This is a genomic window from Paucibacter sp. B2R-40, from assembly GCF_025717555.1.
Taxonomy (GTDB): Bacteria; Pseudomonadota; Gammaproteobacteria; order Burkholderiales; family Burkholderiaceae_C; genus Paucibacter_A.
On the sequence record NZ_JAJIRP010000004.1, the window covers coordinates 57,048 to 287,733 of the forward strand.

Sequence of the window (230,686 nt, forward strand, 5' to 3'; positions counted from 1 at the left end):
TCGCGGCGGCCCATTGCCCACCGATTTGCAAATAGAGGAGGCGCTACGCGAGCCGCTGCTGGCCGGCGACTGGCAGGCCTGGAGCCAGGCCTGGGTCGAGCTTGACAGCGGCCCAGTGGCAGCGCTGCTGGCGCAGGCGAGGCGCGGCGATGCAGGGCCGCGCTTGACCCTTTGCGGTGAACGGCATGCGCGTACCTGGACCTTGCAGCCGCGCCCTCGCCTGCAGCGGTTTTGGCAGTCAATGTCGACGCCACGCGCCGACACGGCCAAAACACTGGGGGCCTTATGAGCGCTGGCCCAAAGTTGATCCAGCGCGACGCTGCGCCGCGTGCCGCCTGGGCACTTGAGCAAGCCGGGCTGTCGCCGCTGTTGGCGCAGTTGTTTGCGGCCCGTGGTGTCAAACATGCCGACGAGCTGGATGACGGCTTGGCGCGTTTGTTGCCGCCCTCGGGCTTGAAAGGCATCAGCGAGGCGGCTCAGTTGCTGGCCGACTGCATCGAGGCCGAACAACGCATCTGCATTGTTGCCGACTATGACTGCGACGGCGCCACTGCCTGCACTGTCGCATTGCGGGGTTTGGCCTTGCTCGGCGCACAAGCGGCCCGGCTCGGCTATGTGGTGCCGGATCGCGCCATTCATGGTTACGGGCTGACACCAGCCATCGTTGACTTGGCCCTGGCTCAAGGGCCACGGCCGGCTTTGTTGATGACGGTCGACAACGGCATCGCCAGCATCGCCGGCATTGCGCACGCCAAGAAGCTGGGCCTCAAGGTGCTGGTGACCGACCATCACCTGCCGGCAGTATTTGACGGCGTCACCGAACTGCCGGACGCTGCGGCAATCGTCAACCCCAGCCAGCCAGGCTGCTTGTTCGAAAGCAAGAACCTGGCCGGCGTCGGCGTCGCTTTTTACGTGATGCTGGCCTTGCGCAGCGAGCTGCGCGCGCGTGGCCGCTTTGATGCGCAAAGTCAGCCCAAGCTCGACGGCTTGCTTGATCTGGTCGCACTTGGCACCGTCGCCGATGTGGTCAAACTCGACGCCAACAACCGCCGCTTGGTCGCGCAGGGTTTGAAGCGCATGCGTGCAGGTCGTGCGCACCCCGGTGTGGCCGCCTTATTCAACGCCGCCGGCCGTGACAGCCGCCGCGCTAACGCCTTCGACTTGGGTTTTGCCTTGGGGCCGCGCATCAATGCGGCCGGCCGCCTGTCCGACATGACCTTGGGCATCGAATGCCTGCTGACCGACGACACGAGCCGCGCACTGGAACTGGCCAAGCAGCTTGACGCCATCAACCGCGAACGGCGCGTGATCGAGGCCGATATGCGTGAGCAGGCCGAATTCAAGCTCGATACGCTGCTGCAAGACCCGCGGTTGAACGGCGAGCCGCCGCCGGCGCTGGCGATCTTCGAGGCCGAATTCCACGAAGGTGTGGTCGGCATCATCGCCTCACGCCTGAAGGACCGCGTGCACCGACCCACCTTTGTGTTCGCGCGCGGCGCTGATGGGCAACTCAAGGGCTCAGGCCGCTCGATTGCGGGCTTTCATCTGCGCGACGCGCTGGACCTGATCAGCAAGCGCCATCCCGAGTTGCTGAAGAAGTTCGGCGGCCACTCGATGGCGGCCGGCTGCACCTTGGCGGACGGCGGTTTTGAGTCGTTTGAAGCGGCGCTGCGCCAGGTCGCCGGCGAATGGCTGGACGCCAGCGCCCTGACCCGCACGTTGCGCACCGACGGCCCTTTGGCGGCCGAGCATTTCAATCCGGCCAGCGTGCAAGCACTGGAGGCGCAGGTCTGGGGCCAGGCGTTTGAAGCACCACTGTTTTGCGACCCGGTCGAAATCATCTCGCAGCGCATCGTCGGCGAGAAACATATGAAGCTGCGGCTGCGCCTTGGCCAAGGCGGTGGCGTTGTACGTGATGCCATCTGGTTCGGCCATATCGAGCCGCTGCCCGCCCAAGGGCAGATGGCTTACCGGCTCAGCGTAGACGAATACCAAGGGCAACAACGGGTGCAAATGATTGTTGAAGCGATGGCCTAAGCCTCAGCTTCTAGAATGGCTGTGTGAACACGACCTCGCTCAACCTCCTCAGCAATGCCGACCTGCATTGCCACTCCAAGGTGTCTGATGGCACGCTGGAGCCCGAAGCGCTGGCCGCTCGCGCCAAGGCCAACGGGGTGGAACTTTGGGCCTTGACCGACCACGACGAGGTCGGGGGTCAGCAACGCGCGATGGACGCCGCGCTGGCTTTGGGCCTGCCCTATCTAACCGGCGTCGAGGTGTCGGTCAGTTTCGCCGGCCAAGTCGTGCACATCGTCGGCCTCGGCTTTGATCATCGCAACGAGGCTCTGGTCGCGGGTCTGCGCGACACCCGTGGCGGGCGCGAGCAGCGCGCTCGTGAGATGTCCGCCGGTTTGGCGCAAGTCGGTATCCGGGACGCTTACGAGGGCGCATTGAAATACGTTGGCAACCCGGAGTTGATCTCGCGCACCCACTTCGCGCGCTTTTTGGTCGAGGCCGGCCATTGCGGCGATATCTCCGAGGTGTTTCGCCGTTACCTGACCGAGGGCAAACCCGGTTATGTCGAACACCGCTGGGCCCGCCTGAGCGACGCGATGCGCTGGATCTTGGAAGCCGGCGGCCAGGCGGTGATCGCCCACCCGGCCCGCTACAGCTTCACGCCGACCGAGGAGTACGCCTTGATCACCGAGTTCATCAATCATGGCGGGCGCGGCATCGAAGTTGTCACCGGCAGTCACAGCGACGCCGACGCGGCCAAGTACACCGAAACCGCCTTGGAGTTCGGCCTGCTCGCCTCGCGCGGCTCGGACTTTCACTCGCCCGAAGAAAGCCGCACCGACCTGGGCCAGTTGAAGGATTTGTCGGGCCGCCTGAGTCCGATCTGGCAACTGTTGGATACACGCATCCATAGGCCTGCGGCCAGCACGCAATAGCCGACATTTGGTTCAGAGGCAGTACACAATTGCCCCATGGCCCAATACTTCGAAGTCCACCCTGACAACCCGCAGCAACGCTTCCTGAAGCAGGCCGCGCAGATCATCAATGCGGGTGGCATTGGCGCGATTCCGACCGACTCCAGCTACGCGCTGGTCTGCCGGCTGGATGACAAGACGGCGGCAGAAACCTTGCGGCGCATTCGCGGCATCGACGACAAGCATCATCTGACCCTGTTGTGCCGCGACCTGAGCGAATTGGCCAGCTACGCCCGCGTCGACAACAGTCAGTACCGGCTGCTCAAGCTGGCAACACCTGGCCCTTTCACTTTCATTTTGGAGGCGACCAAGGAAGTCCCGCGCCGGCTCTCGCACCCCTCACGCCGCACCATAGGCTTGCGCGTGCCCGCTCACCGAGTTACCCAGGAGCTGTTGGCCCTGCTCGGCCAACCGCTGCTGGCCACCACGCTGATCGCCCCGGGAGAGACCGAGCCGATGAACGATGCGCGCGAAATCTCTGATCGCTTTGACCGGCTGCTGCAAGTCATCGTCGACGCCGGCGCCTGCCCGCTCGAGCCCACCACCGTGATCGATTTGACCGGCGAAACGGCGCAAATCATTCGATTGGGGCGCGGCGATCCAGTTACGCTTGGCCTCGCCACAGATTAAACGGAGAAAAGCGCTCAAGAAGTTTTGGGCGCAGTCGATGTAGCTTTGGTCGACCGTAATCCACATGGGGTGGAACGGTGAAGCCGCTGGCCGCGGCATGGAAGAAAGCGCTCTCATGAACTTCCTTAGCAAGCTGCGTATCAGTCAGCGCCTGGCATTGAGCTATGGTTTGCTGATTATTTTGCTCACCATCATCGGGGGCTATGGCGCGTACAGCGCCAATCGTCTGGCCAAGGACTTGGACCAAACAGCCAAGCAAAGCCTGGTCAAAATCGCCGCAGCCAATGGGCTTGAAGGCCAGGTCAGCATTGTCGCCCGCGCATCGCGCGACCTGCTGCTCTTGGATTCGGCGGGCGCCATCAAGAAACAAAAAACCCTCATTGACGGCGCGCTGCAAGAAAGCGAAAAGCAACTCGCTGCGCTGTTGAGCAACCCCGAAAAGGGCCGCGAGACCGAACTGCTGGGTCAAATCAAAGATGCGCAGGCCAAATTCTTTGCCTCGATCGCCAAGTTCCGCAAGGTGCAAATTGACGGCAGCCCCGACGAAGCGCGCGAAAGCCTGATCACCGATGTGCGTCCGGCACAGCAAAGCTATCAAGACGGGCTCAAGGGCCTGGTCGATTTGCAGTTCGAGAACGCCAACGAATTGGCTGTCTCGGGCGGCGAGTTGGCGCGCAACTCGGTCCTGGTGACGGTGGTGCTGGTGATCGTCGCCGCACTCATCGGCAGTTTTGGTGGCCTGGCGATTGTTCGCTCCATCACGGTCCCGATCAAACAAGCGCAATCCGCCGCCGAGGCCATTCGCAATGGCGATCTGACACATCAATTTGAGGCCGCTGGTTCGGACGAATTGGGTCAAATGCTGGACTCGATGCAAGCGATGCAGCAAGCCTTGGCCGGCGTGGTCGGCAGCGTTGGCGCTGCAGCCAATGATGTGGCCGAGAGCACAGGGCAAATCGTCAACGGCAATGTTGATCTGTCGGATCGCACTGCACGCTCAGCCTCCAGCCTACAGACCACCGCCGCCTCAGTCGAGGAAATTGCGGCCAATCTAAGCGGTGCCAGCGAGCTGACCCGCAAGGCCGCCGGCATCGCCACCAAGGCTCGCAACTCGGCCTCCGCCGGCGGCAAAGTGGTGTCGCAAGTGGTGGCGACGATGCAGGAAATCAGCGCCAGCTCGCACAAGATCGGCGACATCATCGGCGTGATTGACGGCATTGCATTTCAGACCAATATCTTGGCGCTGAACGCGGCGGTCGAAGCGGCCCGGGCCGGTGAGCATGGCCGCGGCTTCGCGGTGGTGGCCTCCGAGGTGCGGGCCCTGGCCTCACGCGCTGCCGGTGCCGCCAAGGAGATCAAGGTCTTGATTCAGGAGTCGACCGTCAAGGTTGAAACCGGTACCGCCCTGGTCAACAATGCCGGCGTCACCATCAGCAGCGTCGTCAATGAAGTCAATGACATGGGCAAGCTGATCGAAGAGATTTCGCACTCGGCGCAAGAGCAGGCCACCGGCGTCGGCGTGGTCAATCACTCGATGAACGAGTTGGACCGCAGCACCCAGCAAAACGCTTCGCTGGTCAGCGCACTGAGTAAATCCACCGAGGCCTTGACCAGTTCATCCTCACGTTTATTGGAAGCGGTGGGATTTTTCCGCGTCCACTGAGGCGATCAGCAGCCATAATCGATTAGCACCACGCAAGGATAGCAATGAGACTACTGACTTCATTCCTGCCCAAGTTCTCGCGTATCGGCTTTGGCCTGCTGAGCGCCTTGTTGATCGCGGCCAGCGCGATCGCCGCGCCTGCGCCCAAGGTGTTGAAGAAGGTGCCGCCAGAATTCCCCTCGGCGGCCGCCAAGAAAGGCATCACATCCGGCACCGTCAAGGCGCAACTAACAATTGCCGCCGACGGCAAGGTCACCGACGTTGCCATTCTGGAAGCGTCGCCTCCCAAGATTTTTGACCGCGCAGTGATTGACGCGTTGATGGAATGGCGCTTCGAAGGTAGCGGTGAAAAGAGGACGCACGAGATGACGCTCGTCTTCAATGAATGAATAGCTGTTGGAAGAATTGATTGATAGCAGATTAGGCCAAGCCAAGGAACGCAATGAGAAAAAACAAATCCCCCCTGACTCAATGGACTCGCGCGGGCCTGGGCCTGCTCAGCGCATTGCTGATTGCCACCAGCGCTATTGCTGCACCCAAGGTGCTGAAGAAGGTTCCACCTGAATTCCCGTCTGCTGCCACCAAGAAGGGTGTCACTTCGGGCTCGGTGAAAGCTCAGATCCAGATCGGCCCTGACGGCAAAGTCACTGACGTCGTTATTTTGGAAGCGGCACCGCCCAAATTGTTCGACAAAGCCGTGATTGAAGCGCTGATGGAATGGCGCTTTGAAGGCAGCGGCGAAAAGCAGACCCACGAACTCAAACTCGTCTTCAATAGCGAAGACTGAGCTCGCACTGGCGAAGCCGGGAGGCTTAGCCAGGCTAGCGAAGGACTGGTCGCGCGACCAGCGACCAGGCTGAGGCTGCACAGACAAACCCGGAAGGGTTTGGCAGGCAGCCGAAGGCTTGGGCGCGATACAAGCGCACAAGCTGAGCTCGCACTGGCGAAGCCGGGAGGCTTAGCCAGGCTAGCGAAGGACTGGTCGCGCGACCAGCGACCAGGCTGAGGCTGCGCAGACAAACCCGGAAGAGTTTGGCAGGCTGCCGAAGGCTTGGGCGCGATACAAGCGGCTGAGCTGAGGCTGCGCTGGCTAANGCAGACAAACCCGGAAGAGTTTGGCAGGCTGCCGAAGGCTTGGGCGCGATACAAGCGGCTGAGCTGAGGCTGCGCTGGCTAAGCCTTCTTGCCGGCCGCCAGCAGTTCCACCATGCGCTGCTTGTCGAAGCCGACCATTCGCTGACCCCTGACCAAAAAGGTCGGTGTACCCGGAGCCATCTGCGCGCGGTATAGCTCCGCGCATGCCGCGTTGGTTTCGATGAAACACTCGCTGTAGCTGATTTTCTCGGCATCCAGCCAGCTACGCGCTCGGCGGCAAAAGACGCAATCGGTACTGGACAGCATGACGATATCGCCGGGCCGTGCCAGCGTCCGCATCGAGTCGCCCTGGCTGCGGGCCTGCCAATGCTGGGCTAACTGCGAGGCTCCCATCACCAACAACACAATCAGCAGCAAGGGCGCGAATTCGCGCAAGCGCCGCAGGTTTCGGCCTTTGCGAGTCAGCGCAGGCGCTGCATTGGTGTCAGATGTAGGCATTGCGGGTCATCGGCGAGCGGCTGGGCCGGCAAACTGGGCCTGGGTTCAGACCGCCGCCGTCACAACAATCTCAAGCTTCCACTCGGGGCGAGCCAGCTTGGCCTCGACCGTGGCCCGCGGCGGCGTGTGGCCGGCCACCACCCAAGCATCCCAGGCGGCATTCATGCCGGGAAAGTCGGCCAGGTCGGCGATGAAAATCTGCGCACGCAAGATCTTGGTTTTGTCGCTGCCGGCGCGCGCCAACAAGGCGTCAATCGCGGCCAAGACTTGCGCCGTCTGGCCGGTGATGTCCTGGCTGGCGTCTTCCGGCACCTGACCGGCCAGATAAACCACTCCATTGCAAACCGCCATTTCGGACATACGGGCGCCGACGTCAAATCTCTCGATACTCATTTCAATTGCCTTTCTTCTTTGGATGTTTATGGGAATGGCCATGCGCATGCGGGCCGACACCGTGCGGATGTTTCTTGCTGCTATCGGCCGCAGGCACCGCGCCGACTGCCTTCTGGCCCAAACGGCTCTCCGTGCCCTTGAGCAACTTCTTGATGTTTTCGGCATGCCGCCACACCAGGAGCAAGCCAATCACGATCAAGACGCCGACGATAGGGCCGCTGCCCCAGATCATCATCTGGTAGATAGGCGCGAAGGCCGCCGACACCAAGGCCGCCAGCGAGGAATAGCGCGAGAAGTAGGCAATGATGGCCCAGGTCGCCAGCGTGGCGAGGCCCAAAAGCGGGTTCAACGCCATGATCACACCGGCCGCCGTCGCCACGCCCTTGCCGCCTTTAAAACGGAAGAAGACTGGCCACAAATGACCGAGGAAAGCCGTCAAGCCCACCAAGGCCGCCGTTCCTTCACCCAAACCGAAGCGGGCGCCGAAAATCATCACCAACAAAACCGCGACATACCCTTTCAAGGCGTCGAACAACAGCGTCAGCACGGCGGCGACCTTGTTGCCCGAGCGCAGCACATTGGTGGCCCCTGGATTGCCCGAGCCATAGCTGCGCGGATCGGACAAACCCATCAGGCGACTGATGATGACGGCAAAGGACAGTGAGCCGATGAGGTAGCCGATGATGCCGGCCAGAAGAGGGAAAAGTAGATCTTGCATGGGGCGCTATTGTGGCTGCTTTGAGTTCAAAATTTTCTCGACCCGTCCGGCACTGCGGCCGAGCGCGCGATACGCCTAGTCTGCACCGGCGCAGCTGACTGCCTTTGCGGCCAGCAATTCGGGCAGGATTCTGGGGTCTATGCCGACCAAAAAGCCGCGCCGCCCGCCATTGATGCAAATGCTGGGCAACGCCAAAATAGTCGCTTCGACAAACACCGGCATCGCCTTGCGCAGGCCGAAAGGCGAGGTCCCGCCGACCATATAGCCGCTATGCCGCTGTGCCACCTCGGGCTTACAGGGCTCAATCTTTTTGCAAGGAATCTGGCGCGCCAAAGCCTTCAGGCTGACTTGCGCATCACCGTGCATCAGCACGATCAAAGGCTGCGCCCTTTCATCCTGCATCACCAAGGTCTTGACGATGCTGTGCTCGGGCAGACCGAGTTGACGCGCCGATTCGGCGGTACCGCCGCGCTCCACATAATCGTAAACATGCTCGGTGAATGCTACTTTGTGCAGACGCAAAAATTGAGTCGCGGGCGTCTCACTGACATGGGAGGGTTTCTTGGCCATGGTCTGATTTTCACCGATCCACCGGAAGGCTTGCGCGCTGCAGGCAGAATCCAGCCACCCAAGCCCGACACCCCAGCCCCCATGATCAACCCCAAGCCCGAACTCACTCGCACAATGCTGGCCATCCTGAGCATCGCCCTGCTGATGTTCACTTCGCTGTGGATACTGTCACCCTTCATCGGGGCTTTGATCTGGAGCACGATGATCGTCGTGGCCACTTGGCCGATGATGCTGGCCCTGCAGCGACGCTTGTGGGGGCGGCGCAGTTTGGCGGCCTTGGTGATGGTGAGCTTGCTCTTGCTGGTCTTGTTTGTACCGTTGACGATCGCGCTGAGTACTGTCGTGTCTCATGCCGACGAGGTGGTGGCGATGGCAGGGTCATTGAGTGTGTCCGATCTGCCGCAGCCGCCCGCTTGGTTGGCTTCGGTTCCGCTGGTGGGAGAGAACCTGGCCGTCGCCTGGCACCGCATCACGGTCGACGGCATCGCGCCATTGGTAGCCCTGGCCAAGCCCTACCTGGGCGTGGCGTTCAGGTGGACGGCGGCACAGGCCGGCAGCCTAGGCCTTGTTGGCCTGCAGTTTCTGTTAACCGTGGTCTTGGCCGGTATTTTGTACAGCAACGGTGAAGTCGCGGCCCGCACCGTACGAGGCTTTGGTCGCCGACTCGCGGGCGAGCAGGGTGAGGCGGTGATCACCTTGGCCGGCCAAGCGATTCGCGGCGTGGCGCTGGGCATCGTCGTGACGGCCTTGGTGCAATCAGTGTTGGGCGGCCTGGGACTGTGGGTCGCCGGTGTGCCTGTTGCCAGTTTGTTGACCGCCGTGATGCTGATGCTGTGCCTTGCGCAGATTGGCGTCATACCGGTGCTGCTGCCAGCCGTTGGCTGGCTTTACTGGGGCGGTGACAACCTCTGGGGAACCCTGCTGTTGCTGTGGACCATGGTCGTGGGCACCATGGACAACTTCTTGCGCCCCTGGTTGATCAAAAAAGGCGCCGACCTGCCGCTGCTGCTTATTTTTGCGGGCGTCATCGGCGGCTTGTTCGCCTTCGGCTTGGTCGGTCTCTTCATCGGGCCGGTGGTATTGGCCGTGACCTACACCTTGCTGAATGCATGGATCGGGGATGACTTGCCGGCATCCGAAGTCACGGCCGACAGCAAGGACCTGCCTATTTGAGCACGGCGCCGCGCACCTCAAAGCGCAGTTGCTGCAAGACCCGCCCCCGCTCGTCCAGCAAGCGCAGCCCGTGCTGGCCAGGCCTTGGAGCCCAAGACATTGGGCTGCCGCGCCCCAGTAGCTTGCCGTCCAATTCCCACTGACCGGCTTGCCCCTCGAAGCGGATCTTCTGCGCCTGAGGCGGTATGTCAGGGTCGAGCGCGTAAATGCTGCCGTTCAGCGGGTTGCTGATGCCCATGGCCATGTTCGAGCGCAACTGCGCTGTGGCCAGCATGCGACTCTGTTCAGTCCCCCGGATGAACCATTCCGGCCGAGCCGGCTCACGCTCACCTTCAAAATTGGCGTCAAAGTCGACGCGCTGCTGCACCAGGCCGGCCGGCGGCTGCGGCGGCTTGGAGGGCTGACCTCGGTGCAAATAGCTGGCCAGCTTGGCCCAGACGGGTGCTGCGCCACTGACCCCGCTGACCCCATGCATCGCCTCGCCGCTGGCATTGCCAACCCAAACGCCAATCGTGTAGCGCTGCGTGAAGCCCAGGCACCAGTTGTCACGCATGTCTTTGCTGGTGCCGGTCTTGACCGCCGCAAAGCCGGCCGTGGCCAGCACGCTGTCGAAGCCGAAGGTGCGGGCACGCGCGGTGTTATCGGCCAGCATATCGGCAGCGATGAAGCTGGCCGCAGCCGTGCTGACGCGGCGCGGTGGCGGTACGAGGTCGCTCGAGCGCAAGCGCGCCGGGCTGTACTGCCCCCCATTCGCCAGCGCGCGATAGGCATTGCTCAGCGCCAGCAGGCTGACGTCCGAGCTGCCCAGCGCCAGTGACAGGCCGTAGAAGCCGCTGGTCTCGGGCAAGGCCAGGCCCAGCGCATTGAAGCGCTCGAAAACTTGTTCGGCGCCTAACATTGCCGTCAAGCGCACCGCCGGCACGTTCAGGCTGTTGCCAAGTGCGCTACGGGCCGACACATAACCCTTGAATTCGTGGTCGTAGTTTTGCGGCAAATACAGGCCCGCCGGCGTGCTGATCTGCGCCGGCGAATCATCCAGCAAGCTGGCCGGCGTGATCAGGCGCTTTTCCAGCGCCAGCTGGTAAATGAAGGGCTTCAAAGTCGAACCCGGTTGGCGCCTTGCCAGCACCCCGTCAACCTGGGCCGCACTGGACAGCTCGCCGCTGGAGCCGACCCAGGCGAGCACCGCGCCGCTGGCGTTGTCCAGCACCAGCACCGCGCCGTCCTCGACATTGCGGCCCGACAACTCGGCCAGCTGCTGCTTCAGCAGCATCAAGGCATAACGTTGCAGGCCCGCATCCAGGCTGCTACGTTGCTGGGCGGGGCCGTCGGCGCGCAAGATCTGCCGGGCGAAATGCGGCGCCAATTGCTCGCCCATCGGCTTGGCCGGGCGGCGCGCCAGCAAGGCCTCGGTGTCGCCCTTGAGTGCGGCACAACCCTGCGCTTGTGCGCGCCCCATCAGTTGCAGCAAGCCGCAGGCGCGCTGCGCCAAGAGCACGGCCGAAGCATTCGGCGCCCGCAGCATTGCGGCGGCCAGCGCGGCTTCCTCGGGGCTGAGCCCGCTGGGATGCTTGGCGAACAGGGTCTGCGCCAAGGCATTGATACCGACCACTTCACCACGAAAAGGCACGCTGTTCAGGTAGGCCTCCAGAATCTGCGCCTTGCTCCATTGGCGCTCCAGGCGACCGGCCAACCAGACCTGGCCGAGCTTTTGAGGCAGGCTGCGCCCGCTTGCCGGCCGCGCCAGACCGGCATCGATCAGGCCGGCCAATTGCATCGTCAGCGTCGAGGCGCCCTGAGTGCCTGCGTTCTTGCGGGTGTTCACCAGATTGCCCCAGGCACTGCGCGCCACCGCGCTCCAATCGACACCGCTGTGCTCGTAAAAGCGCTTGTCCTCGCCCAGCAACAAGGCCTGCAGCAAGGCCGGCGAGACCTGTTCCAGCGCCACCCAATCGAGCGCGCGGCGTTGGTGATCCAGACGCAGCGTCTGCAGCGCTTCGCCGTTAGCGGCCAGCAGCGTGAAGTCCGAAACTCGGTGAGCCGCACGCACTTGCTCAAAGCTCGGCTGAGCCCAGGCAGGCAATGCCAGACCAAGCCCAAAAGCCAGCAGGCCAAGCCAGCGGCCGATCAAGGTGCGACCTCCAGCACCCCCTGCGGCAATTCGCCGAACTGCTCCGGCGCATAAAGCGCCTCGGCGCGCGTGCCAGGCAGCAAGAAGCGCCCGGCATTGTTCAAGCGCACGGTGTATTCAAACTCATGCTTGCCGCGTGGCAAGAAGTCGAAGTAGCCGCGCCAGGCCTCAAAGCTGCGCTCCTCATAGCTAGGCCGGCGTCCAATCAGCGCCGGGGCACTGGCAGACGACTGCAAGGCCAGGCTCGAATCGCCGCCCAGCCCCGAACCCATGATCGCAGCACCGGCCGGCAGCGGGTCGGACAAGACCACCCAAGTCATATCGGCCTGCGCGTCCAGCTGCAGGCGCACCCGCACCAAGTCGCCGCGTGACCAGCGCCCGGCCACTTTTTGCTCGACCGGCAGCAGCTCGCGCGTGATCCGGTAGCCAGCGCTCAAGGGTTCCTTCAAAGGCACGGCGGCCAGCGACTGAATCGTCACCCAGGGTTTGCCGCTACCTTGGCTCTGCAGCTTCAATTGCCCCTCGCTCCAGGGCAGCAAGAGCGCGCCTCCATCGGGCTTGCGGCTCCAGTCCTGCGTCAGGCTTTTGCCCCCGAGCGAGGCCAGCGTCTGCCCGCTCGGCTTGACCGATTCAAACTTGGCCGAAAACTTATCCAGCGCCAGCACGCCCCAGAGATTGGCCGTTGTCGTCACCCATGCACCCCTGACCTGGCGACCCAGCAGACCCTGCAGCAAACGCGGCAGCTCGTCCTTCCAGCTCGGATCATCCATGGCGGCCAGCAGCAGTCGCGCCGCATTGCCGTCGCCGCTGTCCATCAGCCACCACCAGGCATCCGAATCCTCGTTGCTGAAGCTCAGCCGGGTGCCGGCATAGTTGAGCCGGCTGCGCAGCAGCGCTTGCGCCTCAGTGATGCGCTGCTCACGCTGCGGGGCCTTCAGGTTGCGCCGGTTCAGGCTCAGCCAATCGATCACCGCTGCGGTCGGCCAGGTCGACAAGTTGCGGCCATCGACCGTGCCCATGCCGGCCACACTAACCCGCCCATAGCGCGACAAGGCCTCCAGCGCGGCCAAACGCCGCACCTCGGCGTCCAGCTGAGCGCTGCGAGGTGACCAGCTCTTGCGCAAGACGCGGCCCTCGACGAAGGCACTCAGACCATCCAGCATGCGCTCTCTTGGCGCGGCCGGCAGCTCGCGCCCTGCCTCATGTGCGGCCGCCAACAAATAAGCCGTCAACCTGTCACTGCCGCCGGCACGCTCACCCTCGCGCGGCGGGAAGAAGTTGGCCAGCCCGTCAGCGTCCAAATAGCCGGGCAGGCGGTTCATCAGTGCCTGCCAACGCGCGGAATCATGCAGGCCAATCGCAACCGAGGTCTGCTGCTCCAGGCAGCTATAGGGATAAGTCTCGAAGAAGCGCTTGGGGCCCGGCAAATCGCCGCCCAAGCGGGCCTGCAGCAGCACATTGACGCCACCGCGTTTGACACCGTTCTCTGGCAAGGCATCCTTGGGCGGCGCCACGGCCAGGCTCATCGCGCCATCCAGCTGGCTCAGGCTGGCTTGCAAGACCTGCACAGGCACAGCGGGCAATACGCGCTGTTTGATCTTCAACTGATCCCGCGCCGCGCCGCCTATTTCCTGCGCCTGCGCCTGCCAGGTCAGCTCGCCCTCGCCCTCGCCCTTGCCTTCGCCTTCAGGCACTAGAACCTGCCACAGCAACTCGCGGGCCGCACCGGCCGCCAGGGTCAGATCTTGCGCGGGCGGGCTTTTGGTCAGGTCCGAGGCCTGCAAAGTCACCCGCAGCTTCATCTCGCGCGTCGTGCTGTTGCGCAGCGTCATTGCAGCCTGGAATTGGTCGCCTTCGCGCACCAAGGGCGGCAGGCCGGACAGCAATTGCAAGTCCTGCGTGACCCGCACCGAGGCCTGGCCCGTACCGAATTTCTGCGCACCCGCGTCGGCAATCGCCACCAGCCTGAAGCTGGTCAGCGAATCGTTCAAAGGCACGTCGATGACCGCCTCGCCATTGGCGTCAAGCTTTACTTGCGGCCGCCACAAGAGCAAGGTATCGAACAACTCGCGCGTCGGTGCGCGCCCGCCGCCGCCGCCTGCCGGCACGGCCTTGCGACCGTAGTGGCGCCGGCCGATGATTTCACTCTGCGCGGTGGCCGTCTCCACCCCCCAGCCGCGCCGCTGAATCAAGGCCTGCAACAAGTCCCAGGACGCATTACCGCGCAGCGCCAGCAGGCCCTCATCGACCGCCGCAAACGCCACTTCGGCGTCGGCCAGCGGCCGGCCGTTCTGGCTCACCTTGACGCGCGTCTGCACGCTCTGGCGCACGTTGTACTGCGGCTTGTCGGTCGTCACCGTCACTTGCAGCTGATGCTCGGCCAGGCCGACTTGCAGCTCGGCCACGCCGAGCTTGAAGGACGGCTTGGCCAGGTCCACCATCGCCGTCGGTGCGGGCATCGCGCGGCCCTCCCTGAACGCGCGCCACCAATCCACCGGCGCGCGCCAGCCCCAGCGGAAGAAGGAATACCAGGGCACTTCAAACACCCGCCCGCGCAGCGCCAACACGCTGACATAGACGTTAGGCGCCCAGGCCTTGTCAATTTTGAGCTCCATGGTGGGATCGCTGCCGCGCAGCGTCACGACCTTGGTTTCAATCACGCCCTCACGCTCCACCGCCACCAGCGCGGTCGCCTCCCGGAACGGCATGCGCACCTGCAGCCGCGCCGTTTCACCCGGCTCATAGCGTTTCTTCTCGGCCAGCACATCGATGCGGTCGTCATTGTCTTGCTCGAACCAAAGCTCACCCTGACGGGTTACCCAAACATTGCTGGCCGCCTGCACCGCACGGCCATCACCGTCCACGGCCTTCGCCACCAACTCCACCTCGCCGGCCACGTCAAGCTTGGCCTCGCAGGCCAGCAAGCCTTTATCGTCACTCTTGCCGCTGCACACCACGCCGAGCTCCTTGACCTCGTTGCGGTTGTCGTAGGCGTAGAAGCCGCCAACCATGCGCTTGCGCGAGCTGATCATTTGATTCAAACGCGCCTTCACCTCGATCGCCTGGCCGGCCAGCGGTTTGCCCGCCGTATCCAGCGCCAGCGCGCTGAAACTCAGCTTGCCGTCAGCGTTGCTGATCCAGCCCTTGCTGCGCAAACCCAGCACCACTTGGGACGGCCACAGCGGCAGCAGTTGCGCCACCGTCTTGGTCTCGCCGTTCGGATCTTGATAGCTCAACTCGGCGAGCAACTCGCTGGCACGCGCTATCTTGGGCAGCGGTTTTAGCAAGAATTCGGCCGCGCCGTTGCGATCGGTCGAGCCAGCCAGCTTGTCGACGACCAATTTGCCGTCGCGCTGGACCGGGCGGCTCTCGCTCTCGCCGTCCACTTGCTCTTGAGAGGATTGATAGGCTTGATAGGCGGACTCATTCGCACCTCGCTCGCGCGGCGGCTCAAACACAAACTCTTCAAAGCCCGCAAAGCTCAAGGCTCTGGGTCGCAACATGGCGCTGAGTTTGAGCGGCGCCTGTGCCAGCCCGCCGCCGGCCGTATAGTTCAGCTGCGCCGACATGCGCAGCTCGCTGGGGTTCACCGGCAATGCCTTGGGGCCACTCAGGCGCGCGGCTATCAAGGGCACGCGAAATTCCTCGACCCTGAAATCGCCGCTGGGCCAGCTGCGACCGCGCTGCGAGTCGACCTTGCCGCGCTCCAAGCTGATCCGATACGTACCGAGCTTGGCATTGGCCGGAATCAGCCACTGCGAGTTGCTGCTGCGCGTTGTCGGCCAAGTCAGCGGCAGCTCGATCTGCTGGCCGCTGCCCTCATGAATCAGCTTGACCCGGTCGGGCAAGAGCTCCGGTCTGGCCAAGCTGAGGCCTTGCGCGGTCTCGAGCCGGAAGAAATGTTTCATCGACACGGTCTCCCCGGCACGCAGCAGGCTGCGGTCCAGCACCGTGTGGGCGCGCGCATCGGGCTCAGGGCCATTCGAAGTGGGCAGGCCGAAGCGCCAGTTCTCGATGCCGCGGTTCCAGTTGCTGAACACAAAGGCCATGTCGGCTGGCTTCTTGATATCCAAATCGGCCTTGCGCGCGGTGATAAAAAACCCCCGCTCGGCCACACAACGCCGATCATTCCAGTCCGGGGCCACCAGTGCCAGCGGGACCTTGGCCAAACCTTGGCTGTCGGTGCGCCCGTTCCACAGCGGCTTGCCGGTGCAGTCATTGACGACCACATCCGCCTGCGACACCGGCCGGCCACGGTCCAGCGTCGTCACCCAGACCAGGCTGTTCTCGCGTCCCCATTTGAAATGCACGCCCAGATTGGTCACCAGCACGCCGGTGCGCACATACATCGGCGCATCCTTGTCCAATAAGGAACGCCCGAGCTTGGCCGAACTCAGCTCGACCACGTGATAGCCGGGCTCGGCCAGCGGCAGGCCGATCACCTCGAAGGGTCGCGCCTGCGCGTCCGCAGCCAAGGGCGTCGGCGGCAGCGCCAAGACCTGCGTGCCGGGTTCACGCGACAACAACTCGACCTCGCGCGTGTGAACGTAGCGCGTCGTCGTTTGACTATGTGTTTTGCCAGCTTCGTCCACCGACTTAAGCGTTTCCTCCCATAGCGAAGGCGGCAGGCCCAGCTCGCGCGCTGTCATCGTGGCCTCGTGGTAACGCTTGAGTTTGGCGTACCAGGCCAGCACCTCGGCGTCGCTCTGCAGGCGTTTGACGCGGATTTCACCCGGCGATTTGCCGGCATTTTTGCCCCCCGCCCAATCGGCCTGTACGTGGCGCATCGTGATCGGCAGCAAGGCCGGACCGTCCGCGTCGCGCTCGATCACGCCAAACGGCGCAGCGGCAAACTTGGCCAAAGGCGGCGCGGCGCCGGTGCTGAGCTTCAAAGGGAAGCTCGCTGCATTGCTCAGCACACGGCCACTGACGTCTTTCAGGCCGGCCGGTAACTCGAGCATGAACTGCGCGTTCTCGGCCAAGGGCGCTGGAAATTGCAACTCGCTCAGCTCGGGCGCCTTGTCCTGCGCCGCCGGCTTGGGCGCCAGCGCAGCGCCGCTCGAGGGCTTGAGCCGCACCTTGAGCGCCAGCTCGCGCGGCACCGGTTCGCTGAACAGCAAGCGCAGCGGGCGCACCGGTATGCAAGGCGCGTTGGCACGCTCGCGCTCGCAAGAAAAATCCGCCGTGAAGGGGCGGCGCACCTGGTACTCAAAGCGCTGTGTCGCGCCCACCTTGCCGTGGCTCCAGACCAAATTCAGCTTGGCCCCGGCCGGCAATGGGCGCTGGCAGTGCAGCAGCCAGTGTCGATCGGCGTTCTTGGTAATCTGCTGTGACTTAAGAATTGTCGTGCGCGCTGCTTCATCCGCCACCAAGGCCGGAACTCGTTCACCCAAACCCTCGACCTCGCACCAAGCACGCTTGGCGACTTCCGCCGCCGTCAAGGCGCCGTTGAGCTTCAACAAGAAATGCTGATCCTCTTCGATCTGGCTGCCCGACCAGGGCCAGGTCTGAACAACAAACGCTGCGCCGGTGCTAAAGCCGAATTCACGCGGGCCAGTCAAGGCGCTGCCGATGGGTTTGAAGTCGTCTTTCAGCAAGACTTGGCACTTCAAGCCGGCCGCCAAGGGTTCGTTCAAATCGAACAACCATTCTCGGGCGCTGGCCCAGCGAGGGCTGCCGCTGATGCGCTGGCTACCGGCTGCGCCGTCGCAATGCAGGGCGGCCGGCGCCGGCAAGCGCGGGTCGCCGGCGGCCACCACCGCCTCCGAGAAACCCAGCCTGATTTGCCTGACCTCAGCGACTTCACCGCTGGGGCTGATCGTGATGGAAGTGGCGTGAGCGCTGGTCAGCGCCAGCAAAGCCAACCCGCCCAGCAAACCCGCATGTTTTGATATTTGACCCATCCAGCGTTTCATCTGCCCTCCCAGGCTTGCTCACAGCAGCGGCAAGTCTAGTGCCAACTGCTGCACAGCGGGCTCGCCCAAGCACTCGCTTCAGCATTTGATGCGCAGGACCGGGCCAAGCAGCCAGGGTTCAAGCAGCGCCCAAAAAAAACCCGGCCGGAGCCGGGTTTCAACTGAGGGGACGATCCGAACTCAGGGCTTGTTGCCGGTAGGGAAAGGCCAAGCGGCTTGTGGGCTCAGCGCAGTCTTGGCGGCTGGGGCGGCGGCAGCTGGCTTGGCAGCGGCCTTCTTGGCTGCTGGCTTGGCGGCTGGCTTCGCTGCAGCTTTGGCAGCAGGCTTTGCCGCTGGTTTAGCCGCTGGTTTGGCTGCTGGCTTGGCTGGCGCCTTGGCAGGAGCTTTAGCAGGAGCCTTCTTCACGGGAGGCGTGTCCTTCTTGGCTGGCGTGGCTGGCTTCTTTGCAGGAGCGGCAGCCTTCTTCGCAGGAGCAGCAGCCTTCTTGGCTGGAGCTGCAGCCTTCTTCGCTGGAGCGGCAGCCTTCTTCGCAGGTGCAGCGGCCTTCTTAGCAGGAGCAGCAGCCTTCTTGGCAGGTGCAGCGGCCTTCTTCGCAGGTGCAGCGGCCTTTGGAGCAGCAGCCTTTTTCGCAGGTGCAGCGGCCTTGGTTGCAGCAGCCTTCTTCGCGGGAGCAGCAGCCTTCTTCGCAGGTGCAGCGGCCTTTGGAGCAGCAGCCTTTTTCGCAGGTGCAGCGGCCTTGGTTGCAGCAGCCTTCTTCGCGGGAGCAGCAGCCTTCTTCGCAGGTGCAGCGGCCTTTGGAGCAGCAGCCTTCACGGGAGCAGCGACCTTCTTGGCCGGAGCGGCCGCCTTAGGTGCTGGTGCGGCCTTTTTGGCCGGAGCCTTCTTTGCAGTTGCCATTTTTCAGTTCTCCTTGATCAAGTGGAAAGAGCACTGCCTGCAAGGCCTAAGCCGCTGCAGCGCAGTTATTCACCACCCAGGTGTCGCTTAAGGTTGGCGCCCCGGTGCGGTGAATTGGGTTGTTAGCTGATCAAACTTCAGCCAACGAATCTTCTTGAGTCAACAATAAACTGGAACAAGGCGGACAAAGGCTCCAAGCCAATACCTACTCAGTCCCAGGACAATGCGCCACCGGATTGGTACTCGATGACGCGGGTTTCGAAGAAGTTGCGCTCCTTCTTCAGATCAATCATTTCGCTCATCCATGGGAAGGGGTTCTCCTCACCAGGGAAGAGCTCTTCCAAGCCAATTTGTGTCGCACGCCGGTTAGCGATGTAACGCAGATAGCCCTTGAACATCGATGCATTCATGCCCAACACGCCACGAGGCATGGTGTCTTCGGCATAGGCATATTCCAGATCAACCGCCTTCAGGAACAGCGCCTTGATTTCGGCCTTGAACTCGGGCGTCCACAGATGCGGGTTTTCAAGCTTAAGTTGGTTGATCAGGTCGATGCCGAAATTACAGTGCATGGACTCATCACGCAAGATGTACTGGTACTGCTCGGCTGCACCGGTCATCTTGTTTTGGCGGCCCATCGCCAGGATCTGCGTGAAGCCGACGTAGAAGAACAAACCCTCCATCAGACAGGCGAAAACGATCAGACTCTTAAGCAGCGTTTGATCATTCTCGGGCGTGCCGGTATTGAAGTGCGGATCCATGATCGCGCCGATAAACGGGATCAGGAACTCATCCTTGTCACGGATCGACTTGACCTCGTTATAGGCGTTGAAGATCTCCGACTCGTCCAAGCCCAAGGACTCAACGATGTATTGATAGGCGTGGGTGTGGATCGCCTCTTCAAAGGCCTGGCGCAACAGGAACTGGCGGCATTCGGGCGCGGTGATGTGGCGATAGGTGCCCAGCACGATGTTGTTGGCGGCGAGCGAATCGGCGGTCACGAAAAAGCCAAGATTGCGCTTGATGATGCGGCGCTCGTCTTCGGTCAGCCCGTTCGGGTCTTTCCACAAGGCGATGTCACGCGACATATTCACTTCTTGCGGCATCCAATGGTTGGCGCAAGTGGCGAGGTATTTTTCCCAGGCCCATTTGTATTTGAAGGGCACCAACTGGTTGACGTCGGTCTGGCCGTTGATGATGCGCTTGTCGGCCGCGTTGACGCGGCGGGCGGGAGCTGCAAGCGCTTGTGCAGGGGCGCTCGGCGTTATGGCCGCGGCCGCTGTGGAGGCAGTTGTGAAAGCCGTTGCGGCAGATACGGAGGCAGCCGAGCCGGCGTTCACAGCGGGGCTGGGCGCAGTAGTCGCGAAATTCGCGGGTGCTTTTTCAGCGGGCTTCAGGTCTTCTTCCCAAACCAACATAGTCTGTTTTCCTATCGAGTCGAATTATCAGAGTGTTGTGTTCAAACACCAAGGACTTCTTGACATCAACACGTCTTGCGCGTTGCGAAGTCGCAAATCACATAACTCTGAATTGGTGCATACAAAAAACAGCAGATGCCGATGAACAGTGGCATCGCAGGCGACGAGAAAAAAGGCCACCTCAAATCGAGCGGCCTTTTTTCTTTTCAACGATTTACTGACAAGCCTCGCAATCCGGGTTGTCAATCGAGCAGAACTTCATGTCTGTCGCTGGCAACTCGGGCTCGACTGCGGCGACCGGCGCAGCGGAATTTGCGGCCGAGGCCATCCCCGCAGACGCGCCCGACGAGACCGCATTGAGCTGCCCCGAAGACTTGACGGTGCTCTTCTCGGCGTGCGTAGCACCCATGGTGCGCAAATAGTAGGTCGTCTTCAAACCGCGCAACCACGCGAGCTTGTAGGTCTCATCGAGCTTCTTGCCCGAAGCGCCGGCCATATAGATGTTCAGCGACTGAGCCTGGTCGATCCACTTCTGACGGCGCGCGGCGGCTTCAACCAACCACTGCGTCTCGACCTCGAAGGCGGTCGCGTACAGCGCCTTCAACTCTTCCGGCACGCGGTCGATGCGGCGCAGTGAGCCATCGAAATGCTTCAGGTCCATCACCATCACGTCGTCCCACAGACCCAGGCGCTTGAGGTCACGCACCAAGGCGTCGTTGATGACGGTGAACTCGCCGGACAGGTTCGACTTGACCGACAGATTGCCGAAGCAAGGCTCGATCGAAGCATCCACGCCGATGATGTTGGAGATGGTCGCCGTCGGCGCGATCGCCACGCAATTGCTATTGCGCATGCCGTGCGCTTGAATGCGAGCACGCAGCGCGTCCCAGTCCATCGTGGTCGAGCGGTCAACTTCCACATATCCACCGCGCTCCTTGGCCAGCAGGTCGAGCGAGTCGATCGGCAAGATGCCGCGGTCCCACAGCGAGCCGCGATACGAGGAGTAGCGGCCGCGCTCTTGCGCCAACTCGGTCGAAGCCTGGTAGGCGTAATAGCAGATCGCCTCCATCGACCGATCGGCGAACTCGACCGCCTCATTCGATGCATAGGGCAGACGCAGCGCATACAGCGCGTCCTGGAAGCCCATCAGCCCCAAGCCGACCGGACGGTGACGCAGGTTCGAGTCACGTGCCTTCTTGACCGCGTAGTAGTTGATGTCGATGACGTTGTCGAGCATGCGCATCGCGGTCGAAATCGTCTTTTGCAGCTTGGCGTGGTCAACACCCTTGTTGCCGTCTTCGCCCAGCACCAGATGCTGCAAGAGATTGACCGAACCCAGATTACAAACCGCGATCTCGCTGTCATTGGTGTTCAGCGTGATCTCGGTGCAAAGGTTGCTCGAGTGCACGACGCCGACATGCTGCTGCGGCGAGCGCACATTGCAGGCGTCCTTGAAGGTGATCCAAGGGTGGCCGGTTTCGAACAGCATCGACAGCATGCGGCGCCACAGGTCCTTGGCCTCGATGCGCTTGAACAGCTTGATCTCGCCGCGGTCAGCCTTTTCTTCGTAGGCGACATAGGCCTTCTCGAAGGCGATGCCGAACAGGTCATGCAGATCGGGCGTGTTCGAAGGGCTGAACAGCGTCCACTGGCCGCCGTCCATCACGCGGCGCATGAACAGATCGGGGATCCAGTTGGCGGTGTTCATGTCATGGGTGCGGCGGCGGTCATCACCGGTGTTCTTGCGCAGCTCCAGGAACTCCTCGATGTCGAGGTGCCAGCTTTCCAGATAGGCGCAGACCGCGCCCTTGCGCTTGCCGCCCTGATTGACCGCGACCGCCGTGTCGTTGACCACCTTCAGGAAAGGCACCACGCCCTGGCTCTTGCCATTGGTGCCCTTGATGTGCGAGCCCAAGGCGCGCACCGGTGTCCAGTCATTGCCCAGACCACCGGCAAACTTGGACAGCAGAGCGTTCTCTTTCAAGGCCTCGTAGATACCGTCCAGATCATCGGCCACGGTCGTCAAGTAGCAGCTCGACAACTGCGAGCGGCGCGTGCCGGAGTTGAACAGCGTCGGGGTCGAGCTCATGAAGTCAAAGCTGGACAGCACTTCATAGAACTCGATCGCACGCGCTTCGCGGTCGATCTCGTTCAGCGCCAGGCCCATCGCCACGCGCATGAAGAAGGCCTGCGGCATTTCGATGCGTTGGTCGTCGATGTGCTGGAAGTAGCGGTCATACAACGTCTGCAGGCCGAGGTAGTCGAACTGCAAATCGCGCTCGGCTTTCAGCGCCGCGCCCAAACGGGCCAGGTCGTACTGACCCAGACGCTCGTCCAGCAACTCGGCCTTGACGCCCTTCTTGATGTAGCCGGGGAAATACTCGGCATAGCGCGCATGCATCTGCTCTTGCGTGATCTCGCCGCCGACCACTTCGCGGCGGATCGTGTGCAGCAGCAGGCGCGCCGTCGCCTGGCTGTAGCCGGGGTCGCGCTCGATCAAGGTGCGGGCGGCCAGGATCGCGGCCTTGTAGACCTCGTCGATCGGCACGCCGTCGTACAAATTGCGCTTGGTCTCGGCCAAGACCGGGTCCGGCTTGACGTCCTCGCCCAAGCCAGCGCAGGCCGACACGATCAGGCTTTGCAGATGAGCAAAGTCCAGCGGCACGCGTTGGCCGCCGTCGATCACGGTCAGCTGCACCTCGGCGACCGGCTTATCGATCTTGCCCTGGGCCAGGCGCTCTTGCAGGCGACGCTCGCGGTAAAGCACATAGGCACGCGCGACTTCGTGATGACCGCCGCGCATCAGGCCCAGCTCGACCTGGTCCTGCACATCTTCAATATGGAAGGTACCGCCGCTCGGGCGCGAGCGCATCAGCGCACGCACCACCGCTTCGGTCAGGCCGTCGACCGTCTCGCGCACGCTGGCCGAGGCCGCGCCGCTGGTGCCATGCACGGCCAAAAAGGCCTTCATCAAGGCAACGGCAATCTTGCTCGGCTCAAACGACACCACGGCGCCATTGCGGCGCAGGATTTGATAGGCCTGAAATGCCGATTGCAAAAGCTGGCCTTCGGGGCTAACCGAATGCGGGCTGGCTCCCAGAGTGGCGGCGTGGGCGAGTTGAGTCTGCATGAATCGTCCTTTGATGTCTCGTTGAAATCTTGAAAAACAAAGCGTGGCGCGCGTCAAACGCGCCTGAGCTTCAATTTAAATTGGGGTGTATTCGGCACATCGGCGTGGGCTTCAGCACGCCCAAGCCCAGGCTTGACCTTGCACGGCCCGTAGGCACCGGCATTGCACCTACAACAGCCAGCTCCGCCCCTGCAATATGCCCAAAGGTGGCATGCAAACCAGTGTTGAATACAGGGCCGAAGGATAGCATGAAGCACACTATATCTGGGGTCACCGTGCCACTCAAGCACTACAGCTAGCGTATCTATCCCATTGACGGCGGCGGAAATTAAGGTTAGCCGAGGCAATGAATCAAAGCCGGGAAAGGGCCGACAAGGCGACTTTGCTTGATGCCTTCTGTGCCCGAGCGCGCCGAGCCGCATTCCTGCTGGCTTGGCGACCAAAAATGCCCGCTAAACCGCGCCAAACCTTGCGCCAAAAACTTCGTACCAGAACGCTCACCTGACCAACCATGGGGCGGCGCGGCCGAACTGACGACTTGTGTTGGCGCCTGGCTAGTCTTCGCCTTGATCCGCCTCGTCCGCCGTCACTCCCAGGCGCGCCATGCGGTAGCGAATTTGGCGCAGCGACAGCCCCAAGCTGGCGCCAGCGGCGGTGCGGTTAAAACGGTGCTGCGTCAGGGCACGCAGCAAGATGTCGCGCTCAACATCATCCAAATAGCTCGCCAGATCGCTTGGCAAATCGGCCGGGGCGGTGTGAAGACCGAAGCCTTTGGCTGCGGACCCGGCAGGCGCCAAGTCAAACTCATCGGCCGCATCCAGGCCCGCCAGCTGAGATTCATCCAACAGCGACTCGGGCAAACCGAGATCGCCCGCATCGATCCACTCGCCGCCGGACAATGCCAGCGCGCGGTGGAGCAGATTCTCAAGCTCCCGCACATTGCCGGGGAAGGCATAGCGCGTCAATTGCGCCAACGCGGCCGGCGTCAGCTTCGGCACCGGCGAGACACCGGCGTCGGCAGCGATGCGCTCCAGCACGCGCTCGCCAATCATCGGCACATCCTCGATGCGCTCACGCAAGGGCGGCACGCGCAGCTGAATCACATTCAAGCGGTAAAACAAATCTTGCCGGAAGCGCCCTGCCGCCACCTCCGCACCCAGATCTTTGTGGGTGGCGCTGAGGATTCGCACATTGACCGATGCTTCCGCCACCGCTCCGACCGGCCGCACCGAACGCTCCTGAATCGAACGCAAGAGTTTGCTCTGCATGGCCAGTGGCAAGTCGCCTATTTCATCCAGGAACAAGGTGCCGCCGTCGGCAGCCTGGAAGAAACCCTCGCGGTCTTCATTGGCGCCGGTGAAAGCGCCCTTGCGGTAGCCAAAAAATTCGGCCTCCAACAACTGTTCCGGGATGGCGCCGCAATTGACCGCCACAAAGCGTTGGCGCGCCCGCACACCGCTGTCGTGAATGGCGCGAGCCACCAATTCCTTGCCGGTGCCCGATTCACCCTGCAAGAGCACCGGCGCCATGCTGCGCGAAACTTTTTCGATCAAGGAGCGCAACTCCTGAATCGCTGCCGACTTGCCGGCCAGGCGGGACAGCGCCGTCAACAAATGGGCCGCGGCAGCGGGCACAGGCTTGGCCAACACTGGCCGCTCTTTGACGGTCTCCTTCGCGATCACCTGAGGGGGCTGACTTGGCGACTTCGCCGGCAGTAGGCTCGGCACCACCGCCGGCACCGTCTGCGGCTGGCGCCCCAAGGCGGAGGCCACCACCTGCCTGAACTGGCGCAGATCAACCGGCTTGGTCAGGTAGTCATAGGCCCCTGCCTTGAGCGCCTCGACGGCGTTCTCGGCCGAGCCGTAGGCAGTGATCACCAGCGTCTTCTCATCCCTGCTCTGCTGCTCCAGCCAATGCAAAATGTCCAGGCCACTGCCATCGGGCAAACGCATATCGGTGATGACGGCGCTGTAGTGGCGACGCTGCAGATGCGTCAAGGCCTCGGCCACCGACCCTGCCGTTTCCAAGTGGTAGCCCTCGCGCATCAAGGTCAGCTCATACAAGGTCCGCAAGTCAGGCTCGTCATCCACCACCAGCAAACTGAAGGCCAAACCGTCGGAAGTCGCGCTGCTCATAAATGCCTTCAAAAAAGAGTTGGGCTGCGCAATGAAGGCGCAGCGGACTCGATCAAGCGCAGCCGGATGCTGAACTCGTTGCCGGGCAAGTTTGCGTCTTGGCGGCGGCGATAGTCGATTTGGGCGCCGTAGCGCTCACACAATTCGCGGCAGATGTACAAGCCCAATCCCGAGCCGCGGCTGCGGGTGGAAAAGAAGGGCTCGAACAAATGACGCTCCACCTCGGGCGGGATCGCCGGCCCGGCATTGAAAACAGTCAAGCTTGCCATCGGCTGGGAATTGGCCGCCAGCTCGAGCGCCAAGCTGACTTGCACGCAGGCCGGCCCAGGCTCGGCATGGCGCAAGGCGTTGTCGAGCAAATTGACCAAGACCCGGCGCAGATGTTCGGGATCAAAGCTGACCACCAAGGCCTGCAGCGGCACGGCGCAAGTCAAGGGGTCATTGGGTCCGGGCGCCAACTGATTGGTGCGCGCCCATTCGAGACAGGTCTCGCTGACCAACAAGCTCGCATCCAGTGGCACCGGCGCCGGCACTGCGCCGGGCGCCACTTCCAAAACATCGTCAATGATGCGCTTGAGCCGTGCCACATTGGAGGCCACCATGCGCGTCAACTGCTGCGAGCGGGGCTCGGCCAGATCCTCGGACAGCAAGGCGTTGGCTTGATCGATAGCGGCCAGCGGATTGCGGATTTCATGCGCGATGCCGGCCGACACACGGCCCATCGCGGCCAGTTTTTCTTGCTGGCTGCGTGCCAAGACCTTGCGGTTGTCCTCGATAAAGAGCACACACAAATCTTCACTCGCCTCCGACTCCCTGCGCCTTGTGAAGCGCATGCGCAGGCGCAGGCTGCGCTCTGCGCCGCTCTCGAAGGCCAGGCCTACATCGCGCCCGGCCTCGGGCCAAGTGGCCGAGGCAAAGGCCTGCTCAACCGCCCGCACCAGCGGTTGCCAAGCCGGCACACCGCGCAGCTGAAATGGAGCCGTGCGCACCGCCGACTGGCCGTCGGCCAACAAGTCGCGGGCGGCCGGATTGGCGGCACGCACATGGCCGCGCCGGTCCACCACCAACACACCTTCTTGCATCTCGTCGATCACCAGCCGATTCAGCTGCGCTTGCTGGCGCGCGAACTCCATGCTGCCACGTGCGGCGCGCTCCTCGCGGGCCAAGCGGCTGGCCATCTCACTCGCCAACAAGCTGATGACAAAAAAGCCGCTGCCCACCAGACCTGCTTGCGTCAAGCGCAGCGCCACATCGGCGCCGTCAAGCACCGCCCAGCCGGCCACGCCCAACATCACCAAGGCCGCGATGGCCGCCGTGGCCAGGCCAAGCAAGCGCGGGGTCAGCACGCCGGCCATCAAGACCGGCATCACGAACAGCGCGCCGTAATTGACCCCGCCGCTGCGGTCCGATGCATGCAACAAACCGAACAAGGCCAAATCCAAGCCAATGCTGGCCCACCATTGAGGGCTGCTAACACGTGCCAAGGTCTTCGCAGAAGCGCCGCGTTGCAAGCGCGGCAGCAGCCACAAGGTGAGCGCCTGCGTGGCGTAGAGCACGCACAAGATATTCGTCCACAGCGGCACCGCCGAGCCGAGCAAACCGGCGATCAGCTGCGTCGCCACCAGCGCCAGCCCCAAGGCCGCGCGGGCGGCCAAAAAAGCCCGGTACAAACGTGTGAACGCGTTGCCACCAGCGCTCACCAAACGCCGCGCTGGCTGAAAGAAGAATTGCGAATTTGCAGCCGCCGTGTCAGCTCGCTCCTGCCCAGACTCGGCCAAATCCAGCTCTTCGGCCAAGCCCTCGGCGGGGTCTAGCGTGTCCGGCGTGTCAGCGGGAATGCCAGGGCCAAACCAAGACTGCGGCGCCACAGTCATGAGCGAGTGCCATGCGCCAACTCGAAGGCCGCCCGATGTGCCCCACTGCAAAACACACCGCCCTGGCCAGGCAATGCTTCGTCAAGCGGCAAATGCAGCCCGCATTGTGCGCAAGTCGCCATGCTCAGGGCTTGAGCCTTGGGCTGAGCGGGCGAATCGGGCTTTACGGCGGGTGGGCGGGCGCGCTTGCGTGCCAGCATCGAGAACACCAACGCCACAACAACGATAAGCAAAAGGTATTTCATGAAGCTTCAAGTTCTTCCAGCGTGAATACGCGATAGACGCTCAGACCGAGCGCTGCAACACCACTTCCAACACAAAGCGTGAGCCGGCATAGGACAGCAAGAGCAGCAAGGCGCCGAAGTAAAGCCAGCGGGTTGCGCGGCGACCGCGCCAACCGAAGACCCGCCTGCCAGCCAACAGGCCACTCAGCACCACCCAGCCCAGCACCGCAAACAAATTCTTGTGGTCCCAGCGCCAATGCGGGGTGAACCACCAACCCAGCACCACCGCCAAAGACAGGACAGCCACGCCGGCACCGACGAATTGAAAGGTGAGCCGCTCGAGTCGCAGCAAGGGCATCAAGGGTTCGGGTCGTGGCTCCTGCGGCTTGCCATGGCCAGGTTTCATCTGCCGCATCTGTCGCTCGGCCCGACTCAACAAGGCCGCATGCAAGACCGCCACCCCGAACAAGCCGTAAGAAGCCAGTCCCAGCACCCAGTGGATGGGGGCCCAAGGCGAGGCCGCCTGCGGCCTGCTCTCGCCGGGAAACAGCAGCGCCAATACCACCACCAGCGCCGCCAGCAGGGCCAGAACACGCCGCACGCCGGCCAAGGGCAGGAAGCGACTCTCCAACATATAGACCGCGATCACCAACCAGACAGTCATGGACAAAGCAGGCGCGAAACCGAAACGTGCACCCGCCTGCGCTTGGCCAAAGCCGGCAATGTCCAAAACCAAGGCCAGCAAATGCGCGGCCCAGGCCAACATCAAGACGCCATGTGGGCGCGCTGGGTTTTGAATGTGGTCTGACGTCGCTTTGGGGGTCGACACAGCGACCCAGCCATAGGCCAAAACGGACAGCAAACTGACTGCCAGCAAGACAGCGCTGACCGGTGTTTGAGAAGCGGGCGATAAAATCATCCTCACAGTGTACTTTTGCGCGCCTCGCCAGACCGACGGTGCCTCTCTCCAATGGCTTCCAATTTGACCGACCGCCTGAGTCGTCTCGTGAAAACGATGCGCGGCCAGGCCCGCATCACCGAAACGAACGTCCAGGAGATGCTGCGCGAAGTGCGCATGGCGCTGCTAGAGGCCGACGTGGCGCTGCCCGTCGTGCGCGACTTCATCACCCGCGTCAAAGACAAGGCGCTCGGCGCCGAGGTGATCGGCTCGCTCAACCCCGGCCAGGTGCTGGTGTCGATTGTGCAAAAGGAATTGGCCGCGACCATGGGCGAAGGGGTCGCCGACCTCAACCTCGCCGCCCAGCCGCCTGCCGTGATCCTGATGGCGGGCCTGCAAGGCGCGGGCAAGACGACCACCACCGCCAAGCTGGCCAAGCACCTGATCGAGAAGCGCAAGAAAAAAGTGCTGACGGTCTCCGCCGACGTCTACCGCCCGGCCGCGATTGAGCAGCTCAAGACCGTCACCAAACAGGCCGGCGCCGAGTGGTTCCCGTCGACGCCGGATCAAAAGCCGCGCGACATCGCGCTGGCCGCGATCGACTACGCCAAGAAGCATTATTTTGATGTGCTGCTGGTGGACACCGCCGGCCGACTCGCCATCGATGAAGCCTTGATGGCCGAGATCCGCGACCTGCATGCTTTGCTCAACCCGATTGAGACGCTGTTCGTCGTCGACGCGATGCAGGGTCAGGATGCGATCAACACGGCCAAGGCCTTCAAGGAAGCGCTACCGCTGACCGGCATCGTGCTGACCAAGCTGGACGGCGACTCGCGCGGCGGCGCGGCGCTGTCGGTGCGCCAGATCACCGGCGCACCGATCAAATTCGCCGGCACGTCGGAGAAAATCGACGGCCTGGAGGTGTTTGACGCCGAGCGTCACGCCGGCCGCGTCTTGGGCATGGGCGACATCGTCGCGCTGGTCGAAGAAGTCACCAAGGGCATCGACGTCGCCGCGGCGCAAAAACTGGCCGACAAACTCAAAACTGGCAGCGGCTTTGATCTGAACGACTTCCTGGCCCAGATCACGCAAATGAAGAAGATGGGCGGCCTGGCCGGCCTGATGGACAAGCTGCCCTCGCAGATGACGGCCAAGACGGGTGCGGCCGATATGGACCGGGCCGAGAAGGACATGCGCCGCATGGAAGGCATCATGAACGCGATGACCGCCAAGGAGCGCCGTCAGCCTAGCCTCTTACTCGATGGCAAGAGCAAGGCCAGCCGCAAGCGCCGCATCGCCAGTGGCGCCGGCGTGCAGATTCATGAAGTCAACCGCGTACTGACCCAGTTCGATCAGATGCAGGGCATGATGAAAAAGATGAGCGGCGGCGGCATGATGAAGATGATGAAGAAGCTGGGCGGTATGAAGGGCATGGGCGGCATGCCCGGCATGAAATAAGCCCCTCGCCCGCGGGTACGTAAAAATGGCCGGTATCAAACCGGCCACTTTTTCTTGGCGCCCGGCTTGGGGCGGCCCGGCGCTCGGGCGCAAAACCTTATTCGAGCAGCGCCTGCGCGAACTCGCGGGCGTTGAAGGTTTGCAAGTCCTCCAGCTTCTCGCCCACGCCGATGAAGTAGACCGGAATCGCGCGCTCGCGCGCTATCGCCGCCAGCACGCCGCCCTTGGCCGTGCCGTCGAGCTTGGTGACGATCAAGCCGGTCAGGCCGATCGCATCGTCAAAGGTCTTGACCTGCGCCAGCGCGTTCTGCCCGGTGTTGCCATCAATCACCAGCAAGACCTCATGCGGCGCGCCGTCCTGCGCCTTGCCGATCACGCGCTTGATCTTCTTCAGCTCTTCCATCAGATGCAGCTGCGTCGGCAGGCGGCCCGCCGTGTCCGCAATCACCACATCACAGCCACGGGCGCGCCCGGCCGTCACCGCATCAAAGGTCACAGCCGAGGGGTCGCCGCCCTCCTGGCTGACGATCTCGACTTGGGTGCGGTCGGCCCACACGGCCAACTGCTCACGCGCAGCGGCTCGGAAGGTATCGGCCGCGGCCAGCAAGATCTTCTGATCGGCCTCGGCCAAGTGACGGGTCAGCTTGCCGATGCTGGTGGTCTTGCCGGCGCCGTTGACGCCGACCACCATCATCACCGTCGGGCTGTGTTGACCGACCGCCAATGCTTTCTCCAGCGGCCGCAGCAAATCGGCCAAGGCTTCCACCAAAAGCCCACGCACGGCTGAAGGCGCGGTCACCTTGGCCTCCTTGACGCGACGCTTGAGATCGGCAAGCAGATGCTCGGTCGCTTTGACGCCGGTGTCGGCCATCAGCAGCGCAGCTTCCAATTCCTCGTACAAGGCATCGTCAATTTGCGTGCCGGTGAAGACTTGCGCAATGCTGGAGCCGGTTTTTCGCAATCCTTGCCGCAGATTGTCGATCCAACTGCGGCGAGGCTCAACGACGGGCGCCTGGTCCTCTGCGGCGGGCACGGGCATGGACACTGGCAACGCTGCAGGGACGACGACCGCATGTTCGACCGTCGCCGGTTCGGGCGCTGGCAGCGGCGCAGGCGCAACGATCAACTCAGCAAGCAGTTCAGCAATCGGTTCAGAAAGTGGTGCGGCCACCACGGCTGGTTCGGGCACGACAACCGGAACTGGCGTCGGCACCGGGGTGGAAGAGAACTTTTTCTTGAAGAAGCTGAACATCGCGCAACCTGGGAATGACGGTGCGCGACCGTGTTTGAAGCCACGCTGTCACACACCGCCTTGTGAAGAGCCTGCGTCAACGCAAAAAATAACCGTCAACGCAATGACTGCGGCCAAGCCGGCCAGCAAATCAATAAGCCGGAATCATAATCGGCTGGCTCGGGCAGCCCTTTGCGTGGCCCCAGGAATCTAGCTATGCGAATTCTCAATGCCGAATCCACCGCCGATCTGCTGCCCTATGAGCGACTCATTCCAGCCGTCAGGCAAGCCATGCTCGATTTGCGTGCCGGCCTGATTCACGCCAGCGGACGCACCGTTTTGCCCCTGCCTGAGGGCGGCTCCTACTTGGCGATGCCCTGCACCGATGCGCGCTATGCCGTCACCAAGCTGGTCGCCGTAACCCCCGCCAACCGCGAACGTGGGCAGCCGACGATTCAGGGCCGCGTGGTCGTCAGCGAGGCCGGCAGCGGCACGCCTCTGATCATTCTGGACGGCATCGTCGTGACAGCCCGTCGCACGGCTGCCGTCACCCTGCTGGGCATGGAAACGCTGCTGGGGCAAGCGCCCGAAATCGTCGTGTTGGTCGGCACCGGCGCACAAGCGCTGACCCACGCACTGGCCATGGGCGAGCGCTGGCCCGGTGTGCAACTGCGCTGCGTCGGCCGTGGCCGGGCGCAAAGCAGCGCCTTTGCTGCTACGTTGATCGCACAAGGCTTGAACGCCAGAGTTTTACCGCTAGAGCAAGCGCTGGAAGGCGCCACGGCGGCGGTCACCGCCACCACCTCATTGACGGCGGTGCTGCCGGACGAAGTTGACCCGGCGACCTTGATTGTTGGCCTGGGCAGTTTCACACCACAGATGGCCGAGTTGCCGGCCAAGCAAGTGCGGCAGCGGCAAGTCTGGGTCGATGAGCTCGACGGTGCCCGCCACGAAGCCGGCGATCTGCTGCAGGCCGGTGTCGATTGGAATCGTGTTCACATATTGGCCGAAGCCCTGTCGAACAGCGCCTTGCCGCGCGCACCGATGCTGCTAAAAACCGTCGGTCATGCCGCCTGGGACCTGGCCGCCGTGCGCACGGCCCTGATCGATTGAAAACTTTTTTCGCCAAAAGCTTGCATACCCAGAAAACTCGATGCTATAGTAGAGGGCTTGAGGCGCTTTAGCTCAGCCGGTTAGAGCGACGGAATCATAATCCGCAGGTCCGGGGTTCGAATCCCTGAAGCGCCACCAAAATTATCTTTGTGCGTCAAGCACTTAGAAGAAAAGCCACCCTAGCGGTGGCTTTTTGCTTTGGGGCGTGTATTCACCGAGTATCCACCTCACACGCTCGCAACTCCACAGGCTCATGCCTTCGCAGTTGAATCCGCCGAGCCAGAGTGCAACTCCTCCCACTCATCCCATGTGGACTCCAGCACCTCCAAGCCATCCAAGGACGCGGCCTGTATTTGATCGGGGCGATGGGCGGTCAGCAAGGCCCAGACCGCCGCAGCCAAGCTCAAGCCCGCGCTTTGCTCTGGCGGCACCGATGCAATTGCAACTCTCGATGGCTGATGCATTTCCTACTTTCTCCGCTGATATGCCATAAGCATCGACGTTAGGCTGCGTTTTCACCATCCCCCTATAGAGCGAGTTGCCGAGGCCAGCGCTTTTGCAAAGCGTTCTTAGCGCTGGCGCATCGCCCTTGAAAGCATCAACACCGGCACCAAGCCCACCAGCACAATGGCCAATGAAGGCAAAGCCGCCTCGCCCAGGCGCTCGTCCCGCGCCAGTTGATACGCGACGACTGCCAGCGTGTCGCTATTGAAGGGTCGCAGCACCAAAGTGGCGGGCAACTCCTTCATGACATCGACAAACACCAGCAAGGCCGCCGCCAAGGCCGAGCGCGCCAGCAAGGGCGCATGCAAGACCCGGAACAATCGGCCGCGCGAGGCGCCGAGCAAGCGGGCGGTCTCGTCCACCGTCGGCGAGATACGCGCATAGCCGGCCTCGACCGATTGCAAGGCCACGCCGGAGAAACGCACCAGATAGGCGTAGATCAGGCCGGTGATGGTGCCGGTGACGATATTGGTGAGGCCGAGTTGGGGTGCATATTCCTGCAGCCAGGCCAGCGGCAGCAAGATGCCCACGGCGATGACGGCGCCCGGCACCGCGTAGCCGAGCGAGACCACGCGCGTGGCCGCGCCCAGCAAGCGCCCGCCGGCCGAAATGCGCGCCGCGTAAGCCAGGACCAGCGCCAGCGCCACGGCCAAAACCGCCGAGATGGAGGCCAATTGCAAACTCGTCCACGCCCATTGCCCAAAGCGCGTCAAAGGCAGGCCAAATTCGCCGTAACGAGCCTCCAGCCACATCAGCTTCAGCAGGGCAAACACCGGCAATACAAAACCCAACAGCACCGGTAGACCGCATAGCGCAAACGCAGCGGCCGCCGCCCAACCGCGCAAGACCAAGGGGCGGGCCTCGGCTGCGTGTTGGGCGCCCGCGCGGCTGCTGGCAAAGCGCAGCTTGGCTTGCGCACGCCGCTCGGCCCACAACAGCAGCGCCACTGCCAGCAGCAGGGCCGAGGCCAGCTGAGCGGCAGCCATGCGCTCATTCATCACCAACCAAGCCTTGTAAATGCCCGTGGTCAAGGTGCTGAGCCCGAAATAGGCTCCGACGCCATAGTCGGCCAGCGTTTCCATCAAGGCCAGCGCAACACCGGCCGCCAGCGCCGGCCGCGCCAAGGGCAGCGCCACCTCATGCACTCGCCGCCAAGTGCCCGCACCCAGGATGCGGGCGGTTTCCATCAAGGTGACGCCGCGCTCCTGCAGCGCGGTGCGGGTCAACAAATACACATAGGGATAAAGGCACAGCACAAACAAGACCACCGCGCCGGGCAGGCTGCGCACATCGGACCACAGGGCGCCTTGAGCGCCGCTCAGCGCACGCAACCAGGTTTGCAGGGCGCCGCCGTACTGCAAGGCATCGGTGTAGGCATAAGCCGCGACATAGGCGGGCATCGCCATCGGCAGCAGCAAGGCCCATTCGAACCAGCGCCGGCCGGGGAACTCAAACAGGCTGATCGCCGCCGCCGTCATGCCGCCCAGCAAGGCCACACCAAGGCCGACGCTGACCGACAGCAGCAAAGAGGTGCCGACATATTCAGGCAGGACCGTCGCCCATTGATGCTGCAAGACCGCCCAGCTTTGCTGATCCAGACCCAACCAGGACCCCAGTATGCCCAGCACAGGAACGGCCAATAGCAGGCAAACAACGGTGACCAGACGCAGCATGCGAGAAAAAAGTGGAGAGGAAGAATTGGGAGCGCAGCGGTGGGCAGCACAGCCGACGATGAATGCGAATTAGGCGCGTTCTGCGCAGCACCGGCCGCCCGCTATCATAAGGGCCATGTTTCTAGCCCTCGACCAGATCGGGCTGCGCTACCCCGGTGCGGCGCAAGCTCAACAAGCAAATTCGCCATCCAGCAATCAAGCCGCGGCCCGTGGGCAGCGGCGCGGCGCGGTCGAGGCGCTCAGTCTGAGCCTGGTCAGCGGGCAGATCGGCGTGCTGATCGGCCCCTCGGGCTGCGGCAAGACCTCGGTGCTGCGCTGCATCGCCGGCCTGGAGCGCTTGCAAAGCGGCCGCATCAGCATTGCCGGCAAGGTCTTGGCCGATGCGGCCATAGGCCGGCACTTGAACCCGGAAGAGCGCCGCATCGGCATGGTGTTCCAAGACTATGCGCTCTTCCCTCACCTGAGCGTGGCCGACAACATCGGCTTTGGCCTGCGCCATTTGAACCGCCCGGCACGCGCCGCTCGCATCCAGGAGGTGCTGGACCTGGTGGGCCTGGCCCATGCGGCCAAGCGCGCACCCCATCAGCTCTCGGGCGGCCAGCAGCAGCGCGTGGCGCTGGCGCGCGCCTTGGCACCGGCGCCAAGACTGCTTTTGCTGGACGAACCCTTCTCCAGCCTGGATGTGGACCTACGCGAGCATTTGTCGCAAGAGTTGCGGGCGATCTTGAAGGCCAGCGGCACCACGGCCTTGTTCGTCACCCATGACCAGGCCGAGGCCTTTGCAATTGGCGACGTGGTCGGCGTGATGCAGCAAGGCAGCCTGGAGCAATGGGACGCGCCCTACGCCGTTTATCACCGGCCGGCCACGCGCTTTGTGGCGGACTTCATCGGCCACAGCGTGTTCACGCCGGGGCGCATCGTGCAGGGCGAACAGGGGCCGGCGGTGTTGACGCCCGTGGGCTCCTTGATGGACGCCGAGGCCTGCGCACTCGCCAGCGCCTACCCCGGCGGCATGTGCGATGTGCTGCTGCGGGCCGATGACATCATTCACGATGACCTGGCGCCGGTCAAAGCGCAGATCGAGCGCAAAGTCTTTCGCGGCGCCGACTTTCTCTACACGCTCAGGCTGCGCACGGGCGAGCGTTTGATGGCCCATGTGCCCTCGCATCACGACCATCAGGTGGGCGAGTGGATAGGCATACGTGCCGACGTTGACCATGTCGTCACCTTCGCCAAACAGGCCAGCGTCGTCGAGTGAAGCGCGGCGGCTTACACCCCAGGCCTAGGCCAGCGACTTGCGCAAAGACCGAGATTTAGTCTCTTTTTCACTCCAAAGCCTTGATTTGTCAGGCCAAAGCGCCGCCTTTCCGGCAGGGCTGCGCGGTGCGCCCGCATATACTGATCAAGCGAGATTTGTGCCAGCTCGGTGCTTGGCCAAAGGCGCATAGATTTTTAGGTTTTTCGCTAGACGGATAGGACGGACTCTCACCATGAGTGCCAAATTCAAAGTTGCAGGCTGGCTGGCCTTGGGTGTTGTGGCCGGAGCGCTCACGACCATGCAGTTGCAGGCCAATGCACGCAGCAACCTATCACCATTGCCGCTCGAAGAGTTGCAGCAACTGGCCGCCGTCTTCGCGATGATCAAGTCCGACTATGTCGAGCCGATCGACGAGAAAAAGTTGATCAATGATGCAATCGCCGGCATGGTGGCCGGGCTCGACCCGCATTCGCAGTTTTTCGATAAAAAGAATTTCAAGGAATTCCGCGAAGGCACGACCGGCAAATTCGTCGGCGTCGGCATCGAGATCGGCATGGAAGACGGCTTGGTCAAGATCGTCTCGCCGATTGAAGGCTCGCCGGCCTTCCGCGCTGGCCTGAAAAGTGGCGACCTGATCAGCAAGATCGATGATTCGCTGGTGCGCGGCTTAGGAATTGACCAGGCGGTCAAGCGCATGCGCGGCGAATTGGGCTCCAAGGTCCAGTTGACGATCTATCGCAAAAGCGAAAACCGCAGCTTCCCTGTCACCATCGTGCGGGAAGAAATTCACAACCGCAGCGTGCGCGGCAAAATCATCGAGCCCGGCTACGCTTGGTTGCGGGTCAGCCAGTTCCAGGACAGCACAGTCGACGACTTTGCCAAAAAGCTCGAGGAACTCTACAAGCAAGAACCGCATTTGAAGGGCTTGGTGCTGGACCTGCGCAATGACCCGGGCGGTCTGCTCGAAGCCTCGGTGGCGATTTCCTCGGCATTTTTGACCAAGGACCTCGAAGTCGTCAGCACCAACGGCCAGATCGCCGACTCCAAAGCCAGCTTCAAGGCCAACCCTGACTTTTACCTGCGTCGCGGCGGCAACGACCCGCTGCGCAACTTGCCGGCAGCGCTGAAGAAGGTCCCGATGATTGTGTTGGTCAACGAAGGCTCGGCCTCGGCCAGCGAAATCGTCGCCGGCGCCTTGCAGGATCACAAACGGGCGCTGATCATGGGCGCGCAGACCTTCGGCAAGGGCTCCGTGCAAACGGTGCGCCAGCTCAGCCCGGAAACGGCGCTGAAAATCACCACCGCGCGCTACTACACGCCGAGTGGCCGCTCCATCCAGGCGACCGGCATCCTGCCGGACATCTTGTTGGACGAGACCGCCGAAGGCAATGTCTTCGCCGCGCTGCGCACGCGCGAAGCCGATCTGGAAAAGCACCTGAACAACGGCAAAGAAGAAGTCAAGGACGAAGCACGCGAGAAAGCCCGCGAAGAAGCGCGCGAAAAGCTTGAGGCCGAGTACGCCAAAAAGAATGAGCCACCCAAGCCGCTGCCCGAGTTCGGCAGTGCCGAAGACTTCCAGCTGAATCAAGCCTTGAACCATTTGAAGGGCTTGCCGGTGCTGGTGTCCAAGACCGCCGTGGAGCGCAAGGCCGAGGCCAAGATAGACGAGTGAGCCGAGCTCAACTTGACCGCAACAGCCCGCCTCCAAAGCGGGCTGTTTTACTTGGTGGCCGCGCTATGCTTAGGGCCATGAATGACGAGCAATTACTGCGCTACTCCAGGCATATTTTTCTGGACGAAATCGGCATCGAGGGCCAGCAGCGCCTGCTGAAGTCGCATGCCTTGATCATCGGCGCGGGCGGCCTGGGCTCTCCCGCCGCACTCTACTTGGCCAGCGCCGGTGTCGGCCACATCACCCTGGTCGATGACGACGAGGTTGATCTGACCAATCTGCAACGCCAGATTGCTCACACCATGGACCGCGTGGGCATGCCTAAGGTCGAGTCAGCGGCGCTGAGCCTGGCCGCCCTCAACCCGGAGGTGCGCGTCAGCGCGCTGCGTCAACGCGCCGACGCGGCGCTGCTGGACCGGTTGGTGGCCGACGCCGATGTCGTGCTGGACTGCTGTGACAACTTCGCCACCCGCCAGGCTGTCAATCGCGCTTGTGTCAAGCACGCCAAGCCGCTGGTGGCCGGTGCGGCGATCGGCTTTGATGGCCAGATCAGCGTCTATGACAGCCGCCAAGCCGGCGCGCCTTGCTATGCCTGCGTGTTCCCGCCCGACAGCCAGTTCGAAGAGGCCCGCTGTGCCACGATGGGCGTGTTCGCGCCCTTGGTCGGCGTGATAGGCAGCATGCAGGCTGCGGAAAGCCTGAAGCTGCTGCTGGCCATGCCCGGCAGCTTGGCCGGGCGCCTGCAAATACTGGACGGGCGCCGCATGGAATGGAGCGAAATAGTCATGCAAGCTGATCCCGATTGCAGCATCTGTGGCTGCACAAAAATTGGATACACACACGAAACAGCCAGTTGAGGCAAAAATACGCACGAAAATTATTCGCAGCCTCACGTAAGCTGCGTCCCGGCAAGCCAAGCTGCCTTCCCGACCCTCACCGACCCCATGAACAAGCGCAAACAGCTGATCGCCCGCAATTTCCCGACCGCCAAGGAAGAGGCCCAAAGCCTGGCGCCGCAGCCCAACTATGACCAGCCGGGCAGCGCCTACCGTTTGGCTTTTGATGACAACGAGTTCCTCTTGCGCGAAGAGCTGCGCCCGGTGCGCATGCAGTTGGAGCTGCTCAAGCCCGAGCTGATGCAGCAGGAGCTGGGCATCAAGTCGACCATCGTGATGTTCGGCAGCGCGCGCATCCCGTCGCAAGAAGAAGCGCAAGCCTTGCTGACCCAGGCGCGAGGCAGCAACAACAGCGGCGACGCCGAGCAGATCAAGCGCGCCGAGATGCAACTGGCGATGAGCCATTACTACGAGGAAGCCCGGCGCTTCGCCGCCCTCGTCACGCGAGCGTCCAATGAGCGAGATAACCCGATTTATGTTGTCACCGGCGGTGGCCCCGGCATCATGGAGGCCGGCAATCGCGGCGCCTTTGAGGCGGGAGGCAAGAGCATTGGTCTGAACATCGTGCTGCCGTTTGAGCAACATCCGAACCGCTACATCACGCCCGAGCTGTGTTTTCGCTTCCACTACTTCGCGCTGCGCAAGATGCATTTCCTGATGCGCTCGGTGGCGTTGGTGTGCTTCCCCGGCGGTTTCGGCACGCTCGACGAGTTGTTCGAAACCATGACCTTGATACAGACGGGAAAAAGCCGGCGCCGCCCTATCCTGCTGTTCGGGCGCGAGTTCTGGACCCGCCTGATCAACTTTGATTATTTGGTTGAGACCGGCATGATTGGCCCCGCCGATGTACGCCTGTTTCACTTCGTCGAGACCGCCGAAGAAGCCTGGGCGTTGCTGGAATCCGAATACGACATGAACCCAGGCGCGCATAGCGCCACCTAAACACAAAAGGAAGACCCACATGACCACCTTGCGATCCGTATCCTTGATCGGTGTGCCCACCGATATCGGCGCCGGCGAGCGCGGCGCCAGCATGGGCCCCGAAGCCCTGCGCGTGGCCGATCTGGCCAAGGCACTGAAGAGCCACGGCGTCGATGTGGTCGACCGCGGCAACCTCAGCGGCCCGCCCAACCCCTGGCTGCCGCCGGTGGACGGCTACCGCCATCTGAACGAGGTGGTCGCTTGGAACCAGGTCACGCATGACGCGGTCTACGCTGAATTGAAGGCCGGCCGCATGCCCATCATGCTGGGCGGCGACCATTGCTTGGGCATCGGCTCGGTCAGCGCGGTGGCCAGACACTGCCGCGATACCGGCAAAAAGCTGCGCATTCTGTGGCTGGACGCCCATGCCGACTTCAACACCAGCAAGCTGACCCCCAGCGGCAATGTGCACGGCATGCCGGTCGCCTGCCTGTGCGGCTTTGGCCCTCAGGAGTTGATCGAGATCGGCGGCCAAGTGCCGGCGATCAGCCCCAAGTGGGTGCGCCAGATCGGCATCCGCAGCGTCGACGCGGGCGAGAAGCGCTTTGTCCACGAGCAAGACCTGGAGGTCTTCGATATGCGCTATATCGACGAAATGGGCATGCGTCACACCATGGAGTTGGCACTGGCAACGCTGGACGCCAACACGCATCTGCATGTCAGCTTCGATGTGGACTTTCTGGACCCGGCGATCGCGCCCGGCGTCGGCACCACTGTGCCCGGCGGGCCGACCTACCGCGAAGCCCATCTGTGCATGGAGATGATCGCCAACACCGGCTATATGGGTTCGCTCGACATCGTCGAGCTGAACCCGGCGCTGGATTTGCAAAACCGCACGGCCAAGGTGTCGGTGGATTTAATTGAGTCGCTGTTTGGCAAGAGTACTTTGATGAGAAAGTAAGCTTGCCCTGCCTGCGGCAGATGGCAAGAGTACTTTGATGAGAAAGTAAGCTTGCGCTGCCTGCGGCAGACGGCAAGAGTACTTTGATGAGAAAGTAAGCTTGCCTTGCCTGCGGCAGATGGCAAGAGGACTTTGATGAGAAAGTAAGCTTGCCCTGCCTTCGGCAGACGGCAAGAGCACCTTGATGCGTAAACAAGCTTGCGCTGCCTGCGGAATCAAGTGCTGACGATCCAACCCTCCAAAGGATCGATCAGCGCCGGCAAGCCGTAGCCCGCCCTCCCCTGCGCCCAAGCCGCCTGCAGCAAACACAAGACCGAATCCAGACGGTCGCCGCTGGCATCATCGACCAAGCTGTCACGCTGGGCATGGCTGAGTTTGAGGCGCAAACCTAATCGAGTGCGGCCCTGCTCCAGCGCTTCAATCAAGTCCTTGCGGGCAATCAAGCGCTCGGGTGTCTGCTTGAGTTTTGCGTCACTTTTATAGCTGCGCCGCCCAAGAATTTCGCGTGCCAGCAGGCCAGGATAGGCCTCCAGCGCAACCCGCCTTGAATCGCCCTCGTGCAAGCCGGGCAGCTCAACGCCGGCTTGCAGCAACAAGGGAACGCCTGCATGCAGCATGAATGCGACCGGTGGATTGACCCATTTCATGCTCGGTGACGAACCCGCCGGCCCGTCGCAAGCGCGATGGGCGAATTTGCTGCCGACCGGCCGCGCCGCGCAAAAGCCGGCAAACGCGTCACGTATCTCAGCCCGGCTCAGAGCCGTGTAATGCCCCATCAGCGCCGGCCAACTCTGCGGCCAGTCCAGCGCCTGCACCAACTCACGCGGCAAGCCAAAGGGGAAGTCGAAGCCGCCCAGCCAAACGCCTGGCTCGGCCAAGAACTCACCAAAGCCCAGCAGGCTATCAAAGCTCAACACAGCGTCTAAGCGCAAGACCTGACCCTGTCGTCGCCCCTGCGCCACGGTGATCGGTTTGCGGCGCGTCGGTGCGCTGCTGAAATCAACCCCCAGCAAGAGGGTGTTGGAATTTATCGAGCTAGAGTGCATGCTCGCCACCATAGCGTAAACAAAGGAAGCCTCATGTCCGCAGCCGAGCCGAACAGCAAAGCCGAGTCCGACCACAGCAAAAGCTCGCCCCCACCGGTCGAGCATTTGGTCCGCACCGAACACAAGTTGATGGTCGGCAAACAGGTGCTGGAGTACACGGCCACCTGCGGCACGCTGCTGCTGCAAGAGGTGCACAGCGAGGCCGAGGGCGAACACAAGGGCCAGTACAAAGGCAAGAAGACCCGCGCCAGCGTCTTCTTCATCGCCTACACGCTCAAGGCGTCGAAAAAGACCAAGGGCGATCGCCCCATCACCTTTAGCTTCAACGGTGGGCCGGGCTCATCCAGCGTCTGGCTGCATCTGGGCCTGTTGGGGCCGCAGCGCGTGCCGACCGATGAGATGGGCCAGTGTGGCGCGCCGCCATACGCCTTGACCGACAACGAGTTCACGCTACTGACCGACTCCGACCTGGTTTTCATCGACCCCGTCGGCACCGGTCACTCGCGCGTGGCCGAGGGCGAGAAGCTGGCCGAGTATCACGAGTACCAGCGCGACCTGGACGCCGTGGGCGAATTCATCCGCCTCTACCTGACCCGCAACGGTCGTTGGGGCGCGCCCAAATACCTGATCGGCGAAAGCTACGGCACCACGCGCGCGGCCGGCCTGTCCCGCCACTTGCAGGAAAAACATAACATCCATCTCAACGGCCTGATGCTGGTGTCGATGGCGGTGGACTTCCAGACGCTGAGCTTCGATCACGGCAACGAGCTGCCCTACCCGCTTTACTTGCCCACCTATGCCGCGACCGCCTGGTATCACAAGGCGCTGAAACCGGCGCTGCAGAAGAAGACGCTCAAAGAAGTCGTCAGCGAGGCCGAGGCCTTTGCCAATGGCGAGTATTGGACGGCGCTGATGCAGGGCTCGCGCTTGGAGCAAGAGCAGCGCCAGAAGGTGGCCGAGAAGCTCGCCCACTTCAGCGGCCTGAGCCTGCAATACCTGCTGCGCTGCGACCTGCGACCGACCGAGTTCCGCTTTTTCAAGGAGTTGCTGCGCGAGCGCGGTCAGACCGTCGGCCGCCTGGACAGCCGCTTCCTGGGCCTGGACCGCGACGACGCCGGCGAGCACCCGGAAGAAGACGCCGGCATGAACAATCTTGTCGGCGCCTATGCGGTGGGCATCAACCGCCTGCTGCGTGACACACTGAAGTTCGAGGACGATGCGCCCTACTTGGTGATTGCGCCGCTGTGGAACACCTGGAGCTGGAAGGGCTTCGAGAACAAGTATGTCAACGTAGGAGACAGCTTGCGCCGCGCCATGCATGCCAACTCTGACATGCGCATCTATGTGGCGAGCGGCTATTACGACCTGGCCACGCCGCATGCGGCGGGTGACTACACGCTCAGCCACCTCGGGCTGCACAAGAAGCTGCAGGGCAATGTGCAGGTCAGCTACTTCGAGGCCGGCCACATGATGTATATCCACCAACCCTCGCTGGCACGCATGGCGCAGGAGTTGCGGGCTTTTGTAAAACAGCCGGCTTGAAGCTCAGGCGCAGCGCTTGCTCAAGCTCGCTTCGATGCTGGCCTGCAGCAAGTCGCTGCGGGCCTCCAGCCCCAAGCTGCGGCACACAACACGCAAGTCACTGACCTCATAGCGGCGCAGGAATTCGCTTTCGATACGCGTCCGATTGCAGCTCAGGAATGGTGCCGCGCCCATCAACAAGATCGCGCAGTCCCTCATCTCGTGAATGTCACGGATGTACTCCACCAGGGCCTGCCCGACCAGGCTGCTTTGGTACTCGGCATTCAGAATCACGGCGACAAAATCTTGGTCCGCGTCCAGCGCTTCCATCAGCGCTTTGGGCGACTCCGCCAGTAGCAGCTGCAGTTCACGGCCTGCAAATACCTGGCCCTGCATGGCGGTGACCAAGCTGCGGCGTGCAGCCTCGTCCGACTCCAGCACCAGAATGCGCCAAGCCTTCTGTGCTGCAGCCGCATATGCATAGTTTGCACGGCAGCTTGGAATGCGCGGCACGCTGGCGGCTGGGCCGGTGGCGACAAAATTGCTGTGGTTCATTTCTTTGCCCTCGCTTGCTTGGGTTTGCTTTGAGTCCTGGGCGGCGGACTTCAAAATGCCGCCCAGTTCTGTGTCGCCAGTGCTGCATTCGACACCAGGGGCCGAGCGTTGCGTTGACCACTCTGCGCGGGGGCGAAGCTGCGAACGGTGGCGCTGCGGCTTTCTTCCTGCTTGGCGGGCAAAGGCTTGCAGGCCACAGCTTGGGCAAGGTCCGCCTCCAACTTGAAGGAACCCACCGTCGCGACCAGCCCGGCCGCTTGACTCTGCAGGCTGCCGGCAGCTGCAGCCGACTCTTCCACCAGCGCAGCGTTTTGCTGGGTGACCTGATCGAGTTGGTTGACCGCCTCATTGATCTGGCCGATGCCGCTGGTTTGCTCGATGGTAGCGGCGCTGATCTCGGCAATCAGGTCGTTGACACGGCCCACTTGGGTCACGATCTCGCCCATGGTGCTGCCGGCCGAGGCCACCAGCTTGGTGCCAGTCTCCACCTTGCTGACACTGGCGCCGATCAAGGCCTTGATCTCTTTGGCCGAAGTGGCCGAGCGTTGCGCCAGGGCCCGCACCTCGGCGGCCACGACCGCAAAGCCGCGCCCTTGCTCGCCGGCCCGGGCCGCTTCGACGGCCGCATTCAGCGCCAGGATATTGGTCTGGAAGGAAATCGAATCCATCACGCCGATGATCTCGACGATCTGCTGCGAGCTGGCATTGATGTCTTCCATGGTACGCACCACATCACCGATCACCGCGCCGCCTTTTTGGGCCACGGCGCTGGCCGAGCCGGCGATCTGGGCGGCTTGCCGTGCGGTATCGGCGTTATTACGCACGGTCGCGGTCAGTTGCTCCATCGAGGCTGCGGTTTCTTCCAAATTGGCAGCCTGCTCTTCGGTGCGCTGCGAGAGATCAAAGTTGCCACCGGCGATTTGCGCCGAAGCGGTGGCGATCGATTCGGCACCATTGCGAACATCACCGACCACCCGCAGCAGGTTCTCATTCATGGTCTTCATCGCCTGCAAAAGTTGCGCAGTTTCATCCTTGCCGCTGACCTCGATCTTGGCGCTCAAGTCGCCCGCGGCCACCGTCTGCGCCACCTGCACCGCACGCTGTATCGGTTGCACGATGCTGCGGCTGATCAACCAACCCAGCAATGCCGCCAGGCCAAGTGCCACCGCGGTCAAACCCATCATGGCGCGGTCCAAGAAGGCAGCATCTGCAAATGCACTTGCTGCATCGGCGGCGGTCTCGGTCTCCTGGAAGGCAAGCAGTTCATCCATCCGGTCCTGCCATTGTTTGGTGGCCGGCGAAGCCGTCTTGAGCAACAAGTCACGCGCCTCGGCATCATGATTCTCACGCGCCAGCGCTTGGACCTGGCTATTGAGTGGGCGAGCCACTGCGGCGGCCTCGCGCACTTTGGTTTGAAGGGCCTGCTCTTGCGCGCTGGCCGGCATTTTTTCCATCTCGGCCAAGGCTTGGTCGTACTTGGCCCGGGCTGCATCGATCTTTTTGACTTCGCCCTCAATCGAACTCTTGTCGTCCAACAGAATCATCGAGCGCGTCACCCGGGAGACGATATGCACCGACTCCGACATATCGTTCACCAAACTCAGGCCACGCATATTGTCCTCAACGATCTCGTGGATGGCGGCCTCAGACCGGTTGTTGCTGTAAATGCCGGCAGCAGCCACGACTGCGATCAGCGTACCCATCAGGCCAAAGCCCAGGGTCAGCCGGTTTGCGATGCTCAGATTGCTCAATGCTTTCATGATGTGCTCCAGTGTCCGTTGCTGCCGCCTGCGCGGCTGAGGTTGATGTGGGTCTTGGGCTTCGCAGGTCTTGCGAATGGAGCAACTCTAAATCACTCAAATCATTCATTCAAGTTAAATCATTCAAATCATTCAAAATAATCCCAATCGAGAAAACGAGATCGATAGATCAATCAAATCGGTCTTTACACTCAAATCGAGCTAAAATTTTGAACACTAAGAGAGCTTAGAAAGCTTAGAGAGATTCGAACAAATGAGCGAGCGCGCCGCGTCCTACACCACCATCGAGGCGGCCAAGCTCTTGGGGATTTCGCCGGCCAGCGTGCAACGCTGGGTTGATGCGGGGCACCTGAAAGCCTGGAAGACCCTGGGTGGGCATCGCCGGATTGATGCCGACAGCGTCAGCACGCTCTTGGCCGCCCAGGAGGCAGAAATTCCCTCGGCTCTTGCTGATCAGGCGGCGAATCAAGCCGCCAAACAGGGCGATTCGGCCCAAGCGCTCAGTCTGCTGCTGGTGGACGATGACGACATCGCCCGCGAGTTGCTGGAAATGCAGGTGCGCCTGCTGCTGCCCCGGGCCCATCTGCTGCTGGCCGAGAATGGCTTTCAGGCCTTGATGATGGCCGGCCGCAGCGCCCCCGATGTGGTGATCACCGATATGGTGATGCCGCATATGAACGGCATCGAGATGATCCGGCAGTTGCGCGCAAGCCCCAAGCCGCCGCTGATCATTGCGGTGTCCAGCCAGTCGCGCGAAAACCTGGCCCGCCTGGGCGGGCTGCCGGACGAGGTGCTGCTGCTGGCCAAGCCGGTCGAGCAGGCTTTGCTGGCCGGCGCATTGGACAGCTTCCAGAGGGACCGTGGCTGAGCGGCCTTCAGCGACCCGCGCAGGCCACGCGCAAAGCGGCCTGCACCGCGAGCAGTTGCGCCTCGAACTGTTGCAACAAGAAGCGCCAATCTGCTGGCCCCTCGCGAGCGGCTTCGCCAAGCTCCTCGGCGATCAAGCTAGCTTCCAACTCCCGCGCCACAGCCGACAAACGCTCGGCGCCGATGATGGCGGCCGTGGAAATGGCCGTGTGAGCAATGCGCGCGGCATTGGCCAAGTCGCCTGCCTGCATGGCCACCTGAATCTGCTGCGCATCACCCAGTCGGGTGGCGAGAAATTTGTGCAAGAACTTGTCCAGCAGCTCGCCCCGCCCCTGGCAATGCGCCAGCGCCTTGTCCAGGTCCAGCACCGCCAAGCCGACCCGCTGCGTCAGCGCCTCCTCGGCTCGCTGGGCTTGCGAAGCCTGCGTAGGCGCGGCCGGCAACCACTTGGCCAAGGCCGTGAACAGCTCCTGTGCCAACACCGGTTTGCCGACGTAGTCATTCATGCCGGCCGCCGCACAACGCGCGCGGTCGCCGCTCATCACCTGAGCCGTCATGGCGATCACAGGCAGGTCCGCAAGGCTGGCGTCTTGCCTGATCAGGCGGGTCGCCTGCAAGCCATCCATCACCGGCATCTGCACATCCATCAGCACCACATCAAAGCGCTGCTGGCGCAGCAGTCGCAGCGCCTCCTCGCCATTGCCGGCCGTCTGCACCTGCATGCCGGCCAATTCCTGCAGCAACTCGCAGGCCAGCATCTGGTTCATGTCGTTGTCCTCCACCAGCAGCACATGGCGCCCACGCAGCGCGGCGAGCAGGCCCGCCTCCTGCGGGTCAGGCGCCAAACGCTCGGCGGCCGCCTCATGCACCGCAGCTCTGTCTGGCCTGGGGCCAATGGCTTGGGCCATGGCCTCGCGCAAGGACCGCTCAGACACCGGTTTGGCCAAGCAAGCCGCCAACTGCAGGCGCTCAAGCGAGGGCTGCAAGGCCTGGGCGTCAAAGGCGGTCACCAGGATGATCTGGTGCGGCTGCACCAAGCCCAAGGCCTGCATGCGTTCGGCCGCTTGCAGCCCGTCCATATCGGGCATGCGCCAGTCCAGCAGCAAGAGGTCAAACGGCGTGCCGGACAACTGCGCCATTTGCAGCGCGGCAATGCCGGCTCGTGCGCTGTCGGCCAGCACCGGCTGCAGGCCCAAGTTTTCAAGCCTGTGTTGCAAGATGTCACGCGAATAGATGCTGTCGTCGATCACCAGCACGCGCAGCCCGGCCAGGCCCGCATCGGCAAGCTCGCTCGGAGCCGGCTCGGCGCAGCCGCCCAGCTGGACATCGAAGCTGAATTCGCTGCCCCGGCCCAGTTCGCTTTGCACGCTGAAGCTGCCGCCCATCAACTCGACCAGCTGCTTGCAGATGGCCAGGCCAAGGCCAGTGCCGCCAAACTTTCGGGTGATCGAGTTGTCGGCCTGCTGAAAAGGCTGGAACAGCGTCGCCAGCTGAGCCTGACTCATGCCTATGCCTTGATCGCGCACGCGCAGACGCAGTCTGAGTGCTTGCGCATCGGCCAGTTCGGGCGCATCCAAGCGCTCCACCAGCACCACGATCTCGCCGCTGTCGCTGAATTTGAGCGCATTGCCGCACAGATTGATCAGCACCTGAGCGAGGCGCAGCGCATCGCCGCTCACCCGCTGCGGCACGCCCGGAGCGCAATCAAACAGCAACTCGAGGCCTTTTTCTTGCGCCCGCAGACCGATCACGGCGGCAACGCGGTCGAACATCTCCTGCAAGGAAAACTCGGCCGTCTCCAGCTGCAAATGGCCGGCCTCGATCTTGGAGAAATCGAGGATGTCATTGATGATGGTCAGCAGCGCATCGGCGGCCAGCTTGGTGGTGGCCAGATAGCGCCGCTGCTTGGTCGCAGCGCTGACTGCATCACGGCTGCCCGCTTCAAGGCTTCGCAAGGCCAGTTCGGTCATGCCGATGATGGCATTCATCGGCGTGCGGATTTCATGGCTCATATTGGCCAAAAACTCGCTTTTGGCGCGCGTGGCCGCCTGTGCAGCATCGCGCGCCAAGGCCAGCTCGGCGGTGCGTGCCTGCACTCTTCGCTCCAAGTCGGCGTTCATTTGCGCCAAGGCCTTGGCACTTTCGACGGCCTGCTGCTCAGCCTGCATACAACGAATAATCTGCTGATAGGCTCGCAGCGCCGCCGACAAACTGATGATCAGCCGCTCCTGACCCAACTCCGTTTTGCTGCGGTAGTCGTTGATATCAAAGCTGTTGAAAACATTGACCTCGGGCGCGTAGCCGGGCTGTCCGGTGCGCAAGATGATGCGGCAAGCCGCCATGCCGCAATGCTCACGGATATGCGCGACCAGCTCCAAGCCGGCGCGCTCGCTTTCCATCACCACATCCAGCAGGATCATCGCAAAGTCACGGTCGGTCGCCAGCAACTCCCGGGTGGCCTGGGCCGAGTAGGTATGAAACAAGCTCAATGGCCGGCCCAGAATCACCGCCTGACGCAAGGCATAACGGGTCGCGCTATGGACCTCCTCGTCATCGTCGACCACCAATACCCGCCAGGGCGGCGGCGCAGCGGATGTCGCGCCAGCAAAGGGCTCATCGCTGAAAAAGATATTGGCTTGCTGGCTCATCGAATCTGTGTGCGTGCAATGGCGGCAGCCGGCAGTGTGCCCCAATTCCAAGCCGGCAGGCGTGAAGACACTGACATGGCGGCTTTCGAGTTCCAGCGCCCAGATCCGTTTCAACATCATCACGCCTCATTGCCCACCCTATGAACCGTTTCGCGGCCACCCCCTTCGCGATCCTGCTGGCACTGAGTCTGCTGCTCACGGCAGGGACAGGTGGTGCTCAAACGACCGCACAGCGCATGAGCCCAGAGACCGCCAGGGCCAACTATGTCGCAGCTTTTGGCAGTTATGTCGAATGGCCGGCAAGCGCTTTCGCTGACGCCGAGGCGCCTTTCGTGATCGGCGTGATGGATGACGAAGTGACGTTGCGCTTGCTCGAGGCGGGCTTTAAGACCCGCCGTTTGCAGGGCCGGGCGGTGCAGGTGCGCCGCGTCGACAACATCCTGCAGGCCATCCATGTGCACCTGCTCTACACGCCCGAGGGCAATGCTGCACCACTGCGTCCGCTGAACGGCCTGCCCATCCTGACGATAGGCTCCGGCACCGGCTTCCTGGACCGCGGCGGCATCATCGGTTTGCTGATGCGGGAGGAGCAACTGCGCTTCGAGCTCAACGCCAAAGCGGCCGAACGCTCGGGCCTGAAGGTTTCGGCCAAATTGCAGCAACTCGCACTCAGAACCTACGAGGAGAGCCGCTGATGGGTTGGAGATTTTCCTCACTCGGCCTGCAGCGCAAGCTGCAGCTGGCGCTGTTGCTGGGCACGCTGCTGGCGCTGTTGCTGGCCGGCTTGGCGGTGCTGAGTTATGAAACCAGCACATTCCGGCCGCGAGTGGCGGCGCAACTGACCGCCGTGGCCAAGGTGATGGCCGACATCAACCAGGCCGCGCTGGATTTCGACGATGCCAAACAGGCGCAAGACAACCTCGCTTTGCTGCGCCTGTATGAAGGCATGACCGCCGGCGCGCTCTACCGCGCCGACGGCTCCTTGTTTGCCGAATGGGCCGACAGCGGCAAGCCCAGCAGCCCGAGCAGGCCCCAGTCCACCGGCATAGACTTTCAGGCCAATCAAGCCAGTCTGAGCCTGGCCGTGATGCGCGATGGACGGGAGCTCGGCCATGTCTGGATCCGCGTGCAACTGCCCCCGCTGCTGCAGCGCCTGCCGCAATACGGCATCATGTTTGGCGCGCTGGCACTGGCCGTGCTGGTGCTGGGGGCGGTCTTGCTATGGGCCGGGCGGCGCCTGGTCAGCTTACCAATGGAGCAACTCAGCGCGGCAGCAAGCGAGGTTGGCCGTACCGGGGATTTTTCGCTGCGTGTGGCCAAAACCAGTGGCGACGAAATCGGCCAACTGACGGATGAGTTCAACCGCATGCTGGGGGTGGTCGGTGAGCGCGATAGCGCACTGCAGCTGGCCAATGACCAACTGGAGCAGCGCGTGCAAGAGCGCAGCCAGGAACTGGAGCAGGCGATGACGCTGCTGATGCAAAACGAAAAGCTGGCCGCCCTGGGCAACGTGGTGGCCGGCGTCGCGCATGAGCTGAACACGCCAATAGGCAATGCCTTGCTGGCCGCCACCAGCCTGAGCAAAAGCAGTCACACCATGCGCGAGCAAATCACCGGCAACTCGCTCAGCCGGCGCGGGCTGGATGATTTCATGGCCTCGGTCGAAGAGGGCTCAGGGATTGTGACGCGCTCGCTGGAACGCGCGGCCGGTCTGGTGCGCAGCTTCAAGTCCGTCGCGGTCAATGAGACCAGCGAGGCGCGCATGGACTTTGACTTGCGCCATGTGTTGGACGACTGCATGGCCTTGCTGGCACCAGGCCTGAAGCACCGCCCCATCGAGGTGAGTTTGGAGTGCGCCGCCGGCATACGCTGCAACAGCTATCCCGGTGCGTTGACGCAAATCGTCAGCAATCTGGTCGAGAACGCTGCCCGCCACGGTCTGGAGCCGATTGGCGGTGGGCGCATCGAGGTGCAGGTCCTCGAATCAATCGACACCGGCAAGCCGGACAGCGGCGAGAGCTGGCTGACGCTGAGCGTGCGTGATCATGGCGCAGGCATCCCGCCCGAACACCTGCACCGCATCTTCGAGCCCTTCTTCACCACAAGGCTGGGCCAAGGCGGCTCAGGCCTGGGCCTGCATGTGGTGCACAGCCTGGCAAAAATCCCCTTGGGCGGCTCGATTGAAGTGCGCAGCCAGGTCGGCCAAGGCACCACCTTTGAGCTGCGCTTCCCGCGCCGCGCGCCGATAGGTCAGCTCTGACCGAGCTCAAGCACGCGCGCTCATCCAAGCCTTGAGCTCCTCCAGCGGCATTGCCTTGGCATAGAGCCAGCCCTGCACAATCGGGCAGCCATGCTGGCGCAGGAACTCGGCTTGCCCAGGGGTTTCAACGCCCTCGGCGATGATCTCCGCACCGATGTGCTGGCCCAAGGCCAGCACCGTTTCGACAAAGCCTTCGCCCTTTGCTGCGCCGATCTGGCTCACAAAGGCGCGGTCTATCTTCAAGGCATCGATGGGCAAGGCGCTCAGTTGAGACAAGGACGAATAGCCGGTGCCGAAGTCATCCAGCGCCACCCGCACCCCTTGCTCGCGCAGCGCAACCAGGGTCGACACCACCAACGCGGGTTCATCCATGGCGATGCTTTCGGTGATCTCCAACTCCAGCGTACCGGCGGGCAGGGCGTGGCGAGCCTGCACCTCGGCCACCTGCTCTTGCAAGTCGCCGCTGCGGAATTGCGGCATGCTGACATTGACGCTGATGCGCGGCGGCGCGCCGGCAAAGCCCTGCAAGTAGCGCCAGTCCTGCGCCGCCCGGTGCAGCGCCCATAGCCCCAACTCCACGATCAAGCCCGCCTGTTCGGCCAGCGGCACAAACACCGCCGGCGACTCGACCATGCCGCCAGCACCATCCGGCCAGCGCATCAAAGCCTCGAGGCCGACCAAACGGCCATCCTGTAGCCCCAGTTGTGGCTGATACCAAAGCTCCAAGCGCTGGGCCTGGATCGCCGCGCGCAAGGCACGCAGCAAAGCCAGGCGCCCGGCCGTCTGCTCTTCCATGATGGGATCAAAAATCACCAATTGCGCCTGCGCACCGAGCCGCGCCCTTGCCAGCGCAATATTGGCGCGCCGCAAAGCGGCAAGGCCCGATCCTTGATGGCCAGGCAAAGCGTAATAGCCGGCCGCAAAAGCCACCGGCAGCCGGTGCTCACAGGCCTGCACCCCGGCCTCAAACAGCGGCCGTGATTGCTCGGGCCCGAGTTCGGCCACGGGGCCCACCAAACCAAACACATCACCACTGAGCCTCGCCACCCGGGTTTGCGCCGAGAAACTCGCGCGCAGACCTGCGGCAATCGCTTTCAGATAGGCATTGCCGATCTCATGACCGAGGCCGTTATTGAGCTCCGAGAATCGTCTGACGTCGAGCAGCAACACCGCTTGCGCAGGGCCCTGCCCCGCGTCCTGGGCAAGTGCCAGCGACTCGACATCCTTGACAAACTGCACCCGGTTGGCCAGGCCGGTCAGCCCGTCCATAAACGCCAGCCGATTCAACTCACCGATCAAATGCACATTGCCAAAATAGGCCGACAAATTGGTGGCGAAAACTTCCACCAATTGCCGGTCAATGGCCGCCAGGGGTTGATGCGCACGCATATAGACGGCTGCCTCATGGCCGTCTGCAGACAGATATAAAACCGTGCAGGCAGCGCCAAACTGATGCTGGCGCAAGCGCAGCGCCTCGGTCACCGCCTCACGCACAGCCGTATCGGCCAACTTGTCCAGGGTGCAGCTGAGGTAATCCGCCAACTGCCCGCCTGCGCTGATGACATAAAAGGTATCGGCTCGCTCACCACGCTTTTCCTCGCCGCGGTGCACGCACACCAGGCCATCGCGCGGCAGACCCAGGAGCGCAGCCAATTGCGTCAGCACGCCCTCGGCGAAGCTCAGCATCGCGTGCCGCTCCATCAAGTCGGCCGAGGAGCGCACGATCAGCTCCAGCCCACGGCGGCTCTCGGCAATCATGCGGATTTGATCAAAAGAGCGCAGCGCCGCCGTCACAGCCGTGATCAGCCGGGTCTGCGTCAACTCGCTTTTGGTGCGGTAATCATTGATGTCATAGGCTTCGATGATGGGCAACTCGGGCGCCGAACCGGGTTGGCCGGTGCGCAAGATGATGCGGGTCGACAGCATCTGACACTCGCGCCGGATGTACTCCACCAGGTTCAGCCCGGCTTGTGCATCTTCCATCACCACATCCAACAACACGAGCGCGAAGTCACGGTCATGCGCCAACAGCGCGCGCGTCTCGGCACCCGAATAGGTGTGCAGCAAGATCAAATTCCGACCCAGGACCCGTGCGCGCCGGAACGCATAGTCGGTGGCCCGGTGCACCTCTTCATCGTCATCCACCACCAGGACCCGCCAAGCAACTTGCCCGTCCAGCTCGGGGTCATTCGGTGCATCGGTCAGGATGAGTTGGTCTTCATCGGGCATTGGCTTAAGCTCCACAACAAGAGGCGAATCCACGCGGCGAATCAGATGTTATGCCAATCCTTGCGCCACTCGAAGCGTTGAAAAAGGGCCTCAATACAAATGTAATTTCAGCCTTTTCGGCCTTGACCCTTGGCGAGCAAGGGTCAATACTAGCCGCCATTCATTCATGGCTGCGGCCAAAGGCATCGCCCGATGAAAAATACCGGTCTGGGCTTGTTGGGGCTGATGGGGCCGCCGGGGCTGGTGGGGCTCTTAGGGCTGATAGGGCTGTTGCCCGCCAGCTCGCTGGCCCAAAGCCCGCCGCCGGAGCCCGCGCAGTTCGGCATGTCGCTGGAGCAGTTGGCCGAGATCAAGGTGGAGTCGGCCAGCTTGGTGGCCACCAGCCTGGCGCGCGCACCGGCCATCATTTCAGTGATTGCGCGCGAGGAAATGGAAGCCTGGGGCGACCGCTCGGTGGCCGATGCACTGGCCCGGGTGCCAGGCCTCTACCGGGTCGACACACAAGGCTTTCAAGATGTCGGCGTGCGCGGCCTGTTTGGCGGCCAACGCAGTTGGAACCGCCAGTTCAAGCTCCTGATCGACGGCCAGCCGCAAGCCTTCCGACCCGACGCCAGCAATTTCCTCAGCCCCGGCTTGCTGCCCATGAGCAGTGTTGACCGCATCGAAGTGGTGCGCGGCCCCAGCTCGGCGCTCTACGGCGCCGACGCTTTTTTGGCCACCGTCAATGTGATCACGCGCAAAGACCATGTCGGCGCCAGCGAGGCCAGCGCCAAGCTGCGGGCCTATGCAGGCAGCGCAAATGGTGTGGATGCCAGCATCAGCGGCGGCAATGGGCGCTTAGGGCTGTTGTTCGCCGTACAGGCCGAACACTACGAACTCAATGGCCTGCAACTGCCAGACAGCTCGCCGCTGTTGGGTGCGCTGCCGGCGCTGCGCGGGGTCGAGTCCAGCGACGCGCGCCTGCAGCCGATCTCGCTACTGGGCCGCGCCAGCTTTGAGACCGAAGCGCTCAAACACCAGTTGGAGCTGAACTACTCGCGCATCGACAGCGTGGCAGAGTTTCTCGACTTCGGCGTGCTCAGCCACAAGAATCGCTATGCCCAGTACCGCGCTCAACTCGGTTGGCAAAGCCAGTGGGACATCGGCCCGAGCTGGCAGGCCAAGTTCCGCTGGAACGTCGCCCGCTCCGGCCCCGCCTCCACCGAGCGGCTGGAGACCGGCACCAGCAGCTACCCCAAGCGTGAATTCTCCTCCACGGCCAATGACCTGGGCCTCAACTTCAACTGGGCACTCAACCCGGAGCATGGCCTGAGTTTTGGCGCCGACCGCACCGTCGACAATCAAGACAGCATGCAAGTGCTGCTGGTGGCGCCCAATGGCAGCCGCAGCCTGAGCGGCAAAGCCAGCACCGCCATGCACCTGAGCAATACCGGCGTGTTCGCCCAGTACCTCTGGCAAACCACCGACAAGCTGGGGCTGAGCGCCAATTGGCGGCTGGACGATCACAATCAATTTGGCCGCAATACCAACTGGCGCGCCGCCGCCGTGTATGAACACAGCCGCGAACTCAACGCCAAGCTGATCTGGAGCACGTCTTACAAAGCGCCCAGCGTATTTGACCTCTTGGCCCAGCCGCTCTACGGTGGCGACGTGATCGGCAACCTCAAGCTACGCGCCGAAACCGCCAGCAACACCGAGTTGCAAGTCAATTGGCGGCCCAGCCCCAGGCTGCAGCTCACGGCCAATGTCTACCAGCTCGAAGTGAAAGACAAGATCGAGCTGCAGCAGACCGGTCTCAACTACCAGCCTGTCAATCGGGGCCGCTTCTCTGGCCAAGGTGCAGAGCTGGATGGCAGTTATGAAGAAGGCGCGCACCGCTTTGGCATCGCCTGGACAGGGCTGAACATGAGTGAGCGAGATCCGGTCCCGCTGGTCGGCGACTTGGTCAGGCCACCCGAGCGCTTCCCCGAACAGTCGGTACGTGCCGAGTGGCGCTGGCATTCGGGCAAATTTGGTCAATGGGCGACCGAGTTGCTGTATGCGTCCAAGCGTCACGCCAGCTTCAGCAATGCGTTCGCCAATTTCCTAACGCCCTATTCACTGGCCCCGAGTACCCGCCTGAACTTGGTCTGGACGCAGGTCTTTTTCAGCAGCCACGAACTGCAGCTGCGCTTGGACAACCTGCTCAACGCCAACTACTCCGAGCCCGGCTATGGCAGCGTCGACTTCCCCGGCAAAGGCCGCAGCGCGTTGCTGAGCTACCGCTACCGTTGGAATTGAACGCTATGAAATCAGATTGCAAACTCAAGCCTGGGGTCGCGGCCATTTTTTTGAGCGCTGCCGGCCTGCTGAGCAGTTGTGGCGGCGGTGGAGTCGATGGCAGCTCGGCCCGGGCCGAGGGTGCGACCGGTAGCCTGCGCCCAGGCATTCAGGGTGAGCTGATGTTGGGCTTCATGCTGCCCTACAGCGGCACAACGTCCGCAAGCTACGACGTTCGAGAGCGCTATTTGAGGCTGGCCGTGGCCGAAATCAATGCGGGCGGAGGCGTCAATGGCAAGACCCTCGGCTATATGGTGCGCGACACCAAGGCCGGCACGGCTGAAGGTGCCGCTGCCGTCGCCGGCGAATACCTTGATTTGGTCAACGCAGGCTGCTTTGGCATCATCGGGCCGCTGACGAGTGCGGAAGTCCTGCCGCTGGTGCCGACCGTTGTCAAAACCGGCGTGCCCATCATCACCACCGGTGCCAGCTCTTCGGCCCTCAGCAGCCTGGACCGGGGAAGTCCGGTGATGGTTTACCGCATCATCGCGTCCGACGCCTTTTCGGGGCAAGTGGCGGCACAGATCGCCCGCAAAGAGGGTAAGCAAACGGTAGCCCTGATCTATTCCGACGACACCTTCGGTCGCTCAATCAGCGCCTCCTTTGGAAATTCGTTCGTCGCCCGAGGCGGCCAGGTTATCGCCAAATCGGCTTACCCCGTGGGCAAAACATCAGGCTTTGCCGATGTGGTCGCAAAGGCTTTTGCGAACGGCAATCCGGATGCGATCTATGTCGGCGGTCTGTCAGCCGAGATTGTGGGCTTGAGCAAGGACTTGGCACTCAACAACAACCGCCCGCGCCCTGCGCTGTACGGTGTCAGCTCACTCAGCAATGCCCAATTCGTTTCAACGGCAGACGCATCCGTGATTGAGAACATGCTGATCATGGGCGCCGACAGCAACCCCAAGCGACCGGAGTATCTAGCCTTTGTTGATCTCTACACCAAAGCCTATGGTGTTGCACCTGAAACGGGCGTTAGCCCATCCGGCTACGACGCGGCCTATCTGTTCGCGCTCGCTGCACAAGCAGGCGGCAGTACGGCAGGGGCCTCGATGGCGCAATGGCTTGGCCCGGTGTCGCGGGCCGACACGGCCACGCCCTTGAAAATCATCCCCGGTCAGTTTTCAGTCGCCCGCAATTCGCCCGGGCAAGACTGGGACTACGACGGCGCCAAATCTGGCATCAATTGGGATAGCACCGGTGATGTCAGCACCGGCTCCTTCATCGTATACCGGGTCTTGCGCAACTCAGCCGGGCAACTGATCTTGACGCAGGTGGATCAAGTCACGCCGGATTGAGCAAAGCGGCAAGGTTTGAATGGCGCTGTTGCGCGCACCTGGCCCGTGAACACCCTGAGCCGCTCGACTTGAGAGCAGTCGCCATGCTGCTCCACCTCCTCAGCCGCGCAACTTGAACGCAGCCACCGACGCCACCAACTGCGCGGCCTGATCGCGCAGGCTTTGCGCGGCCGCCGCCGATTCCTCCACCAGCGCGGCGTTTTGCTGCGTCATCTTGTCCAGCTCATTGACCGCTTGCCCAATCTCGCCCAAGGTCAGCGCCTGCGCTGAAGTAGAGCTGGAAATCTCGGCCACGATCTGCGTCACGCGCTGCACGCTTTGCACCACTTCGCCGATGGTGTCGCCGGTGTCTTGCACCAGTTTGGCGCCGCTCTCCACCTTGTCCACCGAGGTGGAGATCAGGGTCTTGATCTCGCGCGCCGCCTGTGCGCTGCGTTGCGCCAGCGAGCGCACTTCGCTGGCCACCACCGCGAAGCCGCGGCCTTGCTCACCGGCGCGCGCTGCCTCCACCGCAGCATTCAGGGCCAAGATATTGGTCTGGAAGGCGATACTGTCGATCACGCCGATGATGTCGGAGATTTTGTTCGACGACTGTTGAATCTCATTCATCGTCGCCACCACTCTGCTGACCATCGCGCCGCCCCGGTCCGCCACAGCGGAAGCCGTCTGCGCCAAGCTGTCCGCTTGGCGCGCCGCTTCCGCGTTGCTGCGCACGCCCTCGCTGAGCTGCTGCATCGCCGCACCGGTTTGCTCCAGGCTGCTGGCGGCATGCTCGGTGCGGTTGGAAAGGTCCATATTGCCGGTGGCGATTTCGGCCGAGGCAATGCGCACCTGCTCGGCGGCGCTGCGCACGCCCGAAATCGTGCGGGACAACTGCTGCTGCATCTGCTGCAGCGACTGCGTCAAGCTGGCCATCTCGTCCCGGCCTTCAATCGGCACTTCGTGCGTCAGATCGCCGTCGGCGATGCTCTCGGACAGCACCTGCGCACGCTCGACCGGGGCCGTCACGGACCGCGTGATGGCCAGCGCAATGCCGATGCCAATCAGCGTCGCGGTACCCGACAGCAGCAATACCCAACTCACCACAGAATTGGCCTCATCGCTGGCTTGCTGGCGCGCATCCTGCAGGCGCTCGCGCTTGTATTCGGCATAGTCATTGATCGCGTCGGTATAGGTATCCATGGCGGGAATCAACTCAGCCACCACCCGCGCACGAATGTCTTGCCCCTCTTTTTTAGCCTTGGCCAAGTCGTCGCGCAGGGCTTGGTACTGCTTGCGGGTCATGGCAATTTTGTCGCTCAAACGCTCGCTTTGCGGCGTCTTGCTGAGCTGCGTTAATTCCTCTTGAACCTTGTCCACCCTTGCGCTGGTCTCTTTGGACTTGCGGGTGAATGCCTTGACGAATGCCTCGTCGTCAATTGCCAGCGTGGCGATGCGACGCTGAATATTTGACTCGGACATGCCTGCCCATTGGCGCGCCAGATCCAGCGCGTGCGAGTCCACATCGACAAGGTGCTCGATGCTGGCATTGAGTTGTTTGACCCGCAACACGCCTATCAGCGAACCCACCAATAGCAAACCCATCACGACGGCAAAGCCCGCCAATACTCGGGTTCGCAGCTTCATGTTTTGGATAGTTTTCATGATGATGTCCTTGGCCTGTGCTTGGGCTTGCATGGCTGTCTGCACCGCGCGTCCTGAGCGTGAGCCAGCAGCGGGATTGTGGCGCTTTACTGGATCTCGGGCTCCACCGAGCATGGCCGGCAAAGCCTTTCACTTCTTGCATACCCGCGCGTGGCGGCAAAAAATCGACAATCAGGGCCGCAGCGCGCCCATCGCCAGTTGCAGGCCCCGCGCCAAGCCGTCCGCGTCATAGGAGCGGCCACTTTGCGCAGACAAGCTCGGCAGCAGGGTGGCCAGCGCATCACCCAAGGCCGACTTTTGCCCCGCTTGCAAGGCATCAAACAATGCCGCCACCGCACGCGTAAATTCAGCTTGCGCCTGCTGCTGCTTTTCAAAGTTATGCAGATTGTCAAACGCCCAGGTGATCTTGCTGCAGAACAACTCCAGCAGGCTGCGCTGGGCGTCCACCAGCGGCCAGGGCGCTGACACCAGAATGACAAACTCATGGCCCTCGGGCGTGGCCACAAACAACACATCCAGCGGGTGCTCAAAATGGCTCTTGTGATCGACAAAGGCGCGCGCCGTGGCCGCAGCGATCGGCGCCGGCACCTGGCTCATTTGGTTGATGCCGGCATAGCTGCCGGTGGCCGCCATCACCACCGGCGCGATTTCGCCATGCACGCCGGTCTGGCGCAAGCAAATCACACCGTCGGCGCCGACATCCAGGATCGCACTGATCTGATTCAGCACACCGGAGGCAAATTCGCGCAGCGAGCGCACGTGATAGAGGTCGCTTGAGGCGTCCAGAATGCGCTCAAGCCCGCGCCGGTTGCGCTCTATCATGACCAGGCTCTCGTAGGTGCGCAGCGAGGCGATCACCGTGGTGAAGAGCTTTTGCTGGCTCATATCGGTCTTGCACTTGTAGTCGTTGATGTCGTACTGCACGATCACATCACTCTCGGGCGCCTGGCCCGGCTGACCGGTGCGCAGGACGATGCGCGACAAATGATTGCCCAAATCTTCCCGCACCTGACGCGCCATGCGCAGGCCGGCGTCGTCGGTCTCCATCATCACGTCGAGCAGGATCAGCGCAATATCGGGCTCCCGCCGCATCGTCATCACGCCTTCCAATGCCGAGTAGGCCGACAACACCTGCAGCTTGCGACCTTTGTAGCTGACAGACATCAGGGCCAGCTTGGTGGACGCGTGCACATCCGGCTCGTCATCAACAATCAAGACCCGCCAGGGTGCAGCGTCCAGCGGATTACTCTTGCTCGCCGCGCCCGCCTCTGGTGGTTCATCCAACAACCACATTTCATCGGCCGCGTTCGGTTCATTGACTTGACTCATGGGCACGTCTCTTCTCTGCTGAAGTGGGGCCTTAGCCCATGCTGCCGAACTTGGGCGCCACCCTGGGCAGGCTGATCAAGAACTTGGTGCCCTGGCCAGGCTGGCTGAGCAAGCGCACCTGGCCGCCCAGGGTGTTGGTGATCAGGTTGTAGACAATGTTCAACCCCAAGCCGCTACCGCCTGCATGGCGCTGGGTGGTGAAGAAAGGGTCGAAGACCCGACCCAGATGCTCGGGCGCAATGCCCTGGCCATTGTCGGCAAACTCGATGTCCAGCTGCTCGCCGCTCTGGCTGATGTCTATCGTGACCAAGCCAGCCGCAGCCCCATCAAAAGCATGACGCTGAGCATTCAGCAGCAAATTGGTCAGAACCTGCGAGAAGGCACCGGGGTAGCTGTCCATCTCCAGGCCTTCGGGGCAATGCAACTCAATCTGCATGGGGCTGCGCTTGAGTTCGGCGCGCAAGCTCAACAGCAACTCCTCGATATAGGCGCGCACACGGAAGCTGCGCCGGGCTTCACTGGTCTGGTCCACCGCGACTTGTTTGAAGCTACGCACCAGGCTGGCTACTTTGTGGGCATTGGAGGTCAAGAGTGCACTGCATTCCATGGCCGTCTGCACATAATCATGCAAGACTTGCTTGCGCAAGCTGCCTCCCGCCATTTGACTGGCCAGGTCCTTGGTGGCCGCCTCCAAGGTGGTGGCGCAGGTCAGCGACACCCCCACAGGCGTATTGATCTCATGCGCCACGCCCGCGACCAAGCCACCCAGGCTGGCCATGCGTTCAGACTGCAAAAGCAACTCCGACGTCGCCGCCAATTGCGTGAACACCTGCTCGGTGGGGCGCAACACCGCGCGGCGAATCATCACGAAAAAGGTGGCCATGCCGCCCACAAGCCCGAGCGCCAAACCACCAAGGGCGACACGAACTGCCTGTTGCGCGCTTTGCTGGGCCTCGTGATCGGCCAACTTGGCGCGTTCGGCAGCGCGATCAGAGATCGCATCCAAGGCGTCCAGCAAGGGCCGATCGGCGCCGCGCACCGAAGCATCCGCGCGCTGAGGGTGGAATCCATCGGCCTCAAATTGCTGCCGTGCCTGTGCGTAGGCCCGGCCCAGAGCTTGGTGCGCTTGCAAGGCGGCATCAATCGCCGAGATATCCGAAGCCGGCTGCAAGCTCGACTCGCGCAAGGCCAGCAGCCCCTTTTGCACGGCCTGTTCGCGCGCCTGCACCACCTCCCAGAGTAGTGCCGCATCGGCGCTGCTATTGCTGCGCAGCAAGAGGTTTTTCCACTCTTGCACCTGCCATTTGAATTCGAGCGCCACGTCCAGCATGCGCTCGGCCCGCTCATGCTCGGGCAAAGCCTCGCCGCTGTATTGCTCCAAGGCTCGCCAAAGTCCATGGCCGCCGTAGATGGTGAAGCCGGCGATCATGGCGAAAGCCAGGGCTGCGATCAGCAGCAGATCACGAAAAATTCGTTTGGCGCTTTGGCTCATTGATGCAATCCGCTATTCAGCGAGAGCCAAAAAAACCTTGCACTAGAGCTTGAACACCGCCACCGAGCGGGCCAACTCATCCGCCTGTAACTGCAAGCTCTGCGCCGCAGCGGCAGACTGCTCCACCAGCGCCGCGTTTTGCTGCGTCATGGTGTCGAGTTGCGTGATGGCCATGCCGATCTGCGAAATGCCGCTGCTTTGCTCACCGGTGGCATGGCTGATCTCAGCCACTATGGAACCCACCCGGCCGATCGAGGCGATCACTTCTTGCATGGTGTCGCCGGCCCGGCCCACCAAGGCCGCGCCCGCCTCAACGCTCTCGCCGCTGGCGGTAATCAGACCTTTGATCTCTTTGGCCGCCTCGGCCGAACGCTGTGCCAGGCTGCGCACCTCGCTGGCCACCACCGCAAAGCCGCGCCCTTGCTCGCCGGCACGCGCCGCTTCCACGGCCGCATTCAGCGCCAGGATATTGGTTTGAAAGGCGATGCCGTCGATCACCGAGATGATGTCGCTGATCTTGTTGGACGAGGTACTGATGCGGCTCATCGTTGCAACCACTTCACCCACCACTTCACCGCCGCGCTGCGCCACCTGCGCGGCATCCACCGCCAGCTGATTCGCCTGCCGCGCTGAATCGGCGTTATGCCTGACGCTGGCGGTTAGCTCCTCCATCGCCGAGGCGGTTTCCTCCAGATTGGAAGCGGCCTGCTCAGTGCGGTGGCTGAGATCATGCCCACCCGCCGCGACCTGGGCGGAAGCGGTGGCGATACTGTCGGTCGCATTACGTACATTGCTCACTACATCGCGCAGCGAACTCTGCATGGCCTTGACGCCACGCATCAAGTCGCCGGTTTCGCATTTGCCGTGCGCGACGATGTCCTCACTCAGGTCCTGCGCGGCGATGCGCTCGGCCGACTGCTGCACTTCGTCCAAAGGCTGCAATATCGAGCGCAGATTGAAGAAGGTGTAAACACCAATCATCACCATGCCGCCAATCAAGACAAAGATGAGGCTGCGCCGAACCGTGACCTCGTTAGCAGCGATGGTCTCCACCTCGTGCACCGCATCTTTGTCGATGGAGGCCACCATTTCGTCCAGCTTGGCCTCCATGGGCCGAATCGCCTTCTTTGCGGCGCTCAGGGCCTTGTTCGCGCTGGCCGGGTCGGCAAAGGCCTTTTCCCCCAGCTTGACCGTAAAGCTGTCCATCTCATTCTTGTAGGCCTTCATGCCGGCGACGATGTCGCGCAACTCATCCTGCACGTCTTTGGGCACATCCAGCTTATTCAGCCCGTCCAGCGCCTTGTCCAGCGCCGCATAACTTCTAACCCAATCGGCGCGATATTTGTCGACCGCTGCCGCGTCGTCGAGGTTGAGCGCCATGTCTTTTTCATAACGGCGCAAATTACCGGCCTCGGCCCGGATCTTGGAGGTGAAGTTCAGCGACTGGTTGTCGTTGTCCACAAAATGCACGAAGGAATACTTGGCTTGGTTCAGGCTGTAGAGGCCGGTGAGTCCGACGATCAAAAGCATCATCATCGAAATGCCGGCCAGGGCATACAAACGGGCGCGTACAGTGAAATCTTGCAGATTCATGAACCACACTCCTGGGCAGAAGAACTCCAGCGACCAATATATTTGATTCGCCTATCGCACGGAAGAGGCTTGAAAAAATAACTTTGGAAAGTTATGTGCTCCAGCCACAAGGCAAGACCTGACCCTACGCACTGAGTTCAGAGCTTGAACACCGCCACCGATTTGGCCAAATCCTCGGCTTGCACCTGCAGGCTCTGCGCGGCGGCAGCGGACTGTTCGACCAAGGCGGCGTTCTGTTGCGTCATGGTGTCGAGTTGGGTGATGGCTTGACCGATTTGCGCAATGCCGGTGCTTTGTTCGCCCGTAGCATGGCTGATTTCGGCGACGATGGAGCTGACGCGCCCGATCGAGCCAATCACTTCTTGCATGGTTTGCCCGGCGCGCTCCACCAGCATGGCGCCGTTGTCCACCGCCTCGCCGCTGGCGGTGATCAAACCCTTGATCTCTTTGGCCGCCTCGGCCGAGCGCTGCGCCAGGCTGCGCACCTCGCTGGCCACCACCGCAAAGCCGCGCCCTTGCTCGCCGGCACGGGCCGCTTCCACAGCGGCGTTCAGCGCCAGGATATTGGTCTGAAACGCAATCCCGTCAATGGTAGAAATGATGTCGCTGATCTTGTGCGAGGACGCGCTGATGCGCTTCATGGTGTCGACCACCTCTCCCACCACCGTGCCGCCGCGCTCGGCCACTTGGGCAGCGTCCACCGCTAACTGATTGGCTTGACGGGCCGAGTCGGCATTGTGTTTGACGCTGGCCGTCAACTCTTCCATCGCGGAGGCCGTCTCTTCAAGGTTTGACGCCGCTTGTTCGGTGCGGTGGCTGAGATCTTGCCCGCCGGCGGCCACCTCGGCCGAGGCAGTGGCGATGCTGTCGGTGGCATTGCGAACATTGCCGACCACATCACGCAAAGAGGCCTGCATCGCCTGCACGCCGCGCATCAGGTCACTGGTTTCGCTTTGACCCCGCGCCTGGATACTCTCGCTCAAGTCCTGGCCGGCAATGCGCTCGGCCGACTGCTGGACTAGCCGCAAGGGCTGCAAAATCGAGTGAATATTGAAGAAGGTGAAGGCGCCAATGAAGAGCATCGCCAGCAATGACACCGCAATCAAAGCAACGCGCGTCCTGTCTTGCAAGGCCAGCGTCGCGCTCACCGCCGCAACCCCGGCCTTGTCCAGCGATTCGACCATTTCCCTGAGCTTTTGCTCGATCGGGCGAACCGCCTTCTTTGCGCCCTCAAGCGCCTTGTTGGCCGCGTCCGGGTCGGCAAAGGATTTGGCGCCAAGTTGCTTCATGAAGCTCTCCATCTCGGACTTGTAGGCGCCCAACAAGCCGTCGATGTCGGTATCGAGACGGCGCGTTTCGGGTTCCAGGTCCAGCTTGGCCAGTTCATGCAAGCCCTTGGTCGTAGCGGCATAGTTGGCGGCCCAGTCTTCACGGTATTTTTCGATCGCTTTTTCGTCTGCGAGATTGATCACCATGTCTTTCTCAAAGCGACGCAGATTGCCAACGCTGGCGCGAATGCCAGAGATCAAATTGAGCGATGCGTTGTCATCGTCGGCAAAGTGAACGAAGGAGGCTCTGGCCTGATTCAGGCTGTACAGACCCGTGCCGGCTACGGCAGCCAGCATCAGCATGGCGAAGATCGCTAAGGCATACAAGCGGGCACGTACCGTGAAATCCTGCAAATTCATGACCAGCACTCCTGGGTGACATTCGAGACACTCAATATAGGCGCATCACCCAGCACGCCAAAGCGCGTTAAAGCAACACTTCGGGCGCCTATTTCCGCGTTGTCAGCGTCGCCAAGTCCGCCACCCGGACCAGGGTCAATCCGAAAATATTCATTGAAAAGTAATATTGTTATAAATACCAATCAAATACCCCTCATACAAGGGGGTAGTTAGAACAAAGCAGTTCCCTAGAATGCGACACGGCCCAAAAAGCACATCAGCGAAGCGGCTACCACAACGACGCCCAAGGGGAGCTCCATGAATCGCAAGACTTTGAATCAATTTTCCGGACTTAAATTGGTATCTATTGCCGCCGGCCTCTTGATGGCTGCCGGTGCCAACGCTGCCGTCATCGACCTCGGCGCTGCCCAGGGCTTCAGCGGCTTTTTCTTCGGCAATGTGAGTGCTGCGGCCGACGTTGAAGGCCGCTTGGCCGTCGGCGGCGATCTGACATCGGGCTTCGACATTGGCTATCGCAACGCTTATGGTTCGAGCGCGCCGTCGTTGATCGTCAAGGGCGGCGTATCGCTGACCAATGCGGGCGGCGTCAAAACCGGCATGATTTACAACGGCCCGAACTCCAATATCGATACCAACGCCTCGATTGGCCCCAGCGCGGCCACCTGGGTGCCCGGCGAGGTCAAGACCGGTGGCATCGTCTATGGCAGCAGCCTGACGGCAGCCGACTGGCAATACAGCTCGGCCACCAAGAACGCCAACTACATCGACTTCTCGGCCGCTAAGAACCAGTTGACAGGTTTGTCCACCCAACTGTCCGGCTTGGCGCAGAACGGCAGTTGGGCGATCGAAAACGGTGGACTGAAGCTGACCGGCGACGGCACAGACAAGCCGCAAGTCTTCAATATCGGCAACAGCTCGCTGGCGTTTGGCCTCTCATTCGCCAACATCAAGGCCGGCGCCGCTGTGGTGATCAACAGCACGCTGAAGAATGTTGACTTCAACGGCGACTTTGGCGGCGACAAGGCCAACAGCCCAGACGCCGTGGCGCAGCACCGCGACCGCATCATCTTCAATCTGGGCCAGGCCACCGACTTGAATGTGCGCACCTTTTTGAACGGCAGCGTGCTGGCCGTTGCCGCCAACGTGATCGGCTCCGGCCACCTGGAAGGCACTTTGATCGCCAATTCGCTGCGCGCCGGCGCGCCGGACGCGAACAACCCGAATGGTGCCAAGCTGGAGTTGGGCTACGAGCCCTTCAAAGGCATCACCAGCGCGGTCCCCGAGCCAGTCAGCTATGCGCTGATGCTGGCCGGTTTGGGAGCGCTTGGCTTGGTATCGCGCCGCCGCTTGAAGATCTAAGGCAACAGGTACTTTGAATTGCAAAAGGCTCCCCAGGGAGCCTTTTTTTCGTTGAAGCCAATCGAGCTTCAAACGCTGCGTCGGCGCCGCACGAAAAAGAATGCCGCCGCCACGACCGCGACCGCAATGCCGGCGATCAAGGTATTCAACCAGTTCTGCGCGCTGTCACGCGCAGCCAATTTGGCTTCGAGTTGCTCCATTTCCAGCTTCAAGGCCTGATGATCAGCCTGCAGCGCGCTGAACTGCGCCTGCGCGCGCTGCAAGCGGGCGGGGCCATCTTGTGCCATCAACAAATCGGCCGGCCCGGCGGCACGCCCGACGTCAATCGACATCAAGAGGCTGGCTCCAGGTGCATCAGGGCGCACATAAAAAGGCTGCTCCTTGGCCGCTTTCAGGGGCTTGCGCGAGCTCAAAGCCAAGGTGGCCGAGCCATCGAGGTCACTGTCAAAGCGCCAGCGCAAGCCCGGTGTTTCGGCATCCATCATGGTCAGCGGCGGCAGGCTTGCATCACCCAAACGCAACAGACTGCGCGGCCGCGCTGCCCGCTGCTCGGAGCGAAGCTTGTGAGCACGCGCTGGGCGGGCCGCCTCGCCAGGCAAGTTGAATTGATCGATTGCGGCAGGCTCGCCGGAGACAAGCTTGAAGCCCCCCGCAGGCGGCGTCATTGAATGCACTGGATCGACCAAGGCCATGACCTGTTGGGCCGGGCAACCCAAACTGAGCACCAGCACCGGCTCCTGCATCACGAGCTTGGAGCGCACCCAAATCAGCGCCGAAGCGGCGTCAGCGCCCTTCAACAAACTCTGCTGCACATCGCTGCCAGCCAAGCGGCTGTCGCCCGCATCGACCGCGAGCCTCAAACAGTTGAGGGAGCGCGCCTCACCGGGCGCCCAGCGCACCGGCAACTGCAAGGACAGTGGCTGCCCCAGGCCGGACAACATTTGCACCGCCCCGATCTCCAGGCCCTGGGCGGCCGACCAACTGCTCAAGGCCAGGACCCCGCATATCAGCCGCGCGCCACCGAACTTGGCCCATGCTGCGGACTGAAAAATCAAAGCGGGGCAGCGATCCATGCAGGCAGGTAGATGTGGTCAAGGCTGAAGAAAAAATTATGGGCAAAACGTTTCAGTCAGGCCCATGTCCGGCGGCCACTCTAGCATGCAAGCAGCCCGCTCGAGCGGCTTCGCACACGGTGTCGCCACTACAATCGCTCCAAACCATTTCAGCCGCGCCATGACTCCATTCACCGCAGTGTCGACCCCTTTCTCGCTTCGCTCGATTTGCCTAGCGGCTGCGCTGCTGATGAGTTCCGCTTGGGCTTTGGCCGATGAAGTCAGCGATGTGCAGGCCATACTGGCCAGCGGCAAGTCGGCCGAGGGGCTGAAAAAGGTCGATCAACTCTTGCTGGCCAAGCCCAATGACCCCCGCCTGCGCCTGCAGCGCGGCATCGCGCTGTCGATGCAGAACCGTCAGGCCGAGGCGATCGTGGTGTTTCAAAAGCTGATCGAGAGCCATCCCGAATTGCCCGGGCCGTACAACAACTTGGCCGTTTTGTACGGCAACCAAGGTGACTACGAAAAGGCTCGCCAAGCGCTGGAGCTGGCGATTCGCACCAACCCGACCTATGCCACCGCCTTCCAGAACCTCGGCGACGTCTATGCCCGGCTGGCAGGTCAGGCCTATAAAAAGGCCTTGGCCCTGGACAAGTCCGACGGCAGCCTGCCGCTGAAATTGTCCGTGGTGCAAAACGTGTTTGAAGCCAGCGTTGACCCGCGCACGGGCAAGCCGGTGATGCCCGCAGCTGCTCCGGCGGCTGTCCCCACTCCAACACCCGCGCCCTCGGCGACCATGCTCGCCGCAGCGCCGGCGCCGACACCCGCCGCACCCCCTGCAGTTGTGGCCAAGCCCGCTGCATCGGCAATTGCCGCGGCACCAAAACCTGCACCAGCAACTGCACCTGCTCCAGCACCAGCACCCACACCATCGGCTGCACCAGCGCTTGCGGCAGCTGCAACCACGGTCGCGGCCGCCAAGTCCACCGCCGCACCGGTGGCCGCGACTGCATCCGCGCCCGCAACTGCGCCGCCGGTGGCCAAGGCCGAACCCGTGCGTCCCGATGCCGCCGAGCTGGACAAGCAGGCCGTCGAGAAGGCTTTGCGTGAATGGGCCAAGGCCTGGAGCTCGCGCAATATGGTGGCTTACTTCGACGCCTACGCGCCCGACTTCAAGGGCAAGGCGGCCAGCCGCAAGGCTTGGGAGCAAGAGCGTCGCGACCGCATCACCGGGAAGAAAAAAATCACCGTGACGCTGTCCGACCTGCGCATCAAGGTCAGTGGCAACAAGGCCACAGTTCACCTGCGCCAAGACTACAACTCGGATGCCTTGAGCGTGAAGAGCGGCAAGAATATCGAACTGGTGAAAAACAAATCCGGTGATTGGCAGATCACGCAAGAAGCATCAAGCTGATTCCCGAATTCTCTGCATGCTTTGACTGACATGAACGACGCGCAACAAGTCCCCGATCCAAACGCCAAAGTCAAACGGCCAGGCCAGGTTCGGGCCGCAGCGGCCCTAGCCATGGGCGGCACCGTCAAGCCGGTGCTGCTGGCCTCGCTCGGGCTGGTGGCCGTGTTGGGCGCGGTGGGCTATGTGTTTGCCAAAGTCGACTTCAAGGCCGGGTCCCCGGCCCTGAACTTTCCTTTGCCGACAAGTGACAGCTCGCCCACGCAGGCCATGTCCAAGAGCAGTCCGGCACAACGCCTGCTCCAAACCGACATCGATGGACAAACGCCCGAGGGTCAGTTGATCCTAGCCTATCAACATCTGGCGCGCGGCGACGAAGCTCAGGCCTTCAGCACCGCCGAGCAATTGGTCAAGCGTCAACCTGACTTTGCGCTGGCGCAACTGCTGCATGGGGACTTGCTGCTGGCCCGCAGCGGCCTGGCCGGAGCCGCCGCGCTCGGGCCCGAGGCCACGGCGAGCGCCGCCAACGGGGCCGCCGCTGCTGCGGCAGCTGGCAGCATCGAAGGTTTGCGTGCCGAGGCCAAGCTGCGCTTGGCCGCGCTGGTAGAGCGCCCACCCCAGAACGCCCTGCCTCGCCAGTTGTTGAATTTGTCGCCGGCGGTGCGCCATGCAGTCGTGGTCGACACCAGCCATGCCCGCCTGTACTTGTTTGAAAACGGTAGCGATGGCCTGAAGCTGCTGCGCGACAGCTATGTCTCGATCGGCAAGCTGGGCACCGGCAAGCTGCAGGAAGGCGATCAGCGCACGCCGCTGGGTATTTATCACGTCGGTGTGCGGCGTGACGAGGCGGCGGCCCGCTATGGCGCGGCCGCCTTGCCGCTGAACTACCCGAGCGAGTACGACCGCCTGCTGGGCCGTGGCGGCAGCAGCATCTGGCTGCACGGCGAGCGTGCCGGCAACTATGCACGCGGCCCGCAGTCCACCGATGGCTGCATCGTGCTCAGCAATGACGAGATGCGGGCACTCGCCGATGTCGTCGCCGCGCGTGAAACGCCGGTGGTGATTGTAGAAAACATCGACTGGGTCGACCGCAAACTGGCCGTCAAGTCGCCGCTCGATACGGGCTTCGAGCGGGCCTATCAGGCTTGGCAGCAGGCGCGCCTGAGCCAAGACGCGACCAGCCTGCGCGGTTTTTACGAGACCGGCTTGGAGCGTGGCTCGGACAGCGCCGCCGCCCGTCTGGATGCCAACCTCGCCCACATGGCCAAGCAAGAGCTGCCCGTGCAGTCACTCGAGCGCTTGAGCCTGCTGCCCTGGCCCGACCAGCCATCGGTGAAAATCGTCACCTACCGGGAACTGAGCCCGAACGGCGGCGCGCCCAAGCTCAAGCGCCAATACTGGCGTGAGAAAGACGGCCACTGGACAATCTTCTTCGACGGCTTGGTCAGCTGAACGGACAGCGCCCGTGCGAAAGGCACGTCGGCCGCAATAGGCGGCTCGACTACAATCAACCCGTCCCCGCCCTGCCCCTGTCCCCCATTTACAGCCACTGGAAAATACCATGTACCGCTGTGCCAAGTCTTTGATCTTGTCCGTCTGCGCAGCCACAGCGCTGAGCCTCAGCGCTCAAGCGCAGGCGCAGACCCACCGCCCCTTCCCTGCGCAGGCCTTGCGCGGCGACTTGGTGATTTTGCAAACACCCGATATCAGCCTCAACGGCCACTCTGCCAGGCTGGCACCCGGCGCCCGCGTGCGCGGCGACACCAATCTTTTGCAGCAACCGGCCTCGCTCAGCGGCGAAAAGTTGGTCGTGCACTACACACTGGACCCGTCCGGTCTGCTGATGGACGTGTGGGTACTGAACCCGGTCGAGCTGGCCAACAAGCCCTGGCCACGCAGCCAGCAAGAAGCCGAGAACTGGTCCTTCGACCAGGCTTCACAGGTCTGGACCAAGCGCTAGCCTGCGCCCATTTTCATTAACTTGCGGTCGGGCCAAGCGCCGGGCCGCCCCAAGCCGGCCCGCATCCCCTCGGGGGATCGGTCGGTGTACTCACCGAACGAGGGGCACCATGTCCAAAAAAGTCTTCATCAAAACCTTCGGCTGCCAAATGAACGAGTACGACTCGGGCAAGATGGCTGACGTGCTGGGCGCGGCCCAAGGCTACGAGAAAACCGACGATGTCGAGCAAGCCGATCTGATTCTATTCAACACCTGCTCGGTGCGCGAGAAGGCCCAGGAGAAGGTCTTCTCCGATCTGGGCCGGGTCAAGCATTTGAAGGAGAAAGGCGTGTTGATCGGCGTCGGCGGCTGCGTGGCCAGCCAAGAGGGTTCGGCCATCATCGACCGCGCACCCTATGTCGATCTGGTCTTCGGCCCGCAAACGCTACACCGCCTGCCGCAGATGATCAAGGCGCGCCAGGATGAACTGCGCCCGCAGGTCGACATCAGCTTCCCCGAGATCGAAAAGTTCGACAACCTGCCGCCCGCCAAGGTCGAGGGCGCCTCGGCCTACGTCTCCATCATGGAAGGCTGCTCCAAATACTGCTCCTACTGCGTCGTGCCCTACACGCGCGGAGAAGAGGTATCGCGGCCCTTTGACGACGTCTTGACCGAGATTGCCGGCCTGGCCGACCAAGGCGTGCTGGAGATCAATCTGCTCGGCCAAAACGTCAATGCCTACCGCGGCAAGATGGGTGACTCTGGCGAGTATGCGGATCTGGCCCTGCTGCTGGAATACGCGGCCGAGATCCCCGGCATCGAGCGCCTGCGCTTCACGACCAGCCACCCTAACGAGTTCAGTCAGCGGTTGGTGGATGCCTATGCCAAGATTCCGCAGCTGGTCAACCACCTGCATCTGCCGGTCCAGCATGGCAGCGACCGCATCCTGATGGCGATGAAGCGCGGCTACACCGGGCTGGAATTCAAAAGCACGATTCGCAAGCTGCGCGCGATCCGGCCGGACATCCGCATCGCCAGCGACTTCATCATCGGCTTCCCCGGCGAGACCGAGGACGACCACGCCAAGCTGATGAAGCTGGTCGACGAAGTCGGTTTCGACGCGTCGTTCAGCTTCATCTACAGCCAGCGTCCGGGCACGCCGGCGGCGAACCTGGAAGATCTGGTCACCTATCAGGTCAAGCTGCGCCGACTGCAGGAGTTGCAGGATGTGATCGAGGCCAATACGCTGGCGATCAGCCGGACCATGGTCGGCAAGACCCAGCGCATCCTGGTGACCGGCAATGCGCGCAAGGATGCGTCCGAGCTGATGGGCCGCACCGAATGCAACCGCATCGTCAACTTCAAGGGCCATCCGCGCCTGATGAACAAGCTGGTGGACGTCAACATCACCGAGGCTTTTGCGCATTCGCTGCGCGCCGAAGTCCTGACGGTAGCGGATGCTACTTCCGCAGTCTAAGGCCCAAAATCCATTGCGGCAGGGCGACGGTCAGCAACATCAGGCCGTAGCCCAGCATCTTGCCGTCACGCCCCAGCAGTGCCAAGGCAGCCAGCAAACCCAGGCTGCCGCCCAAGCCGCCCCAGAGCGCCAGCCTTCCCCAAGCCACGCTGCCATAGGACTGACGCCACAGCAGTTTGGCGGCCAGCGCCAGAATGGCGGCAACACCCCATGCCGGCGCAAAGAAGTTGGCGATATGCCAAAAGGCATCGAGTGGATTCACGAGGGGCTGGGCCTTGAAGGTCTGAAACGTACGGGGATTGGGGCTTGCTTGATGCAAATCAAGCTCGGTGCGACGGCGCAAAACAAAGCAATGCCGCGCCAAGTGAAAGTCAATTTTATAATCCCGCCATGACAGTGTTTGCCCTCGGCCTGAATCACAACTCCGCCCCGCTGGATTTGCGCGGGCGTTTTGCGTTCTCGCTGGAACAATTGGCGCCGACCTTGCATGGTTTTCGCGACCAGATTTTGGCCACCAAGCTGGGCAAATCCGGCCCCGAAGCGGCGATCCTGTCGACCTGCAATCGCACCGAACTCTATGTCGCCGGCCACCAGGCGATGGTGCAGCCGGCCGTGGACTGGTTGGCCCGTATCGGCGGCGTCAGCAGCGCCTCGCTGATGGATCATGCCTATGTGGTGGAAGGCAGCGCAGCGGCCCGCCATGCGTTTCGCGTCGCCAGCGGTCTGGACTCCATGGTCTTGGGTGAGCCGCAAATCCTCGGCCAGATGAAGCAGGCCGTGCGTGAAGCGACGCAGGCCGGCACCGTCGGCTCGACCTTGCATCAGCTGTTTCAGCGCGGCTTTTCGGTCGCCAAAGAGGTGCGCAGCTCGACCGAAATCGGCGCGCACTCGATCAGCATGGCGGCCGCCTCGGTGCGCTTGGCCGCGCAGTTGTTTGAAGACCTGAGTCAGATCAAGGTGCTGTTTGTGGGTGCGGGCGAAATGATCGAGTTGGTCGCCACCCACTTTGCCGCCAAGACGCCGAAGGCGATGGCGGTCGCCAACCGCACGCTGGAACGCGGTGAAAAACTCGCCGGTCGCTTGGGAGCCGAAGCGATTCGCTTGGCCGACCTGCCGCAGCGCCTGCACGAGTTTGACGCGGTGATTTCTTGCACCGCCAGCAGCCTGCCCTTGATCGGCCTGGGCGCCGTCGAGCGGGCACTCAAAGCCCGCAAGCACCGGCCCATGTTCATGGTCGATCTGGCGGTGCCGCGCGATATCGAGCCCGAAGTCGCCAAGCTCGACGACGTTTACCTCTACACCGTCGATGAATTGGCCGGTTTGGTGCAGTCGGCCGGCGAGAAGCGCCAGGCCGCCGTCGCGCAGGCCGAAGCCATCATCGAGACCGGCGTGCAAAGCTTTGTTCATTGGCTGGGTCAGCGCAATACCGTGCCCTTGATTCAGGCCTTGAACGCGCAGGCCGATGACTGGCGCGACCATGAAGTGGCACGTGCGCGCAAGCAGTTGGCGCGCGGCGCCAATGTCGAAGAAGTACTGGAAGCCTTGTCGCGCGGCCTGACGCAAAAGATGCTGCATGGCACCTTGGCCGAGTTGCATGCCAGCGACGGCGAGCACCGCGTGCAATTGGCGCAGACCGTCTCGCGGCTGTTTTTGCGCAGCAGCAGCCGCAATCCGGCGGAAACTCCCAGCGAGCATTAGCGGCGCGGCGCTCTCCATGCCCCCCGGCTCGCCGATTGCGCGCCGGCTCCTTGGCCCTCCGCTAAAAGTCCCCCATGAAAGAATCACTGCGCCAGCAGTTTGACCGCCTCGGCTACCGCCTGAGCGAACTCGACACCATTTTGAGCGACGGCAGCGTTGCCGCCGATATGAAGCGTTACCGGGCGCTGACCAAGGAGCAATCCGAGGTCGCCGAGCTGGACGCGCAATACCGCCAATATGTGCAGCGCGAGGCCGATCTGGCCGAGGCGCGGCTGCTGCTCGATGATCCAGAAATGGCAGAGATGGCCGCCGAGGAAATCAAGGCGGCGGAAGCCGACCTGGAACGCCTGCACGCGGCCCTGCAGTTGGCCCTGGTGCCGCGCGACCCGGATGACGACAGGCCGGCCTTTCTGGAGATTCGCGCCGGTGCCGGCGGCGATGAATCGGCGCTGTTTGCGGCCGACCTGGCTCGCATGTATCTGCGCTACGCCGAACGGATGGGCTGGAAAACCGAGATTCTGTCCAGCAGCGACTCCGACCTGGGCGGCTACAAGGAACTGGTTGTACGCATCGAGGGCGAGCGTGTCTACGGGCGGCTGAAGTTCGAGTCCGGCGGCCACCGCGTACAGCGCGTGCCGGCGACCGAGTCGCAGGGCCGCATCCACACCAGTGCCTGCACGGTGGCGGTGATTGCCGAGCCGGACGCGACCGAAGAAGTGACGCTGAACCCGGCCGATCTGCGCATCGACACCTACCGCGCCAGCGGCGCCGGCGGCCAGCACATCAACAAGACCGACAGCGCCGTGCGCATCACCCATGTGCCGACCGGGCTGGTGGCCGAATGTCAGGACGACCGCAGCCAGCACCGCAACAAGGCCAAGGCGATGCTGGTGCTGGCGGCTCGGGTGCGCGACAAAGACCGCGTCGCCCGCGAAGCACAAGACGCCGCCAACCGCAAAAGCCTGATCGGCACGGGCGACCGCAGCGACCGCATCCGCACCTACAACTTTCCGCAAGGCCGCCTGACCGATCACCGCATCAACCTGACGCTGTACAAGCTCGGCGCCATCATGGACGGCGATCTGGACGATGTGGCCGCCGGCCTGCAAGCGGCACAGGCCGCCGAGCAGTTGGCCTTGCTGGAAGAAGGCCGGGCATGACCGCGCCCGTCGACGTGAGCTCGGCCTTGAGCCTGGCGCGCACGCTCGGGCTTGATCGGCTGGACGCGCAACTGCTGCTGGCCGCAAGCCTGAAGCAAAACCGCGCCTGGCTGATCAGCCATGACGACGCAGCGCTGGCTCCGGCGCTGGCTGCCAAACTCGTCGAGCAGATGACACAGCGCGCGGCCGGCATGCCCTTGGCCTATTTGCTCGGGGAACAGGAATTCCACGGCCTGCGCTTGACCGTCACCCCGGACACCTTGGTGCCCAGAGCAGATACCGAGACCCTGGTGGACTGGGCACTCGAGTTGCTGACCACCATGGGCAGCGCGCCAAGCCTGGTTGATCTGGGTACCGGCAGCGGCGCGATCGCGCTGGCCATCAAGGCCAGCTTTCCCGCAGCCGTCGTCAGCGCAGTCGACCTCAGTGCAGCGGCCCTGGCAGTGGCGCGGGGCAATGCCAGTCGCTTGAATCTGGACGTGTCGTTTCACCAGGGCGACTGGTGGCAGCCCTTGGCCGGCGAGCGATTCGATGTCATCGTCAGCAACCCGCCCTATATCGCCGGCGGCGACCCGCATCTGCCGGCGCTCAGGCATGAACCGATCGGCGCCTTGACGCCGGGCGGCGACGGATTGTCGGACCTGCGCCAATTGATTGAAGGTGCGCCGGCGCATTTGCGGCCCGGCGGCTGGCTGCTGCTCGAGCATGGCTATGACCAGGCACCTGCAGTGGCCGAGGCCTTGCTTGCAAGAGGTTTTGCAGAGCTGGGCCTGCGCCGAGACCTCGGCGGCCAGCCGCGCGTCAGTGCCGGCCGTTGGCCGATTTGATCGCCACAACTGAATGTGTATTTGTTGGTAATTTGATCTCCACAGCGTTCAGTTGCGGGCGTAGCATGGACTCAATCCCATCGCCGCAGGAGAACGCTATGAACTTCGCAGGTTTCACTCCAAGTGCAGTTGCCTTTGCCTTGTTGGCGGGCTTGAGCGGCAGTTCCTGGGCGGCCGACATCGTCAAGACGCCAAGCTATGCGGCCCCCAGCTGGCAGGCCCGCTTGCAGCTGAGCAGCCTTGAGCCACTGCCCGCAGGGGCTTACGAGGCGCAGCATTACAGCGGCTCTCGTCTGCTGAGCGCCAATCTGTTGGGCGACTATTACCTGACCGGCTCGGGCTTGGGCGGCGTGCAAGGCGGCTTGCGCGCCACCGGCGGCTTGATGCTGGGTTCGCTCTCGCAAAGCAGCGCGAGCCTGGCGCTTGGAGCCAGCAGCAACGGCCAAGCGTGGTCGGTCGGCCAGCGCAATATCAGCCTGCTCGCGCCCATCGGTGATGCCAGCGATCCTTATGGCTCGATGTCGTATTTGGGCATAGGCTATACCGGCCAATCCTTGAAAGGCGGCTGGGGCTTCAGTGCCGATCTCGGTCTGGTCAACGGCAGCGCCACCAGCGGCCTGCGTCTGGGGACCAATCGCAGTCAAGGCATGGAAGATCTGCTGCGCGATATGCGCTATCGGCCGGTGCTGCAACTGGGCCTTTCCTACAGTTACTGAGCTCTTTAGAACAGTGGCCGGCCAGAACGACCCGGCTCGTCGATAATCACGCCCAAGATTCCACTTTTTGGCGAGATGACAATGAGCGACGTTCAGCAACGTATTGATGACCTGGTGAAGAACAACCGCGTGATGCTCTTCATGAAGGGCTCGGCGCAATTCCCGATGTGCGGTTTTTCCGGCCGTGCGATCCAGATTTTGAAGGCCTGCGGCGCGACCGATCTGAAGACCTTCAATGTGCTGGACGACGCCGAAGTGCGTCAAGGCATCAAGGACTACGCCAACTGGCCAACCATCCCCCAGCTCTATATCAACGGCGAATTCGTCGGCGGCTCGGACATCATGATGGAGATGTACGAGTCGGGCGAGTTGCAACAAACGCTGGACGCCAAGTAAGTCAACCCCGCGTGACCGCATCCCCACAACAGCGACTGGTCGTCGGCATCACCGGTGCGACCGGTGCGGCCTACGCGCTGCGGCTCTTGCGCCGTGGCCGCGAGCTAGGCCTTGAAACTCACTTGATCGTCACGCCGGCCGGCGTTTTGAACGCCCATCATGAGCTGGGCCTCAGCCGCCATGAGCTGGAGCGCGAAGCGAGCTTTTGCTACGCGCCCGGCGACGTCGGCGCCTGCATTGCCAGCGGCAGCTTTGCGACCGCCGCAATGGTGGTGGCGCCCTGCTCGATGAAGACGCTAGCCTCCGTCGCCCACGGCTTCGGCGACAACCTGCTCACGCGCGCGGCCGACGTCACGCTGAAGGAGCGCCGCAGGCTGGTTCTGATGGTGCGCGAGACGCCGTTCAATCTGGCTCATTTGCGCAATATGGTGGCCGCGACAGAAATGGGCGCCATCATCTTCCCGCCGCTGCCGGCCTTTTATCACCACCCGAAAAGCATCGAAGAGCTGGTCAACGAAAGCGCCGAGCGGGTGTTGGAGTTGAGCGGCGTAGTGGGTGCGCGGCCGCAGGCCTGGGCCGGCTTGAACAGCAAGAGCTGAGTTCAACTCTCGCCTGGGGCGAGCCATTGGCGGCGGGCGCCAAACACCGCGTTCGGGTACTCGGGCCGGCCCCGGCTGCCGTTGTAGCGGCCCAGCGCCAGATACATATCACCCTTTTCGCGGTCCAGGTAGTGACGCAAGATCACGCAACCAAAGCGCAAATTGGTCTGCATATGGAAGAGCCGCGAGGCCTGACCGTCGCCGATCAACTGGGCCCAGAACGGCATCACCTGCGTGTAGCCACGAGCACCGGCGCTGCTGATCGCGTATTTGCGAAAGCCACTTTCCACCTGGACGAGACCCAGTAGCAGGCTGGGATCCAGCCCGGCCCGCTTGGCCTCGTACCAGACCGACTCCAGAAACTCGATGCGCGTCTGCACCTCGCTCTTGCGGCTTTTGAGCTTTTCACTGGTGGCGCCCAACCAGCGCAAATAAGCCAGGCGCGCCTCGATATTGTCGAAACGCGGCTTGGGCGGCGCGCTATAGGCAACCGCGGCCGTCAAAGCCGAGCGAACGGCGTCGGCCAGCGGCTCCTCGGCCTGCGTGCCCGCTTGACTGAGGCGCGGCAGGCCTGCCCCAGCCAAAGCAAGGGCAGCGCCGCCCAGCAGGCTGCGCCGCTGCAAAGCCAGGGGCTTCAAGGCTTGAGCTTGCCCTTCAAATGGGCAAGCACATCAACCAGCGCCAGCTTCGAGGCCTCGGCATCACACCGGCCTTGATATTCGACCTGACCCTCTTTCAGCCCGCGATCGGAGATGACCACGCGGTGCGGCACCCCGATCAGCTCCCAGTCGGCAAACATCGCGCCCGGGCGCTCGCCACGGTCGTCCAGCAGCACGTCGATGCCCAGCGCCTGCAAGTCGTCATGCAGTTGGTGCGCGGCCGCCTTGACCTCTTCGCTGCGGTCCATGCCGATCGGGCAGACCACCACGCTGAAGGGCGCAATCGCGTCCGGCCAGATGATGCCGCGCTCGTCATGGCTCTGCTCGATGGCCGCGCCCAAGATGCGCGTCACGCCGATGCCGTAACAGCCCATCACCATCAACTGCGGCTTGCCGTTTTCGTCCAGGAAGGTGGCCTTCATATCGGCCGAATACTTGGTGCCGAGCAAGAACACATGGCCGACCTCGATGCCGCGCTGAATCGCCAGCACACCCTTGCCGTCCGGCGAAGGATCACCGGCCACCACATTGCGCAGGTCTGCGATCAAGTCAGGCTCAGGCAAATCACGGCCCCAGTTGGCGCCGGTGAAGTGGTAATCCACTTCATTGGCGCCGCAGACAAAGTCGCTCATCAGGGCGACGGTGCGATCGGCAATGACCTTGACGGGTTTGAGCAAATTGATCGGGCCCAGATAGCCTGGCTTGCAGCCGAAGTGATCCTCGATCTCGCCCACGGTGGCGAAGCGGAAGCCTGCCTTCAGCCCCTCAACCTTGCCAGCCTTGACCTCGTTCAAGTCGTGATCGCCGCGCAGCAGCAAGAGCCAGACGGTCGACTTGATGATCTCGCCCTTGTCGTTCAGCTCATCGCTGGCCAGCACCAGGGACTTGACCGTCTGCGCCAATGGCAGGGCCAACAAGGCGGCGACATCCTCGCAAGTACTCTTGCCCGGTGTGGCGGTCTTGGTCAAAGCCTGAGCGGCGGCCGCACGCTCGGCAAGCAAGGCCACGCCCTCGGCCAACTCGATATTGGCCGCATAGTCGCTGGTCGGGCAATAGACGATCGCGTCTTCACCGGTGTCGGCAATCACCTGGAACTCATGCGAGAGCTCGCCACCGATGGCACCGGTGTCGGCAGCCACCGCGCGGTACTGCAGACCAAAGCGATCAAAGATGCGCTGATAGGCAGCGAACATGCCTTGATAGCTGAGGGTCGCTGCGGCCACGTCGCGGTCGAAGGAATAGGCATCCTTCATCGTGAACTCACGGCCGCGCATGATGCCAAAGCGTGGGCGGCGCTCATCCCGGAACTTGGTCTGGATGTGATAGAAATTCTTCGGCAACTGCTTGTAGCTGCGCAACTCCTGGCGAGCGATGTCAGTCATCACCTCCTCGGAAGTGGGCTGGATGATGAAGTCGCGGCCATGGCGATCTTTCACGCGCATCAGCTCAGGGCCCATCTTGTCGAAGCGGCCGGTTTCTTGCCACAGCTCGGCCGGTTGCACCACCGGCATCAACAACTCGACCGCGCCGGCGCGCGTCATTTCTTCACGAATGATCGCCTCGACCTTGCGGATAACGCGCAGGCCCATCGGCATGTAGTTGTAGATGCCGGCGCCGATACGTTTGATCATGCCGGCTCGCATCATCAGCTTGTGGCTGACAACTTCTGCATCGGCGGGTGCTTCTTTGAGCGTGGAGACGAAAAACTGACTGGCTTTCATGGCGCTTTGGCATGGCTCGGCCGCGAAGGCCAAGCAGGGTTTGGTGAGTGAGGGTTAGCGATGAGGCTACCGAGGTGGCATCCCAATGCAATAATTGACACAACTAAAGATTCGAGGTTGATTATGCTCGACCGTGACGGCTTCCGCCCCAACGTCGGCATCATCCTGCTCAACCACAGGAATGAAGTGTTTTGGGGTAAGCGTATCCGCACCCATTCCTGGCAGTTCCCGCAAGGGGGCATTAACTATGGTGAAACGCCTGAGCAGGCGATGTTCCGTGAGCTCCATGAAGAAGTGGGGCTTGTTCCTGACCATGTGCAGATCATCGCGCGCACGCGCGATTGGCTGCGCTATGAGGTGCCCGACCACTTCATCAGACGCGATGCCCGAGGGCATTACCGCGGTCAAAAGCAGATTTGGTTCTTGCTGCAATTGATGGGTCGCGACAGCGACATGAATTTGCGCGCCACCAATCACCCTGAGTTCGACGCCTGGCGTTGGAACGATTACTGGGTGCCTCTTGAAGCGGTGATCGAGTTCAAGCGCGGGGTCTACGAGAACGCCCTGACCGAGTTGGCGCGCTATTTGCCGCGCATCAACCATCACAACCGCTATCTGCGCGGCGGTATGCGACCGCAATCGCATCGCAACGACCACGGGCAGCAAGCCGAGGCAACGGCGCAAGCCCAGGCGGAATCGGCGCAAGAACTGCCGCCAAGCAGTTCCAGCGACACGCCTCCAAACCCTTGATAGCCAAGCTTGATCTGCCTAGATAAGGCGGATCAACACAGCACCATATTGTCGCGGTGGATCAACTCGGGCTCGGCCGTATAGCCGAGCACGCGCTCGAACTCACTCGACGGTTTGCGGGCAATCAGGCGCGCCTCTGCGCTCGAGTAGTTGCTCAAGCCGCGCGCCAATTCGCGTCCGGCCTGATCGCGCACGCCGATCACTTCACCGCGGCTGAAGTCACCTTGTACTTCCAACACGCCGATCGGCAGCAGGCTCTTGCCCTCTCCTTGCAATTTGGCCACCGCGCCCTCATCAATGACGGCCGCGCCGCGCATCTGCAGATGATCAACCATCCATTGCTTGCGCGCTGCCAGCTTCGGCGTAGACGCCAGCAATGCGGTGCCGATCGCCTCACCGGCCAGCAAGCGGATCAAGACATCGGGCTCGCGGCCCCAGGCGATCACCGTGTTGGCACCACTGCCCGCCGCACGCTTGGCGGCCAGAATCTTGGTGATCATGCCGCCCCGACCCAAGCTAGAGCCGGCGCCGCCGGCCATCTGCTCAAGCTCGGGCGTGCCCGCCACCGCTTCGGCAATGAAGCGAGCCTGCGGGTCCCGCCTGGGGTCGGCCGAATACAGGCCTTTTTGATCGGTCAAGATGATCAAGGCATCGGCCTCGATCAAATTGGCAACCAAAGCACCCAGCGTGTCGTTGTCACCGAACTTGATCTCGTCATTGACGACGGTGTCGTTTTCGTTGATGACGGGCAAGACCCGGTGCTGCAGCAGGGTCAGCAAGGTCGAGCGCGCATTCAGATAACGCTCACGGTCGGCCAGATCGGCATGCGTCAGCAGCACTTGAGCGCTGCCCATGCCCTGCTCGCGCAACTTGCTCTCGTACATCTGCACCAGGCCCATCTGGCCCACGGCGGCCGCGGCCTGCAGCTCATGCAACTCTTTCGGTCGCACCGCCCAGCCCAGACGCTTCATGCCCTCGGCAATCGCGCCGCTGGACACCATCACCAGCTCGCGACCATCCGCAGCCAAGGCCGCCAACTGACGGCACCAGTTGCCGATCGCATCGGCGTCAACGCCGCGACCTTCATTGGTCACCAGGCTGGAGCCGACCTTGACGACAATGCGCCGAGCGCCCGCGAGCGCGCGGCTCATTCCGCTGCGTCGGCAGGTGCCGCGCTAGCGGGCTTCCCTTCAGGGAAACGCGGATCGACCTCGACAATGACCTTGTGCGCCGTGGCCACATGGTCGTAAATGGCGTGGATTAAAGGCTGGCAGCCTTCGCGCGTCAGGGCCGAAATTTCGAACACTGGACCCTTCCACTTGTAGCGCTTGACGAAGTCCTTGACGCGCTTGGCGCGCTCTTCCTCCGGCACCATGTCGAGCTTGTTCAGCACCAACCAACGCGGCTTGTTGTACAACTCTTCGTCGTACTTCTTCAGCTCATTGACGATGGCCTTGGCCTCGACAACCGGGTCAACCGCCGGATCAAACGGGGCCAGATCAACCACATGCAAAAGCAAGCGCGTGCGCTGCAAATGACGCAGGAACTGATGACCCAGTCCGGCGCCCTCGGAGGCCCCCTCGATCAAGCCCGGGATGTCGGCGACGACAAAACTTTTCTCCGGCCCGACCCGTACCACACCCAGATTCGGGTACAGCGTCGTGAACGGGTAGTCGGCGATCTTGGGGCGGGCATTCGACACCGCCGTGATCAGCGTGGACTTGCCCGCGTTGGGTTGACCCAGCAGACCGACATCGGCCAGCACGCGCAATTCCAGCTTGACCTTTTTCGCCTCACCGGGCCAGCCGGCGGTCTTTTGACGCGGCGCGCGGTTGGTACTGGTCTTGAAATGCAGATTGCCGAAACCGCCGTCGCCGCCCTTGGCCAGCAAGATCTTCTCGCCCGGCTCAATCAGCTCGGCGATCACGGTGTCGGTTTCCAGGTCCTTGACGATGGTGCCAACCGGCATACGCAGGACAATATCATCCGACGCCGCGCCATATTGGTCGGAGCCCCGACCGGCTTCGCCGTTGCGGGCCTCGTGGCGGCGCGCGTAGCGGTAATCGATCAGCGTGTTCAGATTGCTGTCGGCCACGGCAAAGACGCTGCCACCCCTGCCGCCATCGCCGCCGTCCGGCCCGCCAAACGGGATGAACTTTTCGCGCCGAAAGCTCGCACAGCCGGCACCACCATTGCCGGCCACGATGTCGATGGTGGCTTCGTCTATGAACTTCATAATGCTTTACGCCCTTTGAGGCTGATGTTAAGGCAAAGCGGCGGTCGTCCGAGCGGACAACCGCAGGCCTTGCTGCAGCCTCAAAAAGCAAAAGCCCCGGCTAGGCGGGGCTTTTGCGTCACCTGCTGCAAGCGGTCGGCTGCTGCCCTCCGCTTGCGGTGCTCATCGGCTATCTGATTTAGATAGCGGTGACAAAAACCGTCTGACGGCTCTTCTCACCCTTGATGGCGAACGACACTTGGCCGTCGATCAAGGCAAACAGCGTGTGGTCCTTGCCGATACCGACATTGGTGCCGGGATGGAACTTGGTGCCGCGCTGACGCACGATGATGGAACCTGCCGAGATGGTCTGGCCGCCGAAGGCCTTCACACCGAGCATCTTAGGTTTGGAGTCGCGGCCGTTTCGTGTTGAACCGCCGCCCTTTTTCTGTGCCATGGATTATCTCCTTGAACTGTTGGCTAAAAAGTCAGCTCTCGATCAGCCGTTCACCGTGCTGATCAACAGCTCGGTATACGTCTGGCGATGGCCTTGACTCTTCTTGTAGTGCTTACGACGACGCATCTTGAAGATGCGCACTTTGTCGTGCTTACCGTGAGCCACAACAGTGGCATTGACGCTTGCGCCAGCAACCAAGGGAGTGCCAACCTTCAGATCCGCGCCGCTACCAACGGCGAGAACTTGGTCGATCACAATCTCTTGGCCAACATCCGCAGCAATCTGTTCTATTTTGATCTTTTCGCCGGCAGCAACTTTATATTGCTTACCGCCGGTTTTTATGACCGCGTACATATCAGCCCTTTCAATTAAACCACCCGTAAAGTCTCGCCAAGCCATCAAGACTTAGTAGACCCACAGGCCTCACCTCCGCAACCTTCAAAAGGCGCAGAGCCGCCGAGTTTAGCACGGCATGAGATATTTAACAAGAGACTGGTCCGCAGGGCAAATTGCTTGCAACGCTGAAGCACAATCAAGACCATGCTCAGCCTGCCTTTAGCGGGGCTGCTCCCTATAATCCAAGCTTCGTTCAAATGAGATCCGAGCGTGCACGCTGCGTCTGCTTCGACCCCTTCGCCCCATTCCATAGGCCCCGCAACTAGCGAAGTGCTTGCCACCTTGGCAGCCGAAATGCTTCAGGTCGATGCCGTTATCGCGGATCGACTCGGTTCCGAGGTCGCCCTGATCAATCAAATCGCCGGCTACATAGTCCATGCCGGCGGCAAGCGCATGCGCCCGAAGCTGGTGCTGTTGTTTGCCAATGCCCTCGGTTTTGAAGGCCCGCAGCGTTTTGAGTTGGCCGCCGTGGTGGAGTTCATCCACACCGCCACTTTGCTGCATGATGACGTCGTCGATGAATCCTCGCTGCGCCGCGGCAAAGCGACCGCCAACGCCTTGTTCGGCAACGCGGCCAGCGTGCTGGTGGGAGATTTCCTCTACTCGCGCGCCTTCCAGATGATGGTCTCCGTCAACCGCATGCGCGTGCTGGAAGTATTGGCCGAAGCAACCAATGTGATCGCCGAAGGCGAAGTGCTACAGCTGATGAATATGCACGACCCCGACATCAGTGTAGACAGTTACCTGCGCGTCATCCGTTTCAAGACCGCCAAACTTTTTGAAGCCAGTGCGCGCCTGGGTGCGGTGCTGGCCGACAGCACGCCCGAAGTCGAAGAAGCCTGCGCGGGCTATGGCCGGGCCCTTGGCACGGCTTTTCAGCTGATCGACGATGTGCTCGACTATGAGGGCGACAGTCAAGCACTCGGCAAGAACGTCGGCGACGATTTGCGCGAAGGCAAGACGACGCTGCCCCTGCTGATTGCGATGGAGCGCAGCTCCAACGAGCAACGCCTGCTGTTGCGGCATGCAATAGAGCACGGCGAGCAAGAGCGCCTGAGCGAAATCGTTGACATCGTGCGCGCGACCGGGGCGCTTGAAGCCACTCGCGAAGCTGCCCGAGCGGAGGCCAAGTTGGCACGTGACTGCTTGAGCCTATTGCCACACTCAAAGTGGCGCGAATCACTGCTGGATTTCGCCGCCCAATCGGTTGAGCGCTCCTACTGACCCGCTACTCGTCGGTACTGCGCTTCTTCATGCCCGCCTTGGCCGCATACATGCGCGCATCGGCCTCGGCAATGCAGGCTTGCAGTGAACTCTGAGCACTGCCTCTCAAGGCATAGCCTAATGCGGCGCTTGGGCTGACCCAGACCTCAGGCGCCACCTCAAAGCGGGCCTGCTGGCAGCGCTGACGCAGCGCATCCAACTCAAGCAAAACCTTGCCCTCGGCGCAATCCGGCAGTATGAATAGAAACTCATCGCCGCCGATACGGTAGTGATCGGCCTGCGGCCACTGCGCCCTTGCGGCATCGGCAAAGGCCTTTATCAAGGCATCTCCCGCCGCATGACCGTGGCTGTCATTGACGCGTTTGAGGTTGTTCATATCGGCTACCACGACGGCCTGCGGAAAGTCCGCGCCGATCACGGTGTCCACCTTCTGGCTGAAATAATTGCGGTTGTGAAATCCGGTCAGGCTGTCGGTATAGAGCAAGTGTTCACGCTCATGCAAGAACTGAGTCTTGGCCTTTTGCACGGCCAGCTTGCGTACCGTGCGCAAGGTCAGGGCCAGAATCAATAGCAGCACCACGGCGAGCGCCGCCAGCAGCTGCGTCAACTGCAGATTGGCCTCATTGCGCAAAGTCGGCACCGTCTGCATACCCAAGTACTTCATCTCCTCGAATTGGATCAAAGGAATGACCTTGTCCAAAATGGACGCCAGCTCCGGCTGCTGGCGGCTGACGCCAAAATAGATGAACGAATCCTTGGATGTATTGCCTCGTTTGACCAGATCGGTATAGCCCAAGCCATTGATATAGAACTCAAGCACAGTCGGGTTTTCGATCACATAGTCGACCTTGCCGGCGCGCAGCAAGCGCAGCGAGGCCATGATGTCGGCGGTCTTGACGATAGCGGGGTTCTTCAGGTTCTTGCGCAGGTATTCCTCGTGCCAGAAACCATCAATGACGGCCACGCGCCGACCGTCCAGGCCGTATACGTCTTGCACCGGCGGGCTGCTCTTGAGTCCGACGATGATGTCGCGCTCGGTGCTGATGGCGCGCGGGAACAGGAAATGCTGCTGCCTCTCCTCGGTTTTGGCCAGGTTCAGCACATGCACATCGCCCGCTTGAGCGCGCTCCAGCATCTTTGCAAACGAGCCGCTGACAACCTTGAAACGGATGCCGATCAACTCGCCGATACGGTCCAATGTGGCGCCGGCAATGCCTTTGTATTCTCCTTTGTCAAAGTAATCGAAGGGCAAGTAGTCTTCCGCCACTCCCACCACCGCCTCGCCGGACTTCGCCAACCAGCCGAGCTCAGCTTCACTGAGCCGCAGCACTTTGCGGTTGTAGTTGCGCCGTGCATCTCGGGCGAAATTCTGGATGATGAGTCGGCGATGATCCAGGTATTGATCAATGATCTGAGCCAATATGGCCCGGTCCTTGGCGACCGCAAAGGTCATGTCCGAGGTAATGGTTTTGATCTCAGCGATCAAAATCAGCCCGGGAAAATCATTCAAGAACTCGTATTCAACCCCACCGCCGGCCGTCACAAAACCGTCCACATCACCCGCCACCAAGGCTTTCAGCCCCTCACGTTGATCTTCGAAGCTCGCCACCCGCACCTGCACATTGGGGAACTCGGCGGGCAGGCGCTCGATCACAAAATCATTCGCCAAGAATCCTACCGTTTTGCCGTCCAAGTCACCCAAGGTCTGCACCAAGGAGTCCTTGCGGGCGAACACCACATAGGGATACTTTTGTGCGGCCTGCGTAAAGCGCATAACCTTCTCGCGCTCCGGCGTCGGATTTGCGCCGTAAAGCAAATCAATCTTGCCGGCCAAGAAGCGCCCGTAGGCATCATCCCAATTCTTAACCTCCGCGAGCAGCAAGCGCAGACCCAGCTGAGTCTGCATATCGTCCAGCAAGGCTGGCAAAAGTCCGATACGCCGGCCTTGGAACTCAAAACTATCAAGGCCCGCTTCGGGGTCAAAGCCGACGCTCAAGACCCGGTCCTTGTGCGCGCTGATCCAGGCGCGCTGGTTGGCGTCAAGATCGACTGCGCCATTCACAGTCGACGTCGTTTGCGCCCAGCCCAAAGAGCAAAGCAAAGCGAACATGAGCGCCATGCACAAACGCAGGGCGGTATTCATATGCGTCAAATTGGGCAAATCGTGACTCCACTTCGGCGTGCAAGAAAACAGCCCGGCAACTTCCGGTCAGGCTTCATGCTAGCCCAGATCAGCGCTTTTCCAGCATTTCCAATACGGCCTGCTCTCGAATCCGATTCCGGATATTGCCACTCAACGGCGGTTGGCTCCGCAGCCAGTTGGCCGTATCGACCAGTGAGTGAGCCAAAGGTCGAAAGCGCAAACCGGCGGCAACCGCCGCGACGCTGCGAACCGCCATCATCGCGTTATCGGTCTCAGGCAACCAGTAAGGCAGATCCTGAAAAGGCTGAACGCCAGCAGCCAAGAGCTCGGCCTCGCTGCGCCAGACCAACTCTGACCTGAGACCAGCGGCGGCATTGCAAGCCTCGAGCAACTCGCCCATCGATTGCCCGTCCGGCCCGCTGGCATTGAAGATCCCCCCGACGCGGGCCTGCGCCAGCGCCAAGCACCAAGCGGCGATATCACGGGCGTCAATCAGCCGCACCGCACGCTCTGGACGGCCAGGTGCAAGCACGCGCCCGCCCTCGCCCATGCGGTCCAGCCAGTAGCGCAGACGTGGGCTGTAGTCATAGGGGCCGATGATGAAACCGGGCCGCACGACCAGCGCGCGCGACCCCATCACTGTCGTGAGTTCTCGCTCGCACAGCGCCTTCAGTCCACCGTAGGCAGCGCCATAGCCGCCGCCAGACTGAGAGCCGGTGCCAGCCGCCTGCGCTTCGGCCGCCGCCAACTGCTCAGCGGACAATTCCGCCAAACTGGATGTCTCGACGGTATCGGCATTGATTTGCGGGAAGACAGAAATGGACGTGATCAAGCAATAGTGCTCAACCGCATCGGCCAGCAACTCGGCACTGCGCCGAGCCGCACTGGGCAAATAGCAACTGGCATCGAAGACCGCATCCCAACGGCGACCCCGCAGCACCGACAGATCGAGCAAACGGTCCCCCTTGAGTTGCTCGACGTTCGGGAACAAACCGGCGCCATGATTTCCCCGATTAAACAGCGTGACTTCATGGCCGCAGGCCAGCGCCAGCTCGGCCATATGGCGGCCCAGGAATTGAGTACCGCCGAGTATCAGTAATTTCATGTTTAGGGCCGTGCTGTCGTCTTCGGATCCGCCCTATTCTCCATGCTGCGGCACACGGCCTCTCGGTACTGTGCCGGTGTCTGCCCGGTCGTTTGGCGAAAACAACGACTGAAATGCGCTTGGTCGCAAAAACCCAGGCGCAGCGCCAAGTCAGCCAAGCTCGGAGCTTGCGCTTGTGCCAGCGCCTGCAAGGCGTCTTGCAGGCGGGCGCGCTGAATCACCCACTTGGGCGAGACACCCACGTGATCGGCAAAGCGGCGCTGCAAGGCGCGCTCGGGCAGATCAAGCAGGATTTGCAAGTCACCGACGCGCGTGAAACTGCTGTCCTGCATCACTTGCTGCACGGCCGCGTCGAGGCGGACCACCCAAGGATCAATGGCAGGCAGATGCGCCAGCAATAAGGCCTCGGCTGCATTGACGGCGTGCTGATGCGAGCCAGCGCCTAGCACCGCCTGTTCGGCGCGCAAAACCTGGTCCGGGGCGGCCCAGCCCAAAACCTCATCCAGCCCGACTTGGCGCCCGCTCAAGGCCTGCACCGAGCCGCTCAACCAAGCGCGCAGGCCACCGCATTTGAAGCGCAGGCCATGGACCCTGCCGCGCCCATGCAGGCGCCGCACAAAGACGCCGCGCGCCACACCATGCAGCGCCGTCGCCCCGGCCTCAAAAACCAAATGTGAATTCGGGTAGGGCAGCACGCGTTGACTATGCTCACCTGCCGCAATATCCCATTCAATCAACCAATGAAAATCCAGCCAGGCAGACAACTCCGCACCAACCGGGTAGCGATGCAATTGAAACGCCTGACCGGCTTGCCATGCGACTGCGGGCGCCAACAACGCACGCTCGTTCAGACGCGTGCTTTGCGCAGCGCCGAGCTCGTTTGTCGGGTTTATCGGGTTTGTCGGGTTTGTACAAGCCGGCGAGCCAACAAACGTCGATGATGCGTTCATGCCAAAGAAGAGTAAAAACGAAATCCAACGCCGCAGCTTGCTGGCAAGCATGGGCGGTCTGATCACATTGTGGAGTCAATCAATGAGCACAACAGCCCACGCTGCCGCACCGGCAGCCACTACCTACAGCGCCAAGGGCGGTTTTGAAGTCAAAATCGGCCCAGCCGAAGCGCTGAGCAGCCCGGCCGAGGGCACGCCGCTGTTCAAACGCAGCCTCAGCAAGCAGTACAGCGGCGAGTTGGTGGGCAGCGCGATCGGTGAAATGCAGATGGCCGGTCAGCCGCAGCTGGGCGAGGCCGCCTACACCGCGCTCGAGTCCTTCGTGGGTGAGTTGCAGGGCCGCAAGGGCAGCTTTGCGCTCGCTCACCTGGGACTGATGAGCGGCGGCAAGCAGGACCTGCGCATCTGCATCGTGCCGGGCTCGGGCCTGGGTGAGCTGGCCGGTATCAGCGGCGAGTTGACGCTGCGCATCGAGGCCGGCGTGCATTTCTACGAACTCAACTACCGCCTGAATTGAGCACTAGCCCGCTCTACAGCAGATTGATCGCCTTGGCCGCCTCGCGCAATTCGGCGCGGAAGTCCGGGTGCGCAATCGCAATCAGCTCTAGCGCTCGCTGCTTGGCCGATTTGCCGCGCAACTGAGCCACGCCAAACTCGCTGACCACATAGTTGATGTCGTTCTTGCTGGTGCTCATGTGGGTACCTGGCGTCAGCGTCGGCACGATGCGGCTGATGCTGTCGCCCTTGGCGGTCGATGGCAGCACGATGAAGGCCTTGCCGCCTTTTGAGCGATTGGCCGCGCGCACAAAATCACTTTGACCGCCGGTGCCCGAGTAGGGCGTTGGCCCCAAAGACTCCGACCCACATTGCCCAAGCAAGTCAATCTGCAGCGTCGCGTTGATGGCAATGAGCTTGTCATTCTGGCCGGCCAGATAGGGATCGTTGGTGTAATCAACCGGGTGCATCTCCAGCCCTGGATTGCGATCCATGAAACGATAAAGCTTTTGGGAACCAAGCGCGAAGGTCGCGACCATCTTGCCGGGCAAATAATTCTTGCGCCGGTTGGTAACGGCGCCGCACTCGACCAGGCTCAGGATGCCGTCGCCGATCATCTCGGTATGCACACCCAGATCATGTTTGGCGCTGAGCTGCATCACCACCGCATCAGGAATGCCGCCGTAGCCAATCTGCAGCGTCGAGCCGTCTTCGATCATGTCGGCCACATATTTGCCGATCGCCTCTTGCACCGGGCCGATTTTCGGCAGGCCCACTTCCGTCACCGGCTCGTTGCTCTCGATCAGGGCCGTCACCTGCGAGATATGGATCAAGCAATTGCCATTTGCGAAGGGCACATTCGGGTTGACCTCGAGCACCACCGCCCTTGCCTGTTTGAGCGCCGCCATCGTGTAGTCTGCGCCCAGGCTGAGCGAGAAATAGCCGTGTTGATCCATCGGCGAGGCCATGCTGAAGACCACATCGGCGGGAATCAGCTTGCGCTCGATCAACGCTGGCATCTCGGAAAAGTAACTGGGGATGAAATCGACCCAGCCCGCCTGCCCGCCTGCCCGCGAGGCGGCACCGTAGAAAAAAGAAACATGCCGCACATGTTCGACAGTCTCAGGATCAAAGTAGGCGAATTTACGCACCGCCAAGATTTGGCCGAGCTTGATGTCGTGAAAGCGCCTGCGCGCGTCGGACAAGGCCGTCAGCAGCGTCGGTGGCTCGCCCACGCCGGTGGGGATGATGATGAAGTCACCGTCGCGCAGCAGCCCCAGCGCGTCTTCACAAGTGGCCAACTTCTTGCGGTACAAGTCTTGATGGGACATCGGGTGCCTGCCTCTGGATGCGTTGCTGGATATCAGCCCTGCATACTAGGCCCGCCGGCTTGCTGCTTTCTTGCACAGGCCGAGCTTTCGCAAGCCTGTCGCGACGCAGTCACATTGGCAGCGCCAGCCACTCGCCCGGCCGCAAGGGGTGGCTGCTGAGTGAGCAGGGCCCAATCGCACTGCGGATCAAACGCAGGGTCGGAAATCCCACCGCCGCCGTCATGCGCCTGACCTGCCGGTTCTTGCCTTCCTTGATCGTGATATTGAGCCAGCTGGTCGGGATGCTCAGGCGCTTGCGGACCGGCGGGTCGCGCGGCCACAACCATGACGGTTCCTCGATCTGTTCGACCCGACAGGGCTGCGTCACAAAATCGCGCAAATCCAAGGGCTGACTCAAGCGCAGCAAGGCCTGCTCATCGGGCACGCCTTCGACCTGCACCGTGTAAGTCTTGGCTTCCTTGTGCTTGGGATGGCTGATTTGGTGCTGCAGTCGGCCGTCATCGGTCAGCAGCATCAAGCCCTCGCTGTCGGCATCGAGCCGGCCGGCGGGGTAAATGTCAGGAATCTGCAGATAGTCGGCCAAGGTCTCGCGGCCGGCTTGCGGCGAAAACTGGCTCATGACTTGGAAAGGCTTGTTGAACAGGATCAATTTCATGAGCAGCATGCCCGCGGACGGGCCAAGGTCGGATTGCTGCCCAGTATCGCGGCACTCAGGCCAAGCAGTCGTCCAGTTCCTGCGCCTTTTCATCTTCAGCAGTGGCGGCACCCAGATCGCGCTCATCCAGCAGTCGACTCAGATCCAAGAGCAGCAACATGCGCGCCCCGATGGAACCAATGCCCAAGATATGGCCGTCATTGGCCATGCCGTTCATGGCCGGCATGCTGCGCTGCTGCTCAGGGGCCAGGTCAACCACCTCATTGACGTTGTCGACAACGATGCCCACGCTGCGATGGCTCAGATTGACAACGATGGTCACCGTTGCAGCCGTGACCTCCGCCGAGGGCATGTGGAAACAACGGCGCAAATCGATCACCGGCAAGACTTCACCGCGCAGATCCAGCACGCCCAGCACTTCGGCGCTGGCGCCGGCCAAGCGGGTCGGGGCTTGGAAGGAGCGGATCTCCTGCACACAATTCAGCGGGATGCCGTACTCCTCTTGGCCGAGGTGAAAAGACAAAACCTCGATGCGGATCTTTGCGGCCACTGGCTGGGCCAGCGCGGGAGCCCGGTTGGGCGCCGCCAGTGAACGTGAGGAAGACAAGTTCTGGCTTAGCTGGTCGCTCATGGCTGAGGCTCCGATGGGTCTGCCAGCAAATGCTGGTGCCGCGATGATAGGCAGCGAACAGCCGCCGTGCGCTTCAGCACATTGAGTTTCCGAGGCGGATCTCACGATCGCTGTTGAATTCAAACAATACCTGGGCGCGCGTCAGATCAGAGCGCCAGCCTTGCATAAACACAGGTGTTCCTGACTTCGCCGGTCGGCGTCAGGCTGTCCCGCCGCAAGATGCCTTCGAGCTCGAAGCCACAGCGCTCAGCCACCGCACGGCTGCGCAAATTGACGTCGTCCATGCGGATCTCCACCCGGCGCGCCTGCAGTTGCTCGAACGCCAATCGCGTCAAGGCCATCACCGCTTCACTGACATAGCCTTGGCCCTGTGCGCTGCTGCGAATCCAGTAGCCAATCTCAAAGCGCCGTACCGCCCAGTCCAGCCGGTGCAGGCCGCAGCCGCCCAGCAAGCGCCGACCCTCGGCCGCACGGTCGTAGATTTGATAGCTCAAGTCACGCCGAGCGATGAAGTCGGCGCACATCCGGCGCGCCACCGCCTCGCTGTCCTCAAAACTGGGCGCTTGTTGGGCCCAAGGCATCCAGGGGCTCAGCTGAACCAGCGATTCGGCGATCGCCACGGCAAGTGCGGGGCCGATGCCGGAACGCGGCGCGGCCAGCAGCAGGCGTTCGGTCTCGATGGTCTCGGGGACTTCGATCAGGATAGGGTCAGGTGTTGCGCTCATGGCATCTCACTTGCTCGGCATCAAGTCAGGGGACAAACCGGGCGCAGCCTCGGCACCGAGTGCCGGCTCATCCTCATCCGGCGTGGGCAACTCGCGTACCCCGCGCAGCACTGGGTGACGCCAGGCGATCAAACTCAGCGCCAAGGTGCCGACGCCGGCAAACAACAGCGCCGATCGCAGCCCCATGTGCTCACCCAGCCAACCGCCAGCCAAGGCGCCCGGCCCGGCCGGGATCAAGATCAGCCAGCGCATGGTGCTGGTCATGCGGCCCAGCATCGGCGCCGGCGTCACCGCCTGGCGCAGCGACAGGAAGTTGATGAAAATCAGCACCGCTCCGACGCCAAAAGCAAACAGCATGAAGGCAAAGGCGGCGATGCCGTAGGTGTTGGACGGCACCAGCGCCAGCAGCAGCCAGCCCAAGCCCGTCACCGAAATGCCCAGCACCAGGCAAGGGCCGGGGCCAAGCCGGCGGCTGATGCGGTGGCCCATGATGCTGGTCAAGACCGTGCCGGCGCCCAGCGCCACATAACTCAAGCCCACCTGCTGCGCACTCAAGCCCAGCGTGCGGGTGGCGAACAGAATCTGCACCACCTGGGCCGCGTTATTGAACAACTGCCAGCCGCCCACCGCGCAGGCCAGACCGATCAGCAAGGCGCGCTCCCGCACAAAGCGCAGGCCGGCCTTGAGATCGCGCCAAAAGTCGGCACCATCACCCTTGTGCAGCACTTCATCGACCTTGATGCCGCGCAGAATCAGCGCCGAGATCAAGACCAGCACGGCATCCACGGCCAACGCCATCGGCGCGCCCATCAGCTTGATCAACATGCCGGCAAGACCTGGCCCCGCCACCTCGGCGCCCGATGAGGCCAAGGCGTTCTTGGCATGCGCTTCAACCAGGCGGTCACGGCTGACCACCTGCGTCAAGACAATCTGTGCGGCGCTGCCCGCCGTGGTGTAGACCGTGCCCAGCACAAAGCCGACCACATACAGCCAGGTCATCGTCAGCCAACCCATCACGGCGGCCAGCGGCACGGTCGCCACAGCGACCGCCAGCAGCGTCTCGCCCCAGACATAGACCGGCAGCTTGCGCACGCGGTCCAGCCACACGCCCGAGGGCAAGGAGAACAGCACAAACGGCAGGATCTCCATCGTCGTCAACAGACCCATCTGGGTCGGGCTGGCGTTGAGCAGCACGGCAGCCGTCAGCGGCAGCGCCAGCATGGTGACCTGGCCGCCGAGTGAGCTGATCAGGATGGACGACCACAGGCGCCGGTAAACGGCGTCGCGCAAGAGATCGGTGGCGGGCAGCGTCAGGCCACGCCGTATTCGTTCAAACCAAGAATTGAGCATGGTTTGTTGCATAGGAAATTCTCCAAATATCGGGCTTCGACGCTGGGGTAAAGCGAGGGCCGGGCATTGCTGACTTGGTGAAGTCTCGGTCTATCGAGATGTCATGGGGCGGCGCGAAAGTCTTGCGCGCCAAGCTGGGCTAGCCCCGTCAATGCGGCGTCGCCAGCGCTGCATCATCAGCAGCACTCACGCGAGCGCACACGCCAGCGGCACGGGGCGTGCTGCGTCGGGTGCGGTCAAGGAGTTTGGTCATAGCCTATAAATTCAAGTTCGTTTCAAGATTTGATTTGACTCAAATCGAGCTGCCATCGTAGCAGCCCGCGCGCGGCCGATACAAGTGAAAAAAACCATGGTCGGCCCATTCAAACCGAAGCTCGCACATCTCTGGCCGGGCGGCGCTGCGCTGCAAAACACCGCGACACCGATGCAAAACCGCAGGAGCGATAAATCGCTATGGCCGCCTCATGCGGGTCGGCGCACATCACCAATTTGGCCAAACCCATTCGCTCAAAACCATAGCTCAACACGCCGGCTATCAAGGCCGTGCACAAGCCGCGACGGCGCCATGCCGGGTGGGTGCCCACATACTGAAAGCGGCCTAAATCACGCTGCCGAAACAGCCCACAATCGGCCAGCAATTGCGCGCCGCACCAGATACCAAACCAATGCCCCAGGCCGGCGATTTGCATGGCCCGGTAGCGCAACATTTGTTGCTCACGAAAGATGCGGTAGCTGTTGGGCTCAAAGCCCTGTTCCGCGCCAACACTGTCACATTGCAGATTCAAGACGGCAGCAAAGTCCCCCGCTTGCGTCAAATCCAAGGGGCGAAAGTCGAACTCGGCGGGCAGGTGCTTGCGCTCGGTAGGCTGCTGCGCCGAGTTCAAGACCAAGCACTCGGTGACATGGATCTCGAAGCCTGCAGCCGCCCAAGCCAAGAGCGGCTGATGCGGCCCGCTGGCGTCATAGCCGATCGCCACATGGCCGGACTCGGCAGTAAAGCGCCCCACTTCTTCATCGAACCGATGCAGCCAATGGGCCAAGGCCGCGTCGCTAGGCGGCTGCGGCAAGATCAGGCAATTGCCCCAATAAAAGCGCGGATTACCGGGCGTGCGCACAACCACGCAGTCATCGCGCTCCAGCACTTGGCCGTCAAAACGAGCAAAGATCAGATCGGTTTGCCAGCTCAGCGAGAGCTGCTCGATCAGCCCCACGTGCCTAGTAGCCCACAGCGGCACCGTCACGGCGCGGATCGCTGGCCGCCACATAGCCCTCTATGCCGGGGTCTCCCAAGCGCCAGATGAACTGCCCGGCGCCAAAGTCTTGATAGCTGTCGTGGATATCGCCAATCTGATGCCCCAGCGCACGCAGGCCGTCAATGGTGGCCGCCGGCATATGCGGCTCGACATTGAGCGACAGCCCCTCATTGAAGCGCCAGCGCGGTGCGTCGCAGGCGGCTTGCGGGTTCTGACCAAAGTCCAGCATGCGCACCAAGGTCTGCATATGGCCTTGTGGCTGCATATTGCCGCCCATCACACCGTAGCTCATCACCGGCTGACCGTCACGAGTCAAAAACGCGGGGATGATGGTGTGGAAGGGTCGCTTGCCCGGCGCAACGACATTTGGATGACCGGCTTCGAGCGTGAAGCAGTGGCCGCGGTTTTGCAGCGAGACGCCATAACCGGGGACCACCAGCCCCGAGCCAAAGCCCATGTAGTTGCTCTGGATGAAGCTGACCATCATGCCGCTCTCATCCGCCGTGCTAAGGTAGATGGTGCCGCCCTTGACCGGGTTGCCACATTTGAAATCCTGTGCCCGACTCATGTCCACCAGCTTGGCGCGCTGTGCCAGATAGCTTGGGTCCAGCATCTCGGCGGCCGTCACTTCCATAGAGCGCGGGTCGCTGACATAACGATATACGTCAGCGAATGCCAGCTTCATCGCCTCGATCTGCAAATGCTGCGCCCGGATGCCGTCTATGCCGTCAATCGCCTGCGAGGGCAAATCGAGATGCTTGAGAATGCCCAGCGCGATCAAGGCCGCAATGCCTTGTCCATTGGGCGGAATCTCGTGCAAGTCATGGCCACCATAGCTTTGTGAAATCGGCTTGACCCACTCGGGCCGGTAGTCGGCAAAGTCAGCGGCCGTCATGGCGCCGCCGGTCTCGCGGGCGAACTTCTGCACCGCCTCGGCCACCTCGCCGCGATAGAAAGCTTCGCCCTTGGTCTGGGCGATCAAGCGCAGCGTGCGCGCAGCGTCCGGGAACTTGAACAACTCGCCGACCTCGGGCGCCCGGCCGCGCGGCATGAAGGCCTGAGCGAAACCTGGCTGCGTGGTCAATTCTGAAAGCGCAGCCGCCATCGCCCATTTGCTCTGCACGATCACTGGCACCGCATAGCCGCGCTCGGCAATCTCAATCGCCGGTGCCATCAAGTCAGCAAAGGGCAGCTTGCCGAATCGCTCGCTCAAGGCCACCCAACCGGCCACCGCACCCGGCACCGTTACACCGCCCCAGCCGCGCTTAGGGGGTGTCTTGGCATCCGACCCATAGGTCTTGAAGAAATGCTCGGGCGTCCAGGCCGCGGGCGCGGTGCCGGATGCGTTCAGGCCGTGCAACTGCGTGCCGTCCCACAGAATGCAAAAGGCGTCCGAGCCCAGGCCATTGCTGCAGGGTTCGACCAGCGTCATGCATGCGGCGGTGGCGATTGCCGCGTCAACCGCATTGCCGCCCTGCGCCAGCATGCGCAGACCCGCTTGCGCGGCCAAGGGATGTGAGGTCGAAACGATATTGCGCGCGAACAAGGGGCTGCGCACGCTGGCGTAACTTCTATTCCATTCAAAGGCATGCGTCATGTTTGGCTCTCCGGCGGGTTGGCCCGAACTTGGATTCTGAATGGGCTGGCATTTGATGCTGCAGCGCTATGGCCGACTAGCGCACAAGGAAGGCCCCGTTTGTAACGCTTTGCAACGCCTCGGCAACAGGGTCAACCCTTGCATTCGCGCTCTCGTTGAACCACTACCTTTCGCAACCTTGGAGTAATCCTGATGAAGACCGCAATGAAGAACGCCATGGTCCCCGCTCTGCTGGCTTTCACAGTTAGCGCTGCAATGGCTCAAACGCCTGTCAGCGCAGCGCCAACGGCCGCACCCAAGGCCACCACCACGGCAACGCCAGCAGCAGGAACAGCCACACCAACAACGGAAGCATCAACAGCAACGGTAGCATCAACAGCAACGGTAGCAACAACGGCAAAGGTGGCTTCTGCCACACCGGCAGCTGGACCCGCTGTGACTGAGCATGCCCAGACAGACAAGCACCAAGCCAAGCACGCAACAAAACATGGCCACAAACACAAGGCCGACAGCAAGACGACCGAGGCGGCACCAGTCAAGTCCTGATTCGGTTGCAAGGAATGCTGGCAGTCCTCTGGCGCCAGCCTTGACTAAGCCTCACCAGCGCTGCTGGTGAGGGGCATTTCTGGCGTCTTGATGCACCGTTAGTGTCGATTTTTGCAATTTCGAATTTGAGCTGCTTTTTCTTTGCTTTTCGTCAAAGCGCTGTCACAAATGATCTGCACAATAGCGTTCATTCAAGGCAACAACAACCGGCTGCAGATTGGGCAGAGTTCTGGAACCCGTCACCAGTGCCAAGAAAACCGTCGCCGTCTTTGCTGATGGTGTCCGGAAGTCAGAAGGGCCACAAACCGCAAGGTCGTGGCCCTTTGCTTTTGTGGCGACAAAGACCGCTCCGTCGCTGTTGTCTCGTACCGACGCTCTTGCTTTGGGCACTTGACCGGCGCCTCATCGCGCAGGCAAACTCGCCCGCTTCATTCCTCAACTTCATAAGGAGCACAGCATGGCTACATTTGATATTGCCCTCTCGTCGTCGGCCGTCGCGCTCCTGCAGCAGGCCCTCGCCTCTGCTTGAAGGATTGAGCTGCAGGCGCAGGCTTTAGCCGCGCCACTTCAGCAAGCCTTGACCCTCCTGGTCAGAGCCAGAGCCGGAACTGCCCAGTTCGCAAGCGGCCGACGCATCGCATCCCCAGCCCCGTTTGACCTGTGGTCAGCGGACTTTACCTGTCTGATCCAATTTTGCGAGCAGACAGGCCGGATACGTTCGTCTTCAAAATCTTCATGCTCAATTTAGCAGCTCAATCATTCAACACACTGCGCTCACTCGGACTCAACATTTCCACCTTAGGACCCGCACTTGAAGCGCTGGACTGGCGCGACGGCGCCCAACTCTGGCGCCTGACCGAAGTCCATCGCGACAGCTTCGGGCTGCAGTCGAGCGACGGCCCAGCCGTCCAGGCTCGCGCGCTGCCCGCGCTGACTCAAACGCTGCATGCCAGCTCAGAGAATTTGTGCGTCGGCGACTGGGTGCTGACGCGGCGCAACAGCTTCGGCGAAGCTTGGATTCACGCCCGCGCCGCGCCGCTGAACACCTTGACAAGGCGCGACCCCGAAGGCCGGCGCCAGGTTTTGGTCAGCAATGTCGACCTGGCGGTGCTGGTCATGGGACTCGACCATGATTTCAAACTCGCCCGCCTGGATCGCTATTTGGTGCTCACGCATGCCGCCGGCGTGCCGGCCTTGATCGTCCTGAGCAAGGCCGATTTGTGCGCAGACGCGCAGGCCAAGATCGCTGCGGTTCGGGCGCATCTGGGCCGCAGCTGCAGCAGCGTGCTGGACATCCTGGCCGTCGACGGCAACGCCGACAGCGCCAGGGCCCAGCTCTCGCCCTGGTTGGGCCTGGGCCAAACCCTGGTGCTCTTGGGCTCCAGCGGTGCGGGCAAGTCGACCCTGAGCAATACCTTGTGCCAAGCGCCCCTGCAGGCCGTCGGCAGCGTGCGCGAGGACGACAGCCGAGGCCGCCACACCACGACCGGGCGAAGCCTAAAGCGCTGCCTGGGCGGCGCCTGCATCATCGACACGCCGGGCCTGCGTAGCTTGCAATTGGACGCTGATGTAGCCAGCTTGAAGCTGGCCTTCGATGATGTCAGCGAGTTGGCTACCGCCTGCAAGTTCCGCAACTGCGCGCATCAGGGCGAGCCCGGCTGTGCGGTGCAGGGAGTGCTCAGCCCGGCCCGATTGAAGAGCTTTCAAAAGCTGCAACGGGAGGCGGCGCGCGATCAGATGAGCCACCAAGACAGGCGCGAGCAACTGGCAGTTCGCAAAATCTGGGGCCGCATTGGCAACGCTGCGGTGCGTGCCAAACGCAGCACCTGATCAAGCATGGCGGGCGCATGCGACACTGCGCCCGCCCCGGAATTGACGCCCACAACACAGACTCGAAGATCCGCATGAGCCACACACCGACCGAACTGGCCCAGGCTCAGCTGCTAGCCTATAACGCCAAGGACCTCGAAGCCTTTGTCGCCTGCTATAGCGAGGACGTGAAGGTTTGGCGCATGCCGGCAGACGCGCCGAGTCTGGTCGGGCGCGAGGCCTTTCGCGACAGCTACCGAAAGGGGCCGTTTGCGCAGCCGCAGGTGCAGGCCGAAGTCGCCCAACGCATCGTGATGGGCAATACCGTCATCGACCATGAGTTGGTGCATGGGCGCGGCGACTCGCCCCAGCAAGTTGCCGTGGTCTACCGCTGCCGCGATGGGCTGATTGCCGAGGTGTATTTTTTCGGCGCCGACTGAGAGACAGAGGGCGAAGTTCGCACGCCTGGGTAAAGAAGTTAAAACCCGAGCCCTTCTAATTCGGAAAGTTGTGCCGGTATGAGATGCTAGCGGCCTCAGGGTATTTTGAGTTTTCGCCGCCGCAGGCTCTGCCCCTCCTGTCGACCCGAATTCGCCTTTTACTCCAGATGTATTCCTCAAAGATTTTCTCCGCTCCGTTGGCGTTCTTGCTGCTGACGAATGCCGCACAAGCGCAAACCAAACCCGAAGCCAGCGTCGAGCCGGCGGCGGCCAGCGCAGCCAAGCCATCAACAACGACCAAGGCCGACCCGAAAGCGACGCACCTGGAGCGCGTTGAAGTCAGCGGTAACGCCAGCGACGATGCCGCCAGACGCGCCTCGAGTGCGTCCAAGATCATCATCGGCCGCGACGAAATCGAGCGCTTCGGCGACGCCACCGTCGGCGAGGTGCTCAAGCGCCTGCCCGGCGTGACGACCGGCGGCCGCCCCGGGCGCGGCGGCGATGTCCGCATGCGCGGCATGGGCAATGGCTACACACAGATTCTCGTCAATGGCGAGCGCATGTCGCCGGGCTTTTCGCTTGATCAGCTGCCGCCGGAACAGGTCGAGCGCATCGAGGTGATGCGGGCACCGATGGCCGAGTATGGCGCGCGTGCGGTGGCCGGCACCATCAATGTGGTGCTGCGCGAAGCCTTGGCCAAACGCCTCAATGACCTGCGCCTGGGTCTGGCCACGGAGCGCGGGCAAATGCGCCCTAACGCCGGCTGGACGCGCAGCGACAAGCTGGACGAGCATGGCGGCGCCTACAACCTGAGTGTCAATTTGCAGCAGGCCGACACGCTGGATGATCTGAACACCGTCAACCTGACACGTGACCTGCACAGCCAAGAAGTCAGCAGTTTGCAAACACAGGCGCAAACCAGGGGTCAGCGCCAGGCCTTGAACCTGAGCGCGAGGTTGCAATGGCGTTTGGGCGAGGGCGAAACTTTCAATCTGCAGCCTTTTGCGATCGCCTCGCGCAATCGCAGCGACAACAATTCCAGACTCACGCACCAGCCCTTGCCCAGTGACGGCAGCTACTTCTACGACAGCTCGCAAAGCCATGGCGACAGCCGCAACGACATGCTGCGCTTGAACACGCAATGGCAAAAGCAGCTGGACGAAACCAGCAAGATCGATCTGCGTGCCGGCTTGGGGCAGGCACAGGCCAATGGCAGCAGCACGCTGCGGCAATATCTGGGCGCTGGCCATCAGCTGGTGCGTGAACAAGTCGATCACAGCGACGGACGTGACCGCAGCTGGAGCCTCAACGGCAAGTACTCGCATCAGCTGGAAAACGAGCACAGCCTGGTCGGTGGCCTGGAGGGCGAAGGCACGCAGCGCGAGCAAACCAAGACCTGCGTGCAAGACGGCCTGAGCTGCCGCAGCCAGCTGGAATTCGGCGATGAGTTGTCGGCCAGCAGCCAACGCATCGCGGCTTACGCGCAGGACGAATGGAGCGTGGGCAAGCAACTGTCCTTCTACGCCGGCCTGCGTGGCGAGACGATTGCCACCAAGAGCGCCGCCAGCACCTATGCGGTCAGCAATCGCTCCAGCGTCTGGACACCGCTGCTGCACGGGGTTTGGAAGCTAGATGAAAAGAGCCGTGACCAATTGCGCGCCAGCCTGACGCGCAGCTATCGCAGCCCCACTTTGCAGGACCTGATCGCCCAGCCGTCCATCAACTCCCAATACCCCTGCCCGGCCAACCAGCCTTGTGGCCCCAATACGGTTGACCATGCCGACCGCTCGGGCAACCCGAACCTGAGGCCCGAATTGGCCACCGGCATTGACTTGGCCTATGAAAACTATCTGAGCAAGGGCGGCATCCTCAGCGCCAGCGCCTTCGTGCGCCGCATCAGCGATTTGATGCGCAACGTCACTTCGCTCCAAACGGTCAGCTGGGCGGACGTGCCGCGCTGGGTGTCACAACCCATGAACATCGGCAAAGCCACCACTTACGGACTGGAACTCGAAGCCAAATTCCGCCTCGACGAATTCTTCAGCCAAGCTTGGCCCGTGCAAGTGCGCAGCAACCTGAGCCTGTTCCGCTCCTCGGTGGAAGGCATCCCCGGCCCGAATAACAAGCTCGATCAGCAACCCAGCGCCACCGCCAACCTAGGCGCCGACTACCGACTGCGCAGCCTGCCGCTGAGCCTGGGCGCCAGCGTCAATTGGACGCCGGCCAACACCGTGCAGCAAACGCTGATCACCGAGGCCAGCACCAGCCGCAAATTAGTGGCCGATGCGTTTGCGCTCTGGACGGTCAATTCGCAAGCTTCCTTGCGGCTGTCGGCCAGCAATTTGGCGCCGCTGGACTACAGCAATGGCAACGTCACACTGACGCCCGACAACCAAGTGACGAGTCACTCGAGCGGCGCCAGCTATACACAGTGGGCGCTGCGGCTGGAAATCAAGATTTGATCAATGCCGGCTGCCGCCGAGCAAGCGGGCCGGCAGCTGCAGCAGCGCGCGCAGCAAGTCAAACAAGGCATCCACGCTGATGCCGATCAGCCTGAAAGGCAGGCTGAGCAGCCACAACAGCGGCCACAGCAGCAGCGCGGCCAAGGCCAACGGCCAGCACAGGACCAGCAAGATCAGCCAGAGCAAGAAGTTCATGATGGGGTTGCGTCGGTTTGTATGACCTGCCCATCATAAAAACAGCTGCTGCCGCTGGGTGCGCGCTTTGCGACCAACGGGCGATTGGGCCGTACAGGCCGGTACAGGCCGGCTCAGGGCGATACAGGCCGGCTCCGGCCGGCTCAGGCTGTATGGCCGGCTGCTGACTGCGACAGCGCGCCAGCCTCCGGCAGGCCGATATAGCCCTGCGCAAAAGCTTGGGCCGCCAAACTCAGGGCCAGCAAAATCGACCAGGGCATATTGCGGTTCGCCTTCTTCATTTCGACTCCCTTCATGGACACAGATTCGATTGTGTGGGCCGAAACCTGGCTTCCAGCCGCTCGCTAACGGACTGTTACCGCTGTACACCTGGACTGACACTTTCGCTCCCGCCTGAAACCTACTTTGCAAGCGGCTAGGATGCTGCGATGAAATCAAGACTGATCATTTTTGTAGCCACCCACCTGCTCGCACAGATGGGGGCATCCGCCGCTGAATCGAGCCACGCGCCGACCGTCAACAGCATCGGCATGCAGTTGGTGCGGATCCCGGCGGGTGACTTCATCATGGGCAGCGAGGAGTCGGCCGACAGCCTGGCCAAGGACTTTCCGCAACTGCCGCGCAGGCGCTTCGAGAAACTGCAGGATGAGGCACCCGCCCATCATGTGCGCATCAGTCGCGACTTTTGGTTGGGCGCCCATGAGGTGACGGTGGGCCAGTTTCGACGCTTCGTCGAGAGCACCGGCTTTGTGCCCGAATCCATCCGCGACGGCAGCGGCGCCTATGGCTACCGCAAAGACTACGACCCCAGCCAAACCGAGCGCGGCGACGCGTTCGAGGGTCGTGATCCGCGCTACTCTTGGCTCAACCCCGGCTTCGCGCAGACCGATGCACACCCGGTCGTCAACATCACCTACGCCGACGCGCAGGCCTTCTGCGCATGGTTGAGCCAGCTTGAGGGTCGGCGCTACCGCCTGCCGACTGAGGCCGAATGGGAGTATGCGGCTCGCGCTGGCACCCGCACCCGCTACCACTCGGGTGACGACCCGGCCTCCTTGCTCAAGGTCGCCAATGTGTTTGACGCTGATAGCGTGGTCAACTGGCCGCGCTGGAAAGACATGGCTTTGAGCGGCGCCGACGGCTATGCCTTCACTTCCCCAGTCGGCAGCTTCGCGCCCAATGCCTGGGGCTTGTTTGATATGCACGGCAATGCCTGGGAATGGGTGTCGGACTGGCATGGCGACGACTACTACGCCCAGTCACCAGAGGTCGACCCGCAAGGCCCGGCCACGGGCGATGTGCGGGTGCGGCGCGGCGGCTCCTGGCACACCTGGCCGTTTTACGCCCGCGTCAGCTTCCGCAACTACAACGCACCCGACTCTCGCTACACCTTGCTGGGCTTCAGGTTGGTGCGCGAGCTCGGCGGCGACGAAAAACCTTGAGTTGCCGCAGCGTCATGTCAGGCCGAGCTCACCAGCTCGGCCGCTGCAGCTGAATTCAGATGCGGCAGGGTATTGAAGGTCAGCAAGGCGAAGCGCTTGGGATTGAAGCTGAACTCGGTCACGGCGCTGTTGCGGATGCGCAGATTCAAGTCGATGACGACCTCGCTGGGGGTTTGCAGGATCTGACCCAAGGCGGTGGATATGGGCCCGCCGCTGGAAACCAGCAAAACATGGCCCTCGGCTTGCTCGCGCACATGGGTCAGCGTCGCGGCGACGCCGGCCGAAAACTCGGCGTAACTGGGCATGCCTGCGGGCTCGGTGTAGCCGGCCATCCAGGCGCGCAGACCTTCGCGCAGCAATTGGAAATGCCGCCGCGCGGCCTCGGCGCTGTTCGGTCGCTCTAGCTCACCACTGAACACACTGCGGATCAGGGCCTCGCTGTCGTATTCGTTCAAGCCGGGGCGGATCTGTGTGGTCGGCAGATCAACCGCCTGCCGCAGTCCCACACCAATGGCCGCCAGCGACTGCGCATGACGCTTCAAACCGCCACACAAGACCGCGTCAAAGCGCATGCCTTGGCTGCGCCAGTATTCGCCCAGCAACTGGCACTGGCGCTGGCCCAGTGGGCTGAGTTGATCGTAATCGCTGGCCCCCAAAGAGGCCTGACCGTGACGAACGAGATAGAGAGTTCCCATGCCCAGCATCATCGCAGGCAAGCCGGCCGACACGCTGTCGCAAGAGCGACCGCAATCGACAAGACGCGCACCAAGATGCGGCGCTGCACACCATTGCGGGGCACACTTTTAGATTCCGCCTCAGCCGCTTCCAATGTCACTCATGACAATCAACCATTGCCCGTCGCCCATCGCATCAGCATCGGCCTCATGCAGCCTGAAACTCAAACGCTTGTTCAGGCGTTTGGTGCGCGCATGGCTGGGCACATGCGCGGCAGACAAGGTGGGGTTATAAGGGCTGGGCGTTTGCGCCAGCACCGTCAAGTCCAAGGCCGGCGCGCCGGCCCGGCGACGCAGCGCCTCCCGGTGCAGCCACAGCAACAACTCCGGTGGTAAAAAGCCACGCTCAAAATGCCCGCCAATGAAATACTCTGCCATCAGACGACGCGCCAGCGGGCTGCGCCAAAGGCAGCGGCCGTCGGCTTGTGCGACGGTGAGGCAGGCATAGCCAAAGGCGTCCAGTGCCGCGCGTGGAGCGTCGAGCTGAGGATCGCTGGAGGGGAAGTGGGCATGCACTGCAGTCATAGCTGAGTAAACCATGCAAGCGGCGTGCCAAGCACATTTGCACAGCGCCCAAGCCACAGAGGTTGACGCCTCCTGGCCAGCGTCTCTAAAACTGAGGCTCATCAACCCGGCATTTGTTTTACCCCTTCTTTTCCAGCCATCAATTCAGACCTCAGCCCTGCAACAGGGCTTAGAGTTCAGGCACTTTGCAAAGATATGCTCAATGATGGGTATATCCGAGGCACTCATGGACTCGCAGTTTCTTTAGCCCAGACCCCCAACACATGGATCGATTGGCCGAGCAGGTGGTGGCATGGCATAACCGCCATCCACTGGCAAAACGGATCACCATTTACGACGTCCACACGATAGGCGTTGTGGCATTGCCGTTCATGCGTAACGCGCAGGCCGATGCAGCTGCGCGCCGCAGCGGTGGCCGCAGCAAGGTCGAACCGGTCCTGACCGATGAGATCTCGCCCGAGAGCCTGGCAGCGGCATGGGATGAAGAAGGTCTCACCATTGCTGTCGACCCCAACGCCGCCCATCTCGATGCGCTCGCCGACCAGGAGCCCCCACCGCATCAAGCCAAGTCGAACTGGCGCGAGCGTCTGAGGCGGCTGGCCTTTTGGCGCAAGTCAAGCGATGCAGATGCCAAGTCTTGGCCGGTCTTCAGCGAGCGTTTCGTCAGCCACCTCTCGCCCAAGCGCATCGCCGCGTTCGCACAAGCTCATGGCTACACCAGCCAACCCGGCGATGCGACCTGGCCGCAGCGCATTATTCCGATCGATGAGGCGCTGATGGACAGCGGCCCCAAAGGCGGCGGCGCCTGGCCCTTCGAGCTCTATGTGATGAGCGCGGCGATCGACGCCGGCCGCTCGCGCAGCCGCATTTTGCTGGGCCGTGGCCGCCAGCCGGCCATCACCGGGCGGCGCTGTTTGAGCCCGAGACGGCTTGGCTTGGTCGCCTTGCTGCTGCTGGCCTTGCTGGGCGCGGGCGCAGGGCTGCTGCTGCCTAGCGGCAAGAAAGCGACACCGGCCATGGAGGTGGCAGCAGCGGCCTCGGCGGCTTCGGCTTCGGCTTCGGCCCCTGCCTCTTCCGCCGCATCCACCCCACTCGCTCAACTTCCCGCCTCCAGTCCAGCCTTGGCGGCGGCGGCGGCATCGGCGGCCTCCGCCAACGACTTGGTCACAAGCACGGCACTCAACGATGCCAACTCGGCTGCTGCCTCGAGCCCAATGCCCGCGCCCTCAGCTGCTGCTTCAGCAGCGCCCCAAGAAGAGCCCGCGCCGGAGGAAGAAAAGACCATGCTGAAGCCGAACATCCGGCCGATGTTCATCAAGCCCATCCCGGGTCGTACGGCGCCGCCACTGGGTGCCCCATCAAAGCAGGCCCAAGCCGAGTCGGAAGAGGCGCAGAAAAATGACAAAAAACCCGAGGACAAAAAGGCCGATGCTGAGCTGAAGGCCAAGCCTGAGCCGATCGAAGAGGCGCCACCACGGCCCAAGGCCAAATCAGCATTGGCCCATGCCAGCAAGCCCAAGTTGTCCTCGGAGGACGCAGGCGGCGCGCCGCCCACGGCTGCTTCGGCTTCGGCTTTGGCTGCCACGGCAACGGCTGCGCCACCGAATGGCAAAGCCATTGCCAAGGCCGCGACTCTGGCCAACAAACCCGTCGTTGCCTTGGTCGGGCCGGTCAGCGCCAACAAGGCCGACGCCGAGGCCACTTTGGCACGCATGCGCAGCATGTTGGCGCCGGCTCAAGGCGGCGCGGGCAGCGCAGCGCTGCAAGCACAGGTGTTCCAGACCCCCGAAGGCTGGCGCCCCGCCGTCTGGCCTTTCGCCAGCCGCGAGGAAGCGCAACTGATCAACGCCACCTTGATCGCGCGCGGCATGCGCACGCGGGCGGTGGATTTTTAAGAAGCTTAGGACCGGTAATCGGCGTTGATGCTGACGTAATCGTGGCTCAGGTCGCAGGTCCAGACGGTGGCCGAGGCCGGGCCACGGTTCAGGCTGACGCGCACGGTGATCTCGGCCTGCTTCATCACGCGGGAGCCATCTTCCTCGCGATAGGCCGGGTGGCGCCCGCCGGCTTGCACCACTAACACCTCGTCCAGATTCATATCGATCAGGGTCTGGTCCAGATCATTGATGCCGGCATAGCCGACCGCCGCCAGGATGCGGCCCAGATTCGGGTCACTGGCGAAAAAGGCGGTCTTCACCAGCGGTGAATGCGCAATCGCATAGGCGGCCAATTTGCACTCGGCTTCGTCGCGCCCGCCCTCGATGACGATGGTGATGAACTTGGTTGCACCCTCGCCGTCGCGCACGATGGCCTGCGCCAGCTGCTGCGACAGGTCCACCAGCGCCGCGCGCAAGGCTTGGCCCTCGGCCGAGTCCAGCGACTCGATGCGCGCATGCTGGGCTTGATGGGTGGCAATCAGCACGAAGGAGTCGTTGGTGGAGGTGTCGCCGTCAATCGTGATGCGGTTGAATGAGGCGTCTGCGGCCTCGCTCACCAGCGCCTGCATCAGCGCGGGGTTGATGTTCGCGTCGGTCGCCACATAGCCCAGCATGGTCGCCATATTTGGGCGGATCATGCCGGCGCCCTTAGATATGCCGGTGAGGGTGACCGTTTGGCCCTGGATCTGAATCTGGCGTGACGCCGCCTTCGGGACCGTGTCGGTGGTCATGATGCCCAAGGCCGCCTCACCCCAGGCATCCACGCTCAAGGCTTGAAGGGCTGCCGGCAAGCCGGCAATGATGCGATCGACAGGCAGCGTTTCCATGATCACGCCGGTCGAGAAGGGCAAGATCTGCTCTGGACGCACGCCCATCAAGGCTGCCAGCGCCTCGCAGCTCTGCTGCGCACGCATCAAGCCGTCGGCCCCCGTGCCGGCATTGGCATTGCCGGTGTTGACCAGGATCGCGCGGACGCTATTGCCGTCAGCAGCCAAATGCTGACGACAGAGCTGCACGGGTGCTGCGCAAAAGCGGTTGCTGGTGAAGACACCGGCAACGCTGGCGCCCGCGCACAGCTCGATCACGCTGAGGTCGCGCCGGTCGGCCTTGCGGATGCCCGCCATCGTGACGCCCAAACGGACACCGGGCACGGCATGCAAGGAGGCAGGATCGGGGGCTTGGAGATTGACGGGCATGGCAGCTTGAAACCTGGCGAATAAGAGTGCCGGGATTGTACGGTTCGGAGCTCAGCTCACCAGCCGGTAGCCCACCGCAGTCTCGGTCAGCAGATGCTGCGGGGCAGCCGGATGCAGCTCCAGCTTCTGGCGCAAATTGCCCATATAGACGCGCAGATAGTGGTTGTCTTCCACATGGCTGGGGCCCCAGACGGCCTTGAGCATCTGCCTATGCGTCAGTACCTTGCCGGCGTTAGCAATCAAATGCGTCAGCAGCCGGTACTCCAGCGGCGTCAGGTGCACCGGTGCACCCGCCCGCAGCACACGGCGCAGGGCCAAGTCCACCTCCACCTCGCCAAAGCGGAACTGCGTCTGCGCCGGCTCGTCGGCACTCGACTTGGCCGTGGCTTGGGCACGGCGCTGTGCCACCCGCACGCGCGCCATCAACTCGCCAACGCCGAAGGGCTTGCACAGATAGTCATCGGCGCCAGCGTCCAGCGCGGCAATTTTGTCGGCCTCGTTGGTGCGCGCCGACAGCACGATCACCGCCACGCCGGACCAGGCGCGCAGATCGCGCAGATAGTTGAGCCCGTCGTCATCGGGCAGCCCCAGATCCAGGATGACCAGATCGGGCCGGCGCGTGCCGGCCTCGACCAGGCCCTGGCGCACCGTCGCAGCTTCATGCACCTGCCAGCCTTCGGCCTCCAAGGCCATGCGCACAAAGCGCCGGATGCTGGCTTCGTCTTCAACGATCAGCGCGACCGGGTGGGGTTCACTCATGGGGGTTTCTTTCGCTCAATTCACGCCCTTCTTCGACATCAGCGGGCAAGGCCGGCGGCTGGCCCAGCGGCAGACTCAAAATGAAACTGGCGCCGCCGGTGGCCAAATTTTCGGCCCGGATGCTGCCGCCATGCGCCTGCACGATCGCCCGGCAAATCGCCAGCCCCAGGCCGACGCCCGGCGTGCTGCCCTCGCGCTCGCCACGGCTGAACTTGGCAAATAGGGCTTCCTCGCGGCCGGGCGGCAGACCAGGGCCATTGTCCGAAACACGCAGCAACAAATCCGACGCCGGCCCCAGCTCGGCCGCCAGGCTAAGGCTGCTGCCGGGCGGCGTGTACTTGAGCGCGTTCTCGAGCAAATTGCACAACACCCGCTCCATCAGCGCCGCGTCCAGATGCAGCAAAGGCAGGCCGGGCGGGAACTGCAGCTGCAACGGATGACCAGCCAATGCCGGCTGCAGCGCCTGCAACGCCGTGCCCACGACTTCCTCGATCGGTTGCCATTGCAGATTCAATCGCACCGCGCCACTTTGCAAGCGCGCCATGTCGAGCAAGTTATTGACCATGGCACTGATGCGCTGAGCCTGGCCCTGCAGGTTCTCGCTGAGCTCACGCGCCGGCGCCGGCAGGTCCGTCATGCGGGTGAGCGTCTGGGCCAGGCCGTAGACCACGGCCAGCGGCGTGCGCAAATCATGCGACAAGGCCGACAGCAGGGAGTTGCGCAGTCGTTCGCCCTCGATATGCACCAGCGCATCTTGGGCCACTTCCACATAATGCACACGTTCCAGGGCTTGACCGATGATGCGGGCATAGGTCTCCAGCTGCGCGCGCAGCTCGGGCAGCATCACGCTGCGGCTGCTTTGGGGCTTCAGCGCCAGCACGCCGCGGATGCGCATCGGTGCGGCCAGCGGCAGGTAGAACCAAGCACTGCCCGGCAGCGTGTCGGTGCTCAGACCAGCGGCCTGGGCCTGGTCGAGCGCCCAACGGGCGGTGCCCAAGTCAGGCTGATCGGGCACCGGCAGCGTGCTCTGGCGCGGTGAAGTCTGCAGCTGATCTTGTAGATCCAAGGTGAAGAGCAAGGCCTCACCGCGCACTTCTTCGGCCAAGGCGGCTTCGGCCACCTGCAGTACTGCTTCGGTCTGCAAGGCGCCGGCCAGATCGCTGGTCAGCTCAAACAGCGCCCGCGCCCGTGCCTCTCGGTCGGCCGCCACCTGCGCCTGGTAGCGCAGGCCGGCGGTCAATTGACCGGTGATCAGACCAACGGCCAACATCACGGCAAAGGTGAGCAGGTACTGCACATCGCTGACTGCAAAACTCAGTTTCGGCTCGACGAAGAAAAAATCGAACAGGCCCACACTCAAGAAACTCGCCAGCACTGCCGGCCCCCGGCCCAGGCGCAGCGCCACGCCGACCACCGCCAGCAAAAACAGCATGACGATATTGGACTGCGCGAAGGCCTGCTGCAGCGGCCAGCTCAGCACAGCAGTGGCGGCACAAGCCGCTGCGGCCAAACCGTAGCGGCCCGACAGCGCTTGCCATTGCAGCTCGCGCTGCTGCGCGTCCTGCGTTTCTTCGCTGCCCGGGTGCAGCAGCGGCGCGGGCAAAGCCGCGACCGAGATCAAATCCAGCTCGGGCGCGCCATCGGCGATCTGTTGCGCCAGCTCACGCGTGCCGAGGTAGCGCCGCCAAGCCGGCAAGGCAGCGCTGCGCCCCAAAATCAATTTGGCCAAATTGTGCTCGCGCGCATGCTGAATCAAGGCCGGGGCCAGCTCTTGCGCAGCCAGCACCGCGGTATTGGCGCCTAACTCATGGGCCAGGCGCACCACACGCAGAATGCGCTCGCGCTGGGCATCGGGCAGGCGCTGCAGCGCCGGTGTCTCCACATAGACCGCATGCCAGGACACATTGAGCTGCTGGGCTAACTGGGCGGCGCTGCGCACCACGCTTTCGGCCATAGGCGTGGAGCCGATTGCGCAGAGGATGGCAGCCTCGGTCTTCCAGACCTGGCTGATGCGCTCATTGCTGCGCCAGGTCTGCACATCGTCTTCCACCCGGTCGGCGGTGCGGCGCAGCGCCAGCTCGCGCAAGGCCATCAAATTGCCCTTGCGGAAGAAGTTCTTGGCGGCACGCTCGGCCTGTGGCCCCATATAGATCTTGCCGGCGCCCAGCCTTGCCAGCAACTCGTCGGCCGGCGTGTCCACCATCACGACCTCGTCGGCACGGTCAAAAAACGTATCGGGCAAGGTCTCCTGCACACGTACGCCGGTGATGCCCCCGACCACATCATTGAGGCTTTCCAGATGCTGGACATTCAGCGTCGAGTAGACATTGATGCCATTGGCCAGCAACTCCTCCACGTCCTGCCAGCGCTTGGGGTGGCGCGAGCCGGGTGCATTCGAGTGCGCCAACTCATCCACCAGCACCAGCGCAGGGTGCCGCTCCAAGGCACCGTCAAGGTCAAACTCGGGCAAAGATTTGCCACGGTACTCGACCGACTTGAGCGCCAGCTGCGGCAGGCCCTCGAACATTGCCGCCGTTTCGCTGCGCCCATGTGTGACGACCACGCCGGCCAGCACATCGACGCCGTCGGCCTGCAGCTTGCGCGCGGCCTGCAGCATGGCGTAGGTCTTGCCGACGCCGGCCGAAGAGCCGAAATAGATGCGCAATTTGCCGCGCGCGTCGCTCTGCTCCTGCTCGCGCATGCGCTGCAGCAGCTCGTCGGGATCGGGGCGTTCGCTCTCGATCACAGCCAACCTGCTTTCTTAAAGCGCCACCACAATAATCCGCAGACGCTGACGATCGTGCCCAGCGCGGCGGGATAACCCCAGACCCATTTCAATTCGGGCATCTGCTCGAAGTTCATGCCCCAGATACCGGCAAACGCGGTCGCGGCGGCAAATATCCCGGCCCAGGCGGCCAGCCGCTTGGTGACATTGCTGTCCTCGATCGCCACCATGGACAGATTGGCTTGGATGGCCGTGCCCAGGGTGTCGCGCACCGATTCGATCGCGCTCTCGATGCGGGCCAAGTGGTCGGCCACATCGCGAAAATAGTCTCCCGTACGAGCGCAAATCGGCGGTGTGCGCCCGCCATGCAGCTTGGAGAGCATCTCCAGCATAGGCGCCACCGCGCGCCGCAACAGCATCAAGCGGCGCTTGAGCTCATACAGGCGCTGGATATTGTCAAGCTGGGCGCCGCGCACAAAGATGCTCTGCTCGATCTCCTCCAGCTCTGATTCCAGCAAATCGACGATAGGGAAGTAACGATCTACCACCGCGTCCATCAGCGCATACAGCACAAAGCTGGGACCATGCGCGAGCAGCTCGGGCTCGCGCTCGCAGCGCTCTCGCACCCCCAGAAAATGCAGCTTGCTGCCGCTGCGCACCGACAGCACATAGTTGGGCCCGACGAACACCGCCACCTCGCCCAAACTCAAATCGCCACCGACCCAATCGACCAGGTGCATGACAGCGAACAAGTCCTCGCCATATTCCTCGACCTTGGGGCGTTGATGGCCATGGGTGGCGTCTTCGACCGCCAACTGATGCAGATTGAACAAGCGCCGGTAGGGATCCAGCTCGGCCGCATCGGCATCGCGCAGCGCGACCCAGACAAAGCAGTCGGGCAGCTCCAGATAGGAGGACAAGTCCTGCGGACGGTCAGGCGCCAGATCGGCGAGCTTTTTGCCGTGTTGATAGGCAGCGCAATTGATCAGCATCGCGGTATTGTCCCCTGAATCTGGGGATTAGAAGGTCTTGCGGATGCTCAGCACCAGACCGGTCTTGCCCAGCTTTTTGGCGTCCAGACCGGCGGAGTTGCCGGCCTGGTAGAACTCGCTATTGGCGTTCGTGCCGACCACGGCCACGGTCCAATTCAGGCTGAGCATTTCCTTGGCCAGCGAAAGCTTGGCATCGGCATAGGAGAGGTCGCCGTAGTTGCGCAGCTTCAGATAACCCAGATGCGTGCCCAGGGTCAGGCCTTGACCCAGATCGAAGTTGTAGTTCAGGTCCAGATAGGCCGTACCCTTGGAGCTGCCCTGTGCGGCCAGTGCGCTGAAGTAGGCAAAGCCGGCGGTATCGCTGTTGAGGCCGAAATAGTCGGTGGCGGCAATCGACAGCTTGGCGCTGAAGGCGCCGGCCGTGAGGCCCGCGTACAGATCGACATTGGTGTACTTCTTGTCGGTGGCCACGCCGGGCGCGCTATTGAGCGTGGCACCGGGGTAGACATAAGCCAAGGCACCGAGATCAAGGGTCAGGTCTTGCCCCAGGCCGAGCTTGTAGCCGCTGTACAGGTCCAGCTCCAGGCCGGCGCCGTTGTTATAGCTATTGCCCGAGACATTGGAGGCCCAGGTGCCGGCGTAGAAGCCGCTGCTGTGGGCATAGTCCAGGCCGCCTTGAACGGCGGGTAACTTCCAGGTCTGGCTGATACCGCGGAAGCGGTAGTCGCTGTTCAGGCTCAGATTGCCGGCCAGCGTATGTTCGGGCGTGGCGGCAACTGTAGGAGCGTCTGCGGCATGGGCAAGGCCGGCAAACAAGGTGCTCAGGGCCAAGGAAATAGCGGTGTTCTTCTTCATGATGCTGGTCATTTATATAAGAGAAAAGACGATGAAGCCCCTCCCTCGTCAAGCCTTGATGAACTGTTTTCCGAGGGCTTCATCGGGACCCGAAGGTCCGAAAACTTACAGGGGGAAAGTCAAACTCAGGGCTTGGCGGCGTCAAGCGCCAGATTGAGCTTGAGCACATTGACGCGCGGCTCACCCAAAACCTGCAGGTCGCGCGCCTCAGTATTGGCCTCGATCAGGCGCAACACTTCTTTGTGGGCGATGCCGCGCTCGCGCACAACTCGGGCCGTTTGATAACGGGCCGCCGCCATGCTGATATGCGGGTCCAGGCCGCTGGCCGAGGCCGTCACGAGGTCGGCGGGAATGGGCAACTTATTGTCGGGATCGGCCGCTTTCAGCGCCTCGATACGCGCTTTCACGGCATCGGCCAGCGCCGGGTTCAGCGGCCCCTGGTTGGAACCCGAGGAGCCACCGGCGTTATTGGCCATAGGCCCGGTGGCCGATGGCCGGCCCCAGAAATACTTGGGCGAGCTGAAGTTCTGACCGATCAGCTCGGAGCCGACCGGCTTGCCCTCTGCATTGACGATCAGCGAGCCGGCAGCCTGCTTGGGGAACAGGCTTTGGCCGACACCGGTCACCAACATGGGATAGAACACGCCGGTCACCAGGCTGAGCAAGGCAAAACTGACGAGAGCGGGACGAAGATGTTTGATCATGATGATGACTCCTTAAACCAAATGCAGACCGACCAGCAACAGGTCAATCGCCTTGATGCCGATAAAGGGCACGATCAGGCCGCCCAGGCCGTAGATGGCGAGATTGCGGCGCAGCAGTGCGGCCGCTCCAATGGCGCGGTAGGCCACGCCCTTCAGCGCCAGCGGGATCAAGGCGATGATGATCAGCGCGTTGAAGATCACCGCTGACAAGATCGCCGACGACGGGCTGTGCAGCGCCATCACATTGAGGGCGGTGAGCTGCGGGTAGACGCCGACAAACATGGCCGGGATGATGGCGAAATACTTGGCCACATCGTTGGCGATCGAGAAGGTGGTCAGCGACCCGCGCGTCATCAACAGCTGCTTGCCGGTCTCGACGATTTCCAGCAACTTGGTCGGATTGCTGTCCAGATCCACCATATTGCCGGCTTCCTTGGCCGCTTGCGTGCCGGTGTTCATGGCCACGGCCACATCCGCTTGCGCCAAGGCCGGTGCATCGTTGGTGCCGTCACCGGTCATCGCCACCAGGCGACCTTCGGCCTGGTAGTCGCGGATCAGCTGCAGCTTGGCCTCGGGGGTGGCTTCGGCCAAGAAGTCATCGACGCCGGCTTCCGCCGCAATCGCGGCCGCGGTGAGCTTGTTGTCGCCGGTGATCATCACCGTCTTGATGCCCATGCGACGCAGCTCGGCAAAGCGCTCCTTGATGCCGCCCTTGACGATGTCCTTCAACTCGACCACGCCCAAAGCCCGGGCGCCGTCAGACACCACCAGCGGTGTGCTGCCGCGGCGCGCGATGTCTTCGATCGCGCTCTGCACTTCCTTGGGCAGGCTGCCGCCGAGCGACTCGACATGGCGGCGAATCGCATCACCGGCACCCTTGCGGATTTGACGACCGCCGGCCAAGTCAACGCCGCTCATGCGTGTCTGGGCCGTGAAGGGTACGAACTGCGCGTCCAGGCCACTCATCTCGCGTTCGCGCAGATTGAAGCGCGTCTTGGCCAGCACGGCAATGCTGCGGCCTTCGGGCGTTTCATCCGCCAGCGAGGCGAGTTGTGCGGCGTCGGCCAATTGCTGCTCGCTCACGCCCGGTGCCGGCACAAAGGCGCTGGCCTGGCGGTTGCCCAGGGTGATGGTGCCGGTCTTGTCCAGCATCAGCACGTCCACGTCACCGGCGGCTTCGACCGCGCGGCCCGAGGTGGCGATCACATTCGCTTGCATCATGCGGCTCATGCCGGCCACGCCGATGGCCGAGAGCAGGCCACCGATGGTGGTCGGGATCAGACAGACCAGCAAGGCCACCAATGCAGTGATGGAAACCACCGTACCCGTTTTTCCCAATGACGCGGCCGCCGCCACGCTGAACATCGAGAACGGCAGCAGCGTCACCGTGACGACCAGGAACACCAGGGTCAGCGCCACCAGCAGAATCGTCAACGCGATCTCATTGGGCGTCTTCTGGCGTTTGGCGCCTTCCACCATGGCAATCATGCGGTCGAGGAAAGACTCGCCCGGATTGACGCTGATGCGCACCACCAGCCAGTCGGACAACACGCGGGTGCCGCCGGTGACCGATGAAAAGTCGCCGCCCGACTCGCGGATGACGGGGGCTGATTCGCCAGTGATAGCGCTTTCGTCCACCGAAGCGACGCCCTCAATAACTTCGCCGTCGAGCGGGATCATGTCGCCGGTTTCCACCAGCACGACCGCGCCTTTGCGCAACTCGTCCGACTGCATCGGATGCCATTGCGCGCCGTGTTTAGGCTCATGCAGCTTCTTGGCCCAGGTGCGTGCCTTGAGGCCGCGCAGCGAAGCCGCTTGCGCCTTGGAGCGGCCCTCGGCCAGCGATTCGGCGAAGTTGGCGAACAGCACCGTGAACCACAGCCACAGCGACACCGCCAGGATGAAGGGCGAGCCCTCGGTACCGGCAACAGCCGGGTCGAACAAGCTCATCAGCCACAGCAAGGTGGTCAGGGCTGAGCCGATATAGACCACGAACATGACGGGATTGCGCCACTGCGCGCTAGGCGACAGTTTGACAAAAGATTGCACCAAGGCCGGTTTGACCAGCTTGGGGTCGAGCAGCGAGAAGCTGTCTTGAGTTGTTGTTGTAGCAGGTGTAGTCATTGGGTTTCCCTCAAAGCTTCCAGAGCATCAGATGCCCGACGATGGGGCCGAGAGCCAGCGATGGCACATAGTTGAGCAAGCCGACCAGCAGCACGGTGCCGATCAGCAAGCCGACGAACAGCGGGCCATGGGTGACCAGGGTGCCGCTGCCGACCGGGATACGCTTCTTAGCACCGAGGCTGCCAGCAATCGCCAGCACCGGCACGATCACGCCGAAGCGGCCCAGCCACATCACGATGCCGAGCAAGGTGTTGTAGAACGGTGTGTTGGCCGACAGGCCTGCAAAGGCCGAGCCGTTGTTATTGCCGGCCGAGGTCAGCGCATAAAGAATTTCAGAGAAACCATGCGCGCCGGGGTTGGCAATGCCGGCCTGGCCGTCCGGACTCAGCACCGCGATGGCCGTGCCGATCAAGACCACCAGCGGCGTGACGAGGATGGCGATCGACACCATCTTCATCTCGTGGCTTTCGATCTTCTTGCCCAGGTATTCGGGCGTGCGGCCAATCATCAGGCCGGCAATGAAGACCGCCAGAATGGCAAACACCAGCATGCCGTAGAGGCCGGTGCCGACGCCCCCGAACACCACCTCGCCGAGTTGCATCATCACCAGCGGCACCAGGCCACCGATCGGCGTCATCGAATCGTGCATGGCGTTCACCGCGCCGCAGGAAGCGGCGGTCGTGATGACGGCAAACAGCGAGCTGGCATTGATGCCGAAGCGCGTTTCCTTGCCTTCCATATTGCCGCCGGCCTGGAACTCACTGCTCAACAGATCCACGCCCTGGCTGGCCAGGATGGGGTTGCCGGCCTGCTCGGCGCCGGTGGCAATCACCACGCCCACAATGAACATCAAGCTCATCGCCGCCAGCACAGCCACGCCTTGGCGTGAATCACCGACCAGCTGCCCGAAGCTGAAGCACAGCGCCGCCGGGATCAGGAAGATCGCCAACATCTGCGCCAGATTCGCCAGCGGTGTTGGGTTCTCAAAAGGATGAGCCGAGTTGGCATTGAAGAAGCCGCCGCCGTTGGTACCCAGCATCTTGATCGCTTCCTGCGAAGCCACTGGGCCCATGGCCAGCTCTTGCGTCGGGGTGGAAGCATCCTCGGTGATGGGCTCGCCCTTCTCGTTCTTCAGTGCTTGACCGGCCGCGTCCAGCTTCGGGTTTTGATAGGCGTTGACTTCCAGTGTTGTCACATCCTTGTAGGCGTCAAAGTTCTGGATCACGCCCTGGCCGACCAGAAAAATGGCGAACACAAAGGACAGCGGCAACAAGAGCCACAGCGTGATGCGCGTGACGTCAGTCCAGAAATTGCCAATCGTCTTTTCGAGCTTGCCGGCAAAGCCGCGGATCAGCGCGAACACCACCGCGATGCCGGTGGCAGCCGACAAAAAGTTCTGCACCGTCAGTGCCAGCATTTGCGTCAGATAGCTCATGGCGGACTCGCCGCCATAGCCTTGCCAATTGGTATTGGTGACGAAGCTGATGGCGGTGTTGAAGGCCGAGTCCGGTGTGATCGCGCCGAAGGCCTGTGGATTGAGCGGCAACACGGCTTGCAAACGCTGCAAGGCGTAGACCACCAACACGCCGATGAAGTTAAAAATTAGCAATGCGAAGGCGTATTGCTTCCAATGCATGCCCTCATCGGGCTTGACGCCGGCGAGCTTGTACAGCCCGCCTTCGACAGCGCCCATCCAGCGCGGCAGCCGGCCTTGCGCGATCGCCGTGAGCCAGCGCGACAGCGGCCAGGCCGCCAGTAGCAGCAAGCCCATGAAAAGGGCCAAGTTAAACCATGCCAAGTTATTCATATCAAAACTCCTCGGCGCGCAGCAAGGCCACGATCAGGTAGGCAAACAAGCCGGCGGCGGCCAAACCGCTCAGCCAATACAAGGCGGTCATTGCTTGTTCTCCAATTTATGGCTGGCCGCGGCCAAGCCGATTGCCAACACAAAGACCAGGGCCGATAGGCCCAAAAACACCAAGTCCATGGTTTCTTCTCCAGGATATTTACGATGGAGAGAGCTTAAGAATCGGCGCCTCAAGGCGGCATTGAGCTTGCGCATGCGGGCGTCAAGATTGTGTAAAGACGGCCCAGCCTTTCACTCAGGCAAAAAAAAGAGCCGGCCCTCTCGGACCGGCTCTCTGGCAGGAGCTGCAAGCGCCTGGCGGCTCGTCAACGCAAATTCAAACTTCCGCGCATCGCATGAATAGCGCCCTCGCCCATCGCCGCACCGAAGCGCTTGGCCAGGCGTTCGGCGACGTTGTCGCGCGGCGTGTAGTCGATGATTTCTTCGGCTTTGACAACCTCGCGGGCGACAAAGTCGAGATTACCGAAATGGTCGGCCAAACCCAGCGTGAGCGCCTGCTCGCCGTTCCAGAACAGGCCGGAGAAAATTTCCGGCGTTTCCTTCAGGCGCTTGCCGCGACCTTCACGCACGACGGCAATGAACTGCTGGTGGATTTGGTCCAGCATCGCTTGCGCAAAGGCCTGCTGCTTGGCACTCACCGGTGTGAACGGGTCCAACATACCCTTGTTGGCGCCTGCAGTGAGGAGCCGGCGTTCCACGCCGACCTTGCCCATCAATTCGGTAAAGCCGAAGCCGTCCATCAAGACGCCTATTGAGCCGACCACCGAGGCCTTGTCGACATAGATGTCATCCGCCGCAGCGGCGATGTAGTAAGCACCCGAGGCACACATTTCCTCGACCACCGCATAGACCTTTTTGTTGTGCTTGAGCTTGAGCCGCTTGATCTCGTCATAGACGATGCCGGCCTGCACAGGGCTGCCGCCGGGCGAGTTGATGCGCAAAATCACCGCCTGCGAGCCGCTGTCTTCAAACGCACTTTTCAGCGCCGACACCAGCAGCTCAGCGCTGGCCTCGGTGTCGGCGGCGATCTCGCCGCGCACCTCGACCAGCGCGGTATGCGGTGCGTTGGGGTTCTGCATATGGTGACGCTGCAAGAACAGTGACCAGGCCACCACCGCAATCAGCGCCAGCCAGATCAGCCGGAAAAACAGCTTCCAGCGCCGCTCGTTGCGCCTGTCCAATAGATATTCACGCGCGAACTGAGCCAACAAGGGCTCGTAGCCTGCGCTGCTTGGCCGAGCCGGCTCGGCCGCGGCTGTTTGTGCCGTGACGCCCGCTTGCGGGTCGTGGATGGGCTTGGGTAAATCGTCGAATGAGTTGGTCATTTTTTTATTGTGCTCTGGGCTTCAGTCTTCAAACGCCGGCTTGGTGTCGCGCGAAGGATACCAATAGACCTGGCCCTCGCGTTCCTGCACCTCGATCTTCGTCAAGCCGATGCGGCCGCACATGCCGGTCACGCAGCGCCCGGTCAGCGGGTCATAGACCGCACCGTGAATCGAGCACATGATGAATTGCTTGTCGCCGTCCAAGAACTCGCCTTCTTGCCAATCCATCTCGGTCGGCACATGGGCGCAGCGGTTCAGGTAAGCGACCACCTGGCCCTCGAAGCGCAAGGCAAAGGCGCGCGCCGGCTGGCGGTATTGCAGCACGTCGAAGCTGTGGGCGCGGCCGCGCTCCAGCAACTCCTCCGAAGGACACAGCGCTATTGCCGCTAGGGCGGGCGGGGCTGGCAGTTTGTCTTCTTGGGTCATATCAGGCGTTCTCGTTCAGCCAAGCATGCAAATCGGGCACCGAATGGGCCACGTGCAAAGGGGCAAATTCGCCAAAGCTGCGGTGATCATGGGCGCCGTAGCTGACGCCGACGCTGGCTGTGCCGGCATTGCGGGCCAGTTGCAGGTCATGCGTGGTGTCACCGATCATCAAGCTGCGCTCAGGCTCGACGCCGAACTCTCGCATCAACTCATACAACATCTGTGGATTGGGCTTGCCTGCCGTCTCGTCGGCAGTGCGGGTGGCGTCAAAGACACCGCGCAAGCTGTCCACGTCCAGCACTTCATCCAGGCCGCGCCGGCTTTTGCCGGTCGCCACCGCCAGCCAATGGTGACGAGCCTTCAGCGCGGCCAACAAGTCCAGCACGCCGTCGAACAGCGTCACCTGATGTTGCGCGGCCAGGTAGTGATGGCGGTAGCGCTGGCCCAACTCAGGGTAGCGCGCAGGCGGCAGCTCCGGCACCACATAAGCCAGGGCTTCCTGCAGCCCCAAGCCGATCACATAGCTGGCTTGTGCGTGCGTAGGTTTGGCCAAGCCAAGATCGACGGCGGCGGCCTGGATGCTGCGGGTGATGACGGCGGTCGAGTCGAACAGCGTGCCATCCCAGTCAAACACCACCAGATCAAATTGCTTGGGTCTCATTGAGCTGGCTTCTTCAAGGCAAGAATCAATTGCTCGCATTCGGGCGGCAGCGGCGCCGTCAGTTCAAGCTCACCAGTGCCAGCGGGATGCACGAAGCGCAAGCGTTTGGCGTGCAAGAACATGCGCTCAAAGCGATGTGCGCCGCGTGCCAAGGCCCGATTCGCCTCGAAATCCCCGTATTTAGGGTCGCCAACAATGGCGTGCCCGCCATAGGCCAGATGAACCCGGATCTGGTGAGTGCGGCCGGTCTTGATGGTCACGTCCAACAGGCTGTAGCCATTCAGGCGCTGCGCCACTTTGACCAAGCTGATCGAGCGCTTGGCTTGCTCCGCAGACGGATCATGCGGATTGGGCAGCGCCCTGACCCAGCGTTCGCCGTCGCTGCCAATGAATTTCAGCAGCGGCACATCGATGACTTTCTTGTTCTCGGCCCAATCGCCGGCCACCAGCGCCGCATAAGTCTTGCCCGTCTCGCGCTCCCTGAACTGCTCCTGCAAGGCGACCAAGGCGCTGCGCTTCTTGGCGATGAGCAGCAGGCCCGAGGTTTCCTTGTCCAGACGGTGCACCAATTCGAGGAACTTGGCCTGCGGCCGCGCCTGGCGCAATTGCTCGATCACGCCAAAGCTGACGCCGGAGCCGCCATGCACGGCCACACCAGCCGGCTTGTTGATGGCGAGCAGATGCTCGTCCTCAAACACGACCTCGAACTCGCGCGGCGGCACATAGTCGGGCCGCTCCAAGACGCGCTCGGGCAAGCGCACAGGCGGCACGCGCACCTCGTCGCCGAGCTCCAGCCGGGTGTCCGCATGCGCCCTGCCCTTGTTGACGCGCACCTCGCCGGCACGGATGACGCGGTAGATATGCGTCTTGGGCACGCCTTTGAGCTCGCGCAGCAGGAAATTGTCGAGGCGTTGACCGGCCGAGTTCTCGTCCACCGTGACGCGGCGCACGGCTGGCGCCGGGGCCTGCGCAGCAGCGGGCGGGGCGGGTATTTCCTTGGCCGGAACTAGCTTGACCGGAATTTGCTTGACCGGCACGCGCTTGACCACGACTTGCCTGGCCGGCAAGGCAATATGTCTTTGCGATGTTGGCGCACGCTCACTTCGAAGGCCGGTTTTACCCTGGCGAGAAAGCCGCCCGGCCCCCTCTCCCACACCTGCTTTTCTGCGGGTTTGTGTGGCGGCCGGCGCTTTGGCTTTAGACCTTATAATGTTGCTCACCACGTTATAGCCGTAAGTATTTGATTTATCTGATTTTACCTGGGCCATGGCCACAGGCGGTTTTGCTGAAAGCAAAGCCGAAACCTAGATAGATCAGTGGCGAACAGGTGGCGTACGAAACGCTTGCTTGCGTGTCGTATGAAACAAATAGGTGATGCAACGCGCCGCTGCCGGAAGCGGGCCTTGTCCCCATGTGACAAGGCGGCTTCGGGTGTGGCGCGGCAGAGCAATATAGAACGAGCCACGCCGAGACAAGATTTGCTGCGAATGAGCACAAAACTGGTTTTGGTACAGACAAGGTTTTTTACAGATATGAGGCAGGTCGGGTCAAGAGCCTGAGCGCCTCGGTCTAGCGCCCAACAGTCCTCGCGGATGATTGCCATTCCCCCCACCCCCCACCGCCCAACTCGAACGCAGCCCCGGCTTTTCGCCGGCGAGACTGTTGCGAGTGGCCGTGGCCGGGCCGCACAGCACCACCGGGCCTCGGCCCGGGCTGCGCGTTCATGGGAAAGGCCATTCGCGCCGCCTGCTGTGTCGCATGCGCCAACGCTGAATTGCTGACCGCACGCCGAACCCGGTAGCGAGGCACTTCAGTCCAGGGCGATTCCTTCCTCGGTTCATCGAATATTGCTCGTGCGTCGATGTGTTGCCGTAACAGCCGCCTGAGCGGGGCTGCTGCTGCAACGTGTTGTAGCGCGCTCAAAGGCTTTGGCTTCGAGCGCACAAGGAGTAATGACATGAAACGCATGTTGATCAATGCGACGCAGGCTGAAGAGCGTCGCCTGGCCATCGTTGATGGCCAAAAACTGATGGACTTCGAGACCGAAATCGAAGGCCGTGAGCAGCGCAAGGGCAATATCTACAAAGCCGTTGTGACCCGCGTCGAGCCTTCGCTCGAGGCCTGCTTTGTCGACTACGGCGAAGACCGCCATGGCTTCCTGCCCTTCAAGGAAATCGCCCGCCAATACTTCCGTGAAGGTGTGGACGTGCGCACCGCGCGCATCCAGGACTGCATCCGCGAAGGCCAGGAACTGCTGGTTCAGGTCGAAAAAGAAGAGCGCGGCAACAAGGGCGCGGCACTGACGACTTTTGTCTCGCTGGCCGGCCGCTATCTGGTGCTGATGCCCAACAACCCACGCGGCGGTGGTGTTTCACGTCGCATCGAGGGCGAAGACCGCGAAGAGCTGAAAGAAAACCTCGACCAGCTCGAGTACCCGAAAGGCATGTCGCTGATCGCCCGCACTGCCGGCATTGGCCGCTCGGCCGCCGAGCTGCAGTGGGACCTCAATTACATGCTCAAGCTCTGGACCGCCATCGACGATGCGGCCAAGGGTGGCAAGGGCGCCTACCTGATTTATCAGGAATCTTCGCTGGTGATTCGCGCGATCCGCGATTACTTCACCGCTGATGTGGGCGAAATCCTGATCGACACCGATGACCTGTTCGAACAGGCGCATCAGTTCATGAACCACGTGATGCCCGATCAGGGTCACCGCGTGAAGCGCTATCGTGATGACGCGCCACTGTTCAGCCGTTTCCAGATCGAACACCAGATCGAAACCGCCTTCAGCCGCACGGTCAACCTGCCTTCCGGCGGCGCGATCGTGATTGACCACACCGAGGCGCTGGTTTCGGTCGACGTCAACTCGGCCCGCTCGACGCGCGGCAGCGACATCGAAGAAACCGCCACCCGCACCAATCTGGAAGCGGCCGATGAGATCGCCCGCCAGATGCGCTTGCGCGACCTGGGCGGCCTGATCGTGGTCGACTTCATCGACATGGAAGAGTCGAAGAACCGCCGCGAGGTCGAGCAACGCCTGCGCGACGCGCTGCGCCCCGACCGTGCGCGCGTGCAGTTCGCCTCGATCAGCAAGTTCGGCCTGCTGGAAATGAGCCGCCAGCGCCTGCGCCCATCTTTGAGCGATGGCAACCACATCACTTGCCCACGTTGCAATGGCACCGGCCACATCCGCGACACCGAATCCAGCGCGCTGCAAATCCTGCGCATGGTGCAAGAGGAGTCGATGAAGGACAACACGGCGGCCGTGCATGTGCAAGTGCCGGTCGAAGTGACCAGTTTCTTGCTCAATGAGAAGCGCACCGAGATCACCAAGATCGAGATGAAGCAGCGCGTCACTGTGCTGCTGGTGCCGAACAAGCACCTCGAGACGCCTAACTACAAGCTTGAACGCCTGCGGCACGACGACCCACGGCTGGAGAACTTGCAGGCCAGCTACACCATGATCGAAGAGCCGCAGGATGAGGTGGGCATCACCCGCCGCAACGATGCGGACAAGCTCAAGAACAAGCAAGAGCCTGTCATCAAGGGCGTTTTGCCCGAAATGCCTCCTCCGACCCCGGTAGCACCGGTGGCCAAGGCGGCACCTGTGGCCGCCCCCGCAGCTGCGGCTGCGCCGGCGGAAGCCAGCGGCGGCTTCTTTGGCTGGATCAAGAGCTTGTTCGGCGTCAGCAGCCCGGCGCCTGTCGAGGCACCGGCAGCCCCGGCCAAGCCGGCCGTTGGCGGCGAGCGCAAGCGTGAAGGTGGACGCGACGGCGGCCGTGAAGGTCGCGGCGGCCGTGGCCGCAATGGCGAACGTGGTGCGGAACGTGGAGGCGAGCGCAGCAGCGGTGAGCGTGGCGGCGAGCGCAACGGTTCAGACCGTGGCGAGCGCAATGCCAAGCGTGATGGTGGCCGCGCCGAGCGTCCACAGGAAGCGCGCCCGGAAGGCCAGGCTCAGCGGCCAGAGCGCAGTGAACGTGGTGAGCGTGGTGAGCGTGGCGGCAATCGCCGTCCGGATCGCTCCGACGCCAAGCCGGAAGGCAATGAGGTTCGCGCCGAGCGGACTGAGCGGCCAGAAGGCGGCCGCCGCCCACGCGGTGAGCGCGTCGAGCGCAATGACGAAGTTCGGGCAGCAGCACCTCTCGCAGCCGCAGCTGGCGTTGCAACGATGGACGACCATGACGCAGATGCGCTGGATCAAAGCCAAGCTGACATCAATAACGCCGCCATCGCCGAGGCAAGCGGCAACAGCGAAGACCGAGGCGCCCGTGGTGGACGTCGCCGTCGTCGCGGTGGCCGTGACCGTGAAGACGGACGGCCCGCAGAGGCCGGCGAAGCTGGTCAAGCCCAGGTCGATGCCGATGGCAAGGAAGTCTCAACCGCCGACGGCGAAGCTCCAAACGATGGCCAAGCCACGGAACAGAGCGCTAGCAGCGAAGCAGGCAATGACGGCCGCCGCCGTCGCGGTGGGCGTGACCGGGTGCGCCGCGAGCGCCGTGATGACGCACCTGCGGCCGAGCTGAACGCTGAAACGCCGGTGCCGCAAGCTGCTGAAGCGACGACCAGCGAAGCAGCGGCTCAGCCTGTTGCTGCAGCAGTTGTGCCTGCTGTTGCTGAAGCGGTGGTGGCGCAAGCCGAAGTGGCTGCCGCTCCTGCCGTGCTCGCTGAAACAGCTGCTGCACCGGCAACAGCACCAGCACCAGCACCTGCCGCTACACCTGCTCCAGTGCCTGCCCCCGCAGCATTGGCACCAGTCGCAGCGCCGGTCGCCGCACCCTTTGTGCTGGAAATCGACGCCCTGCAGGCGGTCGCTCAGTCCAGCGGGCTGCAGTGGGTCAATTCGGATGTGGCGAAGATCGAAGCCGCTCAAGCTGCCATCGCCGCCGAGCCCAAGCCGGTCCATGTGCCGCGCGAACGCGCAGCCGCGGCCAGCGTCGAAGAAGGTCCTTTGGTGATGGTCGAGACCCGCAAGGATCTGGCCCAGATCAAGCTGCCTTTCGAGCATTGAGCTAAACCCTAGCAACTGCAAAACGCCGCCGCGGCTTCAGCCCCGGCGGCGTTTTTTTGTCCGCAACGATGCGGGCCTTGGCCGTTCGTCTCTGTGGGCTTCGCGCAAAATGAGCCGCATTCTCCACCCAAGGAAGTCCGATGATTACCTGCTACCTGCGCTATGTGATTGATCCCGCCAAGCTCGCTGAATTCGAACATTACGGCAAGCTCTGGATTCCGCTGCTGGAGAAATTCGGCGGCACTCACCATGGCTACTTCCTGCCGTCGGAAGGGGCCAACAATATCGCCCTGGCCTTGTTCTCATTCCCTAGCCTGGCCGCTTATGAGATCTATCGCCAGCGTTCGATGCAAGACGTCGCCTGTCTGGCTGCCTTCAAGTACGCTCAAGATACAGCTTGCATCATCAGTTATGAGCGCAGCTTCTTCAGGCCGGTCTTTTCCGGCGAGAGCCAATAGCTGGTTCGCATTCGGGAGCCATTGCTCATCCGTTCAAGCAAAAAAAAGAGCCCGCCGAAGCGGGCCCTTGTTGGGACTTTCTAGGTCGTCAGCATCAGCTGCTTTCTACTTCATCAGCAGATGCGGCAGCCACAGCGAGATGGCCGGCACATAGGTGACCACGCCGAGGAAGATCAGCATCGTCAGCAGCCACGGCCACACCGCCACGGTCAGCTCGGAGATGCCCATCTTGGTGATGCCCGAGGCCACATACAGATTCAGCCCCACCGGAGGATGGCACATGCCGACCTCCATATTGACGATGATCAGGATGCCGAAATGGACCGGATCAATGCCCAACTTGATCGCCACCGGGAACAGGATTGGCGCCAGGATCAGAATGATCGAGCTGGGCTCCATCACATTGCCAGCCAAGAGCAGCAAGATATTGACCACCAGCAAGAAGGCGATCGGACCGAAGCCCTGTCCAATCAGCCAGTCGGCCATTGCCTGCGGGATGTTCTCACTGGTCATCAAGAAGCTGAACAGCACCGCATTGGTAATGATGTAGAGCAGCATCGCGCTCATGCTGGCCGAGTCGAGCAAGACCTTGGCGACACGCTTGAGCGGCAAGTCCTTGTAGATGAACACCGCCACGATGAAGGCATAGACCGCCGCCATCGCGGCCGCTTCGGTCGGCGTGAAGATGCCGCTGTAGATGCCGCCCATCACCACGACGATCAGCAGCAGGCCCCAGACGCTTTCACGGAAGGCCGCCCAGCGCTCGCCCCAGGTCGCCTTGTCCAAGCGCGGGTAATTGTTCTTGCGCGCGATGAACCAGGTCGTCGCACCCAAGGCGGTGGCCAGCATCAGGCCCGGCACCACACCGGCAATGAACATCGCACCGACCGAGGTGCTGGTTGAGACCGAATACATCACCATCGCGATCGAGGGCGGAATCAAGATGCCCAAGCTACCTGAGGTGGTGATGATGCCGGCACCGAAACGCTTGGGGAAACCCTGCTTGACCATGGCCGGCAGGATCACCGAGCCGATCGCGACCACGGTGGCCGGTGATGAGCCCGACACCGCTGCAAACAGCGCGCAAGCCGCCACACCGGCCAAGCCGAGGCCGCCATGCCAATGACCAATCATCGAGGAAGCGAAGCGGATCATTCGCCGCGCCACGCCGCCATGGGTGAGGAAATTGCCGGCCAGGATGAAGAACGGGATCGCCATGATCTCGAACTTCTCGATGCCGGTGAACAGCTTCAGCGCAACCGACTGGATCGGCACATCGGTGAGCGTGAACAAAAAAGTCAGCACGGTCAGGCCGAGCGAAATGCTGATCGGCATGCCGGTCAGCATCAGCACGATCAGCAGGACAAAGATGATGGCGGCGTTCATGCTTTTGCACCCACTTCTGTTTCTGCGTCCAGGCCTTCAACATGGCCGTGGTCATGATGTGGCAACTCACCCGTCTTGCTATAGCTCCAGGCGACTTGCAAGAAGCGGTAGCACATCAGCGATGAGCCCAGCGGCACGCACATATACACCCACCACATCGGGATCTCCAGATCGGCCGAGGTCTGATCGGTTTGCGCGATATGCCAGACAAAGTTGCCGCCCAAGGTGGCCACGGTGCCGGTGAACAAGGCGCCGGCCAGCAAGCCGAATAGCACCAGATACTGCTGCGGCTTGCCGCTGAGCTTGCGCAGCACCACGTCCACGCCGACGTGGATACCGGTGCGCACGCCGTAAGCGGCGCCGAACTTGGCCATCCACACAAACATGAAGATGCAGAGCTCTTGCGCCCAGCTGAGGTTGATCTGCACCGTGTAGTCCTGGATCACCGGGATACCGGAGACATAACGGTGCACGACGGCGACAAAAATGACCAAGGTGGCCGCGCCGATGAGGAAGGCAATCAGCCATTCCTCCAAATGATTGAGCAGGCGATTGATCATCTGTTCAGGCCTTTCGTCAGCAAGTTCATCACTGCCTACTTGGGCGCGACGAAACCGGCCGCCTTGTAGACCGCTGCGATCGTGGCCTTGCCCACGCGTGATTCCATCTCCCTGTGTACCGGCATCAAAGCCTTCTTCCACTCGTTCGATTCGGCATCGGTCAAGGTGTAGATCGTGGTCTTGCCACTGGCCTTGATCTTGTCGAGCGCCAACGCGTTCTCGGTCTGGGCAATTGCATTGGCGTAAGTGGAAGCATCCTTCATCGCCACTTCAAGCATGCCGCGCACATCGGCCGGCAGACCGTCCCAGAACTTCTTGTTGACGATCACTGCATAGGCGAGGTGGCCGTGGTTGGAAATGCTGATGTGCTTTTGCACCTCGAAAATCCGCTGGGTGTAGAAGTTGGACGGCACGCCTTCAGTGCCATCGACCACGCCCGACTGCAGCGCCTGATACAGCTCGCTGAAAGCCATCACCTGCGGAATGGCACCGAGAGCGCGCATTTGCGCGTCCAGCACCTTGCTGGACTGGATGCGCATCTTCAAGCCCTTGAAGTCGGCCACCGCATGCAGCGGCTTGTTGGCGCTCATGATGTGGAAGCCATTGTCCCAATAGGCCAGGCCCTTGATGCCCTTGGGCTCCAGTTTGCTGAACAGGTCAGCGCCCACGGGACCATCGGTGACGGCGCGGAAGGCGGCCGTGTCCTTGAAGATGAAAGGCAGATCAAAGACTTCAAAGTCTTTCACACCCAGCGGTCCAAACTTGGCCAGCGAAGGGGCGAGCATCTGCACCGAGCCCAGTTGCAAGGCTTCGAGCTCTTCCTTGTCCTTGTAGAGCTGGCTGTTTGGATACAACTCGACCTTGACCTTGCCGGCGCTGCGCTGCTCGACCAGCTCCTTGAAGCGCTGCGCGCCCTTGCCCTTTGGGGTGTCGGGGGCGACCACATGGCTGAACTTGATCACGATGGGGGCTTGCGCCTGCGCCCAGAGGGGCAGAGCCACGGCCAAGGCGGTGAGCGTACTCAGCACCAAGCGGCGCACGAAGTAGGGGGTTTGAACTTGAGGCTGATTCATTTTGGTCTCCAAAGCATGGCACTGATGAAAGGGAGTTTGGCCACTGTGCGCAGATTGTGAAAGCTCAAGCGCCGGGCGGGTAGTTGTGGAGTTCCACATTCAGGTGCCTCCCTCAACCCGCAGCACAGGGCCGGCCGCTAGACTTTGCGTCATGACCAAGCAACACGACCCCGCCATCGCGAGCCAGTCCGATATCAGCAAACGCTCGCTGATGCGCGCTTGGTTATGGGCGCTGCCTTTGCTGCTGTCGCTGGGCTTTGTACTCGGCGTGCTGTTGTGGGCCCGCAATAACGAGGCAGAAGAGCGGGCTCTGCAGCGCCAGACCATGATCTCGGATGCGCTCAGCACCGAGGCCCAGCTGCGCGCCAAGCTCGACGATGAAATTGGCCATCTGCGTGAATTGGCCGCCAGGCTACAGGGCCAAAAGCCCAGCACCGAGAGCCTGGCGGCCCAGCCCGAGCTGAACGCGGGCCTGCGCCGCCTCTGGCTGTCTGTCACCTGGCTGGACCAGCGCAACCGCATCCAGGCTCAGTTGCCGGCTGAGTCAGAGGGTCAGCGGGCCATCGAGGAGGACGGACTGTCCTTGCACCTGACCGCACCGGTGGGCAAAGACGGCACCGAAGGCATGCTGGTGGTTCGCTATGCACCGGCCCTGCTGCTCAAGCGCGGCGTACCTTGGTGGCTGAGCCACAAGTACGACATTCAGATGGTTGACAGTGCCGACCAAGTGATCGCCTCCAGTACCGAGGGCAGCGTGCGGCTGGCCCAAGGGCCGCGGCCCAGCTACCGCGTCAGCTTCCCCGGCCCTCTGCGGACCAGCCCCTTGGCAGAGTCGGCGCTCACCGATGCTGCGTTGGAGCTGACGCTGCGCGACCCGCCCAGCATCTCGACCCGGCCGCTGGCCTTGGTCTTGATCGCCGGCTTCTTGCCGCTGATCGCCGGTGCCAGCTGGCTGCTGCGGCGCCAGGTGCGCCACATCACTAGGGCTGAAAGCGCCTGGCGCACCGAAGCCGCCTGGCGCCGAGCGATGGAGGATTCGGCGCTGGTCGGGCTGCGCGCGCGTGACGCTGACGGGCGACTGCTCTACGTCAACCGGACCTTTTGTGACATGGTGGGCTTCAGCGCCGAGAGCCTGGTGGGCCTGCGTCCACCCATGCCCTACTGGCCACCCGATGCGTTGGAAGAGCTGACGGCCCGCAACCGTTTGAACCTTGCGGGGCATGCTCCTCGCGAGGGTTTCGAGGCACGCTGGCGGCATGCCGACGGCCGCACGCTGGAGGTCAAGGTTTTCGAGTCACCCTTGGTCGATGCGGCGGGCAAGCAGATTGGCTGGATGGGCTCCATCATCGATATCACCAATGCCAAACGCCTTGAAGAAGGTGAGCGCCGCCAGATCGAAGCCATGAGCCATAACGCCCGACTCACCATGCTGGGCGAAGTCGCCTCCACGCTGGCACATGAGTTGAATCAGCCGCTGACGGCGATCGCCAGCTACAACGCCGGCATCACCAACTCGCTCGCCAAACTCGGCGTCAGCGACGCGGCGGTGCTGGGTGCGCTGCAACGCCTGGGCCAGCAAGCGGCGCAGGCCGGCCGTATTGTGCAACGCATCAGGCAATTTTTGACCCGCCGCGAACCGCAGCGCGAGGCCTGCGACCTGCAGCAAGTGCTCACCGACGCGGTGGCCTTGCTGGGTCGCGAGCTCAGGCGTGCCCAGGTGCAGGTCGATTTGCAGTTAGCCGCAGAATTGCCCCCTTTGTTTGCCGACGCCGTGCTGATTGAGCAGGTCGTTATCAATCTGGTGCGCAACGCCGCTGATGCCTTGCAGGCCCGACCACAAGACCGGCGCATCATCATTTGCAGCAGTCGTAGCGCTGGCTCCGCCATATCGGACGTCGACTTCCTGCGCATTGACGTCAGCGACAACGGCCCCGGGCTGGCAGGGCGCAGCGCCGAGGCCTTGTGCGCACCTTTTTACTCGACCAAGCGTGAGGGCATGGGCATGGGCTTGGCGATTTGTCGCTCCATCATCGAGGCCCATCAAGGTTTGCTCGAGGTTGGCGAATCAAGCAGCGGTGGCGCACGCTTCTCCTTCAGCCTGCCTTTGCAGCAGCCAGCCGGCGAAGCCGGCAACAGCGGAGAATCCAAGCATGACTGATCCCCACATCTATCTGGTTGATGATGACCCGGCGGTCCGCGACGCGCTGGCCTTCCTGCTCGGCTCACGCGGCCTGCAGGTGCTGACCTTCGATGGTGGCCCGGCCCTATTGGCTACCTTGGATGCACAACAAGCGGCCGCGCCGCAAGGCGTTTTTCTGCTCGATGTGCGGATGGAGCCAATGACCGGTACCAAACTGCATGACGAGTTACTTGCGCGCGGCCTGCGCAACCCGGTGCTGTTCCTGACCGGCCACGGCGATATCCCGATGGTGGTCGAGGCCCTCAAGAAAGGCGCCTTCGACTTTCTCGAAAAACCCTACAGCGACAACGCCTTGGCAGACCGGCTGGAGCAGGCGCTGGCGGTCGACGCGGCCATGCGCATCGTAGGCGCACATGCCGGCGAGCGCCAGGCCCGCATGGCCAGCCTGACCGAGCGTGAACGCGAGGTGATGGGCCGGGTCGCTTCCGGCAAGCTCAACAAGGTGATCGCCGACGAGTTGAATGTCTCAGTACGGACTATCGAGGTCCACCGCGCCCGGGTGTTTGCCAAGTTAGGCGTGCGCTCGGCGGCCGAGGTGGCGACCCTGCTGGCGCAGGGCTAGCCGGCGTTCAAGTCAAGCTGACCAAGGCCTGGTGGTACGCCGGCTCGTGCATCAATTCGTCCCAGGTGAGCGGCGCCGTTTGTGGCAAGAGCCCGGCGCGCCGGGCTTCGCTTTCGGCGCTAGGCACCCAGGTTCCTGAAGCCTGCGCCTGGCTCAGATCGGCCAACACTTCGTCGAGCGCACTGCCCTCGTCAACGCCGGATTGGTTGCAGAGCAAGACCATGTCGCAGCCGGCCTGCAAGGCGGCCAATGCGGCTTGCGTGTAGCCGATGGCCTGACCATCCAAAACGCGCGCGCCGGCCATGCCGAGGTCATCACTGAAGATCGCCCCGCCAAAACCAAGCCGCTCACGCAGGATTTCCTGCAACCAGCGCTCGCTGAAGCCGGCCGGCCTGGCATCAACCTTGGGGTAGATCACATGTGCCGGCATCACCGCGCCCATGCTCATGACCAGCCATTCAAATGGCTTCACATCCTCGCCCATGATGGCCTTGAGGCTGCGCTTGTCGACCGGCACATCCACATGGGAGTCGGCCTTGACGAAGCCGTGGCCCGGGAAATGCTTGGCGCAGGCCTGCATACCGGCCAGCAAGAGCCCATGCATCAAGCTCTTGGCCAGCAACGCGACCACGCGCGGGTCGCGGTGGAAGCTGCGGTCGCCGATCACCGAGCTGACGCCATAGTCGAGGTCAAGCACCGGCGCAAACGAGAAATCCACGCCGCAGGCACGCAACTCAGCAGCCAGCACATAACCAGCCGCCGTGGCGGCAGCGGTGGCGCGCATCGCGTCTTCCTTCCACAACTCGCCCAAGGAACGCATCGAAGGGATGTGGGTGAAACCGTCGGTCTGGAAGCGCTGCACACGGCCGCCTTCGTGATCGACCGCGATCAAGACATCGGGGCGGATGGCCTTGATCTGCGAGGTCAGCGCGGTCAGCTGGGCGCGACTCTCGAAGTTGTGCGCGAACAGGATCAGGCCACCGACCAGCGGGTGCTTGAGCCGGCGCCTGTCGTCGCTGTCCAGCGCCAGCCCGGCGATATCGAGCACCAGCGGCGCGTGGATCGATGCTTTGTCTTCGCTCATCATCATGATTGTTCAGTCCTTGTTCTTTGCGTCTATTTCGACGATTACAAAAGTGCTGGCGTAGTCGGTTTCGTCGCTGACCGAGACATGGGCTTTGAGACCCTTGCTCTCAAACCAGCGCGCTAACTCGCCATGCAAACGGATCTCGGGCTTACCACTGGCGGCATTGATGATTTCGCAGTCGCGCCAGGTCATCGGCATGCGCATGCCCATACCGATCGCTTTGGCAAAGGCCTCCTTGGCGGAGAAGCGAGTGGCCAGATAGCTGACACCGCGGGCCGCGAACTTGGCGCTGCGCTGGCGGAACACCAGCAACTCCTGCGGGCCCAAAACCTTCTCGGCGAAGCGCTCACCACGCCGCTCCAAGGTGTCGCGGATGCGGCGGACGTCGCAGATGTCGGTGCCAATGCCGTAAATCATTCCAAGCGCTCCAGGGCAGCCCAGCCCAGCACCTCGTTGCGGTGCTGCTCGCCGCCCAACTCGAACCAGGTTTCGCCCCAATAGGTGGCGCCCTCACGGCGGTAGAAACGCAGCGCACCTTCATTGCCGACCCAGGCGCTCAGCCACATGGCTCGCTCGGGCCACTCCTGCCGGCATTGGCGCAGCAAGCGGGCGCCCAGACCCTGGCCCTGGCTGCGTGGCGACACATAGAGCCGCTTCAATTCGACGGCAGCACCGGCCGCCTCAACCGGGCAGGCAGCCGCGTCATCGAGTTGTGCCCAGGCCAACAAGGTGGTTCCGCGTTCTGCCAGCCAATGGCGCCCCAGATCCAGGGCCTGGCGCAGCAATGGCTCATCAAACTCCCGCTTCAGGTAGTCGGCCACATCACCATTGACGCCGCCGCCAAGCGCATAGCGATCCAGCCAGACCCAGCGTGCCAAGGCGGCAATGCGCAAGGCATCATCCGGCCTGGCGCGTCGCAGCACAACTTCTTCAGTCGCCATTGGGCCTCACAAGGGCGCGTAAGCGCGTTGAATGCAGCGCTGGTAGTCACGCACCGTCTCGGTATAGCCGAGCTCCAAAGCGTCCGCGACCAGCGCATGGCCGATAGAAACTTCTTGCACACCCGGCACGGCGCGCAGAAAAGCCGTCAGGTTGTCGCGATTCAGATCGTGCCCGGCGTTGAGGCCAAGACCAAGTGCCAGTGCCGCCTCAGCCGTGCGCGTGAAACCGGCCAATACTTCGGCCTGACGTTCGGACCCAAAGGCACTCGCATAGGTCTCGGTGTACAGCTCGACCCGCTCGGCCCCGAGTTCGGCCACATAGGCCATCGCTTCGGGCACAGGGTCCATGAACAAGCTGACCCGCACACCGCAGGCTCGGGCCTCCTCGACCAAGGGACGCAAACGGTCCATATCGGCAGGGAACTGCCAGCCATGGTCGGAGGTGAACTGATCCTCGCTGTCGGGCACAAAAGTCACTTGATGTGGCCGCACTTCGCGCACGAAGTCCATCAGGTTCTGCGTCGGGTTGCCTTCGATGTTGTATTCCACCTGCGGCCAGGCCTTCAGCAGCGCGGCCAGCTCATGCACATCTTGCGTGCGGATGTGTCGGCCGTCCGGGCGCGGATGTACGGTAATGCCTTGCGCGCCTGCAGCTATGCAGGCTTCAGCCGCCCGCAACACGCTGGGGATGCCCAGATGGCGGGTATTGCGCAGCAGAGCCACCTTGTTGACATTGACCGACAAGGCGCAGCGCGCGCTGTGCGTGCGGGAGGATTCGGGAGCGACAAGTGGGTTCATGGGGAGCTCATCAAACAATCAATCAAGAAGTTTCTGCAGATCCTGCATCACCTGACGGGTGCGCAGCGGCCGCTGCCCCAGATGATAGTGAAGCAGACCGCGCAAGGTCGATCGCAGGGCCGGCAGCACCGGTGCACAGGCTTGCTGCAAAGCCGCCATGCTGCCATGCAAGAGAGCCGCCTGCAGTTGCACCAAGGCCATGCCGCTGAAGGCTGGCGCATCGGCCAGTGGCGGCAGCACGCCGGCTTCGGCACTCAACATGTATTGCCGCTCCAACTCCAGCGGCTGCTGCGTCAGCGTTGACAAACTCAGATCCGGCAGCAGCCCGATTTCACGCAACAAGCGCAACTCGAATGCGCGCAGCGCCGCTTGCGACTGTGCATCTTCGTTGGCATGCAGCTGCGGCAAGGTGGCGGCATAGGCATCAAACAAAGCGGTATGCGGGTCTTGCCGCGCCAGCAACTTGAGCAGCAACTCATTCAGGTAGTAGCCAGAAAATAGCGCCGCACCGGCCGGCATGGTCGCACCGCCGGCCCATTCGGCGCCGCGCAGCGTCACCACCTCGGGCCCGGGTGCATCACTCAAACCGTCAGCTGATTTGACCGGCTTGGACAGGCTGACCTGGATGCGCTGGAACGGCAGCAAAACCGCACGCAATTGCGAGTACGGCCGCTTGGCGCCCTTGGCGACCACCGCGATGCGGCCCTGCTCGCGCGTGAACAGATCAAGGATCAGACTTGACTCGCTCCAGTCATACTGATGCAGCACAAAAGCCTGCTGGATCGCCGGTGCGCGCGCTCCGCGAGTTGCCATGAGCTTGAAGCTCGAAAGAAGGCCAGAACTTACTCGTACCCGTAGCTGCGCACGCGCTCTTCGGTATCGGCCCAGCCCGAGCGGACCTTGACCCATAACTCCAGAAACACGCGGCCCTGCATCAGATGCTCAAGCTCTTGACGTGCTTCGGAGCCGATGCGCTTGAGGCGCTCGCCGCCCGAGCCAATGATCATGCCCTTGTGCGCATCGCGTTCGACCACGATGGAGGCCGAGATACGGCGCAACTCGCCCTCGTCTTCCCATTTGTCAATGACGACGGTGGAGGTGTAGGGCAACTCGTCGCCGGTCAGACGGAACAGCTTTTCACGAATGATCTCGCTGGCCAGGAATTTCTCCGAACGGTCGGTCAGCGCATCTTCCTCATAGAACCAGCCCTGCTCGGGCAGATAGGGCTTGAGGATCTTGAACAGCCGGGTCACATCGGACTCTTTTTTGGCCGACAAAGGCACGAACTCGGCGAAGCTGCGGCGCTCGGCCATGCTTTTCAGCCAAGGGGCCAGCTCAGCTCGGCGCTGCACCGCGTCGAGCTTGTTGGCGATCATCACGACCGGCTTATCTTCGGGCAGCAGCGACAGCACTTTGGCGTCATCCAGCCCAAAGCGCCCTGCCTCCAGCACATACAGCACCAGATCCACGTCGCCCAGCACGCTGTGCACGGTGCGGTTCAAGGTTCGGTTGAGGGCCGCGTTATGCTTCATTTGAAAGCCAGGCGTATCGACGAAGACAAACTGCGCTTCGTCGATCGTGCGCACGCCGGTGATGCGGTGGCGCGTGGTCTGCGCCTTGTCAGAGGTGATGCTGACCTTTTGGCCGACCAAGGCATTCAACAAAGTCGACTTGCCGACATTGGGCCGACCGACGATGGCGATCAGGCCGCAGCGTTTCGGGACCGAAGGGTCCAGCGCCGCTCCAGAGCTTGCAGCGCTAGCAGAGGGAGCAGGCGTAGACGCCGCTGCAGCGCTATCCGGCAATTCAGCCGCCGGAGAAGCAGCGCTCGGTGAGGGGGTGTTTTCGTTCATGGTGTGGGCGGCTGCGAGGCCGGCTCCTTCAGTCGCGCAAGCCAGAGCCTGGCTTTTCACGGGCAATCAATTCGTCGAGTAGGCGACGGGCGGCGTTCTGTTCGGCAATGCGTCGCGAACGACCCTCGCCGCGCTTGGAAATTTTCAGGGCCGGCACCGCGCATTCGATCTCGAAGGTCTGCGCATGGGCTTGGCCACGGGTTTCGGTAATGGTATAGCTTGGCACGGCCATTCGGCGCGCTTGCAACCATTCTTGCAAGGCTGTTTTGGCATCTTTGGCCCAGTTATCCATCACCGAACCATCGATCAACTCACCCAGCAAGCGTCGCACCACTTCGTGCGCCGCTGGATAGCCCGCATCCAGAAACACCGCACCGATCAAGGCTTCGGTGGCGTCTGCCAGTATCGAAGGCCGCTGCGCGCCGCCCCCTTTGGCTTCACCTTCGCTGATGCGCAGCACCTTGGGCAAGTCCAAACCAAGCGCCAAGCGGTGCAAACTCTCCTCGCGTACCAAGTGAGCACGCACGCGGGTCAAATCGCCTTCATCGGAGGCGCCAAAGCGCTCATACAGCAAGGCCGACACCGCCAAGCTGAGCACAGCATCACCAAGGAACTCGAGGCGTTCGTTGTGATCGGCGCTAAAGCTGCGATGCGTGACTGCCCGGGTCAACAGCTCGGGCTTCTTAAAGCTGTAGCCGAGCCGCTGCTGCAGGGAAGCAAGCTGCGGACTCATGAAGACTGATCTCGCATTTAGCGCGAGCGCCCTTCGTACTTGATCAACAAGTACACCGGGCCGCCGAGCTCGATCTGTTTGTCGTAGGCGAAGCTGATCTGCAACTTGTCATTTTCTTTGCTGATCACCAAGTCCTTGGAGTTGATGCTGACGATCGAGTATTCGATTTGCTGGGTCCGATCAAACGCCTCTCGAACCGCCGGCACCGTGGCGGGGTTTGAAGCTGCGATCCGGTTCACTGCTGTTTGAATGGTGTAGAACTCCAACACAGTCGGGAACACACGCGCAGCTACCACGCCGGTAAAGGCCAGCAAAACTCCCCAGAACAACAGACCCAGCAGACTGATACCGCGTTGCCCACGAGCTTGCCCCCGAAGCTGCAAGTTGCGCCTGGCACTGACAAATTCGGTCTGACGCATGGGTTGCTTGCTCCGATGTTGATGGCGATGGAAGTTCAATTAAAGGCGCCGATGCGCTTGAGATTACCGAAATTCATCCAAACAAAAAAGGCCTTGCCGACAATGTTTTCATCCGGCACAAAACCCCAGAAGCGTGAATCGCCGGAATTGTCGCGGTTGTCGCCGACCATGTAGTAATGGCCTGCAGGAATTTTGCAGCTCACGCCCTCGGGGCTGTACTTGCAATTTTCCTGGAAGGGGAATGGGCCACCGGCTCGGTTGGGGCTGAACAGCGGCGAACGCTGGGGGTCCACCAGCAACTGATGCTCCTTCTCGCCCAGCTTCTCGGTGAAGCGCGGCCGATAGACCATCGAACTTTCGTCATAGAAGTCGCCCTGCGCCTGCACAGGCACCAACTCGCCGTTGACGTAGAGGCGTTGATTCAGATAGCTGACCTGATCTCCGGGCAGACCGACCACACGTTTGATGTAGTCGATGCTGGTATCGCCGGGCCAGCGGAACACCATCACATCACCCCGCTTGACATCATTGTTAGCGATGATCTTCTTGTTGATCACCGGCAGGCGAATGCCGTAGTGGAATTTATTGACCAGAATCAGGTCCCCCACCAACAGTGTCGGCACCATCGAGCCGGACGGGATCTTGAAGGGCTCGAACAGGAATGAGCGCAGCAAGAAGACCGCCAGAATCACCGGAAACAGACCCGCCGTCCAATCCAGCCACCATGGCTGGCGAAGGATCTCCTGACGGGCCACTTCAACGTCACCGTCCACCCGCTTGATGCCTTGTGCAGCCAGAGTTTGGCGGCGCTGGGCGTCAGCCTCCAACAATTGCGCCGCCGCGCGCGCGCGTTTGGGCTCGAAGTGGAAACGTTCGGCCAGCCAGAAGCACAGCGTGACCATCGTCAAGACGAACAGCAGGAAAGAAAAGTTACCGCTCCAGAAGCCGGTGTACCAGCCTCCCAGATAGGCGGCGAGCAAGGCGTAAAGAATTCCGGTCAGAGCACTCATCAATGGTCTACTTGGGTTCGTTCAATTAATCGTCAACTTGCAGAATAGCCAAGAACGCTTCCTGAGGCACCTCGACGGAGCCGATTTGCTTCATGCGCTTCTTGCCGGCTTTTTGCTTCTCGAGCAGCTTGCGCTTGCGCGATACGTCACCGCCATAGCATTTTGCCAGCACGTTCTTGCGCATCGCCTTGATGTTCTCGCGCGCGATGATGTTGGAGCCGATCGCCGCCTGAATGATGACGTCATACATCTGGCGCGGGATATGCTCGCGCATCTTGGCCGCCACACCGCGGCCACGGAACTGGCTCTGCACCCGGTGCACGATGATGGACAGCGCATCGACCCGGTCACCGTTGATCAAGATATCGACCTTGACCACATCCGACGCTCGGTACTCTTTGAACTCATAGTCCATCGAGGCATAGCCGCGCGACACGCTCTTGAGCTTGTCGAAAAAGTCCAGCACGATCTCGGCCAGCGGCATCTCGTAGGTCAGCATCACCTGGCGACCGTGGTAGGCCATATTCAGCTGATTGCCGCGCTTCTGATTGGCCAGCGTCATCACCGGGCCGACATAGTCTTGCGGCATATAAAGATGGACCGTCACGATCGGCTCGCGGATCTCCTGGATCTGGCCCAGCTCGGGCATCTTGGACGGGTTCTCGACCGAGATCACCGTCCCATCATTCAGCATCACTTCGTACACAACACTGGGTGCCGTGGTGATCAGGTCTTGATCGAACTCACGCTCCAAGCGCTCCTGCACGATTTCCATGTGCAGCAGGCCCAAGAAGCCGCAGCGGAAACCAAAGCCCAACGCCTGCGACACTTCGGGCTCATAGCGCAGCGAGGAGTCATTGAGCTTGAGCTTCTCGAGCGCGTCGCGCAGCTGGTCGTACTCGCTCGCCTCGGTCGGGTACAGACCGGCAAACACCTGCGGCTGAATTTCCTTGAAGCCCGGCAAGGCCTGCTCGGACGGGCCCAGATTGTTCGGCAACTTCTTGTCGACGGTGATGGTGTCACCGACCTTGGCGGCCTGCAGCTCTTTGATGCCGGCGATGATGAAACCCACCTCGCCCGCATTGAGTTGATCACGCGGCTCGGACTTGGGCGAGAACACACCCAGGTTGTCGGCCGGGTAGACGGCGTTAGACGCCATCATGCGGATGCGCTCGCCCTTCTTGAGCGTGCCGTCGACGACGCGCACCAACATCACCACACCCACATAGGCGTCGTACCAAGAGTCGATGATCATTGCGCGCAGCGGCGCGTCCACCACGCCCTTGGGCGGCGGCATGCGGGCAATCACGGCTTCGATGATTTCATCAATGCCCATGCCTGTTTTGGCACTGCAAGGAATCGCGTCGGTGGCATCAATGCCGATGACGTCCTCGATTTCTTCCTTGGCGTTTTCCGGATCTGCATTCGGCAGATCCATCTTGTTGAGCACCGGCACCACCTCGACGCCGAGTTCCAGCGCGGTATAGCAATTCGCCACCGTCTGCGCCTCCACACCCTGGCTGGCATCCACCACCAAGAGCGCGCCTTCGCAGGCCGACAGCGAGCGACTCACCTCATAGGAGAAGTCCACATGGCCGGGTGTGTCGATCAGATTCAGGTTGTAAGTCTTGCCATCCTTGGCCTTGTATTGCAACGCGGCGGTCTGCGCCTTGATGGTGATGCCGCGCTCGCGCTCGATGTCCATCGAGTCCAGCACCTGCGCCTCCATCTCACGATCGGCCAGCCCTCCGCAGCGCTGAATGATGCGATCCGCCAGCGTGCTTTTGCCGTGGTCGATGTGGGCGATGATGGAGAAATTGCGGATGTGATTCATGCGTTATCTGGCAGTACTTAGCCGGGGGTTACAACGGCCTTCGCCGTTGCGCCGTTCGCTAACTTCATGCAGTGAAGTTAAGTGCGGCATAGCCGCGCGGCGAGAGGCAAAAAAAAGGCACGTCGAAATGGTGACGCGCCTTCCAACAAAACGTTTGGCAACTGCATGCTGGGCATCCATTGTAGCCAAAAGCCCCGATTTGGACATCGAGCCACGACCAGAAAACCAGTCGTTGCGGCCCGCCAACAATGACTTATCAACAAGTTACCAACAGGTTATCAGCAAATGCCTGTGGATAATTTTGGCGTTTGATCGACCCGACGGGCGTTGCCTCGCGTCAGCAAAGCAAAGAATGCCTTGCAACCCCGGATTCTATCCGACGACACCAGCAATCGCAGCCGGCGAGCACCATTTAGCAAGTTGATCCGCCAGAATCCCCAGCTTATTGAAGCCGGCGGCAAATCATCGTCGGGTCAAAATAGTTCACCATGCGAAAAGACCCGCAACTCTGCTCAGCCATAAGCAGCGGCTTGCAGGCCCCCTCCTGCACTTTTCAGCGCCGATTAACGCGCCGGGCGCAGCAGTACAAAGCTGACGATGTCATCGCGGCGCACCATCAGATTGATCAGCTTGGCCTTTTCCGCCTTGCTCATCAAGGCCTGGAATTGCTTGACGCTGCTCACCTCGGTGTTGTCCACGGCCAGAATCAAATCGCCCTCGCGCAAACCGGCGCGGGCCGCCACACCGCTGGCAGCATCAACGCGCACGCCTGCGCGCAACTTCAGCTCGCGCCTTTGGGCATCGCTCAAATCGGAGACCTGCAGACCCAGCGCCGCTACCGCGCCCGCAATCGGCTTGGGCTCGGCCTCCCCGGTGCGTGCTTTAGCGTCGTCAGGCATCTCGCCCACTGTGAGGTTCAGCTCCTTCATCGCACCGCGCCGGAACACCTGGACCACGACCTTGCTGCCCGGCTTCATGCCGCCGACGATGCGGCGCAAATCAGTCGCCTTGTCCACCGTCTTGCCGTCGAACTTGGTGATCACGTCACCGCCTTCGATGCCGGCCTTGTCCGCCGCGCCACCAGAAGTAACGCTACGAATCAAGGCACCCGAGGCCTTGCCAAGTCCGATCGACTCGGCCACCTCCTTGCTCAAATCATCCGGCGCTACGCCGATATAGCCGCGCACCACGCGGCCGCTGCCGCGCAGCTGATCGGAGACCCGGACCGCTTCGTCGATCGGGATCGCGAACGAGATGCCCATGAAGCCGCCGGACTGGCTGTAGATCTGCGAATTGATGCCGACCACCTCGCCACGCATATTCAGCAGCGGGCCACCCGAGTTGCCTGGATTGATCGCCACGTCGGTCTGGATCAGCGGCAAGAAGTCGCCGGTATCGCGCGCCTTGGCGCTGACGATGCCCGCTGTCACGGTGTTGTCGAAACCAAAGGGCGAGCCGATCGCCATCACCCATTCCCCAACCTTCAGGCGGCCCACATCGCCGATCTTCACAGCTGGCAAGCCAGTCGCCTCGATCTTCAAGACGGCCACATCGGAGCGGCGATCGGCGCCGACCACCTTGGCCTTGAACTCACGCTTGTCGGTCAAGGTGACCCAGACTTCGTCGGCGCCGCTCACGACATGGGCATTGGTCATTACATAGCCGTCGGCGCTGAGGATGAAGCCGGAGCCCACCCCGCGGCGCTGCGGAGCCTGGTCATCATCGGTGCCGCCCTCATTGCCACGATCACCACGTTCACCGCGCGGCGGCGCACGGCGCTGCCCCGGCACAGGAATGCCAAAGCGGCGCAAAAACTCCTGCATCTGTTCATCAATCTCGGGCCCGCCGTTCGCGGCCGCATTGCGCGCGCGCTCCGAGGTACGAATATTGACCACTGCCGGGCCTACTCTTTCAACCAACTCGGTGAAGTCCGGCAGGTCCCGCGCCTGTGCATGACTCTGCCCGGGCAGCAAACTCAGGCTCAGTGACAGCGCGGCAGCGGACAGAATCAGACGCGAGAGGCGCAGTGGACGATAAGCAGACTGAAATTTCATGACTTGACTCAAAGTGCTAACTGTTGAATTGATGAATGCGCCTACCATCATGGCAGCGCAGACGCAGCATAGCGAAAGTCATGCGCGACTCCAAGCTAGGGCGAGCTTTGCCTAGCGCTGTAGAGCACGGCCCGCAGCTGAGCCCAGTGCGCGCCCTGGGTCGACCGAGTCAAGGGAAGATAAGCAGGTGCTGCCCAGGTTTGCGCCGTGCGACGAGCGCGCAGCAGCAAACAAAATCCAAGGTCGAAGGCGACCAGCAGATGCACCGGCGCGGCTGTGTCCAGGGCTGGATTGAAGGTCGTCGTGCGGGGCAGCACCCCTTGCGCGTACGGCAACAGTTGCACCGGCTCATGCAGATGCCAGGCCTGCCCGTCCCAGCGCAGCACGCGCGGCACGACCCTGGCGCTGCGCCAAGCTGCGCAGCCACCCAAGGGCGACAGCCCAAGCAGTAGCCAACATTCGGGGAAATGCTCAATAAAGGCCAAAGCCAGCGACAGCACAGCGCATAGGCCAACAAAAGCCATCAAGCCTTGCAGCGCCGGCAAAGGCTGCAACTGCAAGTGGAAAGGCGCAGCGGATCGTTTCAAGGCAAACACCTCTTGCCTTCAGCTACCTAAGCCAAAATCTCCACGCAGCGTGAGCAAGCAGCTTGCCTGCCCAAGCGACCCGACGAGCGCTAGATGCGCTTGAAGATCAAGGTGCCGTTGGTGCCGCCAAAGCCAAAGTTGTTCTTGGCGGCGTATTCCATCTTCATAGGTCGTGCAACGTTCGCGCAGTAATCAAGGTCGCATGCTGGATCTTGATTGAAGATGTTGATGGTCGGAGGTGCCACCTGGTTCTGCAAGGCCAGCACCGTGAAGACCGACTCGATGCCACCGGCACCGCCGAGCAGATGCCCGGTCATCGATTTGGTTGAGCTGATCACCAGATTGCTGGCGTCGGCACCGAATGCCAGCTTGATGGCATTGGTTTCGTTCAAGTCACCCAGCGGCGTTGAGGTGCCGTGGGCGTTCATGTATTGAATTTGATCGGTGTTCAAACCAGCATTGCGCAGCGCCGCACGCATCGAGCGCTTGGGGCCGTCAACACTTGGAGCGGTCATGTGATAGGCGTCAGAGCCCATGCCGAAACCAACCAGCTCGGCGTAAATCTTCGCGCCGCGCTTCTTGGCATGTTCGTATTCTTCGAGCACCAGCACGCCGGCACCCTCACCCAGCACAAAGCCATCGCGGTCTTTGTCCCATGGGCGGGAAGCGGTTTTTGGATCCTCGTTGCGCGTTGACAAAGCACGCGCCGAGGCAAAGCCTCCGAGGCCCAAAGGCGAAATGGTGGCCTCGGAACCACCGGCCACCATCACATCCACGTCACCGTATTCAATCATCCGACCGGCCTCGCCAATGGCGTGCAAGCCAGTGGTGCAGGCGGTCACGATGGCCAAATTGGGGCCGGTAAAGCCGTACTTGATCGAGACATGGCCCGAGATCATATTGATGATCGAGGCCGGCACAAAAAACGGTGAGACCCGACGCGGGCCGCGCGTCATCAGTTCGCCGTGGGTGGCTTCGATCATCGGCAAGCCGCCGATACCCGAACCCACCAACACGCCGATGCGCTCGGCCTGCTCTTCGGTCAACTGATCCCCGGTCGGCAAGCCGGCATCCTGCACCGCTTGGATGGACGCAGCCATACCGTAGTGGATGAAGGTATCCATCGCGCGCGCATCTTTGGCCGAAATGTATTCGGTCACATCGAAGCCCTTGACCTCGCCTGCGATATGGCAGGAGAAGCCCGAGGCATCGAAATGTGTGATGCGGTCAATACCGGACTGACCGGCCAGGATGTTGCTCCAGGCCTCAGCTACCGTGTTACCCACGGGGCTGATCAGACCAAGTCCAGTAATGACAACGCGACGACGGCTCATGCGATTAGGGGATTAGTTAGTGACTGCCAGACAAGCTCAGGGGCTTGTTCAGGCCTTTTGGTGCGTGACGGCGTAATCAATCGCCAGCTGAACGCTGGTGATCTTTTCGGCTTCTTCATCGGGGATTTCGATGCCGAACTCGTCTTCGAGAGCCATCACCAATTCCACGGTGTCGAGGGAATCTGCGCCCAGATCAGCCACGAAAGCCTTCTCATTGGTCACATCGGCTTCAGGCACGCCGAGTTGCTCGGCGATGATTTTTTTGACACGTGCTTCGATATCGCTCATGACTCCTCCAGGAGGGGGTTTGTTGGGAACAGCCCGGGATTCTAAGGCCTCTAGTGTGACTCGCCTAAAACTTGGCATTACTTCACGCTGGAGTACCCTCACCGGCCGGGCAAATCCGGTGGGCGAAAGCGGGATGCTCTCGCCACAATTCAGTCAAATTCAATTCAGCTCATGTACATGCCACCATTGACATGCAATTCGGTACCCGTAATGTAGGCTGCCTTGTGCGACGCGAGGAAGGCAACTGCATCGGCAATTTCCCGCGGGTCACCCAGACGCCCGACCGGAATCTGCGCCAACAGCGCTGTTTTTTGGGCCTCGGGCAAGACTTCGGTCATATCGGTCGCGATGAAGCCAGGCGCTACGCAATTGACAGTGATGCCGCGGCTTCCAAGTTCGCGCGCCAGCGCGCGCGTCATGCCCGCCACGCCGGCCTTGGCGGCCGCGTAGTTGGCTTGGCCCGCGTTGCCCGACGCACCGACCACCGAAGTGATGCTGATGATGCGGCCGAAACGCTGCTTCATCATGGTACGCATCACCGCACGACTCATGCGGAAGACCGCCTTCAAATTGGTATCCAGCACCGCATCCCAGTCCTCGTCCTTCATGCGCATGGACAAGGTATCCCGCGTAATTCCGGCGTTATTGACCAAGACTTGCAGGCCGCCATGGGCTTTGACAATGCCATCAACAGCTGCTTCCACCGCCGCCGCGTCATTGACATCCAAGACCAAGCCGCGACCACCAAGAGGCGCCAGCGCCTCGCCAATCGCTGCGGCTCCGGCTTCGCTGGTGGCCGTGCCGATGACCACAAAGCCCTGCTCGGCCAGAGTCATCGCAATCGAGCGGCCAATGCCGCGGCTCGCGCCGGTCACCAGGGCAACCTGGCCTTTTTCAGATGAATTTTCGGTCATATTCTTCTTTCAGCCCAGCAAGGCGCGCGCTTCGGCCAGCGTGGCAGCATCCAGCACCGAAGCGCCAATGAGTTCACTGTCAATTCGCTTGACCATGCCGGCCAAGACCTTGCCAGGGCCGCATTCGATGATGTGCGTCAAACCCTGCGCCTTCAAGGCTTGCACCAGCTCGACCCAGCGCACGGGGCCAAAAGCCTGGCGGTACAGCGCATCACGCAGGCCGTCGGCATCAGCCACCATGGCCACGTCCACGTTGTTGATGACAGGGAACTGCAGCGGCGCGAATTGGGTGGTGGCCAGCTTGGCCTTCAAGGCCTCGGCTGCCGGCCGCATCAGGCTCGAATGGAACGGAGCCGAAACGGCCAAGAGCAAAGCGCGCTTGGCTCCTGCTGCCTTGAGCAGCTCGCAGGCCTTGTCCACGCCGGCCTTGGTGCCAGCAATCACGGTCTGCTTCGGGTCATTGAAGTTGGCCGCCTCTACCGCCTCGCCCGTCGCCAAGGCTGCTGCTGCACAGCCTTCGCGCACGGCCTGGGCGTCCAGACCCAAAATCGCTGCCATCGCACCGACGCCGACCGGCACCGCTTCTTGCATAGCCTGGGCACGAAAACGCACCAGCGGCAAGGCCTCGCTCAGGCTGAGGGCACCGGCCGCCACCAAGGCGCTGTACTCGCCCAATGAATGACCCGCGGCAAAAGCCGGTTGCAAACCCGTTTCGGCGATCCAGGCACGGTAGCAAGCAATCGCTGCGGTCAACATCACCGGTTGCGTGTTGGTGGTCAGGTCGAGCTGCTCTTTCGGGCCGGCATGAATCAGCGCCGCCATATCTTGGTCGAGCGCCGAAGAGGCTTCGGCCAGCGTGCGCAGCACTTCGGGATGATCACCCCAGGCATCCAACATGCCGACGGCTTGCGAGCCCTGGCCGGGAAAGACAAATGCAAATTTAGCAGTCATATTTTTTTATTCAAAGGGAGTCAGATCGAGCGCTTAGAAATCAAGCAGCACGGCGCCCCAGGTGAAGCCGCCGCCCACGCCTTCCAGCATGACCGTCTCACCGGCCTTGATCTTGCCCGCACGTACCGCCGCATCAAGCGCCAAGGGGATGGACGCGGCCGAGGTATTGCCATGCTGATCCACGGTCACGATCAGCTTGTCCAAGGGCAATTTCAACTTCTTGGTGGTGCTGTGCATGATGCGGATATTGGCCTGATGCGGAATCAGCCAATCAATATCGGCGGCATCGCGGCCGGCTTTTTCAAGCACGCCGCGCGCGACCTTCTCCAGCACACCAACAGCCAGTTTGAACACCGCTTGGCCATCCATCTTCAACAGCGGATCACCGGTCACCTGGCCGCCGACAACCGTCCCTGGGACGCACAAAATGCCGGCGTGGCTGCCGTCCGCATGCAACTCGCAGGCCAAAATGCCCGGCACCTCGCTGGCGCCCAGCACCACGGCACCAGCCCCATCGCCAAACAAGACACAGGTGGTGCGGTCTTTGAAATCAAGAATGCGTGAAAACACTTCGGCGCCGATGACCAAGGCCTTTGAAGCGGCGCCGGTGCGAATCATCGAATCCGCCACCGTCAAGGCATAGACAAATCCCGAGCAAACCGCCTGCACATCAAAGGCTGCAGCACCGGCCACACCCAATTTGGCCTGCAGCAAGCAAGCGGTGGACGGGAAGATCATGTCCGGCGTGGAGGTCGCGACGATGATCAGATCGATCTCGCTGGCATCTACCCCCGCAGCCGCCAAGGCCGCTTGGGCAGCAGGCAGCGCCAAGTCACTGGCGGTGACACCTGCGTCAGCGAAGTGGCGCGCACGAATGCCGGTGCGCTCAACAATCCACTCATCCGAAGTCTCGATGCCGTCCTTGGCCAATTGCGCGACCAAGTCGGCATTGCTCAAGCGCTTCGGGGGCAAGTAGCTGCCGGTACCCAGAATACGTGAGTAACGAGCAATACCTGCAGCAGCGTGGGAAGCAGATTTTTGGACGGTCTGGGTGCTTGATGTCATGCAGCTTGAACGATTGGTGTCGCCTTGTCTTCGGAATCCACTGCCCCGACAAGCGCTTCTTCAGTCACTGAAGGTGCGGCCTGCAAGGCGGCGATGATGCGATCGTGCACCCGGTCGAGTAGGCGATTGCGGGCGGCATCATACGCCCGGTTCAAGGCCGTCCCGAAGGCCAACTGATCGGCCGCACCATGACTCTTGAACACCAAACCACGCAGCCCCAAGAGTGCTGCGCCGTTGAAGCGGCGATGATCAACCCGCGACTTGAAACGCTTCAGCACCGGCATCGCCAGCACAGCAGCAGCCTTCGTCAGCCAACTGCGCCCAAATTCCTGCCGAATGATGGAGATGATCATCGTCGCCAGACCTTCTGCGGTCTTCAGAGCAACGTTGCCGACGAAGCCATCACAGACCACCAGGTCCACTTCGCCAGTGAAAATATCTTTGCCTTCGACATTACCAATGAAGTTCAGCTGACCGCTCGCGCCGGCCTGACGCAACAATTCACCCGCACGTTTGATCGTCTCACTGCCCTTGATGACTTCTTCGCCGATATTGAGCAAACCAACTTTAGGCTCTTCCTTGCCATCGACCGCCGACACCAGGGCGCTGCCCATCAGCGCAAACTGCAGCAAATGCTCGGCCGTGCAATCGACATTCGCGCCCAAGTCCAGCATGGTGGTGTAGCCGCCGGTTTGGGTCGGCATCACCGAGGCAATCGCAGGCCGGTCGATGCCGTCCAAGGTCTTCAGCAAATAGCGTGAGACCGCCATCAAGGCGCCGGTATTGCCGGCCGACACGCAGGCATCAGCCAGCGGAGGAGCGCCATCAACCGACTTCAGCTGATTGATGGCCACGCGCATCGACGAATCCTTCTTGCGCCGCAAGGCCACCTCGACGGTATCGTCCATCTGCACGACCTCGGACGCCGCCACGATGCGGCAACGCGGCCAACTTGCGGCCTCCTTCAAGACTTCAGGCAAGCCTACCAAGAGCAATTCGGCATGCGGGTGGAGGGCCAAAAAGGCCTTGGCCGCCGGCAGGGTGACCGAGGGGCCGTGATCGCCACCCATGCAATCAATCGCCAAGCGCACAACATCGAGTGGCGCGGCCGACTGAGCGACAGGCTTGGTTGGCAGACTTGGGTCGAGTGTTGACATCAAAGCAGGCCGAGGAGTGAGCTCGGCAAAATAGACAAATCAAATTGCGCTACAAAAACACAAAAACCCGGCACTGCAACAAGGCACAGGCCGGGGATTTGTGAGCCATAGCAGATCAAAGCAACGCACCGCTCGAGAGCCGTGCGCAAGCAGAAATCTTAGGAGGCGTCAGCCTTGGTCTTCAGGACCTTGCGGCCACGGTAGAAGCCGGTTGGGCTGATGTGGTGACGCAGATGCACTTCACCCGTTGTAGGCTCGATACCGGTGCCTGGGGTGGCCAGGGCAGTATGCGAGTTGTGCATACCGCGCTTGGATGGGGACTTTTTGTTTTGCTGAACTGCCATGAAATTCTCCTAAGGCTCCGGTGATTGAGAGCACGCCCAACGATGATCAGACCGAGCTGTTCATCACTGATCTTGCGGCCCTGACTCCCCGGGAGCCGCGTTGTTTTGCTAAGTAAATTTGCTATGTACTCAAGCGTCACGAGCTTCTGCGCACCATGCGCCGGCCGCCTGCACACATTGACTCTGGCTTCGGGCTCGCATTTTTGCTCACCTTCTTGCCTTCCGCCAATCCCTGCGACATGCCATCTTGATTCTCGAACCGGGGAAAGCCCGCGATTGTAGCATGCAGCAACACGAACTCAAAGCACCTGCTTCATTTGAAGCCAAACCCTATTGAGCCGGCCCTTGCTTCTTCAGGGCCGCGAGCGCCGCGAAGGGGTGTGGCCGCTCCGACTGCGGCTCGCCCTCGGACAAGGCCGGATCAAGAGGCGCCGCCAGCGGCTCGGGACATTCCTCGTGGCGCGGCACCAAGGGCAGCGACAAGAGCAACTCATCTTCGATCAACTCGAACAAATCGAAGTTGCGCGAGAGCACCAGCACATCTTCTTCAGTTTCGGCATCAATCTCCGCCGCAGCCGCCTCGTCGTGAACAAACCGGAACCAGCGCGCGAATTCAACATGCTCCTGCACCGGCCGCAAGCAGCGCTGACAAGTCAGCTGAGCTTCAGCCGAGGCCTCCAGATGCAACCAAGCTTGCGCCTGAGCACCACGCGGCTCACGCCGCTCGCCGGTGGCCGACCATTTGACTGCAGCCCACGCGCTGGCGGGAGCCTCAGGCGCGGCCGCATCGGCCAATCGCAACAAGCTGGCTGCTGGCAACTCGCCATTCAATTGCCCACCATCGCGCGCAAATGCCGCGACATCCAATTTTTCCGGGAAAAACAAATGCTCTTTCATGCCTCAAGTGTAGAGGCCGACGCGAGCAAGCTGGCGCGGAGCCGCCGCTGGCAATGCGAAAATCAATAAATGAACGACACCCTCCCCACCCGAAACCTGATCCTCGGCTCCAGCTCACGCTATCGACGCGAGTTGCTGGAACGCCTGCGCCTGCCCTTTGATGTGTTTGCGCCGGACTTGGACGAAACCCCGCAGCCAGGAGAGACCCCACTGCATTTGGCCACACGCCTTGCAATGGCCAAGGCGCAAGCGGTGGCCCAACAATTCCCTCAAGCTGTCGTCATTGGCTCCGACCAAGTCGCCGAGCTCGACGGGCAAGCGATCGGCAAGCCCGGCAATCACCAACGCGCGGTCGAGCAGCTCAGCGCAATGAGCGGCCAAGAAGTGGTGTTCCACACCGCCGTCGCGGTGGTTTGCGCCGAGACCGGCTTCGCCGCCGGCGACATTGCTGCGGTGCGGGTTCGGTTCAGAAATTTGAGCGCCGCCGAAATAGAAAATTATCTGCACGCCGAGCAACCTTACGACTGCGCCGGCAGCGCCAAGTCCGAAGGCCTGGGCATCACCCTGCTCGCGGCGATCGAATCGGACGACCCCACGGCCTTGATCGGCCTGCCCTTGATACGTACCACGCAGCTGCTGCGCCAGGCCGGGCTAGAGCCCTTGACCGCACCTAAAACCGGAGCCTCAGCATGAAGAAGGGTCGCCTCTATCTGGTCCCGAACACCTTGGACTTCGGCGTCGAAGGCGCCGCAGTCGACCTGCAACAAGTGCTGCCGATGCACATCATTCAGACGGCAGCCCGACTGGAATATTGGGCCGCCGAGAGCGCCAAGACAACGCGTGCTTTCCTGAAACGGGTGGACGCCTTGGCGCCTCTGACACAGCCTTTGCAGAGCCTGCAAATTACCGAGCTACCGCGCGCACCCAAAGGCCGCATGGCCGACGCTGCCAGCCAGAATCAAGCCTGGAATGCACTGCTCGCCCCGGCCTTGGCGGGCCATGATCTGGGTTTGATCTCCGAAGCAGGTTTGCCGGCCGTCGCCGACCCCGGCGCCTTGCTGGTAGCAGCCGCGCACGAGGCCGACATTGAAGTGATCCCCATGAGCGGGCCCAGCGCCTTGTTGATGGCCTTGTCGGCCAGCGGCTTGAACGGACAGAGCTTCGCCTTTGTCGGCTACCTGCCGGTAGAAGCTCCTGCGCGGACCGCGCGCATCCGCGAGCTGGAGGCGCTGTCCGCCCGCCAGCAGCAGACGCAGCTGATGATTGAGACACCCTACCGCAATTCGGCCCTGCTAAGCGCCTTGCTGAGCGCACTCAAACCACATACCAAGTTGTCGATCAGCTGTGGACTCAGCCTTGAGCAAGGCTGGACTCGCAGCGCGACGGTGGAGCAGTGGCGCAGCTCAGGTGAATCGCTGCCGGACAAGATTCCGGCGGTGTTTGCGCTGCTCGGCTAAAGCCTGGGCATCGCAGTCCTGAGCCTCGGCTCAGGACTCCAGCGCGCTCGCAGCAGGCTTGGCACCAAACAGCGCCGCGACCTTGCGCTTTGGCCTGATATTGGCAGACACGCCGCGCGGCGCTACCGCGGTCGCGCCCTTGTCCCAAGACGGCAACTCTGCGCAAGCACTGGCTTCGTAGGGCTTGTCAAAGAATGTATCGCGTGCGGGGGTCGGAGCCCGATAGCTTGAGCGCGGAACGGCGGCTGAAACAGCAGCATCGCCAGCCGGCCGAGCATCCCATTCGCGTGGCGCACGAGGGGCACGCTCGGGTCGCTCCGAGCGCTCGGGCCGTGCACCCGGCCGCGTGTCTTCCAACTCGATGGGTGACAACTCGATGGTGCGCTTGAGCAACTTCTCAAGATCAGCCATCAAGCGCGCGTCCGAGCGCGTCACCAGGGTCACCGCCACGCCCGAAGCGCCGGCGCGCCCGGTACGGCCGATACGGTGAACATAGTCCTCGGCATTGAAGGGCACATCGAAATTGAATACCGCCGGCAAGTCGGCAATATCCAAGCCACGCGCCGCCACGTCGGTGGCCACCAGAATGTCGACCTCGCCCGCCTTGAAGGCCTCGAGTGACTTCAAGCGCTCGTCCTGCGACTTATCGCCGTGCAGCGCCGAGGTGCGTAAGCCGTCGCGCTCGAACGAGCGCGCCAAGCGAGCTGCACCGAGCTTCGAATTGACAAACACAATCGCTTGCTTGATGCCGCGCTGACGCAAGGTCTGGGTCACGGCCAAACGCTTTTCATCGTCTGTGACGCTGTAGAACACCTGCTCGACATTGGTGGCCGTCGCGTTCGGGCGCGCCACTTCCACGAGCAAGGGGTCTTGCAAATAGCTCTGTGCCAAGCGCTTGATCTCGGGCGAGAACGTCGCCGAGAACAGCAAGGTCTGGCGAGCCTTGGGCAAGAAGCTCAGGATGCGCTGGAGGTCGGGCAAGAAGCCGATGTCCAACATGCGGTCGGCCTCGTCCAGCACAACGTACTCGACCTGATTCAGCACGCAGTTCTTGGCCTCGATATGGTCAAGCAAACGGCCCGGCGTGGCGATCAAAACCTCAACCCCGCCTTTCAAAACGGCCGTCTGCGGCTTCATGTCGATGCCGCCAAAAACCACGGTTACGCGTAGATTCGTGTGCTTGGCATAGGCCTTGATATTGTTGGCGACCTGATCGGCCAACTCGCGTGTGGGCGCCAGCACCAGCGCACGCACCGGATGCCGCGCTGGTGAGGCGCTGGCGTTCTCATGCTTGAGCATGCGCTGCAACAGGGGGATAGAAAACGCGGCGGTTTTTCCAGTGCCGGTTTGCGCCGCACCCATTACATCGCGCCCGTCCAAAACGATGGGAATCGCTTTGGCTTGAATAGGCGTCATCAGGGCGTAACCTGAGTCATCAACGGCGCGCAATAGCTTGGCGTCGAGGGGCAGCGTGTCGAAGCGCGCCGGGGTAGGTTCAGGAGTAGCGGGCGTGATTTGGGTGTCGGTCATCCGCTGATTATCCGCTAGATGCGGAAATCACTGGGGTTTGTCCGAATTCTTCGCGCCGACAGACGCAGCTTGAGCCCCCATCACGTCTCCACGAAACACCATCCACCGGGGTGTTTTGAAACGCACGATACGCCAATAAATCGCCACATAAGTGACGCCAAACAAGAGCATACAAGCCAGCAACATCGGCGTTGAATCCCAGAACAGCAGCGCCGGCGCCAGCGAGGACACGCACAAGGTCCACAAATAGGGTGCGGTCATCGAGTTGCGCCGCGTCATCGCGCGTGCGTCCCGCGCGCCGACCGCCCAACGCATCAAGCGGCGATAGATCAAGGAATGCAAATGAATACCGTCAGGCTCGCCCGATGGCGCAGCTCGAATGAAACGCCGACGATAAACCGAGAACAAGGTCTCGAACACCGGATAAATGCAGACCGTCAACGGAAACAGCGGCGAAACCTGTGGGTGACGAGCAATCAACAAGATGCCGATTTCTGCCATGAAGAAGCCCAGAAAATAGGCGCCACCGTCACCAAGAAAGATCAAACCGGCCGGAAAATTCCAGACAAAGAAGCCCAAAATCGCCCCCACGCCCGCAAGCGCCCACAAGGCCAACTCAATATCGCCAACCTGAAAGGCGACGAAGCCAAAGGTCATCAGCATCAAGCTGACGCACATCGACGACAGTCCGTTGAAGCCGTCAATGATGTTGACCGAATTCGCCACACCTGCCACCGTAAACACAGTTGCCACTAAGGACCCGGCAGTCGTGGCCACAATCCAATCGAGCCCGGGAATGTCGGTCCGAGTAATTTGACCCTCCAGCAACCAGAACGCAAGCGCGCCTGACACAGCCGTCGCCAGCAAGCGCTTGGCCGGTGACACTTTCTTGGTCAAGTCTTCAATCAAGCCCGCAGCAAATGCAGGCAAACCGCATAACAGCAACAAAAAGCCCAATCGAGCATCAATACCACCGCGGAACCAGACAAGCAAAGCCAAGATCAACAAGCCCACATACATGCCCACTCCGCCAATTCGGGGGACGGGGCTGACATGGAACTTTTGGGGGCCGGATAGATCCGTGTCGGCCGACAAATGGCCATGCGACCGCGCCGAATGAATTACGAAAAGCGTGATCACGGCCGAAATGAAAAACGGAAGAAAGAGATGAAGCATGGGCGCAAGTGTAGCCAGTGGTCGAGAGTGCTTCGCCAAGCTTACGCCCACGGAGCCGCTAGAATGCGCCGGGTCAACAAGTCCACTCCGCTGGAGGCGACTTGGAAATCAATACCAAGAGAGAGTGCATGAAGGTCAGCGAAATTTGTCAGGCAGCAGCTAGCAAGCAAACTTCACCCGGCATTGCCACCGTCGGCTCGGCAAAGAAGAATCACTGGCCTCGTCAGACTGTCACTGCAGCGCTCGTCATTGCAGCTCAACTACTCAGCGGACCGCAGAGTCATGCCGCTACTGGCCCTGTCTCGGAAGAATCCAACCAGATCGGTGGCCCTGTTCGACTCAGAGACGCTAGCCAGAGTGGCAGTGAAGGACAGCAAGATCTGTCCGAGGGGAATTTGCAGCGCGGCAGCGGGCAACAACAGGGCGGCGGCACAAAGCCGGCCCCCATAGTCCCGAGCGAGTTCGAACGATATGTACAGCGATCGGTCGTCGGTGAAGAATTGATTCGCCGCTTTGGCTCAGACTTGATGAGCACCGCCGGTCGCGACGGCAAGTCACAGGAAAGCAATAGCCAAATTCCGCAGGACTACGTGATCAGCGTAGGCGATGAAATTCTTGTCACGCTATGGGGCTCGGTCGAAGCAGATCTGCGCCTGACCGTTGACCGCAGCGGCCGCATCAACCTGCCTCGCATTGGCCCCGTTCGCGTATCCGGCGTTCGTTATGTCGATTTGACGTCCACCATCGATGAACGTGTCGGTCAGGTATTTCGCAACTACAAGCTCTCGGCCTCACTCGGTCGCCTGCGCAGCATCCGCATCTACGTCACCGGCTTCACTCAGCGCCCCGGCGCCTACCACGTCAGTGCTTTGACGACCCTGGTCAATGGTTTGATGCAAGCAGGCGGCCCATCAGCAGCCGGCAGCTTCCGCCAAATCGAATTGCGCCGTGCCGGCAAGACCATCAGCAACTTCGATTTTTATGATTTGTTAATCAACGGCAACAAGACTGCAGACCAAACGCTGCAGGCCGACGATGTTGTTCATATCGGCCCCATCGGCCCTCAAGTTGCCCTGCTCGGCAGCGTCAACAAGCCGGCGATTTTCGAGCTCAAAGCACAAGACAGTTTGGCCGATGTACTCGCCATGGCCGGTGGCTTCAGCGCCGTGGCCGACCGTAGTCGATTCACCTTAGAGCGCCTCGATGCCCGCAACGAAGCACGCATCGTTGAAATCAGCTTGCCGATACAAATCAAAGACAAGCCGCGCGACGGTGACGTGCTGCGTGCCTTCAGCAGCGTTGACGCAGCCTTGCCTCAGCACCGCCAGAGCAAGCGCGTCAAGGTTGAAGGCGAAGTGCAGCGGCCGGGCGAATTCATTTTGCCCGCGAGCAGCACCTTGGCCGACGCCATCAAAGCGGCTGGCGGCTTGACCCCAGGGGCCTACCTCTACGGCACCGATTTCAGTCGCGAAAGCGTGCGTCTCACGCAGACCGAGAACTACGAGCGAGCTTTGCGCAACCTGGAAACCGAACTTACTCGCACCAGCGCCAGCCAAAAAGTCGCAGCCGGCGCCGATGGCGCTGCCCAAGCCGCGAAAGCGCAAGGCAGCGAACGCCTGCTGAGCACTTTGCGAAACGTCAAACCTACCGGGCGCATCGTTTTACAACTGCCCCCAACTGCAAGCAGCCTGCCTGAATTGGTTGTCGAAGATGGCGACCACATCCAGATCCCCGCCCGCCCTTCCAGCATCGGCGTGTTCGGCAGTGTCTTCAACGGTGGCAGCTATCTATACGCCCAAGGCAGCTCGGTTGGTGACTTCATGAAGCTTGCCGGCGGACCAACCAAGGGTGCAGACAAAGGCAGCACCTTCGTGGTCCGCGCCAATGGCAGTGTCGTCAGTGCCAAGCAAAACGGAGGCGGTTGGTTGATGTCCGGCAGCGTCGACGGCCTAGCCGCCGAACCCGGCGACACCGTTTTTGTGCCGGAAGAAATGGACAAGACCACCTTTATGCAAGAGGCCAAGGACTGGACGCAAATTCTTGCTCAGTTCGCCTTGGGTGCTGCGGCGCTGAAGACCCTCAAGAACTAATCAGCTGATCAGTCGATTGATTGACTGATCGCGACTACGGAACCCATTTAGCTGTGACTCAAGTGAATTCAACGCAAGCCCAAATGGCACAGACTGACACGCAGGGAGATGAAGATGGCATTGATCTTCTGGACTTGTTGACTATCCTCGCAGGGCGCTGGCGCTTGTTGGTCATTGCCCCCATAGCTGTAGGCGCAATTGCACTCGGTGCGACCTATTTGATCGCACCGACCTACACGGCCAAAACCAGCTTTTTGCCGCCGCAACAGCAGCAGAGTTCGGCGGCTTCGGCTCTGGCTTCCCTGGGCGCCTTGTCCGGCTTGGCTGGCGGCGCGGCCGGCATCAAAAGCCCCGGCGACCAGTATGTAGCGCTAATGCAAAGCGTCAATGTAGAAGATCGCATCATTGATCAATTCAAACTGATGGATGTCTATGAAGCAAAGTACCGTTTTCAGGCCCGCAAAACCCTGGAAAACAATGTCCGCATAGCGTTGGGCAAGAAAGACGGCTTAATCACGGTGGAGGCCGACGCCACCAGTCCGCAACTGGCCGCCGACTTGGCAAATCAGCATGTGGTCGAACTTCGCCGCCTATCCTCCGAACTGGCCTTGACCGAAGCCCAGCAGCGCCGCGTCTTCTTTGAGAATCAACTCCAGCGCACCAAGCTCCAGTTGACTGAGGCGCAGACCATTCTGCAGGGCAGCGGATTCAACGCCGGCGCCCTGAAGGCTGAGCCCAAGGCTGCGGCCGAAGGGTATGCCAGACTAAAAGCCGAAGTCACCTCGGCCGAGGTACGCCTGCAGACGCTTAGGCGCGCCCTCGCCGATTCGGCGCCGGAGTTGCAGCAGCAACTGGGCTTGCTGGCCGCCCTCAGGGCCCAATTGGCGAAGCTGGAAAGTTCGGCCAACAGTCCCGACGACTCGGACTATGTCAGCCGCTATCGCGAATTCAAATACCAGGAATCATTGTTCGAATTGTTCTCACGGCAGTACGAAGTCGCCAGGCTCGATGAAAGTCGAGAAGGCGCGCTGATTCAAGTGGTGGATGTCGCGACTCCACCTGAATATAAAAGCAAACCGAAGCGGGCATCCACGGCATTGGCTTCAGCATTCGCTGTCCTCTTGCTACTGGTGATCGGAATTCCGGTGCGCCACTTTTGGCGAGAGGCCAAGAAGGATCCCAGCAAGGCAGAGAAATTTGGGCGTTTGAATGCGGCTTTGGGCCTCAAGTAGACCCAAGGATTGATTTCACCAAGCCAGTCAACGGGTTCATGGCGAGAGGCGTGTTAAAGTCGCGGTCCGTTCAAGTCATGAACAGATGATTTCGATACGAATTCTATGCAACCCGACGACCTCGACTATCAGTTATTGAGCCAAATAGCCAACCAACAGAACGCGAATCAGCGCGACTTGGCGTCACGCTTGGGCGTTAGCGTAGGCAAAGTCAACTACTGTCTGCGTGCCGTTGTGGACCGAGGTTGGGTAAAGGTCAATAACTTCCGACGTGCAGATAACAAATGGGCTTATGCCTACGTCCTGACTCCGGGTGGCGCCAGTGCCAAGCTGCAACTGGCGCGCGCATTTCTGGAACGCAAGGAACGTGAGTTTGAGCAATTGCAAGACGAGATCAGCATGCTGCGTGGTGAAGTTTCACAAGATCAAACTGCCGAATGAAAGCAATCTTGAAACTCGTTTGCGGCTCTAGTCCCGACCAGTTGGCGCCCGCCGGATTGACTCAGACCCGATGAACCTCATTTCCACGACCAACGGCGAGAAGTTTGACGCCCGTGACGGAGAAACTCTGCTTGATGCCGCGACGCGCGGCGGTGTAGCGCTTGGATACAGCTGCCGAACCGGGCGTTGCAGCAGTTGCAAGGGCTTGGTACGCAGCGGTTCCACAATAGCTGTTCACGACGAGCTGGGATTGACCGCAGCCGAGCGCGATGCTGGCTGGATACTGACCTGCGTGCGGCATGCCAGCTCAAATGTCGAGCTCGACATTGAGAGCCTGGGGGATATTCAACTCTTCCCGGCCAAAACAACGCCTTGCCGCATTCACTCGCTGGAGCGCCTGTCCGCCGATGTCATCAAAGTCGTTCTGCGCCTGCCGCCCACTAGCGACTTTTGTTTTCACCCCGGTCAGTACATTGATGTGATCGGGGCAGATGGCTTGCGCCGAAGCTACTCGGTCGCCAATGCGCCGAACGCCGCCAAGCAGATCGAGTTGCATATTCGCGAAGTTGCAGGCGGTGCTATGAGTCGCTATTGGTTCGAGCAAGCCAAAGTGAACGACCTGCTCCGATTCAATGGTCCGCTGGGCACCTTCTTCCTGCGCGACACGGCGGGCAAGGATCTGGTTTTCCTTGCCACAGGAACAGGCATGGCGCCCGTCAAGGCCATGCTTGAGGGGCTGCGAAATAGTGCCGACGACGCCAACAAACCCCGCTCGGTCTCTGTGTACTGGGGTGGCCGCTCGCCGCAAGACTTTTATTGGGATCCCGCCTCGCTGGCCCCTGGCTTCGTCTACGTACCGGTACTGTCGCGTGCGGAGCCCGACTGGCCAGGCGCCCGAGGCCATGTTCAAGATGCCTTGCTTGCCAGTACGCCGGACCTGACCCAAACTGTGGTCTACGCTTGCGGCTCTGACGCCATGATCCACTCAGCCCGCGAGCAGTTGATTGCAAACGGCCTGCCCGACAAATGCTTCCATTCAGACGCCTTTGTCTGCTCGGCAAGCAACTGAAACTATAGGAATTCAAGATGAAAGCCGTCATCCTGGCCGGAGGCCTTGGCACCCGCCTGAGCGAAGAAACCGCCGTGCGCCCCAAACCCATGGTGGAGATTGGCGGTAAGCCAATTCTGTGGCACATCCTCAAGATGTACGCCCATCACGGCGTCAATGACTTCGTGATCTGCTGCGGCTACAAGGGCTATCTGATCAAGGAGTATTTCGCCAATTACTTCCTGCATACATCCGACGTCACCTTCGATATGCGAAATAACAGCATGGAGGTGCATCACAAGCGCGCGGAACCCTGGACGGTCACTCTTGTAGACACAGGTGACAGCTCGATGACCGGTGGTCGCTTGGGTCGCGTCGCCGAGTATGTCAAGGACGATGAGGCTTTTTGCTTCACCTACGGGGATGGCGTCAGCGACGTCGACATCGGCGCTACCATTGCTTTTCATCGCAGCCATGGCAAAGCAGCCACCTTGACGGCGGCTTACCCACCGGGCCGGTTTGGCGCTTTGGATATTCAAGACCAGCAGGTCATGAGTTTCAAGGAAAAGCCAAAAGGCGATGGCGCCTTGGTCAATGGCGGCTTCTTTGTGCTTTCCCCCAAGGTGCTGTCGTACCTGAAGGGTGACGGCACCATCTGGGAGCAAGAACCCATGATGCAACTCGCCACAGATGGTCAGTTGATGGCCTATCAGCACCATGGTTTCTGGCAGCCGATGGACACCTTGCATGACAAGCAGACGCTTGAGTCACTGTGGGCCAGCGGTGCAGCGCCCTGGAAAAAGTGGGGCTGAATGAGTATGGCTATCAACCCAGACTTCTGGCGCGGCAAAAGAGTCTTGCTGACGGGTCACACCGGTTTTAAAGGCAGCTGGCTGAGCCTCTGGCTGCAATCGCTGGGCGCCGATTTGCATGGCCTAGCACTAGAGCCGCCCTCCTCCCCCAACCTCTTCACTGAGGCGCAGGTGGAGGCTGGCATGTCCAGCACCCTAGGCGATATCCGCGACTATGAGGCTGTGCTCGCCTGCGTGGCAGCAGTCAAGCCGGAAATCATTATTCACATGGCGGCGCAACCCCTGGTGCGTCTGTCATACAGCGAGCCGGTAGCCACCTACGCCACCAATGTGATGGGCACCGTCCATGTGCTGGAAGCTGCGCGCAGCGTCGGCGGCGTAAGCGCGATAGTCAACGTCACGACCGACAAATGCTATGAGAACCGCGAATGGGCCTGGGGCTATCGCGAGGATGAGCCCATGGGCGGGTTCGACCCCTACAGCAACAGCAAAGGCTGCGCCGAGTTGGTGACCTCTGCCTACCGCCGCTCGTTCTTCCAACACAGCGACATTGCTCTGGGGTCGGCACGAGCTGGCAATGTGATTGGCGGCGGCGACTGGGCGGCGGACCGTCTTGTGCCCGATATCCTGCGTGCTTTTGAGCAGGACAGGCCAGTTGTCATCCGCAACCCCCACGCCACTCGCCCCTGGCAGCATGTGATTGAGCCGCTGTCCGGCTACCTGCTGCTGGCGGAGCGCCTGTACAACGACGGCCAGGCCTATGCCGAAGGCTGGAACTTTGGCCCACAGGACGACGATGCGCAGCCGGTGCAATGGATCGTGGAGCACTTGGTGCGCGAGTGGGGTCAAGGCGCCAGTTGGCAACTCGACGGCGGCGAACACCCGCACGAGGCCAACTACCTCAAACTAGACATCTCCAAGGCCAAGGCCCGACTCGGCTGGCGTCCGCGTTGGAACCTCGCCACAGCGCTTCATCAGATCACCAGCTGGCATCAGGCCTGGCTGGCCAAGCAAGACATCCGCCATCTGTGCCTGACGCAGATCCAGCAGTACACGACCGACCAGAAAGTACGACCAGCATGACCACCATCTCGCCGATTCAATTCACCCCGAAGTCCCCTGACGCCATCCGCCGCGAGATCGCCGCGCTGGTTCAACAATACGCCGACATTGCCTACGCGCCTCGGCCCTTCGTACCCGGAGAAACCGCAGTGCCGGTCTCAGGCAAGGTCATCGGAGCCAAAGAATTGCAGCTGATGGTCGAAGCCTCGCTGGACGGTTGGCTGACCACAGGTCGTTTTAACGCCGAGTTTGAGGAGCGTCTCGCCAAGTATCTGGGCGTAAAGCACCTGATCACGGTGAACTCCGGGTCCTCCGCCAATCTGGTGGCCTTCTCCACCCTCACCTCGCCGCGCCTGGGTGATCGGGCCATCCAACCGGGTGACGAAGTGATCGGCGTAGCAGCCGGCTTCCCCACCACGGTGAACCCGATCCTGCAGTTCGGCGCCGTGCCGGTGTTTGTCGACGTGGACTTGGCTACGCACAATATCGACGCCAGCCTGATTGAAGCCGCGATCACCCCAAAGACCAAGGCCATCATGCTGGCCCACTCGCTGGGCAACCCCTTCAACCTCGACGTCGTCACGGCGTTGTGCAAGAAGTACAAGCTGTGGCTGGTCGAAGACTGCTGCGACGCGCTCGGCGCGACCTACAAGGGTCGGCTGGTCGGCACTTTCGGCGACATTTCGACCCTGAGCTTCTACCCAGCGCACCACATCACCATGGGCGAAGGCGGCGCAGTCTTTACCAATAGCAGCGAGCTGAAGCTGATCGCCGAGTCCTTCCGCGACTGGGGTCGCGATTGCTATTGCCCACCCGGCAAGGACAATACCTGCGACAAGCGCTTCTGCTGGAAGCTGGGTGAGTTGCCCGAAGGCTACGACCACAAATACACCTACAGCCACCTCGGCTACAACCTGAAGATCAGCGATATGCAAGCCGCATGCGCGCTGGCTCAACTGGACCGTTTGGACGAGTTCATCGCCAAGCGCCGGGCCAACTTCGACTATCTGAGAGCGCGCCTGAAGTCTTGCGAGGAATTTCTGCACCTGCCAGAAGCGACACCCGACACCAACCCGTCATGGTTTGGCTTTCCGCTGATCGTGCGCGAAAGTTCAGGCATCAAGCGAGCCGATCTGATCAACTTCCTTGATCAGAACAAAATTGCCACCCGCCTGCTGTTCGCCGGCAACCTGACCAAGCAGCCCTACATGATCGGCCGCAACTTCCGAGTCAGCGGTGAGTTGACCAACACCGATGTGGTGATGAATCAAACTTTCTGGTTGGGTACATTCCCGGCATTGGGTGAGCCACAGTTGGACTACATCACTGACAAGCTCGAAGAATTCTTCGGCATCAATTTCTGATGGACACTCTCGCGACCCCTACCGCCGGCTCGGCCGTGGACCAAAGGTTCCAGGCGGCCCGCATGCGCCGTACCGTCCTGGAAATGGCGTTCGCCGGATCGACCGTTCACATCGGCTGCGCGTTCTCGATCATCGAGCTCGTGGCGGTGCTGTATCGGAACCATCTGCGCTATCCGGGCAACGACCCGCGGGCAGAGGGTCGCGACTATCTAGTCCTGAGCAAGGGACATGGCGTGATGGCACAGTATGCGTGCATGCGTGAACTCGAATGGCTGGATGACTCGCACATCAAGGGCTATTTCGCCGATGGCAGTCAGCTAAAGGGACTGTCCGACTCTCGCGTGCCGGGTCTCGAGGTCACCTCCGGCTCGCTGGGGCATGGCTTCTCCGTTGGCGTTGGCATCGCGATGGGGCTGCGGCGCAAAGGCGGTGACCAGAAGGTCTACGCCATCGTCGGCGATGGCGAACTGAATGAAGGCCCGATCTGGGAGGGGGCGCTGGTAGCCGCCCATCACCGGATGGACAATCTGATGCTGATCGTCGACAAAAACGGCTTCCAGGCCATGGGCACGACCGACGACGTACTGGCGCTCGGCGACCTCAGCGCCAAGTTCTCCAGCTTCGGCTTCGAAACGCTTGAGATAGACGGCCATGACGAAGCGGCAATCGACGAGGCGATCAACACCCTATGGCGCACTGGCGCGGGCAAGCCGAAGGCGCTGATCGCGCGAACGGTCAAGGGCAAGGGCGTTCCATTCATGGAAGCCGACAACCGCTGGCACTACACGCGACTGAACCCGCAGACTTTCGCCGAGGCCGTCAACGCGCTCGGTCTACCCGGAGCGACAACGTGAGAGACGCCTTTTCCAATGCGCTGGTTCGGCTGGCGCTGGCCGACCCGAAAGTGCTGCTGCTGACAGGCGACCACGGCTACGCGCTGTTCGACGAGTTCCGCAAGCGTTGCCCGGATCAATACATCAACGCAGGCATCGCGGAACAGAACATGGTCGGCATGGCTGCGGGTCTGGCGCGGGTCGGCTTCCGTCCGTTCGTTTACGGCCTGGCGGCTTTCGTGCCGGTCCGCACCGTTGAGCAGATCAAGCTCGACATCGCGCATGACGATCTGCCAGTGGTTTTGCTCGGCGACGGAGCAGGTTTCGTATACAGCCATCTTGGCACCAGCCATCAGTCGACTGAAGACATCGCATGCACTCGCGCGATCCCCGGCTTGCAAATCCTATCGCCAGCGGATCGCTTCGAGATGACGGCTTGCATGGACTTCGCGTACGCAAACAAGGGACCCGTGTATATGCGCATGGGCAAATCGGACCGGGGCGACGTGCATAGCGGCCCGATCTCAGCATTAGCGTCCGGACGGCTGCTGACAGTGCGCAAAGGCCGAACCGATCGTCCCGGCCTGATTGCAACCGGCTCGATGGTGCGAACTGCCATCGACATCGCGCAGGAACAGGATCTCTCGGTCTGGAGCGCCCCCACGCTGAAGCCTATCGCTGCAGAAGATATCCGCGCGGCGGCCCGCACTTCGAACGGCCTCATCACCATGGAAGAACATTCTGTGCTGGGCGGCTTGGGCGCTGCCATCACCGAGATCACCAGCGAACTCCAGCCGACTCGCGTGCTCCGCATCGGCGTGCCAGACCGCTTTTCACAACACTGCGGCACCCACGACTACCTGCTACGCGAACATGGCATGGATACGGAAACAGTTCGTCGGAGGATTTGTGAGTACATTGCCTCGCTCTGAAGCGCTCGACCTGCGCGGTCGGTGGATTTTCATCACGGGCGGAACCGGCTTCATCGGCCGATCCTTGCTCGACTACTTTGATGAATCAGCAACCAAAAACGGGCCCAACTTCCAAGTGACGGTGCTTAGCCGCAACCCCGCGAGCTTTCTCCACCGACACCCATGGTACGAATCAAAACCTTGGTTGAACTTCGTACGCGGTGAGTTGAACGACTTGCAGCTCAACAGCGGTAAGTTCACCGACCTGATCCACGCAGCAGCCGACACGCATCGACGTGGTGACCCTTTGGAATGGCTAGATCAACTCGTCAACGGAACCCGCCAAGTACTCGATTTCGCCCGGTATCACGGCGTCAAACGTTTCTTGCTTCTGAGCTCCGGCGCAGCATACGGAACACAGCCAGCAGACGTCGCAGCACTAGAAGAAGATATGCCGTTGGCGCCACTGACAAACAACACGCGCGCTGTCTACGGGAACGGCAAACGAACGGCTGAACATCTTTGCGCGCTCTATTCGGTGCAGTACGAAATCGAATGTGTGATCGCGCGTTGTTTCGCTGTAATCAGCAAGCACGTACCTTTAGATGGGCCTTACGCGGCAGGAAATTTTCTACGTGACGCAATGCAAGGTTCGAATATTTGCGTCCATGGCAATGGTCGTGCAATTAGATCGTACATAGATGGACGGGATGCTGCACATTGGCTCACCACACTTCTGAGCATCGGGAAAGCCGGTGAAATCTATAACGTAGGGTCAGAGAAACCCATCAGCATTCTCCAGCTGGCGGAAATAGTCCGAGCCCGCACTTCATGCAATGGCGCCGTGACATCAAACCCAGGCGAAAAAGACATCACTCAATCTATATACCTGCCATCTACTGCAAAAGCCCAAGCACTGGGCTTGTCCATCGAAACAACGCTAGAAGACTCAATCGATACAGCAATAGAAGGAATTAAAGCAATTCAAAGATAAAAAAGCTTTTTTCATCAGGCAAAACAACAACATTTCAGGTTCCTTGAAATTTAGACAAGCAAGTTAGCCTAGTATTCTTTAATTATGCGACCCGAACAGCAAAAACAATAAGCAAAAAATCATGCGCGCACAAATAATATTTAATGTATCAGACAAAATAATAAAACTGGGCGCGCTATTCACAACCTCTATCTTTGCCGCTCGACTTTTGGATCGCGATCAGTATGGGATATTTGTCTATGTCAATGTTATTTTATCAATAGCAATTGCATTCTCAACATCTGGAATAGACACAATTATTGGAAAAAGAATTTCGCAAGACAAAAAAATAGATTTCCACTTCATCAAAAATGCCACGATTATTAAAATAATAATCGCCATTTTGGCCAGCACAGTAACTTATTTATACATAAAAGATAGATATTCAGAAACCTCATACGCGATTGCATTAGCCGCCGCAACAACAGTAGTTTTAGCAGCCATCGGGTATTCAGAAGTAGTCTTGACTGCGCTGCAAAAAAATAAGTTAATGCTGCTTTTGACTATTACCATAATAGTTCCATTTGGCGCAATAAAATTACTTGCACTGTCGCACTACGAAGTCCCAAGCGTCAAATACATAATTGACTCGATTGAATATTTTTCGTTGGGAATATCAGCAATGTTCTTTTTAAGGAAATTGATATTTCGCAGTAATTCCAAAGAAAAAACGAAATTTTATTTTCTGGTACTTCTCAAAGAATGCCTCCCCTTATGGCTGAATGGCATTATCTTGATTACCTACAGTCGCTACGACCAACTTTTTGTAGGAGCGATCGGCACGCAAGGCGAAATGGCTGACTATGCCATAGCGACACAACTGAATATGATAGCCTTGATTTTACCAACCTCAGTCTTGACCGTCGCTTTCCCTAAAATGATGGCACTTAAGGATAGCGACATCTATGCATATGAAAATTTATTAGTAAAATTATACAGGTCACTCGCTCTTTATGGATTTATCTGGGTAGCAATAGTTTATCTGGTTGGTGGAATAGCAGTAACGACTCTTTATGGTCAAGCCTATTCCGGATCAATAAATCATCTAAAAATACTGTCCGTAGGCGTAATATTCACCATACTTGGCCAGATATCCGGACAATGGACAGTAATAGAGGGCAAGTATTGGATTTCCGTAAAACGAAGCATCATCGGAATATTTTTCATGGCGACAGCAAACTATATTTTCAACGATGCAAGGAATATAACAAAAGTCGCAACAATTACCGCAATTAATTTATTCATTGTTAATATTCTTCTATATTTCATTTTAAATGACACCAAGAAGGCAAAGGAGTTGATGCTTCGTGCAATCTTTGTCAACAAGAAATTGGGATATGAAAAATAAATTCACATTAAATACCAGTGCAGATTCGAAATATTTCTCAAGAGCACTCAACCTAATTGGCTCGGTGCGATATCAAAGCAGGGTACCACCTAATATCCGAGTATGGGATTTAGGCCTGACCCGACTTCAAAGACTAATTTTTCGCACCCTGCTAGTTGAAGTATCTGAAATTCAAAAATTTGCACCATGGTGGAATATTTGCTACAGCTGGAAAATGTATGTCTATCATGCTGCCCCGGAGCAGATATTTCTTCATCTAGATGCAGGAAATACTATTCTAGGCGATATCGCTTCTGTTTATGAAACGATAGAGTATGACAATTACTTTCTAATAGATCAAGGGCAAACGATACGAACTATTAGTCCCGATGATCTTGTTGAAAAATTCAATCCGAAGGCCGACCTAACTAAATTAGCCTTCGCAGCTGGCAATATCGGATTAAATAAGGGTGACAGTCGCGTGGCTTCCGCAATAAGCGAGGCTTATATAGCTGCAGCAGAGGGATATTGCCTAGGATTTTCTGAAGTCGAAAAATACAAATATAATCAAGGTTTTTCAAAAGTATTGAGGAAATGCGACGTATTTCGGCATGATCAAACAGTTTTCAATCTAATTTTTACTAAATATTATCCAAATTCAAAACTGCATGATCACCAACAATACGCAGCAGTAAAAAATAGACCCGGAACATTGATTTTTAATCAAAGAACGTACAGTTATCGATACATATTAAATGTTTGCGACAAGAAAATTTCCTTACTGATACTTGGGTACTGCCTAATTACTGACACATTTCAACGAGCAACCAGAAAATTAAAGTGGAAATTGAGAAATAAAGATGCACCTACACATCTTAAATGAGATGCATTTAATCAATGACTAATCGCACCATGACAGAAACAGAACATTCAACTATACCGAATGGGGTGACTTTCTCGGTCGTTTCTCACGGGCAAAAAAAATTCATTGAAACTCTTCTCGGTGAAATCTCTGGTTTGATAAATATTGATTTCGAAGTAATATTAACCATCAATATAGAGGAAGCCACCACACTAGATTTATCAAATTTTAATTTTCCCATCATACTAATAAAAAATGAAATCCCGAAAGGGTTTGGAGAAAATCACAACTCAGCTTTCTTGATTTCAAAATTCTCTAATTTTATAGTTATTAACCCCGATATACTTCTACCCAACAAATTTCTTTTTTCTGCACTGGATAAATATAAATTCAGATCTGACGTCGGTATTTGGGGGCCAAGAGTTGTTACGCCGGATGGCCAACTAGAGGACAGCGTACGCCTTTACCCGAGTTTCAAGAGAATCTTAAAGCGAGTGCTATTGAATGCGAGATTCGGTGATTATCCACCAGTTGATGGCACGATCGAATGTGACTGGGTCGCTGGGATGTTTATGGTTTTCACGCGTGCTGCCTTCAAAAAAGTAAAAGGTTTTGATCAAAACTATTTTATGTACTTGGAAGATGCGGATATTTGCAGAAGACTGCACGCAGAAAATTACCGCGTCGTCTACGACAGCAGTTTCGAGGTCGTTCATTATGCGCAGCGAGCATCTAGAAAAAATATCAGGCATGTAGTTTGGCACCTCTCGAGTCTTTTTCATTTTCTCGTGATGAGCAAATTCAAAGAACCAAAATCAAAAATAAGTGATTAGTCGTGAATTCAAAAAATTCAGTGTCAACTAAAATATGCGCAAGAAAAATAGATACGTATTGCTGAACATCAGCTCCATATTGGAGTACGTTTTCTTTGCGATAGCTATTATTTCGTTCTCAATAATCGGCGCAAAAAATATTGTAACCTTAGATGATAATGCTGACCTTACTCGCTATTTATCATCTTCAAGTGACCTGATCGAACAATTCTCTGAACCGCTATCTTCGATAATATTCGATTACATATACAGTATTTCAAATGGCTTAGAGTTGCCTTGGTTGCTGCCCGCACTGGTTGCCTTTGCAGTCTATTCAACCATATTTTTTTCAAAGCCCAAATCAACTACATTAAAGTTCTTTTGGTACGTCTCACTTGTGCCAACGCTTTCTCTCATAAATGTCCGTAATGGGCTTATTTTCTTTTTCGTGCCATTTCTACCCGCGCTGGCCGTCATCTGGACCGGTTTATTTTTGCACTGGAGCTATTTTCTTCTTTTAGCCAGTCGTTTCTATAAATCCATAATCTTCTGGATTATTTTTGGTGCTTCCATATTAATATTCTCACTAGCGGTGTTCGACCTAAGTTCGATCGCAAACAAGATTCTTCACTATGTCGGGGACGACAATGATCCAGATTATGGAGTTGGACTTTTCATATATTTGTCCTTGTTGTGGTTTGGACTAAGGTCAGCGTACATATCAACTGGTGTCAGTCCGTCAGTGCTAGATAGTATTTTTGGACTCGCATTGTTATTGGCCTCAATAGGACTTCCAGTTCCGTCAGGTCGATTGGCATATTTCACGATAATTCTTTCACTCATTGAGCTAAGAGGGAAAGAATTGAGCAAATTTTCAGGGCTATCTCGCGCAGCATTGTTGCTTTCCGCCATATTTCAAGTGTATTTCTTTGGTCGTATGACAAATATTGTTTCTTGGAACATTTAGCACTCGTAAAAACCCAAGTGCTCAATAATTTAATGCGCAATTAACTTATGCAACCAGCCAAATTAAATATCAAATGATCTGCCGACTTTCAAAAAACAATTTTGATTTACTAAGATTTATTTTTGCATCAATCGTATTAATTGTTCATACTTACCAACTTACCGGATTAACTGAACTTAGCCTGATCACGAAATATTTATCTTCAGAAATTGCAGTTAGATCATTTTTTATAGTCAGCGGTTTCTTGATTCTGATGAGTTATGAACGCTCGAAGTCTTTAGTGGAATATTTCAGAAAAAGATTTTTAAGAATATATCCCGCCTATGCGTTCACAATACTAATTGTCGCCATAGGATTTTTTGGAGTCAGCTCAAAAAATGCCCCCGAATATTTTGCCGCCAGCTGGGTATCCTACGTAGTATCCAACCTATTTTTTCTCAACTTCCTTTGCCCGTCGCTTCCGGGCGTATTCGAGTCCAACGCTATTTCAGCTGTTAATGGCGCCTTATGGACCCTGAAGATTGAGGTTGCTTTTTATATCATAGTTCCAATCATTGCCTATACTTGCCGGAGAAGTAGACCGTGGCTAATGCTCGCTATAATATACTTTGCTTCCTACTATTTCCCTAAATTACTAAATACAGGCAAACTTAGTGGCACCCCCTTAGGAGGTAGTTTAAGCCACCAAATTCCTGCTCAACTTTGTTTTTTTGTAGCCGGGTCATTTTTTTACTACTACATTGAGTTATTTGAAAAATATTTGTTTTATTTTCTGACATTTGCTATCGTAGTTTTCTTACTGCGCCCGTTCGCCAGCGTAGGCCCGTTGGAGCCATTCGCATTAGCGACAATTGTCGTTTTCTTAGGTTTGTACCTTTATATTGGTAATTTCGGAAAATATGGTGACTTTTCGTACGGAATATATATCGTACATTTTCCTATAATTCAGCTTTTTATTCATTTCAAATTATTCGAAAAATCTCCTTGGTTTTTCCTAATTTCTGTCTTCAGCTTTTCATTGATTGCTTCTATTTTTCTTTGGAATTTTATAGAAAGCAAATTTCTAAATAGAAAGAGGTCATAGCGACCAACGCCGTAGTCCTTGGAAACTTCGCTAAGTTGCATATTCAAAAGATAATTTCGGCTAGGGTGATGGCGAATGCTAGGACTTCTAAGAGTATCAAGTACCGTCCAATAGATTCCAACTGTCAGCATCCACTCAGCGTCGATCATTCGGTGTAGCCGCGCCTCGACTGAGTGGCTTGGCGGGACTCTTCGGCCAGCAATTCCGACCAAGCCGTCGCCATGCCGTACAGATGCCGGGATTTGAGCTGCGCGACGCGGTCAATGGACTTGCTGGCGCCCAAGCAGATGGTCGTGGCGACTGCAGTCGGCCATGGGCTTGACTTGCAGGCGCAACTATTCAGGCAGGCTCATGCGCTCGGGCCGCTCGGGCGCCGTCAAACGCCGCAACTCGTTCATGACCACGGCAGCCATGACCACGCCGCATTCCAGTGTCAGCTCGCAGGCCACTTGCAGCGTATCCAGCCCCACCAGGCGAGCGGCCAGCAGGAGCTCAACAAGGGCGCGGTCGCCTCTGAGCTGCTTCAAGACGCGGTCGCGCACTGCCTTGACGGCCTTGGGAAGTTCCCACTATACAAACGGCGCCCCGTTGCGAAGTGCGCCAAGCTTCTTCTCCAGCACCGGTAGGTAGTGCCAGGGATCGAAGATCAACTGATCGCGCCCAAACCGGCGGCCATGCTGGGCGATGACTTGGCCGTCGACGACGAGCCGGATTTGATCCGCAAACACCCGCACCGACACCTCCTTGCGCGCGAAGTCTGCCGGCACGCTGTAGCGATTGCGATCCACGCGCACCAAGCAGGTACTCGACACGCGCATCATCTGTTCGACATAGCCTGCACAGTCGCTCGCCACCGGCCGCAGTCTGGCCCGATCCTGCTCAAAGCAATGCGCAATCGTGCGGTCGGCCTCGGCGGGGTGGCTTCGAGCCCCCAACTCCTGGCATCGCTTGCTCAGCCATTCATTGAGCAACTCAAAGCGCTTGAAGTGCGCCATCGGCGTGAACAGCCATTCGCGCACATTGCCCACCTGATTCTCAACCTGCCCCTTCTTCCAGCCAGACTCCGGGATGCAAGCCACGGGTTGGAAAAAATAGTGATTCGCCAGTGCCATGAAGCGCCGATTGAAGCGGCACTCCTTGCCAACCAGAATGGCGTCCACGACCGTCTTCAGGTTGTCGTAGATGAGCCCGCTGCGGCACGCCGCCGAAGTAGGCGAAGGCCCGGTTATGCGCATCCAGCATCATCTCCTGCGTCTCGCACGGATAGGCCACTACAAACATCCGCGGCTATAGGCCAAACGGAAGTTCGCGACTTTGACGGTTTGCACGACGCCTTCAATGTCCACTTGCTCCTGGCTCCAGTCAAATTGGCAGGCGTCTCCCGGCACAAACGCCAGCGGCACGAATGCACTCTGGGTGCTTGGCGGCAACTGAGCGGCCTTCCATTGCTTCACGCAACGCTGTACGCTGTCATTGGTCCCTCGATAGCCTTCACTCTGCAGGCCGTCAAACAATCGCTTGGCCGTGCGCCGCTGAGTTTTGGGTAAGTGGCGCTCGGTTTGCAGCCAGTTCTCCAGTATGGCTTGAAAGCAGCCCAGCTTGGGCGCGGGCTGATGCTGGAGGACATAACCCAGCGCTTCAATGGTTTGTAGATGCATGCGCACCGTGGGCCGAGACAATTACAGATCCCGCGCGATGGAGCTAATGCTCTCCTTGCTGACCAAATGCTGACGCCGGATCTCGGCAATAGCTTCCATGTTTAACACCCCAGATTCCTCGGCGAAAACGCCGGATGGTTGCACACCCCAGGGTGAAAACTATTGGACGCTGTTTACCCCGGGTAATCTGGAAAGTTTTGCACGCTGTTTCACATCTTGCGACTTCCAGCAGTCGGCTGTCGGTCGGGTGGGCAATGGGCTTCTCCTGCACATTCGACTCGACAATCACGCGTTCCAACTCGACGGGTTTGACGGCCTTCATCGCCACAGCCGCCTCGATGGTAGTCTTGAGCAACTGCTCCACGCCGGCTTCGCCGAGCACGCGCCGGACGCGGCCGATCTGCGTGGCATCACAGGGCAGCTTGCTCTGGTAATATTCCATGCCGCCGAAGACTTGGCAGACCACGTTCTCGCTCCAGCGCTCGACCAGGGATTCGTCACTCTCGTTGAAGGCGTGTTTGAGGTACAGCAGCGCGACCATCAGGCGGATCGGCAAGCGCGGCCGGCCGACTCGACTCACACCGCCTGCGGCCACCACCAACGTGGGCCCAAACACATCGGCGTCATCGCGCGACCTTCCCAGTCGGGCCTTGCGCGCAAGCAGCGGCACCAATGAGGTTTCAATCTGAGACCAGGGCAGGCGCCGAGCTAACACCGCCAGCGGGTGCTGGGGATCCACCATCCCGTCCAACCGTGCGCGGAAGAAGTCGTCGGTCGCCATCGTTTTGCCCTCCAGAACTCCCAGAAATCAATAGCGATTGAATAGCTTTTTGGGAGGTCTGGCCATTGGCATTCACCCCGAGATGTCAGTGGCCATGGGGGTTGGCGGGGTTTTGCAGGGACGACTAATTAGATGTGTCTATTCTCCGATATCCTAACTTAAACAGCCGGATGGGGAACTTGAAATACTCCAAAATCATCATTGAAATAAGAACCATCTTCGCACGATGGTCGACTTTTTGAAGCAGCATTAGGCATGCTGAGATATAACCAGAGTGCATACGAAACACATTTGCCGACAATCCCGCCTCACCAATTGCAGCCTTGTAGCCATGCGCGAGCACTCGGTTAATCAGTACAAACGTTCGCCCAACACTCATCGCCAAATAAAACGTTGCGAAATCCTCACTATAACGCCGACCGTCCGAAAATCGGAATTCAGGAAACCGAGAGCGATTGACAGATACAGTCGGCGGGTGAATGTTTCCGCTCAAGTAATATCTATAGTCAACTTCCGAAAATTCGGGCACCGATTCAGTATTTTTCGGAATATTTTCCGGCTTTGGCGCATATCGATGAAACAAGACATCAGCATGAGGCTTCGCTTCAATCGCAGCCATAACGTAAGAAATCTTTTCCGTACACCAGGCATCGTCGGCATCAAGAAAACTTACGAACTTGCCTGTGCAATGCTCATAGCCTACATTTCTCGCACTGCCTGGCCCGACATTCTTATCCAATTGGATCAGTCTAATTGACGGCACTTCACTGCGAACTGCATATGCTTTTACAAGCACTTCAAGTTCGGACACATCAGCGCTGGCATCGTCTACCAATATTATTTCATCAGGTAAAATGGTCTGTTCATAAATAGATTCTAATGCATGTGCAATATATTTACTTGAGTTGTATGCCGTAACTACAACGGAATTCAGAATCATAAAAATCCTCTATAAAAACTTGCTTCGAATATATCGAATCATGTCATAGAAAAACCCCGCAATCCTTGTCCACTTGGGTAACTGTAATTTTTTTCTGATCCGTAAATTCTCGAGCATTGCGGGGAATCTCGCTGAAGCTCCACCAACATAGAAATCGACAATTGGGAATTCATGGCAGTCAATTCCTTTTAGCTGCTGAAGTCTAAGCATCATGTGATAGTCGGCACTGAATCGAAGTGATTCGTCGAAGCGGAGTTCATTTTTGGCAATCAGAGTCTTCACAATGGCTCCAGGATGGGGGGCCGGCATTGCGAACTTTCGCTCTATCGTCTTCGCAGGATTCCAAACATTAAGAATTCTGTGGTTATCCCGGATATTGACGCCGAACAGATGAACCGGTCGATCGCCCTTCGCTTCCAAAATATTCAAGGAAACTTGAGCAGCTTCGAGGCTTATTGCATCATCTGAATTCACAAACATCGAATATCTACCCGTTGCTGCGTCCAGCCCTTGATTCATAGCACTGTAAATACCGCGCCCACGCTGATGAACTACTCTGCAAGAATACCTTTTACAAATATCAAGTGTATTGTCGGTAGATCCACCATCTACTATTAAATGTTCGACTTTGCCACTCTCAATCAAGCCCGAAATACTATCCAAGCATCGCTCGACGGTAAGCGCGCCGTTTCTCACGACAGTTATAATAGTGAGAATCACAATGCGGCCCTTATTGATTTAGTCAATTTCCTAATGCTTCCACTTTTTCGAGAAATTCCACGATACACGAACCGGAGGAACATTACAGCCGACAAGCCCGGCGACCGCCTCAAAAATCGGACTTTCTTCCCAACAGAACTTCGATGCGGTTGTTCTGCGTGCGTTGCCCAGTTTTGCAAGCTTTTGTAAACCTCTGAGGCATCGAAAGATGAACTGTTCTCGCAAATTTTCAGCACGTAAATATTCCAATAAACACTCCAAGCTGCAAAATGCATCAACGCATCAATACCAGTCGTCCTCGACATACGGTTCTCAGCCTCTAAAATATTATTAATGCAGGTTTTTAGGTGCGTTTCTGGATCTACAATTTTTGAATTTTCGCAATCAATTGTCGCGTAATTAAGAGAGCTTGCAATGAAACCGTCCACGTTTGGATGTGTCAGATGCAAAATCATTTCCTGGCGGTCGCAGTCAAGATAATGTCGGCGATGCTCATCACTTACAGAAAAATGTTCATGCAGTTTATCCGAAAACAGTACACGATTTTTGTTAAAGAAGAATGGAAAATACGACGTATCCCACGGTGATCCAGGGACATGCACCCCAAAGCAGTAGTAACTTCTTGGGATCATCACGAGATCTTTGCTGGCATCCAATCCGCGCCTAAAAAATTCATATAGGCGAGTCCAAAATTGAACTGGAACCACCTCAGAAGCCACGCAGACAAATACCCAATCATTCTTTGCTACAGAACAATATGAAGAGAAATCATCAACCCCTTTAGGGGTATACGGACGGTCGACCACTTTTACTGTCGAGCCATACTTTTCCTGAATAACACGTTTTGTACCATCAGTGGAGCTTTTGTTGATAACAATGATTTCGTCACAATGGCCAACAAGAGAATCAATTAAGCAAGCTACGCGCGCTTCCTCGTTGTAGACCGGAACAATAGCTGTAAAGACCATTATCGCCTCATCAAAAGTAGCACCAATTTTCAAGATTTAAATTGGTGTTGAATAAACCATCAAGCTTCAGACTCAGCTAGCCACTATGGCTAACTAACGATAAAAGGAAATTAGTTTCTATCTCGCTTGCCCCCTACCTTTTGGACCATTACCCGACCAAGTTTGTTAATCGGTCATTATATTCTTATCATCATAGAATTATATTTTTCAACCATTCACATTCGATAATTTTTTGGAACCATGCCAAAGAAGGTTGTATGCAGGTCTTCAAATATTTTTTCTATTGAAAGCAATCCACTTATTTCAACTAACTGCTACCGTCCGCACTACTTACAGCACATATGCCACTGTCCGAGGCCACCAGGCAAAACTGATTAAATGATGTTGACACCTACCGACTCGCTTGATTACGCTTAGTAGTGTCAATTACAGCAGAAAGTTTTCAACTTCAGTATTGCTCTATTCTCCGAACATTTGTAGACGGATCCGTCGATGGATCCTCTTTCGCCGCATTCGTCACTGTCACCAAGCCCAGATTCGTACCGCGCATCCCAAAGGTGCGATTCATCGTCTCGACGTTTCCGTCGCTGTGCACTTTTGCTAAGCTCACAGAGCACGATCGTCGGCAGCAGAGAGCATCATCACCTCCCTCCACTCGGCGGGCGCTTGGTCCTGATTAGTTGACAAACAGCTTGGGCGAGCGGCCACTCCGGATGGCCCAGTACATCTCCGACAGTCTGCGTTCGCATTCAAGGCCGCGCATGAAACGACGCCCCCAATAACTCCCTCAGCGCACTTCGAGCCGACTCATCATCGGCTAGCCTAAGTGAACCCGCACCGTTGTTCAGCCAATCAATCACGTCCGCACTCTGCCGCCTGTCATCCAAGCGCGCCAGCGCCAAGCCGGAGCAACTCGTCGGCAGCGTGGTGTCGCTGTCGGCCAGCAACTCCTCAAATAGCTTCTCGCCCGGCCGCAGGCCGCTGAATTCGATCTGGATTTCGTCCTGACCGCGACCGGATAGGCGAATCATGTCCCGCGCCAAATCTACAATCCGCACCGGCTCACCCATGTCCAGCACTAACACCTGACCGCTTTCGCCGATGGCTGCTGCTTGCACGACCAGGCGCGCGGCCTCGGGGATGGTCATGAAGTAACGGGTAATGTCAGGGTGGGTGACGGTGACCGGGCCGCCCTTGGCGATCTGCTGCTTGAACTTGGGGATCACGCTGCCGCTGCTGCCCAATACATTGCCAAAACGTACAGCCATGAACTTGGTGGCATGCCCTTGGCATGCCATATGACTGAGCACCAGCTCGGCCGCACGTTTGCTCGCCCCCATCACATTGGTCGGGTTGACCGCCTTGTCGGTGCTGATCAAAACGAAGCGCTCCACGCCGCTTTCGGCCGCGGCCAGCGCCGCGTGGTAGGTACCCAGGGTATTGTTGCGCAAGCAGACCCAGGCGTTGTCCACTTCCATCAAGGGCACATGCTTGTAGGCGGCCGCGTGAAAAACGATTTGTGGCTTGTGTTTTCCGAATGTGTAGCGCAAGTGTTCCAAGTCCTTCACATCGCCGACAAGCCGAAGCAAAGGGATGTGCGGAAACTTCTCCGTCAACTCTTGCTCGATCAGATACAGCGCCACTTCGCTCAGTTCATACAGCACCAGCAAGCGTGGACCATAACGCGCTACCTGTCTGCACAATTCCGAGCCTATCGAGCCGCCGGCGCCGGTGATCAGCACGACCTTGCCGTTGATGCATTCGCTGATGCCGCCCTCGTCCAGTTGCACCGGCGCACGACCCAACAAGTCCTCGGGCTCGATATCGCGCAGCTGATCCACCTTGCGCCCGGTCTGCAATTCCTCCAGATTGGGTACGGTCAACACATGCAGACCAGTCTGCCCGGCCAGGTCCAGGGCGCGGCGACGCTGCTCAGTCGCGGCCGACGGCATCGCCACGATCAGGTGCGTGATGCCGTGCAGCGGCGCAAAGCGCGTAACCTCCTCCAAACGCCCCAGCACCGGAATCCCGGCGACACGCGAATCCTGCTTGGCCGGGTCATCGTCGAGCCAGCCCACCACCACCCAGCCCTGGTGCTGAATGCCCGCCACCGCCAAACGCCCGGCCTGCCCGGCGCCCAGTACGAGTGCCCGGTGCGATTCGACCGAACTGCCGCTGATGCGACCCCGCATATGCTCGTACAGCATGCGGTAGCCCAGGCGCATCATGGCCAGTGCGATCAGACAAAACAGTGGATGCAAGGCCAGTACAGCCCGCGGCACGCCGCTCAAATGAGCCATCAGCACCAGGGTGGCGCCCAACGTGCCGGCGATGGCGCAGGCCACTGCTAGGCGCTTGACTTCGCCGAAGCCGCTGAAGCGCCACATGCCCTTGGGCACACGCAGCATCCACAGCACGAGCACATACAAGCCCACCAAGGCGAGCATGACCCAAGCGTCATAGTCCGGGCGCGCCGAAATCCAGCGCTCGAAACCGAGTCGAAACAGATAGGTTGCCTGCCAGGCGAGTGCAACCACCGCCGCGTCAAGCAACAAGGAGAGCGCCTCGCGGTAGGGGCGAATGCGGGTCAGAAATCCGTCGAGAGATAGCCAGAACATATTGAGCGCGATTGTCGGGCCAAATTCAACGCAGCCAACGGTGGTGCCTCAGCTGACGACGGCTTTCAGGGTTTGCAGCAGCAAAACGAGGTCGCCGCCGAAGCTGCGCGTTTGCACATAGCGCGCCGCCAGCGCCAGCTTGGCCGGCATCACCTGCTCGGTATAGCAGCGCTCAGGGTCAGCCGCCTCGGCGAGCAAACGACTCTCATCACGATATTCAATCGAGGCCAGATCGGTAATGCCGGGCCGCACCGACAAGACCAGTTCGGCCATGTCTGCCGGATACAGCGCCACATAGCGCGGAACCTCAGGGCGTGGGCCAACTAGGCTCATGGCGCCGCGCAAGACATCCCAGAGCTGGGGCAGCTCATCCAGCTTGTAGCGACGCAAGATCTGACCCGCCGCGGTGACACGCGGATCAGCACCGATGGTGATCTGCGGCCCCAGGCTTGGCGCATCCGGCCTCATGGTGCGGATTTTATGAATCGAGAAGAGCCGGCCATGCCGCCCCACCCGCTCCTGCCGGAACAGCACCGGGCCGGGCGAATCCAGCTTGACCCACAGAGCAAGCGTCAGCAGCAGAGGCGCCAACAACATGAGTCCAAGCGCTGACAGCAAGATATCAAAAAGGCGCTTGGCCATCATTTCGATCAGCCAGCGATGGCGCGCACCGCCGCGATCACACGCTGCACATCGACGTCCGTCATCGCCGTATACAGAGGGATGCTCAGCATGCGCTCAAAGGCTTTCTGCGCATGGGGGAACTGCTCCCGGCGCAGGTCGTAACGCTCGCGCCAATAGGGGTGAAGATGCAGCGGGATGTAATGCACGCTGCAGCCTATGCCGGCGGCGTACATGCGCTCGATGAAGACATCACGCTCGATCTCCAACTCATCGCTCAAGCGCAGCACATACAAATGCCAGGAATGCACATCGCCCTCTGGCGCCTCGGGCGGCAGAATCAGTGGCAGATCGGCAAAGGCCGCGTTGTAAGTCTGAGCAATCTCCTCGCGCCTGGCTTGAAAGACTGGCAGGCGCTTGAGCTGATGAATGCCCAGCGCCGCCGCGATATCGGTCATGTTGTACTTGAAGCCGGGCGCCACGATCTCGTAATACCAGCTCGGCGTTTTTGCGGTGAAGCGGTCAAACGCATCGCGGTTCATGCCGTGCAAACGCATCACGCGGGCGCGCTTGGCCAACTCGGCATTGCGCGTCACCAGCATGCCGCCCTCGCCGGTCGTCATGGTCTTGTTGGCATAGAAGCTGAACACCGTGGCGTCGCTGCCCATGGTGCCGATCAGCTCGCGCTCCAAGGTGGTCGGCAAGGCATGCGCTGCATCCTCAACCACGCGCAGACCGTGCTTGCGGGCAATGTCGAGAATGGCGATCATGTCTACCGCCAGCCCGGCATAGTGAACCGGGATGATGCATTTGGTACGCGGCGTGATGGCGGCCTCGACCAGCTTGGGGTCGATATTGAGTGTGGCCGGGTCGATGTCGACCAAGACCACGTCGGCGCCAAGGTAACGCACCACTTCGGCGGTCGCGGTGAAGGTGTGGGTGGTGGTGATGACTTCGTCGCCGGGGCCGATGCCACAAGCTTCCAGCGCCAAGTGCAGGCCGGCGGTGGCCGAATTGACGGCGATGCATTCGATCTGCGGCTCACCCAAGAAGGCCGCAAAGTCCTGCTCAAAGCGCTTGGCCTTGGGGCCGGTCGTGACCCAGCCAGAGCGCAAGGTGTCCACGACCTCATTGATTTCGTCCTCACCGATCTCGGGCAGGGCGAATGGTAAAAACGGCAACACCGGTATATCGCTCATGGTTTTTCGATCACGGCCAGCACATGTGTGCGCAGCCAGGGAATGCTGTTGAACAAGGAATAGGCGCACGGGTGCACGCGGCAGACGATGCGGGCCAAGGGCGGCGCCAGGGTCAGGCGTTGCCAATGAATGCGCGCGCTGGGGAACAAGTCGCGCACGCGCCCCAGAGGCACGCCGCGTACATCCGGGTTACGCGGATTGTCGACGATGAAGTCATACCAGAGGATGGCCCCAGCAGGTTTGAGCCAGCGCCACATGGACTGCGCCACAGCGGCCTGCACCTGGTCCGACAAAATCGACGAGAACACCGTGGATTGCAGCACGAGGTCTTGGCTGGCTGGAGCTATTGCCGCCTCGGCGGCATTGCCCAGCGTCAGCGTGACCGAGGTGGGCAGCAGCTCGCGGGCCTGCTCATATCGCTCGGGCAATAACTCGATGCCACTGAGGTTCGAAGGCGAGAAGCCGACGCGCAACATCTCCAGCAAATTACCGCCCGCGCCGCAGCCGACCTCGGTCAAGCGCCAATCGGCAACGCTACCCGGGCGTTTTGCCAACACTTTCAACAACGCGCGTTGGCGCTCCTGCAGCATCTGCCAAACCTCCGGGCGCAGCAGGCTGTAGCGATCGGGTGCGCCCGTTTGCGCGCGACGCGCATAGCGTTCAGCAATCGCTTCCAGCTCTTTCGCTTCGAGCTCGTCCGCTTCGCTCATGGCTGCAGCGCTGCGATGAACTTCGCCGCCAGCACCGGATAGCTGTGATGGGCCAACACGAACGCCCGCCCCCTGGCCCCCATGGCAGCGCGCTCCTCGGCGCCCAGCGCCGCCAATTGCAAGGCGCCGCGCACCACCGCAGCGGCATCCTCGGGCGCCACGGTAAGCCCGGCCGAGCTCTCAGCCACCGGATCATTGCCGGCCTCGACCGAATGCAAGACCGCGCAGCCGGCCATCATGTAGTCCATCAGCTTGTTCGGTGCGATGCCGAAACGATAAATAGGCGTGCGCTGCCAGCCGATGTAGGCGATGTCGAACAGGCTCAGCAGCGCCGGAATCTGCCCCTTCGGTATGGGCTCGAACAAACTCACATTGCTCAAGCCCTCGCTGCGTACGCGCTCGGTCAAGCGGGCTTTTTCGTGCCCGCCGCCGACCATGACGATGGCGATCTTCTTGCCCTCCGGCGTCGCGCCCAACAACTTGGCCGCGTCGAGCAAGATATCCAAGGCATTCGGCAGACCATGCGAGCCGGCGTAGCCCAGCACCAGGCGGCCGCTGGCGCGCAAGACGGCAAGATGGGCGGCCAGCTCTGGCTGCAAGGCCTCGGGCGGGCCTTGCCACTCGTCCAGCGTGATGCCGTTTGGCACCACGCTGAGTTTGCGCAGGTCCAGGCCATGGGCAGACATATGCTCATGCACCTTGGGCAGCATCGAGATCACCGCATCGGCATCACGATAGGCGTCGTTCTCAGCCTTCTGGCAGAGCAGCGCAAAAGGGTGGCGCGGGCTCATACCGCTCAATTCGATCGGAGACAGCGGCCAAAGATCATGCACCTCGTAAACCAGCTTGGCCTTGGCCAGTCGGGCAACGCGGCGGGCCGGCCAAATGTCCATGGGGTAGGTGCTGGAGGCAATCACCACATCGGGCTTGAAGGCCTCCGCGAGTGCCTCGGCATCGTTCCAGACCTGACGGCAAAACGACCAGATATTGCGCACGCGCCCCAAGCCATTGCCCGCATAGGCCGGTGTGCTGTACCAGACATAGGAGATGCCATCAATCGTCTGCCCGCCGGCCTGTGGCTGCCGGCTGCGCACATGCGAGTTGGAGGCCGCCAGAATCAGCACCTGATGGCCGGCGCGCAGCCATTCGCGCGCCAGGTAGAAGGGGCGAAACTCCATGCCATGCTGGGGTGAGCCGGCGTAATGGTTGATCAGCAATATCTTCAATTCGGTGCATCCAGCGTTCTGAGTCTTTGCAAGAAACCTTGCACGGCCGGCGCGAACAAGCCATTTTGGGCCACCCAGGCCCGGTTCGCGGCGCCGTAAGCCTCGGCCTGACTTGCCAGCGCCTGCAGCTGCGCAGGCAAGGACGACAAGGCGAGCGTGTCGACAATCAAGCCCTGCCCCGCCCCTTCGCCCAGCAATTCGCGATTGGCCGGCAAATCGGACAGCAGTGGCACGCAGGCGTGCGCCATGGCCTCCAGTACCGAGACCGAAACCGAATCGCTCTGCGGCAGGCTGAAGTACCAGCGCGCGCGGGCATAGTGGATGGCCTGGGCCTTGGCGTCGAGGCGCCCGACAAACTGCACCTGCTGCGCCACGCCCAGCTTGTGCGTCAGCGCCTCCAGCGCCGCGCGCAGCGAGCCGTCATTGGCCACCACCAAGCGGGCCTCAGGGTTCTGCGCGGCCACCGCTGCAAACGCTTCAATCACCAACTGCGGCCGGTAAATCGGCTCCAGGCCGCGGTTGGCAAAGAACAGCCAGGGTTGTTTGCGCACATTGGCTTTGGGCATGGCGTCCAGGCCAAAGGGAAAGGTCATTACCTCGCCCGCGCCCAGCTCATGCATGCGCGCCGTCATGTGCTGCGAGTCCGAAGTGCAGAGCGCGCAGGCTCTGAGCACTTGGGTCGTGAGCCAGCGATAGGCATAGCCCAGATTGGGCGTCACCAGAATGTCGCTGCCCCAGGCCGAGCCGATGATGCGTGCTCGCAGGCCCCAGCCGCGTCGGGCCGCCCAGGCCAGCGTGCCATGCGAGGTCAGGTAATGTGCGTGCAGGTAGTCGGCGTCCACGCGCTTGAGCCATGCGCCCAGGGCCGGCAGCTGCATGAAGAGACCAAAGTTGCCGCCGCCATGGTCAGGCTTGGTTTGCATCGCGTAACGGCGCGCGGCCGGCAGCAAGGCCTCGAACTCGGGCGTGAAACCACGCGACGAGGCGGCCCAAAGCTCGACCCCCGGCGCCTGCACCAAGGCGCGCGCCCATTTGAGCAAATGCGGGCTTTCGCCGTCGCCAATCAGGACCAGCTTCATCATGCGATGGCTCCCGCGCCAGGTCGTGGCCCGCTGCCGCGCAGCAGCCACCAAAGATAGGCAGCAAAAAAAAGCGGCATGCTGAGCGATATGGCCGCCAACGCATAACGCAAATCACCGGTCACGCTCAGCGAAACGGCCACAGCCACGACGTAAATCAGATTGCCAACAACACTTAAAACCAAGGCCATCCCCTGCCGTCCGGTCACCATAGGCGCAACCGTCATAGGTGCTACAACAAAATGTGCCCAGACATAAGGCGTTAGCCAGCGGGCATATTCGCCGGCCACGCGCCAGGGTTCGCCCAGCGCGTGCTCGAACAATAGCGGCGCAAAAGCGAAAAGCAAGACGCTTGGCGGCAAGGCCCACAGTGCCAAGCGTCGAATTTGTCGCAGCAATAGAGGCCGCAGATCTTTGCCAACTCGCCAGCCCTGGGCCAATTCCCCCAGCAAGACCTCCGACAAGGCCCCGCCCACCAAGCTGGCCGGCGCCTTCACCAAACGCACCATGATGGCGTAGTAGCCGGCGGCAGCCGGGCCGGACACCGCCGCAATCAGCGCAATCACCAATGTTTCCTGCATCGCATTGATGAAAGCATGCGGGCTGTTGATCAAGGGAAACTGCCGGTAACGCCGCGCCAATCGCCGCAGCGATGAGCTGCGCCCCATGCGCTGAGCGGGCACCGCGGTGCCGCGCCACCACAGCCACAAGGGTGCTGCAATGGCGCCCAGCAACTGCCCAATGATCAGGGCCACCATGCCGCCAGCATTGGCCGCTAGCTGGACCACAGTTGCCACGCCCTGCTGCACCACGCGAGCTTGGGCGATCACGCCAAAGGCTTTGTGCCGGTTGTTCCACAGATTCAGCGCCTGCGTGAGCCCGGCCAGCAAAAATGCCAAGGGCAGCCACATGAGTTGCCGGCCGAGCCCCTGTATGGGGCCCAGATCCTCGACCAGAATCAGCACGGCAATCACGACTGCCGTCAACAAAGCTGCCATGCCGGCGCAAACGACCAAGCTCAATTGCAAGACCAGACCCGCCTCAGCGGTGCTGCGAGGCAAGACGATGGCGTATTCATAGCGCGCGCAGGCTACGGTGGCCAGATTCGCCGCCAGTGCCGCGAACAGCGCCCATTGCCCTATTTCTGCCGCGCTATACCAGCGCGTCAGCAGCGGCGCCGCCAGCATCGGGATCAGCTGGGAAAATGCCGCTGCGCCGGCCAGCTTGGTGACCGGGCCGAAACGAGCGATCTTGCTCATGCAGGCGCCAGCGCAAGAGCACGCAAACCGGCGGACTGTGCGGCGCTCAAATTGGCGTGCAGGCCCAGCGGCAGGTTCAAAATCGCCTGGGCCAAACTTTCGCCGACGGGACATTGTCCATCTGCGTAGCCATAGCGCAAGCTCCCCTTCGGGTGCACCACATCATCGAACCAACGCCCGGGCTCGATACCCAGCTCCAGCAGTTCTTGGGCAAGCGTCTCCCGGTGCCGTGGATCGACACGAACGGGATACCGCAGCAGCACGTCTCCCGCCGCGCGCGGCAGCGCATGGATTCGTACTGAGCCCGCCAATAGCTCGTCATAGTGCAGCGCTTGGCGCCTGCGCAATGCCCACAATGCGCTCGCTCTTGAGACTTGCGGCAAGCCTACTGCGGCGCTGAGCGGATGCAGCGCCTGTGCATAGTCCGGTTGACTGCGACCATCCAACTCACTCGCTGGCGTCTGAGCCACCAAGCCGAGCGCCCGTGACGGTGCGCGCAACAGCGTTTGAACAACTTGAAGAACTCGGCGGGGCAAGCTCATGCACAAACGGTGGTAGCTCAACGTTAGCAGTTGTTTCAACAAAGTCGCCACAGAGGGCGTGGTCAGCAAGGTCCCTTGCGCCGCCACAAAGCGCTGGCGCAGGCCGGCGTCGTTGATCAGCAAAGCCCCGCCCAAGCCAGTGCTGAGACATTTTGAGTATTCGAAACTGTAGAAGGCCGCATGCCCGGCCCGGCCGGCGGCCGTCCCAGCTTGGTCCTTCGAACCCCAGGCATGAGCGGCGTCCTCGACGAAGATCACCGCAGGGAAGGCGGCACGCAACTCCGTCAGACCAGCCGTCACGATGCCGAAATTGTGCGGCACCAGCACCAACTTCGTCGAGGGCCCGATGGCCTCCGCCCAGCCCTGCGCGCTGACATTGCAATGCCCGCGCTCAATGTCCACATAGCGTACCGAAATACCCAGATGCATAAAAACGTTCGGGACCACGACGCAGGTATAGCCAGGCAGCAGTACTTCGTCACCCTGCTGCAGACCCATCGCCTTCACGAATGCATGCAGGGCGGCACGGCCGCTGCCGAACAGCCTCACTGCCTCTGTTTGCATGCCCAGGCTGGCTGCAAATGCGGCTCTGAATCGCTCATGACAGGCATTGCCAAAAACCAAGTAACTCACGGCCGACAGAGGCAAATCGGACCAACGCAAGGCCGTCGTGACATGGCCTTTCATGCGCCGCCACCTTCGCTCTCCAGCGGGCGTAGTGCACGTGCGGGGCAGCCGCCATAGACAAACCCGGAGGCCAATACCCCCCGCACAACCGAGTGCGCAGCGATGACCACATGGTCGGCGATCTCGGCGCCCGGCAATATGGTCACCCGCGCACCAATGAAGACGTTGGAGCCTATGCGTACATCGGCCCTGTCGTATTGGGACCTAAACAAGCCAGCCTCGGCGGCCGCATTCGACTCACAGAACAACATCAGGCCCGGACCTATGGCCACATCGTCGCCAATCACCAGCCGCTGCCCGCCCACCAGCAAATAGCCGCCGGCTCCGATATGCGAATCCCGGCCGAGACGAAAGCTGCCTGAGCCGGTAGCCAAAATACTGACCCCTCGATAGACGATGCTGCGCTCGCCAATGGAACTACCCGGCCCGAAACGCAAAAGGCTGGCCGGATGCACCTGCACGCCGGCCGCAGCAGACAGCCCCAGCAGACTCTGCCAGCGTGCATTGAGCCGACTGACTAGTGCGTCCCATTTGTAGCCTAGCAGCGCCATGTTCAGATGACTGGCAAGCTTGCGGACAAAGCCCGCGCCAACTCATGCACGACCCGGTCCTGCTGCGCCTCGCTCAAGTCCGGACTCATCGGCAGGCTCAACACGCGCTCGGCGGCGCGTTCGGCCTTGGGGAAGCTCTGACCCCGCCCATATTGCGCATAGGCGGGTTGCTTGTGCAATGGCGTCGGGTAATGAATGGCGGTCGGAATGCCGGCGGCATTGAGCGCTTGTTGAACGGTTTGGCGACTGTCGACCTGCAAGGTGAACTGTGCCCAGACGCAGTCCCTGTCCTCGCGCAAGCCCAGCGGCTGCACCGCCAAGCCCTGCATCAGGGCTTGATAGCGTGCACCCAGCGCCAGCCGCCGCGCGATCTCCCACTCGAATCGCTCCAGCTTGGCCAGCACGACCGCGCATTGCAGCGTGTCCATGCGGCCACCGACGCCAACGCGCGTGTGGGTGTAACGCTGGCTCTGACCATGGACGCGGATCTCGCGCGCAGTTTGCGCGAGCGCGTCGTCATCGGTGAACAGCGCCCCGCCATCGCCATAGCAGCCCAAGGGCTTGCTGGGGAAAAAGCTGGTGGCGCCAAAAGTGCTCAAGGCGCAACTCTTCTTGCCCTTGTAGCTCGCGCCAAAACTCTGCGCGGCGTCTTCTATCACGGCCAAGTTGCCATGGCGCGCGGCGATCGCGTTGATCTCGTCCATATCGCAGACCTGGCCGTACAGGCTGACCGGCATGATGGCGCGGGTCTTGGGGGTGATGGCCGCTTCAATCAAGCGAGTGTCGATATTGCAGGTATCGGGCTCGATATCCACGAAGATCGGCACGCCACCCAGCAAAACGATGACTTCGGCGGTGGCGGCGAAAGTGAACGGCGTCGTGATGACCTCATCGCCCGGCCTCAAGTCGAGCGCCATCAAGGCGATCAACAGCGCCTCGGTACCGCTGGAAACGGTGATGCAATGCTTGGCGCCGGTATAGGCTGCAAGCGCCGCCTCCAACTCCTTGACCTCCGGGCCCATGATGTACTGGCCATGGTCGAGCACGGCCTGTATGCGCGCGTCGATGCGAGGCTTGAGGGCCGTGTACTGAGACTTCAGGTCGATAAAGGGCAGACTCACAGCGATCCCTCTTTCACGAGTTTGCATAACTCGCCGCCCAGGCGATCCAGACGATACTGGTCGCCGGTGTGCGGGCATTCGGCAAAGCCCTTGGCGTCGAAAGATAACTTCTCGCCATAGCGGCTCATCCAGCCTATGCGCTTGGCCGGCACGCCGACCACGAGTGCAAAATCAGGTACATTTTTTTGCACCACAGCGCCTGCGCCGACAAAGGCATAAGCGCCTATGGTGTGGCCACACACAATGGTGCAGTTTGCGCCCAGCGTTGCGCCTTTTTTTACCAAGGTGCGGCGATATTCGCTCTTGCGCGCCACCGCCGCGCGCGGGTTGTAGACATTGGTGAAGACCATGCTGGGGCCGCAAAACACATCGTCTTCCAGCGTCACCGCGTCATAGACCGAGACATTGTTTTGGATGCGCACGTTATTGCCGATCAACACGTCATTGCCCACATAGACACCTTGGCCAAGCGCGCAACGCTCTCCGATGCGTGCGCCGGCGCTGATATGGGCGAAGTGCCAGACCTTGCTGCCGTCGCCGAGTTGCGCGCCGGCATCGACGATCGCTGATTCATGCTGCCAAAAACTCATATTCAGAACACCAAAGGCAAGCCAACGCGCTGGCCGTCTCTGGCCGAGCGATAGGCGGCGATCAGAATCTCCAGCGAGCGCAGGCCCTCATAACCATCGACCTGGGCGTTAGCCGTGCCGCGCAGCGTCTTGATAACGTTGTCGTAATAGAGCGGGTGACCAAAGCCATAGACACTGCCAGATTCATAGTTGGCGCTGAGGGCAAGCGCGTCCTCGGGCCTGGAGTCGGCAAACTGCCAATGCTCGATCTTGTTGACCGCCGTGCCGCCAATCTTGACCGTGCCCTTTTCGCCCAGGATGGTGATCGAGCCCTCCAGGTTTTGCGGGAAGGTCAGCATGGTCACATTGATGGAAGCCAGGCCGCCGTGGCGCAGACGCACGCTCATCACGCCGGTGTCCTCGGCCTCGATGTCGCGGTCCAACGTGGCGGTGTAGGCGTGCACGCTGTCGACCGGGCCGACCAGCCAATCCAGCAGATCGACATAGTGGCTGGCCTGATTCATGAAGGCGCCGCCATCCAGATCCCAACGGCCACGCCAGGGCGAGGCGTCGTAATAAGACTGCGGGCGGGTCCAGAACACGTTCACCGTGCTCAAGAAAATCCGGCCGAAGCGGCCCTGCTGAATCGCCTCGCGCACTTTTTGTACGGTCGCATTGAGGCGGTTTTGCTTGACCACAAAGAGCTTGACTTGCGCATCGCGGCAGGCTCGCACCATCGCAATGCCTTCTTCGAGCTTGGTCGCCATCGGCTTTTCGCTCAGCACATGGCGGCCGGCGGCGGCGATGACACAAGCCTGCTGCGGGTGCAGGCCGCTGGGTGTGGCGAGCACGACGATGTCGGCATCGGAATTGGCCAGCAAGTCCTCCAGCGATTCAAAACCGGCCGCGCCAGTCAGCGCCACCGCAGCGGTCAGGGCCGCGGGATTGCTGTCGCAGACCGCCACCAACTGAGCATCGGCGGCATGTGCCGTGATCGCCTCGATATGGTTTTTTGAAATGCGCCCGCAGCCCACCAGGGCGAAGCGGATGGGTCGGTCGGTGAGGGGCAAGCTGGGGCGCATGGCAAGCCGCGAAGGCAGAAATAGAGAGAAGCGCCAGATTCTACGGGGGGCGATCCGGCGGCCCGTCTAAAATCAGCGGAAATTCAACCAGTTGACGCCCCCAGATGACCCAGCACACCCCTGCCGCACCGCACCACGCTCCTGTCGCCGTCGACGAGAACCAACTCATCACCGAGCGCCGCGAAAAGCTCGCCGCCCTGCGCGCCGTCAATTCGGTGCCCTTCCCCAACGATTTCAAACCCCAGCACCGCGCGCTGCCCTTGAGCCAGCGCTACGGCAATCTGGAAAATGAAGAGTTGGAGCCCCAAGCGGTGGCGGTGTCGGTCGCTGGCCGCTTGATGCTCAAGCGGGTGATGGGCAAGGCCTCGTTCGGCACCCTGCAAGACGCCACCGGGCGGCTGCAGCTGTTCATCACCAAGGACGGCATCGGCGAAGAAAACTATGCCGCCTTCAAGCATCTGGACCTGGGCGACATCGTCGGCGCGGAAGGCACGCTGTTCCGCACCAAGACCGGCGAGTTGTCGGTGCGGGTCACCAACTTACGCTTGTTGACCAAGAGCCTGCGGCCGCTGCCGGACAAGTTCCACGGCATGGTGGATCAGGAACAGAAGTATCGCCAGCGCTATGTCGACCTGATCACCGACGAGGCCGCACGCGCGCGCTTTGTGGCTCGCTCCAAGGCGGTGTCCTCGATCCGCAGCTATATGGTCGAGCATGACTTCCTGGAAGTCGAAACGCCGATGCTGCACCCGATCCCCGGTGGCGCCAATGCCAAACCCTTCATCACGCATCACAACGCGCTGGATCAGGAAATGTTCCTGCGCATTGCGCCCGAGCTGTATCTGAAGCGATTGCTGGTCGGTGGCTTCGAGCGTGTGTTCGAGATCAACCGCAACTTCCGCAACGAAGGCATCTCGGTTCGGCATAACCCTGAATTCACGATGATGGAGTTTTATGCGGCCTACTGGACGCACCATGATCTGATGAACTTCACCGAGGAAGTTTTGCGCCACGCCGCCCGCGCCGCCACCGGCACGGCGGCCATCAGCTATGCCGGCAAGCCGGTTGATTTGGACAAGCCTTTCGCCCGTCTGTCGGTGCGAAACTCTTTGGTTGAGCATGCCGGCCTGACGCCCGATGAAGCCGACAACGCGCTGGTCTTGCGCGAGCGCCTGGCCACTTTGGGCGAAGCAGCACCCAAGCACTGGAACCTGCCCGAACTGCAATTCGGCATGTTCGAGGCGGTGGTGGAAGAAAAGCTCTGGCACCCGACCTTCATCATCGACTACCCCGTCGAGGTGTCGCCACTGGCGCGCGCTTCGGACGCCAACCCGACCATCACCGACCGCTTCGAGCTCTTCATCACGGGAAGAGAATACGCAAACGGCTTCTCCGAGCTGAACGATGCCGAGGACCAAGCGGCGCGCTTTCAGGCGCAAGTCTCGAACAAAGATGCCGGCGACGAAGAGGCGATGTTCTATGACGCCGACTTCATCCGCGCGCTGGAATATGGCATGCCACCGGCCGGCGGCTGCGGCATCGGCATTGACCGTTTGATGATGCTGATCACCGACAGCCCCTCGATCCGCGACGTGATTCTGTTCCCTGCCTTGCGCCGGGAAGCTTGATCGATCAATCGAACCCGCACTGGCAAAAAAGGCGACCCAAGGGTCGCCTTTTTTTGTCGCCTGAGCGAAGCTTCAGCTCTGCTTGAATGCCGGCTTGCGCTTGTTGATGAAGGCGTCCATGCCCTCGCGCTGATCATCGGTGCCGAACAGCGCGTGGAAGTAGCGGCGCTCGACCGCCACACCGTCTTTCAGCGGGCCTTGGTAGGCCAGGTTCACGAGTTCCTTGATCAGCATCACCGAGGGGCCGCTGAAGCCGTTGATCTGCTCGGCGGCGGCCAAGGCTTCCTCCATCAGCTTGTCGGCAGCCACCACGCGTGACACCAGGCCTGCTGCTGAAGCCTCCGCCGCATCCATCATGCGGGCGGTCAGCAGCATGTCCATGGCCTTGCTCTTGCCCACCGCGCGCGGCAGGCGCTGGGTGCCACCGGCGCCGGGGATGATGCCCAGCTTGATCTCGGGCTGACCGAACTTGGCCGTGTCGGCCGCGATGATGAAGTCGCACATCATCGCCAGCTCACAGCCGCCGCCCAGGGCAAAGCCGGCCACAGCCGCAATCACCGGCTTGCGCACCTGCAAAATGGTTTCCCAGTTCTTCGAGATCAGGCCGCTTTTGAAGGCGCTGATGAAGGTGTGCGGAGCCATGGTCGGGATGTCGGCACCGGCCGCAAAAGCGCGTTCCGAGCCGGTCAAGACGATGCAACCGACGCTGTCATCGGCGTCAAAGGCCAGCAAGGCCTGGCCCAGTTCGTCCATCAACTGATCGTTGAGGGCGTTCAGCTGCTTGGGGCGGTTCAGCGTGATCAGGCCGGTCTTGCGATCGCCGTCGCCACGCAACTCAGAGATGATGCATTCGTAGTTCATGGTGTTTCCTTTGAATGATTTGGGGCTAACTATAGAGGGCAGCGGGTCAGGGAGCGCCCTGCTTGGGCGCTGCGTTCAGCATCAGGTCGATATAGGTCTGCTCGTCCTGGCGAATACGCAGACGCACCGGCAGGTATTGCAGCGAGGGGGCAATCCAGACCTCGGCCGTCAGATCCCCGCCGCCGGCTGCTTTGGAGGGCTTCAAATGCCAAGTCTGCAACGGACCCATCGCCGTTTGCAGCTCTTCCTCGCCCAGTATTTCGTAACGCCACAGGTATTGGCGCTTGGGCAGCACCAAGGGGATGTCGATCACATGGCCGGCGCGCAGCGGCTCGGCACCGGTCAAGAACAACCTGGTCAGTTGCACGAACTGGCTGGCGGCGTCCTGCACCCCGGACGGCACCGGCTCGCGGCTGCCATTGGCCATGGTCACGCTGTCACCGTGAAACAGCAGCGTCGAGCGCCGACGCTGGCTGAACATCACCCGCGTGTCTTCGTCATAGCGCTGCGGCGCAATGCCGGCTGGCGTCAGCCGTCCGTCGCTGCTCATGCGGCGCGAAATCAGCGGCGCAAAACTCGGGCCGATCGCCACGTCCAGATGCATCTGGTAATGCTCTCCTTGCCGTATCCACTCGACTTGAGCGTTGCCGTGCACCTCGCCGCGGTAGTTGCCGCTCAGGCGATAGCTGAGCAAAGTAGAAGGCGGCCATTCGGGGCCGGGCACGACCTCGTCAATGGCGGAGGCACTGGCTGCCGGCTCAGATGCTGCTGGGCTGGTCTGTGCAAGCTCGCTTGTAGGCAGGGTGCCAGGCTCGCTGGCTGCCTCTGTCGGTGCTTCTACGACCGCTGGTTCAGCAAACGGTGCACTGGCTCCGGCAGCAGCAATACCGGCAACAGCAGGCTCAGGCGGAACCTTGGCCTGCGCCGGCCTTGCAACAGGTTTTGGTTTGGCCACGCGCTGCGCCACAGGGGCCGCAGGTCGAGCAGCTTTGAGCTCCCGCACATAGCTGACCACCAAGCGTGCTGGCATCGGCGCAGCGGCCTCCGTCCATCCCTGACGCAGGCTATGCACGGCCTCGCCCAGCCAAAGGTGAGCCAGCAACACCGGCAGTAGCAACAGAGCCAGCCACCGCACGCGCCTTGCAGTCGATGGCTGTGCTGGCCCGGCCCTCAGCCCGCCAGCCATGCCTTGCGCAGGCTGGCGGCGCGTCCCGAGGCCTTGTCGGCCGGGCTCAGAATGACGGGTTCGCTGTGGTCGGCCGATGGCAGCTGAACCAGCAAGGTCAACAAGCGCTGATCGCGCGCGACCAAGAAACTCAGGTTCAAGATCCCGGGCGCCAAGGTCAGCGCGGCATCATCAAGCCGGCGGATGCGCCAGCCGTTGCAGGCCAGCACCTCGTCCCCTGCACACAAACCGCCCGCCAGCGCGGCCGAACCGGCCAAGACCTGCTTGATCGACAAGTGGGCCGTCGTGCCCGCACCTGACTCATTGACCCGCAAACCCAGCCTTTGTGCCAGCGTCGGTTTGTCGCCGCGCAGTTGTACGCCGAATTGTTCGAACAGCTGCGGCAAGGGCAAATCGCCGCTGCCATGCACCCATGCGCGGAACTGCTCGGCCAAGGCGCTGCCGCCCAGCTCCGCGATCACTGCCAGCACATCCGCCTCGCTGATGGCCCCTTTTGCGCCCGTCGCCAGCCCTGCATGGCTGCGCTGCCACAGCCCAAGCATCAGCTCATCCAAATTACTTGGCGCCGCGTTGGCGCTGCGCAAGCTCAGATCCAGCGCCAGGCCGAGCAATGCGCCCTTGGTGTAGTAGCTGATGGTGCTGTTGGGTGAGTTCTCGTCGGGGCGGTAATACTTGACCCAGGTGTCAAAGCTGGCTTGCGCCAAGCTCTGTACCTTGCGCCCAGGCGTTGCCAGCACCGAGTTGTAGGTGGTGGTCAGCAACTTCAAATAGCGCGCCTCGTCGATCAGGCCGCAGCGCACCAGCATCAGCTCGTCGTAATAGCTGGTGAAACCCTCGAAGAACCACAGCAGCTCGGTGTAGTTCTCCTGCGTGTAGTCCAGCGCTGCGAAGTTGTCGGGCTTGAGCTGTTTGACGTTCCAGCTGTGAAAATACTCATGGCTGATCAGCCCCAGCAAGCGCACATAGCCCTCGCTCAGCTCGGCCTGCCCCACACGCGGCAGATCGCGGCGCGGAGCAATCAGCGCGGTGCTGGCACGGTGTTCAAGCCCGCCGTAGCCGTCTTCCACCGCATTCAGAAAGAAAATGTAGCGGCCGAAAGGGGCCAGGCTATGACGCTTGCCCTGCCAAAATGCCAACTGCGCCTCGCAGATGCGTTGCGAGTCCGCCAATAAACGCTCGCCGTCAAAGACCGGCAAAGCGCCACTCACGACTATTTTGTGCGGCACGCCGGCGGCCACGAAGTCGCCTTGCCAAAACTGCCCCAGCTCAAACGGGTGGTCGACCAACTCGTCGTAATTTGCCGCCTGGTAATGCCCATCCGGCGTCTGCGCCATCGCGCTGGCGACTTGCCAGTCCTCGGGCAAGGTGCCAAAGGCGATCACATGGCTATCCTGCTCGTGGCCATGCACACGCAGGCACAAACCAGTGCCATTGAAGAAGCCCCGGCTGGCATCCAAAAATGCCGCCCGCACCGAGCTGTCAAAAGCATAGACCTGATAGCTCAGCGTCAAGGGCTCGGAGCCGCTGCAATGCGCCTGCCAAGTGGCCTTGTCCAGCTGCTGCAAAGCCACCGACCGGCCTGCTTGCAAGGCCTCAAGCCCACTCAAATGCCGCGCAAACTCGCGCAACAAATAGCTGCCCGGAATCCAGGCCGGCAGGCTGAGTTGCTGCAACTCAGCTGGCGTAGCCAGCGTCAGGCTGACTTTGAAGACATGAGTCTTGGGCTCTGGCAGTTCGATCAGGTAACGGATAGCGCTCATCGTGTCGTTTCAACTTCCGGCCGCAGCCAAAAAGCAGCACAGGGCCGCCACCGCACTGAGCCGAAAACGCAAAGTCAACCAGGCCGCCGCACCCAGCGCCGGATAGAGCCGGCGATCGACCAGATAGCACACGATCAACATCACGCCGTGTAACACCAAGCCGGCATAGGCCGGCATCACCAGCGCCACCCAGGCACCCAGCGAAGGCAGCACGCCCCAGACAAAGGGCTGCGCCGAAGCTTCGACCTGCCTGAAGCCCAAACCCCAGTAAATGCCGCCCAAAAACGAGATGATCAGCGCGGCGTAGGCCGACAAAGCGAAACTGATCCAGGCGTGCGCTTCGGCGTCACGCCCACCCACCAACCAGACCAGCGCCGCCCCAATGACAAAGGGCAAAAGCCCCAGATGGCCCAGGCGCAGCGCCAGTGGATTCAGCGGCAATGGCTGGTGAGCAGTGGCGGCAACAGGCATGTGCTCAGACTCCGGGGCTGGTGAACAGAGAGGACGCTTGTATCAAGACTTGCCCAGCGCCTGCAGGCGCTTTTCCAATTGCTCGGCACTTAGAGCACCCGGAGCGCGGCTACCGTCTTCAAAAATGATCGCCGGTGTGCCGCTGACATGGCTGCGTTTGGACAAGGCAAGATTGCGCTCGATCGCGCTGTCGTCGCAAGCACCCACGGGCTTGGCCGGTGCCTTGCCGTCGAGCATCCAGGCACGCCAGGTGGCGGTCGTGTCCTTGGCGCACCAGACCGAGCGAGCCTTCTCGGGCGAATCGCCGCCCAGAATCGGGATCAAGAAGGTGTACACCGTCAGGTCTTTGACGTCCTGCAAGGAGCGCTCGAAGCGCTTGCAATAGCCGCAGTTCGGGTCAGAAAAAATCGCAATCCGGCGCTTGCCGTCGCCGGTCTTCCAAACCACGGCGTCCTTCAGCGGCAGGCTGGCAAAGTCGACCGTTTGCAGTTTCATGACGCGCTCTTCGGTCAGGTTCTTGCGCGTGCGAAGGTCGATCAGCTCGCCTTCGATCAAGTAGCTGCCGGTCGCATCGGTGTAGCGAATTTCGTTACCAATGCGAACTTCCCAAAGGCCCGGCATAGGGCTTGGCTTCACTTCGTCAACCTTGGGCAGGCTGGCCAAGCGTTCGGCCAGATTCTTGCGGATGACTGCCTCATTGGCCTGCGCCGACAAGCTCAGCAAGAGTGCGGCGGCGATGATCGTGGTGGTGGCTTTCAACATTTTCATGGTGTCCGGAACTAGGCAAAAGAGGAAATCAAAGACCCAAGGCACGCGTCGTCAACCAACGCTTCAAGGGTGGAACAGAATTCAGCGCACTCAAGCCCTTGTTGCGTAACTCGCGCAAGGGCATCGCTTCACTGGCAAAAACCTTCAGCAAGCCATCGGTCAGCTCGCCCATGGCCCAATTGGGCGTCATGCGCGAGCGCGCGAAGCGACGCAGCAGACGCTCATCGCCGGCCGAGCGCCAAGCTTCTTTGCTGGCCAACACAGCGGCCAAACTGGCCACGTCGGCCAGACCAAGATTGAGCCCCTGGCCTGCCAGAGGATGGACCAAGTGCGCCGCATCCCCGAGCAGCACCCAACCCGGCCCTTGTACCGGCTCGGCCTGCGCACGCGCCAAAGGCCATGAAGACAGGCCTGAGGCGAGACTCAAAGTACCCGCCTCAGCGCCAGTGGCGGCATTCAAGGCCGCCTCGAACTCGGCCGGCGGCGCGGCGAGCAAGTCCAGCGCTTGCTGATCGGGCAAGGACCACACCAAGCCGTAGGACGCGCCGGCGCTGGGTTTTTCAATCGGCAACAGGGCCAGCACATCGGGTGATCTGAACCATTGCCGCGCGACACCTTGGTGGGCTTGGTCGGAGCTCAGACGCGCGGCGATTGCACGGTGGCCGTAGGCATGGGACTCAAAGCGCACACCCAACTCGGCGCGCTGCAGCGAGTCTCGGCCTTCACACAAGGCCGTCAAATCGGCCGGCACCGCGGCATCGACGATCTGCACATGAGGGGAAAACCGCAGGGCTGTGGCGAGTTGCTGTTCCAGCGCACCGGCGTCCACAATAAAAGCCAGCTCTGCCACGCCTTGCTGCCAGGCCGAAAACTCCAGCATGGCACCGGCCTGATCACCACTGACCTTGATGTCGTAGACCGGACTGATCGCATCAACAGGCAATGAATCCCAGACCTTGAGCTCGCGCAGCAGCCGTACCGACGCTGCATTCAAGGCATAGCTGCGCACATCTTCGCGCTGGGCCAAACTGGCCTCGGCGCTGCCCAGCAATGCCACGCGCAGGCCTTGTGCCCCCAGGGCCAACGCCAAGCTGCGCCCGACACAACCCGAGCCACGAACCAAGACCTCATATCTATGCATTGGGCCATTGTAGGCAAGCGGCTGAAGGGCCTCGGATCGAAGCTTTATACAGGAGCGTCTAAAATCTCGCCTTTGCGTCTCCCGCACCACACCCAGAAAGCCTTCCATGAGCCTCAAATGCGGCATCGTGGGCCTGCCCAATGTTGGCAAGTCCACCCTTTTCAATGCGCTGACCAAGGCCGGCATCGCCGCCGAGAACTACCCCTTCTGCACGATTGAGCCCAATGTCGGCGTGGTCGAGTTGCCGGACGACCGACTGGCCGCCTTGGCCGAGATCGTCAAGCCCGAACGCGTGCTGCCCGCCGTGGTCGAGTTTGTGGACATCGCCGGCCTGGTTGCCGGCGCCTCCAAGGGCGAAGGCCTGGGCAATAAATTTCTCTCGCACATCCGCGAGACCGATGCGATCGTCAACGTTGTCCGCTGCTTCGAAGATGGCAATGTCATTCACGTCAGTGGCAAAGTTGACCCGATCTCCGACATCGAGGTGATTCAGACCGAACTCTGCCTGGCCGATATGGGCACGGTCGAGAAGAGCTTGCACCGCTACAACAAGGTGGCGCGCGCTGGTGACAAAGATGCAATCGCCCTGGTCAAGGTGCTGGAGAAATGCGAGGCCGCGCTGAACGAAGCCAAGCCGGTGCGCGGCATTGACTTCAGCAAAGAAGAGCTGGTGCTGCTCAAGCCGCTGTGTCTGATCACGGCCAAACCGGCCATGTTCGTCGCCAATGTGTCGGAAGACGGTTTCGAGAACAACCCCTTCCTCGACCGCTTGACCGAGTACGCGAAGGCGCAAAGCGCGCCAGTGGTGGCCATTTGCGCCAAGACCGAAGCCGAGTTGTCCGAGATGTCGGACGAAGACAGGAGCATGTTCCTGGCCGAAATGGGCCAGGACGAACCAGGTCTGAACCGGTTGATTCGCGCCGGCTACAGCTTGCTGGGCCTGCAGACCTACTTCACCGCCGGCGTCAAGGAAGTGCGCGCCTGGACGATTCACAAGGGTGACACTGGCCCGCAAGCGGCCGGCGTGATCCACACCGACTTCGAGCGCGGCTATATCCGCGCCCAGACCATCGCCTATGAAGACTTCATCACCTACCGGGGTGAGCAAGGCGCCAAGGATGCCGGCAAGATGCGCGCCGAGGGCAAGGAATATGTGGTCAAGGACGGCGACGTGTTGAACTTCCTGTTCAATTGACAGCCTTCGCTATCGAATAGCTGTTTGACAGGCTTAGGCACTGTGGACACAATACTGAGCATATGCACAGTTATGTGTCCGTATGCCTATAGCTTCAATTCTCGTCCTTCCGATCCACCGGCCCACCAAGGTCGCCCTCGAACCGGGCGAAGGTCGAATCCCCGTTGATCACCAGGTACGCGGTCAGCGGGTCAAGTACTGGCGCGAACTGCGCACTTCCAAGGCCACCAAGTGGGACACCTTCCCGCACTTCCCCGTCGTACTCAACGCCGACGGATCCCCGTGGGAGCCGGGCTATCTGTGGCTTTTGGACCGCGCTCGCACCCAGCCTCTGAAGACATCCACGCTGCGTCCACTTGCTGAGGCGCTGCGGGACTACAAGGTCTGGTTGGATGATGAAAAATTGGCGTGGGATGACTTCTCCGCCGACCATAAGCTCCTGCGGCCGACCTATCGCTACAGATCACACGTCAACGATCTGATCAAACGGGGTGTAATCAAGTCAAGTACCGCTGCACGGCGCATGAGCGTCGTGATCCAGTTCTACCGGTGGGTCTCGGATAACCAGGACCTCCTGGCTTGCCAGTTGCAGAACGCCCCATGGATCGAGCGAGAAATCGGCCTGGAACTCCGGGACAGCAAGGGCTTCAAGCAAGTTCTGGCCGTCACCACGACCGACATCTCCATCAAGGTGCCTCGGCGTGATTACGCCTGGGACAAAACCATCAACGACGGCGGAAAGCTCCTGCCGCTGTCACACAAAGAGCAGAAGGTGTTGGTCTCGGCTCTCAAGGAACTAGGCAACCGCGACTTTGAGTTGATGCATTACGTATCCCTGCTGACAGGTGCGCGGATTCAAACCGTGCTGACGCTGCGATGGGGCTCATTCGCACGGCCGCCTGACCAGATCAATCACTGGCCGATGAAGTTGCAGTGTGGACCCGGCACCGGGGTTGACACCAAAGGGGATGTTGCGGACGTTTACCTGAGCGTCCACAGGCAGCTTTACGAGTGGCTTCACGTGTACTCGACCTCACCGCGATCGGCCAAGCGGCGGGAGAAATCTCTGCTCAAGCAGGCCGAAATCAATTACCTGTTCCTGAGCAACCAGGGCGGGCCGTACTACGAGTCCAAGGATGACATCAACGCCATCCGGGACTCCGCGGAGCCGATGAAGCGCTCTTCCTCTACCGGTCAGAACCTTCGAGCCTTCATCAAGGATAAGGTCACCCCGCTGATGCAGAAGACCTTGCCGGGCTTTGAGTACCGGTTCCACGACCTGCGCGCCACCTTCGGCACCAACTGGATTGACTCGGTCACCAAGGGCGGTGACACCCGGGAGCGCTACATGTGGTGCCGCGAGCAGCTCCGCAAACTCATGTGGCACAAGCAGGCCACGACCACGGACGGGTACATCGAATACCGGCAGCACATGCACATGCTGGAAACCGCGCTTGAGGGTTGGAACACTACCCTGCTGGATCTGATCGCTTCGGCAGGCGAAGAGAAAGCGTAGAACCGCAAAGCGGCAAGCAATACAGGGAGAGTCACTTGAAGATGTCCAGTTGGATCACTGCGAACAAGACCTTCGTCGCCGCGCTTCCGCACCTCAAGTTCCCCCTCAAGCCCGGGCTACCGGACGTCTTTGCGCCTCAGAGCACCGTCATGAAAATCGAGGGGGCTAGAAAGGCGCACACGTATCTGTGGTGTTACCTGGAGCGCGATTTGTTAGGCGCATCCGTACACCGGTTCAACCCACAGAGCCTCTCCGCGCGGCGGGTCCAGGATCTGCCTCATGCATTGGAACTACTGAGCAAGCAGCAGACCTTCGAAAACCTCCGCCCAAGCTCCGTGATAACCGAGCTCACTTTGCTCTCAAGCCTCATGAAGTGGGCCGACGGCCCCGTCCATAAGGGCAAGTTCGAATCGATACTCAGCGACCCCGATGTTGCCCTACTGGCTCTGAAGGCGCACCACACCTACCTCAGGCAGCGACTGCAGGGGCATGGAGGCCACAAGCGCATCAGAAGCAACGTGGCAGGCCAGATGGACTCAGCCGCAATCAAGGCAATGTCTGCGATCCACGGCCGCGAGTACGGCAACCTGATTGAGCCGCTGAGTACGGCGCCCGGTCCGGGAGTCAAAGCCCCCAAGACCGAAGACGTCAAGAACTTCATGTCATGCGTCCAGGGGGTGTTCGACTCCATCGTTCGGTTGACGAATCAAACACAAAGTGGCGACCCTATAAGGCCATTGACCGAGGTCGATTCCGTATCCGGCGAAATCATCTGGAACTGCGACGGCAAGGAACAGCGCCAGGAGGTCATCAATTCCAACCGCTCTCGGCTGATGGAGATCGGCTGCATTGCCTTCGCGGCTTTGTGTCTGGGCGACTCAGGCGCGAACCTGGCTCAGATCCAGGCGTATGAAACTCCGGACGACTTGGAAGAGCAACTCAGCGATCCCGAGAGGATCACGCTCAAGCAGAAGGTGATTAAGTTCCGAGCCGGGGGCAAGTACGCGCCAGTCCACCTCACGGCCACGAGCTCTACCCGCCTTCGGGCCTACCTGGCGCTGCGACAGAACTTGATCAGGCGGCTTGATTGCCCTGACCTCGAACAGATGTTCATTCGGGGCGACCGAGGAGGGTCGGGGAACAAGATCATCGGGATCGCTCCGATCACAATGGCCTTCTCCAACGACCTCAGAAGTCGGTTTCACTCCCTATGCATTGAACTGCCGAAGGTCACCATGCAGCAATTGCGTGTGCACCGTCAGGGGGACTTCGCTCGAAAGCACAACCCGAGGGTGGTGGCAGACATGACCGGCAACACGGTCGAAACCGCCATCAAGGCCTACAACAAGATCGCGGCGGAAGAGGCACGCGAAGAGATGACACCCTTCTTGGTCAACTTGACCCAGGTGGTGAGATCCAACGCTGAACAGAGGCCCACAACCAAGATTGCCGTGGGCGAGTGCGACGACCATGGCAACCCCAAGGCGATCGCTGAGAACCCACTGGTCACACCAGACTGCAAGAAGACCCAGGGTTGCTTTTTCTGCGACAAATACAGACTTCATGCCGATGAACTTGACGCGGCCAAGCTGATGAGTTGCAGGGCTGTCCTCGAACGGCTCGATCCCGCCCACGGATCCGGTGCAGCAGAAAAGGTCTATGTGGTCGTCGTGGACCGGATCACTTCTCTTCTGTTGGAGATCAAGCGCCAGAACCCGAGCGCCCACGAACGGGCCAGGCAACAGGTGGTCGAGCAAGGGAATCTGACCCGGTACTGGGCATTGCGGCTGCAACAACTCCACACCCTGGGGCTCCTGGGCGCCAAGCCCAACACGTACGGCTCCTCCAACTCAAACACTCAACCTTGAGGGCCGCGCCATGAAGCACATAGACATCGATCTGAGGGCTGAGGCGCCGCGCACAGCAGAGGCCGCCGGAGGCTTACCGCCAGATGCAGAGGCGGCTGCATCGGTTGCGCCGTACTTCGACCCGGAGACGGTGGTGACCCTTGACGTGAACGGCCAACCCCTGAGTCTATACAAGTATCCCTCCTGGGACTTCCGTGCACTCAGCGCGGATGGCAACACCACTCAGAGTCTGTACTTCTTCGAGGCGCAGCCTCTGCCAATGCCCCGGACCGTAAGCCTGCCCGATCTGGCTGCCTTGATCCGCGAGCAGCATAAGGCGCTGCTGTGGCTGCACATTGACGCGGGAAGGATGCGGGCGTTCAAGACGCTGGAAAGTGCAAACCACGCTTTGAACCGGCTGTCCAAGACTGCTTACTGCCAGGGGGTGAGCCTCTTCGACCTGATGACCGACCCGATCAGCATGACGGCCGCCGTTGCTAAAATGAACGTCGGCTGGGTCAAATCGACAAAGGCACTGATCAAGACTCTTTGGCGCCACCAAGATTTCCTCAAGGTTAATGGTGCTGTGAAGCTCAAGCAGCTTCAGGCCGCCATCAAGGAAGCATCCAGTGACGATTCAGGCAATGATCGTCAAACCCCCATTCTGCCCAGCCGCATCTACTGCGCAATCCTTGGCCGCCTGCTGGAGTCCTTGGATGAAATCGAACAGGACCTCGACGAGGTACTCCAGGCATTCCAGGCCGAGCGCGCCGGCTCCCTTGATGCCCCGGACGGCCTGTCTGCCAAACAACTCGCTTCGCACAGACACAAGACCCTCGCCCACGTTGACGAATTCCTCAAGACCAAGGGATATGACCCCCAGTCAGGCGACAAACGAAAGCCCTTCCTCGAAGGCCTGCTGACTAGGACCCAGGCAAGGTTGATGCACACCGTCATCGCCTTCTCCGGGATGCGGGTCGGGGAGGCACTAATGTTGCCACTCCAAGGCGTGCTCGAAGACATCGAGTACCGCAACCAGATCCACTATGTGATCAAGGGGTACACCTCCAAGCTCGACAATGGAATCAAGCGCGCCGCCCAATGGGTCACCAGCCATGAAGGACAGCGTGCGATCAAACTGGCCCAGCGGATCGCATTCACCATCCTGGATATCTACGGCGGTGATAACCCAACTCAAGGCCGTGCCCTGCTGTTCTGCAGCAGCTGCAATCCCTACAAGGCGAAGGACAAAACCCAGACGTACGCTGAAAATTTCATCCCGATGGACATTCGTCCGATCGTCATGCAGCAGGACATCGACGAGCTCAATGCGATGGAGTTGGCTCGCCCTTGGCAGCGAGACGGTCTAGAGGTCGGAAAGCCCTGGCCGCTGACTTACCACCAATATCGTCGCAGCCTAGCGGTGTACGCCCACCGCTCAGGCATGGTGAGCCTTCCCGGCCTCAAAAGCCAACTACAGCACATCACTCAGGAGATGGCGTCCTACTACTCGGACGGCTTCTGCCGAGCGGTCAATCTGGTCTTCGACAAGGAACACTTCAGTCACGAATGGAAGGCAGCTGCATCGGAATCGAGCTACATGGCCTATACCTTGGCCATTCTGTTCAGCGATGAAGAGTTGATTGATGGCATTGGCGGCAAGGGGGCTGGTCGGATTGCCCAGGTGGTAGCCAACCGCTCAAAGGCCGAAACCCTCAAGCTGTTCGAGCAAGGCAAGCTCAAGTACAAGGAGACGGTACTAGGGGGCTGCGTGTCCACCGAGGAGTGCAAGCAAACCCCGTTGGAGCCGATCCCGTGGGATTGCATTGAGGGCGACTGCCCCAACGCCATCGTGTTCGGCAAGCGGCTGAACCGCTTGCTCGAAACCCAGCAAGCGGTGGTAGCCACGCTGGAATCAAATGAGCGTGGCAGCGTGGAGCACCGACTTGAGACCGACCACCTTAGGGTCCTGCTGAAGGCCCGCCAACGACTGCAGGAGACCCAATGAGCGCACCAGTCCAGACCCAAAAGTACTACGAAGCCCTTGAGCGTCTGAAAGCACGCGGCGCTGCGATCAGCAACGATGCGGTGTCCATTGAAGCCGGCAGCGGTCGTGGGAGTATCAAGCGTTCACGCCCTGCCCATGCTGAACTGATAAGCGCTATAGACGCCGCAGCCGCCGAACAAGCGCAGGCCAAGCAGGACAGCGACCCGACGCCCGAACTCCGGGATCAGGTGAAGCAATTTGAGCATCGGCTCGATCAGTCCATGGATCGTGAATTGGCCCTGCTGAAGGAAGTACTGGATCAGCGGCTGACGATCAAGCAGATGGCCGAAGAGATCCGGCAGTTGAAAATGGGCAGGCTTGTGGCGGTCCAGTAACAACGTCCAAATACGCTCCGCGCAGCGGTGGGGTTCGCGGGGTGGGACCGTAGGCAGAGGGGCGAGTGGGGCAGCGCCCGAGCCCTTTCAATCCTCAAGTTGCGTATTCCGACCAGTCTAGACACCTGTTCCGATTGAAACTGGCCATCCATTCCGATGTGGCTAAGCCAGCCCAAAATCGGCGCCAGCGATCTCGTGACAAGGCATTTGAAGGGCTGCAACGTGCCCGAAGCCGAGGTTCGAGATCGACTACGAAGGGCGGCCTCGCAGCGGTTGCTGCCGTTTGTCTGCAGACAGGAAACTGGTGAACCCGACCAGAAGCTGTCGTCTGCGAGCGACGGCTTTGAGCTCACGCCTTTCAGACCCAACAGCGCACTCTCCGCCACGCCGTAGCGGGATGCGAGGCGCCAAGAACGTTCGCAAGACCCGGTGAGTGCAATGCGTAGCCCGTGTACCGTTGTAGGCAGCCTCGGGCGTCGAGGGATCCACAGGAGCCATGCGCCACGCGAGAGCCTCAAGATTAAGGGCGCGATACCCATCCGCCAAGCCGCTTGAAAAGGCGTAGTGTGTTTAAGCACATAGAAGCGGCCTGTTTCACGCTAACGCGAGCATCGTACTGACAGTGCTGCTACGGCCTTACATCATAATGTTACAAAACAGCGCAATTGGTCCGTCATTTCATCCGTGCCAGGAACGCGTTGCGCCTAATCTGAAATAGGGGGGATATCTATGACCACGTCGGTTCTTCAAACCTTTGTTCGCCAAAGCCTCATTGAACTTGACGGCGACGACTCTCGCCTGGCCAAACTTCAAGCGGCTGCGACAGCGCTCTCCGAAGACTGTGCATCGGGGCCTATCGCCACCGCCCTCCCGCTTCTATTCGCTGCCCTGCAGCCAGAAGATACAGCCGTAGATGGCAGCTTTGTAGACGTTGCCGACGTGATCGAAGAGCACTGGTCTACCTACAAGAGCGTCTTCAAGGATGGGCGAGCGACAACACTCTACAGAGCCGTTGCGTTACAAGCAATCGTTGAGGCCATTGAAAGCGCTCCTGCGCTGGGTACGGCGATCGCGCTCTTGTTGCGCAATATCCGATCCGAACTGGTAACCGGGAAATACGAGCCTGCGATCAGGATGGTGGCCGAAGCTGCAGAAGAGGCGTTCGCGTCTGAACGGGAATCCAGCATCGTGGCGGCGGCGAAGGCGGATGCAGCCCTTGCAGCAGCGGCAAAGACCGTAAAGATCGACCGCGCGAACTTGAAGAAACGAATCGAAGCGGCAGTCGGCCCGAATGATCGCCAGGGCCAGGCGCTGGAATCCCCGAACCAGCATTGGCCCAATTCAGGAAACCCGTGGAGCTATGATTTTTCGGATCGTATGGCCGTGATCATTGGCGATTACGTCGATCTGGCAATTGCAGAGTCGGCCAAGCTTGACGCCAAGAATCATGGCGCCGTTGGAACAAGTCTGACTGCCATCGGCAAGATTGATCCCGCTCTAAAGCGCTCCGCCGGCCTGCTGTGGTGGAGGCAAGCTCTCTATTCGGAGTCTGCTGGCCAGCCCTATCGTGCGCTGCCGAGGGCTGACGCCGTCGTCCATGCTGTGATCGACTTGGCAGCCCAGATTCCTCCAGCGTATGAACCTGCCTTGGACTCCTTCCTTATGGAAGCGATCCTCGCGTTGAACCTGAATGATGAGGCCATGGGCTCAGGCGCAGTCCTCGAAGTCTTGCCTTTGGCGAACGAGAAGCTCGATGAAGCCTTGCTGTACGAGGCGCCCGCAGGCCTGATGATTTCCGCTCTTTTGGAAAGAGACACCTCTAGCCTAGTCGCGGATCCGCGTCTGGCGCCCCACCGTTGGGCAGTGTGGTTGATCCGCGAGCTCATGGCATTGCGCGCAGTGGAGGGTCTTCAGGCGGCGTCTAGCGAGTCGGAAGAACGGAAATGAGCCACTGCCCGCACAAGGGCTGTAACGCCCCCGAGATGTCCTGCGTGCAGGGCGAAGAGATCGAGGACTGCCCGGCATGGAAAAGCAGGGGCAACAGTGGTTCGGAAGACGAAGCGGTGGTCGCGACCGACGGGCAGACTGCGAGGGCTTTGCGTTTCCCCTGGACCGGCAATGTGATGGGGCCGGCCGATCTCCCCTACCTTGCAGGTTCCAAAACCGTCCGGCTGCTGACCATGGCCGGCGCATCTGACGCCGGCAAGACATCGCTGCTTGCGGCCTTCTATCTGCTGATTGCACGAGGCCACCAGCCCGAGGGGGTTGAATTCGCCGGGTCCCTGACTCTAGAGGGATGGGAAAACATTGCGGGCAGCCTGCAGTGGAATGCACTGAATGGTCCGACCTTTCCGGCGCACACCTCCAGCGGCGGCGGTCGATCGCCAGGCATGCTTCACATGACGCTTCGCAGTTCGAGCAGCGAGTGCGAACTCGTTGCAGCTGACGCGCCCGGCGAATGGTTCACCGATTGGGCGGTGCACCGCGATAACCCGCGAGCCGACGGAGCCCGATGGCTAGCCGAGCGGACCGACGTCTTCCTTGTTATTGCTGATTCGAAGGCGCTCTCCGGGCCAGGTCGCGGACAGGCACGTCAGGCGCTGCTGGACCTGCTGCGCAGGGTCGGCTCAGAGCGTGATGGTCGCCCTGCGGCGCTGGTCTGGACGAAGTGTGATCTCACGGTTCCGTCTGGCATTCAAGCGGCCATCAGGGAGGGTGCGGCAAGAAGCCTGAAGGACTACCGGGAATTCAGCGTCAGCATGCAACCGGAAGCAGGGAGCGAGAGCCGCGACAAGGGCCAAGGCATACTTGAGCTGCTTGCCTGGGGCGTCAGTGCTCAACCGAGCAATCGCGAAGAATTGGTTGCCGATCACGATTGCAGTGGCCTGCTGCGCACGTTTGGGAGCTTCGCATGAGCGGCGCAAGCAATGACGAGGTCCGGATTGCCCTATTCGGCGAATCAGCCCACGGGAAGTCCCACTACGGCGCCCAACTGTTGTCTCGAATAGAGGCGGAGAAGTGTGAGCTGAAGCTTCGTACCGCTTCAGTAGATCTGTCGGCCTACGACGACGTCCGCAAAAAGCTTAATTCAGGCCTGTCTGCCGAGCACACGCCGAGCGGCATGTACAAGGACAACCTTTGGCCCGTGGTCGACGGGAAGGGCCGAGCGCTGGATCTGACCTGGCCAGACTATGCTGGCGAACAGGTTAAGCAGGTGATCGACGGTCGAACCATGAATCAGGAATGGCTGGAGCGCACTCAAGGCGCAGATGGCTGGATGCTGGTGGTTCGCCCAAAGCTTGCAAAGCTGGACGAAGACGTATTCTCGAAGCCGCTGGCGAGCCTTGGCAAGTCGAGCGCTTCCTCGGGTGCTAAGCCCAAGCGCTCAACGCAGGCGAGGCTGGTCGAGCTCTTGCAGATGCTCGTTCATGCACGCGGCCTCCGCGATCGAACCGCGCTACCGCCGCTGGTCCTCCTGCTGTCCTGTTGGGATGAGTTGAAGCTCTCCAAAGGCACCGCCCCATCGCAAGTCATCGACAGCTATATGCCGCTCCTTGCTTCATACGTTCGATGCATCTGGGCGGACAGGGTCTTGGTCCTTGGCCTGTCGGCCTTGGGAGTTGAACTTAGCGACAAGGTGCCCAACGAAGATTTCGTTGACAACGGCCCGGAGAACTTTGGGTTCGTCGTCAAGGCGGACGGAGAGGAAGATCCCGATCTGACGATCCCGCTCGTCAGATTGGCTGACATGTCTGTCGGATGATGATCATTCAGCAGGCCATCTATGGCGTGTCCACCGGACACGCCCTGCTTCGCTGCAGCGATAACACGCTGTTCAAGGTGTTCAACGAAGCCGCGTGGCTCACTGACCTGCCGGCGACTTGTCCTTATGGCATCACCTGGGCGCCGTTTTTTCGCATGGTCCGACTGGATGACTGGATGTTCTTCGTCCACACGCGGCCGGATGCCGAAGCGAAACGCGGCGGCATGGTGCTTTCGCGGGCGGCACTCATCCCGCTGAGTCTAATCGGAGAGCTCCACGACCTGTCCCACCTTGCTGCCAACCTTCAAGAACCGTGGACGCCAGAAGTAGAAATCAGGCCGTTGTCCTTTCCTGAGAGCGTCGGTCGGATTTCAGAGGCGCAAGTTCCTCCGCTCACTGCTGCGATCGCCCACTGGGTCATGCGCGATCCCAACAGGCCCGCCGTCGTCTTCCAGCAGGACGGTCTCGACGAAGCACTGTTCGAACTTTGGCGGCGGGTACCTTCGGAGTTCCGCAGCAAGCTTACGTTCGGGCTAAGTTTCAGTCCTGGAGACGTTGAACAGGCCAACGTCGTATTCACCCCCAAGGAGCTAGCTTCTCGATGGGATCCCTCCCAAATCGTCGACCCAGAGCATGGTCTGGACGTCGACGGACACGTCGCGACTGTACTGGACTTGCAGCTGGATCAATCCGTACGTGATTTCGCTAGCCGCGTTTCGCTTCCCTTGGATTCGGCGAATTCCATCTCGTATGCCATCCAGGCTTCCGAACTCTGGCATGTTAAACCCACACCGGCCAGCGATGTGAAGTTGCTCAGGATCCTTGTTGAGGTAGCCCGTCCTAGCTCGGGCGCATCTGAAGCCAGGGCTCTGGTTACGCGGCGCCTCGCGGCGGCTCATGCGACCTGGCCGCAATCGGTCGTCATGCAGATGCGCAACCTCGACCTGACGTCGGTCGAGGGGGCTGACGAAGTCGAGCTTGGGATTCAGACCTGGGTGACGGCGCGAGCTGTTTCCACGAATCAGGAAGGCCTGCTGGAGGTACTGGCTGCTTGGCTGACGGACAAACCTAGGCCCCCGTGGAAAGATTCTGTAAAGACCGGCCTCGCCGCCGCGCTCGCCAGGAAGTCGATATCCGATGATCTCTTCAGGCTGACCTGGCAGGCGATCAAGAACGATCCAAGTAGAGCGCCTCGAGGCCTTTCGATTCTGCATGGGGCGGTGCACGAGAAGCAACTGACTGCTTGTGTCGACCATAACCTCTCGTTGGACATCGCGGAGCAAATCCTGCCAACAGCTTTGTCGATGGAATGGTGGCTCTTGGCAGGGACCCTGCTTGCGCGATCGCGTTCAACTGTCGATGCGCTTCGTGCCGCAGTGGTTGCGGCGCCAAGCACCAAGGCCGCGCGCAAGTCCCTTATCAGCAGCTCACTGAGCAACGCGGGTCCGATCGAGCTCGTGGACGCGGCCATCGCGGTTCGCGACCCCATTGCAATGCAACTGGCCGGTCAGGAAGCCGAGAAAGACCGTTCGGTGCTTCTCGGCTTTGACTGGATGCGCTTCGAGTGGTTCGAGGTCTTTAAGGCCGCCTACGACCTCTCACCCAACGTCATTGATGCATTGCCCAATCGAGTCGACGGAATGGGTCAAATGATTGCGGCGCAAATGGCGGCGCAAGCGATCTGGCAGGTCGTGGCTGCCACCCCGCTGGCCGACCTGTCTGAGGTTGCAGATAGGCAGCGTGCCTGGGACCTAATCCCAGTGCACCTTGTTGATGGGATCCTGGCCGTCACCGCACGTGGCTGGCTGGCACGCTTCGAGCAAGGACATGTGTCGGCTGCTGACCTCGATCCCAGGCTGGCGCCGATTGTCTCCGGCATGGCCAGGCGGCCCGACTATGTTCTGGATGCACTTCGGCGTGAGCCGGCTTCACTGCCTCGATTTCTTGCCGACTTCCCTTTTGCAACCGACGCCGACGCATTTCGGTTCCTCACAGGCCTGAAAGCCACCGAGCTGCGCTTGGCGGAAGCCTCATCGAAGGCGCTAGGTCAGGCGTTTGTTGTGAATGACTGGGGTGATGCAGCGAGAGGTGCTGTTTACTGGATGAATGCTCGTCAAGACCTTCGGCCCATGTACCGCGAATGCATTTCGCTCGTATCAATTTTCGATAGGCTGTGGGTGAGTTGGGAGTTGGGCATGTCATCGCCCCTCACCGTCGATCAGGCCTGGGAGGCTTTTGCGACTGAGGCCGCGCATCTCTATCCCACAGGGCCGTGGCACGACGCTATCTGGAGCCGCAGCGGCGGCGATGAAGGGGACCTGGTCTATCAGGGAACCGGCAAGGCCACTTGGCACCGCTGCATACAGGACCTCCGAAATGGAATGGCGCCAGGGGCCGATGCGGTCCTCAAAAGGATGATCGAAGAACTTCCCCACAACAACACTCTCAAGCAACTTCAGCAGCAAAGGTTTTGGCGATGATTGGACAGCGAAAGGAATTTCCAGGCGGGCATGCCCTGTTGATCGGGATCGGCAAGGGCTATTCGGGACGATTGGAGCTGCCTGAGGTCGTGCGTCATGACGCCGAGGCGTTGGGCGTGGTGCTGCGTGATCCAGAGCTTTGCGGTTACCCGGCTAGCCAGGTGCGACTGCTCCTGGACGCCGACGCGTCCCGCGCCAACATCCGTTCGGCGCTTCAGGAGTTGGCGCACAACGCCAAGCCGAGCGACACGGTCATCATCTTCTTCTCTGGCCATGGTGGACAGTCGGCGGTCGGGGAAGATGCCTTTGGCTACATCTGTCCAGCCGACTACGTCTTCATGGACCCGGAGAACACGGGTATCAAGACGGACGAACTCAGCAACCTGGTCAACGCCATACCGGCTGCGCGCGTCGTTCTAATTCTTGATGCCTGTCATGCGGAAGCCGCTGCCGTTGTTAAGTCCGATGACGCTCAGAAGGGCTTGTTGCCGCGGGGGTTGCTAACACCGGCGCTTGAGAGATTGAGTGCCGGAAGCGGCCGTGTCGTTTTAGCCTCATGCAGTGAAAATGAGAGTTCTTTTACCTACAGTGCCAAGGGCCAGAGTCTCTTTACGTACTTCCTTCTTGAAGGCTTGAAGGGCGCTGCGCCAGTAATTGAAGATGGTGTCATCGGAGTACTTGATCTGTTTATATATCTATCCAGGGAGGTGCCTGCGCGGCCGCAGCGAGGGCAAGTACAAACACCGGTGATCCTGATGCGCAGCAAGACAAACTTCCCGCTAGCGCTGCGACGAGGCGGATGGCTGAAAGGCGTTGAAGATCCGATGCCCGGATCGAGCCCTGCGCTCGATCCGGCCGCAACCAGGCGCGCCTCGTCCGTAGACTCGCGGCGCCTTGAGCGCGTTCTTGCGACCCTCTATCCCACGGGGCCCCTTCACGATGAGATCTGGTCCAGAGCCGGTGGTGACATATCGACCCTTCGACTGTCTGGTAGCGGGAAGGCCTCATGGCATGCGGCCGTGAAAGCCATCGACAACGGCGGCGGCGGTGCTGGGATCAGCTATGCCTCTTTGATCGCAGCAGCACTCGATGAATATCCCACCCATTCGGACTTGCTGGAGCTTTCCGGTTCGTAGCCCAAGTCTTGCCGACAAGCGACTGATGGCCCTGATCGGCACCTACTTGCGTGCTGGGGTGCTGGTCGGTGGGCACACACAGCCGAGCGAGGTGGGTACGCCGCAAGGCGGACGGCCATCTTCCGTATTTACTGGGTTTTTTACTGTTTAGTTGATGGCTTGGACTCAAAATTGGACTCAAGGCAATGTGCTGTCTCCAGATCTAGATTCGCCAATGGCCCGGCCGAAGCTCGCTTCATTGGCGGTACTTTCTGGCCTACTCTATCTAGTGGCGATGCCCAGTTGCGCGAGTTGATTGGATAGGCAGCGGTTGTAAGCCGCAGGTCCCTCAACAACTCTCTTGCCTCGACATGCCGACTCAATAGATTGGCGCTCGACTGTGTTGAGACTGGTTAGGTCGACATTCCTCGGCGCTTTGTCTAGTTGCCCAAGTTGATTGGACAGGCAGCGGTTGTAAGCCGCAGGCCCCTCAACAACTCTCTTGCCTCGACACGCCGACTCAATGGATTGGCGCTCTACTGAATTGAGGCCGGCTAGATCGATTCTATTGTTTTCGAGATGCGCAGTTGGTCCGATCTCTGAACCGGAGGGCAGCTCAACCGCCAGACTGGGGGCCGAACTTGCTTGGGCCATCGGAGTTGATAGTTCCCTAGGATGTTTTGGCTCCAAGGCCCGTTGTTGTTTGCTTGGAATCGCTACATCGCCCGGGGCTGCTTTCGTCGAATTAGCATGTGAAGTCCCATTCGTTGCCAGCTTTGCTGTTTCTTCTGCTCGACCAATCGTGACCGCCTTAGGGCTTTTGATCTCGGGCGGCGAACTAGCCAATGTTCCTGTGGAGTCGTGGCGTGGAGGTGTTTTTGTATTCGGCCCAGAATTGAGCCAGAAAAGGGTTGCAATGATTCCGGCGCCGAGAATCCAACGAAGTCGGTTCGGGCTGCTTTTTGACACTTGAGCTTGAGCATGAGGGAGCGGTCCGCCAGCTAGTGCCGTGTTGTTGGTCGCTGCAGAGTCTTCCTTCGAAGGTTGAGCTGGCTGTGGCGATGAAGCCGTGGTCGCTGATGTCTGCTGTAAAACTAAGTTCGAGGCGGGAGCAACAGGCCGATCAGTCATGCGGCGATCGACCGCTGCGCAGACTTGCTCAATTGTTGACTTTGCACGGGCTAGGTCAACGTGAAAGAACTCCTGACCCCATTTCCCGCGTCGCTGCTCAATTAGTATCGCGAACACCTCTTTCTCGGCAGTTCCACAGTCACGGGTTTTTCGCTCGTATACGCAACGAAAAACTCCAGGTGTGCCCGTATTCGCGTCGGAATTCAGATCGGCTGCGCGGGCATTTCCTGATCTAGTACTGCACCCGATCTTGAACCAGCCATCGCGCAATCCGTCGTTCTCAAGTATGTAGACGACGCCCGGTTGACCTACCAGCGTTTGGAAGCCTTTAGATTTGTGAAAGCGGGCTCGGCGCACCTCTACACTCCCAGATTTTTTTCAAATTAGATATGAACCTCGCTTCCAATGTTGGACGAGTTCGTTGAACGCGATAGCCTGTGCGTTGATTTGTATGCGGGGCGATTCGTTTGTGGCCATGTCCGAAACAAGCCGGCTTCAACTCCCCAACCTCGCCCCAGCCACGCCATACAAGTGCTTCTGAAATCCCACAAACACTTGCCTGACCTGGTCTGGCCTGCCCAGTTCCGCAAACGCATCGTTTAATGCATTGTTGTACTTGAGCTTGAGCAGAGGCGATAACTTCTCGCCGTCGAGTTCGTCGATGCCTTGCTTCACATATTGCGCCAGCACGAAATCGACAAATGCCTGCTGCTTGCCGGTGAAGTTGGCCGCCGCTGCCGTCGCCACCTTGGCCGCCTCAGCTCGGTCCGCCCGGCTGACCGGCTCGGCAGCAAACGCCACATAGGCCAAAACGTCAAACAGATCGCTGTGCTCGGCCTCGATGATCACTTGCATCTCGGCCAGCGGCTCGCGGCCAAAGCCTTTGTCGGCCAGCCCGGCCAACAGCGCTTTGCGGGTATCGGGGTCACTCCAGATGCGCCGCAGTTCGTCCTCATCCTTGAAGAATTCCGGCAACGCGCCGTACAGCATCTCCAGAAACTGCGCGGCCGACATCGGCCGGCCATCGGCGCTCCAGAATGTGGTGGCCGACATATGCTGCAACAGCCGCACCTTGCCATCGGCCAGCTTGACCGTCGTCTTCACCGGCTTGGGCTCGTCCCCAGCCGGCGGTTCACCTGGCAGCGCTTCGTCTTCGGCATCCCCGTCATCACCAGCGCCGGCAGCTCGGCCACCCTTGGGCGGCTCAGGCTCGACCGGATCGCCGTCCCATTCAGGATCGTTGAAATGGTGGTGCGCCTTCACGAAGTCATAGATGGTGAAGAAGTCCTTGCCGTCATAGAGCCGCGTGCCGCGCCCGATGATTTGCTTGAACTCAATCATTGAGCCCACCGGTCGCATCAGCACGATATTGCGCACATTACGGGCATCCACGCCCGTGGACAGCTTTTGCGAGGTCGTCAGGATGGTCGGGATGGTCTTCTCGTTGTCCTGAAAAGCCCGCAGGTGCTGGTCGCCCAAGGCGCCATCACTGGCCGTCACGCGTGCGCAGTAGAGCGGGTCGGCGCTGGTTTTGTGCTGGTTGATCAGGTCGCGCACCATCGCCGCGTGGTCTTGGGTGGCGCAGAACACCAGCGTTTTTTCACGCTGGTCGATCATGCCCATCAGCAGCTTGACCCGGTATTCCTCGCGCTCCAGGATGATGATGATGCGATTGAAGTCGCTCTCCACATAGCGCTTGCCCGCCACCACTTCGCCGGCCACCACCGCGTCATCCGGCGTGTGGGTGTAGTCATCGATCGTGGTGGCAATCTGCTTGACCTTGAACGGCGTCAAAAAGCCATCGTTGATGCCGTCCTTCAACGAATAGCTGTAGACCGGCTCGCCGAAGTAGGCGTACGTGTCAGCATTGGTCTTGCGTTTGGGCGTGGCCGTCAGGCCCAACTGCACGGCCGGCGCGAAGTAGTCCAGGATGGCGCGCCAGTTGCCCTCGTCATTGGCGCCGCCCCGGTGGCATTCGTCGATGATGATGAGGTCGAAGAAGTCGGGCGGGTACTCCCCAAAGTAAGGCGCGCCGCCAGGCCCGGACATAAAGGTCTGAAAGATCGTGAAGAACACACTGCCATTCTTGGGCACGCGGCCTTTCTTCTTGATCTCGTCCGGCGCGATGCGCACCAGCGTGCCGGGTGACGTGTCCTCAAAAGCCGAGAAGGCATTGAAGGCCTGATCAGCCAGGATATTGCGGTCGGCCAGGAACAGCACGCGCGGCCGGCGTGTCGGCTCTTGGCCCGGCTTCAGCGTCTTCCAGTCGCCCAGATTCCAGCGGCTTTGAAACAGCTTCCAGGCCAGTTGAAAGGCAATAAAAGTCTTGCCGGTGCCGGTGGCCAGGGTCAGCAGAATGCGGTCGTTACCGGCTTCGATCGCCTCAAGCACCTTGGTGATGGCGATATCCTGGTAATAGCGCCCCTGCCAAGTGCCGCCCTTGTCTTCGAACGGTATGGATGAAAAACGCTGGCGCCAGGCTGTTGAAACGGCATCCTCGCCGGCATCTCCGGAAGCTGCAAAGGTCAGATCCCACAGCTCATCTGGCGTCGGATACCGGGCCACATCGCCTTCGGCGCCGGTTGCCATGTCGATGCCGTAGATCGTCTGTCCGTTGCTGGCGTAGGTATGGCGTACGGCCAGCTTGGTGGCATAGGCCTTGGCTTGCCCAACGCCCTCGGCGCATGCCACATCCCAGGCCTTGGCCTCCAGCACCGCCAACTTGGTGTTGCGGTAGACCAGCACATAGTCAGCCACTTCGGCCTTGGCCCGCTTGCCACCGCCGATCAGCCGGCCTTCGGTGATGCGGAACTCGCGCCGGATGACGCTGCCCTCGACCACGCCCCAACCGGCGGCGTTCAAGGCGGGGTCGATATGCTCGGCCCGGGTTTCGGCTTCGTTCATAGGTTTGCTTCCTCCCAAAAGCAGCTCAATTCGGAAACTTGGCAGTGCTGTTTTCGTCCACGATGCACCAGAACCTATAGGCCACATCGCTGCCCTAGATGCGCGCCCAGTTGGTCAGCGCCCTGCAACATTTGAATATCATGTCCGGGTAAGTGGCATTGCCCTTGAACTCCCGCGAGGCCGCCTCCGCCGGTTCGGCGCTTAGCTGGTCGATCAGGGCGCCGTCGCGGGCCGAGTTCATAGCAATGACTGCTGGCCACCGACGTACTTGGCTGTGCCGTCTGGAATGAGGCCTTTCTGTCGGATCAGTTCGATGGCACTGCGGAACCTATGCCCTGGAATTTCAAGCTTGTCAGCGTGCCAGCCTTCGCGGGCCGCCGACACAATGGCGTCATCCGTCACCGCAGAACCCTCGATCAGCAGGTTGTTCCAGGCGGCAAGCACCGTGGCAAACACTTCGGCCTCGGTCTTGTCCATTGGCACCAGCAGGTCGATGACGCTGTCCAGCTGCGGAAGATAAGGCGCCAGCGCCCAATTGGCTGTCGCCAAGCGCTCCTCAAACGCGCTGAGTTTCTTGAACTCGTAGCGCCCGTCATGTGAGACCATCTCGAAGAATCCAACCGCCTTGGCCCAGGCCTCGGCTTTGAGCATCTGTTGGAAGTCGTTCGGCCCGGCGGCATCCCGCATCGGTTGCCGACCAAGGTCGATCTTGGCAATGGCCTCGACCAGATGCAGCGTTTTCTGCTCCTTCACGCGCCCGAAAGATTTTTCCCTCATTTGTCGTGCATGCCGGGCATAGGCAATGGCGATAACGTTGGCGGTGAATTCGGGGCTTGTGGTTTGCAAGGCTGCTGGTTGGGTAACTCTCGCATGCTTCGATGCAGTCAGCTTGCCGCTGAAGGCTTGTTGGAGCAGGGATTTCTTGAGTTCGGCGAGGGCTGCGAGTTTGCTGCGATAGATTGCTTCGAGTTGGTGACTGCCTTCTCTCAACGCGTCAAGAATTTCAACTATAGATTTTTGCTCATTCAGACTTGGCAGCGGCAGCTGCAAGTTCTTGGAGTCTGGAACACGCATGTGTTGAACCGTGGAACCCGATGCTCGGGCCCGTATCTGATCTTGAAGCGGCTGGGATTGGAGGGCGTACAACAGAAACCGGTTGTCAAGTTTCTCGGCATTTGCTCGATAGGAAACGACACGCTGTCCCAGGAACACCTTTTCATCGCTGAGAAGCATGCCAACCTCCCCCATGGGGGCCTCCCTCGTCAAGATGACATCCCCTCTTTGCGGAGTTTGGCGGCGCGTCCAGATGAGATAAGTTTCCTCGGAAACGTAGTTCACGGAATCTAGACTCACACGCCCATGCCGAACATTTGTTGTTCGAATCATTTTGAACGGCGTTGGCCCGTCAACTTTCGGCGCCGTCTTATTGACGCAGTCCATGATCGACTCGCATACATCTTCGATTCGCACTGCCTCGCACGTTTCACCGGCCGTTGCAAAGACGTAACGAAGTTGGCTATTAAACAACTCCCTCGCATTTAGCAGGTTCTTCTCGGCGTTTGCTTTGGCGGTGGCGATAGCCTCCAAGGCTTCGTCGAGGATGGCGACGATGCGGCGCTGTTCTTGTAGCGGAGGAAACGCGACAACAAATTGTTTGAGGTCGTCGAACTTAAGATTGTTGATATTGAGGCCATCTGACAAGGCTTCAATGAACTCTTTGTAGGCCGGCGACGTCAGCGCATGAAACAGGTAACGGTTGTCGATTTCTAGAGTTGGTGTGATCTGCCCCATGAAGCCACCAAACGCGAAACCATAATCTTCATCAACATAGGCAATCTTGCCGAGGTGCGATTTGCTTCCGCTTGCCGTGCAAATCAGCAAAGATCCTTTGAGAAGCTTCTTGGCCGGCGGTACTCGGACAGTGTCAGAGATGTATCGCAAATCAGAGAGGTCGAGCCTGTGAGTTGTCAGATCAACATTGTTCGCCCGCAGGACTATGTTCTCAGAAAAGTCAACTTCATCGGCTTTGCCATAAGTTAAACCGCGCTGAAACTCACAGAGCTCGCCCAGGGCTTTTGTCTGCCAGCCCACCTTCACGCCACTAGCTCCCGAATCGACGCCAGCACCTCGGCGCTCTCCGCATCCAGCGCCGCAATCTCATCCAAGATTTCCGCCGGCATGCGCAGTGCAACTTCGTCGCTGCCATTCGGGTTCTTCACCGACAAATCAAAGCTCGTGGCGTCAATGCTCTCGGCCGCCACCGACCAGCTCTGCGCGGTGTCCGCAAAGCTCTTTTGCCGTACGACGAAATCCACCAAATCCTCGTCATTCAGCGGATTGGTCTTGCCCATATTGCGGCCGACATTAAGCTGGTAGAACCAGACTTTTCTCGTCGGCGCGCCCTTCTCGAAAAACAGCACCACGGTCTTGACGCCGGCGCCCTGGAACGTGCCGCCGGGACAGTCCAGGATGGTGTGCAGATTGCAACTTTCCAGCAGCAGCTTGCGCAGTGCCGTGGAGGCGTTGTCGGTGTTGCTCAGAAAGGTGTTCTTGATGACGATGGCCGCGCGGCCGCCGGCTTTGAGCGACTTGACGAAATGCTGCACGAACAGAAACGCCGTCTCGCCCGTCTTGATGGGGAAGTTCTGCTGGACCTCCTTGCGCTCCTTGCCGCCAAAAGGCGGGTTGGCCAGAATCACGTCGTAACGATCCCGCTCCTGGATGTCATTGATGTTCTCGCCCAGGGTGTTGGCGTGGATGATGTTGGGTGCCTCGATGCCGTGCAGGATCATGTTCATGATCGCGATCACGTAGGCCAGGCTCTTCTTCTCTTTGCCGTAAAAGGTGCGCGTTTGCAGCGTGGCCAGGTGCTCGGTGGTCTTGGCCTTGGCGCTGAGGTAATCAAAAGCCTCGCACAAGAAGCCGGCCGAGCCGCAGGCGCCGTCGTAGACGCGCTCGCCGATCTGTGGCGCCACCACCTGGATCATGGCGCGGATCAACGGCCGAGGCGTGTAGTACTCGCCGCCGTTGCGCCCGGCGTTGCCCATATTCTTGATCTTGGCCTCGTACAGGTGCGAGAGCTCATGCTTCTCGGTCTGCGAGCCAAAGCGCAGCTCGTCCACCAGCTCGATCACATCGCGCAGGTTGTAGCCGCTCTGCACCTTGTTGGTGATCTCGCTGAAGATTTCGCCGATCTTGTACTCGATCGTGTTCGGCCCGCTGGCACGTTGCTTGAAGCCGGCCAGATGGGGAAACAGGCGCTGGTTGACGAAGGCGCGCAGGTCGTCGCCCGTCATCGCGGTGTTGTGGTCCAGCTTGCCGTCGGCGCCCTTGGGTGCGGCCCAGCTTTCCCAGCGGAACATCTGGTTCAGGATCGGTGTGTAGGCCTTGCCTTCGAGCGCGGCTTCGGAAGCCTTGTCCTGCTCCAGCGCGTCGAGGTATTTGAGAAACAGCAGCCAGGAGGATTGCTCGGTGTAGTCCAGCTCGCTGGTGCATCCCGCATCCTTGTGCAAGATGTCGTCGATATTCTTGAAGGTCTGTTCAAACATTGGAAGGCATTCTTCTTTTCGTTCTATTTAATGTTTACGGGCCTGATGGCATTGCTGGAATTCAATATGAATGACCTTGACCTAGCCGGCGCTAAGAGGGTTCAGCGGGAGTGACCGGCGCTAGCTGCGCGGAAACGACCCGCAAGCAGGGGCAGGATCAACGGCTCCGCCCTCGAACTCAATATGGCCGAGTTGAGCTGCGCAAAGAATTGGCTCAACTCTTCGTAAATCGTCATTCGCACTTTGTGCATTTGTATCTCTCCCAGCGGCCGATTCTTGCAGATTTGAGCGCCCGATCCGGGCTAGCGCCGCGCTGGATCGAACAAAAGAGCGCTCTGCCCAAACAAACCTTGGCCTGAATCAGCGGCGAGAGAACCGGCAAGTCAAACTCAGTCGGTTAGTGGCGCAAGCAATACCGAGATATCCAGCGCCAAGGCCTTGGCGAGTTGCTCGATGTTGTCCAATGAAACATTGCGCTCCGAGCGCTCCACCGAGCCAACATAGGTCCGGTGAAGACCGGCAAGATCAGCCAACTGCTCTTGCGATATTCCACGAGCCGCGCGCTCCAGGCGCAGCCTCCGGGCAAGGCGCTCCCGCGCCGTCAGTTCTACATTCCCTGATCTCTTCATGGAGAGCGAGGGTCTGCGAAGTGCCTACTTTGAGTCTACAGACTTTGAGTAGCATTTGATTGTAGAATTCTGAGTTGTCCTTGGCGCCACCGCTGAAATTCGGGTTGCCCATGTCTGCGCACTTCTACTGAATTCCTTCCCGTCCAAACTAGATGCAGCGACCCAAAATTAGAGAGCGTATTCGCGCTACAGCGCTCGAACTACTGCGTGGCCATCCGCAGGGGCTACGTTTTTCGGAGCTTCATCGGCAGATACGGCAATCTGATACGAGCTTCAATGCCAGCACCATCAATACATACATTTGGAATTTGGATGCCCTGCACCCTGAGCAGGTTTACAAGCCCATCAAGGGCCTCTATCGGCTGATCGAATTCAAGGACCCAGTTCCCGCTGAATTGAATGAAGATCCGCCGGTTGAAGTGCAGCAGATCAAGATCCGGGAAGAGGTCTTCTACCCGCTGTTCGCGAGTTGGTTGAAAAATGACATCGAAGATGTTACCCACGCCATTGCACTCGGCGGCAACGCCTTTCGGGACCGCTGGGGCACGCCCGATGTGATCGGCAAAGCCGAGAGTCGGCGCAGCGACGTCATCAAAGGGCCGACGAGCATCGTGTCGGCCGAGATCAAGATAGACCCGGCGGGCTTGGTCACAGGCTTCGGGCAGGCCTGTGCCTACAAGCTGTTCAGCCACAAGAGCTATTTGGTCATCCCGACCCAGACGCCCGAGGACGAGCTGGCCCGGGTTGATTCACTGTGCCAAATCTTCGGAATCGGGCTGGTCACCTTCAACGCCAAGTGCCCGGCGCTGCCGGAATTCCGTCTGATCATTCGGCCGCTGAAGCATGAGCCGGACCTGTTCTATACAAATAGGTATGTGGCGCATATAGAGAAGGAATTGTTCTCGTAAGAAACCAGGGTTGCGTTCTAAACGCAACCCTGCAGGCTGTACCGGCGCGGTAAGTCCAGAGCGCTGTTACTGCGATCACTACGAGCAAAAATGGTGGGCTTGCTGGACTGGATCGGACAACTGTGGCGGTTGTGCCCCAGAATACGCACAGCGGCCGGGGGGGGCAGGCCGAGGGGCTCCTGGGGATGCGCCCTACCCCCTTTGGACGCTCATTTCCATGTGGACAGAATTCCGCCTGAAGTGTCCATAACTGGTGTCGTCCCCGACGACACATTGCTTAAACTAAGTTGTTGATTCTTTTCGGTTCACATGTGTCCACATCTTCGAGACCCTGCCAATACTGCTCAACGTCTAAAAACACAGCCCTGCTCGACGGGGCTTTTTTTCGCCCATCGTTTGAAAAACGCATCAGCAAGGGTCTGATCCAATGATTCAGCCGCCAGCATCGGCGCAAAATAGCTCTTGGCTTACGCCCTCCCGCAACGCATTGATAGCCCGTCCAATCCATGAGCACTACCGCACTGGTTTCTTCCTCCGGCTCGAATTCCGGCTCCACGGCCATGTATGCCTCGGACCAGGCCCGGCCTGACTCCAAGCAATTCCTGACCTTTCATGTCGGCGCCGAGGAATATGGTCTCGACATTTTGCGAGTTCAAGAAATCCGCTCCTATGAGCCGCCGACCCGGGTCGCCAATGCGCCTCACTTCGTCAAAGGTGTGGTCAATCTGCGCGGTGTGATCGTGCCCATCGTCGATCTGCGTTTGCGCCTGGGGCAAAGCGGTGACTACAACAGCTTCACCGTGGTCATCGTGTTGAACGTTTGTCAGCGGGTGGTGGGCATCGTGGTGGACGCGGTCTCCGATGTGCTGGAGCTCAACGTCGACCAGATCAAGGCTCGCCCCGAGGTCGCCGCAGCACTCGATGCGCGCTTCATCACCGGCCTGGGCAAGATCGGCGAACGGATGCTGATCCTGCTCGATATCGAAGCCATGGTGGCCAGCCCTGATTTCGGTTTGATGGACTAAAAACCAGGCCGCCTTCGATAAAGTTAGTGAACACCCTCGCTACAGACCAATATTCTAAAGACCCCTCTCCAGCAGATCTCCGCGTATTGGCACTCCACTCCTGGGAGTGCTAATATTGCTTTTGTCGACCTCGCAAGGTTTGCTTTGAGAAAGAAGATGATGACGATGTCTAACCCCTCTGCTTTGACGGTCCGTGACCCTTGGTCATTGGTGCCTTCGCTCGGCAATCTGGATGCCTACATCTCCGCCATCAACCGCCTCCCCCTGTTGAGCGCGGAAGAAGAAGGCGCAGCCGCTCGCCGCCTGCGTGATACGGGTGATTTGGAAGCTGCCGGTAAATTGGTCTTGTCCCATTTGCGGCTGGTAGTTTCTATTTCACGCCAGTACATGGGCTACGGCCTGCCGCAAGGCGATTTGATCCAGGAAGGCAATGTCGGCCTGATGAAGGCCGTCAAGCGCTACGACCCCGATCAAGGCGTTCGCTTGGTCAGCTATGCAATGCATTGGATCAAGGCCGAAATCCACGAATATGTGTTGCGCAACTGGCGCATGGTCAAGGTCGCCACCACCAAGGCGCAGCGCAAGCTGTTCTTCAATCTGCGCTCGATGAAGCACAGCATGAAGGAAGACCAGTCGGATGACATGAGCCACCGCAACAGTCTGACCGAAGCTCAGCTTGACCATGTCGCGACCACGCTGAATGTCAAGCGCGAAGAAGTGCTGGAGATGGAAACCCGCATGTCGGGTGGCGATGTGGCGCTGGAGCCGCAGACCGACGACCATGGCGATGGGAGCGAGAGCTACGCGCCGATCGCCTATCTGGCGGACGAGAGCCAGGAACCGACTCGTGTGCTGGAAACGCAAGCCCGCAATGCTTTGGCCAGCGACGGCATCACTCAGGCCTTGGAGGCTCTGGATGAACGTAGCCGTCGCATCGTCCAAGAACGCTGGTTGAACGTCAACGACGACAACACGGGCGGCATGACGCTGCATGAGTTGGCGGCCGAATACGGCGTCAGCGCGGAGCGGATTCGTCAGATCGAAGTGGCGGCGATGAAGAAGATGCGCAAGGCCTTGAGCCCCGGTTAATCAGGCCAGCCTGATCAAGGCACACCCTGCAAAAGCCCCGGCGCGCAAGCACGGGGCTTTCTTGTTTTTGGTGAAGCCTCAGCCTAGCTTTTTTCCGCCAACAGCAGCCTGATGTCATTGGCCAGAGCGCTTGCCCCCGAGCCATAGCGAGAGAACACCCGTACCCGGCCCTGCGTATCAAAAATGAAACTGGCGGCGGTGTGGTCCATGGTGTAGCTCTCGGGCGTCTTGCCTGCCACTTTGGCGAAGTAGACCTTGAACTCCTTGGCCACCGCCTTGGTCTGCTCATCGCTGCCTCGCAACGCAATAAAGCTGGGGTCAAAACTCGCCACATAGGCCTTGAGCAAGGCAGCGGTGTCTCGCTCGGGATCGATGGTCACAAAGATGCCCTGCACCCGCTCGCCATCGACACCCAAGGAGCGCTTGACCTCGGCCAACTCGGCCAAGGTGGTCGGGCAAACATCCGGGCATTGGGTGTAGCCAAAGAACACCACTGGAATTTTTCCCTTGAACTCGGCCAAGCTTCGGCTGCGACCGTCTTGATCGGTCAAATTGAGGCTGCGCGCGTACTCGGCCCCGGTCAGGTCAACGCCTTGGAAGGCAGTCTTAGCGCTGTCACCGAGGCCCAGTTGGTCACAAGCCGTCAGGCCCAGGCCCATCGCGAGCAAGCCCGCGAGGGTCAGAGCGCGACTCAGGCCAGCAAGTTTCTTCATGATTCAGGTCGTCCAAGGCAGCAGATAGTGGTCGACCAGCAGTGCCGCGAACAGCAGCGACAAATGCCAAATCGAGAAACGGAAGGTGGCGCGCGCCAATTCATCAGAATAGGTGCGCCAAAGCTGCCAAGCATAGGCGCAAAACCCCAGGCCCAAGCCAATGGCGCTGACCAAGTAAATCCAGCCGCTCATGCCGGTCAAAAAGGGCAGCAGCGTCGCGGCCAGCAAAACCCAGGTGTAGAGAAAAATCTGCAAGCGGGTGTATTCGGCGCCATGGGTGACTGGCAGCATGGGCAGGCCAGCCTTGCGGTATTCCTCTGTCCGGTACAGAGCCAAAGCCCAAAAATGAGGCGGCGTCCAAAGGAAAATAATCAGGCACAACAGCATTGCCTCGGGCCCCACGTCGCCGCGCAGCGCGGCCCAACCCAAGACCGGCGGCATCGCCCCCGAGGCGCCGCCGATGACGATGTTTTGCGGCGTCATCGGTTTCAAGATGACTGTGTAGATCACCGCGTAGCCGATGAAGGTGGCGAAGGTCAGCCACATCGTCAGTGGGTTGACCAAGAACCAAAGAATAGCCATGCCCAGGCCGCACAGAACGGCCGAGAAACACAGGGCCTGGATACGGCTGAGCTCGCCCCTGGCGGTCGCGCGCCAGGCGGTGCGCTTCATCTTGGAATCAATCTGTTGTTCGACCAAGCAATTGAAGGCGGCGGCGGCTCCGGCCACCAACCAGATACCGACGGTAGCAGCCAAGATCGCGACCCACTCGCTCGAGGACGGCAGACCGGGTATCGCCAAGGCCATGCCGATGACCGCGCAAAAGACGATCAATTGAACCACGCGCGGTTTGGTCAATTGATAGTACTGCTGCCAAGTTGAGCTTGGCGGCGCCGACGCGGGTAGAGGAGGTGATGAAGCCATAGGGACTAAGAATACGGAGGAATAAATAGTTCAGAGGTGGAATTGGCGCGCTTCGCGAACCGCGCACAGCCGCGCCAACAAGGTCGTCAACAAGAGCAACAAGGCTGCAGCTCCGGCAGTGTGAGCCAAGGCGGCCAACAGCGGCCAGTCCAACACCACATTGGAGACGCCGCTTATGACTTGCCAAGCCGCCACCAGCAGCAACCGGCGCGCCCACTGAATCGCCTCACTCTGGCCGCTGCGCCAAAGCCGCCAAGCAAACCAGAACAGTGCTGTAAACACGATCAAAGCACCCAGCCTATGCGTCCAATGAATTGCCGTCAACGCAGCAAACGGCAACCAACCGCCGTCGGCGCCCACACCCAGCTCGCGCCAAATCGTAAAACCGTGCTCAAAGTCCAACTCCGGCAGCCATTGGCCACCTTGGCATTGGGGGAACTCTGAGCAGGCCAAGACCGCATAGTTGGTACTGACCCAGCCGCCCAAGGCCACTTGCAGCAGGCTGAGCAACAAGAGTCCGGCTGCCGCCCACCGAATACCGCGGCTGAGAACCAAGGGCTTGGGTTGGTAGCCTTGCGCTTGCCAAGCCAGCAACATCAACAGGCCAATGCCACCGAGCAAGTGCAGCGTCACGATCGCGGGGAACAACTTCATCGTCACCGTTAGAGCGCCAAAAGCGCCTTGCATGCAGACCCAAACCAAGGTCAACGTGGCCCACCATGGCGAGACCGAGGCGGCCGCCTTTTTACTCGTCAAAGCATGGTGCCAACTCATCACACAAAGTGTGATGATCAGCACGCCGACCCCGCTGGCAAGATAGCGGTGGACCATCTCTACCCAGGCCTTGCCATGGGTGACTGGACCTGTCGGCATGGCCGTCTGGGCCGCGTGGATTTCGACTTTGGCACCCAGTGGCGATGCGCTGCCGTAACAACCCGGCCAATCGGGGCAACCCAGACCAGAATCGGTCAGACGCGTAAAGGCACCGAACAAGACCAAATCAAAGGTCAAAAACAAAGTCAATAGGGTCAGCGCCTTCAGCCTGGCTTGTGGCCCGGCACCTGCCGCGCGCAAACGCAGCCAAAGCAAAGGCCCAGCGGCCAGCAAAACGCCTAGCCCCGCCAGCTGCCACAAAGGTGTGAAATCCAAGGTCGCAGTCATTGAATCAACGCCCGGCCTTGTCCCAACCCGCATTGGCTTTAAGTAGGCGGTTCAAGTCGGCTTTGACCCTTGCCGGATCAGGCGTCGCCGGCGACCTTAGCATCCAGCGCCCCATCGGGTCGACCACAAACAAATGATCACGCAGTGCCGTGCCTGCGGCCGGCTTCAGCCAAGCCTCTAGCTCTGCCCTGGGAGCGCGCAACACCGTCACCGCCACGCCCTGCGCCAGTGCTTTTTGCAACTCGGGTTTCAAGGCCAAATCATCGGCGAGCAGCAAGAGCTTATCGACCTTGTCGCGTTCCTTGCCCAGCATTTCACGCAACTGGCGCTGCATGAACAACTGCTTCTCGCAGGCGAGGTCACAGTCACCGCTTTGCACCAACGTGAGCAGCCATTGCCCCTTCAAAGTTGCCGCTGCGACCGGTTTGCCGTCCAGATCATGCAAGCTAAGCTGTTCCGGCAAGTCCACCGTGGGCTCAATCAACTCGCCATAGGCTTGGCCCCGGGGCTGAATCACATAGAAGGTGAAATACGAAGCCAAGACCGGCGCAGCACAAGCGGCGACCACTAACAACATACGCAGCCGCCCCCCCCGCGTGCGCGCTTGCGCAGCCATCTGCTGTGGGTCGGGCAGACCATGTACCGTCATACCGAGCGGCTCATCGACTGAATCAGCTGGCCGCTGTGGCCGACTTGAGCTGCTTGCGAAAACGGATTGTTTGGAACCAGACATAGAGACCCAGAATTAAAGCTGACAGCAAGAACCATTGAAACGCATAACCATAGTGTTTATGCAGGCCCGCATCGGGCGCCTGCCATGCACGCAAAAGTCCGTCGGGGGCGACTTGATTGCTGACCTGCACGTCGTCAGTTTGCAGCACCGTGACGGGCCAGATAGTCTGTCCGATCTCACGCTCATACGCAGGCAGGTCGAGATTTTGCCGGATGGGGCCAACTGGCGCGTCGGCAAACTCATAGACCTTAGAAGGTGCGGCGATCAGGCGTCCGCTTACGCTCACCAAACCCGCCGGGGTCGGTACATTTTGAAGCCGACTGCGGTCAGCAGCATCGCGAGGCGACCAGCCGCGCTGCACCAATACAAGCCCTGACTGTCCCTCCAGCAATAAAGGCGTCACGACATAAAAACCTGTCCGCCCGCTCATCGACCGGTTATCCAAAAAGACCGTTCGCTCGCCCAACCAAGTGCCCCGCAAGACCACCCGTCGCTGCAATTGACGTTTGAGTTCATCGGGCGATTTGCTCAAGGCACGCAAGTCAGCAGTTTGCAGCGGCTCCAGCTCGGCCTTGGCCTGCACGGCGGCCTGCAAGGATTCCTTCTGATGGGCTCGGTCCAATTGCCAAACCCCCAGCCTGGCGGTCAAGCCCGCCGCCGACAAGGTGATGAGCAAGAGCAGAACAGCTCGCACGGAAGCTTTCATCAGAGCCGCGCCGACGGATAATCGGCAACCATGAAAATCTTATTTCTATTCGCCTTTTTAGGCATCATCGGCGCACTCGGCGCGGCCGGTTTGTTCATGCTCAAGAACAGCAGCGGCGCCGACAAAAACGAACGCGGCCCCAAGATGGCAAAGGCATTGGCGCTGCGGGTAGGTCTGTCGGTGGCGCTGTTCTTGTTCATTTTGTTCAGCTATTTGATGGGCTGGATCGAACCCACAGGCATGCCAATGCGCCCGTAAGCGGCCCTGGCGGCAAACCAAAAAGGAAAAGCGCCGCAGTTTGCGGCGCTTTTTTTATCAGAGAGCCGCCGGCCCGCTGGCCTTACATCCAATAAACAATGACGTACAGACCCAGCCAAACCACGTCAACAAAATGCCAGTACCAAGCCGCGCCTTCGAAGCCGAAATGGCGGTCCTTGGTGAAGTGGCCTTTTTGCAGGCGCAGCGTGATAAAGAGCAGCATCAACATACCCACAAAGACGTGGAAGCCGTGGAAACCGGTCAGCATGAAGAAGGTTGAGCCGTAGATGCCCGAGCTGAGCTTGAGGTTCAGTTCCGTGTAGGCATGGTGATACTCGATCCCCTGCAGGGTCAGGAAGGTCACGCCCAGCAACACCGTCAACCACATAAAGCCAATCGTCTTGGCACGATTGCCGGCGATCAAGGCGTGATGAGCAATCGTCAGCGTCACACCCGAAGTCAACAGCAAAGCCGTATTGATGGTCGGCAGCGGCCATGGGCCCATGGTGCTGAAGGGCTCAACAGCGCCAGCCGGCGCCGCGGTAGCGCCCGCTGCAACGCTAGGCCACAAGGCCTTGAAATCGGGCCAGAGCAGCGAATTTTCCAGGCTGCCCAAATTCGGCACCGCGTGAACGCGAGCCCAATACAAAGCACCAAAGAAGGCGCCAAAGAACATTACTTCGGAGAAGATGAACCAGCCCATGCTCCAGCGGAAGGACAGATCAATCCGGTCGCTGTACTGGCCGCTTTCGCTTTCGCGAATCGCTTCCCCAAACCACTGCGTCAACACGAACGCAAACCACAGCAGACCAAAGCCCAGGGAATAGGCGCCCCACTGGTTGCCATTCACCCATTGACCCGCACCTAGGGCCACAAAGAACAGGCCAATCGCACCCATCACTGGATGCCTTGATGGGCCTGGAACGAAGTAATAAGGGGCCTTGCCCGTGGTGGTCGCTGCCGACATAACTCTTCTCCTCGAACTAATTTCAGTCCTGATGACGCTTGATCGAATCTAGGCGCCGGCGATACCGCTGCCAATGACCCATTGGACCAGCACCACCAACACCACGACGAATAAAACAGCACCCAAGATCCCGGCAATGATGACATGCACCGGGTTCAACTGGGCTACATCTTTCTCATAATCGGCGCCGCGCCGCACGCCGAAAAAAGACCAGGCCACCGCCCTCATCGTCTGTAAAAACGACATGGGCCGCGCCACGGCTTGCTTCAAATCTTCACCAGCCTTCATGAGGCCGAACCCTTCAAGGTTTGAACCGCCGGCGGCATCGCTGCCGTCTTCTTCACTCCCTTGCCAGCGACCTCAAAAAAGGTATAGGACAAGGTAATGGTCTTGACGTCCTTGGGCAGCTTGGGGTCAATCACAAACACCACCGGCCAACGCTTGGATTCGCCGGGCAGCAAGGTGTACTCATTGAAGCAAAAACACTCCAATTTATTGAAATACGCGGTCGCCTGTTTGGGGGCATAACTAGGAATTGCCTGTGCGGACATGGTTCTGGTCTGCACATTGCGAAACTCATACATCACCGTCGTCAACTCGCCTGGATGCACGGTCAAGTGCTTGGTCGCGGGGCTGAACTCCCAAGGCCCGCGCGAATTGGCGTCGAACTCGATGTCAATGCTGCGGCTGTAGTCGATCTGCGTATTCTTGACATCCTCGGCTCGCACCGCATGCGTACGCTCCGACAAGGACAACACATTGATGCCGAGCGCCGTGCAAATCGCGCGGTACAGCGGCACCAAGGCGTAACCAAAGCCAAACATCAAGGCCGTCACCACGACCAGTTTGCCCACCAAGTGCAGGTTATCCCTGCGCAAGGCGGCGGCAAAGGTCCAGGTCTCAGGCTTCATGTTCGCTAACTTAGAAACCGAACAGCATGATTTTGCTGACGAAACCCACGCCAAACACGATCGCAACGCTGAGCAGAATCAGCGCCAGGCGCCGATTGCTCTTTTGTTGTTCAGGAGTGATCGCCATGATGATCAAGCAATGATCTTGGTGGCCGAGGCATTCAGCTTGGGCGGCACCTCAAAGGTGTGGAATGGCGCCGGCGACGGCACTTCCCATTCCAGGCCTTCAGCGCCTTCCCATGGTTGCTGCGGGGCCTTCTCGCCCTTGCCGCGCATCATCGGCAGCACCACGAACAAGAAGAACCAGACCTGCATCAAACCGAAGCCGAAGGCGCCTACCGAAGCAATCGCGTTGAAGTCAGCGAACTGCAAGGCGTAGTCGGCGTAGCGGCGCGGCATGCCGGCAAGACCCAGGAAGTGCATCGGGAAGAAGGTGATGTTGAAGGTAATCAGCGAGCCCCAGAAGTGGAACTTGCCCTTCCATTCGGGGTACATCACGCCGGTCCACTTCGGGCCCCAGTAGTAATAGCCAGCAAACATGCCGAACAAGGAGCCCGCCACCAGCACATAGTGAAAATGCGCCACCACGTAGTAGGTGTCTTGCACCTGAATATCGATTGGCGCCATCGCCAGGATCAAGCCGGTAAAGCCGCCCATCGTGAACACGAAGATAAAGCCCACGGCCCACAACATCGGTGACTCGAAGGTCATCGAGCCGCGCCACATCGTGGCCAGCCAGTTGAAGATCTTCACGCCGGTCGGCACCGCGATCAACATGGTGGCGTACATGAAGAAGAGCTGACCCGTCACCGGCATGCCGGTGGCGAACATATGGTGGGCCCAGACGATGAAGGACAGAATAGCGATCGAAGCGGTCGCATAAACCATCGATGCGTAGCCGAATAGCTTCTTGCGGGCAAAAGCCGGCACGATCTGGCTGACGATGCCGAAGGCCGGCAAGATCATGATGTAAACCTCGGGGTGGCCGAAGAACCAGAAGATGTGCTGATACATCACTGGGTCACCGCCGCCGGCGGGGTTGAAGAAGGAGGTGCCGAAGTGGCGATCGGTCAAGGTCATCGTGATCGCACCGGCCAGCACGGGCATCACGGCGATCAGCAGGTAGGCCGTGATCAACCAAGTCCAGCAGAACATCGGCATCTTCATCAGCGTCATGCCAGGAGCGCGCATGTTCAGAATCGTCACGACGATATTGATCGAGCCCATGATCGACGAGGCACCCATGATGTGCATGGCGAAAATGCCGGCGTCCATCGACGGGCCCATTTGCAGCGTCAGTGGCGCGTACAGCGTCCAGCCGGCCGCTGGGGCGCCGCCGGGCATGAAGAATGAACCAACCAGCAGCAAGGCGGCAGGAATCAACAGCCAGAAGCTGAAGTTGTTCATGCGCGCGAAAGCCATGTCGCCGGCGCCGATTTGCAGTGGAATCATCCAGTTAGCAAAACCAACGAAGGCCGGCATGATGGCGCCGAACACCATGATCAAACCGTGCATGGTGGTGAACTGATTGAACAGCTCAGGGTTGAAGAACTGCAGACCCGGCTGGAACAACTCGGCGCGGATGCACAGCGCCAAGATGCCGCCGATCATCAGCATGGTGAACGAGAACAGCAGGTACAGGGTCCCGATGTCCTTGTGATTGGTGGCGAACACCCAACGACGCCAGCCTGCAGGCGCATGGTGATCGTGGTGGTCATGAACGTCGTGACCGTGATGGTCAAGCACTGCACTCATGTTGTTTCCTTTTTCGATGCTTGTTGACGTTCAGACACTTACTTGCGGGCTGCCAGCACTTCGGCCGGCTGCACCACTTGCCCAGTCTGGTTCGACCAGTTGTTCTTGGTGAAGGTGATTACAGCGGCGAGATCCGTGTCGCTGAGTTGCTTCCAAGATGGCATCGTGCCCTGGTTCTGTCCATTCAAAAGAACGGTGATTTGTTTAAGCTTGTCTTCGTTCTGGACAACAGCCGAGCCGTCCAGCGGCTTGATCGGGCCGGCGCCCTTGCCATCAGGCTTGTGGCAGGCGGCGCAGTTGGTGTTGTAGACCTTCTCACCGCGAGCCAGCAAGGCCGGCATTTCCCAAACCTTGCTCGGATCATCAGCCTTCGCGGACATGATTTTCTTCTGCTCGGTCACCCATTGCGTGTATTCGGCGGCCGAAACCACCTTCACGTGAATAGGCATATAGGCATGTTCCTTGCCGCACAGCTCAGCGCATTGGCCGTAGAAGTTACCTTCCTTTTCGGCCTTGAACCATGTATCGCGCACAAAGCCGGGAATCGCATCTTGCTTGACGCCGAAGGCCGGCACCATCCAGGCGTGAATCACATCATTCGCGGTGGTGATGATGCGGATCTTTTTATTGACCGGCACCACCAGCGGATGATCGACGCGGAACAGATAGTCATCGCCCGACGGTTTGCCGGAATCCGACATTTCGCGCTGACCGGCATCCAACGCCGAGATGAAGCCGATGCCTTCACCCTCGCCCTTGAGGTAGTCATAACCCCATTCCCACTGGTAACCAGTGGCTTTGATGGTCACGTCGGCATTGGTGGTGTCCTTCATCGCGACAACCACCTTGGTGGCTGGCAGCGCCATCAGAATCACGATCACAAAGGGGACGATGGTCCAAGCGATTTCAACCGCCACACTTTCATGGAAATTCGCAGCCACCGCGCCTTTGGACTTGCGGTGCTTGAAGATCGAATAAAACATCACGCCGAAAACGGCGACAAAGATCAGCAAGCAAATGACC

The 230,686-nt window shown here is 60.6% G+C and carries 205 protein-coding genes, 1 tRNA gene and 1 pseudogene (2 of these 207 only partly in view); 78 read left to right on the forward strand and 129 right to left on the reverse strand.

Annotated elements, in window-relative coordinates:
- The 7 genes from LNV09_RS09425 to LNV09_RS09455 all read left to right on the forward strand — a co-directional run.
- Nucleotides 1-289, forward strand: partial view of a hypothetical protein gene (locus tag LNV09_RS09425; protein WP_263556844.1) — the final stretch only. Its footprint begins 644 nt before the window's first position; 289 of the gene's 933 nt are visible here — the last part of the coding sequence; its start codon lies off the left edge, out of view; its stop codon occupies nt 287-289.
- On the forward strand, nt 286-2,037 hold the full coding sequence (gene recJ / locus LNV09_RS09430) for a single-stranded-DNA-specific exonuclease RecJ (protein ID WP_263556845.1): 1,752 nt from the start codon (nt 286-288) through the stop codon (nt 2,035-2,037). The genes LNV09_RS09425 and recJ overlap by 4 nt, the downstream gene beginning before the upstream one ends.
- Nucleotides 2,038-2,060: 23 nt before the next feature.
- Nucleotides 2,061-2,951: a 3',5'-nucleoside bisphosphate phosphatase gene (locus tag LNV09_RS09435; RefSeq protein WP_263556846.1), complete on the forward strand. Its 891-nt coding sequence runs from the start codon at nt 2,061-2,063 to the stop codon at nt 2,949-2,951.
- 36 nt (nt 2,952-2,987) lie between these two features.
- Entirely contained in the window at nt 2,988-3,620 is a 633-nt protein-coding gene (locus LNV09_RS09440; RefSeq protein WP_263556847.1) for an L-threonylcarbamoyladenylate synthase, read from the forward strand.
- Between the two features lie 115 nt (nt 3,621-3,735).
- The gene (locus LNV09_RS09445) at nt 3,736-5,283 is read left to right on the forward strand and encodes a methyl-accepting chemotaxis protein (RefSeq protein WP_263556848.1); all 1,548 of its coding nucleotides are present in this window, start codon (nt 3,736-3,738) and stop codon (nt 5,281-5,283) included.
- 44 nt (nt 5,284-5,327) lie between these two features.
- On the forward strand, nt 5,328-5,672 hold the full coding sequence (locus tag LNV09_RS09450) for an energy transducer TonB (protein WP_263556849.1): 345 nt from the start codon (nt 5,328-5,330) through the stop codon (nt 5,670-5,672).
- 116 nt (nt 5,673-5,788) lie between these two features.
- On the forward strand, nt 5,789-6,070 hold the full coding sequence (locus tag LNV09_RS09455; RefSeq protein ID WP_263556850.1) for an energy transducer TonB: 282 nt from the start codon (nt 5,789-5,791) through the stop codon (nt 6,068-6,070).
- A gap of 386 nt (nt 6,071-6,456) precedes the next feature.
- Here LNV09_RS09455 and LNV09_RS09460 read toward each other — a convergent pair whose 3' ends face one another.
- The 4 genes from LNV09_RS09460 to LNV09_RS09475 all read right to left on the reverse strand — a co-directional run bounded on the left by LNV09_RS09460 (nt 6,457) and on the right by LNV09_RS09475 (nt 8,557).
- Nucleotides 6,457-6,876, reverse strand: a complete 420-nt coding sequence (locus LNV09_RS09460; protein ID WP_263556851.1) for a glutaredoxin family protein — start codon at nt 6,874-6,876, stop codon at nt 6,457-6,459.
- Between the two features lie 45 nt (nt 6,877-6,921).
- Nucleotides 6,922-7,269: a RidA family protein gene (locus LNV09_RS09465; RefSeq protein WP_263556852.1), complete on the reverse strand. Its 348-nt coding sequence runs from the start codon at nt 7,267-7,269 to the stop codon at nt 6,922-6,924.
- 1 nt (nt 7,270) lies between these two features.
- Entirely contained in the window at nt 7,271-7,987 is a 717-nt protein-coding gene (plsY, locus tag LNV09_RS09470) for a glycerol-3-phosphate 1-O-acyltransferase PlsY (protein ID WP_263556853.1), read from the reverse strand.
- A gap of 75 nt (nt 7,988-8,062) precedes the next feature.
- On the reverse strand, nt 8,063-8,557 hold the full coding sequence (locus LNV09_RS09475) for an aminoacyl-tRNA deacylase (protein ID WP_263556854.1): 495 nt from the start codon (nt 8,555-8,557) through the stop codon (nt 8,063-8,065).
- A gap of 81 nt (nt 8,558-8,638) precedes the next feature.
- On the opposite strand from LNV09_RS09475, the gene ydiK reads away from it, so the two are divergent.
- Nucleotides 8,639-9,730, forward strand: coding sequence for an AI-2E family transporter YdiK (gene ydiK, locus LNV09_RS09480; protein WP_263556855.1), 1,092 nt, complete (start codon nt 8,639-8,641; stop codon nt 9,728-9,730).
- On the opposite strand, the gene pbpC is transcribed toward ydiK, so the two are convergent.
- From pbpC to LNV09_RS09525, 9 genes are all read right to left on the reverse strand, one after another.
- Nucleotides 9,723-11,861 carry a penicillin-binding protein 1C gene (gene pbpC / locus LNV09_RS09485; protein ID WP_263556856.1) on the reverse strand — a complete coding sequence of 713 codons (2,139 nt, stop codon included), beginning with the start codon at nt 11,859-11,861 and terminating at the stop codon, nt 9,723-9,725. The genes ydiK and pbpC overlap by 8 nt on opposite strands.
- Nucleotides 11,858-17,776, reverse strand: a complete 5,919-nt coding sequence (locus LNV09_RS09490) for an alpha-2-macroglobulin family protein (RefSeq protein WP_263556857.1) — start codon at nt 17,774-17,776, stop codon at nt 11,858-11,860. The genes pbpC and LNV09_RS09490 overlap by 4 nt, the downstream gene beginning before the upstream one ends.
- Before the next feature lie 180 nt (nt 17,777-17,956).
- The gene (locus LNV09_RS09495; RefSeq protein ID WP_263556858.1) at nt 17,957-18,673 is read right to left on the reverse strand and encodes a hypothetical protein; all 717 of its coding nucleotides are present in this window, start codon (nt 18,671-18,673) and stop codon (nt 17,957-17,959) included.
- 209 nt (nt 18,674-18,882) lie between these two features.
- Nucleotides 18,883-20,091, reverse strand: coding sequence for a ribonucleotide-diphosphate reductase subunit beta (locus tag LNV09_RS09500; protein ID WP_263556859.1), 1,209 nt, complete (start codon nt 20,089-20,091; stop codon nt 18,883-18,885).
- 214 nt (nt 20,092-20,305) lie between these two features.
- On the reverse strand, nt 20,306-23,221 hold the full coding sequence (locus tag LNV09_RS09505; RefSeq protein WP_263556860.1) for a ribonucleoside-diphosphate reductase subunit alpha: 2,916 nt from the start codon (nt 23,219-23,221) through the stop codon (nt 20,306-20,308).
- 554 nt (nt 23,222-23,775) lie between these two features.
- Entirely contained in the window at nt 23,776-25,356 is a 1,581-nt protein-coding gene (locus tag LNV09_RS09510; protein ID WP_263556861.1) for a sigma-54-dependent transcriptional regulator, read from the reverse strand.
- Between the two features lie 8 nt (nt 25,357-25,364).
- Entirely contained in the window at nt 25,365-27,230 is a 1,866-nt protein-coding gene (locus tag LNV09_RS09515) for a sensor histidine kinase (protein WP_263556862.1), read from the reverse strand.
- Nucleotides 27,227-27,475, reverse strand: coding sequence for a PP0621 family protein (locus LNV09_RS09520; RefSeq protein WP_263556863.1), 249 nt, complete (start codon nt 27,473-27,475; stop codon nt 27,227-27,229). The genes LNV09_RS09515 and LNV09_RS09520 overlap by 4 nt, the downstream gene beginning before the upstream one ends.
- A gap of 40 nt (nt 27,476-27,515) precedes the next feature.
- Nucleotides 27,516-28,373 (reverse strand): cytochrome C assembly family protein, encoded by an 858-nt coding sequence (locus LNV09_RS09525; RefSeq protein ID WP_263556864.1) that lies wholly within the window; start codon nt 28,371-28,373, stop codon nt 27,516-27,518.
- Between the two features lie 51 nt (nt 28,374-28,424).
- On the opposite strand from LNV09_RS09525, the gene ffh reads away from it, so the two are divergent.
- Nucleotides 28,425-29,810: a signal recognition particle protein gene (gene ffh, locus LNV09_RS09530; RefSeq protein ID WP_263556865.1), complete on the forward strand. Its 1,386-nt coding sequence runs from the start codon at nt 28,425-28,427 to the stop codon at nt 29,808-29,810.
- Nucleotides 29,811-29,907: 97 nt separating this feature from the next.
- Here ffh and ftsY read toward each other — a convergent pair whose 3' ends face one another.
- The gene (gene ftsY / locus LNV09_RS09535; RefSeq protein ID WP_263556866.1) at nt 29,908-31,062 is read right to left on the reverse strand and encodes a signal recognition particle-docking protein FtsY; all 1,155 of its coding nucleotides are present in this window, start codon (nt 31,060-31,062) and stop codon (nt 29,908-29,910) included.
- 195 nt (nt 31,063-31,257) lie between these two features.
- On the opposite strand from ftsY, the gene LNV09_RS09540 reads away from it, so the two are divergent.
- The gene (locus LNV09_RS09540; protein WP_263556867.1) at nt 31,258-32,154 is read left to right on the forward strand and encodes a delta(1)-pyrroline-2-carboxylate reductase family protein; all 897 of its coding nucleotides are present in this window, start codon (nt 31,258-31,260) and stop codon (nt 32,152-32,154) included.
- A 61-nt stretch (nt 32,155-32,215) separates the two neighbouring features.
- Nucleotides 32,216-32,292, forward strand: a tRNA-Met gene (locus LNV09_RS09545).
- A 113-nt stretch (nt 32,293-32,405) separates the two neighbouring features.
- Here the strand turns inward: LNV09_RS09545 and LNV09_RS09550 are convergent.
- Both LNV09_RS09550 and LNV09_RS09555 read right to left on the reverse strand, forming a co-directional pair.
- Complete coding sequence (locus LNV09_RS09550) at nt 32,406-32,618, reverse strand: hypothetical protein (RefSeq protein WP_263556868.1); 213 nt, start codon at nt 32,616-32,618, stop codon at nt 32,406-32,408.
- 105 nt (nt 32,619-32,723) lie between these two features.
- Nucleotides 32,724-34,331 carry an ABC transporter permease gene (locus LNV09_RS09555; protein ID WP_263556869.1) on the reverse strand — a complete coding sequence of 536 codons (1,608 nt, stop codon included), beginning with the start codon at nt 34,329-34,331 and terminating at the stop codon, nt 32,724-32,726.
- Nucleotides 34,332-34,446: 115 nt separating this feature from the next.
- Here LNV09_RS09555 and LNV09_RS09560 point away from each other — a divergent pair, with 115 nt between their 5' ends.
- From LNV09_RS09560 to rocF, 5 genes are all read left to right on the forward strand, one after another.
- Entirely contained in the window at nt 34,447-35,589 is a 1,143-nt protein-coding gene (locus LNV09_RS09560) for an ABC transporter ATP-binding protein (RefSeq protein ID WP_263556870.1), read from the forward strand.
- A 232-nt stretch (nt 35,590-35,821) separates the two neighbouring features.
- Nucleotides 35,822-37,261 (forward strand): S41 family peptidase, encoded by a 1,440-nt coding sequence (locus tag LNV09_RS09565; protein WP_263556871.1) that lies wholly within the window; start codon nt 35,822-35,824, stop codon nt 37,259-37,261.
- A 77-nt stretch (nt 37,262-37,338) separates the two neighbouring features.
- Complete coding sequence (locus LNV09_RS09570) at nt 37,339-38,118, forward strand: HesA/MoeB/ThiF family protein (protein WP_263556872.1); 780 nt, start codon at nt 37,339-37,341, stop codon at nt 38,116-38,118.
- 87 nt (nt 38,119-38,205) lie between these two features.
- Nucleotides 38,206-39,099: an LOG family protein gene (locus LNV09_RS09575; RefSeq protein ID WP_263556873.1), complete on the forward strand. Its 894-nt coding sequence runs from the start codon at nt 38,206-38,208 to the stop codon at nt 39,097-39,099.
- 19 nt (nt 39,100-39,118) lie between these two features.
- Nucleotides 39,119-40,039 (forward strand): arginase, encoded by a 921-nt coding sequence (gene rocF, locus LNV09_RS09580; RefSeq protein WP_263556874.1) that lies wholly within the window; start codon nt 39,119-39,121, stop codon nt 40,037-40,039.
- A 215-nt stretch (nt 40,040-40,254) separates the two neighbouring features.
- On the opposite strand, the gene LNV09_RS09585 is transcribed toward rocF, so the two are convergent.
- Nucleotides 40,255-41,085: a DUF429 domain-containing protein gene (locus LNV09_RS09585; RefSeq protein WP_263556875.1), complete on the reverse strand. Its 831-nt coding sequence runs from the start codon at nt 41,083-41,085 to the stop codon at nt 40,255-40,257.
- A 33-nt stretch (nt 41,086-41,118) separates the two neighbouring features.
- Here LNV09_RS09585 and LNV09_RS09590 point away from each other — a divergent pair, with 33 nt between their 5' ends.
- Nucleotides 41,119-42,627 (forward strand): S10 family peptidase, encoded by a 1,509-nt coding sequence (locus LNV09_RS09590; protein ID WP_263556876.1) that lies wholly within the window; start codon nt 41,119-41,121, stop codon nt 42,625-42,627.
- 3 nt (nt 42,628-42,630) lie between these two features.
- Here the strand turns inward: LNV09_RS09590 and LNV09_RS09595 are convergent, their stop codons facing one another.
- Both LNV09_RS09595 and LNV09_RS09600 read right to left on the reverse strand, forming a co-directional pair.
- Nucleotides 42,631-43,161 carry a hypothetical protein gene (locus tag LNV09_RS09595; protein ID WP_263556877.1) on the reverse strand — a complete coding sequence of 177 codons (531 nt, stop codon included), beginning with the start codon at nt 43,159-43,161 and terminating at the stop codon, nt 42,631-42,633.
- 50 nt (nt 43,162-43,211) lie between these two features.
- Nucleotides 43,212-44,921: a methyl-accepting chemotaxis protein gene (locus LNV09_RS09600; RefSeq protein ID WP_263556878.1), complete on the reverse strand. Its 1,710-nt coding sequence runs from the start codon at nt 44,919-44,921 to the stop codon at nt 43,212-43,214.
- A gap of 253 nt (nt 44,922-45,174) precedes the next feature.
- On the opposite strand from LNV09_RS09600, the gene LNV09_RS09605 reads away from it, so the two are divergent.
- Nucleotides 45,175-45,789, forward strand: coding sequence for a response regulator (locus LNV09_RS09605; protein ID WP_263556879.1), 615 nt, complete (start codon nt 45,175-45,177; stop codon nt 45,787-45,789).
- 7 nt (nt 45,790-45,796) lie between these two features.
- On the opposite strand, the gene LNV09_RS09610 is transcribed toward LNV09_RS09605, so the two are convergent.
- Nucleotides 45,797-48,553, reverse strand: a complete 2,757-nt coding sequence (locus LNV09_RS09610) for a response regulator (RefSeq protein WP_263556880.1) — start codon at nt 48,551-48,553, stop codon at nt 45,797-45,799.
- 23 nt (nt 48,554-48,576) lie between these two features.
- Between LNV09_RS09610 and LNV09_RS09615 the strand changes: the two genes are divergently transcribed.
- Both LNV09_RS09615 and LNV09_RS09620 read left to right on the forward strand, forming a co-directional pair.
- The gene (locus tag LNV09_RS09615) at nt 48,577-49,131 is read left to right on the forward strand and encodes a YfiR family protein (protein ID WP_263556881.1); all 555 of its coding nucleotides are present in this window, start codon (nt 48,577-48,579) and stop codon (nt 49,129-49,131) included.
- Nucleotides 49,131-50,696 carry an ATP-binding protein gene (locus LNV09_RS09620; RefSeq protein WP_263556882.1) on the forward strand — a complete coding sequence of 522 codons (1,566 nt, stop codon included), beginning with the start codon at nt 49,131-49,133 and terminating at the stop codon, nt 50,694-50,696. Before LNV09_RS09615 ends, LNV09_RS09620 begins: the two co-directional genes overlap by 1 nt.
- Before the next feature lie 6 nt (nt 50,697-50,702).
- On the opposite strand, the gene LNV09_RS09625 is transcribed toward LNV09_RS09620, so the two are convergent.
- The gene (locus tag LNV09_RS09625) at nt 50,703-52,925 is read right to left on the reverse strand and encodes an EAL domain-containing protein (RefSeq protein WP_263556883.1); all 2,223 of its coding nucleotides are present in this window, start codon (nt 52,923-52,925) and stop codon (nt 50,703-50,705) included.
- Nucleotides 52,926-53,117: 192 nt separating this feature from the next.
- On the opposite strand from LNV09_RS09625, the gene LNV09_RS09630 reads away from it, so the two are divergent.
- Together LNV09_RS09630 and LNV09_RS09635 are read left to right on the forward strand one after the other, a co-directional pair.
- Entirely contained in the window at nt 53,118-55,205 is a 2,088-nt protein-coding gene (locus LNV09_RS09630) for a TonB-dependent receptor plug domain-containing protein (protein ID WP_263556884.1), read from the forward strand.
- A gap of 5 nt (nt 55,206-55,210) precedes the next feature.
- The gene (locus tag LNV09_RS09635) at nt 55,211-56,542 is read left to right on the forward strand and encodes an ABC transporter substrate-binding protein (RefSeq protein ID WP_263556885.1); all 1,332 of its coding nucleotides are present in this window, start codon (nt 55,211-55,213) and stop codon (nt 56,540-56,542) included.
- A 99-nt stretch (nt 56,543-56,641) separates the two neighbouring features.
- Here LNV09_RS09635 and LNV09_RS09640 read toward each other — a convergent pair whose 3' ends face one another.
- The 5 genes from LNV09_RS09640 to LNV09_RS24725 all read right to left on the reverse strand — a co-directional run bounded on the left by LNV09_RS09640 (nt 56,642) and on the right by LNV09_RS24725 (nt 64,288).
- Nucleotides 56,642-58,186 carry a methyl-accepting chemotaxis protein gene (locus LNV09_RS09640; protein WP_263556886.1) on the reverse strand — a complete coding sequence of 515 codons (1,545 nt, stop codon included), beginning with the start codon at nt 58,184-58,186 and terminating at the stop codon, nt 56,642-56,644.
- A gap of 171 nt (nt 58,187-58,357) precedes the next feature.
- Nucleotides 58,358-59,515: a DUF3369 domain-containing protein gene (locus tag LNV09_RS09645; RefSeq protein WP_263556887.1), complete on the reverse strand. Its 1,158-nt coding sequence runs from the start codon at nt 59,513-59,515 to the stop codon at nt 58,358-58,360.
- 31 nt (nt 59,516-59,546) lie between these two features.
- Nucleotides 59,547-61,007: a sensor histidine kinase gene (locus LNV09_RS09650; RefSeq protein ID WP_263556888.1), complete on the reverse strand. Its 1,461-nt coding sequence runs from the start codon at nt 61,005-61,007 to the stop codon at nt 59,547-59,549.
- Between the two features lie 42 nt (nt 61,008-61,049).
- Nucleotides 61,050-62,600: a methyl-accepting chemotaxis protein gene (locus LNV09_RS24720; RefSeq protein ID WP_318023281.1), complete on the reverse strand. Its 1,551-nt coding sequence runs from the start codon at nt 62,598-62,600 to the stop codon at nt 61,050-61,052.
- A 137-nt stretch (nt 62,601-62,737) separates the two neighbouring features.
- Entirely contained in the window at nt 62,738-64,288 is a 1,551-nt protein-coding gene (locus LNV09_RS24725; protein ID WP_318023282.1) for a methyl-accepting chemotaxis protein, read from the reverse strand.
- 297 nt (nt 64,289-64,585) lie between these two features.
- Between LNV09_RS24725 and LNV09_RS09675 the strand changes: the two genes are divergently transcribed.
- Entirely contained in the window at nt 64,586-65,647 is a 1,062-nt protein-coding gene (locus LNV09_RS09675; protein WP_263556889.1) for a choice-of-anchor A family protein, read from the forward strand.
- Between the two features lie 68 nt (nt 65,648-65,715).
- On the opposite strand, the gene LNV09_RS09680 is transcribed toward LNV09_RS09675, so the two are convergent.
- On the reverse strand, nt 65,716-66,720 hold the full coding sequence (locus LNV09_RS09680; protein ID WP_263556890.1) for a hypothetical protein: 1,005 nt from the start codon (nt 66,718-66,720) through the stop codon (nt 65,716-65,718).
- Between the two features lie 160 nt (nt 66,721-66,880).
- On the opposite strand from LNV09_RS09680, the gene LNV09_RS09685 reads away from it, so the two are divergent.
- The 4 genes from LNV09_RS09685 to miaB all read left to right on the forward strand — a co-directional run bounded on the left by LNV09_RS09685 (nt 66,881) and on the right by miaB (nt 71,526).
- Entirely contained in the window at nt 66,881-68,113 is a 1,233-nt protein-coding gene (locus tag LNV09_RS09685; protein ID WP_263556891.1) for a tetratricopeptide repeat protein, read from the forward strand.
- Nucleotides 68,114-68,143: 30 nt separating this feature from the next.
- Entirely contained in the window at nt 68,144-69,562 is a 1,419-nt protein-coding gene (locus LNV09_RS09690; protein WP_263556892.1) for a L,D-transpeptidase family protein, read from the forward strand.
- Nucleotides 69,563-69,671: 109 nt separating this feature from the next.
- Nucleotides 69,672-70,070 (forward strand): hypothetical protein, encoded by a 399-nt coding sequence (locus tag LNV09_RS09695; RefSeq protein WP_263556893.1) that lies wholly within the window; start codon nt 69,672-69,674, stop codon nt 70,068-70,070.
- A 109-nt stretch (nt 70,071-70,179) separates the two neighbouring features.
- Nucleotides 70,180-71,526, forward strand: coding sequence for a tRNA (N6-isopentenyl adenosine(37)-C2)-methylthiotransferase MiaB (gene miaB / locus LNV09_RS09700; RefSeq protein ID WP_263556894.1), 1,347 nt, complete (start codon nt 70,180-70,182; stop codon nt 71,524-71,526).
- Here the strand turns inward: miaB and LNV09_RS09705 are convergent.
- Nucleotides 71,510-71,788, reverse strand: coding sequence for a hypothetical protein (locus LNV09_RS09705; protein WP_263556895.1), 279 nt, complete (start codon nt 71,786-71,788; stop codon nt 71,510-71,512). The two genes, miaB and LNV09_RS09705, sit on opposite strands and share 17 nt — an antisense overlap.
- Before the next feature lie 128 nt (nt 71,789-71,916).
- On the opposite strand from LNV09_RS09705, the gene hemA reads away from it, so the two are divergent.
- The 6 genes from hemA to LNV09_RS09735 all read left to right on the forward strand — a co-directional run bounded on the left by hemA (nt 71,917) and on the right by LNV09_RS09735 (nt 76,922).
- Nucleotides 71,917-73,224: a glutamyl-tRNA reductase gene (gene hemA / locus LNV09_RS09710; RefSeq protein ID WP_263556896.1), complete on the forward strand. Its 1,308-nt coding sequence runs from the start codon at nt 71,917-71,919 to the stop codon at nt 73,222-73,224.
- 74 nt (nt 73,225-73,298) lie between these two features.
- Nucleotides 73,299-74,384, forward strand: a complete 1,086-nt coding sequence (gene prfA / locus LNV09_RS09715; RefSeq protein WP_263556897.1) for a peptide chain release factor 1 — start codon at nt 73,299-73,301, stop codon at nt 74,382-74,384.
- Nucleotides 74,381-75,211 carry a peptide chain release factor N(5)-glutamine methyltransferase gene (prmC, locus tag LNV09_RS09720; protein ID WP_263556898.1) on the forward strand — a complete coding sequence of 277 codons (831 nt, stop codon included), beginning with the start codon at nt 74,381-74,383 and terminating at the stop codon, nt 75,209-75,211. Before prfA ends, prmC begins: the two co-directional genes overlap by 4 nt.
- Before the next feature lie 98 nt (nt 75,212-75,309).
- Nucleotides 75,310-75,927, forward strand: a complete 618-nt coding sequence (locus LNV09_RS09725) for a hypothetical protein (protein WP_263556899.1) — start codon at nt 75,310-75,312, stop codon at nt 75,925-75,927.
- Between the two features lie 81 nt (nt 75,928-76,008).
- Nucleotides 76,009-76,323 (forward strand): Grx4 family monothiol glutaredoxin, encoded by a 315-nt coding sequence (gene grxD / locus LNV09_RS09730; protein WP_263531675.1) that lies wholly within the window; start codon nt 76,009-76,011, stop codon nt 76,321-76,323.
- Between the two features lie 11 nt (nt 76,324-76,334).
- Nucleotides 76,335-76,922 carry a UbiX family flavin prenyltransferase gene (locus LNV09_RS09735; RefSeq protein ID WP_263556900.1) on the forward strand — a complete coding sequence of 196 codons (588 nt, stop codon included), beginning with the start codon at nt 76,335-76,337 and terminating at the stop codon, nt 76,920-76,922.
- 2 nt (nt 76,923-76,924) lie between these two features.
- Here the strand turns inward: LNV09_RS09735 and LNV09_RS09740 are convergent, their stop codons facing one another.
- Together LNV09_RS09740 and LNV09_RS09745 are read right to left on the reverse strand one after the other, a co-directional pair.
- Nucleotides 76,925-77,560 (reverse strand): lytic transglycosylase domain-containing protein, encoded by a 636-nt coding sequence (locus LNV09_RS09740; RefSeq protein ID WP_263556901.1) that lies wholly within the window; start codon nt 77,558-77,560, stop codon nt 76,925-76,927.
- Nucleotides 77,557-79,302 (reverse strand): proline--tRNA ligase, encoded by a 1,746-nt coding sequence (locus tag LNV09_RS09745; protein WP_263556902.1) that lies wholly within the window; start codon nt 79,300-79,302, stop codon nt 77,557-77,559. Before LNV09_RS09745 ends, LNV09_RS09740 begins: the two co-directional genes overlap by 4 nt.
- Before the next feature lie 123 nt (nt 79,303-79,425).
- Here LNV09_RS09745 and LNV09_RS09750 point away from each other — a divergent pair, with 123 nt between their 5' ends.
- Nucleotides 79,426-80,052, forward strand: a complete 627-nt coding sequence (locus LNV09_RS09750) for an RNA pyrophosphohydrolase (protein ID WP_263556903.1) — start codon at nt 79,426-79,428, stop codon at nt 80,050-80,052.
- 32 nt (nt 80,053-80,084) lie between these two features.
- Here the strand turns inward: LNV09_RS09750 and proB are convergent, their stop codons facing one another.
- From proB to rplU, 4 genes are all read right to left on the reverse strand, one after another.
- Nucleotides 80,085-81,203, reverse strand: coding sequence for a glutamate 5-kinase (proB, locus tag LNV09_RS09755; RefSeq protein WP_263556904.1), 1,119 nt, complete (start codon nt 81,201-81,203; stop codon nt 80,085-80,087).
- Nucleotides 81,200-82,288, reverse strand: a complete 1,089-nt coding sequence (gene cgtA, locus LNV09_RS09760) for an Obg family GTPase CgtA (protein ID WP_263556905.1) — start codon at nt 82,286-82,288, stop codon at nt 81,200-81,202. Before cgtA ends, proB begins: the two co-directional genes overlap by 4 nt.
- 178 nt (nt 82,289-82,466) lie before the next feature.
- Nucleotides 82,467-82,724, reverse strand: coding sequence for a 50S ribosomal protein L27 (gene rpmA, locus LNV09_RS09765; protein WP_263556906.1), 258 nt, complete (start codon nt 82,722-82,724; stop codon nt 82,467-82,469).
- Between the two features lie 42 nt (nt 82,725-82,766).
- Nucleotides 82,767-83,078 (reverse strand): 50S ribosomal protein L21, encoded by a 312-nt coding sequence (gene rplU, locus LNV09_RS09770; protein ID WP_263531669.1) that lies wholly within the window; start codon nt 83,076-83,078, stop codon nt 82,767-82,769.
- Between the two features lie 336 nt (nt 83,079-83,414).
- Here rplU and LNV09_RS09775 point away from each other — a divergent pair, with 336 nt between their 5' ends.
- Nucleotides 83,415-84,344: a polyprenyl synthetase family protein gene (locus tag LNV09_RS09775; RefSeq protein WP_263556907.1), complete on the forward strand. Its 930-nt coding sequence runs from the start codon at nt 83,415-83,417 to the stop codon at nt 84,342-84,344.
- A gap of 4 nt (nt 84,345-84,348) precedes the next feature.
- Here the strand turns inward: LNV09_RS09775 and LNV09_RS09780 are convergent, their stop codons facing one another.
- From LNV09_RS09780 to LNV09_RS09790, 3 genes are all read right to left on the reverse strand, one after another.
- Complete coding sequence (locus LNV09_RS09780) at nt 84,349-86,487, reverse strand: diguanylate cyclase (protein WP_263556908.1); 2,139 nt, start codon at nt 86,485-86,487, stop codon at nt 84,349-84,351.
- Nucleotides 86,488-86,575: 88 nt separating this feature from the next.
- The gene (locus LNV09_RS09785; protein ID WP_263556909.1) at nt 86,576-87,592 is read right to left on the reverse strand and encodes an NAD-dependent epimerase/dehydratase family protein; all 1,017 of its coding nucleotides are present in this window, start codon (nt 87,590-87,592) and stop codon (nt 86,576-86,578) included.
- Nucleotides 87,593-87,594: 2 nt separating this feature from the next.
- Nucleotides 87,595-88,428 (reverse strand): AraC family transcriptional regulator, encoded by an 834-nt coding sequence (locus LNV09_RS09790; protein ID WP_263556910.1) that lies wholly within the window; start codon nt 88,426-88,428, stop codon nt 87,595-87,597.
- A 196-nt stretch (nt 88,429-88,624) separates the two neighbouring features.
- Here LNV09_RS09790 and LNV09_RS09795 point away from each other — a divergent pair, with 196 nt between their 5' ends.
- Nucleotides 88,625-89,059 carry a DUF3224 domain-containing protein gene (locus LNV09_RS09795; RefSeq protein ID WP_263556911.1) on the forward strand — a complete coding sequence of 145 codons (435 nt, stop codon included), beginning with the start codon at nt 88,625-88,627 and terminating at the stop codon, nt 89,057-89,059.
- A gap of 13 nt (nt 89,060-89,072) precedes the next feature.
- Here the strand turns inward: LNV09_RS09795 and LNV09_RS09800 are convergent, their stop codons facing one another.
- The 7 genes from LNV09_RS09800 to LNV09_RS09830 all read right to left on the reverse strand — a co-directional run bounded on the left by LNV09_RS09800 (nt 89,073) and on the right by LNV09_RS09830 (nt 96,579).
- Nucleotides 89,073-90,368, reverse strand: a complete 1,296-nt coding sequence (locus tag LNV09_RS09800; protein ID WP_263556912.1) for an acetyl-CoA hydrolase/transferase family protein — start codon at nt 90,366-90,368, stop codon at nt 89,073-89,075.
- Between the two features lie 109 nt (nt 90,369-90,477).
- Entirely contained in the window at nt 90,478-91,023 is a 546-nt protein-coding gene (locus LNV09_RS09805; RefSeq protein WP_263556913.1) for a pseudouridine synthase, read from the reverse strand.
- Nucleotides 91,024-91,078: 55 nt separating this feature from the next.
- On the reverse strand, nt 91,079-91,654 hold the full coding sequence (locus tag LNV09_RS09810; RefSeq protein ID WP_263556914.1) for a chemotaxis protein CheW: 576 nt from the start codon (nt 91,652-91,654) through the stop codon (nt 91,079-91,081).
- A 146-nt stretch (nt 91,655-91,800) separates the two neighbouring features.
- On the reverse strand, nt 91,801-92,379 hold the full coding sequence (locus LNV09_RS09815; RefSeq protein ID WP_263556915.1) for a GNAT family N-acetyltransferase: 579 nt from the start codon (nt 92,377-92,379) through the stop codon (nt 91,801-91,803).
- Nucleotides 92,380-92,385: 6 nt separating this feature from the next.
- Nucleotides 92,386-93,729, reverse strand: a complete 1,344-nt coding sequence (locus tag LNV09_RS09820; RefSeq protein WP_263556916.1) for an MFS transporter — start codon at nt 93,727-93,729, stop codon at nt 92,386-92,388.
- Nucleotides 93,730-94,091: 362 nt separating this feature from the next.
- Nucleotides 94,092-94,994 (reverse strand): GNAT family N-acetyltransferase, encoded by a 903-nt coding sequence (locus tag LNV09_RS09825; protein ID WP_263556917.1) that lies wholly within the window; start codon nt 94,992-94,994, stop codon nt 94,092-94,094.
- A complete protein-coding gene (locus tag LNV09_RS09830; RefSeq protein WP_263556918.1) occupies nt 94,945-96,579 on the reverse strand; it encodes a gamma-glutamyltransferase family protein in 1,635 nt (544 codons plus the stop codon). Before LNV09_RS09830 ends, LNV09_RS09825 begins: the two co-directional genes overlap by 50 nt.
- Nucleotides 96,580-96,771: 192 nt before the next feature.
- On the opposite strand from LNV09_RS09830, the gene LNV09_RS09835 reads away from it, so the two are divergent.
- From LNV09_RS09835 to LNV09_RS09850, 4 genes are all read left to right on the forward strand, one after another.
- Entirely contained in the window at nt 96,772-97,125 is a 354-nt protein-coding gene (locus LNV09_RS09835; RefSeq protein WP_263556919.1) for a hypothetical protein, read from the forward strand.
- A gap of 735 nt (nt 97,126-97,860) precedes the next feature.
- The gene (rsgA, locus tag LNV09_RS09840) at nt 97,861-98,955 is read left to right on the forward strand and encodes a ribosome small subunit-dependent GTPase A (RefSeq protein WP_263556920.1); all 1,095 of its coding nucleotides are present in this window, start codon (nt 97,861-97,863) and stop codon (nt 98,953-98,955) included.
- A 74-nt stretch (nt 98,956-99,029) separates the two neighbouring features.
- Complete coding sequence (locus LNV09_RS09845) at nt 99,030-99,374, forward strand: nuclear transport factor 2 family protein (RefSeq protein ID WP_263556921.1); 345 nt, start codon at nt 99,030-99,032, stop codon at nt 99,372-99,374.
- A 167-nt stretch (nt 99,375-99,541) separates the two neighbouring features.
- Nucleotides 99,542-101,836 carry a TonB-dependent receptor plug domain-containing protein gene (locus tag LNV09_RS09850; RefSeq protein ID WP_263556922.1) on the forward strand — a complete coding sequence of 765 codons (2,295 nt, stop codon included), beginning with the start codon at nt 99,542-99,544 and terminating at the stop codon, nt 101,834-101,836.
- Here the strand turns inward: LNV09_RS09850 and LNV09_RS09855 are convergent, their stop codons facing one another.
- Together LNV09_RS09855 and LNV09_RS09860 are read right to left on the reverse strand one after the other, a co-directional pair.
- Complete coding sequence (locus LNV09_RS09855; protein WP_318023283.1) at nt 101,837-102,031, reverse strand: hypothetical protein; 195 nt, start codon at nt 102,029-102,031, stop codon at nt 101,837-101,839.
- Between the two features lie 143 nt (nt 102,032-102,174).
- Complete coding sequence (locus LNV09_RS09860; RefSeq protein ID WP_263556923.1) at nt 102,175-102,312, reverse strand: hypothetical protein; 138 nt, start codon at nt 102,310-102,312, stop codon at nt 102,175-102,177.
- Nucleotides 102,313-102,459: 147 nt separating this feature from the next.
- Between LNV09_RS09860 and LNV09_RS09865 the strand changes: the two genes are divergently transcribed.
- Nucleotides 102,460-103,473 (forward strand): formylglycine-generating enzyme family protein, encoded by a 1,014-nt coding sequence (locus LNV09_RS09865; RefSeq protein ID WP_263556924.1) that lies wholly within the window; start codon nt 102,460-102,462, stop codon nt 103,471-103,473.
- Between the two features lie 17 nt (nt 103,474-103,490).
- On the opposite strand, the gene LNV09_RS09870 is transcribed toward LNV09_RS09865, so the two are convergent.
- The gene (locus LNV09_RS09870) at nt 103,491-104,168 is read right to left on the reverse strand and encodes a histidine phosphatase family protein (protein WP_263556925.1); all 678 of its coding nucleotides are present in this window, start codon (nt 104,166-104,168) and stop codon (nt 103,491-103,493) included.
- A 120-nt stretch (nt 104,169-104,288) separates the two neighbouring features.
- The gene (locus tag LNV09_RS09875) at nt 104,289-104,732 is read right to left on the reverse strand and encodes a hypothetical protein (protein ID WP_263556926.1); all 444 of its coding nucleotides are present in this window, start codon (nt 104,730-104,732) and stop codon (nt 104,289-104,291) included.
- 263 nt (nt 104,733-104,995) lie between these two features.
- Here LNV09_RS09875 and LNV09_RS09880 point away from each other — a divergent pair, with 263 nt between their 5' ends.
- The gene (locus LNV09_RS09880) at nt 104,996-106,627 is read left to right on the forward strand and encodes a hypothetical protein (protein ID WP_263556927.1); all 1,632 of its coding nucleotides are present in this window, start codon (nt 104,996-104,998) and stop codon (nt 106,625-106,627) included.
- A 5-nt stretch (nt 106,628-106,632) separates the two neighbouring features.
- Here the strand turns inward: LNV09_RS09880 and argJ are convergent, their stop codons facing one another.
- The 13 genes from argJ to LNV09_RS09945 all read right to left on the reverse strand — a co-directional run bounded on the left by argJ (nt 106,633) and on the right by LNV09_RS09945 (nt 121,253).
- The gene (gene argJ / locus LNV09_RS09885; RefSeq protein WP_263556928.1) at nt 106,633-107,865 is read right to left on the reverse strand and encodes a bifunctional glutamate N-acetyltransferase/amino-acid acetyltransferase ArgJ; all 1,233 of its coding nucleotides are present in this window, start codon (nt 107,863-107,865) and stop codon (nt 106,633-106,635) included.
- A 51-nt stretch (nt 107,866-107,916) separates the two neighbouring features.
- Nucleotides 107,917-108,624 carry a two-component system response regulator KdpE gene (kdpE, locus tag LNV09_RS09890; RefSeq protein WP_263556929.1) on the reverse strand — a complete coding sequence of 236 codons (708 nt, stop codon included), beginning with the start codon at nt 108,622-108,624 and terminating at the stop codon, nt 107,917-107,919.
- On the reverse strand, nt 108,617-111,370 hold the full coding sequence (locus LNV09_RS09895) for a DUF4118 domain-containing protein (RefSeq protein ID WP_318023284.1): 2,754 nt from the start codon (nt 111,368-111,370) through the stop codon (nt 108,617-108,619). The genes kdpE and LNV09_RS09895 overlap by 8 nt, the downstream gene beginning before the upstream one ends.
- Nucleotides 111,367-112,341, reverse strand: coding sequence for a magnesium and cobalt transport protein CorA (locus LNV09_RS09900; protein WP_263556931.1), 975 nt, complete (start codon nt 112,339-112,341; stop codon nt 111,367-111,369). The genes LNV09_RS09895 and LNV09_RS09900 overlap by 4 nt, the downstream gene beginning before the upstream one ends.
- Before the next feature lie 27 nt (nt 112,342-112,368).
- The gene (locus LNV09_RS09905; protein ID WP_263556932.1) at nt 112,369-113,196 is read right to left on the reverse strand and encodes a TorF family putative porin; all 828 of its coding nucleotides are present in this window, start codon (nt 113,194-113,196) and stop codon (nt 112,369-112,371) included.
- Between the two features lie 125 nt (nt 113,197-113,321).
- Nucleotides 113,322-113,900, reverse strand: a complete 579-nt coding sequence (gene kdpC / locus LNV09_RS09910; protein WP_263556933.1) for a potassium-transporting ATPase subunit KdpC — start codon at nt 113,898-113,900, stop codon at nt 113,322-113,324.
- Between the two features lie 12 nt (nt 113,901-113,912).
- Entirely contained in the window at nt 113,913-116,024 is a 2,112-nt protein-coding gene (kdpB, locus tag LNV09_RS09915) for a potassium-transporting ATPase subunit KdpB (protein ID WP_263556934.1), read from the reverse strand.
- A gap of 10 nt (nt 116,025-116,034) precedes the next feature.
- Nucleotides 116,035-117,831 (reverse strand): potassium-transporting ATPase subunit KdpA, encoded by a 1,797-nt coding sequence (kdpA, locus tag LNV09_RS09920; protein ID WP_263556935.1) that lies wholly within the window; start codon nt 117,829-117,831, stop codon nt 116,035-116,037.
- A 1-nt stretch (nt 117,832) separates the two neighbouring features.
- Nucleotides 117,833-117,922 carry a K(+)-transporting ATPase subunit F gene (gene kdpF / locus LNV09_RS09925; RefSeq protein ID WP_263556936.1) on the reverse strand — a complete coding sequence of 30 codons (90 nt, stop codon included), beginning with the start codon at nt 117,920-117,922 and terminating at the stop codon, nt 117,833-117,835.
- Between the two features lie 274 nt (nt 117,923-118,196).
- Nucleotides 118,197-119,216 carry a S49 family peptidase gene (locus LNV09_RS09930; protein WP_263556937.1) on the reverse strand — a complete coding sequence of 340 codons (1,020 nt, stop codon included), beginning with the start codon at nt 119,214-119,216 and terminating at the stop codon, nt 118,197-118,199.
- A gap of 21 nt (nt 119,217-119,237) precedes the next feature.
- Nucleotides 119,238-119,642, reverse strand: coding sequence for a Rieske (2Fe-2S) protein (locus LNV09_RS09935; RefSeq protein WP_263556938.1), 405 nt, complete (start codon nt 119,640-119,642; stop codon nt 119,238-119,240).
- Between the two features lies 1 nt (nt 119,643).
- Entirely contained in the window at nt 119,644-120,303 is a 660-nt protein-coding gene (locus tag LNV09_RS09940; protein ID WP_263556939.1) for an HAD-IA family hydrolase, read from the reverse strand.
- Complete coding sequence (locus LNV09_RS09945) at nt 120,300-121,253, reverse strand: RluA family pseudouridine synthase (protein WP_318023288.1); 954 nt, start codon at nt 121,251-121,253, stop codon at nt 120,300-120,302. The genes LNV09_RS09940 and LNV09_RS09945 overlap by 4 nt, the downstream gene beginning before the upstream one ends.
- A 1,007-nt stretch (nt 121,254-122,260) precedes the next feature.
- Between LNV09_RS09945 and LNV09_RS09950 the strand changes: the two genes are divergently transcribed.
- Together LNV09_RS09950 and LNV09_RS09955 are read left to right on the forward strand one after the other, a co-directional pair.
- The gene (locus LNV09_RS09950; protein WP_263556940.1) at nt 122,261-125,311 is read left to right on the forward strand and encodes an Rne/Rng family ribonuclease; all 3,051 of its coding nucleotides are present in this window, start codon (nt 122,261-122,263) and stop codon (nt 125,309-125,311) included.
- A 140-nt stretch (nt 125,312-125,451) separates the two neighbouring features.
- Nucleotides 125,452-125,769, forward strand: coding sequence for an NIPSNAP family protein (locus LNV09_RS09955; protein WP_263556941.1), 318 nt, complete (start codon nt 125,452-125,454; stop codon nt 125,767-125,769).
- Between the two features lie 105 nt (nt 125,770-125,874).
- Here LNV09_RS09955 and LNV09_RS09960 read toward each other — a convergent pair whose 3' ends face one another.
- The 3 genes from LNV09_RS09960 to LNV09_RS09970 are packed head-to-tail and all read right to left on the reverse strand — an operon-like array spanning nt 125,875 to nt 128,788.
- Nucleotides 125,875-127,155, reverse strand: coding sequence for a TRAP transporter large permease (locus tag LNV09_RS09960; RefSeq protein ID WP_263556942.1), 1,281 nt, complete (start codon nt 127,153-127,155; stop codon nt 125,875-125,877).
- Nucleotides 127,152-127,715, reverse strand: coding sequence for a TRAP transporter small permease (locus LNV09_RS09965; RefSeq protein ID WP_263556943.1), 564 nt, complete (start codon nt 127,713-127,715; stop codon nt 127,152-127,154). Before LNV09_RS09965 ends, LNV09_RS09960 begins: the two co-directional genes overlap by 4 nt.
- 35 nt (nt 127,716-127,750) lie before the next feature.
- Complete coding sequence (locus LNV09_RS09970) at nt 127,751-128,788, reverse strand: TRAP transporter substrate-binding protein (protein ID WP_263556944.1); 1,038 nt, start codon at nt 128,786-128,788, stop codon at nt 127,751-127,753.
- A gap of 151 nt (nt 128,789-128,939) precedes the next feature.
- Here LNV09_RS09970 and LNV09_RS09975 point away from each other — a divergent pair, with 151 nt between their 5' ends.
- Together LNV09_RS09975 and LNV09_RS09980 are read left to right on the forward strand one after the other, a co-directional pair.
- Nucleotides 128,940-130,946 (forward strand): two-component system sensor histidine kinase NtrB, encoded by a 2,007-nt coding sequence (locus LNV09_RS09975; protein ID WP_263556945.1) that lies wholly within the window; start codon nt 128,940-128,942, stop codon nt 130,944-130,946.
- Nucleotides 130,939-131,550 carry a response regulator transcription factor gene (locus tag LNV09_RS09980; RefSeq protein ID WP_263556946.1) on the forward strand — a complete coding sequence of 204 codons (612 nt, stop codon included), beginning with the start codon at nt 130,939-130,941 and terminating at the stop codon, nt 131,548-131,550. The genes LNV09_RS09975 and LNV09_RS09980 overlap by 8 nt, the downstream gene beginning before the upstream one ends.
- Before the next feature lie 7 nt (nt 131,551-131,557).
- Here the strand turns inward: LNV09_RS09980 and nagZ are convergent, their stop codons facing one another.
- The 20 genes from nagZ to LNV09_RS10080 form a co-directional block, all read right to left on the reverse strand.
- Nucleotides 131,558-132,634 carry a beta-N-acetylhexosaminidase gene (nagZ, locus tag LNV09_RS09985; RefSeq protein WP_263557178.1) on the reverse strand — a complete coding sequence of 359 codons (1,077 nt, stop codon included), beginning with the start codon at nt 132,632-132,634 and terminating at the stop codon, nt 131,558-131,560.
- Between the two features lie 12 nt (nt 132,635-132,646).
- The gene (gene acpS / locus LNV09_RS09990) at nt 132,647-133,054 is read right to left on the reverse strand and encodes a holo-ACP synthase (protein ID WP_263556947.1); all 408 of its coding nucleotides are present in this window, start codon (nt 133,052-133,054) and stop codon (nt 132,647-132,649) included.
- Nucleotides 133,051-133,578 carry a GNAT family N-acetyltransferase gene (locus tag LNV09_RS09995; protein ID WP_263556948.1) on the reverse strand — a complete coding sequence of 176 codons (528 nt, stop codon included), beginning with the start codon at nt 133,576-133,578 and terminating at the stop codon, nt 133,051-133,053. The genes acpS and LNV09_RS09995 overlap by 4 nt, the downstream gene beginning before the upstream one ends.
- Before the next feature lie 6 nt (nt 133,579-133,584).
- Nucleotides 133,585-134,376 (reverse strand): pyridoxine 5'-phosphate synthase, encoded by a 792-nt coding sequence (locus LNV09_RS10000; RefSeq protein WP_263556949.1) that lies wholly within the window; start codon nt 134,374-134,376, stop codon nt 133,585-133,587.
- Nucleotides 134,377-134,394: 18 nt separating this feature from the next.
- A complete protein-coding gene (gene recO / locus LNV09_RS10005) occupies nt 134,395-135,189 on the reverse strand; it encodes a DNA repair protein RecO (RefSeq protein ID WP_263556950.1) in 795 nt (264 codons plus the stop codon).
- 29 nt (nt 135,190-135,218) lie between these two features.
- The gene (gene era, locus LNV09_RS10010) at nt 135,219-136,229 is read right to left on the reverse strand and encodes a GTPase Era (RefSeq protein WP_263556951.1); all 1,011 of its coding nucleotides are present in this window, start codon (nt 136,227-136,229) and stop codon (nt 135,219-135,221) included.
- Nucleotides 136,230-136,257: 28 nt separating this feature from the next.
- Entirely contained in the window at nt 136,258-136,962 is a 705-nt protein-coding gene (gene rnc, locus LNV09_RS10015; protein WP_263556952.1) for a ribonuclease III, read from the reverse strand.
- Nucleotides 136,963-136,979: 17 nt separating this feature from the next.
- A complete protein-coding gene (locus tag LNV09_RS10020; RefSeq protein ID WP_263556953.1) occupies nt 136,980-137,381 on the reverse strand; it encodes a DUF4845 domain-containing protein in 402 nt (133 codons plus the stop codon).
- 35 nt (nt 137,382-137,416) lie between these two features.
- Nucleotides 137,417-138,391 carry a signal peptidase I gene (gene lepB, locus LNV09_RS10025; RefSeq protein ID WP_263556954.1) on the reverse strand — a complete coding sequence of 325 codons (975 nt, stop codon included), beginning with the start codon at nt 138,389-138,391 and terminating at the stop codon, nt 137,417-137,419.
- A gap of 25 nt (nt 138,392-138,416) precedes the next feature.
- Nucleotides 138,417-140,225, reverse strand: a complete 1,809-nt coding sequence (gene lepA, locus LNV09_RS10030; RefSeq protein WP_263556955.1) for a translation elongation factor 4 — start codon at nt 140,223-140,225, stop codon at nt 138,417-138,419.
- Nucleotides 140,226-140,788: 563 nt separating this feature from the next.
- Complete coding sequence (locus tag LNV09_RS10035; protein ID WP_263556956.1) at nt 140,789-142,279, reverse strand: DegQ family serine endoprotease; 1,491 nt, start codon at nt 142,277-142,279, stop codon at nt 140,789-140,791.
- A gap of 95 nt (nt 142,280-142,374) precedes the next feature.
- The gene (locus tag LNV09_RS10040) at nt 142,375-142,866 is read right to left on the reverse strand and encodes a hypothetical protein (protein ID WP_263556957.1); all 492 of its coding nucleotides are present in this window, start codon (nt 142,864-142,866) and stop codon (nt 142,375-142,377) included.
- 89 nt (nt 142,867-142,955) lie between these two features.
- Nucleotides 142,956-144,200 carry a beta-ketoacyl-ACP synthase II gene (fabF, locus tag LNV09_RS10045; RefSeq protein ID WP_263556958.1) on the reverse strand — a complete coding sequence of 415 codons (1,245 nt, stop codon included), beginning with the start codon at nt 144,198-144,200 and terminating at the stop codon, nt 142,956-142,958.
- Nucleotides 144,201-144,248: 48 nt separating this feature from the next.
- A complete protein-coding gene (acpP, locus tag LNV09_RS10050; protein WP_263531622.1) occupies nt 144,249-144,488 on the reverse strand; it encodes an acyl carrier protein in 240 nt (79 codons plus the stop codon).
- Nucleotides 144,489-144,652: 164 nt separating this feature from the next.
- Nucleotides 144,653-145,402: a 3-oxoacyl-ACP reductase FabG gene (gene fabG, locus LNV09_RS10055; RefSeq protein ID WP_263556959.1), complete on the reverse strand. Its 750-nt coding sequence runs from the start codon at nt 145,400-145,402 to the stop codon at nt 144,653-144,655.
- Between the two features lie 9 nt (nt 145,403-145,411).
- Nucleotides 145,412-146,353 (reverse strand): ACP S-malonyltransferase, encoded by a 942-nt coding sequence (gene fabD / locus LNV09_RS10060; protein ID WP_263556960.1) that lies wholly within the window; start codon nt 146,351-146,353, stop codon nt 145,412-145,414.
- A gap of 33 nt (nt 146,354-146,386) precedes the next feature.
- Nucleotides 146,387-147,364, reverse strand: a complete 978-nt coding sequence (locus tag LNV09_RS10065; protein ID WP_263557179.1) for a beta-ketoacyl-ACP synthase III — start codon at nt 147,362-147,364, stop codon at nt 146,387-146,389.
- Between the two features lie 50 nt (nt 147,365-147,414).
- Nucleotides 147,415-148,575, reverse strand: coding sequence for a phosphate acyltransferase PlsX (gene plsX / locus LNV09_RS10070; protein WP_263556961.1), 1,161 nt, complete (start codon nt 148,573-148,575; stop codon nt 147,415-147,417).
- Nucleotides 148,576-148,733: 158 nt separating this feature from the next.
- Nucleotides 148,734-148,919, reverse strand: coding sequence for a 50S ribosomal protein L32 (gene rpmF / locus LNV09_RS10075; RefSeq protein WP_263531618.1), 186 nt, complete (start codon nt 148,917-148,919; stop codon nt 148,734-148,736).
- 330 nt (nt 148,920-149,249) lie between these two features.
- Nucleotides 149,250-149,816: a YceD family protein gene (locus tag LNV09_RS10080; RefSeq protein WP_263556962.1), complete on the reverse strand. Its 567-nt coding sequence runs from the start codon at nt 149,814-149,816 to the stop codon at nt 149,250-149,252.
- A gap of 69 nt (nt 149,817-149,885) precedes the next feature.
- On the opposite strand from LNV09_RS10080, the gene LNV09_RS10085 reads away from it, so the two are divergent.
- The gene (locus LNV09_RS10085) at nt 149,886-150,509 is read left to right on the forward strand and encodes a Maf family nucleotide pyrophosphatase (RefSeq protein ID WP_263556963.1); all 624 of its coding nucleotides are present in this window, start codon (nt 149,886-149,888) and stop codon (nt 150,507-150,509) included.
- Nucleotides 150,506-151,273 carry an SAM-dependent methyltransferase gene (locus LNV09_RS10090; RefSeq protein ID WP_263556964.1) on the forward strand — a complete coding sequence of 256 codons (768 nt, stop codon included), beginning with the start codon at nt 150,506-150,508 and terminating at the stop codon, nt 151,271-151,273. The genes LNV09_RS10085 and LNV09_RS10090 overlap by 4 nt, the downstream gene beginning before the upstream one ends.
- A gap of 30 nt (nt 151,274-151,303) precedes the next feature.
- Here the strand turns inward: LNV09_RS10090 and LNV09_RS10095 are convergent, their stop codons facing one another.
- Nucleotides 151,304-152,803 carry a DEAD/DEAH box helicase gene (locus tag LNV09_RS10095; RefSeq protein ID WP_263556965.1) on the reverse strand — a complete coding sequence of 500 codons (1,500 nt, stop codon included), beginning with the start codon at nt 152,801-152,803 and terminating at the stop codon, nt 151,304-151,306.
- A gap of 27 nt (nt 152,804-152,830) precedes the next feature.
- Complete coding sequence (locus tag LNV09_RS10100; RefSeq protein ID WP_263556966.1) at nt 152,831-153,979, reverse strand: MraY family glycosyltransferase; 1,149 nt, start codon at nt 153,977-153,979, stop codon at nt 152,831-152,833.
- A gap of 527 nt (nt 153,980-154,506) precedes the next feature.
- Here LNV09_RS10100 and LNV09_RS10105 point away from each other — a divergent pair.
- The 15 genes from LNV09_RS10105 (at nt 154,507) to LNV09_RS10175 (ending at nt 169,857) form a co-directional block, all read left to right on the forward strand.
- Nucleotides 154,507-156,069 carry an SLBB domain-containing protein gene (locus LNV09_RS10105; RefSeq protein ID WP_263556967.1) on the forward strand — a complete coding sequence of 521 codons (1,563 nt, stop codon included), beginning with the start codon at nt 154,507-154,509 and terminating at the stop codon, nt 156,067-156,069.
- A gap of 83 nt (nt 156,070-156,152) precedes the next feature.
- Nucleotides 156,153-157,301, forward strand: coding sequence for a Wzz/FepE/Etk N-terminal domain-containing protein (locus LNV09_RS10110; RefSeq protein WP_263556968.1), 1,149 nt, complete (start codon nt 156,153-156,155; stop codon nt 157,299-157,301).
- Between the two features lie 105 nt (nt 157,302-157,406).
- The gene (locus tag LNV09_RS10115) at nt 157,407-157,742 is read left to right on the forward strand and encodes a MarR family EPS-associated transcriptional regulator (protein WP_263556969.1); all 336 of its coding nucleotides are present in this window, start codon (nt 157,407-157,409) and stop codon (nt 157,740-157,742) included.
- Nucleotides 157,743-157,812: 70 nt separating this feature from the next.
- Nucleotides 157,813-158,811 (forward strand): FAD-binding oxidoreductase, encoded by a 999-nt coding sequence (locus LNV09_RS10120; protein WP_263556970.1) that lies wholly within the window; start codon nt 157,813-157,815, stop codon nt 158,809-158,811.
- Nucleotides 158,812-158,828: 17 nt separating this feature from the next.
- On the forward strand, nt 158,829-159,602 hold the full coding sequence (gene rfbF / locus LNV09_RS10125) for a glucose-1-phosphate cytidylyltransferase (protein WP_263556971.1): 774 nt from the start codon (nt 158,829-158,831) through the stop codon (nt 159,600-159,602).
- Nucleotides 159,603-160,685 (forward strand): CDP-glucose 4,6-dehydratase, encoded by a 1,083-nt coding sequence (gene rfbG / locus LNV09_RS10130; RefSeq protein ID WP_263556972.1) that lies wholly within the window; start codon nt 159,603-159,605, stop codon nt 160,683-160,685.
- Nucleotides 160,682-162,028 carry a lipopolysaccharide biosynthesis protein RfbH gene (gene rfbH, locus LNV09_RS10135; RefSeq protein ID WP_263556973.1) on the forward strand — a complete coding sequence of 449 codons (1,347 nt, stop codon included), beginning with the start codon at nt 160,682-160,684 and terminating at the stop codon, nt 162,026-162,028. Before rfbG ends, rfbH begins: the two co-directional genes overlap by 4 nt.
- Nucleotides 162,028-162,882, forward strand: coding sequence for a transketolase (locus LNV09_RS10140; protein ID WP_263556974.1), 855 nt, complete (start codon nt 162,028-162,030; stop codon nt 162,880-162,882). Before rfbH ends, LNV09_RS10140 begins: the two co-directional genes overlap by 1 nt.
- Nucleotides 162,879-163,793: a transketolase family protein gene (locus tag LNV09_RS10145; RefSeq protein WP_263556975.1), complete on the forward strand. Its 915-nt coding sequence runs from the start codon at nt 162,879-162,881 to the stop codon at nt 163,791-163,793. The genes LNV09_RS10140 and LNV09_RS10145 overlap by 4 nt, the downstream gene beginning before the upstream one ends.
- A complete protein-coding gene (locus LNV09_RS10150) occupies nt 163,771-164,766 on the forward strand; it encodes an NAD-dependent epimerase/dehydratase family protein (protein ID WP_263556976.1) in 996 nt (331 codons plus the stop codon). Before LNV09_RS10145 ends, LNV09_RS10150 begins: the two co-directional genes overlap by 23 nt.
- 121 nt (nt 164,767-164,887) lie before the next feature.
- The gene (locus LNV09_RS10155) at nt 164,888-166,153 is read left to right on the forward strand and encodes an oligosaccharide flippase family protein (protein ID WP_263556977.1); all 1,266 of its coding nucleotides are present in this window, start codon (nt 164,888-164,890) and stop codon (nt 166,151-166,153) included.
- Nucleotides 166,143-167,015, forward strand: a complete 873-nt coding sequence (locus tag LNV09_RS10160) for a hypothetical protein (protein ID WP_263556978.1) — start codon at nt 166,143-166,145, stop codon at nt 167,013-167,015. The genes LNV09_RS10155 and LNV09_RS10160 overlap by 11 nt, the downstream gene beginning before the upstream one ends.
- Before the next feature lie 14 nt (nt 167,016-167,029).
- The gene (locus tag LNV09_RS10165; protein WP_263556979.1) at nt 167,030-167,827 is read left to right on the forward strand and encodes a galactosyltransferase-related protein; all 798 of its coding nucleotides are present in this window, start codon (nt 167,030-167,032) and stop codon (nt 167,825-167,827) included.
- Between the two features lie 58 nt (nt 167,828-167,885).
- Nucleotides 167,886-168,773, forward strand: a complete 888-nt coding sequence (locus LNV09_RS10170; RefSeq protein ID WP_263556980.1) for a hypothetical protein — start codon at nt 167,886-167,888, stop codon at nt 168,771-168,773.
- 73 nt (nt 168,774-168,846) lie between these two features.
- Complete coding sequence (locus tag LNV09_RS10175; RefSeq protein ID WP_263556981.1) at nt 168,847-169,857, forward strand: acyltransferase family protein; 1,011 nt, start codon at nt 168,847-168,849, stop codon at nt 169,855-169,857.
- A 145-nt stretch (nt 169,858-170,002) separates the two neighbouring features.
- Here the strand turns inward: LNV09_RS10175 and LNV09_RS10180 are convergent, their stop codons facing one another.
- From LNV09_RS10180 to LNV09_RS10275, 20 genes and pseudogenes are all read right to left on the reverse strand, one after another.
- Nucleotides 170,003-170,140 carry a hypothetical protein gene (locus LNV09_RS10180; RefSeq protein WP_263556982.1) on the reverse strand — a complete coding sequence of 46 codons (138 nt, stop codon included), beginning with the start codon at nt 170,138-170,140 and terminating at the stop codon, nt 170,003-170,005.
- 52 nt (nt 170,141-170,192) lie between these two features.
- Nucleotides 170,193-170,384 (reverse strand): hypothetical protein, encoded by a 192-nt coding sequence (locus LNV09_RS10185; protein ID WP_263556983.1) that lies wholly within the window; start codon nt 170,382-170,384, stop codon nt 170,193-170,195.
- 42 nt (nt 170,385-170,426) lie between these two features.
- Nucleotides 170,427-171,092 (reverse strand): Mu transposase domain-containing protein, encoded by a 666-nt coding sequence (locus LNV09_RS10190; RefSeq protein ID WP_263556984.1) that lies wholly within the window; start codon nt 171,090-171,092, stop codon nt 170,427-170,429.
- 36 nt (nt 171,093-171,128) lie between these two features.
- Nucleotides 171,129-171,515: a hypothetical protein gene (locus LNV09_RS10195; protein WP_263556985.1), complete on the reverse strand. Its 387-nt coding sequence runs from the start codon at nt 171,513-171,515 to the stop codon at nt 171,129-171,131.
- A 208-nt stretch (nt 171,516-171,723) separates the two neighbouring features.
- Nucleotides 171,724-172,296 (reverse strand): annotated as a pseudogene (locus LNV09_RS10200) (transposase); the annotation flags it as partial.
- Nucleotides 172,297-172,420: 124 nt separating this feature from the next.
- Nucleotides 172,421-173,236, reverse strand: a complete 816-nt coding sequence (locus LNV09_RS10205; RefSeq protein ID WP_263556986.1) for a glycosyltransferase family 2 protein — start codon at nt 173,234-173,236, stop codon at nt 172,421-172,423.
- A gap of 9 nt (nt 173,237-173,245) precedes the next feature.
- On the reverse strand, nt 173,246-173,956 hold the full coding sequence (locus LNV09_RS10210) for a glycosyltransferase (protein WP_263556987.1): 711 nt from the start codon (nt 173,954-173,956) through the stop codon (nt 173,246-173,248).
- Nucleotides 173,953-174,957, reverse strand: a complete 1,005-nt coding sequence (locus LNV09_RS10215; protein WP_263556988.1) for a glycosyltransferase — start codon at nt 174,955-174,957, stop codon at nt 173,953-173,955. Before LNV09_RS10215 ends, LNV09_RS10210 begins: the two co-directional genes overlap by 4 nt.
- Nucleotides 174,958-175,673: 716 nt before the next feature.
- The gene (locus tag LNV09_RS10220) at nt 175,674-177,542 is read right to left on the reverse strand and encodes a polysaccharide biosynthesis protein (RefSeq protein ID WP_263556989.1); all 1,869 of its coding nucleotides are present in this window, start codon (nt 177,540-177,542) and stop codon (nt 175,674-175,676) included.
- 48 nt (nt 177,543-177,590) lie between these two features.
- Nucleotides 177,591-178,184: a sugar transferase gene (locus LNV09_RS10225; protein ID WP_263556990.1), complete on the reverse strand. Its 594-nt coding sequence runs from the start codon at nt 178,182-178,184 to the stop codon at nt 177,591-177,593.
- A gap of 8 nt (nt 178,185-178,192) precedes the next feature.
- Nucleotides 178,193-179,362 (reverse strand): DegT/DnrJ/EryC1/StrS family aminotransferase, encoded by a 1,170-nt coding sequence (locus LNV09_RS10230; RefSeq protein WP_263556991.1) that lies wholly within the window; start codon nt 179,360-179,362, stop codon nt 178,193-178,195.
- Nucleotides 179,359-180,072 carry a class I SAM-dependent methyltransferase gene (locus tag LNV09_RS10235; protein ID WP_263556992.1) on the reverse strand — a complete coding sequence of 238 codons (714 nt, stop codon included), beginning with the start codon at nt 180,070-180,072 and terminating at the stop codon, nt 179,359-179,361. Before LNV09_RS10235 ends, LNV09_RS10230 begins: the two co-directional genes overlap by 4 nt.
- The gene (locus LNV09_RS10240) at nt 180,069-181,298 is read right to left on the reverse strand and encodes a glycosyltransferase family 4 protein (RefSeq protein ID WP_263556993.1); all 1,230 of its coding nucleotides are present in this window, start codon (nt 181,296-181,298) and stop codon (nt 180,069-180,071) included. The genes LNV09_RS10235 and LNV09_RS10240 overlap by 4 nt, the downstream gene beginning before the upstream one ends.
- The gene (locus LNV09_RS10245) at nt 181,295-182,380 is read right to left on the reverse strand and encodes a glycosyltransferase (protein WP_263556994.1); all 1,086 of its coding nucleotides are present in this window, start codon (nt 182,378-182,380) and stop codon (nt 181,295-181,297) included. Before LNV09_RS10245 ends, LNV09_RS10240 begins: the two co-directional genes overlap by 4 nt.
- Entirely contained in the window at nt 182,377-183,636 is a 1,260-nt protein-coding gene (locus LNV09_RS10250) for a lipopolysaccharide biosynthesis protein (RefSeq protein ID WP_263556995.1), read from the reverse strand. Before LNV09_RS10250 ends, LNV09_RS10245 begins: the two co-directional genes overlap by 4 nt.
- Nucleotides 183,633-184,865: a DegT/DnrJ/EryC1/StrS family aminotransferase gene (locus LNV09_RS10255; RefSeq protein WP_263556996.1), complete on the reverse strand. Its 1,233-nt coding sequence runs from the start codon at nt 184,863-184,865 to the stop codon at nt 183,633-183,635. The genes LNV09_RS10250 and LNV09_RS10255 overlap by 4 nt, the downstream gene beginning before the upstream one ends.
- The gene (locus LNV09_RS10260; protein ID WP_263556997.1) at nt 184,862-185,416 is read right to left on the reverse strand and encodes an acyltransferase; all 555 of its coding nucleotides are present in this window, start codon (nt 185,414-185,416) and stop codon (nt 184,862-184,864) included. Before LNV09_RS10260 ends, LNV09_RS10255 begins: the two co-directional genes overlap by 4 nt.
- Before the next feature lie 2 nt (nt 185,417-185,418).
- Nucleotides 185,419-186,531 carry a DegT/DnrJ/EryC1/StrS family aminotransferase gene (locus LNV09_RS10265; protein ID WP_263557180.1) on the reverse strand — a complete coding sequence of 371 codons (1,113 nt, stop codon included), beginning with the start codon at nt 186,529-186,531 and terminating at the stop codon, nt 185,419-185,421.
- A 2-nt stretch (nt 186,532-186,533) separates the two neighbouring features.
- A complete protein-coding gene (locus LNV09_RS10270) occupies nt 186,534-187,127 on the reverse strand; it encodes an acyltransferase (RefSeq protein ID WP_263556998.1) in 594 nt (197 codons plus the stop codon).
- 2 nt (nt 187,128-187,129) lie between these two features.
- Nucleotides 187,130-188,188 (reverse strand): Gfo/Idh/MocA family protein, encoded by a 1,059-nt coding sequence (locus LNV09_RS10275; protein WP_263556999.1) that lies wholly within the window; start codon nt 188,186-188,188, stop codon nt 187,130-187,132.
- 104 nt (nt 188,189-188,292) lie between these two features.
- Here LNV09_RS10275 and lysS point away from each other — a divergent pair, with 104 nt between their 5' ends.
- The gene (gene lysS / locus LNV09_RS10280) at nt 188,293-189,816 is read left to right on the forward strand and encodes a lysine--tRNA ligase (protein WP_263557000.1); all 1,524 of its coding nucleotides are present in this window, start codon (nt 188,293-188,295) and stop codon (nt 189,814-189,816) included.
- Nucleotides 189,817-189,888: 72 nt separating this feature from the next.
- Here lysS and LNV09_RS10285 read toward each other — a convergent pair whose 3' ends face one another.
- The 6 genes from LNV09_RS10285 to LNV09_RS10310 are packed head-to-tail and all read right to left on the reverse strand — an operon-like array spanning nt 189,889 to nt 196,003.
- Nucleotides 189,889-190,677 carry an enoyl-CoA hydratase gene (locus tag LNV09_RS10285; RefSeq protein ID WP_263557001.1) on the reverse strand — a complete coding sequence of 263 codons (789 nt, stop codon included), beginning with the start codon at nt 190,675-190,677 and terminating at the stop codon, nt 189,889-189,891.
- Nucleotides 190,678-190,723: 46 nt separating this feature from the next.
- Nucleotides 190,724-191,812: a DUF3108 domain-containing protein gene (locus LNV09_RS10290; protein WP_263557002.1), complete on the reverse strand. Its 1,089-nt coding sequence runs from the start codon at nt 191,810-191,812 to the stop codon at nt 190,724-190,726.
- Nucleotides 191,813-191,847: 35 nt separating this feature from the next.
- Nucleotides 191,848-193,623 carry a M61 family metallopeptidase gene (locus tag LNV09_RS10295; protein ID WP_263557003.1) on the reverse strand — a complete coding sequence of 592 codons (1,776 nt, stop codon included), beginning with the start codon at nt 193,621-193,623 and terminating at the stop codon, nt 191,848-191,850.
- Between the two features lie 9 nt (nt 193,624-193,632).
- On the reverse strand, nt 193,633-194,094 hold the full coding sequence (locus LNV09_RS10300; RefSeq protein WP_263557004.1) for a DUF3429 domain-containing protein: 462 nt from the start codon (nt 194,092-194,094) through the stop codon (nt 193,633-193,635).
- Nucleotides 194,095-194,136: 42 nt separating this feature from the next.
- Nucleotides 194,137-194,862: a DsbC family protein gene (locus LNV09_RS10305; protein ID WP_263557005.1), complete on the reverse strand. Its 726-nt coding sequence runs from the start codon at nt 194,860-194,862 to the stop codon at nt 194,137-194,139.
- 28 nt (nt 194,863-194,890) lie between these two features.
- A complete protein-coding gene (locus tag LNV09_RS10310) occupies nt 194,891-196,003 on the reverse strand; it encodes an FAD-dependent monooxygenase (RefSeq protein WP_263557006.1) in 1,113 nt (370 codons plus the stop codon).
- A 106-nt stretch (nt 196,004-196,109) separates the two neighbouring features.
- Between LNV09_RS10310 and ychF the strand changes: the two genes are divergently transcribed.
- The 10 genes from ychF (at nt 196,110) to LNV09_RS10360 (ending at nt 210,322) form a co-directional block, all read left to right on the forward strand.
- Complete coding sequence (gene ychF / locus LNV09_RS10315; RefSeq protein ID WP_263557007.1) at nt 196,110-197,198, forward strand: redox-regulated ATPase YchF; 1,089 nt, start codon at nt 196,110-196,112, stop codon at nt 197,196-197,198.
- An 82-nt stretch (nt 197,199-197,280) separates the two neighbouring features.
- On the forward strand, nt 197,281-198,714 hold the full coding sequence (locus LNV09_RS10320) for a site-specific integrase (protein WP_263557008.1): 1,434 nt from the start codon (nt 197,281-197,283) through the stop codon (nt 198,712-198,714).
- A 41-nt stretch (nt 198,715-198,755) separates the two neighbouring features.
- On the forward strand, nt 198,756-200,582 hold the full coding sequence (locus LNV09_RS10325) for a hypothetical protein (protein ID WP_263557181.1): 1,827 nt from the start codon (nt 198,756-198,758) through the stop codon (nt 200,580-200,582).
- A gap of 10 nt (nt 200,583-200,592) precedes the next feature.
- Nucleotides 200,593-202,569, forward strand: a complete 1,977-nt coding sequence (locus LNV09_RS10330; RefSeq protein WP_263557009.1) for a hypothetical protein — start codon at nt 200,593-200,595, stop codon at nt 202,567-202,569.
- Nucleotides 202,566-202,943 carry a hypothetical protein gene (locus LNV09_RS10335; RefSeq protein ID WP_263557010.1) on the forward strand — a complete coding sequence of 126 codons (378 nt, stop codon included), beginning with the start codon at nt 202,566-202,568 and terminating at the stop codon, nt 202,941-202,943. The genes LNV09_RS10330 and LNV09_RS10335 overlap by 4 nt, the downstream gene beginning before the upstream one ends.
- A 729-nt stretch (nt 202,944-203,672) precedes the next feature.
- A complete protein-coding gene (locus tag LNV09_RS10340) occupies nt 203,673-204,890 on the forward strand; it encodes a GTPase-associated system all-helical protein GASH (protein ID WP_263557011.1) in 1,218 nt (405 codons plus the stop codon).
- Nucleotides 204,887-205,858 (forward strand): TRAFAC clade GTPase domain-containing protein, encoded by a 972-nt coding sequence (locus LNV09_RS10345; protein ID WP_263557012.1) that lies wholly within the window; start codon nt 204,887-204,889, stop codon nt 205,856-205,858. Before LNV09_RS10340 ends, LNV09_RS10345 begins: the two co-directional genes overlap by 4 nt.
- Complete coding sequence (locus LNV09_RS10350) at nt 205,855-206,706, forward strand: TRAFAC clade GTPase domain-containing protein (RefSeq protein ID WP_263557013.1); 852 nt, start codon at nt 205,855-205,857, stop codon at nt 206,704-206,706. Before LNV09_RS10345 ends, LNV09_RS10350 begins: the two co-directional genes overlap by 4 nt.
- Complete coding sequence (locus LNV09_RS10355; protein WP_263557014.1) at nt 206,703-209,186, forward strand: GAP1-N1 domain-containing protein; 2,484 nt, start codon at nt 206,703-206,705, stop codon at nt 209,184-209,186. Before LNV09_RS10350 ends, LNV09_RS10355 begins: the two co-directional genes overlap by 4 nt.
- Nucleotides 209,183-210,322, forward strand: coding sequence for a caspase family protein (locus tag LNV09_RS10360; RefSeq protein WP_263557015.1), 1,140 nt, complete (start codon nt 209,183-209,185; stop codon nt 210,320-210,322). Before LNV09_RS10355 ends, LNV09_RS10360 begins: the two co-directional genes overlap by 4 nt.
- A 261-nt stretch (nt 210,323-210,583) precedes the next feature.
- On the opposite strand, the gene LNV09_RS24805 is transcribed toward LNV09_RS10360, so the two are convergent.
- The 6 genes from LNV09_RS24805 to LNV09_RS10385 form a co-directional block, all read right to left on the reverse strand.
- Nucleotides 210,584-211,789: a GIY-YIG nuclease family protein gene (locus LNV09_RS24805; RefSeq protein WP_411969254.1), complete on the reverse strand. Its 1,206-nt coding sequence runs from the start codon at nt 211,787-211,789 to the stop codon at nt 210,584-210,586.
- 138 nt (nt 211,790-211,927) lie between these two features.
- The gene (hsdR, locus tag LNV09_RS10365; RefSeq protein WP_263557016.1) at nt 211,928-214,336 is read right to left on the reverse strand and encodes an EcoAI/FtnUII family type I restriction enzme subunit R; all 2,409 of its coding nucleotides are present in this window, start codon (nt 214,334-214,336) and stop codon (nt 211,928-211,930) included.
- Between the two features lie 94 nt (nt 214,337-214,430).
- Complete coding sequence (locus tag LNV09_RS10370; protein WP_263557017.1) at nt 214,431-214,577, reverse strand: hypothetical protein; 147 nt, start codon at nt 214,575-214,577, stop codon at nt 214,431-214,433.
- Nucleotides 214,574-216,433, reverse strand: a complete 1,860-nt coding sequence (locus LNV09_RS10375) for a restriction endonuclease subunit S (RefSeq protein ID WP_263557018.1) — start codon at nt 216,431-216,433, stop codon at nt 214,574-214,576. Before LNV09_RS10375 ends, LNV09_RS10370 begins: the two co-directional genes overlap by 4 nt.
- On the reverse strand, nt 216,430-217,884 hold the full coding sequence (locus tag LNV09_RS10380; RefSeq protein WP_263557019.1) for a class I SAM-dependent DNA methyltransferase: 1,455 nt from the start codon (nt 217,882-217,884) through the stop codon (nt 216,430-216,432). Before LNV09_RS10380 ends, LNV09_RS10375 begins: the two co-directional genes overlap by 4 nt.
- A 389-nt stretch (nt 217,885-218,273) precedes the next feature.
- Nucleotides 218,274-218,513: a helix-turn-helix domain-containing protein gene (locus tag LNV09_RS10385; RefSeq protein WP_263557020.1), complete on the reverse strand. Its 240-nt coding sequence runs from the start codon at nt 218,511-218,513 to the stop codon at nt 218,274-218,276.
- A gap of 152 nt (nt 218,514-218,665) precedes the next feature.
- Between LNV09_RS10385 and LNV09_RS10390 the strand changes: the two genes are divergently transcribed.
- From LNV09_RS10390 to rpoH, 3 genes are all read left to right on the forward strand, one after another.
- Nucleotides 218,666-219,421 (forward strand): hypothetical protein, encoded by a 756-nt coding sequence (locus LNV09_RS10390; RefSeq protein ID WP_263557021.1) that lies wholly within the window; start codon nt 218,666-218,668, stop codon nt 219,419-219,421.
- A gap of 506 nt (nt 219,422-219,927) precedes the next feature.
- A complete protein-coding gene (locus tag LNV09_RS10395) occupies nt 219,928-220,446 on the forward strand; it encodes a chemotaxis protein CheW (RefSeq protein ID WP_411969255.1) in 519 nt (172 codons plus the stop codon).
- A gap of 156 nt (nt 220,447-220,602) precedes the next feature.
- Complete coding sequence (gene rpoH, locus LNV09_RS10400; protein WP_263557022.1) at nt 220,603-221,535, forward strand: RNA polymerase sigma factor RpoH; 933 nt, start codon at nt 220,603-220,605, stop codon at nt 221,533-221,535.
- 83 nt (nt 221,536-221,618) lie between these two features.
- On the opposite strand, the gene LNV09_RS10405 is transcribed toward rpoH, so the two are convergent.
- From LNV09_RS10405 to LNV09_RS10425, 5 genes are read right to left on the reverse strand one after another with little or no spacing between them, the layout of a single operon-like run.
- On the reverse strand, nt 221,619-222,248 hold the full coding sequence (locus tag LNV09_RS10405; RefSeq protein WP_411969256.1) for an SCO family protein: 630 nt from the start codon (nt 222,246-222,248) through the stop codon (nt 221,619-221,621).
- Nucleotides 222,249-222,251: 3 nt separating this feature from the next.
- Nucleotides 222,252-223,172, reverse strand: a complete 921-nt coding sequence (cyoE, locus tag LNV09_RS10410; protein WP_263557023.1) for a heme o synthase — start codon at nt 223,170-223,172, stop codon at nt 222,252-222,254.
- Nucleotides 223,173-223,202: 30 nt separating this feature from the next.
- The gene (locus tag LNV09_RS10415) at nt 223,203-224,333 is read right to left on the reverse strand and encodes a COX15/CtaA family protein (RefSeq protein ID WP_263557024.1); all 1,131 of its coding nucleotides are present in this window, start codon (nt 224,331-224,333) and stop codon (nt 223,203-223,205) included.
- A gap of 4 nt (nt 224,334-224,337) precedes the next feature.
- On the reverse strand, nt 224,338-224,982 hold the full coding sequence (locus LNV09_RS10420; RefSeq protein ID WP_263557025.1) for an SCO family protein: 645 nt from the start codon (nt 224,980-224,982) through the stop codon (nt 224,338-224,340).
- A 22-nt stretch (nt 224,983-225,004) separates the two neighbouring features.
- Nucleotides 225,005-225,772, reverse strand: coding sequence for an SURF1 family protein (locus tag LNV09_RS10425; protein ID WP_263557026.1), 768 nt, complete (start codon nt 225,770-225,772; stop codon nt 225,005-225,007).
- 30 nt (nt 225,773-225,802) lie between these two features.
- Between LNV09_RS10425 and LNV09_RS10430 the strand changes: the two genes are divergently transcribed.
- On the forward strand, nt 225,803-226,030 hold the full coding sequence (locus LNV09_RS10430) for a DUF2909 domain-containing protein (RefSeq protein ID WP_263557027.1): 228 nt from the start codon (nt 225,803-225,805) through the stop codon (nt 226,028-226,030).
- An 82-nt stretch (nt 226,031-226,112) separates the two neighbouring features.
- Here the strand turns inward: LNV09_RS10430 and LNV09_RS10435 are convergent, their stop codons facing one another.
- The 6 genes in view from LNV09_RS10435 to coxB are tightly spaced (at most 48 nt apart) and all read right to left on the reverse strand, a layout consistent with a single transcriptional unit that may run on beyond the window.
- Nucleotides 226,113-226,997 (reverse strand): cytochrome c oxidase subunit 3, encoded by an 885-nt coding sequence (locus LNV09_RS10435; RefSeq protein WP_263557028.1) that lies wholly within the window; start codon nt 226,995-226,997, stop codon nt 226,113-226,115.
- 48 nt (nt 226,998-227,045) lie between these two features.
- Nucleotides 227,046-227,285 (reverse strand): DUF2970 domain-containing protein, encoded by a 240-nt coding sequence (locus LNV09_RS10440; RefSeq protein ID WP_263557029.1) that lies wholly within the window; start codon nt 227,283-227,285, stop codon nt 227,046-227,048.
- Nucleotides 227,282-227,908 (reverse strand): cytochrome c oxidase assembly protein, encoded by a 627-nt coding sequence (locus tag LNV09_RS10445; RefSeq protein WP_263557030.1) that lies wholly within the window; start codon nt 227,906-227,908, stop codon nt 227,282-227,284. Before LNV09_RS10445 ends, LNV09_RS10440 begins: the two co-directional genes overlap by 4 nt.
- Before the next feature lie 10 nt (nt 227,909-227,918).
- On the reverse strand, nt 227,919-228,035 hold the full coding sequence (locus LNV09_RS10450; protein WP_263557031.1) for a cytochrome oxidase small assembly protein: 117 nt from the start codon (nt 228,033-228,035) through the stop codon (nt 227,919-227,921).
- Between the two features lie 5 nt (nt 228,036-228,040).
- Nucleotides 228,041-229,663 (reverse strand): cytochrome c oxidase subunit I, encoded by a 1,623-nt coding sequence (gene ctaD, locus LNV09_RS10455; protein ID WP_263557032.1) that lies wholly within the window; start codon nt 229,661-229,663, stop codon nt 228,041-228,043.
- A gap of 38 nt (nt 229,664-229,701) precedes the next feature.
- Nucleotides 229,702-230,686, reverse strand: the 3' portion of a protein-coding gene (coxB, locus tag LNV09_RS10460; RefSeq protein ID WP_411969257.1) for a cytochrome c oxidase subunit II. The gene runs 209 nt beyond the window's last position; only the last 985 of its 1,194 coding nucleotides appear in the window; the start codon falls outside the window, past its right edge; the stop codon is at nt 229,702-229,704.

Bases quoted from the DNA above. Each gene is read 5' to 3' on its own strand.
- recJ (WP_263556845.1), top strand. From the start codon at position 286: ATGAGCGCTGGCCCAAAGTTGATCCAGCGCGACGCTGCGCCGCGTGCC.
- LNV09_RS09440 (WP_263556847.1), top strand. From the start codon at position 2,988: ATGGCCCAATACTTCGAAGTCCACCCTGACAACCCGCAGCAACGCTTC.
- LNV09_RS09445 (WP_263556848.1), top strand. From the start codon at position 3,736: ATGAACTTCCTTAGCAAGCTGCGTATCAGTCAGCGCCTGGCATTGAGC.
- LNV09_RS09450 (WP_263556849.1), top strand. From the start codon at position 5,328: ATGAGACTACTGACTTCATTCCTGCCCAAGTTCTCGCGTATCGGCTTT.
- LNV09_RS09460 (WP_263556851.1), bottom strand. From the start codon at position 6,876: ATGCCTACATCTGACACCAATGCAGCGCCTGCGCTGACTCGCAAAGGC.
- LNV09_RS09465 (WP_263556852.1), bottom strand. From the start codon at position 7,269: ATGAGTATCGAGAGATTTGACGTCGGCGCCCGTATGTCCGAAATGGCG.
- plsY (WP_263556853.1), bottom strand. From the start codon at position 7,987: ATGCAAGATCTACTTTTCCCTCTTCTGGCCGGCATCATCGGCTACCTC.
- LNV09_RS09475 (WP_263556854.1), bottom strand. From the start codon at position 8,557: ATGGCCAAGAAACCCTCCCATGTCAGTGAGACGCCCGCGACTCAATTT.
- ydiK (WP_263556855.1), top strand. From the start codon at position 8,639: ATGATCAACCCCAAGCCCGAACTCACTCGCACAATGCTGGCCATCCTG.
- LNV09_RS09490 (WP_263556857.1), bottom strand. From the start codon at position 17,776: ATGAAACGCTGGATGGGTCAAATATCAAAACATGCGGGTTTGCTGGGC.
- LNV09_RS09495 (WP_263556858.1), bottom strand. From the start codon at position 18,673: ATGGCAACTGCAAAGAAGGCTCCGGCCAAAAAGGCCGCACCAGCACCT.
- LNV09_RS09500 (WP_263556859.1), bottom strand. From the start codon at position 20,091: ATGTTGGTTTGGGAAGAAGACCTGAAGCCCGCTGAAAAAGCACCCGCG.
- LNV09_RS09505 (WP_263556860.1), bottom strand. From the start codon at position 23,221: ATGCAGACTCAACTCGCCCACGCCGCCACTCTGGGAGCCAGCCCGCAT.
- LNV09_RS09510 (WP_263556861.1), bottom strand. From the start codon at position 25,356: ATGAGCAGCGCGACTTCCGACGGTTTGGCCTTCAGTTTGCTGGTGGTG.
- LNV09_RS09515 (WP_263556862.1), bottom strand. From the start codon at position 27,230: ATGACTGTGGCGCCGCAGTCTTGGTTTGGCCCTGGCATTCCCGCTGAC.
- LNV09_RS09520 (WP_263556863.1), bottom strand. From the start codon at position 27,475: ATGAAATACCTTTTGCTTATCGTTGTTGTGGCGTTGGTGTTCTCGATG.
- LNV09_RS09525 (WP_263556864.1), bottom strand. From the start codon at position 28,373: ATGATTTTATCGCCCGCTTCTCAAACACCGGTCAGCGCTGTCTTGCTG.
- ffh (WP_263556865.1), top strand. From the start codon at position 28,425: ATGGCTTCCAATTTGACCGACCGCCTGAGTCGTCTCGTGAAAACGATG.
- ftsY (WP_263556866.1), bottom strand. From the start codon at position 31,062: ATGTTCAGCTTCTTCAAGAAAAAGTTCTCTTCCACCCCGGTGCCGACG.
- LNV09_RS09540 (WP_263556867.1), top strand. From the start codon at position 31,258: ATGCGAATTCTCAATGCCGAATCCACCGCCGATCTGCTGCCCTATGAG.
- LNV09_RS09550 (WP_263556868.1), bottom strand. From the start codon at position 32,618: ATGCATCAGCCATCGAGAGTTGCAATTGCATCGGTGCCGCCAGAGCAA.
- LNV09_RS09555 (WP_263556869.1), bottom strand. From the start codon at position 34,331: ATGCTGCGTCTGGTCACCGTTGTTTGCCTGCTATTGGCCGTTCCTGTG.
- LNV09_RS09560 (WP_263556870.1), top strand. From the start codon at position 34,447: ATGTTTCTAGCCCTCGACCAGATCGGGCTGCGCTACCCCGGTGCGGCG.
- LNV09_RS09565 (WP_263556871.1), top strand. From the start codon at position 35,822: ATGAGTGCCAAATTCAAAGTTGCAGGCTGGCTGGCCTTGGGTGTTGTG.
- LNV09_RS09570 (WP_263556872.1), top strand. From the start codon at position 37,339: ATGAATGACGAGCAATTACTGCGCTACTCCAGGCATATTTTTCTGGAC.
- LNV09_RS09575 (WP_263556873.1), top strand. From the start codon at position 38,206: ATGAACAAGCGCAAACAGCTGATCGCCCGCAATTTCCCGACCGCCAAG.
- rocF (WP_263556874.1), top strand. From the start codon at position 39,119: ATGACCACCTTGCGATCCGTATCCTTGATCGGTGTGCCCACCGATATC.
- LNV09_RS09585 (WP_263556875.1), bottom strand. From the start codon at position 41,085: ATGCACTCTAGCTCGATAAATTCCAACACCCTCTTGCTGGGGGTTGAT.
- LNV09_RS09590 (WP_263556876.1), top strand. From the start codon at position 41,119: ATGTCCGCAGCCGAGCCGAACAGCAAAGCCGAGTCCGACCACAGCAAA.
- LNV09_RS09595 (WP_263556877.1), bottom strand. From the start codon at position 43,161: ATGAACCACAGCAATTTTGTCGCCACCGGCCCAGCCGCCAGCGTGCCG.
- LNV09_RS09600 (WP_263556878.1), bottom strand. From the start codon at position 44,921: ATGAAAGCATTGAGCAATCTGAGCATCGCAAACCGGCTGACCCTGGGC.
- LNV09_RS09605 (WP_263556879.1), top strand. From the start codon at position 45,175: ATGAGCGAGCGCGCCGCGTCCTACACCACCATCGAGGCGGCCAAGCTC.
- LNV09_RS09610 (WP_263556880.1), bottom strand. From the start codon at position 48,553: ATGTTGAAACGGATCTGGGCGCTGGAACTCGAAAGCCGCCATGTCAGT.
- LNV09_RS09615 (WP_263556881.1), top strand. From the start codon at position 48,577: ATGAACCGTTTCGCGGCCACCCCCTTCGCGATCCTGCTGGCACTGAGT.
- LNV09_RS09620 (WP_263556882.1), top strand. From the start codon at position 49,131: ATGGGTTGGAGATTTTCCTCACTCGGCCTGCAGCGCAAGCTGCAGCTG.
- LNV09_RS09625 (WP_263556883.1), bottom strand. From the start codon at position 52,925: ATGCCCGATGAAGACCAACTCATCCTGACCGATGCACCGAATGACCCC.
- LNV09_RS09630 (WP_263556884.1), top strand. From the start codon at position 53,118: ATGAAAAATACCGGTCTGGGCTTGTTGGGGCTGATGGGGCCGCCGGGG.
- LNV09_RS09635 (WP_263556885.1), top strand. From the start codon at position 55,211: ATGAAATCAGATTGCAAACTCAAGCCTGGGGTCGCGGCCATTTTTTTG.
- LNV09_RS09640 (WP_263556886.1), bottom strand. From the start codon at position 58,186: ATGAAAACTATCCAAAACATGAAGCTGCGAACCCGAGTATTGGCGGGC.
- LNV09_RS09645 (WP_263556887.1), bottom strand. From the start codon at position 59,515: ATGAGTCAAGTCAATGAACCGAACGCGGCCGATGAAATGTGGTTGTTG.
- LNV09_RS09650 (WP_263556888.1), bottom strand. From the start codon at position 61,007: ATGAGCCAAAGCGCCAAACGAATTTTTCGTGATCTGCTGCTGATCGCA.
- LNV09_RS24720 (WP_318023281.1), bottom strand. From the start codon at position 62,600: ATGAATCTGCAAGATTTCACTGTACGCGCCCGTTTGTATGCCCTGGCC.
- LNV09_RS24725 (WP_318023282.1), bottom strand. From the start codon at position 64,288: ATGAATTTGCAGGATTTCACGGTACGTGCCCGCTTGTATGCCTTAGCG.
- LNV09_RS09675 (WP_263556889.1), top strand. From the start codon at position 64,586: ATGAATCGCAAGACTTTGAATCAATTTTCCGGACTTAAATTGGTATCT.
- LNV09_RS09680 (WP_263556890.1), bottom strand. From the start codon at position 66,720: ATGGATCGCTGCCCCGCTTTGATTTTTCAGTCCGCAGCATGGGCCAAG.
- LNV09_RS09685 (WP_263556891.1), top strand. From the start codon at position 66,881: ATGACTCCATTCACCGCAGTGTCGACCCCTTTCTCGCTTCGCTCGATT.
- LNV09_RS09690 (WP_263556892.1), top strand. From the start codon at position 68,144: ATGAACGACGCGCAACAAGTCCCCGATCCAAACGCCAAAGTCAAACGG.
- LNV09_RS09695 (WP_263556893.1), top strand. From the start codon at position 69,672: ATGTACCGCTGTGCCAAGTCTTTGATCTTGTCCGTCTGCGCAGCCACA.
- miaB (WP_263556894.1), top strand. From the start codon at position 70,180: ATGTCCAAAAAAGTCTTCATCAAAACCTTCGGCTGCCAAATGAACGAG.
- hemA (WP_263556896.1), top strand. From the start codon at position 71,917: ATGACAGTGTTTGCCCTCGGCCTGAATCACAACTCCGCCCCGCTGGAT.
- prfA (WP_263556897.1), top strand. From the start codon at position 73,299: ATGAAAGAATCACTGCGCCAGCAGTTTGACCGCCTCGGCTACCGCCTG.
- prmC (WP_263556898.1), top strand. From the start codon at position 74,381: ATGACCGCGCCCGTCGACGTGAGCTCGGCCTTGAGCCTGGCGCGCACG.
- LNV09_RS09725 (WP_263556899.1), top strand. From the start codon at position 75,310: ATGAACTTCGCAGGTTTCACTCCAAGTGCAGTTGCCTTTGCCTTGTTG.
- grxD (WP_263531675.1), top strand. From the start codon at position 76,009: ATGAGCGACGTTCAGCAACGTATTGATGACCTGGTGAAGAACAACCGC.
- LNV09_RS09745 (WP_263556902.1), bottom strand. From the start codon at position 79,302: ATGAAAGCCAGTCAGTTTTTCGTCTCCACGCTCAAAGAAGCACCCGCC.
- LNV09_RS09750 (WP_263556903.1), top strand. From the start codon at position 79,426: ATGCTCGACCGTGACGGCTTCCGCCCCAACGTCGGCATCATCCTGCTC.
- proB (WP_263556904.1), bottom strand. From the start codon at position 81,203: ATGAGCCGCGCGCTCGCGGGCGCTCGGCGCATTGTCGTCAAGGTCGGC.
- cgtA (WP_263556905.1), bottom strand. From the start codon at position 82,288: ATGAAGTTCATAGACGAAGCCACCATCGACATCGTGGCCGGCAATGGT.
- rpmA (WP_263556906.1), bottom strand. From the start codon at position 82,724: ATGGCACAGAAAAAGGGCGGCGGTTCAACACGAAACGGCCGCGACTCC.
- rplU (WP_263531669.1), bottom strand. From the start codon at position 83,078: ATGTACGCGGTCATAAAAACCGGCGGTAAGCAATATAAAGTTGCTGCC.
- LNV09_RS09775 (WP_263556907.1), top strand. From the start codon at position 83,415: ATGCTTCAGGTCGATGCCGTTATCGCGGATCGACTCGGTTCCGAGGTC.
- LNV09_RS09780 (WP_263556908.1), bottom strand. From the start codon at position 86,487: ATGAATACCGCCCTGCGTTTGTGCATGGCGCTCATGTTCGCTTTGCTT.
- LNV09_RS09785 (WP_263556909.1), bottom strand. From the start codon at position 87,592: ATGAAATTACTGATACTCGGCGGTACTCAATTCCTGGGCCGCCATATG.
- LNV09_RS09795 (WP_263556911.1), top strand. From the start codon at position 88,625: ATGAGCACAACAGCCCACGCTGCCGCACCGGCAGCCACTACCTACAGC.
- LNV09_RS09800 (WP_263556912.1), bottom strand. From the start codon at position 90,368: ATGTCCCATCAAGACTTGTACCGCAAGAAGTTGGCCACTTGTGAAGAC.
- LNV09_RS09805 (WP_263556913.1), bottom strand. From the start codon at position 91,023: ATGAAATTGATCCTGTTCAACAAGCCTTTCCAAGTCATGAGCCAGTTT.
- LNV09_RS09810 (WP_263556914.1), bottom strand. From the start codon at position 91,654: ATGAGCGACCAGCTAAGCCAGAACTTGTCTTCCTCACGTTCACTGGCG.
- LNV09_RS09815 (WP_263556915.1), bottom strand. From the start codon at position 92,379: ATGAGCGCAACACCTGACCCTATCCTGATCGAAGTCCCCGAGACCATC.
- LNV09_RS09820 (WP_263556916.1), bottom strand. From the start codon at position 93,729: ATGCTCAATTCTTGGTTTGAACGAATACGGCGTGGCCTGACGCTGCCC.
- LNV09_RS09825 (WP_263556917.1), bottom strand. From the start codon at position 94,994: ATGTGGCGGCCAGCGATCCGCGCCGTGACGGTGCCGCTGTGGGCTACT.
- LNV09_RS09830 (WP_263556918.1), bottom strand. From the start codon at position 96,579: ATGACGCATGCCTTTGAATGGAATAGAAGTTACGCCAGCGTGCGCAGC.
- LNV09_RS09835 (WP_263556919.1), top strand. From the start codon at position 96,772: ATGAAGACCGCAATGAAGAACGCCATGGTCCCCGCTCTGCTGGCTTTC.
- rsgA (WP_263556920.1), top strand. From the start codon at position 97,861: ATGCTCAATTTAGCAGCTCAATCATTCAACACACTGCGCTCACTCGGA.
- LNV09_RS09845 (WP_263556921.1), top strand. From the start codon at position 99,030: ATGAGCCACACACCGACCGAACTGGCCCAGGCTCAGCTGCTAGCCTAT.
- LNV09_RS09850 (WP_263556922.1), top strand. From the start codon at position 99,542: ATGTATTCCTCAAAGATTTTCTCCGCTCCGTTGGCGTTCTTGCTGCTG.
- LNV09_RS09855 (WP_318023283.1), bottom strand. From the start codon at position 102,031: ATGAACTTCTTGCTCTGGCTGATCTTGCTGGTCCTGTGCTGGCCGTTG.
- LNV09_RS09860 (WP_263556923.1), bottom strand. From the start codon at position 102,312: ATGAAGAAGGCGAACCGCAATATGCCCTGGTCGATTTTGCTGGCCCTG.
- LNV09_RS09865 (WP_263556924.1), top strand. From the start codon at position 102,460: ATGAAATCAAGACTGATCATTTTTGTAGCCACCCACCTGCTCGCACAG.
- LNV09_RS09870 (WP_263556925.1), bottom strand. From the start codon at position 104,168: ATGGGAACTCTCTATCTCGTTCGTCACGGTCAGGCCTCTTTGGGGGCC.
- LNV09_RS09875 (WP_263556926.1), bottom strand. From the start codon at position 104,732: ATGACTGCAGTGCATGCCCACTTCCCCTCCAGCGATCCTCAGCTCGAC.
- LNV09_RS09880 (WP_263556927.1), top strand. From the start codon at position 104,996: ATGGATCGATTGGCCGAGCAGGTGGTGGCATGGCATAACCGCCATCCA.
- argJ (WP_263556928.1), bottom strand. From the start codon at position 107,865: ATGCCCGTCAATCTCCAAGCCCCCGATCCTGCCTCCTTGCATGCCGTG.
- kdpE (WP_263556929.1), bottom strand. From the start codon at position 108,624: ATGAGTGAACCCCACCCGGTCGCGCTGATCGTTGAAGACGAAGCCAGC.
- LNV09_RS09900 (WP_263556931.1), bottom strand. From the start codon at position 112,341: ATGCTGATCAATTGCGCTGCCTATCAACACGGCAAAAAGCTCGCCGAT.
- LNV09_RS09905 (WP_263556932.1), bottom strand. From the start codon at position 113,196: ATGAAGAAGAACACCGCTATTTCCTTGGCCCTGAGCACCTTGTTTGCC.
- kdpC (WP_263556933.1), bottom strand. From the start codon at position 113,900: ATGATCAAACATCTTCGTCCCGCTCTCGTCAGTTTTGCCTTGCTCAGC.
- kdpB (WP_263556934.1), bottom strand. From the start codon at position 116,024: ATGACTACACCTGCTACAACAACAACTCAAGACAGCTTCTCGCTGCTC.
- kdpA (WP_263556935.1), bottom strand. From the start codon at position 117,831: ATGAATAACTTGGCATGGTTTAACTTGGCCCTTTTCATGGGCTTGCTG.
- kdpF (WP_263556936.1), bottom strand. From the start codon at position 117,922: ATGACCGCCTTGTATTGGCTGAGCGGTTTGGCCGCCGCCGGCTTGTTT.
- LNV09_RS09930 (WP_263556937.1), bottom strand. From the start codon at position 119,216: ATGACCAACTCATTCGACGATTTACCCAAGCCCATCCACGACCCGCAA.
- LNV09_RS09935 (WP_263556938.1), bottom strand. From the start codon at position 119,642: ATGACCCAAGAAGACAAACTGCCAGCCCCGCCCGCCCTAGCGGCAATA.
- LNV09_RS09940 (WP_263556939.1), bottom strand. From the start codon at position 120,303: ATGAGACCCAAGCAATTTGATCTGGTGGTGTTTGACTGGGATGGCACG.
- LNV09_RS09950 (WP_263556940.1), top strand. From the start codon at position 122,261: ATGAAACGCATGTTGATCAATGCGACGCAGGCTGAAGAGCGTCGCCTG.
- LNV09_RS09955 (WP_263556941.1), top strand. From the start codon at position 125,452: ATGATTACCTGCTACCTGCGCTATGTGATTGATCCCGCCAAGCTCGCT.
- LNV09_RS09960 (WP_263556942.1), bottom strand. From the start codon at position 127,155: ATGAACGCCGCCATCATCTTTGTCCTGCTGATCGTGCTGATGCTGACC.
- LNV09_RS09965 (WP_263556943.1), bottom strand. From the start codon at position 127,715: ATGATCAATCGCCTGCTCAATCATTTGGAGGAATGGCTGATTGCCTTC.
- LNV09_RS09970 (WP_263556944.1), bottom strand. From the start codon at position 128,788: ATGAATCAGCCTCAAGTTCAAACCCCCTACTTCGTGCGCCGCTTGGTG.
- LNV09_RS09975 (WP_263556945.1), top strand. From the start codon at position 128,940: ATGACCAAGCAACACGACCCCGCCATCGCGAGCCAGTCCGATATCAGC.
- LNV09_RS09980 (WP_263556946.1), top strand. From the start codon at position 130,939: ATGACTGATCCCCACATCTATCTGGTTGATGATGACCCGGCGGTCCGC.
- nagZ (WP_263557178.1), bottom strand. From the start codon at position 132,634: ATGAGCGAAGACAAAGCATCGATCCACGCGCCGCTGGTGCTCGATATC.
- acpS (WP_263556947.1), bottom strand. From the start codon at position 133,054: ATGATTTACGGCATTGGCACCGACATCTGCGACGTCCGCCGCATCCGC.
- LNV09_RS09995 (WP_263556948.1), bottom strand. From the start codon at position 133,578: ATGGCGACTGAAGAAGTTGTGCTGCGACGCGCCAGGCCGGATGATGCC.
- LNV09_RS10000 (WP_263556949.1), bottom strand. From the start codon at position 134,376: ATGAACCCACTTGTCGCTCCCGAATCCTCCCGCACGCACAGCGCGCGC.
- recO (WP_263556950.1), bottom strand. From the start codon at position 135,189: ATGGCAACTCGCGGAGCGCGCGCACCGGCGATCCAGCAGGCTTTTGTG.
- era (WP_263556951.1), bottom strand. From the start codon at position 136,229: ATGAACGAAAACACCCCCTCACCGAGCGCTGCTTCTCCGGCGGCTGAA.
- rnc (WP_263556952.1), bottom strand. From the start codon at position 136,962: ATGAGTCCGCAGCTTGCTTCCCTGCAGCAGCGGCTCGGCTACAGCTTT.
- LNV09_RS10020 (WP_263556953.1), bottom strand. From the start codon at position 137,381: ATGCGTCAGACCGAATTTGTCAGTGCCAGGCGCAACTTGCAGCTTCGG.
- lepB (WP_263556954.1), bottom strand. From the start codon at position 138,391: ATGAGTGCTCTGACCGGAATTCTTTACGCCTTGCTCGCCGCCTATCTG.
- lepA (WP_263556955.1), bottom strand. From the start codon at position 140,225: ATGAATCACATCCGCAATTTCTCCATCATCGCCCACATCGACCACGGC.
- LNV09_RS10035 (WP_263556956.1), bottom strand. From the start codon at position 142,279: ATGAAATTTCAGTCTGCTTATCGTCCACTGCGCCTCTCGCGTCTGATT.
- fabF (WP_263556958.1), bottom strand. From the start codon at position 144,200: ATGAGCCGTCGTCGCGTTGTCATTACTGGACTTGGTCTGATCAGCCCC.
- acpP (WP_263531622.1), bottom strand. From the start codon at position 144,488: ATGAGCGATATCGAAGCACGTGTCAAAAAAATCATCGCCGAGCAACTC.
- fabG (WP_263556959.1), bottom strand. From the start codon at position 145,402: ATGACCGAAAATTCATCTGAAAAAGGCCAGGTTGCCCTGGTGACCGGC.
- fabD (WP_263556960.1), bottom strand. From the start codon at position 146,353: ATGACTGCTAAATTTGCATTTGTCTTTCCCGGCCAGGGCTCGCAAGCC.
- plsX (WP_263556961.1), bottom strand. From the start codon at position 148,575: ATGTCAACACTCGACCCAAGTCTGCCAACCAAGCCTGTCGCTCAGTCG.
- rpmF (WP_263531618.1), bottom strand. From the start codon at position 148,919: ATGGCAGTTCAGCAAAACAAAAAGTCCCCATCCAAGCGCGGTATGCAC.
- LNV09_RS10080 (WP_263556962.1), bottom strand. From the start codon at position 149,816: ATGAAAGAGCATTTGTTTTTCCCGGAAAAATTGGATGTCGCGGCATTT.
- LNV09_RS10085 (WP_263556963.1), top strand. From the start codon at position 149,886: ATGAACGACACCCTCCCCACCCGAAACCTGATCCTCGGCTCCAGCTCA.
- LNV09_RS10090 (WP_263556964.1), top strand. From the start codon at position 150,506: ATGAAGAAGGGTCGCCTCTATCTGGTCCCGAACACCTTGGACTTCGGC.
- LNV09_RS10095 (WP_263556965.1), bottom strand. From the start codon at position 152,803: ATGACCGACACCCAAATCACGCCCGCTACTCCTGAACCTACCCCGGCG.
- LNV09_RS10100 (WP_263556966.1), bottom strand. From the start codon at position 153,979: ATGCTTCATCTCTTTCTTCCGTTTTTCATTTCGGCCGTGATCACGCTT.
- LNV09_RS10105 (WP_263556967.1), top strand. From the start codon at position 154,507: ATGAGCACCGCCGGTCGCGACGGCAAGTCACAGGAAAGCAATAGCCAA.
- LNV09_RS10110 (WP_263556968.1), top strand. From the start codon at position 156,153: ATGGCACAGACTGACACGCAGGGAGATGAAGATGGCATTGATCTTCTG.
- LNV09_RS10115 (WP_263556969.1), top strand. From the start codon at position 157,407: ATGCAACCCGACGACCTCGACTATCAGTTATTGAGCCAAATAGCCAAC.
- LNV09_RS10120 (WP_263556970.1), top strand. From the start codon at position 157,813: ATGAACCTCATTTCCACGACCAACGGCGAGAAGTTTGACGCCCGTGAC.
- rfbF (WP_263556971.1), top strand. From the start codon at position 158,829: ATGAAAGCCGTCATCCTGGCCGGAGGCCTTGGCACCCGCCTGAGCGAA.
- rfbG (WP_263556972.1), top strand. From the start codon at position 159,603: ATGAGTATGGCTATCAACCCAGACTTCTGGCGCGGCAAAAGAGTCTTG.
- rfbH (WP_263556973.1), top strand. From the start codon at position 160,682: ATGACCACCATCTCGCCGATTCAATTCACCCCGAAGTCCCCTGACGCC.
- LNV09_RS10140 (WP_263556974.1), top strand. From the start codon at position 162,028: ATGGACACTCTCGCGACCCCTACCGCCGGCTCGGCCGTGGACCAAAGG.
- LNV09_RS10155 (WP_263556977.1), top strand. From the start codon at position 164,888: ATGCGCGCACAAATAATATTTAATGTATCAGACAAAATAATAAAACTG.
- LNV09_RS10160 (WP_263556978.1), top strand. From the start codon at position 166,143: ATGAAAAATAAATTCACATTAAATACCAGTGCAGATTCGAAATATTTC.
- LNV09_RS10165 (WP_263556979.1), top strand. From the start codon at position 167,030: ATGACTAATCGCACCATGACAGAAACAGAACATTCAACTATACCGAAT.
- LNV09_RS10175 (WP_263556981.1), top strand. From the start codon at position 168,847: ATGATCTGCCGACTTTCAAAAAACAATTTTGATTTACTAAGATTTATT.
- LNV09_RS10190 (WP_263556984.1), bottom strand. From the start codon at position 171,092: ATGCGCATAACCGGGCCTTCGCCTACTTCGGCGGCGTGCCGCAGCGGG.
- LNV09_RS10195 (WP_263556985.1), bottom strand. From the start codon at position 171,515: ATGCATCTACAAACCATTGAAGCGCTGGGTTATGTCCTCCAGCATCAG.
- LNV09_RS10205 (WP_263556986.1), bottom strand. From the start codon at position 173,236: ATGATTCTGAATTCCGTTGTAGTTACGGCATACAACTCAAGTAAATAT.
- LNV09_RS10220 (WP_263556989.1), bottom strand. From the start codon at position 177,542: ATGTTCTGGCTATCTCTCGACGGATTTCTGACCCGCATTCGCCCCTAC.
- LNV09_RS10225 (WP_263556990.1), bottom strand. From the start codon at position 178,184: ATGGCCAAGCGCCTTTTTGATATCTTGCTGTCAGCGCTTGGACTCATG.
- LNV09_RS10230 (WP_263556991.1), bottom strand. From the start codon at position 179,362: ATGAGCGATATACCGGTGTTGCCGTTTTTACCATTCGCCCTGCCCGAG.
- LNV09_RS10235 (WP_263556992.1), bottom strand. From the start codon at position 180,072: ATGAGCGAAGCGGACGAGCTCGAAGCGAAAGAGCTGGAAGCGATTGCT.
- LNV09_RS10245 (WP_263556994.1), bottom strand. From the start codon at position 182,380: ATGATGAAGCTGGTCCTGATTGGCGACGGCGAAAGCCCGCATTTGCTC.
- LNV09_RS10250 (WP_263556995.1), bottom strand. From the start codon at position 183,636: ATGAGCAAGATCGCTCGTTTCGGCCCGGTCACCAAGCTGGCCGGCGCA.
- LNV09_RS10255 (WP_263556996.1), bottom strand. From the start codon at position 184,865: ATGAAAGGCCATGTCACGACGGCCTTGCGTTGGTCCGATTTGCCTCTG.
- LNV09_RS10260 (WP_263556997.1), bottom strand. From the start codon at position 185,416: ATGGCGCTGCTAGGCTACAAATGGGACGCACTAGTCAGTCGGCTCAAT.
- LNV09_RS10270 (WP_263556998.1), bottom strand. From the start codon at position 187,127: ATGAGTTTTTGGCAGCATGAATCAGCGATCGTCGATGCCGGCGCGCAA.
- LNV09_RS10275 (WP_263556999.1), bottom strand. From the start codon at position 188,188: ATGCGCCCCAGCTTGCCCCTCACCGACCGACCCATCCGCTTCGCCCTG.
- lysS (WP_263557000.1), top strand. From the start codon at position 188,293: ATGACCCAGCACACCCCTGCCGCACCGCACCACGCTCCTGTCGCCGTC.
- LNV09_RS10285 (WP_263557001.1), bottom strand. From the start codon at position 190,677: ATGAACTACGAATGCATCATCTCTGAGTTGCGTGGCGACGGCGATCGC.
- LNV09_RS10295 (WP_263557003.1), bottom strand. From the start codon at position 193,623: ATGAGCGCTATCCGTTACCTGATCGAACTGCCAGAGCCCAAGACTCAT.
- LNV09_RS10300 (WP_263557004.1), bottom strand. From the start codon at position 194,094: ATGCCTGTTGCCGCCACTGCTCACCAGCCATTGCCGCTGAATCCACTG.
- LNV09_RS10305 (WP_263557005.1), bottom strand. From the start codon at position 194,862: ATGAAAATGTTGAAAGCCACCACCACGATCATCGCCGCCGCACTCTTG.
- LNV09_RS10310 (WP_263557006.1), bottom strand. From the start codon at position 196,003: ATGCATAGATATGAGGTCTTGGTTCGTGGCTCGGGTTGTGTCGGGCGC.
- ychF (WP_263557007.1), top strand. From the start codon at position 196,110: ATGAGCCTCAAATGCGGCATCGTGGGCCTGCCCAATGTTGGCAAGTCC.
- LNV09_RS10320 (WP_263557008.1), top strand. From the start codon at position 197,281: ATGCCTATAGCTTCAATTCTCGTCCTTCCGATCCACCGGCCCACCAAG.
- LNV09_RS10325 (WP_263557181.1), top strand. From the start codon at position 198,756: ATGTCCAGTTGGATCACTGCGAACAAGACCTTCGTCGCCGCGCTTCCG.
- LNV09_RS10330 (WP_263557009.1), top strand. From the start codon at position 200,593: ATGAAGCACATAGACATCGATCTGAGGGCTGAGGCGCCGCGCACAGCA.
- LNV09_RS10335 (WP_263557010.1), top strand. From the start codon at position 202,566: ATGAGCGCACCAGTCCAGACCCAAAAGTACTACGAAGCCCTTGAGCGT.
- LNV09_RS10340 (WP_263557011.1), top strand. From the start codon at position 203,673: ATGACCACGTCGGTTCTTCAAACCTTTGTTCGCCAAAGCCTCATTGAA.
- LNV09_RS10345 (WP_263557012.1), top strand. From the start codon at position 204,887: ATGAGCCACTGCCCGCACAAGGGCTGTAACGCCCCCGAGATGTCCTGC.
- LNV09_RS10350 (WP_263557013.1), top strand. From the start codon at position 205,855: ATGAGCGGCGCAAGCAATGACGAGGTCCGGATTGCCCTATTCGGCGAA.
- LNV09_RS10355 (WP_263557014.1), top strand. From the start codon at position 206,703: ATGATGATCATTCAGCAGGCCATCTATGGCGTGTCCACCGGACACGCC.
- LNV09_RS10360 (WP_263557015.1), top strand. From the start codon at position 209,183: ATGATTGGACAGCGAAAGGAATTTCCAGGCGGGCATGCCCTGTTGATC.
- hsdR (WP_263557016.1), bottom strand. From the start codon at position 214,336: ATGAACGAAGCCGAAACCCGGGCCGAGCATATCGACCCCGCCTTGAAC.
- LNV09_RS10370 (WP_263557017.1), bottom strand. From the start codon at position 214,577: ATGAACTCGGCCCGCGACGGCGCCCTGATCGACCAGCTAAGCGCCGAA.
- LNV09_RS10380 (WP_263557019.1), bottom strand. From the start codon at position 217,884: ATGTTTGAACAGACCTTCAAGAATATCGACGACATCTTGCACAAGGAT.
- LNV09_RS10385 (WP_263557020.1), bottom strand. From the start codon at position 218,513: ATGAAGAGATCAGGGAATGTAGAACTGACGGCGCGGGAGCGCCTTGCC.
- LNV09_RS10390 (WP_263557021.1), top strand. From the start codon at position 218,666: ATGCAGCGACCCAAAATTAGAGAGCGTATTCGCGCTACAGCGCTCGAA.
- LNV09_RS10395 (WP_411969255.1), top strand. From the start codon at position 219,928: ATGAGCACTACCGCACTGGTTTCTTCCTCCGGCTCGAATTCCGGCTCC.
- rpoH (WP_263557022.1), top strand. From the start codon at position 220,603: ATGATGACGATGTCTAACCCCTCTGCTTTGACGGTCCGTGACCCTTGG.
- LNV09_RS10405 (WP_411969256.1), bottom strand. From the start codon at position 222,248: ATGAAGAAACTTGCTGGCCTGAGTCGCGCTCTGACCCTCGCGGGCTTG.
- cyoE (WP_263557023.1), bottom strand. From the start codon at position 223,172: ATGGCTTCATCACCTCCTCTACCCGCGTCGGCGCCGCCAAGCTCAACT.
- LNV09_RS10415 (WP_263557024.1), bottom strand. From the start codon at position 224,333: ATGACTGCGACCTTGGATTTCACACCTTTGTGGCAGCTGGCGGGGCTA.
- LNV09_RS10420 (WP_263557025.1), bottom strand. From the start codon at position 224,982: ATGACGGTACATGGTCTGCCCGACCCACAGCAGATGGCTGCGCAAGCG.
- LNV09_RS10425 (WP_263557026.1), bottom strand. From the start codon at position 225,772: ATGAAAGCTTCCGTGCGAGCTGTTCTGCTCTTGCTCATCACCTTGTCG.
- LNV09_RS10430 (WP_263557027.1), top strand. From the start codon at position 225,803: ATGAAAATCTTATTTCTATTCGCCTTTTTAGGCATCATCGGCGCACTC.
- LNV09_RS10435 (WP_263557028.1), bottom strand. From the start codon at position 226,997: ATGTCGGCAGCGACCACCACGGGCAAGGCCCCTTATTACTTCGTTCCA.
- LNV09_RS10440 (WP_263557029.1), bottom strand. From the start codon at position 227,285: ATGAAGGCTGGTGAAGATTTGAAGCAAGCCGTGGCGCGGCCCATGTCG.
- LNV09_RS10445 (WP_263557030.1), bottom strand. From the start codon at position 227,908: ATGAAGCCTGAGACCTGGACCTTTGCCGCCGCCTTGCGCAGGGATAAC.
- LNV09_RS10450 (WP_263557031.1), bottom strand. From the start codon at position 228,035: ATGGCGATCACTCCTGAACAACAAAAGAGCAATCGGCGCCTGGCGCTG.
- ctaD (WP_263557032.1), bottom strand. From the start codon at position 229,663: ATGAGTGCAGTGCTTGACCATCACGGTCACGACGTTCATGACCACCAC.